This is a genomic window from Pseudomonas sp. Ps21-P2 (genome assembly GCF_039672565.1).
GTDB lineage: Bacteria > Pseudomonadota > Gammaproteobacteria > Pseudomonadales > Pseudomonadaceae > Aquipseudomonas.
This window is the reverse complement of the sequence record NZ_JBDFPL010000001.1, coordinates 402,088-631,601: the sequence shown is the minus strand read 5'-3', so window position 1 is coordinate 631,601 and position 229,514 is coordinate 402,088. Positions and strand designations below refer to the sequence as shown.

Annotated in this window: 195 protein-coding genes, 2 tRNA genes and 2 pseudogenes (2 of these 199 only partly in view); 99 read left to right on the top strand and 100 right to left on the bottom strand. The window is 61.7% G+C overall.

From position 1 onward, the window contains the following. The 3 genes from ABEH28_RS02725 to ABEH28_RS02715 form a co-directional block, all read left to right on the top strand. Positions 1-5,315, top strand: the 3' portion of a protein-coding gene (locus ABEH28_RS02725) for a glucoamylase family protein (protein WP_346629017.1). It extends 3,331 nt beyond the left edge of the window; only the last 5,315 of its 8,646 coding nucleotides appear in the window; its start codon lies beyond the left edge, outside the window; it ends in the stop codon at positions 5,313-5,315. A 64-nt stretch (positions 5,316-5,379) separates the two neighbouring features. Further along, the gene (locus ABEH28_RS02720) at positions 5,380-6,099 is read left to right on the top strand and encodes a Crp/Fnr family transcriptional regulator (RefSeq protein ID WP_346629016.1); all 720 of its coding nucleotides are present in this window, start codon (positions 5,380-5,382) and stop codon (positions 6,097-6,099) included. Between the two features lie 99 nt (positions 6,100-6,198). Next, entirely contained in the window at positions 6,199-6,960 is a 762-nt protein-coding gene (locus tag ABEH28_RS02715) for a YoaK family protein (protein ID WP_346629015.1), read from the top strand. A gap of 127 nt (positions 6,961-7,087) precedes the next feature. Here the strand turns inward: ABEH28_RS02715 and ABEH28_RS02710 are convergent, their stop codons facing one another. From ABEH28_RS02710 to ABEH28_RS02700, 3 genes are read right to left on the bottom strand one after another with little or no spacing between them, the layout of a single operon-like run. After that, positions 7,088-8,125, bottom strand: coding sequence for a hypothetical protein (locus tag ABEH28_RS02710; protein WP_346629014.1), 1,038 nt, complete (start codon positions 8,123-8,125; stop codon positions 7,088-7,090). Further along, entirely contained in the window at positions 8,122-10,035 is a 1,914-nt protein-coding gene (locus tag ABEH28_RS02705; protein WP_346629013.1) for a hypothetical protein, read from the bottom strand. The genes ABEH28_RS02710 and ABEH28_RS02705 overlap by 4 nt, the downstream gene beginning before the upstream one ends. Next, positions 10,035-10,928: an SH3 domain-containing protein gene (locus tag ABEH28_RS02700; RefSeq protein ID WP_346629012.1), complete on the bottom strand. Its 894-nt coding sequence runs from the start codon at positions 10,926-10,928 to the stop codon at positions 10,035-10,037. Before ABEH28_RS02700 ends, ABEH28_RS02705 begins: the two co-directional genes overlap by 1 nt. 287 nt (positions 10,929-11,215) lie before the next feature. On the opposite strand from ABEH28_RS02700, the gene ABEH28_RS02695 reads away from it, so the two are divergent. From ABEH28_RS02695 to ABEH28_RS02655, 9 genes are all read left to right on the top strand, one after another. Beyond that, complete coding sequence (locus ABEH28_RS02695) at positions 11,216-11,491, top strand: metal/formaldehyde-sensitive transcriptional repressor (RefSeq protein WP_192172569.1); 276 nt, start codon at positions 11,216-11,218, stop codon at positions 11,489-11,491. 20 nt (positions 11,492-11,511) lie between these two features. Next, positions 11,512-12,444 carry a CDF family Co(II)/Ni(II) efflux transporter DmeF gene (dmeF, locus tag ABEH28_RS02690; protein ID WP_346629011.1) on the top strand — a complete coding sequence of 311 codons (933 nt, stop codon included), beginning with the start codon at positions 11,512-11,514 and terminating at the stop codon, positions 12,442-12,444. A 36-nt stretch (positions 12,445-12,480) separates the two neighbouring features. Beyond that, positions 12,481-12,837: a hypothetical protein gene (locus tag ABEH28_RS02685; protein WP_346629192.1), complete on the top strand. Its 357-nt coding sequence runs from the start codon at positions 12,481-12,483 to the stop codon at positions 12,835-12,837. Positions 12,838-12,839: 2 nt separating this feature from the next. After that, positions 12,840-13,016: a DUF1289 domain-containing protein gene (locus ABEH28_RS02680; protein WP_346629010.1), complete on the top strand. Its 177-nt coding sequence runs from the start codon at positions 12,840-12,842 to the stop codon at positions 13,014-13,016. Positions 13,017-13,199: 183 nt separating this feature from the next. Beyond that, positions 13,200-13,898: a bacteriorhodopsin gene (locus tag ABEH28_RS02675; RefSeq protein WP_346629009.1), complete on the top strand. Its 699-nt coding sequence runs from the start codon at positions 13,200-13,202 to the stop codon at positions 13,896-13,898. Continuing rightward, complete coding sequence (locus ABEH28_RS02670) at positions 13,895-14,740, top strand: Brp/Blh family beta-carotene 15,15'-dioxygenase (RefSeq protein WP_346629008.1); 846 nt, start codon at positions 13,895-13,897, stop codon at positions 14,738-14,740. Before ABEH28_RS02675 ends, ABEH28_RS02670 begins: the two co-directional genes overlap by 4 nt. A 345-nt stretch (positions 14,741-15,085) precedes the next feature. Further along, on the top strand, positions 15,086-15,937 hold the full coding sequence (locus tag ABEH28_RS02665) for a phosphate/phosphite/phosphonate ABC transporter substrate-binding protein (protein WP_282368484.1): 852 nt from the start codon (positions 15,086-15,088) through the stop codon (positions 15,935-15,937). 31 nt (positions 15,938-15,968) lie between these two features. Next, complete coding sequence (locus tag ABEH28_RS02660; protein WP_346629007.1) at positions 15,969-18,887, top strand: EAL domain-containing protein; 2,919 nt, start codon at positions 15,969-15,971, stop codon at positions 18,885-18,887. Positions 18,888-19,088: 201 nt separating this feature from the next. Further along, positions 19,089-19,328, top strand: coding sequence for a hypothetical protein (locus tag ABEH28_RS02655; protein ID WP_346625741.1), 240 nt, complete (start codon positions 19,089-19,091; stop codon positions 19,326-19,328). 21 nt (positions 19,329-19,349) lie between these two features. Here the strand turns inward: ABEH28_RS02655 and ABEH28_RS02650 are convergent, their stop codons facing one another. From ABEH28_RS02650 to ABEH28_RS02615, 8 genes are all read right to left on the bottom strand, one after another. Beyond that, complete coding sequence (locus ABEH28_RS02650) at positions 19,350-20,504, bottom strand: ATP-binding protein (protein WP_346629006.1); 1,155 nt, start codon at positions 20,502-20,504, stop codon at positions 19,350-19,352. A 224-nt stretch (positions 20,505-20,728) separates the two neighbouring features. Further along, positions 20,729-21,562, bottom strand: coding sequence for a phosphodiesterase (locus ABEH28_RS02645; RefSeq protein WP_346629005.1), 834 nt, complete (start codon positions 21,560-21,562; stop codon positions 20,729-20,731). Positions 21,563-21,584: 22 nt separating this feature from the next. After that, positions 21,585-22,616, bottom strand: coding sequence for an ABC transporter ATP-binding protein (locus ABEH28_RS02640; protein WP_192172549.1), 1,032 nt, complete (start codon positions 22,614-22,616; stop codon positions 21,585-21,587). After that, positions 22,613-23,407, bottom strand: a complete 795-nt coding sequence (locus tag ABEH28_RS02635; RefSeq protein WP_192172548.1) for an ABC transporter permease subunit — start codon at positions 23,405-23,407, stop codon at positions 22,613-22,615. Before ABEH28_RS02635 ends, ABEH28_RS02640 begins: the two co-directional genes overlap by 4 nt. Next, positions 23,404-24,225, bottom strand: coding sequence for an ABC transporter permease (locus ABEH28_RS02630; protein WP_346629191.1), 822 nt, complete (start codon positions 24,223-24,225; stop codon positions 23,404-23,406). The genes ABEH28_RS02635 and ABEH28_RS02630 overlap by 4 nt, the downstream gene beginning before the upstream one ends. Positions 24,226-24,273: 48 nt before the next feature. Next, positions 24,274-25,278 (bottom strand): ABC transporter substrate-binding protein, encoded by a 1,005-nt coding sequence (locus ABEH28_RS02625; RefSeq protein WP_346629004.1) that lies wholly within the window; start codon positions 25,276-25,278, stop codon positions 24,274-24,276. Beyond that, complete coding sequence (locus tag ABEH28_RS02620; RefSeq protein WP_346629003.1) at positions 25,262-26,281, bottom strand: substrate-binding domain-containing protein; 1,020 nt, start codon at positions 26,279-26,281, stop codon at positions 25,262-25,264. Before ABEH28_RS02620 ends, ABEH28_RS02625 begins: the two co-directional genes overlap by 17 nt. Positions 26,282-26,545: 264 nt before the next feature. Then, positions 26,546-29,128 (bottom strand): glycosyl hydrolase family 28-related protein, encoded by a 2,583-nt coding sequence (locus tag ABEH28_RS02615; RefSeq protein WP_346629002.1) that lies wholly within the window; start codon positions 29,126-29,128, stop codon positions 26,546-26,548. A gap of 242 nt (positions 29,129-29,370) precedes the next feature. Here ABEH28_RS02615 and ABEH28_RS02610 point away from each other — a divergent pair, with 242 nt between their 5' ends. Further along, on the top strand, positions 29,371-29,886 hold the full coding sequence (locus ABEH28_RS02610) for a DinB family protein (protein ID WP_346629001.1): 516 nt from the start codon (positions 29,371-29,373) through the stop codon (positions 29,884-29,886). A 139-nt stretch (positions 29,887-30,025) separates the two neighbouring features. Here the strand turns inward: ABEH28_RS02610 and ABEH28_RS02605 are convergent, their stop codons facing one another. Beyond that, positions 30,026-30,340 (bottom strand): RcnB family protein, encoded by a 315-nt coding sequence (locus tag ABEH28_RS02605; RefSeq protein ID WP_346629000.1) that lies wholly within the window; start codon positions 30,338-30,340, stop codon positions 30,026-30,028. Positions 30,341-30,607: 267 nt separating this feature from the next. On the opposite strand from ABEH28_RS02605, the gene ABEH28_RS02600 reads away from it, so the two are divergent. Together ABEH28_RS02600 and ABEH28_RS02595 are read left to right on the top strand one after the other, a co-directional pair. Then, entirely contained in the window at positions 30,608-31,165 is a 558-nt protein-coding gene (locus ABEH28_RS02600) for a GNAT family N-acetyltransferase (protein ID WP_346628999.1), read from the top strand. A gap of 102 nt (positions 31,166-31,267) precedes the next feature. Then, the gene (locus ABEH28_RS02595; RefSeq protein ID WP_346628998.1) at positions 31,268-32,446 is read left to right on the top strand and encodes an MFS transporter; all 1,179 of its coding nucleotides are present in this window, start codon (positions 31,268-31,270) and stop codon (positions 32,444-32,446) included. 59 nt (positions 32,447-32,505) lie between these two features. On the opposite strand, the gene ABEH28_RS02590 is transcribed toward ABEH28_RS02595, so the two are convergent. Further along, on the bottom strand, positions 32,506-33,360 hold the full coding sequence (locus tag ABEH28_RS02590) for a LysR family transcriptional regulator (RefSeq protein ID WP_346628997.1): 855 nt from the start codon (positions 33,358-33,360) through the stop codon (positions 32,506-32,508). A 150-nt stretch (positions 33,361-33,510) separates the two neighbouring features. Here ABEH28_RS02590 and ABEH28_RS02585 point away from each other — a divergent pair, with 150 nt between their 5' ends. Both ABEH28_RS02585 and ABEH28_RS02580 read left to right on the top strand, forming a co-directional pair. Then, entirely contained in the window at positions 33,511-33,984 is a 474-nt protein-coding gene (locus ABEH28_RS02585; RefSeq protein ID WP_282373278.1) for a nuclear transport factor 2 family protein, read from the top strand. A gap of 112 nt (positions 33,985-34,096) precedes the next feature. Further along, positions 34,097-35,554 carry an MFS transporter gene (locus ABEH28_RS02580; protein WP_346628996.1) on the top strand — a complete coding sequence of 486 codons (1,458 nt, stop codon included), beginning with the start codon at positions 34,097-34,099 and terminating at the stop codon, positions 35,552-35,554. Here the strand turns inward: ABEH28_RS02580 and ABEH28_RS02575 are convergent. After that, a pseudogene (locus ABEH28_RS02575) lies at positions 35,551-35,960 on the bottom strand (hypothetical protein); the annotation flags it as partial. The gene ABEH28_RS02580 and the pseudogene ABEH28_RS02575 sit on opposite strands and share 4 nt — an antisense overlap. A 124-nt stretch (positions 35,961-36,084) precedes the next feature. Continuing rightward, positions 36,085-36,972: a LysR family transcriptional regulator gene (locus ABEH28_RS02570; RefSeq protein ID WP_346628995.1), complete on the bottom strand. Its 888-nt coding sequence runs from the start codon at positions 36,970-36,972 to the stop codon at positions 36,085-36,087. A gap of 103 nt (positions 36,973-37,075) precedes the next feature. On the opposite strand from ABEH28_RS02570, the gene ABEH28_RS02565 reads away from it, so the two are divergent. From ABEH28_RS02565 to ABEH28_RS02555, 3 genes are all read left to right on the top strand, one after another. Further along, positions 37,076-37,738, top strand: coding sequence for an NAD(P)-binding domain-containing protein (locus ABEH28_RS02565; protein WP_346628994.1), 663 nt, complete (start codon positions 37,076-37,078; stop codon positions 37,736-37,738). 95 nt (positions 37,739-37,833) lie between these two features. Next, positions 37,834-38,463, top strand: coding sequence for a LysE family translocator (locus ABEH28_RS02560; protein ID WP_346629190.1), 630 nt, complete (start codon positions 37,834-37,836; stop codon positions 38,461-38,463). A 60-nt stretch (positions 38,464-38,523) separates the two neighbouring features. Beyond that, positions 38,524-38,958 (top strand): GNAT family acetyltransferase, encoded by a 435-nt coding sequence (locus ABEH28_RS02555; RefSeq protein ID WP_346628993.1) that lies wholly within the window; start codon positions 38,524-38,526, stop codon positions 38,956-38,958. 75 nt (positions 38,959-39,033) lie between these two features. On the opposite strand, the gene ABEH28_RS02550 is transcribed toward ABEH28_RS02555, so the two are convergent. Then, positions 39,034-39,375, bottom strand: coding sequence for a DUF305 domain-containing protein (locus ABEH28_RS02550; protein WP_346625727.1), 342 nt, complete (start codon positions 39,373-39,375; stop codon positions 39,034-39,036). A gap of 379 nt (positions 39,376-39,754) precedes the next feature. Here ABEH28_RS02550 and cynS point away from each other — a divergent pair, with 379 nt between their 5' ends. The 6 genes from cynS (at position 39,755) to ABEH28_RS02520 (ending at position 47,526) form a co-directional block, all read left to right on the top strand. Continuing rightward, complete coding sequence (gene cynS, locus ABEH28_RS02545) at positions 39,755-40,222, top strand: cyanase (protein ID WP_346628992.1); 468 nt, start codon at positions 39,755-39,757, stop codon at positions 40,220-40,222. A 120-nt stretch (positions 40,223-40,342) separates the two neighbouring features. Then, the gene (locus tag ABEH28_RS02540; protein WP_346628991.1) at positions 40,343-41,005 is read left to right on the top strand and encodes a carbonic anhydrase; all 663 of its coding nucleotides are present in this window, start codon (positions 40,343-40,345) and stop codon (positions 41,003-41,005) included. A 55-nt stretch (positions 41,006-41,060) separates the two neighbouring features. Further along, positions 41,061-41,942 carry a transcriptional regulator CynR gene (cynR, locus tag ABEH28_RS02535; protein ID WP_346628990.1) on the top strand — a complete coding sequence of 294 codons (882 nt, stop codon included), beginning with the start codon at positions 41,061-41,063 and terminating at the stop codon, positions 41,940-41,942. Between the two features lie 476 nt (positions 41,943-42,418). After that, the gene (locus ABEH28_RS02530) at positions 42,419-43,153 is read left to right on the top strand and encodes an alpha/beta fold hydrolase (RefSeq protein ID WP_346628989.1); all 735 of its coding nucleotides are present in this window, start codon (positions 42,419-42,421) and stop codon (positions 43,151-43,153) included. A 145-nt stretch (positions 43,154-43,298) separates the two neighbouring features. Beyond that, positions 43,299-45,863, top strand: a complete 2,565-nt coding sequence (locus ABEH28_RS02525) for a PAS domain-containing protein (protein ID WP_346629189.1) — start codon at positions 43,299-43,301, stop codon at positions 45,861-45,863. A 247-nt stretch (positions 45,864-46,110) separates the two neighbouring features. Next, on the top strand, positions 46,111-47,526 hold the full coding sequence (locus tag ABEH28_RS02520) for an MFS transporter (RefSeq protein ID WP_282371678.1): 1,416 nt from the start codon (positions 46,111-46,113) through the stop codon (positions 47,524-47,526). Positions 47,527-47,785: 259 nt separating this feature from the next. Here ABEH28_RS02520 and ABEH28_RS02515 read toward each other — a convergent pair whose 3' ends face one another. The 9 genes from ABEH28_RS02515 to ABEH28_RS02475 form a co-directional block, all read right to left on the bottom strand. Next, on the bottom strand, positions 47,786-53,059 hold the full coding sequence (locus ABEH28_RS02515; RefSeq protein WP_346628988.1) for a DUF4011 domain-containing protein: 5,274 nt from the start codon (positions 53,057-53,059) through the stop codon (positions 47,786-47,788). 179 nt (positions 53,060-53,238) lie between these two features. After that, a complete protein-coding gene (locus ABEH28_RS02510) occupies positions 53,239-54,432 on the bottom strand; it encodes an extracellular solute-binding protein (RefSeq protein WP_346628987.1) in 1,194 nt (397 codons plus the stop codon). Beyond that, positions 54,429-55,433: a GTP-binding protein gene (locus tag ABEH28_RS02505; protein ID WP_346628986.1), complete on the bottom strand. Its 1,005-nt coding sequence runs from the start codon at positions 55,431-55,433 to the stop codon at positions 54,429-54,431. The genes ABEH28_RS02510 and ABEH28_RS02505 overlap by 4 nt, the downstream gene beginning before the upstream one ends. Further along, positions 55,430-55,729, bottom strand: a complete 300-nt coding sequence (locus ABEH28_RS02500; protein ID WP_065989066.1) for a hypothetical protein — start codon at positions 55,727-55,729, stop codon at positions 55,430-55,432. The genes ABEH28_RS02505 and ABEH28_RS02500 overlap by 4 nt, the downstream gene beginning before the upstream one ends. 49 nt (positions 55,730-55,778) lie before the next feature. Beyond that, on the bottom strand, positions 55,779-56,525 hold the full coding sequence (locus ABEH28_RS02495; RefSeq protein WP_346628985.1) for an SDR family NAD(P)-dependent oxidoreductase: 747 nt from the start codon (positions 56,523-56,525) through the stop codon (positions 55,779-55,781). A 60-nt stretch (positions 56,526-56,585) separates the two neighbouring features. Next, positions 56,586-57,347 (bottom strand): SDR family oxidoreductase, encoded by a 762-nt coding sequence (locus tag ABEH28_RS02490; RefSeq protein ID WP_346628984.1) that lies wholly within the window; start codon positions 57,345-57,347, stop codon positions 56,586-56,588. A gap of 38 nt (positions 57,348-57,385) precedes the next feature. Continuing rightward, positions 57,386-58,726, bottom strand: a complete 1,341-nt coding sequence (locus ABEH28_RS02485; RefSeq protein WP_282371672.1) for an MFS transporter — start codon at positions 58,724-58,726, stop codon at positions 57,386-57,388. A 27-nt stretch (positions 58,727-58,753) separates the two neighbouring features. Further along, the gene (locus tag ABEH28_RS02480) at positions 58,754-59,635 is read right to left on the bottom strand and encodes a polysaccharide deacetylase (protein WP_346628983.1); all 882 of its coding nucleotides are present in this window, start codon (positions 59,633-59,635) and stop codon (positions 58,754-58,756) included. A 26-nt stretch (positions 59,636-59,661) separates the two neighbouring features. Continuing rightward, complete coding sequence (locus tag ABEH28_RS02475) at positions 59,662-61,047, bottom strand: amidase (protein WP_346628982.1); 1,386 nt, start codon at positions 61,045-61,047, stop codon at positions 59,662-59,664. A gap of 332 nt (positions 61,048-61,379) precedes the next feature. Here ABEH28_RS02475 and ABEH28_RS02470 point away from each other — a divergent pair, with 332 nt between their 5' ends. Beyond that, positions 61,380-62,381 carry a GntR family transcriptional regulator gene (locus ABEH28_RS02470; RefSeq protein WP_346628981.1) on the top strand — a complete coding sequence of 334 codons (1,002 nt, stop codon included), beginning with the start codon at positions 61,380-61,382 and terminating at the stop codon, positions 62,379-62,381. A 157-nt stretch (positions 62,382-62,538) separates the two neighbouring features. Here the strand turns inward: ABEH28_RS02470 and ABEH28_RS02465 are convergent, their stop codons facing one another. From ABEH28_RS02465 to ABEH28_RS02445, 5 genes are all read right to left on the bottom strand, one after another. Then, positions 62,539-63,957, bottom strand: coding sequence for an efflux transporter outer membrane subunit (locus ABEH28_RS02465; protein ID WP_346628980.1), 1,419 nt, complete (start codon positions 63,955-63,957; stop codon positions 62,539-62,541). 17 nt (positions 63,958-63,974) lie between these two features. After that, a complete protein-coding gene (locus ABEH28_RS02460) occupies positions 63,975-67,082 on the bottom strand; it encodes an efflux RND transporter permease subunit (RefSeq protein WP_346628979.1) in 3,108 nt (1,035 codons plus the stop codon). Continuing rightward, a complete protein-coding gene (locus ABEH28_RS02455; RefSeq protein ID WP_346628978.1) occupies positions 67,079-70,309 on the bottom strand; it encodes an efflux RND transporter permease subunit in 3,231 nt (1,076 codons plus the stop codon). Before ABEH28_RS02455 ends, ABEH28_RS02460 begins: the two co-directional genes overlap by 4 nt. Beyond that, positions 70,306-71,580 carry an efflux RND transporter periplasmic adaptor subunit gene (locus ABEH28_RS02450; RefSeq protein ID WP_346628977.1) on the bottom strand — a complete coding sequence of 425 codons (1,275 nt, stop codon included), beginning with the start codon at positions 71,578-71,580 and terminating at the stop codon, positions 70,306-70,308. Before ABEH28_RS02450 ends, ABEH28_RS02455 begins: the two co-directional genes overlap by 4 nt. A 291-nt stretch (positions 71,581-71,871) precedes the next feature. Then, the gene (locus ABEH28_RS02445) at positions 71,872-72,921 is read right to left on the bottom strand and encodes a GGDEF domain-containing protein (RefSeq protein ID WP_346628976.1); all 1,050 of its coding nucleotides are present in this window, start codon (positions 72,919-72,921) and stop codon (positions 71,872-71,874) included. Positions 72,922-73,184: 263 nt separating this feature from the next. Between ABEH28_RS02445 and ABEH28_RS02440 the strand changes: the two genes are divergently transcribed. Then, complete coding sequence (locus ABEH28_RS02440) at positions 73,185-74,210, top strand: YrzE family protein (protein ID WP_192172516.1); 1,026 nt, start codon at positions 73,185-73,187, stop codon at positions 74,208-74,210. 113 nt (positions 74,211-74,323) lie between these two features. On the opposite strand, the gene ABEH28_RS02435 is transcribed toward ABEH28_RS02440, so the two are convergent. Beyond that, positions 74,324-74,623, bottom strand: coding sequence for a helix-turn-helix domain-containing protein (locus ABEH28_RS02435; protein ID WP_346626131.1), 300 nt, complete (start codon positions 74,621-74,623; stop codon positions 74,324-74,326). A gap of 84 nt (positions 74,624-74,707) precedes the next feature. Here ABEH28_RS02435 and ABEH28_RS02430 point away from each other — a divergent pair, with 84 nt between their 5' ends. After that, positions 74,708-75,799: an NADH:flavin oxidoreductase/NADH oxidase gene (locus ABEH28_RS02430; RefSeq protein ID WP_346628975.1), complete on the top strand. Its 1,092-nt coding sequence runs from the start codon at positions 74,708-74,710 to the stop codon at positions 75,797-75,799. Between the two features lie 127 nt (positions 75,800-75,926). Continuing rightward, positions 75,927-76,802 (top strand): LysR family transcriptional regulator, encoded by an 876-nt coding sequence (locus tag ABEH28_RS02425; RefSeq protein WP_192172514.1) that lies wholly within the window; start codon positions 75,927-75,929, stop codon positions 76,800-76,802. Positions 76,803-76,836: 34 nt separating this feature from the next. Here the strand turns inward: ABEH28_RS02425 and ABEH28_RS02420 are convergent, their stop codons facing one another. Further along, complete coding sequence (locus ABEH28_RS02420) at positions 76,837-78,753, bottom strand: methyl-accepting chemotaxis protein (RefSeq protein ID WP_346628974.1); 1,917 nt, start codon at positions 78,751-78,753, stop codon at positions 76,837-76,839. A 137-nt stretch (positions 78,754-78,890) separates the two neighbouring features. Continuing rightward, on the bottom strand, positions 78,891-79,316 hold the full coding sequence (locus ABEH28_RS02415) for a VOC family protein (RefSeq protein WP_074883781.1): 426 nt from the start codon (positions 79,314-79,316) through the stop codon (positions 78,891-78,893). Between the two features lie 253 nt (positions 79,317-79,569). On the opposite strand from ABEH28_RS02415, the gene ABEH28_RS02410 reads away from it, so the two are divergent. From ABEH28_RS02410 to ABEH28_RS02390, 5 genes and pseudogenes are all read left to right on the top strand, one after another. Next, entirely contained in the window at positions 79,570-80,082 is a 513-nt protein-coding gene (locus ABEH28_RS02410; protein WP_282371647.1) for an acyloxyacyl hydrolase, read from the top strand. 332 nt (positions 80,083-80,414) lie between these two features. Beyond that, entirely contained in the window at positions 80,415-82,301 is a 1,887-nt protein-coding gene (locus tag ABEH28_RS02405) for a methyl-accepting chemotaxis protein (RefSeq protein ID WP_346628973.1), read from the top strand. A gap of 137 nt (positions 82,302-82,438) precedes the next feature. Beyond that, positions 82,439-83,650 carry a GGDEF domain-containing protein gene (locus ABEH28_RS02400; RefSeq protein ID WP_282371643.1) on the top strand — a complete coding sequence of 404 codons (1,212 nt, stop codon included), beginning with the start codon at positions 82,439-82,441 and terminating at the stop codon, positions 83,648-83,650. Positions 83,651-84,020: 370 nt separating this feature from the next. Beyond that, positions 84,021-85,076, top strand: a pseudogene (locus ABEH28_RS02395) (glycosyl hydrolase family 28-related protein); the annotation flags it as partial. A gap of 198 nt (positions 85,077-85,274) precedes the next feature. Next, complete coding sequence (locus tag ABEH28_RS02390) at positions 85,275-89,636, top strand: putative Ig domain-containing protein (protein ID WP_346629188.1); 4,362 nt, start codon at positions 85,275-85,277, stop codon at positions 89,634-89,636. Between the two features lie 508 nt (positions 89,637-90,144). Here ABEH28_RS02390 and ABEH28_RS02385 read toward each other — a convergent pair. The 9 genes from ABEH28_RS02385 to ABEH28_RS02345 form a co-directional block, all read right to left on the bottom strand. Then, positions 90,145-90,738 carry a peroxidase-related enzyme gene (locus ABEH28_RS02385; protein ID WP_346628972.1) on the bottom strand — a complete coding sequence of 198 codons (594 nt, stop codon included), beginning with the start codon at positions 90,736-90,738 and terminating at the stop codon, positions 90,145-90,147. Then, complete coding sequence (locus ABEH28_RS02380) at positions 90,738-91,283, bottom strand: CMD domain protein (RefSeq protein ID WP_346628971.1); 546 nt, start codon at positions 91,281-91,283, stop codon at positions 90,738-90,740. The genes ABEH28_RS02385 and ABEH28_RS02380 overlap by 1 nt, the downstream gene beginning before the upstream one ends. A 69-nt stretch (positions 91,284-91,352) precedes the next feature. Beyond that, a complete protein-coding gene (locus ABEH28_RS02375; RefSeq protein ID WP_346628970.1) occupies positions 91,353-92,918 on the bottom strand; it encodes an ABC transporter substrate-binding protein in 1,566 nt (521 codons plus the stop codon). A 56-nt stretch (positions 92,919-92,974) separates the two neighbouring features. Further along, positions 92,975-93,985: an ABC transporter ATP-binding protein gene (locus tag ABEH28_RS02370; protein WP_346628969.1), complete on the bottom strand. Its 1,011-nt coding sequence runs from the start codon at positions 93,983-93,985 to the stop codon at positions 92,975-92,977. Next, on the bottom strand, positions 93,975-94,988 hold the full coding sequence (locus ABEH28_RS02365) for an ABC transporter ATP-binding protein (RefSeq protein ID WP_346628968.1): 1,014 nt from the start codon (positions 94,986-94,988) through the stop codon (positions 93,975-93,977). The genes ABEH28_RS02370 and ABEH28_RS02365 overlap by 11 nt, the downstream gene beginning before the upstream one ends. After that, positions 94,985-95,905, bottom strand: coding sequence for an ABC transporter permease (locus tag ABEH28_RS02360; RefSeq protein ID WP_346628967.1), 921 nt, complete (start codon positions 95,903-95,905; stop codon positions 94,985-94,987). The genes ABEH28_RS02365 and ABEH28_RS02360 overlap by 4 nt, the downstream gene beginning before the upstream one ends. After that, the gene (locus ABEH28_RS02355; protein ID WP_192172502.1) at positions 95,902-96,876 is read right to left on the bottom strand and encodes an ABC transporter permease; all 975 of its coding nucleotides are present in this window, start codon (positions 96,874-96,876) and stop codon (positions 95,902-95,904) included. Before ABEH28_RS02355 ends, ABEH28_RS02360 begins: the two co-directional genes overlap by 4 nt. Next, positions 96,873-98,333: an NAD(P)/FAD-dependent oxidoreductase gene (locus tag ABEH28_RS02350; RefSeq protein WP_346629187.1), complete on the bottom strand. Its 1,461-nt coding sequence runs from the start codon at positions 98,331-98,333 to the stop codon at positions 96,873-96,875. The genes ABEH28_RS02355 and ABEH28_RS02350 overlap by 4 nt, the downstream gene beginning before the upstream one ends. A gap of 672 nt (positions 98,334-99,005) precedes the next feature. Beyond that, positions 99,006-99,956 (bottom strand): LysR family transcriptional regulator, encoded by a 951-nt coding sequence (locus ABEH28_RS02345; RefSeq protein WP_346628966.1) that lies wholly within the window; start codon positions 99,954-99,956, stop codon positions 99,006-99,008. A 294-nt stretch (positions 99,957-100,250) separates the two neighbouring features. Between ABEH28_RS02345 and ABEH28_RS02340 the strand changes: the two genes are divergently transcribed. The 11 genes from ABEH28_RS02340 (at position 100,251) to ABEH28_RS02290 (ending at position 111,072) form a co-directional block, all read left to right on the top strand. Continuing rightward, complete coding sequence (locus tag ABEH28_RS02340; protein ID WP_346628965.1) at positions 100,251-101,606, top strand: iron-containing redox enzyme family protein; 1,356 nt, start codon at positions 100,251-100,253, stop codon at positions 101,604-101,606. 41 nt (positions 101,607-101,647) lie between these two features. Further along, a complete protein-coding gene (locus tag ABEH28_RS02335) occupies positions 101,648-102,589 on the top strand; it encodes a class I SAM-dependent methyltransferase (protein WP_346629186.1) in 942 nt (313 codons plus the stop codon). Continuing rightward, complete coding sequence (locus ABEH28_RS02330; RefSeq protein ID WP_346629185.1) at positions 102,589-102,903, top strand: hypothetical protein; 315 nt, start codon at positions 102,589-102,591, stop codon at positions 102,901-102,903. Before ABEH28_RS02335 ends, ABEH28_RS02330 begins: the two co-directional genes overlap by 1 nt. 138 nt (positions 102,904-103,041) lie before the next feature. Further along, a complete protein-coding gene (locus ABEH28_RS02325; protein WP_192172499.1) occupies positions 103,042-103,557 on the top strand; it encodes a DUF4142 domain-containing protein in 516 nt (171 codons plus the stop codon). A 134-nt stretch (positions 103,558-103,691) separates the two neighbouring features. Beyond that, the gene (locus ABEH28_RS02320) at positions 103,692-103,934 is read left to right on the top strand and encodes a hypothetical protein (RefSeq protein WP_346628964.1); all 243 of its coding nucleotides are present in this window, start codon (positions 103,692-103,694) and stop codon (positions 103,932-103,934) included. A gap of 230 nt (positions 103,935-104,164) precedes the next feature. Continuing rightward, the gene (gene ligD, locus ABEH28_RS02315) at positions 104,165-106,846 is read left to right on the top strand and encodes a DNA ligase D (protein WP_346628963.1); all 2,682 of its coding nucleotides are present in this window, start codon (positions 104,165-104,167) and stop codon (positions 106,844-106,846) included. Between the two features lie 416 nt (positions 106,847-107,262). Continuing rightward, positions 107,263-108,504, top strand: coding sequence for a zinc-dependent alcohol dehydrogenase (locus ABEH28_RS02310; RefSeq protein WP_192172496.1), 1,242 nt, complete (start codon positions 107,263-107,265; stop codon positions 108,502-108,504). A gap of 25 nt (positions 108,505-108,529) precedes the next feature. Then, positions 108,530-108,748, top strand: a complete 219-nt coding sequence (locus ABEH28_RS02305; RefSeq protein WP_282371371.1) for a PLD nuclease N-terminal domain-containing protein — start codon at positions 108,530-108,532, stop codon at positions 108,746-108,748. Between the two features lie 292 nt (positions 108,749-109,040). Then, a complete protein-coding gene (locus ABEH28_RS02300) occupies positions 109,041-109,805 on the top strand; it encodes a hypothetical protein (protein ID WP_346628962.1) in 765 nt (254 codons plus the stop codon). Beyond that, positions 109,805-110,236 (top strand): phage holin family protein, encoded by a 432-nt coding sequence (locus tag ABEH28_RS02295; protein WP_192172493.1) that lies wholly within the window; start codon positions 109,805-109,807, stop codon positions 110,234-110,236. The genes ABEH28_RS02300 and ABEH28_RS02295 overlap by 1 nt, the downstream gene beginning before the upstream one ends. Further along, positions 110,233-111,072 carry a DUF3618 domain-containing protein gene (locus ABEH28_RS02290; RefSeq protein WP_346628961.1) on the top strand — a complete coding sequence of 280 codons (840 nt, stop codon included), beginning with the start codon at positions 110,233-110,235 and terminating at the stop codon, positions 111,070-111,072. The genes ABEH28_RS02295 and ABEH28_RS02290 overlap by 4 nt, the downstream gene beginning before the upstream one ends. 96 nt (positions 111,073-111,168) lie before the next feature. Here the strand turns inward: ABEH28_RS02290 and ABEH28_RS02285 are convergent, their stop codons facing one another. Beyond that, complete coding sequence (locus ABEH28_RS02285) at positions 111,169-112,026, bottom strand: SDR family oxidoreductase (protein ID WP_346628960.1); 858 nt, start codon at positions 112,024-112,026, stop codon at positions 111,169-111,171. A gap of 443 nt (positions 112,027-112,469) precedes the next feature. On the opposite strand from ABEH28_RS02285, the gene ABEH28_RS02280 reads away from it, so the two are divergent. Together ABEH28_RS02280 and ABEH28_RS02275 are read left to right on the top strand one after the other, a co-directional pair. Next, the gene (locus tag ABEH28_RS02280) at positions 112,470-112,850 is read left to right on the top strand and encodes a RidA family protein (RefSeq protein WP_346625690.1); all 381 of its coding nucleotides are present in this window, start codon (positions 112,470-112,472) and stop codon (positions 112,848-112,850) included. A gap of 122 nt (positions 112,851-112,972) precedes the next feature. After that, entirely contained in the window at positions 112,973-114,967 is a 1,995-nt protein-coding gene (locus ABEH28_RS02275; RefSeq protein ID WP_346628959.1) for a U32 family peptidase, read from the top strand. A 67-nt stretch (positions 114,968-115,034) separates the two neighbouring features. On the opposite strand, the gene ABEH28_RS02270 is transcribed toward ABEH28_RS02275, so the two are convergent. Then, entirely contained in the window at positions 115,035-115,364 is a 330-nt protein-coding gene (locus tag ABEH28_RS02270; protein ID WP_192172488.1) for a hypothetical protein, read from the bottom strand. Positions 115,365-115,651: 287 nt separating this feature from the next. On the opposite strand from ABEH28_RS02270, the gene pcsA reads away from it, so the two are divergent. Next, entirely contained in the window at positions 115,652-116,371 is a 720-nt protein-coding gene (pcsA, locus tag ABEH28_RS02265; protein ID WP_192172487.1) for a phosphatidylcholine synthase, read from the top strand. 97 nt (positions 116,372-116,468) lie between these two features. Here the strand turns inward: pcsA and ABEH28_RS02260 are convergent, their stop codons facing one another. Then, positions 116,469-116,930 carry an Lrp/AsnC family transcriptional regulator gene (locus ABEH28_RS02260; RefSeq protein ID WP_346628958.1) on the bottom strand — a complete coding sequence of 154 codons (462 nt, stop codon included), beginning with the start codon at positions 116,928-116,930 and terminating at the stop codon, positions 116,469-116,471. 207 nt (positions 116,931-117,137) lie between these two features. On the opposite strand from ABEH28_RS02260, the gene ABEH28_RS02255 reads away from it, so the two are divergent. After that, on the top strand, positions 117,138-118,298 hold the full coding sequence (locus ABEH28_RS02255) for an aminotransferase class V-fold PLP-dependent enzyme (protein WP_346628957.1): 1,161 nt from the start codon (positions 117,138-117,140) through the stop codon (positions 118,296-118,298). 238 nt (positions 118,299-118,536) lie between these two features. On the opposite strand, the gene ABEH28_RS02250 is transcribed toward ABEH28_RS02255, so the two are convergent. Genes ABEH28_RS02250 through ABEH28_RS02240 form a run of 3 tightly spaced genes read right to left on the bottom strand, consistent with a single transcriptional unit; the run spans position 118,537 to position 124,073 of the window. Then, a complete protein-coding gene (locus ABEH28_RS02250) occupies positions 118,537-118,962 on the bottom strand; it encodes a hypothetical protein (protein WP_346628956.1) in 426 nt (141 codons plus the stop codon). A gap of 6 nt (positions 118,963-118,968) precedes the next feature. After that, positions 118,969-119,376, bottom strand: a complete 408-nt coding sequence (locus ABEH28_RS02245) for a hypothetical protein (protein WP_244655917.1) — start codon at positions 119,374-119,376, stop codon at positions 118,969-118,971. Continuing rightward, on the bottom strand, positions 119,373-124,073 hold the full coding sequence (locus ABEH28_RS02240) for an RHS repeat-associated core domain-containing protein (protein WP_346628955.1): 4,701 nt from the start codon (positions 124,071-124,073) through the stop codon (positions 119,373-119,375). The genes ABEH28_RS02245 and ABEH28_RS02240 overlap by 4 nt, the downstream gene beginning before the upstream one ends. A 442-nt stretch (positions 124,074-124,515) precedes the next feature. On the opposite strand from ABEH28_RS02240, the gene ABEH28_RS02235 reads away from it, so the two are divergent. Both ABEH28_RS02235 and dacB read left to right on the top strand, forming a co-directional pair. After that, positions 124,516-124,860 (top strand): YggL family protein, encoded by a 345-nt coding sequence (locus tag ABEH28_RS02235; RefSeq protein ID WP_065988787.1) that lies wholly within the window; start codon positions 124,516-124,518, stop codon positions 124,858-124,860. 387 nt (positions 124,861-125,247) lie between these two features. Beyond that, positions 125,248-126,714, top strand: a complete 1,467-nt coding sequence (dacB, locus tag ABEH28_RS02230; RefSeq protein ID WP_346628954.1) for a D-alanyl-D-alanine carboxypeptidase/D-alanyl-D-alanine-endopeptidase — start codon at positions 125,248-125,250, stop codon at positions 126,712-126,714. 78 nt (positions 126,715-126,792) lie between these two features. Here dacB and ABEH28_RS02225 read toward each other — a convergent pair whose 3' ends face one another. From ABEH28_RS02225 to ABEH28_RS02215, 3 genes are read right to left on the bottom strand one after another with little or no spacing between them, the layout of a single operon-like run. After that, on the bottom strand, positions 126,793-127,587 hold the full coding sequence (locus ABEH28_RS02225; protein ID WP_346628953.1) for an ABC transporter ATP-binding protein: 795 nt from the start codon (positions 127,585-127,587) through the stop codon (positions 126,793-126,795). Then, entirely contained in the window at positions 127,581-128,579 is a 999-nt protein-coding gene (locus tag ABEH28_RS02220) for an ABC transporter permease subunit (RefSeq protein WP_346628952.1), read from the bottom strand. The genes ABEH28_RS02225 and ABEH28_RS02220 overlap by 7 nt, the downstream gene beginning before the upstream one ends. Continuing rightward, positions 128,566-129,657 carry an ABC transporter substrate-binding protein gene (locus ABEH28_RS02215; RefSeq protein ID WP_346628951.1) on the bottom strand — a complete coding sequence of 364 codons (1,092 nt, stop codon included), beginning with the start codon at positions 129,655-129,657 and terminating at the stop codon, positions 128,566-128,568. The genes ABEH28_RS02220 and ABEH28_RS02215 overlap by 14 nt, the downstream gene beginning before the upstream one ends. Before the next feature lie 280 nt (positions 129,658-129,937). Between ABEH28_RS02215 and ABEH28_RS02210 the strand changes: the two genes are divergently transcribed. Continuing rightward, positions 129,938-130,570, top strand: a complete 633-nt coding sequence (locus tag ABEH28_RS02210) for a DUF5666 domain-containing protein (RefSeq protein WP_346628950.1) — start codon at positions 129,938-129,940, stop codon at positions 130,568-130,570. A 99-nt stretch (positions 130,571-130,669) separates the two neighbouring features. Here the strand turns inward: ABEH28_RS02210 and ABEH28_RS02205 are convergent, their stop codons facing one another. The 3 genes from ABEH28_RS02205 to ABEH28_RS02195 form a co-directional block, all read right to left on the bottom strand. Beyond that, positions 130,670-131,014, bottom strand: a complete 345-nt coding sequence (locus ABEH28_RS02205; protein WP_346628949.1) for a 2-oxoacid ferredoxin oxidoreductase — start codon at positions 131,012-131,014, stop codon at positions 130,670-130,672. A gap of 93 nt (positions 131,015-131,107) precedes the next feature. Then, on the bottom strand, positions 131,108-131,665 hold the full coding sequence (locus ABEH28_RS02200; protein ID WP_192172478.1) for a DUF4174 domain-containing protein: 558 nt from the start codon (positions 131,663-131,665) through the stop codon (positions 131,108-131,110). A gap of 254 nt (positions 131,666-131,919) precedes the next feature. Next, positions 131,920-131,996: transfer RNA gene (locus ABEH28_RS02195), tRNA-Val, on the bottom strand. A gap of 309 nt (positions 131,997-132,305) precedes the next feature. On the opposite strand from ABEH28_RS02195, the gene ABEH28_RS02190 reads away from it, so the two are divergent. Continuing rightward, positions 132,306-132,629: a hypothetical protein gene (locus tag ABEH28_RS02190; protein WP_282371330.1), complete on the top strand. Its 324-nt coding sequence runs from the start codon at positions 132,306-132,308 to the stop codon at positions 132,627-132,629. Positions 132,630-132,799: 170 nt separating this feature from the next. Next, entirely contained in the window at positions 132,800-133,027 is a 228-nt protein-coding gene (locus tag ABEH28_RS02185; RefSeq protein ID WP_192172629.1) for a hypothetical protein, read from the top strand. Between the two features lie 111 nt (positions 133,028-133,138). On the opposite strand, the gene ABEH28_RS02180 is transcribed toward ABEH28_RS02185, so the two are convergent. Further along, a tRNA-Val gene (locus ABEH28_RS02180) sits at positions 133,139-133,215 on the bottom strand. Between the two features lie 248 nt (positions 133,216-133,463). Between ABEH28_RS02180 and ABEH28_RS02175 the strand changes: the two genes are divergently transcribed. Continuing rightward, positions 133,464-134,747 carry an FAD-binding oxidoreductase gene (locus ABEH28_RS02175; RefSeq protein ID WP_346628948.1) on the top strand — a complete coding sequence of 428 codons (1,284 nt, stop codon included), beginning with the start codon at positions 133,464-133,466 and terminating at the stop codon, positions 134,745-134,747. A gap of 25 nt (positions 134,748-134,772) precedes the next feature. On the opposite strand, the gene ABEH28_RS02170 is transcribed toward ABEH28_RS02175, so the two are convergent. Beyond that, positions 134,773-135,474 carry a peptidase C39 family protein gene (locus ABEH28_RS02170; protein ID WP_346628947.1) on the bottom strand — a complete coding sequence of 234 codons (702 nt, stop codon included), beginning with the start codon at positions 135,472-135,474 and terminating at the stop codon, positions 134,773-134,775. A 226-nt stretch (positions 135,475-135,700) separates the two neighbouring features. Between ABEH28_RS02170 and ABEH28_RS02165 the strand changes: the two genes are divergently transcribed. Further along, positions 135,701-135,877: a hypothetical protein gene (locus ABEH28_RS02165; protein ID WP_192172473.1), complete on the top strand. Its 177-nt coding sequence runs from the start codon at positions 135,701-135,703 to the stop codon at positions 135,875-135,877. A gap of 131 nt (positions 135,878-136,008) precedes the next feature. On the opposite strand, the gene ABEH28_RS02160 is transcribed toward ABEH28_RS02165, so the two are convergent. After that, on the bottom strand, positions 136,009-136,773 hold the full coding sequence (locus ABEH28_RS02160) for a TerC family protein (RefSeq protein WP_192172472.1): 765 nt from the start codon (positions 136,771-136,773) through the stop codon (positions 136,009-136,011). Between the two features lie 118 nt (positions 136,774-136,891). On the opposite strand from ABEH28_RS02160, the gene nhaR reads away from it, so the two are divergent. Then, positions 136,892-137,788, top strand: a complete 897-nt coding sequence (nhaR, locus tag ABEH28_RS02155) for a transcriptional activator NhaR (protein WP_346628946.1) — start codon at positions 136,892-136,894, stop codon at positions 137,786-137,788. Here nhaR and ABEH28_RS02150 read toward each other — a convergent pair. Together ABEH28_RS02150 and ABEH28_RS02145 are read right to left on the bottom strand one after the other, a co-directional pair. Next, the gene (locus ABEH28_RS02150; RefSeq protein ID WP_346628945.1) at positions 137,785-138,942 is read right to left on the bottom strand and encodes an MFS transporter; all 1,158 of its coding nucleotides are present in this window, start codon (positions 138,940-138,942) and stop codon (positions 137,785-137,787) included. The two genes, nhaR and ABEH28_RS02150, sit on opposite strands and share 4 nt — an antisense overlap. A 157-nt stretch (positions 138,943-139,099) precedes the next feature. Further along, positions 139,100-139,609 (bottom strand): DUF1993 domain-containing protein, encoded by a 510-nt coding sequence (locus ABEH28_RS02145; RefSeq protein ID WP_192172469.1) that lies wholly within the window; start codon positions 139,607-139,609, stop codon positions 139,100-139,102. 109 nt (positions 139,610-139,718) lie between these two features. On the opposite strand from ABEH28_RS02145, the gene ABEH28_RS02140 reads away from it, so the two are divergent. Continuing rightward, positions 139,719-140,408, top strand: coding sequence for a DUF480 domain-containing protein (locus tag ABEH28_RS02140; protein ID WP_346628944.1), 690 nt, complete (start codon positions 139,719-139,721; stop codon positions 140,406-140,408). Positions 140,409-140,615: 207 nt separating this feature from the next. Here the strand turns inward: ABEH28_RS02140 and ABEH28_RS02135 are convergent, their stop codons facing one another. Beyond that, positions 140,616-141,428, bottom strand: coding sequence for a shikimate 5-dehydrogenase (locus ABEH28_RS02135; RefSeq protein ID WP_346628943.1), 813 nt, complete (start codon positions 141,426-141,428; stop codon positions 140,616-140,618). Positions 141,429-141,655: 227 nt separating this feature from the next. Here ABEH28_RS02135 and ABEH28_RS02130 point away from each other — a divergent pair, with 227 nt between their 5' ends. The 3 genes from ABEH28_RS02130 (at position 141,656) to pbpG (ending at position 143,719) form a co-directional block, all read left to right on the top strand. Beyond that, a complete protein-coding gene (locus tag ABEH28_RS02130; RefSeq protein WP_192172466.1) occupies positions 141,656-142,003 on the top strand; it encodes a hypothetical protein in 348 nt (115 codons plus the stop codon). 242 nt (positions 142,004-142,245) lie between these two features. Beyond that, positions 142,246-142,428, top strand: coding sequence for a hypothetical protein (locus tag ABEH28_RS02125; RefSeq protein WP_282373350.1), 183 nt, complete (start codon positions 142,246-142,248; stop codon positions 142,426-142,428). Between the two features lie 340 nt (positions 142,429-142,768). Further along, a complete protein-coding gene (pbpG, locus tag ABEH28_RS02120) occupies positions 142,769-143,719 on the top strand; it encodes a D-alanyl-D-alanine endopeptidase (protein ID WP_346628942.1) in 951 nt (316 codons plus the stop codon). 44 nt (positions 143,720-143,763) lie between these two features. On the opposite strand, the gene ABEH28_RS02115 is transcribed toward pbpG, so the two are convergent. Next, positions 143,764-144,696, bottom strand: a complete 933-nt coding sequence (locus ABEH28_RS02115; RefSeq protein WP_346628941.1) for a magnesium transporter CorA family protein — start codon at positions 144,694-144,696, stop codon at positions 143,764-143,766. A 4-nt stretch (positions 144,697-144,700) separates the two neighbouring features. Then, positions 144,701-146,284 carry a RimK family protein gene (locus tag ABEH28_RS02110; protein ID WP_346628940.1) on the bottom strand — a complete coding sequence of 528 codons (1,584 nt, stop codon included), beginning with the start codon at positions 146,282-146,284 and terminating at the stop codon, positions 144,701-144,703. 89 nt (positions 146,285-146,373) lie between these two features. Between ABEH28_RS02110 and ABEH28_RS02105 the strand changes: the two genes are divergently transcribed. Continuing rightward, on the top strand, positions 146,374-147,492 hold the full coding sequence (locus ABEH28_RS02105; protein WP_346628939.1) for a GNAT family N-acetyltransferase/peptidase C39 family protein: 1,119 nt from the start codon (positions 146,374-146,376) through the stop codon (positions 147,490-147,492). A 353-nt stretch (positions 147,493-147,845) separates the two neighbouring features. Continuing rightward, positions 147,846-148,304 (top strand): DUF2214 family protein, encoded by a 459-nt coding sequence (locus ABEH28_RS02100; RefSeq protein ID WP_192172460.1) that lies wholly within the window; start codon positions 147,846-147,848, stop codon positions 148,302-148,304. Positions 148,305-148,334: 30 nt separating this feature from the next. Here ABEH28_RS02100 and ABEH28_RS02095 read toward each other — a convergent pair whose 3' ends face one another. Then, on the bottom strand, positions 148,335-149,654 hold the full coding sequence (locus ABEH28_RS02095; protein ID WP_192172459.1) for an Nramp family divalent metal transporter: 1,320 nt from the start codon (positions 149,652-149,654) through the stop codon (positions 148,335-148,337). Positions 149,655-149,768: 114 nt separating this feature from the next. On the opposite strand from ABEH28_RS02095, the gene ABEH28_RS02090 reads away from it, so the two are divergent. Then, entirely contained in the window at positions 149,769-151,205 is a 1,437-nt protein-coding gene (locus tag ABEH28_RS02090) for an MFS transporter (RefSeq protein ID WP_346628938.1), read from the top strand. An 873-nt stretch (positions 151,206-152,078) separates the two neighbouring features. Here ABEH28_RS02090 and norR read toward each other — a convergent pair. After that, on the bottom strand, positions 152,079-153,635 hold the full coding sequence (gene norR, locus ABEH28_RS02085) for a nitric oxide reductase transcriptional regulator NorR (RefSeq protein WP_346628937.1): 1,557 nt from the start codon (positions 153,633-153,635) through the stop codon (positions 152,079-152,081). A 377-nt stretch (positions 153,636-154,012) separates the two neighbouring features. Here norR and ABEH28_RS02080 point away from each other — a divergent pair, with 377 nt between their 5' ends. The 8 genes from ABEH28_RS02080 (at position 154,013) to ABEH28_RS02045 (ending at position 161,678) form a co-directional block, all read left to right on the top strand. After that, on the top strand, positions 154,013-155,464 hold the full coding sequence (locus ABEH28_RS02080; protein WP_346628936.1) for a UbiA family prenyltransferase: 1,452 nt from the start codon (positions 154,013-154,015) through the stop codon (positions 155,462-155,464). Further along, a complete protein-coding gene (locus tag ABEH28_RS02075) occupies positions 155,461-156,777 on the top strand; it encodes an FAD-binding oxidoreductase (protein ID WP_346628935.1) in 1,317 nt (438 codons plus the stop codon). The genes ABEH28_RS02080 and ABEH28_RS02075 overlap by 4 nt, the downstream gene beginning before the upstream one ends. An 8-nt stretch (positions 156,778-156,785) precedes the next feature. After that, positions 156,786-157,526, top strand: coding sequence for an SDR family oxidoreductase (locus ABEH28_RS02070; RefSeq protein ID WP_346629184.1), 741 nt, complete (start codon positions 156,786-156,788; stop codon positions 157,524-157,526). After that, a complete protein-coding gene (locus ABEH28_RS02065; RefSeq protein ID WP_346628934.1) occupies positions 157,523-158,509 on the top strand; it encodes a lysylphosphatidylglycerol synthase transmembrane domain-containing protein in 987 nt (328 codons plus the stop codon). The genes ABEH28_RS02070 and ABEH28_RS02065 overlap by 4 nt, the downstream gene beginning before the upstream one ends. A 37-nt stretch (positions 158,510-158,546) precedes the next feature. Continuing rightward, positions 158,547-159,977 (top strand): DUF2723 domain-containing protein, encoded by a 1,431-nt coding sequence (locus ABEH28_RS02060; RefSeq protein ID WP_346628933.1) that lies wholly within the window; start codon positions 158,547-158,549, stop codon positions 159,975-159,977. A gap of 102 nt (positions 159,978-160,079) precedes the next feature. Continuing rightward, positions 160,080-160,394 (top strand): hypothetical protein, encoded by a 315-nt coding sequence (locus ABEH28_RS02055; protein WP_192172452.1) that lies wholly within the window; start codon positions 160,080-160,082, stop codon positions 160,392-160,394. A gap of 204 nt (positions 160,395-160,598) precedes the next feature. Then, on the top strand, positions 160,599-161,021 hold the full coding sequence (locus ABEH28_RS02050; RefSeq protein WP_346628932.1) for a cupin domain-containing protein: 423 nt from the start codon (positions 160,599-160,601) through the stop codon (positions 161,019-161,021). 390 nt (positions 161,022-161,411) lie between these two features. Next, positions 161,412-161,678, top strand: a complete 267-nt coding sequence (locus ABEH28_RS02045) for a hypothetical protein (RefSeq protein ID WP_192172450.1) — start codon at positions 161,412-161,414, stop codon at positions 161,676-161,678. A 98-nt stretch (positions 161,679-161,776) separates the two neighbouring features. Here the strand turns inward: ABEH28_RS02045 and ABEH28_RS02040 are convergent, their stop codons facing one another. Beyond that, positions 161,777-163,249: an EAL domain-containing protein gene (locus ABEH28_RS02040; RefSeq protein WP_346628931.1), complete on the bottom strand. Its 1,473-nt coding sequence runs from the start codon at positions 163,247-163,249 to the stop codon at positions 161,777-161,779. 355 nt (positions 163,250-163,604) lie between these two features. On the opposite strand from ABEH28_RS02040, the gene ABEH28_RS02035 reads away from it, so the two are divergent. After that, positions 163,605-163,997, top strand: a complete 393-nt coding sequence (locus ABEH28_RS02035; RefSeq protein WP_192172448.1) for a RidA family protein — start codon at positions 163,605-163,607, stop codon at positions 163,995-163,997. 103 nt (positions 163,998-164,100) lie between these two features. On the opposite strand, the gene rlmKL is transcribed toward ABEH28_RS02035, so the two are convergent. Then, the gene (gene rlmKL / locus ABEH28_RS02030) at positions 164,101-166,371 is read right to left on the bottom strand and encodes a bifunctional 23S rRNA (guanine(2069)-N(7))-methyltransferase RlmK/23S rRNA (guanine(2445)-N(2))-methyltransferase RlmL (RefSeq protein WP_192172447.1); all 2,271 of its coding nucleotides are present in this window, start codon (positions 166,369-166,371) and stop codon (positions 164,101-164,103) included. Positions 166,372-166,942: 571 nt separating this feature from the next. Between rlmKL and ABEH28_RS02025 the strand changes: the two genes are divergently transcribed. After that, on the top strand, positions 166,943-167,158 hold the full coding sequence (locus tag ABEH28_RS02025; RefSeq protein WP_074887169.1) for a ribosome modulation factor: 216 nt from the start codon (positions 166,943-166,945) through the stop codon (positions 167,156-167,158). A gap of 147 nt (positions 167,159-167,305) precedes the next feature. Here the strand turns inward: ABEH28_RS02025 and ABEH28_RS02020 are convergent, their stop codons facing one another. Further along, complete coding sequence (locus ABEH28_RS02020; RefSeq protein WP_346628930.1) at positions 167,306-168,337, bottom strand: quinone-dependent dihydroorotate dehydrogenase; 1,032 nt, start codon at positions 168,335-168,337, stop codon at positions 167,306-167,308. A 273-nt stretch (positions 168,338-168,610) separates the two neighbouring features. Between ABEH28_RS02020 and ABEH28_RS02015 the strand changes: the two genes are divergently transcribed. From ABEH28_RS02015 to ABEH28_RS02000, 4 genes are all read left to right on the top strand, one after another. Next, positions 168,611-169,819: a CmpA/NrtA family ABC transporter substrate-binding protein gene (locus tag ABEH28_RS02015; protein WP_346628929.1), complete on the top strand. Its 1,209-nt coding sequence runs from the start codon at positions 168,611-168,613 to the stop codon at positions 169,817-169,819. Between the two features lie 12 nt (positions 169,820-169,831). Beyond that, on the top strand, positions 169,832-170,407 hold the full coding sequence (locus ABEH28_RS02010; protein ID WP_172612633.1) for an ANTAR domain-containing protein: 576 nt from the start codon (positions 169,832-169,834) through the stop codon (positions 170,405-170,407). Between the two features lie 323 nt (positions 170,408-170,730). Then, positions 170,731-171,942: a nitrate/nitrite transporter gene (locus tag ABEH28_RS02005; RefSeq protein WP_172612634.1), complete on the top strand. Its 1,212-nt coding sequence runs from the start codon at positions 170,731-170,733 to the stop codon at positions 171,940-171,942. 51 nt (positions 171,943-171,993) lie between these two features. After that, a complete protein-coding gene (locus ABEH28_RS02000) occupies positions 171,994-173,646 on the top strand; it encodes a bifunctional protein-serine/threonine kinase/phosphatase (protein ID WP_346629183.1) in 1,653 nt (550 codons plus the stop codon). Positions 173,647-173,808: 162 nt separating this feature from the next. Here ABEH28_RS02000 and ABEH28_RS01995 read toward each other — a convergent pair whose 3' ends face one another. From ABEH28_RS01995 to ppsA, 8 genes are all read right to left on the bottom strand, one after another. Then, complete coding sequence (locus ABEH28_RS01995) at positions 173,809-174,843, bottom strand: OmpA family protein (RefSeq protein WP_037011036.1); 1,035 nt, start codon at positions 174,841-174,843, stop codon at positions 173,809-173,811. Between the two features lie 107 nt (positions 174,844-174,950). Beyond that, positions 174,951-175,541: an RNA polymerase sigma factor SigX gene (gene sigX / locus ABEH28_RS01990; protein ID WP_065988497.1), complete on the bottom strand. Its 591-nt coding sequence runs from the start codon at positions 175,539-175,541 to the stop codon at positions 174,951-174,953. Between the two features lie 89 nt (positions 175,542-175,630). Continuing rightward, a complete protein-coding gene (locus tag ABEH28_RS01985; RefSeq protein WP_037011040.1) occupies positions 175,631-176,455 on the bottom strand; it encodes a mechanosensitive ion channel domain-containing protein in 825 nt (274 codons plus the stop codon). A gap of 2 nt (positions 176,456-176,457) precedes the next feature. Continuing rightward, positions 176,458-176,727: a CrfX protein gene (locus ABEH28_RS01980; RefSeq protein ID WP_192172442.1), complete on the bottom strand. Its 270-nt coding sequence runs from the start codon at positions 176,725-176,727 to the stop codon at positions 176,458-176,460. An 86-nt stretch (positions 176,728-176,813) separates the two neighbouring features. Next, positions 176,814-177,809, bottom strand: coding sequence for a zinc transporter ZntB (locus ABEH28_RS01975; RefSeq protein ID WP_346628928.1), 996 nt, complete (start codon positions 177,807-177,809; stop codon positions 176,814-176,816). A 51-nt stretch (positions 177,810-177,860) separates the two neighbouring features. Further along, positions 177,861-178,349 (bottom strand): ribonuclease E activity regulator RraA, encoded by a 489-nt coding sequence (gene rraA / locus ABEH28_RS01970; RefSeq protein WP_346627763.1) that lies wholly within the window; start codon positions 178,347-178,349, stop codon positions 177,861-177,863. A gap of 222 nt (positions 178,350-178,571) precedes the next feature. Next, positions 178,572-179,564, bottom strand: a complete 993-nt coding sequence (locus ABEH28_RS01965; protein WP_346628927.1) for an alpha/beta fold hydrolase — start codon at positions 179,562-179,564, stop codon at positions 178,572-178,574. Between the two features lie 170 nt (positions 179,565-179,734). Then, positions 179,735-182,110 (bottom strand): phosphoenolpyruvate synthase, encoded by a 2,376-nt coding sequence (gene ppsA / locus ABEH28_RS01960; protein WP_282371835.1) that lies wholly within the window; start codon positions 182,108-182,110, stop codon positions 179,735-179,737. Between the two features lie 149 nt (positions 182,111-182,259). On the opposite strand from ppsA, the gene ABEH28_RS01955 reads away from it, so the two are divergent. After that, positions 182,260-183,078: a pyruvate, water dikinase regulatory protein gene (locus ABEH28_RS01955; protein WP_074887131.1), complete on the top strand. Its 819-nt coding sequence runs from the start codon at positions 182,260-182,262 to the stop codon at positions 183,076-183,078. A 63-nt stretch (positions 183,079-183,141) separates the two neighbouring features. Here ABEH28_RS01955 and prpF read toward each other — a convergent pair whose 3' ends face one another. The 5 genes from prpF to ABEH28_RS01930 all read right to left on the bottom strand — a co-directional run bounded on the left by prpF (position 183,142) and on the right by ABEH28_RS01930 (position 189,884). Beyond that, positions 183,142-184,332, bottom strand: a complete 1,191-nt coding sequence (gene prpF / locus ABEH28_RS01950; protein ID WP_346628926.1) for a 2-methylaconitate cis-trans isomerase PrpF — start codon at positions 184,330-184,332, stop codon at positions 183,142-183,144. A gap of 69 nt (positions 184,333-184,401) precedes the next feature. Next, positions 184,402-186,996: a Fe/S-dependent 2-methylisocitrate dehydratase AcnD gene (gene acnD / locus ABEH28_RS01945; RefSeq protein WP_346628925.1), complete on the bottom strand. Its 2,595-nt coding sequence runs from the start codon at positions 186,994-186,996 to the stop codon at positions 184,402-184,404. 111 nt (positions 186,997-187,107) lie between these two features. Next, the gene (gene prpC, locus ABEH28_RS01940) at positions 187,108-188,235 is read right to left on the bottom strand and encodes a 2-methylcitrate synthase (RefSeq protein WP_346628924.1); all 1,128 of its coding nucleotides are present in this window, start codon (positions 188,233-188,235) and stop codon (positions 187,108-187,110) included. Between the two features lie 54 nt (positions 188,236-188,289). After that, positions 188,290-189,180: a methylisocitrate lyase gene (gene prpB, locus ABEH28_RS01935; RefSeq protein ID WP_346628923.1), complete on the bottom strand. Its 891-nt coding sequence runs from the start codon at positions 189,178-189,180 to the stop codon at positions 188,290-188,292. Continuing rightward, positions 189,177-189,884 carry a GntR family transcriptional regulator gene (locus ABEH28_RS01930; RefSeq protein WP_282371830.1) on the bottom strand — a complete coding sequence of 236 codons (708 nt, stop codon included), beginning with the start codon at positions 189,882-189,884 and terminating at the stop codon, positions 189,177-189,179. The genes prpB and ABEH28_RS01930 overlap by 4 nt, the downstream gene beginning before the upstream one ends. Positions 189,885-190,180: 296 nt before the next feature. Here ABEH28_RS01930 and ABEH28_RS01925 point away from each other — a divergent pair, with 296 nt between their 5' ends. The 9 genes from ABEH28_RS01925 to ABEH28_RS01885 all read left to right on the top strand — a co-directional run bounded on the left by ABEH28_RS01925 (position 190,181) and on the right by ABEH28_RS01885 (position 201,479). After that, positions 190,181-190,741: an ATP-dependent zinc protease gene (locus tag ABEH28_RS01925; RefSeq protein ID WP_346628922.1), complete on the top strand. Its 561-nt coding sequence runs from the start codon at positions 190,181-190,183 to the stop codon at positions 190,739-190,741. A gap of 4 nt (positions 190,742-190,745) precedes the next feature. Beyond that, a complete protein-coding gene (locus ABEH28_RS01920; RefSeq protein WP_192172433.1) occupies positions 190,746-192,296 on the top strand; it encodes an inactive transglutaminase family protein in 1,551 nt (516 codons plus the stop codon). After that, a complete protein-coding gene (locus tag ABEH28_RS01915) occupies positions 192,296-193,264 on the top strand; it encodes an alpha-L-glutamate ligase-like protein (protein ID WP_192172625.1) in 969 nt (322 codons plus the stop codon). The genes ABEH28_RS01920 and ABEH28_RS01915 overlap by 1 nt, the downstream gene beginning before the upstream one ends. A 441-nt stretch (positions 193,265-193,705) precedes the next feature. After that, a complete protein-coding gene (locus ABEH28_RS01910; protein WP_192172432.1) occupies positions 193,706-194,725 on the top strand; it encodes an iron ABC transporter permease in 1,020 nt (339 codons plus the stop codon). Next, positions 194,722-195,486 (top strand): ABC transporter ATP-binding protein, encoded by a 765-nt coding sequence (locus ABEH28_RS01905; protein ID WP_244655914.1) that lies wholly within the window; start codon positions 194,722-194,724, stop codon positions 195,484-195,486. Before ABEH28_RS01910 ends, ABEH28_RS01905 begins: the two co-directional genes overlap by 4 nt. 8 nt (positions 195,487-195,494) lie before the next feature. Continuing rightward, positions 195,495-197,606, top strand: a complete 2,112-nt coding sequence (locus tag ABEH28_RS01900; RefSeq protein ID WP_244655913.1) for a TonB-dependent receptor — start codon at positions 195,495-195,497, stop codon at positions 197,604-197,606. After that, the gene (locus tag ABEH28_RS01895; protein ID WP_342345369.1) at positions 197,603-198,691 is read left to right on the top strand and encodes an ABC transporter substrate-binding protein; all 1,089 of its coding nucleotides are present in this window, start codon (positions 197,603-197,605) and stop codon (positions 198,689-198,691) included. The genes ABEH28_RS01900 and ABEH28_RS01895 overlap by 4 nt, the downstream gene beginning before the upstream one ends. A gap of 61 nt (positions 198,692-198,752) precedes the next feature. Then, positions 198,753-200,096: an aminodeoxychorismate synthase component I gene (gene pabB / locus ABEH28_RS01890; protein WP_192172430.1), complete on the top strand. Its 1,344-nt coding sequence runs from the start codon at positions 198,753-198,755 to the stop codon at positions 200,094-200,096. Between the two features lie 648 nt (positions 200,097-200,744). Further along, positions 200,745-201,479, top strand: coding sequence for a phosphoadenylyl-sulfate reductase (locus tag ABEH28_RS01885; RefSeq protein WP_346628921.1), 735 nt, complete (start codon positions 200,745-200,747; stop codon positions 201,477-201,479). Between the two features lie 139 nt (positions 201,480-201,618). Here ABEH28_RS01885 and cysB read toward each other — a convergent pair whose 3' ends face one another. From cysB to ABEH28_RS01860, 5 genes are all read right to left on the bottom strand, one after another. After that, on the bottom strand, positions 201,619-202,593 hold the full coding sequence (gene cysB, locus ABEH28_RS01880) for an HTH-type transcriptional regulator CysB (protein ID WP_122534560.1): 975 nt from the start codon (positions 202,591-202,593) through the stop codon (positions 201,619-201,621). Positions 202,594-202,744: 151 nt separating this feature from the next. After that, entirely contained in the window at positions 202,745-203,239 is a 495-nt protein-coding gene (locus ABEH28_RS01875) for a universal stress protein (RefSeq protein ID WP_192172428.1), read from the bottom strand. A 93-nt stretch (positions 203,240-203,332) separates the two neighbouring features. After that, positions 203,333-204,253 (bottom strand): 5'-nucleotidase, encoded by a 921-nt coding sequence (locus ABEH28_RS01870; protein WP_192172427.1) that lies wholly within the window; start codon positions 204,251-204,253, stop codon positions 203,333-203,335. 46 nt (positions 204,254-204,299) lie between these two features. Then, positions 204,300-205,268, bottom strand: a complete 969-nt coding sequence (locus ABEH28_RS01865; protein WP_346628920.1) for a putative 2-dehydropantoate 2-reductase — start codon at positions 205,266-205,268, stop codon at positions 204,300-204,302. Positions 205,269-205,280: 12 nt separating this feature from the next. After that, positions 205,281-205,616: a thioredoxin family protein gene (locus ABEH28_RS01860; RefSeq protein ID WP_346628919.1), complete on the bottom strand. Its 336-nt coding sequence runs from the start codon at positions 205,614-205,616 to the stop codon at positions 205,281-205,283. A 212-nt stretch (positions 205,617-205,828) separates the two neighbouring features. On the opposite strand from ABEH28_RS01860, the gene ABEH28_RS01855 reads away from it, so the two are divergent. Next, positions 205,829-206,905: a 3-deoxy-7-phosphoheptulonate synthase gene (locus ABEH28_RS01855; RefSeq protein WP_192172424.1), complete on the top strand. Its 1,077-nt coding sequence runs from the start codon at positions 205,829-205,831 to the stop codon at positions 206,903-206,905. Between the two features lie 65 nt (positions 206,906-206,970). Here ABEH28_RS01855 and ABEH28_RS01850 read toward each other — a convergent pair whose 3' ends face one another. Then, positions 206,971-207,252: a GNAT family N-acetyltransferase gene (locus ABEH28_RS01850; protein ID WP_065988521.1), complete on the bottom strand. Its 282-nt coding sequence runs from the start codon at positions 207,250-207,252 to the stop codon at positions 206,971-206,973. A gap of 644 nt (positions 207,253-207,896) precedes the next feature. Here ABEH28_RS01850 and oprI point away from each other — a divergent pair. Continuing rightward, on the top strand, positions 207,897-208,148 hold the full coding sequence (gene oprI / locus ABEH28_RS01845; RefSeq protein ID WP_003199355.1) for an outer membrane lipoprotei OprI: 252 nt from the start codon (positions 207,897-207,899) through the stop codon (positions 208,146-208,148). 77 nt (positions 208,149-208,225) lie between these two features. On the opposite strand, the gene ABEH28_RS01840 is transcribed toward oprI, so the two are convergent. The 5 genes from ABEH28_RS01840 to ABEH28_RS01820 all read right to left on the bottom strand — a co-directional run bounded on the left by ABEH28_RS01840 (position 208,226) and on the right by ABEH28_RS01820 (position 212,395). Beyond that, a complete protein-coding gene (locus tag ABEH28_RS01840; protein WP_192172423.1) occupies positions 208,226-209,194 on the bottom strand; it encodes a L,D-transpeptidase family protein in 969 nt (322 codons plus the stop codon). A gap of 83 nt (positions 209,195-209,277) precedes the next feature. After that, positions 209,278-209,574 (bottom strand): hypothetical protein, encoded by a 297-nt coding sequence (locus ABEH28_RS01835; RefSeq protein WP_192172422.1) that lies wholly within the window; start codon positions 209,572-209,574, stop codon positions 209,278-209,280. Positions 209,575-209,645: 71 nt separating this feature from the next. Continuing rightward, positions 209,646-210,104, bottom strand: coding sequence for a DUF393 domain-containing protein (locus tag ABEH28_RS01830; protein ID WP_346628918.1), 459 nt, complete (start codon positions 210,102-210,104; stop codon positions 209,646-209,648). Positions 210,105-210,269: 165 nt separating this feature from the next. Beyond that, positions 210,270-211,580, bottom strand: a complete 1,311-nt coding sequence (locus ABEH28_RS01825) for a hypothetical protein (protein ID WP_346628917.1) — start codon at positions 211,578-211,580, stop codon at positions 210,270-210,272. Between the two features lie 209 nt (positions 211,581-211,789). Continuing rightward, a complete protein-coding gene (locus ABEH28_RS01820; protein WP_346628916.1) occupies positions 211,790-212,395 on the bottom strand; it encodes an arylesterase in 606 nt (201 codons plus the stop codon). Between the two features lie 10 nt (positions 212,396-212,405). Between ABEH28_RS01820 and ABEH28_RS01815 the strand changes: the two genes are divergently transcribed. Continuing rightward, the gene (locus ABEH28_RS01815) at positions 212,406-213,089 is read left to right on the top strand and encodes an ABC transporter ATP-binding protein (protein WP_192172418.1); all 684 of its coding nucleotides are present in this window, start codon (positions 212,406-212,408) and stop codon (positions 213,087-213,089) included. Beyond that, complete coding sequence (locus ABEH28_RS01810) at positions 213,089-215,602, top strand: ABC transporter permease (protein ID WP_346628915.1); 2,514 nt, start codon at positions 213,089-213,091, stop codon at positions 215,600-215,602. The genes ABEH28_RS01815 and ABEH28_RS01810 overlap by 1 nt, the downstream gene beginning before the upstream one ends. Before the next feature lie 62 nt (positions 215,603-215,664). Here the strand turns inward: ABEH28_RS01810 and greB are convergent, their stop codons facing one another. Both greB and ABEH28_RS01800 read right to left on the bottom strand, forming a co-directional pair. Continuing rightward, complete coding sequence (gene greB / locus ABEH28_RS01805; RefSeq protein ID WP_172613149.1) at positions 215,665-216,138, bottom strand: transcription elongation factor GreB; 474 nt, start codon at positions 216,136-216,138, stop codon at positions 215,665-215,667. 102 nt (positions 216,139-216,240) lie between these two features. Next, the gene (locus ABEH28_RS01800) at positions 216,241-217,224 is read right to left on the bottom strand and encodes a GlxA family transcriptional regulator (RefSeq protein ID WP_346629182.1); all 984 of its coding nucleotides are present in this window, start codon (positions 217,222-217,224) and stop codon (positions 216,241-216,243) included. A gap of 253 nt (positions 217,225-217,477) precedes the next feature. Here ABEH28_RS01800 and ABEH28_RS01795 point away from each other — a divergent pair, with 253 nt between their 5' ends. Both ABEH28_RS01795 and ABEH28_RS01790 read left to right on the top strand, forming a co-directional pair. After that, on the top strand, positions 217,478-218,656 hold the full coding sequence (locus ABEH28_RS01795) for a GGDEF domain-containing protein (RefSeq protein ID WP_346628914.1): 1,179 nt from the start codon (positions 217,478-217,480) through the stop codon (positions 218,654-218,656). Between the two features lie 24 nt (positions 218,657-218,680). Further along, complete coding sequence (locus ABEH28_RS01790; RefSeq protein ID WP_346628913.1) at positions 218,681-219,205, top strand: GNAT family N-acetyltransferase; 525 nt, start codon at positions 218,681-218,683, stop codon at positions 219,203-219,205. A gap of 366 nt (positions 219,206-219,571) precedes the next feature. Here ABEH28_RS01790 and ABEH28_RS01785 read toward each other — a convergent pair whose 3' ends face one another. After that, the gene (locus ABEH28_RS01785) at positions 219,572-220,711 is read right to left on the bottom strand and encodes a sensor histidine kinase (protein ID WP_346628912.1); all 1,140 of its coding nucleotides are present in this window, start codon (positions 220,709-220,711) and stop codon (positions 219,572-219,574) included. Positions 220,712-221,001: 290 nt separating this feature from the next. Between ABEH28_RS01785 and ABEH28_RS01780 the strand changes: the two genes are divergently transcribed. The 3 genes from ABEH28_RS01780 (at position 221,002) to ABEH28_RS01770 (ending at position 223,272) form a co-directional block, all read left to right on the top strand. Further along, positions 221,002-221,355 carry a hypothetical protein gene (locus ABEH28_RS01780; protein ID WP_346628911.1) on the top strand — a complete coding sequence of 118 codons (354 nt, stop codon included), beginning with the start codon at positions 221,002-221,004 and terminating at the stop codon, positions 221,353-221,355. Positions 221,356-221,591: 236 nt separating this feature from the next. After that, a complete protein-coding gene (locus ABEH28_RS01775) occupies positions 221,592-222,074 on the top strand; it encodes a DUF2938 family protein (RefSeq protein WP_346628910.1) in 483 nt (160 codons plus the stop codon). Positions 222,075-222,210: 136 nt separating this feature from the next. After that, complete coding sequence (locus ABEH28_RS01770; RefSeq protein ID WP_346628909.1) at positions 222,211-223,272, top strand: SDR family oxidoreductase; 1,062 nt, start codon at positions 222,211-222,213, stop codon at positions 223,270-223,272. Between the two features lie 91 nt (positions 223,273-223,363). On the opposite strand, the gene ABEH28_RS01765 is transcribed toward ABEH28_RS01770, so the two are convergent. Genes ABEH28_RS01765 through ABEH28_RS01755 form a run of 3 tightly spaced genes read right to left on the bottom strand, consistent with a single transcriptional unit; the run spans position 223,364 to position 226,242 of the window. Continuing rightward, on the bottom strand, positions 223,364-223,573 hold the full coding sequence (locus tag ABEH28_RS01765) for a DUF2945 domain-containing protein (RefSeq protein ID WP_172612667.1): 210 nt from the start codon (positions 223,571-223,573) through the stop codon (positions 223,364-223,366). 25 nt (positions 223,574-223,598) lie between these two features. Further along, positions 223,599-225,449: a glycoside hydrolase family 15 protein gene (locus ABEH28_RS01760; RefSeq protein ID WP_346628908.1), complete on the bottom strand. Its 1,851-nt coding sequence runs from the start codon at positions 225,447-225,449 to the stop codon at positions 223,599-223,601. Next, complete coding sequence (locus tag ABEH28_RS01755) at positions 225,442-226,242, bottom strand: glucose 1-dehydrogenase (protein ID WP_192172409.1); 801 nt, start codon at positions 226,240-226,242, stop codon at positions 225,442-225,444. Before ABEH28_RS01755 ends, ABEH28_RS01760 begins: the two co-directional genes overlap by 8 nt. Before the next feature lie 349 nt (positions 226,243-226,591). Between ABEH28_RS01755 and ABEH28_RS01750 the strand changes: the two genes are divergently transcribed. Beyond that, positions 226,592-227,515, top strand: a complete 924-nt coding sequence (locus ABEH28_RS01750; RefSeq protein WP_192172408.1) for a LysR family transcriptional regulator — start codon at positions 226,592-226,594, stop codon at positions 227,513-227,515. 145 nt (positions 227,516-227,660) lie between these two features. Here ABEH28_RS01750 and pstB read toward each other — a convergent pair whose 3' ends face one another. The 3 genes in view from pstB to pstC are tightly spaced (each overlapping or abutting the next) and all read right to left on the bottom strand, a layout consistent with a single transcriptional unit that may run on beyond the window. Further along, positions 227,661-228,440, bottom strand: a complete 780-nt coding sequence (pstB, locus tag ABEH28_RS01745) for a phosphate ABC transporter ATP-binding protein PstB (RefSeq protein ID WP_122623165.1) — start codon at positions 228,438-228,440, stop codon at positions 227,661-227,663. Beyond that, positions 228,440-229,318, bottom strand: coding sequence for a phosphate ABC transporter permease PstA (gene pstA / locus ABEH28_RS01740; protein ID WP_192172407.1), 879 nt, complete (start codon positions 229,316-229,318; stop codon positions 228,440-228,442). The genes pstB and pstA overlap by 1 nt, the downstream gene beginning before the upstream one ends. Then, on the bottom strand, positions 229,315-229,514 hold the end of the coding sequence (pstC, locus tag ABEH28_RS01735) for a phosphate ABC transporter permease subunit PstC (RefSeq protein WP_192172406.1). The gene runs 796 nt beyond the window's last position; only the last 200 of its 996 coding nucleotides appear in the window; the start codon falls outside the window, past its right edge; it ends in the stop codon at positions 229,315-229,317. Before pstC ends, pstA begins: the two co-directional genes overlap by 4 nt.

The window sequence follows — 229,514 nt, the reverse complement described above, 5'->3', positions numbered from 1 at the left end:
CGCAGACACTCAAGCCCCTGCGCCCTCAATACATCTCCACCGTTGACAGCGGCAACCTGGCCGGGCACCTACTGACCCTGCGTGCGGGTTTGATCCAGCTGCCCGACGCGGCGGTGTTCGATGCTGCCATGCTCAAGGGGCTGCGCATCACGCTGGACACGCTGCTTGAAACGACGGACACCGCCGGCACCTTGACCACGCTCTATTCCCTGCTCGAAGCGCCCGCCGGAAGCAATGAAACCGATAGGCTGTTGACGGCGTTACAGACCGTTCGTGCTCGGGTGGCGGCCATGCCGGCGGGCAGCACCGAAGACAGCGCATATTGGCAAACCGCATTGCTCGCCCAGTGTGATGACTGGATCGCGGCCCTCGAACGTTATCGACTGCCCGCGCCTTTGGCTGGCCGACAACCCCGTCGCCGCACGCTGCGGGAGCTGTCCACACTGGATGAAGCTGACTGGGCTGGGGAGGATCACCCGCGAATAGACGCGGTCCGCCAGGCCGCCCTCGCCGCTATCGCCCGGATCGATCGCCTGATCCTGCTGACGGGGGATCTCGCGCAGATGGACTTCTCCCTGCTTTATGACCACAAGCGCGACTTGTTCGTGATCGGCTACAACGCCGACGAGCGTCGCCTGGACACCGGCTATTACGACCTGCTGGCGTCGGAAGTACGCCTGACCAACTTCGTGGTCATCGCTCAGGGGCAGATTCCGCAGCGGGCATGGTTCACCCTCGGGCGACTGCTCGGTGACTGCGCCGGCGTACCGACCTTGATGTCCTGGTCCGGCTCGATGTTCGAATACCTGATGCCCATGCTGGTCATGCCCAATTACGACGGCAGTCTGCTTGACCAGACCTGCCGGGCGGCGGTGGCCGTGCAGATCGAACACGGGAAACGCCTGGGCATTCCGTGGGGGGTATCGGAATCGGGTTATTACACGCTGGATGCGCATTTCAATTATCAGTACCGGGCGTTCGGCGTGCAGGCCCTGGGCCTCAAGCGCGGGCTGGGCGACGACGTGGTTGTTGCGCCTTACGCCAGCGTGCTGGCCTTGATGGTGGACGCCGAGGCGGCCTGCAAAAACCTGCAGCGTCTTGCCCGCAAAGGCGCCTGCGGGCGCTACGGATTCTACGAAGCGATTGATTACACCGAAGCGCGTCTGCCCCGGGGCCAGCGTTACATCTGGGTGCAGTCCTTCATGGCCCACCATCAGGGGATGAGTCTGCTGGCCTTGGCCAGTGTGTTGCTCAATCAGCCCATGCAACGGCGGTTTGAATCCGACCCTGCCCTGCAGTCGGCCCTGCTGCTGTTGCAAGAGCGGGTGCCCAAAGTCGCAGCGCCTTACCTGCAAACCGCCCAGCAGCCGGCCGCAGGGGATACAGGCGCCGGCCAGGAGAATGACCTCAGGGTGTTCGCCAATCCGGGACTCAAGCGCCCGGCGGTGCAATTGCTGTCCAACGGCAAGTACCACGTCATGCTCAGCAGCGCAGGCGGGGGTTACAGCCGCCTGGAAAACATGGCCGCCACCCGCTGGCAGGAAGACACCACTCGCGATCACTGGGGCACGTTCTGCTACTTGAGGGACGTTGCCACCGGCGCCGTCTGGTCGACCGCCTTTCAGCCGACCTTGCACCGGGCCGAGAGCCACGAGGCTATTTTCAGCGATGCCCGTGCCGAGTTCCGCACCCGGGAACTGGGTTTCGACACCCATATGGAAATCGTCGTTTCCCCTGAAGACAACATCGAGCTGCGCCGCCTGCACGTGACCAACCGAGGGGAATCTGCGAGGACGCTGGAGATCACCACCTACGCAGAAGTGGTGCTGGCGTCACCGGAAACGGACGCCATGCACCCGGCGTTCAGCAAGTTGTTCGTGCAGACCGAGCTGCTGCTGCCGCTGCAAGCCATCGTTTGCAGTCGTCGGCCCCGCGCCAGCGATGAGCACACGCCGTGGATGTGCCACCTGCTCGCGGCTCACGGGGTGGATATTCAGGCCATTTCCTACGAGACCGACCGCGCGCGCTTCATCGGTCGCGGCCGCAGCACCCAGTCGCCGGCAGCGCTGGACCCGGACTGCGAGCAACTGTCGGGCAGCGCCGGCCCGGTCCTGGACCCGATTGTCGCCATACGCTGCCGGATCACTTTGCAGCCCGGGCAGCAAGGCACCATCGATCTAGTGACGGGCGTCGCGGACAGTCGCGACGACTGCCTCTCCCTGATCAACAAATACCGGGATCGGCACCTGGCGGATCGGGTTTTCGATCTGTCATGGACCCACAGTCAGGTGCTGCTGCGTCAGCTCAACGTTTCCCCCGCCGATGCCCGTTTGTTTGAGCAGATGGCCTCGTCACTGATTTACGCCAACGCAGGCCTGCGCGCCGACAGCACCGTGCTGGCGGCCAACCTGCGCAATCAGCAAGGCCTGTGGGGGCAGTCGATTTCAGGCGACCTTCCCATCGTGCTGTTGCAGGTCAGAAGCCTCGAGAATATCGAGCTGGTCCAGAAGATGATTCAGGCCCACGCCTACTGGCGCCAGAAAGGCCTGCTGACGGATCTGTTGATCTGCAACGAAGATCAGGTGGGTTATCGCCAGCAACTGCAGGACGCGATCATGGGACTGGTCACTTCCGGCAGCGAAGCCACGCTGGTGGACCGGCCGGGCGGCCTATTCGTGCGGATGGCGCAGCAGATGTCGAACGAGGACCGCACGCTGATCCTGTCGGCTGCGCGCCTGGTGTTTTCCGAAGGACTGGGGACGCTTGCCGAACAGGTTCAGCGCCGCCGCGTGGTCCGGGTGCACGCGCCGTTTGTAGCGACCCGCCTTTATATGCCAGTGCCATCGAAGGCCCTTGCCCCGTTGCCCATGTCGCTGCCATTGAGCAACGCCTACGGTGGATTCAGCCAGGATGGGCGTGAGTACATCATCAACGCACCGGCCTCCCATCCCACACCAGCGCCTTGGGCCAACGTGATTGCCAATGCCCAGATGGGCACAGTGGTCTCGGAGTCCGGCAGCGCCTACACCTGGGCCGAAAATGCCCACGAATACCGCCTGACGCCCTGGCACAACGACCCGGTGAGCGACCCCGTCGGCGAGGTCATTTACCTGCGGGATGAAGACACCGGGCATTTCTGGTCAGCCACCCCCCAACCTGCCTCGGGCACTGGCGCTTACCGAACGCGCCATGGCTTTGGTTACACCGTGTTCGAGCACGAGGAAGACGGCATTCAGAGCGAGCTCTGGGTTTACGTGGCGCTGGATGCGCCGATCAAGTTCTCCAGGCTGGTGCTGCGCAATGTGTCGGGGCGTGAGCGCAACCTGACGGTGACGGGCTATGTGGAGTGGGTCCTGGGCGATCTGCGCAGCAAATCAGCCATGCACGTGGTCACCCATTCGGACCCTGCCAGCGGCGCATTGTTTGCGCGCAACGCCTGGTCGGTGGAATTCAGCGAGCGTGTGGCGTTTTTCGATACCGACTCCGTCGATCACAGTGTCACGGCGGACCGTACCGAGTTCATCGGACGTTGCGGCAGTTTGCAGTCTCCCGCCGCGATGCGGCATAAGGGGCTGTCCGGAAAAACCGGTGGCGGTCTGGACCCGTGCGCCGCGATACAGGTGACGGTGGCGCTCGCACACGGCCAGGGCACGGAAGTGGTCTTGCGGCTGGGAGCGGAGAAAAATCCCCAGGCGGCCACCCAGTTGGTGCAACGCTACAAAGGCGTGCAGGTGGCGGCGGCGGAGTTGCAGAAAGTGAAGGATCACTGGCGCTCGGTGCTTTCCGTTGTTCAGGTGAAGACGCCCGTGCCGGCCCTGGACGTGATGCTCAACGGCTGGTTGATGTATCAAGTGATCGCCTGCCGGTTCCTTGCCCGCAGCGGCTATTACCAGTCGGGCGGCGCCATCGGCTTTCGCGATCAGCTGCAAGACAGCATGGCGATGATTCATGCCGACCCGGCGGCGGCGCGGGCGCATCTGTTGCTGTGCGCGAATCATCAATACGCCGAGGGCGACGTTCAACACTGGTGGCACCCGCCCCTCAATCGAGGCGTGCGCACGGCCTGCTCCGATGATTTCCTGTGGCTCGTGGCCGCCACCAGTCGCTACGTCGAGGTCACCGATGATCTGTCGGTGCTGGACGAACCCGCCGGCTACCTTGAAGGGCGCGCGCTGGGTCCGGGTGAGGAATCCTATTACGACTTGCCCGGAGTATCGCCGCTGCAGGAGCCGCTGTATCGGCACTGTGTCCGCGCCATCGAGCACAGCCTCAGCCGTGGCGAACACGGTCTGCCGCTGATGGGCAGTGGCGACTGGAACGACGGCATGAATCGTGTGGGCTATCTCGGCCGGGGTGAAAGCGTCTGGCTGGGCTTTTTCGGTTGTCAGGTGCTTGAACGCTTCGCACGGCTCGCCGAACGTCACGGCGACAGCGAATTCTCAGCACGCTGCGGCGAACAGGCGAAACAGCTGCGTGACAACCTGGAAGCCTCTGCCTGGGACGGCGCGTGGTATCGCCGCGGCTGGTTTGACGACGGGCAGCCGCTGGGCTCCTCCGTCAACGATGAGTGTCGGCTGGATTCCATCGCCCAGAGCTGGTCGGTGTTGTCCGGTGCCGGATCACCCGCCCGCCAGCATCAGGCGATGCAGGCGGTGGATCAGTACTTGGTCAAACCGGACATCCGCGCCGTCCTGCTGCTCGACCCTCCTTTCGACAAAGGCCTGCAAGACCCGGGCTACATCAAAGGCTATGTGCCGGGCGTGCGCGAGAACGGTGGGCAGTACACCCACGCGGCTGTCTGGGCGGCAATGGCCTTTGCGCAGCTGGGCGACACGACCAAAGCCTGGGAGCTGTTGCACATGATCAACCCGGCCGACCCTCTCAACAGCGCCAGGATCGACACCTATAAAGTCGAGCCCTACGTGATGGCGGCGGATGTCTACGGCATTGCGCCCCATGCAGGACGGGGCGGCTGGACGTGGTACACCGGCTCCGCAGGCTGGATGTACCGTTTGGGCGTCGAGTCGCTGCTGGGGCTTCAACGCACCGGCAATCTGCTGCAGCTAAACCCTCTGATGCCGGTGGACTGGCCCGGGTTTACCCTGAGCTACCGATTCGCAGAGACGCAGTATCACTTCGAGGTGGTCCGCGGCGATGCCCAGGGCAGCTCAATGACTCTGGATGGCGAGCCGGTCGAGGGTGACACGCTTACGCTGGTGAATGATGGCGTGGAACGCCGGGTGCGCATTGAGTGCGGCGGCTCGCGGCCCGCAGCGTCAGCGGCAGGGGAATACGCGAAGGCGGCCGATGATTGACCTCCAGTGCCGGCGCCGCGCTGGAGTACTCTCTGTTGGTCGTCCCCTCTTCCGGAGTTTCCGTATGTGCACCGCGCCGCAGCCGATCGACAATCACTTGCTGGCTGCGCTGGCCGATGAAGAACTCAGTCGGCTGGCGCCGCACATGGAATGGGTGGTTCTGGTATTGGGCGAGGTGCTGTATGAGCCCGGGGACACCTTGCGTCATGTGTACTTTCCCACCGACTCGATCGTGTCCCTGCTGCAGGTCACTGAAAGCGGCGCCTCGGCAGAGATCGCCGTGGTCGGCAACGAAGGGCTTGTCGGCATCGCGGTGTTCATGGGCGGCGAGAGCACGTCCAGCCGCGCCGTTGTTCAGAGCGCCGGGGGAGCGTTCCGGCTGGCCGGCCATAAACTCAAGGAAGAGTTCGATCGTCACGGCGACCTGTTGCTGCTCATGCTGCGCTACACCCAGGCCTTGATTGCGCAAATGTCACAGACCGGCTTGTGCAATCGGCACCATTCGATCGATCAGCAGTTGTGCCGCTGGTTGCTGTTGTCGCTGGATCGGCTGGCAGGCAATCAGCTGACCATGACCCAGGAACTCATGGCCAACATGCTGGGTGTTCGCAGAGAAGGCGTGACCGAGGCAGCGGGCAAACTGCAGCGCCAAGGCATCATCGAATACAGCCGGGGCCAGATCAAGGTCCTTGACCGCTCGCGACTGGAACAGTTGAGCTGCGAATGTTATTCAGTGGTGAAGGCCGAGTCCGACCGCTTGCTGAGCTACACCCGACAAACGTGAGTGATCGGGTCATCATTAGGGTCTTGAAGGCTCGATACGGTGATTGCACAGATCGGATAAAAACGGCCTCAGGAACTTCAGCATCCACGGGACCCTTTGATGGCGATCAGATACATCCGCAGCCTGACCGGCAGAAGACGCACCCCCGCCGCTAACCGGCACCTTGGCTTCGCCCTGGCTTTTGTGGCCGGGGCCATCAATGCCGGGGGCTTTCTGGCGGTTCAGCAGTACACCTCGCACATGACCGGCATCGTCTCGTCCATGGCCGACAACGCGGTGTTGGGTGCGTACGAACTGGTCGTGCGCGGCGGCAGCGCCTTGCTGTCCTTCATGGCAGGGGCGGCCTGTTCAGCCATCATGGTCAACTACTCCCGCCGCAGACGCCTGCACAGCGCGTTTGCGCTACCGCTGCTGTTAGAAGCTTTTTTGCTGATCTGCTTCGGCTTTCTGGGCGCCAGGCTGGCGGCGGTGGACGGCATGATCGTGTCGCTGACCGTGATGCTGCTGTGCTTCATCATGGGCCTGCAAAATGCCCTCATCACCAAGGTTTCCAAAGCCGAAATCAGGACGACGCACGTTACCGGCATCGTCACTGATATCGGCATTGAGCTGGGCAAACTCTTTTACTGCAATGGCGCCACCCCGCCCGGGCAGCCGCGAGTGCTCGCGAACCGTGCGCGCCTGAAAATATTGGCCGTACTGGCCTTGAGCTTTTTCGCCGGCGGGGTGGCGGGTGCGTACGGGTTTAAACACGTCGGGTACATCGCCACTGTGCCGCTCTCGCTGGTCCTCGGAGTACTGGCCGTTGTGCCTGCGCTGGACGATGTGCGGCGGTATGTCCGCCGTGCAGTGCGTGGGTGACCTGTCGGCAGACGTGCCCGTACAGGATCGACACGCCAAGCGAAGCAGCCGAACGGTTGCCAACCGCTTCTACAAGTGAGCACGCACGTCATCCTGATCACAGAAAGCAGTGTCAGTCCCGCTGAACCTACAGCGAGCTCACCTCCGGATTCAGCCGCTCCAGCACCTGCCTGCTATTGCCGCCGCCAAACAGACTCATCAGGTCCATGACCCGGACCGGGTCTTTGGGGTCGACGCTCAGCTGGATGCCGTCGTTTTTGCCTTTGAACAGTTTGACCATCAGTTCGCAGCCATCACTGAGCATCGGGGCTTTTTCCCGCATCCCGCTTTCACAACTTTTCTGCCAGTTATCGAGGCTTTTCTCGAACCAGGCCTGGCGCTGTTTGTCGGCACTGCCGGCAGTCGGGTCCAAGGGCGTGGCGTAGCGTTGTTCGAGCAATGCGCTGCGTTTGACCATGCCCTTGTCCTTGAAACTGACGTTCAATTCGCTTAATTCGGCTCGGGCGAATGCGGCCTGCACGCCTTGCGCTGCACCGCCGAGCAACCCGTAGACGGCCATCTCGCCGCCGCGCTGCAAGTCATTGATCGTACGGTGAAGGTCCTTGACGTTATCCATGCGGTAGCTGGCGCTAAAGGTGAACAGGTCTGGCATGTCCAACAAGGTCTCACCGGTGGCGCGGGTAGCGCCGTCATCCAGGTCCAGGAACAGCATGAGGTCGAACGGTTTGAGCTCGTTGCGGCCGCTGCTTAATAACGGGCCAAAATTATTCATGCCCCTTGAGCCACCGCCCATCCCCATCAGGCCGGCCATTCCGCCCAGGTCCTGCAGACTTTGCAGCGAGCTGCTGGAAGCCTGTATGCCGCTGGCTTCGATGCGCACACGACTGCGGCTGTCATTGTTGATCAGGTCGGTCACGATGACTTTATCGGCGCGCAGACCGCCTGCCTTGCCCTCACCAAACTCGACGCCCTTGATCACAACCTTGCCGCCAAAGGGCGAGGAGCTGACCGAGGCCCAACTGACAGTCCCATTGAGATGGTTGTCATACACAAAGTCATCGAGGCGCTTCTGGGCCTGTTTGCCTGCATAGGCACACAAGCCAAAGTAGCCCGCAGCGAGTATCGCCACAGCCGCAGCAGGGACAAGCAGTTTTTTCTGGATCATTGCACATCCCCCTGAATGTTCCGGTCAGGCCAGGCCTGTTTGAATACCTGGCGCGCCGCGTCGGGCGTCCAGCTGTCGTCGCCCAACTGCATGCGCATGATTTTCAGCGGATCACGTAAATCGGTGCAGCCGTCTTCGGCGCAGGCTTGCAGGTAAGTCACCGCTACCAGGGTCAGCGGCAGGTCTTCGCTGTCTCGCTTGACCGGGTCCAGAGTGACCTCGCCTTTGGCCAGGAACCAGCCCTTCTCAGGCTTAAGGTTGGGGCCGACCACATCCAGTTGCGACTCATAGGGGTAATCGGTTTCCCAGCGTCCATCCGTCTTGCCGACAATGTGCACGATCTGGCTATAAGCAGCTTTGCCCCCGGCCACCAGCCGCGCATAGCCGCCCCCGGAAGTGGGCGCATAGCTGACGTCGGTCAGCAGGCGAGACTGGATGTATTTAGCGTCGCTGCTTTCGGTTTTCAGCTGGGCAAACTGCTGGAGCTGGGTCTGGGCCTGGTAGCCGGCCTGCTCAAGTTTTCTCTGCTCTTCGTACTGGCGCTGACGGTCCGCAGCGCGTTGTTGCTCAGCGACCTGCGCTTCATGCATAAACAGGTAGTTGTTGGCGTTTTGCGGGTTGAACTGCCAGCTTTTGCTGCTCCAGTTCCGGTTGATATTGGATTCATACAGCCAGCTGTCGCGGTCATTCTTCACAAGCCCCTGCGGTACATCTCGAACGGCGATGAAGCTGACGTTCGGGGTTTTCGGCTGGACCTGGTCCAGAGCGCTCAGGGCGGTGAACACCGTGGTTTTAATGGTTTCAAGCTGGCGGAAAAGCTCCTGGTTTTCGGTCACGGCCACCAGCGCCGGACTGCGGGTATCCCAATAGCCACTCCAGCTGTAAGACGCTCGCAGCAAGTAATGGATGCCGCTGGCCGGGTCACTGGAGAGCAGCATCAGGGCGTTTTTCTGGTTATCAAAGCCTACGATAGGAAGCTGCGGCGCTTGTTTGTTGAACGGGATGCCTTGATGAAAACTGCCTTCATATTCCTTCAGCTTCACCCCGTCTGCCCGTAGCACCACCACTGCCCCCTCACCTGCAGCGTAGCCATCGGAACCGCAGGTGACACCGGTGGATTTTGCACTCACGAAGCGGGTGTCGCCGTCTGGCTTGTAGGTGGTACGAAACAGGCAACCGTTCTGGTCTTTGAGCTCCAGGAAAAAGGTGGCAGCCTTGATCGCGTCGGCCTCGGACGGCGGCGTCCAGCCGGATACCGCAAAAGCCGGCGTCACGGGAATGATGGCTTTGGGCGCAGGGGACGGCGGAACCGGCGCCGATTCAGACGGTTGTGGAGCTGCGGCGGCGGGCACAGGCGGTGGGACTGGATCTGCAGCCACAACGGGTGAAGGAGCCGGGGATGGAACTCGATCTTCCGTCAGAGCCGGTGCAGGAACTGGCGGCTGGACTGGGGCCACAGCAGCAACGGGTGCAGGAACGGGCGGCACCGGGGCCGGGTTTGGCTCGGAGACAGGCGCAGCGGCAACCTCGGCTGCTGGCACGGCCGGCATGTCAGCCACGACGACATGGCTGGACCATTCCTCCGCCTTGGCAGCCACCCCATTGGCAACGATCTGGCCTTGAGCGTTGTAGCTTTTCCAGTTCACCGTGGCAGCACTTGGGCACTGGCTGGCCAGCAGGCCGCCGAGTTTGGGCAGCAGGCGCGCGACGGCATCGTTGTCCGGCTTGCCGGCGAAGGCAAAACGCAGCGCCAGCGGGTTTGTGCACCACGGCTGATTGTCGGCATGGTCCACGAAGACTTCGACGTTCTCGCCTTTGGAAAAGGCCAGCCGGTAGGCAGCAGCATGGGCATTCGGGCACACGGCAAGCGCCAACAGGGTCAGTGGCAACAGTTTGCTTACGCTGCTCATCAAATCAGTTCCCAAGCGCCGTCACCCGCCTGGCAGGCCTTGACGGTTTGCTTCTCAGCCTGACTGTCCTTGGCTTTGACGTCGTAGGTAATCGTGCGGCACGTCGTCTGCGCGGTCAGTTTGTCTTCCACCGGTTTGGCGTCGATGGCGTCAAGGTCCACGCCCTGTTTCGCAGCGCTGGCAACGTCGAGGTTGTCCAGGTCAGTGGCGTTGTCGGCGGAGCCTTGTGTGGCAGCACTGCTGGCAACCGCCATGGGTTTGGGCGCAACGGCCTCCACCAGTGGGGCATACACATAGCCTACGGTGACGCCACGGCGACCTACCATGATCCAGTCATTGTGGGTGCGGCCCAAAGCGGTGAACGTCGAACTCGGGGGTAACCCACCCACTTTGTCGGCACTGCTGTCCGGCGCGCTGCGCAGGTTGGCCGACTTGATGGTGCGGTAAGGTTTATTGATGACGGTCATGTCGGTGACCGGCTGAATCTTCGGCAGGCGCTTTACCGCCACCTGCCGCGACTGCGTTTCGGTACTCACCGGGGTGATCTGCGCGCTGCTGCCGCTGTGATTGGACTGCCAGGTAGCGGCCTGGCCGTCCTGGTTTCTGTTGAGGACTTGCTGGGTTTGTGCAGCGAGGGCGAGACGGTCGGTTTCATCCATCTTCGCGCCGATGGTTTTGCCCAACAATGCGCCAGCCAGGCCGCCGATCAACATCGCTGCGGTTCGGCCGCCTCCGCCGCCGATGCGGCTGCCGATCAGCACACCAGCGGCGCCGCCGATTACGGTGCCAATGTTTTCCTTGTTAGCCCAGTCGGGACCCGACGTGGCGCAACCGGATGAAAAACCAATGCTCAACACGAGCAACGCAGCAGTGGCCTTTTTTGCCAAACCCATCGCACAGTCCTCTGAGGTGAAGGAGAGATATGCAGGGATGAGTTAGCACGGTGAAATCGTTGATTGGCCTTCATCCCTGAAGAAGTGCGCGGATTACACACAAATTCCAAAAGAGTCACAACCGTTTTTATGGCTGACAGGCGGTTCGGGGGAAGAACAGCGGGCTGCGACTGGAGCAACAGCCTTTACGACTGCATCAGCCAGCCAACGCTCCGCTTCCAAACGAGCCTTGCATAGGGATAGGGGGTACCCCTATGCTGCATTCCGTCTTGGCAGGGGTGAATCCGATGGGTCATATCGCAGCAAACAAAAACGATCTTCTCAAGCGTGTTAAGCGCATCGCCGGACAACTCCAGGCCGTCGAACGGGCATTGGAGTCGGATCTCGACTGCGCCAGGACACTGCACCTTGTCGCCGCCACTCGCGGGGCCATCAACGGCTTGATGGAGGAGATCATTGAAGACCACGCCCGCGCGCATATTGCGGATCCGGGTCTCAGCGAAGCCGAGCGCAGCAAAGGTGTCGAAGAGCTTCTTGAAGCCATTCGTCGTTATTCCAAGTGAACACATCCCGGCGGTCACTCATGAACAGCAGCATCAACTACGCACACGACCACGTGTTCCTCGGCTCAGCCCACGATGAGAATGCCAGGCGCACACTGTGGGTCGTGGCACTAACCGTTGTGATGATGGTGGGTGAAATCGCCGCCGGGTATGTCACGGGCTCGATGGCGTTGCTGGCCGATGGTTTTCACATGGCCACCCATGCCGGTGCATTGGGCATCGCCGCGGCCGCCTATGGGTATGCCAAGCGTAACGCGTCCAGCCAGCGTTACAGCTTCGGCACAGGAAAGGTTGGAGATCTGGGCGGGTTTGCGTCGGCGCTGATCCTCGGTATGGTTTCCCTGGGGATCGGCATCGAGTCCGTCATGCGCCTCTTGCAGCCAACGGACGTTCAGTTCGGCACCGCTACCCTCATCGCGATTGCCGGGTTGATGGTCAACATCGTCAGCGCCCTGTTGCTGGGCCACGGGCACAGTCACGGACACGATCATGACCATCATCATGATGATCACGGCCATAACCATGCCCATCATGGCAACGACAACAATCTGAAATCGGCCTATGTCCACGTCATCGCAGACGCGCTGACGTCGGTGCTGGCCATCGCTGCACTGCTCGCCGGTCGCTACCTGGGCTGGGTGTGGCTGGACCCGGCCATGGGCATCGTCGGCGCCATCGTTATCGCGCGGTGGGCATGGACCTTGATGAAAGTCACCGCAGGCGTATTGCTCGATCAGACTGACGCACACGTGGCCGAGGAGATCCGCCAGTTGGTTGAAGAACCGGGGGATGCCACGATCACCGACTTGCACGTCTGGCGGGTTGGACCCCAAGCCCATGCGGCCATCGTCAGCGTCCTTGGCGCGGCCACTGCGAACGCCGACACCATTCGTGAGCGTCTCCAGCCGGTCCATGAAGTCAGGCATCTGACGGTCGAATTTCGACCGGTCTGATTGATCACCTCTGCCCCTCATCAAAAGGAAATTGCGATGCCACCCGGCAAACGTGAACAGGCGCGAATCGAACGTCGGTTAATTGCGACGCTGACCGACGCGTGCGAAACCGCAAAAGGTGAAATCAAAGGCTTCACCTGGCTGACCCACCTTGCTGACCTGGAGGCGTTGGCTGAAACCCTGAACGTGATCTGGGTGTTCGAAACGCTCGCGGACAGGAAGCTCGCCCAGGTTGAAGCGAAGGCTCGCCTTTTTGAGCTGACGGCCATTGCGTTGAATGAAGCCGGCATTGCTCTGAAGCTGTCAGATCGCAATGTCCGCTTTGACTCTGAGGAAGAATGCCAGCGCAGTCACAGTGGCAACTGGCAGAAGCGACTGGCTAAGGATCACTGACGATGGCGAAGGAAATCGAAAATCCGTGCATCGCTGTGTGCCAGCTCAGGGGTGATCTGTGTGTGAGTTGTGGCCGGACCAAGGAAGACATCAGAAAGTGGAAACGCATGAAGCGCCCTGAAAAGATGGCGGCCGTGCTAAGGGCGAGCGCTCTTCTGAAGCAACTTGACAAAAAATAGCAAGAACAGCAGCGCGGTGAAGGTTGACGGGAGGCCCGACAGCCGCGTGTTTAAACGCCCACGAAACATCTTGAACCATTTTAGTTCGTGACTTCTCTATCTGATTGCGGCGCTCGTCTAATTCCACTCTGGATGGGAGAAGGCTTCGCCAAACCGATCTCATAGACTCTCTGGACACGCGCAATGACCCCAATACCTCTGCTCCTAGGCTTTGTCATCATGTCGCTTGCCTCTTTGGCCATCTATGCCAAAGGCGTTCACAGTGGCCCACTGCGCGGCCACACTCTGCTTCACTCAGCCGTACCTTTTATCGCTGCAACAGCCTACCTCTGCATGTACCTGGGCGTCGGTAATCTGATCAAACCGGATGACAGCGTCACGTATCTCGCTCGTTACGTCGACTGGGGCTTAACGACACCGTTGCTGCTGGCCGGGGTCGTGAGTTCCGCCTATCTGGGCACCCGTGAGCAGGAGGGGCAAGCCGGTTTTGTGGCGTCTATCGTGACCCTGGATGTGATCATGATAGTGGCGGGACTGATCGCCTCGCTGGCGCCTTACGGCACCCTGAAATGGGTCTTTTTTGCTTGGTCATGCGCGGCTTTTGTCGGTGTGCTTTATCTGTTGTGGAAGCCACTGGCTAGCCTCTCGGGGCAGCGTCCAGCTATCGGCGCGGCCTACCGCAAAAATATCGCTTTCCTCACTGTGCTGTGGCTGATCTACCCCGTTGTTTTCGCCATCGGGCCAGAAGGCATATGGATGGTCAGCGACGCGGCAACGATCTGGGTTTTTCTGGTCCTCGATGTCCTGGCCAAGGTCGTCTTTGCCTTCACCTCCGAGCGCAACTTGCGTGCCGCTCTACCGCAGTCAGGCGCGTCAGCGTGAACAGGATAGGCTGGCTGGCATTGCTGTTGACGGCCGTGATTGCCAGCCTGGCCGGAGCAGAGGCGCAACTGACGTTTGCGCTGGCGGTAGGGTTGGGTTTGGGGCTGTTGCACGGGGTAAGCGACATGCACCTCGTGACACCGGCACGACGCCCCGCCTTTCTGTGCTCCTATCTGGCTGCAGCCTTGGGTGGCCTAATCTGCTGGCAGATCGCAAGCGCTACCACGCTCGTGTTTTTCCTAGTGCTGTCGGCCTGGCATTTCTTCCATGAGGATGAACTGTTCCACGATCGGCTGACATCCTTGGCGTTGGGACTTTTCATTATCAGCGGTCCGGCAGTGGTGCACGAGGCGGAGGTCGCCCGGTTGCTTGGTTTAGCAATCGGCTCGGAAGAATCCCACGCCTGGGCGGAGCGGCTGACGTGGTTACTCGCCGCAGGTGGCATTGTCGCGCTACCGGTATTGCTGCTGGTCTCTTGTCGGCAACGCTGCCTGTGGTTAGCGACCACGCTGGTTGCCGTGGTGCTGTTACCGCCCCTCGCCGGCTTCGCTGTGGGCTTCTATGTACTGCACGCCGCGCCTCAAACCAGGATTCGCCAACGTTTGTTGCGCGCGGGTCACCTTGCCGCCTACCTGCGCCTCACCTGGCCAATTCTGGTGGGCGCAGCGCTCTTCACCTTGGTTGGAGGTTTTGTCTTCTTGCTGCAAGAGGGCACCGGAATCCGCGCATTGTTCGTTGTGTTAACCGCCTTCGCAGTACCGCATATGATCGTATTGCCCCGCTTTCGACCGGCGGGCTTGAGCAGTCAGCCAAGCTCGGCAACGCGACTGGTTGAGCGGTAACTATTCACACACCAAGGTTCAAAGAAGGCCGCCGTTTCCCCAAGGCTGGAACAGCGCGCCTCCTCAGGGCGCAGGCCGGAGAACCAGGAGCGTCCCCACAGCCACGCGCTTCTTGTCGGCCAAAGCCCCTTTCCGATCGCCGCCCCCAAGCAAGTGAGAATATGCGGCAAATCACAACTGAGTTCAGTGAAGACGGACCCCCTTGGATCCAATGGACTTAACTCAATATTTAACCGAACGGCGCTTAAGATCTCCCAGCAGCGGCCGATTGTATTGGATTGCTTAGTTTGAATTTAACGCTAAGCACCTTTGGGTCAAACGCTGGTGTCCACCTGGAGTTACAAAGTGACGTTACGCCTAACCTGCAAAGCTATTATTGTGGCGCTGTCTTGTACGCTGTCAAATGTGGCTGTCTCTGAAGATCTCAAGGTCTACAACTTTTCCCCTGTCAATCAATACAACCTTAATCTCTCAGCCACTTTCTGGAACCCGATCATACGGTACGTGTCCGAAAAAAGCGGCGTGAACCTCACGCTGAAATTAGGCCGCACCTCCTCTGACACGACCAGTTATGTGCTCGCACAAGAGGTTGATTTTGCATTTACCAATCATCTCTTCAGCCCTGAGCGCGACAAAATGGGCTGGAAGGTATTTGGCCGCCGTGACGCCCCTGCCCTCGAAGGACAAATCGTGGTCCCCGCCGATTCGCCCATCCATAGCCTTTCCGAACTGGAAGGCAAAGAGGTCGTGTACCCCGGCCCCGAAGCGTTTATTGCTTACAAAGTCACCAGCTCGGAACTGGTAAAAAAAGGGATACATACGTCTACGGTATTTGCAGGAAACATGGACGGCGCCTTCAGCCAGCTGCTCAGCGGCAAGGCTCAGGCGATGGGTGTCAATTCACAGCTTGTCAGCGGCTACACGGAGAGAGAAGGTCAATCGTTCCGCGTATTGTGGAGTTCGTCCTCGTTCAATGATTTAGCCCTCATGGCCTCCCCTCGTATTTCTCAGAAAGAACTTGATGCGGTAGCCAACGCATTTTTTAACATGCAGTACGATAAAGACGGCAGCAAGATTCTTCATGAGGCGACCGAGTTAGTTCATGCACCGGCACCGATTACTTTCATTCCTGCGACGGCAGCGGATTACGCTTCCTATCGTGATTTTTACAGCAGCTTGCCGGCAAACCTTAAGTAAATAATCTGACATTTAGCTGGAGAGGCTATTAATGACTTTCTTTAAAAGCCTGCTGCCAAAATCGCTGACGTCGCAAATATTGGGAATGTTGTCTATTCTGATAGTCGTATTCCTTACGGCCGGCCTGGGTCTGTTTTATAAAAATCAGCTTCTTCAACATATCGAGGAAATCCAAGACACCGCCAATATGCTGATCGAGGTTGCCGCGCAAGCCGTGGAGGAAAGCGTAGTCATCGGCGATTACGACACCATCAAAAGAACCCTCGAAAAGACCCTGGCTCGCTCGCCATTCCAATCCGCCATGTTTATTGACCTGTCGGGTGGCGTCATTCGCCTGCAGGCGCCCAGCGCGCCGGTTGGCAGAGCCCCCGCATGGATAGAGTCCGAGGTCGCTGCACGATTGTTCGATGTCAACCGTCCGATAACGATCGGTGGGAAAGATTATGGCGTGATGCGCCTGTCATTCAACGCCGAGAAAATAGCGACCGAACTTTGTAATCTGGTGGTGCAAGCTACGGTACTGGCAGTGCTTTTTTTGCTCACAAGTTTGTTATTGATGGGCTGGGTGATCAAGCGTTCGCTTGCCCAGCTGGACAAGCTTCACTCTTATGAAGCGGAAATCGCTTCCGGCGAAGTGGCAGCAGAGGCTATGTTGGTCGCAGATGCTCCCGTTGAAATACAGGAGGCAATCAAAGCGGTAAACCGTACTGCGGCGAACATGCGTAATCACTTTGGTCAGCGCATCGAATCGTTGATGAACACCCTGGTGCAGCATAAAAACGCCCTGGATGAGGTTTCAATCGTTTGCGAATGTTCGCCGTCCGGTCGCATCACCTATGTCAACGAACGATTCGTCACAAGCTCACAGCGTTCCCGGGCCGAGCTTTTAGAGTTGACGATCGATCAAGTCTGGAACGGCATGTCTTCAACCACTCAGCCGTGGCAGTGGGCACCTGAACGCGGAGTGTGGAACGGTGAGGTCAGGCTTACCGGTCTTGCCGGTAAGGAGAAATGGCATCAACGCACCATCATCCCTATTCTCGATGACAGGGGCGGCGTTGAAAAATATATCTGCATCGACATCGATATTACGGATCGAAAAGAGTTTGAGGATGCGATTCTCGATAACGCCAGAAGGCAAAACCTGATCGCCCTGTTTGGCCAGCAGGCACTGACAGAGGAAAACGTCAGCGCCCTGGGTGAACTGGCCGCACTGACGGCCGCGCAAGGGTTGAGCATGAGTAAGGCCGCTTTGTTAGTCGTTGATCGAGTGAGTCACGGAGTCATCCTCAACGCCAGGACCGGCTTTACCAGCGTTGATGCCCGGAATGGCTACACGAATGAATTCTTGAGCGGTATGGGTTCTTCTGGCGGGCTTGAGATTATTTCCGATACGCCTGATGCAACGTACAAGTTGCTGTCGATTGACACCGTGGAAGCTGAGCGCATTGGAAGCCGTATAGAGGTCGATATACCGTGCGGGAATGCCTTTAAGGGTGTGCTCGGAGTCTATGCCCCCACGGGGCAGCCCTTTACCCGTGAAGATCATAGCTACCTCCAAACGTTAGCAAACCTGTTGGCCGCCGCGCTTGAACGGGATGACGCGAAGAAAAGGCTCACCTATCTGGCCGAAAATGATTCGCTTACACATCTGCCTAATCGCTGGTTCCTGAATAATTACCTGCACGCTGCCATCAGCCGCACTGCATCAGCGCCCTCTGCAATAAGCGTCATGTTCATCGATCTGGACAGATTCAAAACCGTGAACGACACCATGGGGCATTCCGTAGGGGATGAATTGCTCATCCAGGCAAGTCGGCGCCTGGAAGAATATATCGATGACGACAGTCTGGTTGCGCGGCTGGGGGGCGATGAATTTTCGATTATTGTCACACAGGCCGCTTATTCGGAGAGCTCCATAAAATCGCTGGCGGCCCGTATTGTCGACGCTTTGGCGAAACCATTTAATCTTCGCGGCCAGGATATATTCGTTTCAGCGAGCGTTGGCATTGCTAATTATCCCTTTGACGGGGATGACGCTGGCGTCATCCTCAAGCATGCTGATACGGCCATGTACCATGCAAAAAAGAGCGGTCGTAATAATTTCAAGTTTTACACTGCCGAGATGAATGAAAGTGCCGTCAAGCGTTTGCAAACTGAAACGCTGTTGCGGGGCGCGCTCGATCGCGACGAGTTCATTCTGCATTTCCAGCCCAAGGTCAGCCTCGCAGACGGCAGCATCAGTGGTTTGGAGGCGTTACTGAGGTGGAATCATCCAGAGCTCGGCCTGGTTTCTCCCGCTGACTTTATCCCTATGCTTGAAGACACCGGCCTGATCATTCCTGTGGGCGAATGGGTCATCCGGAAGGTCTGTGAAACCCTAAAACGTTGGGAAGATAACAATCTCGGGGTGGTACCGATCGCCATCAACCTTTCAGCCAGGCAGCTTCAGGTAAAAGGGCTGGCTAAAATCGTCAGGCATATCCTGGAAGAATACGGTATCAACCCCGCTCTTTTAGAGTTCGAGCTCACTGAATCCGTTCTGATGATTGAACCCGAGTCGGCGGTTGAAATACTTCGAGAGATAAAGTCATACGGCATAGGGCTTTCGGTCGATGATTTCGGAACGGGTTATTCCAGCCTCGCCTACTTGAAGCGATTCCCTATCGACACTCTTAAAATCGATAGAATGTTCATAAAAGATATAACAAGCAATCATGAAGACGCGGCGATCACCCGCGCGGTCATCGTATTGGCGCACGAACTGGATCTAAACGTCATTGCGGAAGGCGTCGAAACATCTGACCAACTAGAGTTGCTTGTCAAACATGGCTGCGATCAAATTCAGGGCTATCTTTTCAGTAAACCCGTCACAAGTGATGAGTGTGCCGCCATGATTAAATCTTCACGCACGTTGGCTATACGATTTTCTGAACCTGATTTTGCCTGAATCAGTATCTGCAGCATTTGCACGACCCGCCAGGACGGGCAGCGGCGCTTGAACCCAGGGTGAATGTCTTCCCCGGGGCCTCCCCCTCAGACCCGTCGCAGCTCTGGCGAACACCATTGGGGTCGCGACGCAGCCCGGTTATGGGCACACTGTGCAGCATTCGCCTGAACACACAGCGCCTAACCTCTATCCGGACGTCACATGACACCCAACGCAGAACTCTATAACCCTTCTACCGACTACGCTGACAAGCTGATTTCGCGGATTGGCCAAACACCTTCGTGGATCGCCAAGCGCATCGGTGTCACCGACAAGCGCATCCGCTACATCCTGGACGGCGAAAGAACCGTCAAGGGCGAAACCACGCCCATTCAGATGACCTACACTGAGCAGTTCGCCCTTGAGTGCCTTGTCCAGGAGGCCATCGCGCTCAAGAGGTAAGCATCTTGGGCTGCCGCGAGGCTACAAACCTTTCAGCAGCCCGTCGGCGCGCAGCAGATCAACGATCACGTGCTCATCCACCGCATACACACCCCGCGAAGCCTTCCAGACCAGATTCTTTTCCTGCAACGCGATGAGCGCTTGTTGCACGCCCGGCACCTCAACCTTGATGTCGCTTTCCGGGATGCCCGCCTGCTTCATCGCTGTGGCGTACAACGCCATGGTGGGCGCCTCGAACGGGGCGAAGTTATCGCCCATGCTGCCCATGACGCGAATCACGGCCGACTGAATCGGGGTGAGGCTGTGGATCACCTTCTTGAGGTTCGCATTCAACTCATCAGCCTGTGCGCGAACAAGCTCGGCAAACCGCTCACGTACGTTTTCAGGGTCGATGAAAAAATCGAAGCGAATGGCATCAGCCGCTGCGCCGAGCAATTCGGGCCGATAGCCGCTTTCTTTGAACAGCTGGAACACTTCTGCCGGATCGAGCGGGGATGGCAGATCGATGTTGGCGCACAGCCAGTCGATGTAGTTCTGATCGAGCGTAGGGAACGGCACCATTGATGCCCCAAAGAACGCCTGGTCCTTGCTGTTGCGCAGCATGGCCAGCTTGTCCCGGTTCGAGCCGGTGCAAACGATGCGCAGGCCGTGGTGCCGGGAGCTGTTGAGTTCGTCCCTCGCCGCCTTGAGCGCGAACAGCGCCGCCACACCCGCCTCGGTGGTAATCGCGTGCTGCGCTTCATCGATCATCAGAACGATGAGCTTCTGCGATTCGTCGGAGAGCGCCACCAGCGCCGTGGTGAGGTCGATGTCCTTGCCGAGGCCGATTTTATCCAGACTGAAATTCAAGCCGCCTACAGCGACCTTGTCTATCCCGGAAGCCTTGGCCAGCCGTGTGATGAAGCCATCGTTTCGGCCAACCGCTTCGCGTATGGCTTCCACGATGACAAGGCCGGGGTCTTTGGTCAGGTCTTGCCAGAGGTCGGCATACAGCACAATCGCCCCCGCTTTCTCCAGCGCAGGACGCAGGTCTTCGCGGGCGAAGGTGGATTTGCCGGTGCGCCGTGGCGCTGCCAGGAAGACGCCTGAACTGGCCGAGCTGCCCACAGATACCTGAATGATCAGCTTCGAAAGCCGGGCGGCCAACTCGGGGCGGTGGTAGAAGATTTCGGGCATCTGTAGACCTCAAGCACAGCTCTATAGGCAATTATAGAGCGACTATAGACCAATTATAGAAAGGGTGAAACTTTACGTTTATAGCGGATTATAGAATCACTATAGAGCGACTATAGACTGATTATAGATGATGTCATTTTAGCGATGCAGCGGCACCCACAGGCCCGCAACCCTCCAGGCCTCGCCGGGCCAAGACGATAGGACAACCTCCGGGATGGTGCGAGCTAGTCGATCAGCCCCTGCGCGTCATAAAACGGATACGGCCCCGGGTAATCACCGAACATGCCGTTGTGGGTGACCAGGCCCTGTTCCGCATCCCAGCGATGCAGCAGGTAGCCTGCCGGTTCGAGGTTGAAATGCGCCGGGGCATCTTCGCGCAGGTCGAGCACGATCTGGTGCGAGGTGCCCGGGCAGGTGCAGCTGATGCTGCCGGCAAAGCGCCGCTGCATCGGCCTATGCAAATGCCCGCACAAAACACGTTCGACTTGCGGGTGACGGGCGATCACTTGCTCCAGCGCCGCGCCGTTGATGAACGCCTCGCGGTCCATGTGGCCGATCCCGGTGATAAACGGCGGATGGTGCATGATCAACAGGGTGGGCACCTCGGGACGTCGACCAAGCACTTCATCGAGCCAGGCCATCTGGCTGTCCAGCACCTGTCCGCCGTGGGCGCCGGGAATGGTCGAATCCAGTCCGATCAGGCGCACCGGGTGCTCTTCGACGACCCAATCCAGGGGTGACTTGGGACAAAGCGGCAGGTACACGTGATCGGCGAATTCAGCCAGCAGGTGCTCGCGAACGTCATGATTACCGGGCACCAGGTAGTACGGCATGACCAAGCGCGCCAGCTCGGGATGCAGGACGGCGTATTCATCCGGCCGACCGAAATCCACCAGATCGCCGCTGATCACCACGCTGTCCGGGCGCGGCGTGCTGGCGTTCAGATGGTCGACCGCGCGACGCAACGCGCCGAGGGTGTCGACCACGCCATAGGTCAGCTTGTTGCCGGCTTTGAGGTGCAGATCGCTGATCTGCGCGATGAGAAACGGGACGCTCACATTCAACTCACTTACACAATGATTACGGATGCAGGGCGAACAACGCCTGCGGCTCGACGGCCAAGGCGATCAGATCACCCGGGGCATGAATGACGTTGTCGGCGCTGTCGACCAGCAAGGGTTGCGCCGCGCCGACTTCAATCAGCAAACGGCTCTGGGCGCCTTGAAAGAACTGACCGAGCAAACGCCCGTGCAGGTGCCCTTCGCGCTTCACCACCCGCAGGTGCTCGGGCCGGCAATAGACGGTGGACGGCTCACCCGCCCCACTCCACGGCAGTTCGCCGCCGCTGACTTTCAGGCCGTTGACGGAGCGGCCTGCCACCGAGAAGGCGTTGAGATTGCCGACGAAACCGGCCACGAACGGGTTGGCCGGCTGCTGATAGATTTCACGCGGGGTGCCGAGCTGGGCGATGCGCCCTTGCTGCATGACCAGAATCCGGTCGCCCAGGGCCATGGCTTCGCCCTGATCGTGGGTGACGAACACCGAGGTGATGCCCAGTCCGCGCAACAGCTGATCGAGTTCGCTGCGCAGGCGTTCACGCAGTTGCGCGTCCAGTGCGGCAAGGGGTTCGTCGAGCAGCAGGACTTTCGGCCGTGGCGCCAGGGCGCGGGCCAGTGCCACCCGCTGCCGCTGCCCGCCCGACAACTCGTGAATACCGCGCTTTGCGTGTTCCTGCAGGCCAACGAGTTCCAGCAATTCGGCGCAGCGCTTGTTGCGCTCGGCGACGGCCATGCCGCGCACCTTCAGGCCATACACGATGTTGCCTTCCACCGAGAGGTTGGGGAACAGCGCGTAGTTCTGAAAAACCATGCCGACGTCGCGGCGCTCGATGGGCAGACGGGTGACGTCCTGATCGCCGAAAAATACCTGGCCGACGTCCGGCCGTTCCAGCCCGGCGATCATTCGCAGGGTGGTGGTTTTGCCGCAGCCGGACGGGCCGAGGATGGCCAGGGTCTCCCCCGCCTCGATGGTCAGGTTGAGGTCGTGAACGGCAACGGTGCCGTCGGCGAAAGCCTTGCGGCAGCCGATCAGCCGCAGCGTGGTTCCAGTCATCTTTGCTCTCCACGGGAAAGGCGCGCGCTGATGGCCTGCAACGCCACCAGCAGCGGCACGATCATCAACAGAAATATCAGGGTGTAGGCACTGGCGACTTCCAGCCGCGCCGAGGCGTAACTGTCCGCCAGACCCACCGGCAGGGTTTTGGTCATGGGCGTGTGCAGCATCCACGTCAGGTTGAATTCGCCCAGGGACAGCGTGACCACCATCAGCACGCCGGCGAGAATCCCCGCCCGGCAGTTGGGGACCACGACGCTGAAGAATCGTCGCAACGGACCGGCACCAAGACTGGCGGCCGCCTCCTCCAGCGTCGGCAGGTGTTGACGCTGCATCACTGCCATCACCGGCCGCACCAGAAACGGCAATGTGAACAGCACGTGGCCCACAAGGATGAACAGCCAACTGCTGCGAAAGCTGCCGAACTGGCCATAAGTCAGCAGCAGGGCCAGGGCGCTGGCGAGGCCGGGCATGGCCACGGGCAAGACCATTAATTCTTCGAAGGCGCGACTGAAGCGATTGTTCATCCGCACCAGCGCATACGCGGCCGGCACGCCAATCACGCAGACGCACACCGCGCAGGCCAAGGCCAGTTGCAGGGACAGCCAGACGGTCGGCGAATAGGCCTGCCAGACTTGAGCAATCCAGTCGAAGGTCAGTCCGCTGGACACGCCCTGAAAGTAATTGCGCGTCAGCCCGGCCAGCAGCGACATCAGCACCGGGACCAGCATGAAGGCGCAGACCAGGAGCGTGAACAGCAGTTGCGCGATGAACAGCGAAGAACGCTTCACAGCACGGTCCTCGATTGCTTGACCATGCGCCGCGCGAGCAGCAACGCCGCCCAGGTCAGTGCGCCGAGCACCACTGACAGCGCAGCGGCGACGGTGAAGTTGGCGTAATTGGTGAACACGTTGTAGATCGCCACGGGGGTGACATTCAGTTGAGTCCCCAAGGTGAAGGCTGTGCCGAACGCGCCCATGGACGTGGCAAAACAGATCGCACCGCAGGACACCAGCGCTGGCGCCAGCCCGGGAATGATCACGTCACACACCACCCGCCAGTGCCCGGCGCCGAGGGAATGGGCGGCTTCTTCCAGGCTGCGGTCGAGGCTTTCGCAGGCGGCCATGATCGTAAGAATCACCCGCGGAATCGAAAAATACAGATAGCCGAGGAACAGGCCCGCCAGGGAATAGGCGAACACCCAGCGCTCACCGGCCAGTTTCAGGCCGAGCATGGCAAACAGACCCTGCCGCCCTGCCAGCAAAATCACCAGAAAACCCACCACCACGCCAGGAAACGCCAAGGGAAAGGTCAGCAGCGCCACCAGAGTGGTGCGTCCGAAAAAGCGCTGACGGGCGAGGAACACGCCGGTGATGCCGCCGACCAGCAGCGCCGCCAGCGTCACCACGACGGCGAGCACACAGGTTTGCGCCAGGCTGCCCAGATACTGCGGGCTGCTGAGCACTTGCCAATATCCGCTGCCGGCGCCATCCCGCTGCTGTCCGCCGAGCACGATCAGGTGCGCCAATGGCAATAGCCAGAACGCCGCCAATACTGCCGCCGCGGGTGCCAGGGCCCACGCGGCTGTTGGGCGCAGACGCCATTTCAACAACCTACGCGCGGCCACGTTCTGCGCCTTCAACACCGTGCTGCTCACTTACTTGACCTCGCTCAGGTAACGCGCGGCGAAGGCTTCCTGCACGTCGGCCATGTGCTGGTAATCCACCACACCGGCGCGGGCGTAATCGCTGTCCGGCAAAAACTGCGCGGCGACGTCGGCCGGCATCTTCATCGTGCGAACCGGACGCAGATACGCCTTGGCCCACAGCGCCTGGCCCTGCTCGGAGAGCACGAAATCCAGCACCTTCTCGGCGTTGGCTTGATGGGGCGCGTTGGCGACCAGGCTCATCACGTAAGGGACGCTGATGCTGCCCTCCTTCGGGATGACGAAAGCGACGTTGGCCTTGTCCTTGTAGCGGGCGCGGTAGGCGTTGAAATCGTAGTCCACGAGGATCGGCAATTCGCCGGACAGCACCCGCGCATAGGCCGTCTGCTTGGGCACGATCGGCGCGTTCTTCGCCAGTTTCTGGAAGTAGTCGATGGCCGGCGCGAAGTTATCCAGGGTGCCGCCCATGGCCTGATTGATCGCCACGGCAGAGACGTAGCCGACGAACGCGCTGGACGGATCGAGGTAACCGACCATGCCTTTGTATTCCGGCTTGAGCAGATCAGCCCAGCTTTGCGGGACTGGCAAGCCACCCAGTGCATCGACGTTGACCATGATGCCGAGGGTGCCGGAGTGGATCGCGAACCAGTGGCCTTCCGGATCTTTCAATCCGGTGGGAATCTGTTCCCAGCCTTTGGGTTTGTAGGTGCCGACCACGCCAGCCTTCTGCGCCTGCAAGCCGAAGGTCACGCCGTAATACACCACGTCCGCCACCGGGGCGGCTTTTTCGGCCACCAGTTGCGCCAGGGACTGACCGGAGTTTTTGTTGTCCAGCGGCACTTGCACGCCGGTGCTGTCGGCGATGGCGTTGAGCTGAGTGCCCCAGTCCGCCCATTCCGGCGGGCAGTTGTAGCAAATCGCGGTTTCGGCGGCCTGGGTCAGGCTGGCCACGCCACACAGCAGCAGGGCCGCCAGGGTTTTACGGAAGCGGATCATGGAGCGTCTCCTCGTAGGGCTGAGTACTTTCGCCCGGCCGGATGTGGCACGGCAGGCAGTGGGAAGTCGGGGCGGCGCCGGCGATTTGCGCCAGCAATTGATCGATGACGGTGGTGGCCAGGGCGGCAATCGGCTGAACCACGCTGCAGAGGGTCGGGTGCATCTGGGTGCCGATGTCGATGCCGTCGAAGCCGATGATCGACAGCTGCTGGGGCACCGCCCAACCGTGGCGGCGCAGTTCGGCGATCAGGCTGATTGCCAGCAAATCGTTGGAGCAAACCAGCGCGGTGGGCGCGTGAGGGCCTCGTAGCAACGGCGCGAGCGCGGTGAAATCGGCCTGGGTGTGGCTGGGCATTTCGATGATGGGCATGGCGTTCAAGCGGTGTTCAGCCATTGCGTCGCAGTAGCCCGCATAACGCTGCCGCGCCCGGTCGGACTGCAGCGTCGGCCCCGCGACCATGCCGATGCGTCGATGACCGGCGTCCAGCAGATAGCGCGTGGCAAGGGCCATACCGGCGCGGTTGTCCACCGAGACCGCGCTGTATTCGGTGCTGCCGGGCTGGTGATAAGCGAGGACAAAGGGCGTGTCTTCGGTGCTGAGGCTTTGCAGCACGCGATTGCTGTGGGCATCGGTCACAGTGAGGACCAGACCGTCGACACGCTGACGCAGCAGCTCTTCAACCACCGCGCTTTCCCGTTCGGCGCTGTAATCGGTGGTCGCCAGCAACAGGTTGTAGCCCCGCAACCGCGCGGCGCGCTCCATGGCTTGAAACTGTTCGGCGAACACCGGGTTGAGCAGGCTCGGTACGACCACACCGATGAGCTGGGTGGTTTGCAGGCGCAACTGGCGGCCCAGCAGGTTGGGGCGAAACCCCAGTTCCCGCGCGGCGGCGAACACCTGGTCACGGGTCGTCGGACGCACCACTTCGGGAGAGGCGAAACAGCGGGCGGCGGTCGCTCTGGAAACCCCGGCCACCCGTGCGACTTCTTTCAGGTCACTCATGTTCACTCGCTTGAGATCGATCTCATTGGCGAGGACATTACGGCGTCAATGTGGCAATTCAGGGGCGAGGATGTGACAGATTGGAGTCAGTGGGTGCAGTGGCGTTGACTGCGCCCCGTTGCATGGGACTGGCTGCGGACGAGTTGTGGGACCGGCTTCAGCCGGGAAGGCGTCAGGTGTCACACCGCAAATCCACGGGTGTTTGGCCTGGCCTCTTCCCGGCTGAAGCCGGTCCCACCAATAGACAGCATGCATCCCGTGAAATCAGGCGTCGGACAGCACCACATGGTCCATCGGCGCCGCCACACCCACCACTTTGATCTCAGCCGCATTGGGTGCCGCACTGAACGCAAAGTCTTCGGCGTGCAGGCTGTGGCTGTAGTCCCCCGCCAGCGTCACCTGGAATTTCTGGCCAGCGCCATCCGCCTCGTTGCTGCGCACGTAGGTGCGGTCGCTGCTGGCGTTGTAGCTGACCTGCAAGGTGCCGTCGCGGCCGTCGCCCAATCCGGTGAAGCCCAGCGCTGAAACATCCAGCGTGTCGTGGCCAGTGGTGAAGTCGGTGATGAGATCCGCCGCGCCGACGTAGCTGTCGCTGATGTGATCAAAGCGAAAGGTGTCCTCGCCCGATCCGCCGGTGAGCCTATCGCTGCCAGCACCGCCAACCAGCAAATCATCGCCGACGCTGCCCGCCAGCACGTCGTTGCCCGCCAGGCCAAACAGGGTGTCATTACCCCAGTCGCCATACAGCGTGTCGGCGCCTGCCGTGCCGGTGGCGTTCACCGAGGTCAGTGGCTGGGAAGAATCGATGCGCGTGTCATCGGGGTTGGCGAACAGTACATTGCTCGCGGTCAGGTCATAGAGGTGGTTGCCGTTAAGCAGGATTTCGAAGCGGTTGCCGTCGGCGTCCGGCTCCAGCGACTTCAGCGCCGTCTGGTCGCCGGCCAGGTTCAACACGACTTTGAGCGTGCCGTCATAGCCATTGCCCAGGCCCTTGAAATTCAGGGCAGTAAGGTCGAAGCGATCATGGCCGTTGCTGTTGAAATCGGTGATCAGGTCGCGTTGCGCGTAGCTGCCGCTGGCGTCATTGCGCAGGCTGTCGCTGACGCTGGTGTACACGAAAGTGTCTGCACCAGCCCCACCCGTCAGGGTGTCGCCGCCGCTGCCGCCGACCAACCGATCTGCGCCGCCGTCGCCCGACAACGTGTCTCGCCCTGCGCCGCCGATCAGCACGTCATCGGCAGCGGTGCCAAACAGCTTGTCGTCACTGGCCGTGCCGGTAATCGACGAGAAGAAGTTCGTCGCGCTCAGCGTGCTCAGGTGGTTGCCGTCGAGTGCTAGCTGAAAGCGGTTGCCGGCGGCATCGGCGTCCAGGCTCGACAGGTAGGTAATGTCGGTGCCAGCGTTGTAGGACGCCTTCAACGTGCCGTTGTGGCCATTGCCCAGCCCGGACAGTCCCAGCAGGGTCAGGTCGAGACGGTCGCTGCTGTCGTTGAAATCGGTAATGCGATCGGTGAAGGACGTGGTGGCCGTGCGATAGCTGTCGCTGACCGAGGTGAAACGAAACACGTCGCTGCCGGTGCCACCGCTGAGGCGGTCCGCCCCTGCACCGCCATGGATGACGTCGTCACCGGCGCCGCCGTCGATGCGATCGCGCCCTGCTCCGCCACTGATGAATTCGTCCGAACGGCTGCCGATCAACGTGTCGGCGCCCGCACTGCCGCGCACGATCAGCACATCGCTGTTGTTGTAGACCTGGGTGTTGTTGCCCGCCGCGCTGATGTCGCCCGAATGAGTGCCGTTGATGACGTTGCCGAAGATCACGCTGCCTTCGACGCTCGCCACGTCCGACGGCACCTCGGCCACGCCCCAGGTCGATCCGGCGCTGCCGGTGATCAGGTTGTCGTAGACGAAATTCTGCGTGCCGTTCTCGCTGCCCAGGTTGCGGATCGCCACTTCCGGCACGTCGTTGCTCTGCGCGTTGGCGTGGATGACGTTGTCGGACACTTCGATGTGGGTCGTGCCTTGCAGATTGACGCCCGACCCGCCGTTGTCATGGATGTCGAGGCGATACACGCCGCCGTATTCGATGCCGCGCATGTGCACGCCGTCGCCGCCGTTCCCATAGACGTCGCCGCCGATGACGCTAAAAAAGCCGGTGTCGACGCCGCTTTCTTCATGGACGTGAATGCCGTCGCCAGCATTGCCGGAAGCCTGGTTGTCGGTGAGCGACATCGCCACGCTGCCAAGCCCGACATTGATGCCATTGCCGCCGTTGTCCAGCGCGCGGTTGTCCTGGAAGGTCAGCGCCGGCAGCGACCCGCCCAGCACGAAACCGTCAGAGGCATTGTCTGTGGCCGTGCTGTTGCGCACCGTCAAATGCACCGACGCGCCGGTCAGGTCAAAACCGCTGCCGCTGAAGTGTGTGGCGGTGACGCCGTCGATCAACAGATTAGTACTGCTCGCCCCCGACTGAGACCAGCCACTGACCTGCCCGCCTCCGTTGACCTGATTGCCATCCAGCGAGAGATTGCTGACGGTCGCGTCTCGCACGCTGCTGCCTGCTACCACGCCCAACAGAGCGGTGGTATTCGATCCGGCGCCCTCGGCCAGCTTGAGCACGCTGTCACCTGCGCCCTCCCCGGTGAGGGTGACGTTGCTTTTCACCGCCAAGGCGTTGCCCGAACCGTCGCTGTCCGACACAAGCCAGGTGCCGCCAGGAATGTAAACCTTGCCCCCACCCGCAGCGCTTGCGGCATCAATTGCCTTCTGGATGGCGACGGTATCGTCAGTGACGGAGTCGCCCTTGGCGCCGTAATTGCGGATATCGAAAGTGGGGGTGATGCTCATGCGCTGCTCCTGCCTGGAATACTGACGACCTGTGAACCGGTTGTTGCAACCGGCTCGGGGAACAGGTTGGACCGGCAGAGTTCCGGATTGTTAGTGCCGGTTCGAAGGCTTTCGTCGGATGGGCTGTATGGGTTTGCGTGGCACTTTTCGGTGCGCCATCCAGTCGCGGGAGTGAAACGCCGGGTGACGGGACATCCCTGAATTCATTACATTCATTCCAGCTATCCACCCAAGGCCTACCGATGAACAGCTATCTGGCGCAGGCACACAATAATCGATGGTCGAACCGGCGCCTGCTCTCGGCATGCCTGGGGTTGAGCAATGAAGAATACCTGGCGCCGCGAACAGGTTTTTTTCCCTCAATTGAGCTGACGCTGCGGCACATTCTGGATGTCGATCAGTTCTACCTGGCCGCGCTGACGTTTGATCTCGAAGGTCAACGAAAGGAGCTGCCCGAGCATCTGTCGCTGCAGGAAATCGTCCGGTGCCAAACCGAGGCAGACGGCCGACTTGTTACCTATTGCGAAGGTCTGAATGAGCACGCGCTTGGTCGACGAGCGGGTGTAGTGCGGGCGGCGGGCATTATTCCGGAACGAGTGGATTGCCTGTTGCTACATCTGTTCCAGCACCAGATTCACCACCGTGGACAGGTTCACGCCATGCTGTCCGGTACCCGCATACCACCGCCTCAACTGGATGAATTTTATCTTGATGGAGATTTACCATTGAGGGCATCGGATGAGCTTCTTCCCGGCTAAAGCCGGTCCCACTAAAAAGCACCGCGTGCATCCAGTGGGATTGGCTACGTACCCGAATGTAGGACCGGCTTTAGTCGGGAAGGCGTCAGACGTCACGCTACCATTCGTAGGCTGGGGAATGGGGTCTCGGCCAATGGCGTTATTTATGCGCCTTGCCCTTGGGCACCATCTGTTTGATCGTGCCCGTCGGAATATCAACCAGCAGGTACTGGCCCTTGATCTCCACCCACTGTTGATTTTCGTCCGGCGCGCTCAGGTGGCGTGCTTTCCAGTCTTTAAGCGCCAGGCTGGGACGTTGGTATTGATCAGGGACGTTGTCGCCCTCCTTCATTTCCTTAACCCCTGCGCCCGGGCGATCCATCGTCACGCTTGGCTGTTCGGCAGCGTAGGAAAAGCTGCTGACTGCGCATACTGCGGTGAACAGCAGATGAGGGAGGAATTTCTTTCCGAGCATGATCAGATCCTTTGGCAAACGAGTGCCGCTGATTGAATAAGGGGTGACGGTGCATCCGTCATGCTCTGACCGGGGCTGCTTCCCAGGAGTTCGATCTGATCGCGTGCCATACGCTCGCATCGACTTTCGCAGTGGTTGCCAGTGGGGCAACAGCAGATACCAGAAGCCGAAGATCAACAAAGTCCGAGAGCCAGTCTCGAGACACTTGTTCTCTGTCCACTGTATATGGCATCAATGTCGCTGCACTGCTTGCATGGAAAAAACCGCATGGAAAGCCCCACGCTCCAGACTCCCCGGCTGACACTCGCCCCGCTGCGGCTAACCGACGCGCCCGTGATTCAACAACTGTTTCCCCAGTGGGACGTGGTCCGGTATTTGGACAGCCATGTGCCATGGCCCTATCCCGACGACGGCGCGCTGACCTACCTCCGCGATGTCGCGCTTCCTGCCGTGGCAGAGGGGCGCGAATGGCACTGGACCCTGCGCCTGACTTCAAAACCCGAGCGCGTAATCGGCTGCGTCAGCCTGCACGATCAGCCCGAGAACCACCGGGGTTTCTGGCTGGCGCCGCAATGGCGAGGTCAGGGGTATATGCGGGAGGCGTGCGAAGTGATCAACGCCTTCTGGTTCGAAACCCTGCAGCGCCCGGTGATGCAGGTGCCCAAAGCGGCGGGCAACGAGGCATCGAGGAAGATCTCCGAACGCGAGGGCATGCGCATGATCCAGCGCCGGGACGGCCACTTTGTCTCCGGCCCAATGGTTCAGGAGCTTTGGGAGTTGACGCGCAATGAATGGTTGGCCAGGCAGCCGCAGACCTCGGGATGATGCAGCAGGCACTGGTTTCCCGGGGCAGTTAGCTGATTGCCTGTTGACCTGCCCCGCCTCAATCCCTAGGGTAGCCGGCCTTCTTTACCCCTCAGGAACCCCATGTCCAGCCGCAGCAAACTCCCGTCCACCGTCTACCTTCTGGGCCTGACGATCTTCTCGCTGGTGACGGCCGAATTCATGGTCGCCGGCATGATGCCCGCGCTGGCCGACGCGTTCTCGGTCAGCCTCGCCCAAGTCGGCAACCTGATCGCCTTTTACGCTTTAGGCATGGCCATCGGCGGCCCCCTTGTGACCGTGTTGCTGCTGTCCAAAGGCGTCAGCAACAAACGCTCTTTGATCGCGCTGCTCGTCTGCTATGTGGTCGCCGGCGCAGTCGCAGCGGCCGCGCAAAGTTATCTGGTGCTCGCCGCTGCACGCGTGGTCATGGGCATTTCCAGTGCCGTCTGCATCGGTTTATGCATGACGGTGTGCGCAGGCCTCGTCACCCCGGAACGACGCGGTCGAGCGGTTTCGGTGGTCCTCGCCGGGCTGATGCTGTCCCCTGTCGTCGGCGTGCCGCTGACCACGTGGGTCGAGCAACACTTCGGCTGGCGTGCGAGCGCCTGGCTGGTGGTGGTGCTGGCGATGCTCTGCACGGTGCTGGCGAGCAAACGCCTGCCGGCAGGCGCCAATGGCAGCGAACCGCCGCTGCGCCAACAAGTCGCGGACATGAAGAATCCGCCTCTTTGGGCGGCGTACCTCACCAGCGGCTTGATCATCGGCGCCACCTTTGCCGCGTTCAGCTACTGCACGCCCATCCTGATTCAGGAAGTCGGGGTCGCGCCGAAATTCGTCGCACCGCTGCTGGCGCTGTATGGCGTCGCCAACGTGCTGGGCAACTGGGTGGTGGGCCGACTGGCGGATCGCTACATGATGGCGATCGTCGGCTGGGGTCTGGCGATCATGGTGCTGGCATTGTCGGGCTTCGCCCTGGCCGGGGATCATCTGTGGCTGAACCTGATGTGCTTCCTCGCCCTCGGGCTGACCGGCGTGGCGCTGAACCCCGCGATGGTCGCGCGCGTCATGAAAGCGGCCGAGCCCGGCGCGCTGGTGAACATCATGCACACCTCGGTCATCACCGCCGGGCTGGCATTCGGCAGTTGGGCGGGCGGCGTGACGATCGATGCAGGCCTGGGTCTGCGTTCGCCGCTTTGGGTCGGCGCGGCCATGGCCCTGGCAGGATTGCTGAGCCTGGTGCGGCCGATTGCGATGCGTCGCAGCCAGGCGTTGTGCGACTGATGGCGTCGTAACTGACGTCCGGGTATTGCCCGGAGACTGATGCCTGAGACCGCCCAGGGTCAGTCTTCACCAATCATCTGCCCGGCAAGGTCCGCGAATGCGCGAAGCCGGTCCATTTGCCGCATGTCGTGGTGATAGCCCATCCAGATATCCCGCCCGGGCGGGGCCTGGCCGGCGTCCAGCAGCCTGAGCCCGGCGGCCTGATCTCCAAGGACGCGGGGCAATACGCAGACGCCAAGCCCGAGGGCGCACATGCGCGCCTGCACCGTGCGGCTGCTGCTAGTGAAGACGACCCGGGCTTGCGGGTACAGCGCTCGCAGCCAGATGACGTCCGGGTAATGGGATTGCGCGGTGTCCATGGTGATTAACCGGACGTCTTCACCGTCAGCATTCGGAGAGAATGGCTGCTGTGCGCCCACGTACAGACCGTAGTTCAGGGTGGTCAAGCGACGCTGGACGATGTCCGGCTCGGTGAAAGGGACGATCCGAAACGCAATGTCGGCCTCTCTGCGGGTCAGGTCGGACAGCCGTTGTCCGGCGATCAGTTCGGGCGCGATCAGGGGATGGCGCCGGAGCAGTTCGGCCAGCACAGGCCCGAGCACATAGCCGGCAAACCAGTCCGCCGACGAGATGCGCAGCAGGCCTTCGAATTGCTCGCTTTCGCCGGCGATGCGCCGCTCGATCGTCAGCGCGCTGCGCTCCATCTCCTGCGCCAGCTCGAAGATGCGCTCACCGCTGTCGGTCAATACCAGGCCGGTCGCCGTGCGGCGAAAGAACACTTCACCACTGCTCTGCTCCAGCACATGCAGGCGCCGCCCCACGGTGGGATGGCTTACGCCCAACAGCTTTGCGGCGGCCCCCAGTGAACCGCTGCGGACGACGGCGAGAAAGACGCGCAGGTCATTCCAGTCCATGGCGTACCTCGTACAAAAGTGAACGCCGAAGATGCAGCAATGGCAGTCCCCAAGCAACTGCACGGCTCGCACAATGGCGCTTCTCAGCAAAACACTCAGGGCACGTCCACAGCGTGGAGGCCCAACCCACGCGCTACCGAGAGGAACATCATGAACATTGAAATGCTCACTGCACGGCTTGAAGCCCTGGAAAGCCGCGCGGCGATCGAATCGCTCATTTCCGGCTACGCCAACGCCTTTGACCTGATGGACATCGACTTGCTGCGCAGCCTCTGGCACCCCGACGCCACGCTGGATCTGCCGGATTTTGGCGCTGGGCGAAGCCTTGAAGAGATCGTCGCCATGGCTCACACCAGCTGGATCAAGTTGCCGCACATGCATCACTGGATGTCCAACCCCATGATTCAAATCCAGGGGGCAATGGCCTCGGCAACCGTCGCGGCGGACTGCCTGTTTCATGATCGGGAAAAAGGCCCGGTCCAGGTCAGCGGCCTTTACCACGACCGCTTCGAGCGTCGCGATGGACAGTGGCGATTCACGTCTCGCCGCTTCGAGTTGCACTTCCTGACCCCGCTGCTCAACTGGACGCCGATTGCAGGTTCCGAAGCCTTCGAGCGCGTCTGAGACCTCTTCGCCTCAACAGCGCATCGCAAGCTTGCCAAGGCGATGCGCTCGTCTATTGATTGCCCCTTTTTCATCCGATCGCAACGCCAAGGTTGCGTAGGGAGGTCCACCCATGTCTGTAAAAAATACGTTGCCACATGATCCGCGCCGCTGGGCGATGTTCGTGATCCTGCTGGTCGGCGCGTTTCTGCCACCGCTGGATTTTTTTATCGTCAACGTGGCATTGCCATCGATCAAGCAGGATTTAAACGCCAGCGTCTCCGCTGAGCAACTGGTCATTTCCGCCTACGCCGGGCTGTACGCCGTGACACTGATTACCGGTGGGCGGCTCGGCGACCTCTATGGCCGCGGCCGTGTGTTTTTCATCGGCCTGACCGGGTTCGCGGGGGCGTCATTGCTGTGCGGGTTTGCCTGGTCGCCATGGTCGCTGGTCGGCGGACGCGCATTGCAGGGCATAACCGCCGCAGTGATGGCACCGCAGGCACTGGCATCGGTGCAGGCCATCTTCCCGGATTCGGAAAAGCCCCTCGCGCTCAGTCTGTACGGTGCTGTGTTCGGGCTGGCGTCGGTCATCGGGCAGGCATTGGGCGGGATTCTGATTTCGCTGAATCTGTTCGGACTGGGCTGGCGGGTCATTTTCCTCGTTAACCTGCCGGTTGCAGGGCTGATTTTGCTGTTCGGCCTACCTGTGCTGAAGGAAATCCGTGCGCGAAATCCGAACACACTCGATCTGGGGGGCGTGGCCCTTTCGATCCTGACCCTGGCCGCGCTGATCATGCCGCTGATCAAGGGGCGAGAAGCAGGATGGCCGCTGTGGGCCTGGTGTTCACTGACGGCAGTGCCGTTGCTGGCGTGGTTGTTCTGGCGCTATGAAGCGCGGCTGAGTGCTGCCGGCGGCTCGCCACTGCTGGATCCCCAAGCGCTGAACGTCCCGGGGCTGGGTCGCGCGCTGGTCATTGCCTTGCTGTTTTACACGATCGCGCCGTTTTTCCTGTTGTTCTCGATCTATCTGCAAGGGGCACTGGAGACCTCTGCGCTGAGCGCGGGGCTGGTGTTTCTGCCCTTCGGCGCCGGATTTCTGCTCGGGCCGCTCATGGCGCCCCTCTGCAAACGGTCGGTCGGTGTGTACGTCAATGCGACGGGCATGGGCCTGGAGTCGGCCGGCTTTATCGGCATGGTCTGGCTGCTCAGTGCGACGCCGGCCGGCGTGTACCCGGCGCCGGCACTGCTTGCCGCCCTGCTCTTCATGATCGGTTTCGGGCAGGGGCTCGGGCTTCCCACCCTCATGCGCATGGTGACGGGCCGCGTGGCGCCTGTGTATTCGGGCATGATCGCCGGCGTCGCCAGCTCAACGCTGCAAATCAGCACAGCGCTGAGCGTTGCAGTGATTGGCGGGGTGTTCTACACCCTCCTCGATGGACGCACTGACCCGCCAGCCATCACTCACGCCTTCATCATCGCGCTATCGTGCATCGCGCTCTGCCTGGGCGCGGGGACGCTGCTGAGTATCACGCTGGTGCGCGAGCCGGCGTTGCCCGATGGAAAAGCCGCCACCCGGTCAGCGGGTTAAGCGGCGTGCACCTGATGAGCCGCAACCATCTGCCCGCCAACCCTTCCACCCTGCACAAACCCATGGGCCCGCGCACGGAACGCAATCACCATGCTGATCAGCAGCACCAGCAACATCACCCACGCAAAGGCGCCCGCCCCCCCCCCCAGTGATCGAGCAGCACACCGCCCAGAAGCCCTCCGACCCAGATGCCGACCAGCGCGGCAATGCCGAACACCAGCAGCACCAGATCGACATGGCGACCCAGCCCGGCGGGGGAAACGAAGGGCGCGACGTAGGTGTAGAGAATGTTGTGGGCGAGCATCCAGGTCAGCACCACGACAAGGACCGGACGCACGCCCGGCGTGAACAAAACCTGACGGAGCGGCATGCGCCGGGAAGATGACTGACCCGGGTAGTCCGGCACTCACGCCGCAATTACTCATGTGATGGGCGTATGGGACGGGCTGCGCATCGACATGCCGACGGAAGCGGGTGACCCGCCTGGAGCCTGACCGCGGGCTACCCTCGGGAGTCCTCGCCGCTGCGGCTTAACCAAAACGCTCAAGCGCCGCATCAATGAATCGGCGCAGCTTGGCCGTTCGCTGTCGGCTGCCGGTGTAGAGCATATGCATGGCCCGGCTCGGCGCCTCATAGTCGGGCAACACTCGCACCAGCGCGCCGCTGCGTACCGCGGACTCGAGGAAATCCCAAGGGCCGAGCACAATGCCGAAACCGTCCAGCGCCGCAGAGAGCAGCGCCCGGACCTCATTGACCCTCAATCGACTGGCCACCTGAACCCGTTCCACCGTTGACCCTTTGCAGAAAACCCATTCGCGGTCAGTCGGCCGCGACCACCAGGCATACCCAAGGCACTCATGCTGGCTCAGGTCCTGCGGACGTTGCGGCACGCCGCGTTCGGCCAGATAACCAGGCGCGGCGCAAGCGACCAGTTGATAAGGCGCCAGCGGCCGGGCGGTCAGGCTGGATACGTCCAGCGGGCCGATCCTGAACGCGATATCGACCCCCTCCTCCATCAGATCAACCAAGCGATCAGTCAATTGCAGATCGATTTCAATCTCGGGATGCTGCCGGAGAAAATCCGTCACGAAGGGCATGAGGCGAGAGGAGCCGAAGGTAGTGGGAGCGCTGATTTTCAGCTTGCCGCGCGGGGTATCGTTCATCATCTCCCCAAGGGAATCCGCCGCCTTCGCTTCACTCAGGATGTGTTTGCAGCGTTCCAGATACGCCTGGCCCAGATCGGTCAGGCTCTGGCGCCGCGTGGTGCGGTTCAGCAGTCGTGCCCCGAGTCGATGCTCGATCGCAGCGACATGCTTGGCGACCATTTGCGGCGACAACCCCAGGCGCTCGGCCGCTTTGGCGTAGGAGCCGCATTCCGCCGCCATGACGAAGGCTTCCATGCTGCTGAGACGGTCCATGATTCAACACTCCGGGTGGGGAGACTAAGTGCCTGATGATCATTTATCTGCAGCTGGTTCGCAATCATCATGGCGGCTCTTGCAAACCATCGGGAGCAGTCACATGCGCATAGGCATCATCGGGGCAGGCTTTATCGGCCAGGCAGTGGCGCAACGGGTCATCGCCGCAGGTCATGAAGTCATGCTCAGCAACTCACGTGGCCCACAGACCCTGAACGGCCTGCTCGTCCAGATACCCGGCGTCCGGATCGGCACGATTGAGGACGCTGCTGCCTTTGGCGATGTGGTCCTGGTCGCCATTCCCTTCAAGCACTACCCCACCCTTTCAGCTAAATGGCTTGCCGGTAAAACGGTGCTGGATGCCAATAACTACTACCCCGAACGGGACGGCTCTTTCCCGGCGCTCGACAGGTGTGAGACCACCACCAGCAGGCTGCTCGCCGAGCATTTGCCTGGCGCCAGCGTGGTCAAGGTGTTCAATGCGATCCTGGCGGATGACCTCATCCGGGATGCTCGGCCAGGTACGGCGCACGACCGACGCGCACTGCCGGTGGCCGCCGATGACCCTGCAGCGAAAGCGCTGGCCATACAGCTGCTGGACGAGGTGGGATTCGACGCGGTCGACGCGGGTAACCTCGACGAAAGCTGGCGATTCGAACGGGCCAAACCCGCCTACTGCGTTCCATTAAACCGGGAGGCGCTGAAAGTTGCGCTGGCCGGGGCTGAAAGGCACGTGGAGCTGCCCCATGGCTCGTGGCGCCACTGAATGGCGTCATCCCGAAAAGGACCTTCAGCCAGCGCCACCTTCCGGTAACATGCGTGCCTGCACATGCCGTTCGTATTGCCTCGGGAAGGAACTTGATGATCGATCTTTCAGTATTGCTGCTTTTCGCTGGCGCCTGCCTGGCGCTTACGCTGACACCGGGGCCGGACATGCTGTTGATTGCATCGCGAAGCATGAGTCAGGGCAGAGCATCCGGTTTCGTTTCGCTGGCGGGCATTCAGGTGGGCACCTATTGTCACGCGCTGGCTGCCGCGCTCGGATTGTCGCAATTGTTGATCAATGTCCCCGCTGCCTACGACGCGGTGCGGTTCGCGGGGGCTGCCTATCTGGTTTTTCTCGCCTGGAAAGCGTTCAGCGCCCCATCGCCGCTGCGTGCAGATACGGACCTCGCAGCCACGCCCCTTCTGAGTATCTTTCGGCAGGGAGTCGTGACCAATCTGCTCAACCCAAAAATGGCACTGTTCGTGTTGGCGTTGTTCCCGCAGTTCGTTGATCCGGCGAAAGCTTCGCTGGTCGCGCAGATGCTGATATTCGCCACGGTTTTGAACGTCATCGGATTGCTGGTGAACGGCGCAGTGATACTCCTCGCCAGTAAAATCGGGCACACGCTGGCGACCAATGCCCGCATTGCCAAGCGCCTTAATCAAGTACTGGGTGCGGTCTTTCTGGGATTGGCCTGTCGGCTGGCACTGGTTTCGGGAAGATAAGGTGGCGGTTGCCAGCGTAGAAAGTCTCACCTCCCAGTCCGCTGAATAAGGAGCCTCACCATGGCTGCCATCACTGACTATTCGGACACGCTTCATCGCCAGGCCGTGATCGAACTCTGGGACACCGTGTTCGGCTACGAAACCGCCCATAACACGCCCGGCCTCGCCATCGACAAAAAGCTGGCTGTATCGGACGGCCTCTTTTTTGTTGCCCTGACGAACACCGAGGTGGTGGGGACCGTCCTGGCCGGGTACGACGGTCATCGTGGATGGCTGTATGCGGTGGCGGTGCACCCGTCTCATCGCAGAAATGGCGTAGGCATGCAGCTGGTTCGTCATGCAGAGCACGCCCTGACAGTGCGGGGGTGCATGAAAATCAACCTGCAGATCGTCAGCACCAATGCAAGCGTCCAGGCGTTCTATGAGTCTATGGGGTACTCAACCGAACCGCGCATCAGCATGGGCAAGAAAATCGAATCGAACATCACCCATTGATGCGTTCGACGCAGCGACCTCCTTGCCCTGCCCCGTTGTCTGCGCGCCTGGTCGGGGGCGCAGAACTTAGCGACCTTACTGAGCCGGATGCGCCTTCAGCCAATTCTTCATCTGCGTGATTTCCGCTGCCTGCGCCGCCACAATCTTGCGCGCCAGCTCCAGCATCTCCGGATCCTTGCCGTATTTCAGCTCGATCTTGGCCATCTCCACCGCGCCTTCGTGGTGCGGCAGCATGCCGGCCGCAAACGCCACATCGGGGTCGTCACTCATCATGCCGTGGTGCATGTCGTCTTTCATGGCGCCCATCGATTGCTGGTAGGCCTCATGCATCTGTTTGACGTCCTCCGTCTGGTCGGCCCTGACGGCGGTTACGGAAAGCAGAGCAATGACGCTGACAACGGCGGCAATCTTTTTCATGACGAAGCATCCTGGATGAGGGTAGAAACGAAGCCGTCACGCTAGACCTTTCCATTGCGGCAAGGTCAAGCGCATTCTCGATTGCCGTTTAAAACACATCGTTCAATGCCCGAATGCATCCTTGAGCCGAAAACCCGGGTGTTCGTGGATTTTTTCTGGTCGAGCACTTTCGCATCACGATCGGCAACCGATTTCGAGGGGACTGAGCCAGAGCCTGAAAGCCGTGGCCACGCTGGCGCGGATCCATAGGCAGCGGTTATGCGAAGGATTGTTTATCGGTCTTGGACGCTATCGGCGGATGGGAAGATGATTGCTCCACGCCTCACCACCCACATCAGCATCATCAACCGGCAAGTCCAACCATCGCCAGGAGAAAACCATGACGCAGTCCCACGCCTACAACGACACCAGCCTCGCACTCACCGCCGAAATCCTCGAGGCCAAACAGCGCAAGAACCTGTCCTTCCAGGACCTGACCGACGGCACCGGCCTGGGCCTGGCCTATGTCACCGCCGCGCTATTGGGCCAGCACCCGCTGCCGGCCGATGCGGCGAAAGTGATTGGCGAGAAGCTTGAGCTGAACGACGACGCCGTTGCCCGCCTGCAGATCATCCCGTTGCGGGGCAGCCTTGGCGGCGTGCCTACCGACCCGACCATCTACCGCTTTTACGAGATGATCCAGATCTATGGCACCACCCTCAAAGCGCTGGTCCACGAACAATTCGGCGACGGCATCATCAGCGCGATCAACTTCAAACTGGACATGAAGAAAGTTGAAGACCCTGAAGGCGGCCATCGTGCAGTGATTACCCTGGACGGCAAGTTCCTCCCACTGCGTCCGTTCTAAGTTGCACCCGCGCAGAGACGTGGGCCCGCCGCAACGGCGGGCCCGCTTCAAACTACTCAAGGGCAGCGTTTGAACTCACTGATCACAACTTACGTGGAATGAGGGAGAGAGGAATACATCATGAAGGCACTCATCGACGGTCTTTTAAAGTTTCAGAAAGAAGTGTTTCCACAACGCACCGATCTGTTCAAGCACCTGGCGACGACCCAGCATCCCGGCACGCTGTTCATCACCTGTTCGGACAGCCGCGTGGTGCCGGAGCTGCTGACCCAGCAGGAACCCGGCGAGCTGTTCGTGATCCGCAACGCCGGCAACATCGTGCCGTCTTACAGCCCGCACCCGGGCGGCGTGTCGGCCACCGTTGAATACGCCGTCGCCGTGTTGGGCGTGACCGACATCGTGATTTGCGGCCATTCCGATTGCGGTGCGATGACGGCGGTCGCCAAGTGCACTTGCATGAATCACCTGCCCGCAGTGGCCGGCTGGCTGGAGCATGCGGCCTCGGCGAAGGTCATCAACGAGTCGCGGGTTCACATCAGCGAAGCGGCAAAGGTGGGTTCGATGGTGCGCGAAAACGTCATCGCGCAACTGGCCAATCTGCAAACCCACCCCAGCGTGCGCCTGGCCCAGGACAAAAATCTGTTGAATCTGCACGGCTGGGTCTACGACATCGAGACTGGCTCGATCGACGCCCTGGACGCCGATAACCGCAGCTTCAAGTCGTTGCTGGATCACCCTTCGACCTGCGCCGTGCACGCTCGCCAGGCAAATGCCGCCGCATGAGGCGAGGCGGGACGTACACTCACCCGGTCTGTCCTTGCCCCTGGTAATCAATCCCATGCTGTTACGACACCTGCGTTACCTGTTGGCGGTCGCCGACCACGGAGGTTTCACCCGTGCAGCGGACGTGCTGCATGTCTCGCAGCCGACGCTGTCGCAGCAGATCCGCCAGCTCGAAGAGAGCCTCGGGGTGAGCCTCTTCGACCGCACCTCTCGCACGGTCAAACCCACCGACGCAGGCCTGGCGTATATCGAATGCGCGCGGCGGGTGCTGGTGGAACTGGCGGCGGGCAAGCGCGCGTTGCACGACGTCAAGGATCTGTCCCGGGGCAGACTGCGCCTGGCCATGACCCCGACGTTCATGGCGTATCTGGTCGGCCCGCTGGTGCGTGACTACGCCGCGCGGTTCCCGAACATCCATCTGGACATTTGCGAGCTGTCCATGGGCGACATCGAGAGGGGGCTGGCCGATGATTCGCTGGACATCGCCATCGCGTTCGATCAGGTGCGCAACCCCGACATCGAGTGCATCCCGGCATTTGTCGAAACCCTGGGGTTGATGGTGGGCCGGGATCACCCCTTGTACCACTCACCGAGCCCGCTGACCGCCGCTCAGGTGGCGGACCTGGATTTCGCGCTGCTGACAGCGGACTTCGCAACCCGGACCTGCATCGACGGCTATTTCGCCCGCGCGGGCATCACGCCCAGGGTGGTGATCGAAGTCAACTCGGTAGCCACCCTGCTTGAGGTGATCCGCCACACGCCGGTGGCGACCCTTCTCCCCGAGCCGATTGCCACGCGAGACCGCGGACTGCACACCCTCCCACTGACCGACACGGCGCCCCAACGCGGCGCATCGCTCCTGCGCCGCAAGAACAACTACCACAGCGCAGCGTCGGTGGCGTTCATGGCGCTGGTGCTGGGGCGGATGGCTGATTAGCGCCAGACGCCCCTTGCCGGCCAAAGCCGGTCCTGGCGGCTATACGCGGTGCTTTTCGTAGGACCGGTTTTAGCCGGGAAGAGACCAGTGTGCATGTCATCCGTCTGTAGCGTAACGCCCAACGCGTTCCCGGCTAAAGCCAGTCCTACGAGGGTACGCGGGGCCGTAGCGCGGCAGTTGAAATCCCCAGAAAACCCTATTGCCAGGAGGCCATCGAAGCGCGCAGGGGCAGGCAGGAGCAATGGATGGAGAAGGAAATTCGCGGAGGCCACTGCTCCCGCGACGCCCGTGAAAGCTGTGTCCGAAAAGGTGGGATCAATGACATTGTGACCATCATCCAAGAGCCGCATCCTGTCTCACATCGGCACCGGCCAACCCCGGGGTGCCCCACCCGTAGTCGCTGCGTTGATCGATGAACGCGGGCCTCGACAGGCCCCGGCCATGCTCGGCTGCACCTTTAACCGTGAGGATTTCTGATGAGCATTTCTGACAAGCCCCTGGCCACGCCCTACACCGAACACTGGATTGCCCGCGAGGACGGTCGGCTGTATGCGCGGCACTACCCAGGCACCGGGCCGGCTTTTGTGTTGATGCACGGCTTTCCCGACAACCTGCACATCTACGACGGTCTGGTGCCTCACCTGACCCTCGCTGGCCGTAGCGTGGTGACCTTTGATTTTCTGGGCTTTGGTGCTTCGGACAAACACGACGGCGCGGTTTACAGCTTCAGGCAGCAATTGGGCGATTTGCAGGCGGTGGTCGAGGGCCTGCAGCTGGGCAAAATCGTCCCGGTTGCCCACGATGCCGCAGGCCCTGCCGCGATCAATTTCGCGTTGGAGCATCCCGAGAACGTTCATGGCTTGTGCCTGCTGAACACGCTGTACGGCGCCACCCCCGCCGCGCGCCTGCCGGAACTGATCGAGCTGTTTGCCCAAACCACCCGCTGCCTCCCGGGGCGAACTGCTGAGGGCCCGCGATCAAATGGCCCAGCTCAACGCCAACGACGCCCGCGCTGCCGTCGCGACCTTCCGGGCGCTGGGCGGCGGGTGGGACGCAGGCGATGCGCAGCTGTCAGCAAACTAAAAGCTCAGCCCCGAACTGAACAAATACCCCATACCGGCCTGGCGAATCATTCCCGGCGCCGGAACCTTTGTCTTGCCGCCCGAGTCTTTTCTGGAAGCCAAATTGCATTCTGCCAGCATGCAGCGTAAAACGCTGGCCGCCGATACGTGCTGGATCAGCCGGCTGGCGCAGTCCCGGAGGGAGCATGGCGCACCTCCGACCTCAGGTCATAACGTTACGTTTGCAGGTGGAAACTTGAAGCATTTGACCCGGGAAGCCCTCGAGGCTGAAGTCATGCAGTTGCGGTCGGCGTTGAAGAAAAGTGAAGCCATGAGGCTGGACAGCCTGTGCACCGGCACACGACCGAACGATGTCGCCGGCTCGCTCGACCACACGGCCGAGCGCGCCGCCGAAGAGGTTGCCGAGCAAGCGATCGAAGACGCTCAGGTCCGCTACCGCCTCGCGGTAAAAGCCACCAACGATGCGATCTGGGACTGGGACCTCAAGGAAAACCATGTCCTGTGGAACGACGCCCTGGAACGGGTCTACGGGCATCCGCTCGCCACGGTCGAAATGACCGGCGACTGGTGGATTGCGCAGATTCACCCCGATGACAGGCAGCGCATCGTCGCCTCGATCCATGATGTGATCGACGGCAGGCAGACCGGCTGGAGTGAGGAGTATCGGTTTCGCCGGGTGGACGGCACCTACGCTCAGGTCCTCGACCGTGGGCACGTCATCCGCGATATTCAAGGCAACGCGGTGCGCATGATCGGCGCGATGCTCGACCTCACGCCGATTCGTGACACCGAGGCTGCACTGCGGCAGAGCGAGGAGCGTTTCAGGACGATTCTGGAAACGGTCGAAGCCGCCTTTGCCATCGTTCAGGTCAAGTTCGATGCCAATGACTACCCGATCGACTATTGCTTCCTCGAAGCCAACCCGGCCTTCGAACGTGAGGCCGGGGTCAACCTGCGCGGTAAATGGGTCAGGGAGTTTGCCCCGGACCTGGAACAATTCTGGTTCGATACCTATGGACGGGTTGCCAAAACCCGCGTGCCGGCGACCTTCGAAAGCTACGCCAAAGCCTTTCAGCGCTGGTTTGACGTGCGCGCCGTCCCCGTTGGCGATCCCGCCGAATGTCAGATTGCGATCATCTTCAACGACGTGACGGGGCGGCGTGATGCCGAGGAGCGTCTGCGCCAGAGCGAAGCCATCGCCCGCGCGAACGTCGAGCGGGTGCAGCTGGCTCTGGCCGCCGGGGCCATTTTCGGCACCTGGCACTGGGACTTGCCCAGCAACAGTTTCACCGTCGATGAAGCGTTCGCCCGGGCCTTCGGCCTCGACCCGATGCTGGGTTACGAAGGCCTCAGCCTTGAACAAGTGGTGGCGACCGTGCATCCGGAAGACCGGGCGGGCCTGATGACGGCAATCGACGAGGCCATCCGTCGCGGCGGCGCCTACGCCCATCAATACCGGGTCCGTCGGGCGGACGGCAAATACTACTGGATCGAGGCAAACGGGCGCGTCAACTTCAGCGAGGACGGTGTTCCCCTCAGCTTTCCGGGCGTGCTGATCGACGTCGAGGAGCGGCGTTCGGTCGAAGCCCAGCGCGACCTGGCAACCGCGGCCCTGCGTACCCTTAATGAGACCCTGGAACAGCGTGTGGCGGAACGCACCGCCGCGCTGATGCAGACCGAGGAAAAGCTGCGCCAGTCACAGAAAATGGAAGCCGTTGGGCAACTCACGGGCGGGCTTGCCCATGACTTCAATAACTTGCTCGCGGGCATCTCGGGCTCGCTGGAGTTGTTGAGTGCGCGGTTTGCTCAAGGTCGTCTGACGGATGTCGAACGCTACCTGACGACGGCACAGGGCGCGACCAAACGGGCGGCTGCACTGACCCACCGATTACTGGCGTTCTCCCGCCAGCAAACCCTGGATCCCCGGCCCACCGAGATCAACAGCCTTGTCGAGGGCATGACCGAGCTGATCCAGCGCACCGTAGGCCCCAGCATCAGCGTGCAGACCGTTGGCTCGCCGGACAGCTGCGTGGCATTGGTTGACGCGAGCCAGCTGGAAAACGCGCTGTTGAATCTGTGCATCAACTCGCGGGACGCCATGCAGGACGGCGGCAGCATTACCATCGAAACCCGCTGTCAGTTCGTGGGAACAGCGGAAGCACCGCTGCTGGAGGTCCCCGAGGGCGAATACCTGACCCTCAGCGTGACCGACACCGGAACGGGCATGCCAGCCAACGTCGTGGCGAAGGCTTTCGACCCCTTCTTCACCACCAAACCCATCGGCCAGGGCACTGGCCTGGGCCTCTCGATGATTTATGGTTTCGCCAAGCAATCCGGGGGGCAGGTTCGTATCGCCTCGGTGGTCGGACAAGGGACCACGCTGTCCATCTACCTCCCCCGCTACCACGGAACGCCCAGCGTAAATGAGCTGTACGAACCAGATGCCGCGGCCTCGACAGCGGGCATCGGCGAAACAATTCTGGTCGTCGATGATGAACCCACGGTGCGCATGCTGGTGACCGAGGTCCTGGCTGAACTCGGCTACACCCTCTTGGAAGCGACGGACAGTGCCAGTGGCCTGAATCTGCTTCGCTCCGACATGCGCATCGACATGCTCGTCACCGATGTAGGCCTGCCCGGTGGCATGAACGGACGCCAGATGGCAGACGCTGCGCGCCTGGTGCGTCCGGGCCTGCGGACATTGTTCATCACCGGCTACGCGGAGGGGGCGGCGATCGGTGCCGGCCAGCTCGAGCCTGGCATGCATGTGCTCATCAAGCCTTTCGGCATCGAGACACTGGCCGCCCGCGTGCGTGAACTCATGAACACGCCGATCTGATAGGCCGATCTGATAGTCAGCCCGGCGGCATGACCCGATCAGGCTGACGCGGACCTTTGGGCCACACCTCACGGTTTTTCCGAAAAGCCAGCGCCTCCCCCGGGTGACATCTGAAGCCTGATGAGCATGGGGCGGCGATGTTTCGCGTGCAAACATTGACAGCCTGCTGAAACGCTCGCTATACCTACAGCGTTGTACGACGACAGACGATCACAATCGATAACCCCAATAATAAAAAAGTGATGCCATGATCCCGAACGAGTCTACCCACCCCCAAAGCATTACCCAGGCGGCCACCCGGTCCGTCGGCAAATACCGCTGGACGATCTGCGCGCTGCTGTTTTTCGCCACCACAGTCAACTACCTGGACCGTCAGGTGCTCAGCCTGCTGGCACCGGAGCTGTCCACGACGTTTGGCTGGAGCAACACCGACTATGCCAACATCGCGTCGGTGTTTCAGTTCGTCTATGCGATCTCGATGATTTTCGCCGGGCGTCTGGTCGACAGGATTGGCACCAAAACCGCTTTCGTGGTGGCCATCAGTGTCTGGTCCACCGGCGCGGTCATGCACGCGTTTGCAGTGCCGCTGGGACAAGGCATTGGCGCGATCACCACCGCCCTGGGATTCGCCGCCATTCCGGTGTCCATTGCCGGTTTCATGCTGTCACGGGCCGTGCTGGCGGTTGGCGAGGCCGGTAACTTTCCGATTGCGATCAAAGCGGTCGCCGAATACTTCCCGAAAAAAGAGCGCTCGTTCGCCACCGGCATCTTCAACTCCGGCGCCAACGTTGGCGCGATCACGGCGCCCATTTGCGTGCCACTGATCGCGGCATTCTGGGGCTGGGAATCGGCGTTCATCGTGGTCGGCCTGCTGGGTTTTGTCTGGCTGGGCGTGTGGATGGCGCTGTACGAAAAGCCGGATCAGCAAAAACGCCTGACGGCTGAAGAACTGGCCTATATCCGTAGTGACGAGGTTGAGCACGTCAAGGCGGCCCCGCTGCCGGGCGCGCCTGCGGTCAAGGTCTCCTGGTTCAAACTGCTCACCTATCGCCAGACGTGGGCGTTTGCCTTCGGCAAGTTCATGACCGACGGCGTGTGGTGGTTTTTCCTGTTCTGGCTGCCGACCTACCTGTCGGCGCAGTACGGGATGAAAGGCCAGGCCATCGTGCTGCCGCTGTTCGTGCTGTACAGCATGACCATGGTCGGCAGCATTGGCGGCGGCTGGTTCCCGAGCTACTTCATGGCTCGCGGTGACAAGCCTTATGACGGCCGCATGAAAGCCATGCTGGTAATCGCGCTGTTCCCGCTGGTGGTGCTGCTGGCGCAACCGTTCGGCTATATCAGCTTTTGGGTGCCCGTCCTTTTAATCGGCATCGGCGCATCCGCGCACCAGGCGTGGTCTTGCAACATCTTCACCACCGTCTCCGACATGTTTCCGCAGAAAACCGTGGCCTCTGTGGTCGGCATCGGTGGCATGGCGGGCGGCCTGGGCGGCGTGGTCATGACCAAGATCGGCGGCTGGGTGTTCGACTACTACAAGTCGATCAACGACATTCACACCGGCTACATGATCATGTTCGCGATCTGCGCCCTCGCCTACCTGGTGGCGTGGAGTGTGATGAAGACGCTGGTACCGCGCCACAAAGAGATCACTGACCTTTAACCAGTCGGACGAAGCCAGGCCCCCCATAAACCGGGGCTGAGGCAACAATGTGGGACCGGCTTTAGCCGGGAAAGCGTCAGGGGACACGCCGCAAAATTGCGGGCGCTTGCACTGGCCTCTTCCCGGCTGAAGCCGGTCCCACTGAAAGACCGCGTGCGGTCAGTGAGATGCTGACGATCAGCGCCTCTGTCACCTCGACTGGCCGCCAGCATTGAGCAAGTAAAACCAGAGTCTGCTAAGACGGGCCCCGGAGATCAATCTAACCAATCGGGGTTTCATTCACCTCGTCGTTAGCCTCAGGTTCCGGTAACGCTGTGAAGTCGACCAGGAGCGGCGCGGTGACGGCCTCATCGGCCCGTTCGGCAGCGCCGTCCCGTCGCGATTCAGCCAGCAGGTCGTTCAGCGCCACGTGCAGCTTCTGCAACGCCCCTTCTTTATCCACCCACCAGTCGGTGGACCACAGCCGCAGCAGGTTCCAGCCCAGGCCGGTGAGAATCGCCCCGCGCACTTTGTCCCGATCCCGCGCCGTGGCAGCGCTGTGATACGTGGCGCCGTCGCACTCAACCCCCGCCAGGTAATCGCCCGGGCGGTCCGGGTGAACGATGCCCAGATCGATGCGGAAACGTGACACGCCGATCTGCGGAACGACCTGCCAGCCCAAACGCCTCAGCCCTTGCGCGACGGCTTCTTCGAACGGCGAGTCGTAACCGCCCACCGAGCCCTGAACCGCCTCGGCCAGCGCTTTCGGGCCGCGCTGGGCGAACTCGATGAAGTGCTTCAGATCGCGTACAGCGCGGGCATTGGTGCGGTTGAGGTCGATCATCGACGGATCGAACGAGGTGAACACCAGCATCTCCCGGCGGGACCGGGTGATGGCGACGTTGAGCCGGCGCCATCCGCCGTCCTTGTTGAGCGGCCCGAAGTTCATCGACATCACCGGCGCACCCGCTTCGGTGGGGCCATAACCAATGCCGAGCATGATCAGGTCACGCTCGTCGCCCTGGACGGTTTCCAGGTTCTTGACCACCACCGGCTCGGTCTGGGTGTCCTGGAAGAACGGCTCGATCTGCGGGTATTGCTTGCGGGCCGCGTCCAGCAGGTCGTTGATCAGTTTCTGCTGGTCGGAGTTGAGGGTGATGATGCCGATGGAATACCCCGCCGCCACAAACGCAGGGTCGGTGAGACGCTTGACGGTTTCATCGACGATGGCCTGGGCTTCGGCCTGGTTGTAACGCCCCTTGCCCTTGGCGTACACGCCCTCGACCTTGCGCCACTCGACGGCGCTGGCGCGGGTTTCCGCGGCCGGGAAAGTGATCAGATTGCTGTCGTAGTAACGGTGATTGGAGAAGGCAATCAGGCTTTCATGGCGACTGCGGTAGTGCCAGCTCAGACTGTGACTCGGCACCCCTGCCCCCAGGCATTCGTCGAGGATGCTTTCCATGTCTTCGGCGGTGTCGTCGTCGCCGGCATTCGGGCCACGGTTGAAGAAGTTGGTCGGCGGCATCTGCCGAGGATCACCGGCGATGATCACCTGCTTGCCCCGGGCAATCGAACCGATGGCGTCCCACGGCGCGATTTGCGACGCCTCATCGAAGATCACCAGATCGAACGGCGGCTGGTCGGCGGGCAGGAACTGCGCAATCGACAAGGGGCTCATGAGCATGCAAGGGGCCAGGCGATTCAGCGCATCGCCCATCTCAATCGCCAGCTGCCGGACCGGTTTGTGCCGGCGCGACTTCTGCAATTCGTGCTTGAGGATGGCGAAGCCGCTGCTCTTGGGAATGTCATTCTTGGACGGAATCAAGCCGCAGAGCTTGGCACGTATATAGCGCACGGTCAGTTTCGCCAGCTCGTCGTCCAGACGCACGAAGGCGCCGATGTCGCTCATGTGCTCGGCCGCCACGAAATTGCGCAGCAAGGGTTCGCCGTCGATGCCCTGGGTCGCGAACCAGTGGGCATAAGCCGTGACGAAGGTGTCCTCTGCAGCGGACGGCAACAGGCTGCCGGTTTCCAGTGCCTGAGCCAGAGTGGCCAGGCCGGCCTCAGTTGCCTGTTGGCGCACCCGGCACCAGTCGCACCACGCCTTGAGCTGCTCTTCGTGCTGCTGGATGGCGAGTGACGTGGTCCGAAGAACGGCCACGCTCGGGTGAGTCTCGGTGGCCGTGCCGGCTAGGCCGGCGAACGACCGCGCCGCTTCCTCAAAGCGCGACAGCGCCTGCTGCAACGTCAAGCAGGCGGAAGCGATTTGGCCGCTCGGCGCCAACATGTCGTTCGCCTCGATCACCAGACGCGCCACGGCGCCGCGCAAGGCAACCAAGTGCTCGGGTGATTCCGCCAGCCCGATCAGCATGCCGCGCAGACGCTCGGCCAAGGTCACGGCCTGCAGCGTTCGCACCGGGTCGCTGGTCATGCCTTTCCAGCCGGGCATCGATTGCATGTCGCTGGCCAACCCGTCCAGCTCCAGTAGCTGAGCCTGCAGGCGTTCAAAAATGGCGAGGTCGCCCAAGGTGTCCGGCAGGCCCGCCGCGCCACCCAGAGAGGCCAGCTTCTTCGCCACCTTTTTCTCGGCAAACGTCGCCAGAAACCAGAACTTGCCCTCGGCTTCATGCCACTCGGTGCGCAGTTGCGTGACCGGCACACGACGGCACGCTTCATCGGCGTAATCCAGGGACAGGGTTTCTTCAAGCTCCCGATAGCTCTCGATCAATTGGCAACTGCGCCGGGCTGCTTCGATGCGCGCGGCAGCATCGGGTGCAAAGGCAAATGACAGGTTCAGCCCGTGGGATTCAAGAATCAGGGCAGCCAGGTCATGCAGCTGCTGGACCTGCGCCACTTCAGCAACCGGCAACGGCACGTGGGTCAGACCCAGAAGCCGCTCGCTGGCGGCATTCAACTGATCAAGGGCCTGAGGGATCTCGCGGGCAACGCTGGCGATCTGTGCCTGCCAGGCGTTCGACCATTGCGTCTGCGCCAGGGCGCCGAACTTGCCTGACAGGTCGCGGGCGGCGCTGCCGTTGAGCCCCAGGCGACGGGCGAGATCCAGCAACCCGGCGTACTCGGTTCCATCGTGTTGCGTGCCCGTTTCCCAGCCTAGCCTTGGCGTCTGAGGGCTGTGGTCGCGAACCACCCGGCCGATGGACTGATGAAGGGTCAGGCCGTTATCCCAGCGTCGGTGCAGCACATCGACCAACTGGTTGAGCCGTGAGCGCAGGGTCTGCAACCGGGCGGCTTCACGTTCCCATTCTTCGGCGCTCAGGGCCTCACTCACGTCCCAGGCGCGGTCCAGCTGCTTGAGCACTTCAACCTTGGACGCCTTGCTGGAATGCAGCTCCAGACAGAACTCGCCAAGGCCCTTTTCAGCCAAACGACGAAACACCACGTCAAGGGCGGCGCGTTTCTCTGCCACGAACAGCACACGCCGGCCGAGGGCCAGGTTGTGGGCGATCATGTTGGCGATGGTCTGGGATTTGCCGGTGCCGGGTGGCCCGTCCATGACGAAACTGTGGGTGTTGGCCGACGCCACCACCGCGGCCACTTGCGACGAGTCGGCCGGCAAGGGGGCGAACAGCTGCGCCGGCGTGACGGTCGCATCCAGACGCTCGGGGCGGGGAAATTCGGCCGAACCGGAAAAGCCTTCACCCGCTGCGTCGGGGTCCAGCAGATGCTTGACCAGAGGGCTTTGCAGCAGCTGCGCCGCGTTGGCGTTCAGGTCTTTCCACATCAGGTATTTGGCAAACGAGAAGGTGCCCAGCACCAGCTCGGTGCTGACCTCGAAGCCGGGTACATCGCGCACCGCCCGGCGCACACTGTTCCAGATCCCGGCCACATCAATGCCGCTGCCATCGCTGGGCAGCTCACCGTCCAGCCCGGGAATCACCAGCTCGAAGTCGTGGCGCAGCAGCTCAAGCAAGGTCAGGTTGAAACGCGGTTCTTCGTCAAGCAGGCTCAGGGTGACCCCGGACAAGGCGCTTTTACGTTCAAGCTTCACCGGCAACAGAATCAGCGGCGCGGAATAGGTTTTCGGGTCGTCAGCGCTTTTCTTCCACTTCAGGAAGCCGATGGCCAGGAACAGCGTGTTGGCACCGCCTTCCTCGATATCGCTGCGGGCCTTGCGGAACAGGTCGATCAGCGTGGCTTCCAGCTTGACCTTCTCCAGACTGGCCAGGACTTCGCCGCGCGCCAGCGCCTGACGGGCCACCTCGTCGACCAGGCTTTCGTTGTTCTGCTGTTCATACAGGGCCTCATCGCGGCCGCTGCTTTTCAAATCGGGGACGACCACCACGCGAATGCGCTGACCGCTGGAGAGCAGGTCTTCAAGGGCCGCCGGATCGGGGCACAGCAGTCGCACGCCCTTGGCGCTGTCCGGCAAATGCAGCAGACGATTCCGGGTGGTCAGATCGAGCAGTTTGCGTTGCCACAGGGTGAGTTTTCCGGCCGGGCCCGTGGCGTCTTCATTGATCTCGACATCGAAGCCCGGCAGCGACGGCGCTTCTTCCAGCCCTTCCGCCACGGCCGGTGCTTCCTCGGCGCCATCGACTGGAACAACCGCTGACACCAGCGCCATCGGACGAATCTTCTGCATCCGGGCGCGGTGCACGTCGATGGCCATGATGAATTGCTCATCGTCGAGCTCGCGTTCGGCGGCGGCCACCGCCCGGGAAAAACTTGGCGCGGGCGCCTGGGTCGCGAGGGTCGTCTCGAACACCAGCATTTCTTTCAGGTCGAGACGCTTGCGCACGGCCGATGCTTCATCGGTCAGCAACTGTGAAAATTCCTGAGGCTGCAACCAGACGCCGGCGAACGCATGGCCCTTGGTCATGACCAACAGAGCATTCAGGCCGGCCTGCTCCAGCGCGGCCGCAAACAGCAACGCGGTGTCGAGGCAGGTCGCGACGCCGTTTTCCAGCACCACGCTCGGTGGCCTGATCTTCTGGCCCTGCTGCTCGAAACTGGCGGGTGGCAACGCATAGCTCAGTTGAAAGCTGCACACCCCCGACCAGATGGCGGAAGCCAGTTCCCAGGTGCGCGTGCGGGATTTGCTTTCGTAGCCGTCGATGCCGTCTTTCTTGCCGGCACGGCGCAGGACTTGAGAGGCGGCTTTGAGCACCCGGTCCACTGCGGGGTCATTGGGCATGCAGAACGCGGCGAGCAGTTCCGGCATCGCGCTCAACCCGCCCCATTCGGTGCGGGCCAGCAGCTCGGTGGGGAAGCGCTGTTCGACAAGCACCGCCTCTCCCCGGGACACGCGCAACACCACGTCGGCGTTCAGGCTTTCGGTCAGACCGGACAGGTAACCGGCGTTCAGCTTGATGTCGCGATCAGGGATGCCGAGGCGATCGCCGGCGTGGATGCGGTCAATATTCCAGCTTCGGCTTTCAACGAACTCCGGGTCGGTGCTCAGGGTCAGCACCAGGTCTTCGAGGGTGGTTTCTTCCTGGTTCCAGAGGCTCAATTCACGCACGAGGGGAACGGCATTCTGGTGGGAGGCGAAGCCGATCTTGCGGGCGATCAGCGCGTCAATCTTGATGTTCATTCACAGGATCCTGAAGCTACGAGCGCTGGCCCCATGAGGGGCGCGCCAAATGGCGCCTATAGTCCATGAGTAATCGACGCTTGTGAATGTGTTTATCGGTCAATCAGCCCGCCGGGCATTTTGCAGGGACGCCGCCGCAGCGGTCCGCCACGCCCCGGCTTGCGGCTCGCGCGAGGGCTTCACTGCCTGCGCGAGCCCTTGCTGCCGGCCCGGGAGATGTCCCCCCAGCGGCGCACCAGGTAGTTGTGCTCATCCATGACCGCATTCCACACCGCGATGTGGCCCATGCGCTGCTCGTAGGAGCCGCCATCGCGCACTTCGCCGATGTCGATCAGCGGCAGGCCGTCGCTGCCCATGAGTTGTTCCCGGGCGGGCAGTCCGGCGTACCAGTAATCCCACTCGGCCGCGCTCAGGTGTTCGCGGCTGCGGGCCGGGTTGCCGATGTAATAACCCTGGCGGGCCATCACCGCTCCGGGCCAGCCGGACAGCCACCAGTTGAGGTAGGCGTAGGCCGCATCGAGTACCGGGCCCTTGGTATGGCGCGACAGGGACAACCCGCCGAACCAGCCGCGATAACCCTCGCGCGGGACGGCGACGCGGTATTTCACGCCGGCCCGATGCAAGCGCACCAGGGTCGGCGACCATAAGCTCTGGATGTCGATTGTCGGATGCAACATCAGCTCCGCCGCTTCTTCATCGTCTGACCAGAACGCGCCGAACATGCCCTGCCCCTGCTTGCGCACAAGGATGTCGGCGAGCACGTCGATCTCTTCGATGCTCAGGTTGCCGATGTCGCGGAACTGCGCCAGCCCTGCGCCTTGCACGGCGAGCGCGGCGTCGAGTGCGCCGATGGCCGCGTCACTTTGCAGGGCCACCCGCCCGCACCAGGCCGGATCGACCAGCCAGCCCCAGCTCTCGTCCGCCGAGCTGAAGCCGGCGGGAAGGCGCTCGGGACGATAGGCGAAACTGTCGGCGTTGTGGGTCAGTGGCAACATGCTGATGCGCTCACTCACCGCGCTGCCGAGGCTGCCGTCGTGCTGCACAAAAAGGCGCTCGCTGGGCACGCTGCCGCTGCCGAGGCGGTCACTGGCCGACAGCCTGCCGCGTTTGGGCAGGTCGTTGATTTCGTGCCACAGGGCAACACGGCGGGTGTCGATGGGCTGAATGGCGCGGGCGGGCCAGACGAAATCCACGTTGTGGAACCACTGGTCATAGAGGTCGTAACTGTCGGGCTGCATGACCGCGATGCGCTGGGCGGTCTGCACGTCATGCACCTGATAGACCAGCTTGATACCGAGGTCTGCTTCGGCGCGAACCCGCAGGGATTCAAGCAGCGTCACCGAAGTGCCCAGTACCCTCAGCGTCACGGTCATGCCAGCGCTTCCCGGGGCGCCGGCGCCAGGCGTTCACTGAACACCTCGAACGAGCGGCGCAGCAGCGCGGTGTCCAGCCCGCGCACGATGAATACCAGCCGCGAACGATGGTCGTCGCCGGGCCATGAAGGCAGGTGCACCGGCGCGTGCAGACAATGCTGCACGCCATGGATGACGACGGGGGCGTGGCTGTTGTTCACGTTGAGCAGTCCTTTGACGCGCAGGATTCGTTCGCCGTGGCATCTTAGCAGCATGGACAGCCAGACCCCGAAGGCGACCCAATCCAGCGGGCGTTCAAAGGTCAGGCAGCAGACCTGCGCCTCACCGTGGCGGGCGGCTGTCGAGCGCGTGCCCATCAGCTGCCAGCGCGCGACCTCCTGGGCGGGATCACTGCTGTGCAGCCCGTCACCGAGCAGCAGTTGATCGCCGCTCTGAATGGCATCCGTGGTCAGCACCGGTGCGGGATTGATCGACTGCAAACGCCGCTGCAACGCCTGCAGCGCGTCTTCGTCGGCGACGTCGGTCTTGCTTATCAGCAACCGGTCGGCGGCCCCGACCTGGGCCATCCATTCCGGGTGCAGGCGTTCCTGCAGCGCGGCATGGCTGGCGTCGACCACCGTCACCACCAATCCGATGTGAACACGGCCGCGCAGGTGCGGATCATTGTTGATCGTCGCCAGAATGGGCGCCGGATCGGCCAGCCCCGTGGTTTCCAGGAGGATGCGTCGAAACGCCGGCACTTCGCCCCGGGCGCGGCGCTGGAGCAAGTCGGTCAGCGCGTCGCGCAATTCGCCCCGAATCGAACAACAGACGCAGCCGCTGGGCAGCAGGACGGTGTCCGGCGCCACCTCTTCCACCAGCAGGTGATCAATGCCGACGTCGCCGAACTCATTGATCAGCAGCGCCGTGTCGCCGAGGGTTTCGCCCTGCAGCAGGCGCTTGAGCAAGGTGGTCTTGCCACTGCCGAGAAAACCGGTGATGACGTTCAGCGCGATGCTCATGGGTGCTGCTCCAGGTGGTCCAGCAGTCGTTCATCCAGCGGATCCAGCGGGCGTCCGATCAACTGCTCGGCCCGTTGCCACAATTGATCGAGGCCGCTCGCCAGTTCCTGCTTGCCGGTGGCGCCGAGCAGGAGGTAGGAGACGCCCTGAAAGTCCTCGACCTTCAGGCGGAACGGCGCGACCACCTTGTTGATCGCGGCAATCCGGCGCAGGCGTTCGCGGCGACGGGGCAGTTCGTCGCCCAGCGGGTCGCTCCAGTGCACGTCTTCGCCCAGCAGGCCGCAGAGTCCACACATGATTATTCGCTCCTGTTTTATTCGCGGCTCTGTTCTTTGTACTTGGGCATCACGGCATCACATCACCGGAATTCGGCCCCAGGGTCTGGCCGACGAACAGATTGCCGCCGGGCTCGCTGGCGAGCAGCACCGCGACGGGCGCAACTTCTTCCGCCAGACCAAAGCGCCCCAGGGGCAGCTCGGCCGCCTTGGCGGTTTTCCAGGCGCTGCTGATACCGGCCACCAGCGGTGTTTCGATCGGCCCGGGTGCGATGGCGTTGACCAGCACGTTGTCCTTGGCCACTTCCAGGGCAAGGGATTTGGTAAAGCCGATCACCCCGGCCTTGGCGGCGGCGTAATGGGTCAACTCGGCGCCGCCCTTGATGCCCAACTGTGACGCGACGTTGATGATGCGTCCCCAGCGCTGCGCCAGCATGTGCGGCAAGGCGCGCTGACTGGCGATGAACACGCTGGTCAGGTCCACGCGCAGCATGTCATTCCACATGTCCAGGGTCAGGTCGACACAGCGCGCCTGGGTCAGCATCCCGGCGTTGTTGACCAGAATATCGATGCCGCCAAAGTGCTCGACGCAGGCATCGACACCGGCCTGCGCGCCCTCGACGGTGCCGACATCGGCCACGCTTTCGACCACTTGGGCACCTAATGAGCGACAGGCCTGAGCGGTCGTCGCCAGGGTAACGGCGTCGCGGTCGGCCAAGACCAGCCGCGCGCCCTGCTCGGCGAACGCGCGGGCGATGGCAGCACCGATCCCGCTGCCGGCGCCCGTGATCACAGCGCGCTTGCTTTTCAGTTGCATGGTGTTTCCTCTTTCAGTCCAGCGCCTGTAGCGCGATCAACAGCGGATCAGCGCTGCGCCCTACTCCGGCCACCGCACGGTCAGGCCGCCATCGATGACGATGCTTTGCCCGGTGAGATAACTGGACTCCTCGCTGCACAGGAATCGCACCAGCGAAGCGACTTCATCGGCCCGGCCGACACGGCCCAGCGGGATGGCACGGGCCGCTTTGGCAAGGCCCTCCGGCCCCAGTGAATTTTTGCTGTCCAGCGATTGCGGCGTTTCGATCAAACCCGGAATCACCGCGTTGCAGCGAATCCCCCGGGGCGCCAGTTCCACCGCCAGCGAACGGCACAGCCCCGGCACCCCGGCTTTGGCCGCAGCGTAGTGGGCGTGGTCCTGCCAGCCATAGACGCCCCCGGCAATCGACGAAATCGCCACCATCGAGCCGCCCTCGCCCATGTGCCGAGCCGCTGCGCGAAAGGTGCGCATCACGCCGGTGAGATCGACATCGAGCATCTCGTTCCAGCGCGCGTCGGTCATCTCCAGCAACGGCGCGCGACGCAGCAGTCCGGCATTGGCGACGGCGTAATCGATGCGGCCGAAGCGGCTGATGGCCTGCTCGGCCAGGGCATCAACCGAGGCCGTTTGAGTGACGTCCAGCTCCGCCATCAGGCATTCGCCACCGACGTCGGCGACCATCTGCGCGGTGATCTCCGGGTCATGGGGGTCGGCCGGGTAATAGCCGCCCACCACCGCGACGCCCTTGTGCGCGAACGCCACCGCCAGGGCCTGGCCGATCCCGCTGGCGGCCCCGGTAATCAACGCTACTCTGCGAATCATGTTCAGTTCCTTATTGGACGGTTTCTATCGGACGGTTGCTATTGGACGGTTTCGGGGCGCACGTGGCGGGCGGCGAACATCAACACGCCGGACAGAAAGCACGGCACGGCACCGAAATACAGCGCCGAGGTCTGCCAGTCGCCGCCGGCACTCAGGACCGAGGTCGCGCCAAAACCGGCGACCACGGCGCCAATCGGGCCCATGGCGTGGATGATCGCGCCGCCGGTGGCGCGGATGCTGGTCGGGAAGCTTTCGCTGATGAAAAACAGGGCGGCGGAATACGGACCGATCAGGAAGAACAGCCCGAGGCTGTACAGACCGACCACCGTGGGCATGTTGCTGGGGCCGAAGAGCATGCCGGTGAACGACAGACCGCCGAGCATCCAGCCCAGGCCGATGACGTTGCGCCGGCCGATCTTGTCGCCCATCCAGCCGTGGCTGAGGTAGCCGCAGTAGCCCACCAGGTTGGACAGCACCAGGATGATCAGCGAATTCTCGAAGGAGATGTGGTGAACGCTGACGATGACCGAGGTGCCCAGCACGCTGAACACCTGAATCGCCGCCCAGTTGAGCAGGATCGCCGCGCCGATCACCAGGGTCGCCCGGCGCGAGGTGCCACGGAACGCTGCGCCGATGCCGGCGGTGCGATGCTCTTCGTAATCCACGCCGTAGGTCATTGCCACTTGTTTGGCCTGCTCGGCGTCGCCGGCCTTGCGCAGCTGGGTGATGCGCTGGTGAATCTGGAACTGCGGGCTTTCCTTGAGCTTGCGCGCCATGAACGCAATTACCAGCGCAGGGATGGCGGCGAAGACGAAGCAGCCCTGCCAGCCGATGATCGGCAGCAGCACAGCGGTCAAACCGGCGGCGATCAGCGCACCGACCGGCCAGCCGCCTTGCACCAGGCTGTAAATGAAGCCACGCCGCTTGGCCAGACGCGGGTCCTCGGAGGCCGCATAAATTTCGCTGAGGTATGTGGCGTTAACGGTTTCTTCGGCATAGCCCAGCCCGCTCAAAGAACGGATCAGGATCAACGGCGATTTGCCCCATGACCCGCCCAGCGCCGTCAGCGCCGAGCAGATCGCGGAACCGGTGACCGTGAAAATGATGCCCATGCGTCGGCCGAGGCGATCCACCAACGGACCGATGGCCAGCGCGATGACCGCCGTGCCGACCGCGGCCCAGGTGGCGATTTCCGCCTGCTCCGCTTCGCCCCACTGAAAGTGCCGGCCGATTTCCGGCAGCAAGGTGCCGAACAGGATGAAGTCGTACACCGCAAAGACCCACGCGAAGAACGCGATCCAGGTGGCGTAGCGGACTTCTTCGGAAGTCAGTTGCCGGGGTTTCCAGCCAGTCAGATCAAGCTTGTTGTAAATGGACATGGGTCACGCCTCGGAATGAAGGGGCTATCAGCTGTGGCGCGGATGACGGCGGACGAAGTCGTCGGCGATTTCGTCGAAGGTGACGAACTTGACGCCTGCGTGGCTCTGGATGTGCTCGATCAGACGCTCCAGCATCAGCAGCACTTGCGGGCGCCCGGAGACGTCCGGGTGAATGGTCATGGTGAACACGGCGTGTTCGTGCTCGCGGTAGACCCAGTCAAACTGATCGCGCCACATCTCTTCCAGATGGCGCGGGTTGACGAAACCGTGGCTGTTGGGCGCCTTTTTGATGAACATCATCGGCGGCAGGTCGTCGAGGTACCAGTTCGCCGGGATCTCCACCAGGTCGGTTTCCTCACCGCGCACCAGCGGTTTCATCCAGGTGTCGGGGTGCTGGGTGTAATCGATCTTGGTCCAGCTGTCGCCCACGCGCACGTAGTACGGATGGAAGTCGTTGTGCATCAGGCTGTGGTCGTACTTGATGCCTTTCTTGAGCAGCAACTCGTTGGTCACCTTGCTGAACTCCCACCACGGCGCGACGTAGCCGGTCGGGCGTTTGCCGGTCATCTGGGTGATCAGCTCGATGGATTTGTCGAGGACGATTTCTTCCTGCTCGGGCGTCATGGCGATCGGGTTTTCGTGGCTGTAGCCGTGGACCCCGATTTCGTGACCGGCGTCGAACACGGCCTTCATCTGCTCGGGAAAGGTCTCCATCGAGTGACCGGGCACGAACCAGGTGGTGCGCAGGCCGTAGCGCTCGAACAGCTTGAGCAGGCGCGGCGCACCAACCTCCCCCGCGAACAGGCCACGGGAAATGTCATCCGGCGAATCCTCGCCACCGTACGAACCCAACCAGCCTGCCACGGCGTCTACGTCGACACCGAAGGCGCACAGAATTTCTTTAGCCATCATCGTTCTCCAGCGGAGTTATCGGGTCATTGGTTTTGGAACATGCGCAACGCCGCTTCAACGGCCAGCGCTGCGCGCAATAAACGTGAGTCTTCGCCACTCGGCGCGCTGATCAACAGGCCGGTGGGCAGGCCAAGGGCGTCGCAGCCACTGGGCAGCGACACGCCCGGCATGTCCAGCAGACTGCCCGGCATGGTCAGGCGCAACGTGCCCAGGTTGGTGCGGGTAAACAGGTCGTCGTCGCTCAGCAACGGCGCAAGCGGCGGCGCCACATGGGCCACGCTCGGGGTGATCAGAAAGGCGCCATCGAGTTCGTCGCTCATCTGTTGTTGCAGCCGCTCGCGAGCGCTGTAGAGGTTGATCAAGTGGCTGGCCGGAAATGCCCGCGCCGCTTCAAGCCGGCGTCGTACGCGAGGGTCGAGTTGCGCGGCCGCCTCGCTGTCGAGCAAGGGCTGATGCAGGGCGAAGGCTTCTGCCGCGCCGAGCCAGCCTTGCTGCTGGATCAGATCAAGCGTGGCTTGAAACGCCGGCGAAGGACGCACCTCGATCAGCGCGCCCTGGGCCTGCATCGCGCTCACACAGCGCAACAGGTTGTCGCGCACAGATGGCTCGACGCGGTCGTCCTCAAGAACAGCCTGATCGACCCGGAACCGCTGGCCGGCCAACGGGCGCGGCAGCAAAGAGGTCGGTTTTGTGCGACCCCGCAGGATGTCGTCAATGGCGACCGCATCGCGCACGCTGCGGGTCAGCGGGCCGAGGCTGTCGAGGGTGTGCGCAAGGGGGAAGACCCCGTCGCGGCTGTAGCGGCGGCAACTGCTGCGAAAGCCCACCAGGCCGTTGAAGGCAGCCGGAATGCGGATCGAGCCGGCCGTGTCGGTGCCCATGGCGATGGGCACAATACCCGCTGCAACTGCCACCGCGGAGCCTGACGACGAACCGCCGGGAATGCGCGGCTGGTCATGCCCGAGGGGATTATGCGGCGTGCCGAAATGGGGGTTCAGGCCCAGACCCGAGTAGGCGAATTCACTGAGGTTGGTTTTGCCGACACTGACCATCCCGGCCCGTGACAGCAGGCCGACGCTCTGCGCATCCAGCAGCGCCGGCGCGTATTCACGGCGCAGCGCGGCGCCGGCGGTGGTCGGGCTGCCAGCGAGATCGAACAAGTCCTTCCAGGCGATGGGCACGCCGTCCAGAGCGCTCGCCGGTTGCCCGGCCTTCCAGCGTGCCGCCGAGGCTTCTGCTTCGCGGCGTGCCCGGGGGGTGGAGAAAGAGATGAACACGTCATCGACGGCGGCAGCCTTCGCCAGCGCTGCGTCCAGGGCCTGCACCGGGTCGTTCGTTCCGTTGGCGAACGCTTCGGCCATGGCCAGCGCATCGGCGAGTGTCGGATCCGGGAAGCGAGCGTCGGACATTTCATCTACCCTTTAATGTACATATTTGGAGAATGTACATTTCTTAAAGGCAGAAAGCGTGCCAGAGTCTGAGTACCTTGATTCGCGGAGCAATGATTGCGTGGGCATGCGGGCCAAGAGCCCCGGGCTAGATACCTCGTCCAATTTTAAAGCACGAGGTGGTGCGCAGGACTGTAAGCGTCATCACAGGTATGCCATCAAGGATGGATAGTTATGCAAAGGTACGTTTTAGTGCAGAAAAGTAACAACAGCTCCAATACCGTGCGCTCTGCCGTGGCCCTCATTGACGCGCTGTCTTGTGCGAGAATCCCCGCCCGCCTTCCGAGAAGTGTATGAAATCGATGTCCGCCGAGGATTCCCGCACTGCGTCCCGCTACGCCACGATCCGACAGGTCCTGCGCGATGCCATCGTCAACGGTGACGTGGTTGAAGGCCTGGTGCTGCTCGAAGCGCCGCTGGCAGAGCTGTTCGGCACCAGTCGGGTGCCGGTGCGTCGGGCGCTGGATATGCTCCATGGAGAAGGCCTGATCAGTCGGTTTGATGGGCGCGGTTATCTGGTCAATCCCAACGGCAACGACGTACAGCCAGTGCGCCTGGCCCTGACCCACCATCAATTGGGCCTCGATAGCAGTGAAGAGCTGGTGGACACGCGTCCCCTCGGCGAACGGATTTTCGAGGAAATCGGTGCGGCGTTATCGACCTGTATCGCGTTCGGTCATTACCGGCTCGATGAGCAAATTGCCGCCGAGCACTATGGCGTCAGCCGGGCCGTGGTGCGCGAGGCGCTGATGCGTTTGCGTGACCGGGGGCTGGTGGAGAAGGAGCCTTACTCCCAGTGGCTGGCCGGGCCGCTTACCGCTCGGGAAGTGACTGAGGATTACGAGCTGCGGGCCTGCCTGGAGCCCGAGGCGCTGCGTCAGACCGCGCCAAGCTTGAGTCGCGACGACCTGGCCGCCATGCTCGCGCGAGTTGAAGCCGCGCAGAACAATCCGCAGTGCAGCCTGGCAGACATCGAGCGACTGGAAGAAGACCTGCATCACCACTGCCTGGCGGGCATCAGCAACCGCAAGATTGCGACGCTGATCCGCCAGGGCCAGAGCCCGATGATCATCAGCCGGATTTTCTACAGTCAGTTGGGCATCGGCCCCGACGAAGCGATGCTCGCCGAGCATCGGTTGATCCTCGAATTACTGCTGCACGGCGCGTTTGATGCGGCCGCGCTGAACCTCAAGGAACACCTCAACCGTGCCCGTCAGCGGATGCTGCAGCGGCTGAAAGTCCTGTCGGTACTGCCTGAACAACCCGTCCCGGCGTATCTGACCCGACTCAGCTGAAGAAGCGGGAATGTGCAGAGTAGGACCGGCTTCAGCCGGGAAGGCGCCAGCGGCAACACCGCAGAATTGATGGCGCACACACCGGCCTCTTCCCGGCTGAAGCCGGTCCTACCAATCAAAAGCAGCCGACACCGAATCAGCAGCACCCGCCTGAAAATCACTCTGTCACCCACGAGCCACCCAGCGCTGCCTGCAGCTGAACACTGGTGATCAACTGCGTGGCCACCAGATTGAGCAGGGTCTGGCGTTCGTTCAGGCTGGTGGCCTGGGTGGTGGCGACGTCGAGGTAGTCGATGACGCCGGCTTCGTACTGGTCGCGACTCACCGCTGCGGAATCTTCCGCCGACTGCGCGGAATTGCGTCGGGCTTCCAGCTCCGGCTCCAGGGTGCGCAGTTCGACCAGGTAATCCTCGACTTCGCCCAGACCGGTCAACACGGTCTGGCGATAGGTCGCGACTGTGGCGTCGTAGGCATGACGGGCCTGTTCAACGCTGGCACGGGTGGCGCCAAAATCGAGAATCGTGCCGGTCAGGCTCGGGCCGATCGACCAGAAGCGGTTGGGCAGCGAGAACAGGTTGCTCAGGGTGGAACTCTGGTAGCCGCCACTGGCGCTCAGCGTCAGGTCCGGGTAATACGCCGCCGTTGCCACCCCGACCGCGGCATTGGCAGCGGCCATTTGCCGTTCGGCGGCGGCGATGTCCGGGCGACGTTCCAGCAAGCGACTGGGCACACCCAACGGCACGCCGGGCACGTGGTACTGCCAGGCCGGGTCTGCGGCGAGGGAGAAGTCCGCCGGCGGTTTGCCCATCAGCAACGCGATGGCGTGCTCGTACTGTGCGCGTTGCCACTGCAAGTCGAGCATCGAGGCCTGGGCGCTCTGCAATTGGGTTTTGCCCGTCGCCAGATCGGCCCGCGACGAGATCTGCTCGTCGTACTTGTTCTGGATGATTTGCAGGTAACGCTCGTAACCGGCAATGGTCTCGCGGTACAGCGCGATACGCCGGTCCAGCAGGCGCAGCTGGAAGTAATCCTGCGCCAGGGAAGATTGCGCGCTGAGAGTGGCGTTGGCCAGGTCGGCAGCGCTGGCCTGTGAGCTGGCGCGGTCCTGTTCGTTGGTGCGGCGCAGTCTGCCCCAGATGTCAGCCTCCCAACTCAGGTCCAGGGTGGCCGAATGCACCTTGCTCACACCCCCTGCCCCGCTGGACGACGAGCCGCTGGCGGACTCACTGCGGCTGCTCGCCCCGGTGCCGGTCAACGTCGGGAATTCTTCGGCGCGGGACTGACGCACCAGCGCCAGGGCCTGTTGGTATTGCGCGGCGTAGACCGCGACGTTCTGGTTATTGAGCTGCACCTGGGACACCAGCGCATCCAGTTGCGGGTCCTGATAAAGCGCCCACCACGGCCCCTTGGGCAACTCGTCCTGGGGGCTCGCCGCCTTCCAGCCCTGGGCTTCCTTGAAGGTGGCGGAGATCGGCGCACTGGGTTTCTGGTAGTCAGGGCCAACCATGCAGCCCGTCAACAGGGTGCCGGTCAGCAGCAGAGCGATGGACAGACGGGACGGCAGCGCAGCGTTCATTCATTCAACCTTGTCAGTCAGCCGGGCACGTGAGTGCGGCGGATACGCGTGTGCCAGAAACGCCGCGAAGAACGGCTCAGGCGATCGAGATAGAGGTACACCACCGGGGTGGTAAACAGGGTCAGCAACTGGCTCAGCACCAGGCCGCCAGCAATCGCCACGCCCAGCGGCTTGCGCAGGTCGGCATCGCCGCCGCTGCCGAGGGCCAGTGGCAAAGCGCCGAAAAAGGCGGCCAGCGTGGTCATCATGATGGGCCGGAAGCGCATGCGACAGGCTTCAATGATGGCTTGCTCAGGCGACATCTTGCGGTCGCGCTCGGCCATCAGGGCGAAGTCGATCATCATGATGGCGTTCTTTTTGACGATGCCGATCAGCAACAGAATGCCGATCAGGGCGATGACCGTCAGTTGCATGTTCACCGCCTTGAGCAGCAGCAACGCGCCGACCCCCGCCGACGGCAAGGTCGACAGAATCGTCAGCGGGTGGATGTAACTTTCGTACAAGACCCCCAACACGATGTACACCGCCAGCAACGCCGCGCCGATCAACCACGGCATGCTGGCCGCGAGCGCGGCGTAAGCCTGAGCTGTCCCGGCAAAACCGTACTGGATATCCCGGGGCAAGCCGACCTTGTCGACGGCCGCATTAATGGCCGCCGTGGCCTGCTCCAGAGAAACGCCGTCCTGCAGGTTGAAGGCGATGGTGCTGGTCGCCGATTGACCCTGATGCGCCACGGCCAGCGGCGCATTGTCCGGACTGAAGGTAGCAAACGCGGTCAGCGGCACTTGCTGGTTATCGGCGTTGATCACGTACATGCGGTCAAGCATCGTCGCGTCCTGGGTGTACACCGGGTCCAGGCCCATGATGACGTGGTACTGGTTCAACGTTTTGTACAAGGTCGCCACCTGCCGCTGGCTGTAGGCGTTGTTCAGCAGGTCGTCGATGTCGCTGACGCTCACTCCCAGCCGGCTCGCGGCGGCACGGTCGATGTGCAGTTTCATCTCCTGGCCGCCGGTCTGGGAGTCCGAGTCGATACCGGTCAGTTGCGGCAATGCCCGCAGCGCCGCCTCGACCTTCGGTTCCCACACCCGCAGCAGGTCCAGATCATCGGCCTGCAGGCTGAACTGGTAGGTGGCGTTGGCGCTGCGCCCGCCCACACGAATGTCCTCGGCGGGCATCAGAAACACCTGAATCCCCGCCACCTTGTTGTTCGCCCGGGTCAGCCGGTTCGCCACCGCTGCGGCGCTGCTGGTGCGCTGCTTGTAGTCCTTGAGCCGAATGAAGAAGTCGCCGGTGTTGCGCGACCCTGCCCGCCCGCTGCCGGTCGACGACATCACCGCCTCGACGTCGGGATCGGCCGCCAGGTCATGGGCGATCTGCAGCAAATGCGGCTTGAGGGCCTGAAAGGAAATGTTCTGGTCGGCCCGCACGGCGCCCATCAGAACACCCGTGTCCTGGGCCGGGAAAAACCCTTTTGGCACCGTGGCGTACAGGTACACGTTGAGCCCCACGGTCAGCAGCAGGCTGAACATGGTCAGCAGCCGATGGCGCATGACCCAGGCCAAGGCCGTGAGGTAGGCGCCCTGCATCCGCGCAATGCCGGCTTCAATCCAGCGATAAAGCCGCGGCTCGCGGGCGTCATGGGCGGGCTGGCGCAGCAGCAGGACGCAGAGCACCGGGGTCAGGCTCAGGGACACCAGCATCGACAAGCCCAGCGCAATGCTCAAGGTCACCGCGAACTCCCGGAACAGCCGCCCGACGATGCTGCCCATCAGTAGGATCGGAATGAACACCGCGATCAGCGACAGGGTCATGGACAGCACCGTGAAGCCGACTTCGCGGGTGCCCATCAGCGCCGCACGCAGCGGACGCATGCCTTGCTCCTGATAGCGGGCGATGTTTTCCAGCACCACGATTGCGTCGTCCACTACAAAACCGGTGCAAATGATCAGCGCCATCAGCGACAGGTTATCGAGGCTATAACCCAGCAGGTACATGATCGAGCAGGTGCCAATCAGCGACACCGGCAGCACCACCGCCGGAATCAGCGTCGCGCGCAGGTTGCGCAAAAACACGAAGACCACGGCGATCACCAGCAAGGTGGCGATCAGCAGGGTTTCTTCGGTGTCATGCAGGGACGAACGCACGGTCGGGCCACGGTCGATGACGCTGATCAGCTGCACGTCACCGGGAATTTCCCGCTGCAACTCGGGCATCAGCGCCTTGATGCTGTCGATGGTCTTGAGCATGTTGGCGCCGGCCTGGCGGGTCACCCCCAGGGTCACCGAGGGCTGGCCGTTGTAATAGCCGCCGACGAAGGTGTCTTCCACCGAATCGTAGACGTTGGCTACATCGCGCAGACGCACAGCGGCGCCGTTCTCGTAGGTGATGACCAGGTCCTGGTAATCGGCGGCCTTGTCGATCTGGTCATTGCCGTCGATGACCCAGCTCTGCCCTTCCCCTTGGAGAATGCCCTTTGGCTTGGCCTTGGTGGCGTCGTTGATCGTCTGCCGCACGGCCTCCAGGGAAATGCCGGCGTGGTTGAGCAGGTTGGGCTGAACGTCGATGCGCACGGCCGGCAAGGCGCCGCCCCGCACCGACACCTCGCCCACGCCGTTCACCTGGGCGATCTTCTGCTGCAACTTGCTGTAGGCCAGGTCGTAAAGCTCGCCGGGGCTGCGTGTCGAGGAGGTCAGCGCCAGCATCAATACCGGCGCCTCGGACGGATTGGCTTTGCGGTACGTGGGCAGCGACGGCATCGAACTGGGCAGCAGACTGCGCGCGGCGTTGATGCCGGCCTGCACATCCCGGGCGGCGCCATTGATGTCGCGATCCAGTTCGAACTGCAGAATCAACGTGGTCGATCCCTGGCTGCTGGTGGACGTCATCTCGGTGATGCCGGCGATCTGCCCGAGACTGCGCTCCAGCGGCGTGGCCACCGTGGCGGCCATGGTTTCCGGGCTGGCACCGGGCAGCGAGGCGCTGACCATGATCGTCGGGAAATCCACCTGGGGCAGCGGCGCCACCGGCAACAGCGTGTAACCGAGAATGCCGGCCAGGGTGATGCTCAGGCTCAGCAACAGCGTCGCCACCGGACGGCGGATAAACAGCCGAGACAGATTCATGGCCGCGTACTGCTCTGATCGCCATTCGGGGTGCTGCCCCGATTGCTGCCCCGCGTGAAGCGCGCCCTGGCCCGCTCGGACAGGCGATCAAACATCAGGTAGATCACCGGTGTGGTGAACAGCGTCAGCACCTGGCTGAGCAACAGCCCGCCGACGATCACCAGCCCCAGCGGTCGACGCAGTTCAGCTCCGGCCCCGGTGGCGAGCATCAGCGGCAACGCGCCGAACAGCGCCGCCAGCGTGGTCATCAGAATCGGCCGCAAGCGCAGCAGCGCGGCCCGGTGAATGGCGTCCCGGGCGTTGAGGCGCTGGTGCTGACGGCCCTCCAGGGCGAAGTCGATCATCATGATCGCGTTCTTCTTGACGATCCCGATCAACAGCACCACGCCGATCAGCGCGATCAGGCTGAATTCGGTGCCGGTCAGCAGCAACGCCAGCAAGGCGCCGATCGCCGCCGAGGGCAGCGTCGAGAGAATCGTCACCGGATGGATGAAGCTCTCGTACAGCATGCCCAGCACGATGTACATGGTGACCAGCGCCGCCAGGATCAGCCACAGCGTGTTGCCCGTGGCGGTCTGAAACGCTTCGGCCGCGCCCTGGTAACGCAGGGTAATGCTGGTCGGCGCATTCAGCTCGGTCATCACCTCGCTGATGGCCTGCTGCGCCTGCTCCAGGGAATAGCCGTCTGCCAGGTTGAACGACACCGTCACGGCCGGGAACTGGTCCAGGCGGCTGAGGGACAGCGAACCGGTGCGCTGGCCGACCTTGGCGATGTCCGTCAGGCGCACCATTTGCGCCGGGGTGCCGGTGGTGGTGGTCGAACTGGATGACGTGCTCTGGGTGGAGGTGCTCGAAGACGTGCCCGATGTCGTGCTGGCCGTCGTCGTGGCAGAACCGGTCGCCGCCGCCAGATAGATGTTGTCGAACGCCGCCAGGGATTGCTGGAACTGCCCCGGCACCTGCAACACCACGCGGTACTGGTTGGACTGGGTGAAAATGGTCGAAATAAGCCGCTGGCCGAAGGCGTTGTACAGCGCGGTATCGACGTCGGAGGCGCTGATGCCGTAGCGCATGGCGGCCGCCCGGTTCAGCTCGACGTACGCCACCAGGCCCTGGTCTTGCAGGTTGTCGACGACGTCGCGCATTTCCGGGCGGTGCTGCAATTTCTCGATCAGCCGGGGCGTCAGCGTCGACAGATTCGCGCTCTCCGAGTCGTCGAGGGTGAACTGGTACTGGCTCGGGGTCAGTTGGTCATCGACGGTCAGGTCCTGGGACGACACCAGATGCAACTGAATGCCGGACACGGCGCTGGCGGATTTCTCAAGCCGGGTGATGACTTGGGTCGCGGTGTCGTCGCGGTCGTCGAAGGGCTTGAGGCCGATCTGCAGGCGGCCGTTGTTCAGCGAATCATTGCTGCCGTCGACGCCGATGGTGGACGACACCGACTCCACGGCCGGGTCCTGACGCACCACTTCCACCAACGCCTGCTGACGACGGGCCATCTCGCTGAACGAAACGTCCTGGGAGGCACGGGTGAAGCCCTGAATCAGGCCGGTGTCCTGGGTCGGGAAGAACCCTTTCGGCACTATCAGATAGAGAAAGCCGGTGAGCGCCACGGTGCCGACGGCCACCAGCAGCGTGAGACGCTGGTGATTGAGCACCCACACCAGACCCCGGTCATAGCCGTTCAGCACCTTTTGGTACTGGCGATCGCCCCAGGCGGCGAAGCGGCCCTTTTCGGCCTCGGGCACATGCCGCAGCAAATGCGCGCAGAGCATCGGCGTAAGGGTCAGTGACACGACCATCGACACCAGAATCGCCACCGCCAGGGTGATGGCGAACTCGCGGAACAGCCGACCCACCACGTCGCCCATGAACAGCAGCGGGATCAGTACGGCAATCAGCGAGAAGGTCAGGGAAATGATGGTGAAGCCGATTTCCTGGGAGCCTTTCAGCGCGGCGGCCATGGGCTCTTCGCCCTCCTCCAGGTGCCGGGAAATGTTCTCCACCACCACAATCGCGTCGTCGATGACGAAACCGGTGGCGATGGTCAGCGCCATCAGCGTCAGGTTGTTCACGCTGAAGCCGGCCAGGTACATGATGCCTAAGGTGCCGATCAGCGACAGCGGCACCGCGAGGCTCGGGATCAGCGTGGCGGTGAAGTTGCCGAGGAACGCAAAGGTCACCAGCACCACCAGCCCGATGGACAGCAACAGCTCGATCTGCACGTCCTTGATCGAGGCGCGGATGGTCTGGGTGCGGTCGCTGATGACTGTCAGCTTTACCGAGTCGGGCAAGGCCGTTTGCAGGGTCGCCAGCTTCTGCTTGATGCTGTCGACCACGTCGATGACGTTGGCACCCGGCTGGCGCTGGACCGCGATGACAATCGCCGGTTGCCCGTTCGCCGTGGCCCCCAGGTACTGATCCTGCGGCGCTTCGGACGTGGTCGCGACATCCTTCAGACGCAGCGCCGCCCCGTTCTCGTAGGCCAGCACCAGCTCGCTGTACTCAACCGCATCGCGCAGCTGGTCGTTGGCGTCGATGGTGATGGAGTGGGACGGGCCATCGAAGCCACCCTTGGAGCCATTGACGTTAGCGGCGTTGACCTTGTCGTAGACATCTTCCAGGGTCAGGCCGTGGGCCGCCAGGCTGGTGGGGTTCACTTCGATCTTCACGGCGGGCTGCTGACCGCCGGCCAGGCTGACCATGCCGACACCGGAAATCTGCGAGAGCTTGAGCGCCACACGGGTGTTGACCAGATCCTGCACACGGGTCAGCGGCAGGCTGTCCGATGTCGCCGCAAGGGTGAGCACGGCGGTGTCGGCCGGGTTGACCTTCTTATAGGTCGGCGGATTCGGCAGGTCGGTGGGCAGCAGGCTGTCGGCGGCATTGATCGCCGCCTGCACTTCCTGCTCAGCGACATCCAACGATAAATCCAGGGAGAATTTCAGGGTAATCACCGACGCCCCGGCCGAACTGGTCGAGTACATTTGCGCCAGCCCCGACATTTGCCCCAACTGGCGCTCCAGCGGCGCAGTCACGGCCGAGGCCAGCACGCTGGAGCTGGCGCCGGGGTACAGCGTGGTGACCTGGATGGTCGGGTAGTCCACTTCCGGCAGCGCCGAGGTCGACAGCAGGCGATACGCGAAAATACCGGCCAGCATCACCGCGAGCATCAGCAGCACCGTTGCCACCGGGCGCTGGATAAACAGTCTTGAGGGATTCATGGGGCAGCGTTGCCGGCAGCCGGCTGCGTGGCGCCGGCAGGGGTTCTGGATGCGGCGACATCCGCGCCGGCCGGTTTGTCCGCCTCAATGGTCACCGTGCTGCCGTCACGCAAATGATCGATACCTCGGGTGACGACCTGATCGCCCTTGTCCACGCCCTGGCTGATCACTGTTTGCTCGCCGAAGACCGGGCCGACCTTGACGCTGCGGCGGGCGACCTTGCCGTCTTTCACTACATACAGAAACTCGCCGTCGCTGCTCAATTGCACGGCGGCCGACGGCACCACCACGGCGTTGTGCAGGGTGTCGGTGGTCAGCTTCACGTTGACGAACTGGTTGGGGTAGAGCTTCTCGGCGGGGTTATCGAACAGCGCCTTCAGTTTGATGCTGCCGGTGGTGGTGTCGATTTCGTTGCTGATGAATTTCAGCGCGCCGTTGGCCAGCGGCGTGTTGCCCAACTGATCGAGGGCCTGCACGCTCAGCGGCTCGCCCTTGCGGACCTTGGGCAGCAGGGTCGCCAATTGCGCCTGGGGCAGGCTGAAGGTCACGGCGATCGGGTTGGTCTGGGTCACGGTGACGATGCCGGTGGTGCTGCTGGACGACACGATGTTGCCCGGATCCACCAGCCGCAGGCCGACGTAGCCATCAATCGGCGAGACGATTTTCGCGTACAGCAGATTGAGTTTCGCCGCATCGATCTGGCCCTGATCGGCCTTCACGGCGCCGGCGTACTGGCCGACGGTGGCGATCTGCGTGTCCAGGTCCTGCTTGGCGAGGGAGTCCTTGGCGAACAGCCGCTTATAGCGTTCGGCGGTCAGTTGCGCGCTTTTCAGCAGCGCCTGATTCTGGGCCATGTCGCCCAGGTATTGGTCCAGAGTGGCCTGATAGGCACGGGGGTCGATCTGCGCCAGTAACTGGCCCTTCTTGACGTACTGGCCCTCGGTGAAATACACGGCCATCAGCTCACCGTCGACCCGACTGGTCACGGTGACCGAATAGTTGGGGACGACCGTGCCGAGCGCCTGCTGAATCACTGGAACATCCGCCGTACCGGCTGTGCCCACTGCGACGCTGACCGCTGCGTTGGGGTCCGCCATGCCCGGCCCACCGTGGCGACCACCGGGTCCGGCGGAAACAGTCGCGCCAGCATCGGTCGATGGCGTCGGGTTGGAGGCGTGCCGGTAGTAGACATAAACAGCCCCAACGGCTACGGCTATGAGGAGCGCAAGGACAAGGCGCTTTCGTGAGCGGGCTGCCGAAATCTGGGTCATGGTTTACTTCTTTGTGGCCAAGGGACAAAAGTGAAGCCGTCGGCCAGCGCGTTGCCGGGCGGATCGGTATGGCGTGCAAAACGCTGCGCCAGGCGACGTCGATGCGCGCGGCGCGCTGCAGTCGTGCAGCAGGCGCCGCCTGGCCGGCAGGCTGACGTTCGGATTGAGGTGTTTCGAATTGTTGCGACATTTAGCCCTGCGTGATCGGCAGGAACAAGCGACGAGCCCGACCTTTGCAGAGAATTTACATTCAGCGGGTGCATCGGGCGGGCTTCGCGAGGCCCGCCGCGCTCACTCCGCCAGCATGACCCGGTTGCGTCCCTCCTGCTTACCCTCGTACAAGCGCTGATCCGCCCGGTTCAGCGCATCCCGGAACGTCTCCCCGTTTTTCAGGATGGCCACCGCAAGGGTCGCCGTAAGGTTCAGGCTCTGCCTGATCTCCCCGCCCTGTTCGCGAATGTGCGTGAGTATCAGTTCGGCGATCAGCCGGGCGTCCTCGAAGCGGGTGTTGGGCATCAACACCAGAAACTCTTCGCCGCCCCAGCGCGCGGCGATGTCCGTGGTGCGTACACACTGGGCGATGACAGCGGCCACCTGCTGCAGCACCACATCGCCCATGTCATGACCGTGCTTGTCGTTGATCTGTTTGAAGTGATCAATGTCGATCAGCACCAGCGCCGTGGGGATCTCCCGCCGCCCCCCGCCTAGCTGACGCAGACGCTGCAGCACCCGCCGCCGGGTATAGAGATTGGTCAGGCTGTCGCGGTGGGCGGAGTGATAAAGGTTCATGTGCATCGACAGGTTGAAGCGCACCGACAACGCCGTGGCGTGCAGCAACAACGCCGTTGCGGTCAATGCGTTGGCTGCGCCAAACAGGTCCTGAACGTTTTCGCTGATGCTGAAGACCGGCACTTTGTTGCGCAGCAGGTACCCGCCCACGGTGACGATGAGCACGGCGGCGCTGAGGCAGCCTCTGCGCACCGGCGAGGAATGAAAGCCGAAAGCAATGATCGGCACAATGCAGAACACGTAGAGGTGGAAGTTGCTGTCCCAGCCGAGCACCCAGGTGGCGATGGCGGCGTGGGCGATGATTTCGATACAGATGAGCATGCCGGCGCAGCGATACAGCCGGCGTTTGATTGCCAGCAGACAGGCGATGTAAGCCGCGACGCTCGCCGCGTTGGTGACCCACATCACGGGCAGGTCCACGATCAGGAACAAACCCAGCAACAGCACGTGAATCGCGAACGCGATTTGCACGATCGGGATGATGTGTTTCCAGTATTCAACGGTGGCTTCCCGAGTGACCTGAGTGCGGTCATCGGCGGTGAGGGTATTCATCAGGCTGTCTCGGGAAAAATTATTACGGTGGTATAGAAGGTAGCCAAGGACAGCGTCCGGGGTGACGCCATATCGCGACTGGGAATAACACTGGTTCCAATTTAATCTGCTTGCAGACCTTTGAATTTTCGGCAATTTTGATGCTTAGGCATTTTGCCAGCATTTTATTTTCCGCCTGCATAAAACTAATCAAAAAGTGCGGAGGTCATTGAATTACGCGCAACACGTCTTGCGCTCTGCCAATGACCAAAGGAACTGCCACTATGATTCGCGATGACCGAGTTACACCTGCCGCCTACGACGATCCTGTCTACCGGGGGACTGCTGTTGCCCCCTTGCTCAAACGAATTTCCTGGGGCGCCATTCTGGCCGGTGTGGTACTCGCGCTGGTGGTCTCGCTGATGCTCAGCCTGCTGGGCACCGCCATCGGCAGCGCCAGCATCGATCCGCTGCAAGAAGCCGATCCGCTGGCGGGCATGGGCAAAGGCACCGGCATCTGGCTGGGTGTGAGTATGGTCATTTCCCTGTTCGTCGGGGGCTGGGCCGCCGGCCGGTTGGCCCATCGCGAGGGCGCCTTCCACGGCATTCTGGTCTGGGCCAGCGTTTCGCTGATCAGCGTTTACCTGGTGTCCAGCGCCGTGACCGGCGTCGTGCGTGGCGGTTTGAATCTGGCGGGCAGCGGCCTGTCGGCAGTGGGCAGCGGCATTGCGCAAGTGGCCCCGGCCGTTGGCGGCAAGATCCAGGAGCAGCTGCGCGCCCAAGGCATCGACTTCAATCTGGACGATATCCAGGGCGAAATCGAACAAGCCATGCGCCAGACCGGCAAGCCTGAGCTGGACCCGAACAAGGTCAAGCAAGACGTTGCTACCACCCAGGAAGACGCGAAAAACACCGCACAACGCAGCGCCGAAGCCCCACAACAGGCCGACGAGCAACTGAGCGGCCTGCTCGACCGTCTGAAAGCCAAGGGCGACCAGGCGTGGGACGCCGCTGACCGTCAGGCCTTCGTCAACCTGATCAAGGCCCGCGGCAACAAGACCGACGCCGAAGCCAACCAGATCGTCGATCAGGCCCAGGCCAGCTACCGCCAGGCGTACGCCAAGTACCAGGAGCTGAAAGCCCAGGCCGAGCAGAAAGCCCGTGAAGCGGCTGACGTTGCGGCGAAAAACATTTCCCGCGCCGCCTGGATCCTGCTGATCACCCTGGTGGTTTCTGCCCTCGTGGCAGCCGGTGCCGGTGCAATGGGTCGTCGTACCCAACCGGCTGCGAAGATCGTCGGCGCTGTCTAACTAAGCGTCAGGTCCTAGCCCAAAAATGAAATGGCCCGATCGCAAGATCGGGCCATTTTTGTTTGCGCTGAGTAGGGCTCTACAAACCGCACCGTACGTCTGAAAACGCCGGTTCACGCCTGAGCCAGAATGCACCCCAGCAACCCCGGAAAGCGAATATCCAGCTCCTCGGTGCGCAGCGAATTCATGTGCGTGGTGCCGATGTTGCGCGTATGCACCAGGCCTGCATCGCGCAGCACGCGGAAGTGGTGAGACATGCTGGACTTGGGCCGTCCGCCGTCGAGCTCGCCGCAGGTCGCCTCCTCTACCGTGGAAAGACAGCGAACGATTTCGAGGCGTACGGGGTCACTTAATGCGTAAAGCAAACGCTCAAGTGTGAGTTCGGTCGGTAACGGATGTTTGAAGGCGCGCATGCCGCGCATCATAGCGAGGGGTTTCATTCTTCGCCATATTTCGAATACTATCGAACAAGCGAATTCAATCATCAGGAGTATTTCATGTCTGCATTGTTCGAACCCTTCACGCTGAAGGACGTGACCCTGCGTAACCGCATTGCCATCCCTCCAATGTGCCAGTACACCGCAGACGACGGCGTCATCAACGAGTGGCACCACGTTCACCTCGCGAGCATGGCCCGCGGCGGTGCGGGCCTGGTGGTCGTCGAAGCCACTGCCGTCTCCCCTGAAGGCCGCATCACTCCGGGTTGCGCCGGCATCTGGAGCGACGAGCACGCCAAGGCGTTCATTCCTGCGGTGCAGGCAATCAAGGCAGCCGGCTCGGTCCCGGGCATCCAGATCGCCCACGCCGGTCGCAAGGCCAGCGCCAACCGTCCATGGGAAGGCGACGACCACATGGCCGCCGATGATGCCCGCGGCTGGCAGACCATCGCACCCTCGGCCATCGCCTTCGGCGCCAACCTGCCGAAAGTCCCCCAGGAAATGACCCTGGACGACATCGCCCGGGTCAAGCAGGACTTCGTCGACGCTGCACGCCGTGCCCGTGAAGTCGGCTTTGAGTGGATCGAGCTGCACTTCGCCCACGGTTACCTGGGCCAGAGCTTCTTCTCCGAACACTCCAACCAGCGCACCGATGCCTACGGTGGCAGCTTCGACAACCGCAGCCGCTTCCTGCTGGAAACCCTGGCCGCCGTGCGTGAAGTCTGGCCGGAAAACCTGCCCCTGACCGCGCGCTTCGGTGTGATCGAGTACGACGGCCGTGACGAGCAGACCCTCAGCGAATCCATCGAACTGGCGCACCGCTTCAAGGCCGGCGGTCTTGATCTGCTCAGCGTCAGCGTCGGTTTCACCATCCCGGAAACCAACATCCCGTGGGGCCCGGCCTTCATGGGCCCGATCGCCGAACGCGTACGCCGTGAAGCCGATATCCCGGTGACCTCGGCGTGGGGTTTTGGCGATCCGAAACTGGCTCAGGCCGCCGTGCAGAACGGTCAGCTGGACCTGGTGTCGATCGGCCGGGCGCACCTGGCGGATCCGCATTGGGCTTATTTCGCCGCCAAAGAACTGGGCGTCGACAAAGCCTCGTGGACCCTGCCTGCGCCCTACGCGCACTGGCTGGAACGCTATCGTTAAGCGTCCCGCGTAAAAAAATGCCGCCCTTGAGGCGGCATTTTTATTTGTCGACGGCACTGGTTACTATCCGCTGCCGGCCGCCTGTGAGTGCGCCCTGCCCGATTGAATTTCCTGCCAGGACCTGCCGATGATCAGAGAGTTGAAAACCTTCGTCTGCGTCGCGCGTCGAGGCACCTTTGCGGCGGCCGGGCGCGAGGTCGGGCTGACCCAATCGGCGGTGAGCGCGCAGATCAAGAACCTCGAAGACGCTCTGGGCGTCACCCTCTTTGATCGCACCGGCCGCGCCGCCACCCTCAACGCCGCCGGACAACGCGCCGTGGCACTGGCCGAAGAAATGCTGCAGCTGTTCGGGCGCATGGGCAGCCCCGACAGCGCCAATGACTTTCGCGGCGCGCTGCGCATCGGCGCCATCAGCACGGCGCAGACCGGCATCCTGCCGCAAGCCTTGGTGGCGCTGCGCAGCAAGGCGCCGTTCATCGAGGCCAGTCTGGTGCCTGGGGTTTCATTGAACCTGCTCAGTCAGGTGGACGCCGGCGAGCTCGATCTGGCGATCATGATCAAACCGCCGTTCGCCCTGCCCAAAGAGCTGCACGCCGAGGTCCTCGCCAGAGAACCGTTCGTGCTCATCACGCCATCCGGCATGCAGGGCGACGACCCTCGGCAGATCCTCAGCGACCACCCTTTCATTCGCTACGATCAGCGCTCGTTCGGCGGCCGCCGGGTCACGCAGTTCCTGCGCGAGCGCAAACTTGAGGTGCGGCAAACCCTGGAGCTCGATGAGCTGGACGCCATCGTCAAGATGGTCCGCGCCGGGTTGGGCGTGGCGCTGGTGCCCATGGCCGGGTTGTGGCTGGAGCATGCGGAGGACGTGCGGATCATCGACCTCGGTGAGCTGACCTTTTTCCGCGAGATCGTGCTGGTGAGCAAATACCTGCAGCGGCACACACCGCTGCTGGAATTGTTCAGAAGCTGCGTCGTGAACGCGCTCCCCCGCGCAGACTGACGCCATTGCCCGTCGTGCAAGTGCGCCTCGGCGGTCACACCTTGAATTTTCCGACCAGCGTCTGCAGGTGCACGCCCAACCGGGCGAGTTCAACACTGGACGCTGCGGTTTGTTCGCTGGCGGCCGATGTCTGCTCGGAGACTTCGCGAACGCTGATCACGCTGCGGTTTATCTCTTCCGCGACGGCGCTTTGCTCTTCAGCGGCAGCGGCAATCTGGTGGTTCATCGACTCGATGGACAGCACCGAGCGGGTGATGCCGCCCAGGGACACCCCGGCGCGCCGGCTCAGTTCGACACTGCTGTCAGTCAGCACGCGGCTGTTTTCAAGGATCCCCGCCACCTGCTGCGTGCCCCTCTGCAGACCGGTGATCAGTTGCTCGATTTCTTCAGTGGAAGACTGGGTACGCTGGGCCAGGCTGCGCACCTCGTCAGCGACCACCGCAAAGCCCCTTCCCGCCTCGCCCGCCCGCGCAGCCTCGATGGCGGCGTTCAACGCCAGCAAATTGGTCTGCTGAGCGACCGACTTGATGACATCGAGGACGCTGCCGATTTTGCCGCTTTCGGTTTTCAGGTCCGCCATTGCCACCGTCGAGTGGCCGACTTCGGCAGCCAGGCGCTCAATTTGATTGATGGCCTGACGCACCACCTCGTCACCGTCGCGGGCCTCACGGGTGGCGGTGGCCGCGGCCTCGGACGCGCTTTCCGCGTTGCGTGCAACTTCCTGCACCGTGGCCGCCATCTCGTTCATGGCCGTCGCCACCTGATCGGTCTCGATCTTCTGGCTGTTGACGCCCGCACTGGTTTGCTCGGTGATCGCTGACAATTCCTCGGCGGCACTGGCGATCTGCGTCACGCCATTGCGCAGCCCGGCAATCAGTTCGCGCAGGTTGACCGTCATCCGCGCCATGCTGCGTTGCAACATGCCCAGTTCGTCTTTGCGCGACACCACACGGGCATTTGTCAGGTCACCACCGGCCACCTGCTCGGCAGTGCGAAGCGCGTCCATCAAGGGCAGGACAATCAAGCGAGTGATCAGCCAGGCCGCAAGAATGCCGAGGATCAATGCGCCCAGTGTCGCGCCGCCCAACACGTTACGGGCGGCGTCCACATCTTCGCTGCGCAATACGGCCTGATTTTTTGCCAGTGCGTTACTGGCGGCAAACAGGCTGGCAATGTCTTCGTTCAACCCCAACTGAGCGTTGGCGGCTCCCGCTTGAGCCTCGCTGAACTGGCTGACCGTCAGCAAATAAGCGTCGAGAGCCGAGCCGAGGTGTTGCACGGCATCGTTTTGTGCCGCCGGCAGCGCCTGACCAAGGACCGTGGTGTAGGCGCGAGCGTCACTGATGGCTTTTTTGGCCGGTGCTTCAAGCTCGGGCTTGAGGCTGTAGGTGTAGCCGCGCAATTGGAAGCGCGCCTGCTCGACCAAGGCCTGCGCCTTCACCACCGCAGCGGTCTGCGCAGCGTCGCCGTTCGCGGAAATTGCGGCCTCAATCTTCTGCAATTGCTCCACCGCGGCGTCCGCATTGCTGCCGAAAATCCCACGAGAGGCCTCGCGATTCTGCACAGATTGAACGTAGTCGCTGAAGTGCGCGCGGTAGCGCTTGACCGCCTCCGTCGCCGACTGAATATGCGGGATATTCAACGCCGAATCGAAATTGGCGCGGCAGTACGCCAGGTGACTGTCGAGGTTGTCCAGCGCCTTGACCACCACAGCGGCGTGATCCGCATCGTAATTGAGCGTGTAGGACAAGCGCGCGATGCGCATGTCACGCGTCAGGTCATTGAGCTTTGAGATGTCGAGAATCCGGTCTCCCCTTTCACTCAGTCCGCCGATCCCGGACCACCCTGCCAACGCTATCAGTAGGGTCAACACCAGCACTGCGCCAAAGCCCAGAGACAGCTTGGATTTGACGCTGATGTTTTCCAGCATCCTGTTCATCGCAGTGAGCATAAGTTTTCCAGTCCGATCCGATCATTAAGAGATGCTGAATCGGTTTATCGGCCGCTGGACAGGTAAGTTGAAGTGGCTGCAGTGCGGCTGAAACGAAAACGGGCGCCTTTGACAAGCACCCGAGGGGCACGCCCGGATTATTTGGCGAACAACTGACTCATGTCCTTGAACGCCTTGAATTCCAGCGCGTTGCCGCACGGATCGAACAGGAACATGGTGGCCTGCTCGCCCACCTGGCCCTGGAAGCGGATGTAGGGTTCGATCACAAACTTCGTTTCCCGGGCGCGCAGACGCTCCGCCAGCGCCTCCCATTCTTCCCAGTGCAAGATGATGCCGAAGTGCGGGACCGGTACGTCGTGGCCATCCACCGCGTTGGAATGCACGGATTCCTGGGAAGTGGTCTTCGGGTGCTCATGGATGACCAGTTGATGACCGTAAAAATCGAAATCGACCCATTGCTCGCTGGAGCGGCCTTCGGAAAGACCAAATACGTCGCCGTAGAAGTGGCGCGCGGCGGCGAGATCGTAAACGGGAATGGCGAGATGGAAGGGCGAGAGGCTCATGGGCGATCCTTGGAGCGGGAATGACAGAGCGGATTGTTGACCCTAATCGCACGCCGTAAAAGCGAATTATCCTTCTGCCGAGCCTCAACAATTTTGATCAATCGGGCGCTTGATACCGCTTGAATCATTCCAAAAACGAAGTTCTGGGAAATTTCATACAGGGCCAATGGAACTTTCGTAGTGGCGTTCTGCCCTACATCCGTTCGGGTGATTACTCTCCCCGGTTTTATTGACCTTTCTGGCTATCTCCACCATGAAAAAGCTACTGCTCGCTGCCCTTTGCCTGTCTTCTTTCGCCATGACCGCCAACGCCACGCAGATCTCCGGTGCATTGGGTGCCACCAGCCAAGGTGGCGTCACCGGCCGCGTTGCCCTGGGTTTCGACTGGGACAAGTCCTGGCTGGAAAGCTCCACCGGCAAGCTGACCGGCTATTGGGACCTGGGCTACACCTACTGGGAAGCAGGCAAACAGGCAGGCGCTCGCCACTCGGCGTCCTTTGCCCCAGTGTTCGTTTATGAGTTCGGCAGCGGTCCGGTGAAGCCCTATATCGAAGCCGGTGTGGGCGTTTCGTTGTTTACCGGTTCATCTGCGGGTGACCAGAAGTTCGGTTCCGCTTTCAACTTCGAAGACCGTCTCGGTGCCGGCCTGAAATTCGGCGACACCCAGCGCGTCGGCCTGCGCGTTACCCACTATTCAAACGCAGGAATCAAGGAGCCTAACGACGGGATCGAATCCTATGCGCTGGTCTACAGTCATGCGCTCTAAGGGATGAGGACTTAGCTGCGAGCTCGAGGCTTCAAGCTTCAAGCGCTGTACTTCGTGCTTGGGCCGCATAAGTCGAATGCCAGAGGGCTGCTTTTTGCAGCCCTTTTTTTTGGCGTCTGCCCTGCTCCACTTCCTCACGTCCTCGCCCTCCGCCCTCCTCGCTTAGCACGGTTACATGACTTGCGGGCCGTACACCCAGGACCGATTGTCAGATTCCAGTCAAATAGAGGCCTGTTTTGCGCAGCAAGCCATTCATCTATCCCGCTGGCCGCCGATAGCCCGACTGACACACTGCAATCCTTTCCCTGCAATCGCTTGAAGGCCCTCAAGGCATGACCAAATCCCTGAAATTCAGCCATAAAATCCTGCTGGCGGCGTCGCTGGTGGTGATCGCCGCGTTTACCTTATTCACCCTCTACAACGATTATCTGCAACGCAACGCCATCCGGGATCAGTTAAGGGAAAGTCTGAACCAGATGGGCGAAAGTACGGCCGGCAATATCCAGAACTGGATGTCGGGACGCATCCTGCTGGTGGAAAACGTCGCCGAGGGCGCCGCCGTGTCGTCGCCCGAGGTGTTCAACGGGCTGCTCGGTCAGCCAACGCTGATCTCGACGTTCATGAGCATCTACCTGGGCAGAGCCGATGGTTCATTCGTAACGCAACCGCCTGATGACATGCCCGGCGATTACGACCCGCGCACCCGCCCGTGGTACACCGATGCACTGAAGGCCGGCAAGACGACCTTGACCGAGCCCTATCTGGACGCCGTGACCAAAGGCCTGATCGTGACCATCGCCACGCCGGTGAAAGGCCCCTCCGGCGTCGCCGGCGTTGCGGGCGGCGACCTGAGTCTGGAAGTGCTGGTGAAGATGATCAGTGCGCTGCGCCTGCAGAACGACGGCCATGCTTTCCTGGTCGACGCCAACGGCCGCATTCTCGTGCATCCGGACACCTCGCTGGTGATGAAAACCCTGGCCGAGGTCTACCCGAACGCTACGCCGCGCCTGTCCGAAGACGTCAGCGAAAGCGAGCACGCCGGCAAGACCGAAGTCGTCACCTTTGCTCACGTTGACGGTCTGCCGTCGGTCAACTGGTACGTCGGCATCGCGGTGGACAAGGCCCAGGCCTACGCCGCACTGGGCGATTTCCGTAACTCGGCGATCGTCGCCACGATCATCGCCGTGGTCCTGATCATTGCGCTGCTGGGCGTGTTGCTCAGCGTGCTGATGCGTCCGCTGAACACCATGGGCCGCGCCATGCACGACATCGCGGCAGGTGAAGGCGATCTCACCAAGCGCCTGGAGATCCTCAGCCAGGACGAATTCGGCTACCTGGGCAACGGCTTCAACCTGTTCGTGGAGCGGATCCATGACTCCATGCGCGAAGTGGCCTCCTCCACCGTGCAGCTCAACGAAGTCGCGCTGCGCGTGGTCAGCGCGTCGAACTCCTCGATGCTGAACTCCGATCAGCAGGCCAACCGCACCAGCAGTGTGGCGGCAGCCATCAACGAGCTGGGCGCTGCGGCGCAGGAGATCGCGCAGAACGCCGCCATGGCGTCCGGGCATTCCAGCGATGCGCGCAATATGGCGTCCAGTGGTCAGGCCGTGGTCGGTCAGAACATTCAGGCGATGAACCGTTTGTCGACACGCATCAGCGGCGCCAGCGAGCAGATCGAGCAGCTCAACACCAAGACCGCCAACATCGGGCAGATTCTGGAAGTCATCACCGGGATCTCCCAGCAGACCAACCTGCTGGCCCTCAACGCTGCCATCGAAGCAGCACGCGCCGGGGAAGCCGGGCGCGGGTTTGCCGTGGTCGCTGACGAGGTCCGCAGCCTGGCCCACCGCACTCAGGAATCGGCCAGCCAGGTGCAGAAAATGATCGAGGAGCTGCAGCACGGCGCCCGTGAAGCGGTGGCGATCATGAACGACAGCCAGCGCGAGAGCCATGAAAGCGTCAGCATCGCCAATCAGGCCGGCACCAGCCTGGAAAGCGTGACCGTGCGCATCGGCGAGATCGACGCGATGAACCAGTCGGTCGCCACCGCCACCGAGGAGCAGACTTCGGTGGTCGAAGCGATCAACGTCGACATCACCGAAATCAACACACTGAACCAGGAAGGCGTGGAAAACCTGCAGGCCACGTTGCGCGCCTGTTCCGACCTGGAACGTCAGTCGGTGCGTTTGACGCAGCTGGTGGGCAGTTTCCGTATCTGAGGCAAGACGGAGCGCTGTTCATCGCAAACCTGACGCTTGATCGGTCAGTCCTTGCGAAAACAGCGCTCCGACGAAATGATGGCACTAAGACATCACCGATGATGTCATAGTCCGGTAACCCATCTCTTTGGTGCAACATGCTTTCCTTTGTCCTCGATCGACCTGGCCCCCATGACGCGCAACTTCTCGCCGAGGTCGATCGCACCATCGCATCGCGTTTTCGCAGCCTGCGTTTCAGCACTGAGCTGGAACAGCGCTACGAGGCCGAAACGCTTGAGCAACGCCGCCAGTTTCTGTCCGCCGTGGGCATCGGCGGCATCCTCATCTACAACCTGTTCATGGTCAGCGACTGGCTCAGCCTGAACGACATGTTTACCTACGTGGCACTGGGCCGTGTCTGCCTGATGACGCCGATCTTTATGATTCTGCTGATCATCGCGCGGCGCGCCAGCACCCGACGCATTGTGGAAGCGACGGCAGCCATCGGCACCGTGACGTGTTCGGTGATGCCGCTGATAGCGATGATCTACAGCGAAAGTCCGTTCCGCTTGCACTATCAGCTGGGGATGCTGCTGATCATGGTGTATTGCACGGTGATCCAGCAGGTGCCGGTGCGCTGCGCGGCGGTGGCCATGGCCTGCATGCTGGTCATTCAGCTGGTGACCACTTACCTCGCTGAGTTCGCCGACTTTCAGATCTGGCAAGCCAATGCGCTGTTGTTCTTCTCCACCGCGGCGTTGCTGATGATGGCGTCGTGGTTTCTGGAACACGGAAGCCGCCTGAGTTATCTGTTTGCGTTGCGCGGGCAGTTGCTGCGAGCGCAACTGGTGGAACTGGCGCGCATCGATTCGCTGACGCAATTGTTCAACCGGCGTTTTCAGGGCGAGGTGCTGGCCTCCCTGTGGAGCCGCGCAACGCAGACCCCCACGAACGTCGCGGTCATCCTGCTGGACATCGATCACTTCAAATCCTACAACGACAACTACGGGCATCTGCAGGGCGACACCTGCCTGCGGTTGCTGAGTGGCGTGATCCAGCGCACGGCGCAGAAAGCCGACGCCCTGACCTTTCGCTTCGGCGGCGAGGAAATCATGGTGCTCATGACCCACGCCCACCCGGCTCAGGCCAGGGCCCTGGCAGAAAACCTGCGTGCTGCGGTCGCCGCGCTGAACGTGCCCCACCCGGTGCTGGGCGACGGCGCCAGGGTCACCATCAGCCTGGGCGTCGCCATCGCCAGCGCACCTCAGACCAGCGCCGAAGCGCTCATCGCCATGGCCGACAAGGCCCTCTATGCCGCCAAGGGCGAAGGCCGCGACTGCCTGCGCTGCGCCCCCGCTGAAGTGGCCTAGTAGGCCCGCTAACCCATAATAGGACCGGCTAACGCGAACTTTGCGGGACCGGCTTTAGCCGGGAAGGCGTTGGTCGTCACACTGCAGAATCGAGGGTGCCCACCCTAGCCTCTTCCCGGCTGAAGCCGGTCCTGCCAAGCGATCTTCATCGCTCGCAGACTCCTCATCTCTCCAACAGTGCCAGAAAAGCACATCCCTCCAAACGTCAATTACGTGACACCAACAACCACCAAAATGTGCCGATCGTCACAAAACGACGGTTTTCCGACATACGGCGACAACTTTTCCGTTCAGGTGGGTCATACCTGCTGCAGTGCCGATTGGAAATTGGCACGCAGCGTGACCTCAGCCTGTGACCGGAGATAAGTACATGATTTTTAACGTCCAAAATTTTGGCGCCAAGGGAGATGGCGTCTCTGACGACACCGCGGCCATCCAACAAGCGATTGATGCAGCTGCGGCGGCGGGTGGAGGACAAGTCTATGTACCCCCCGGGACCTACATCGTCTCAGGCGGCGAGGAACCGTCCGACGGCTGCCTCATGCTCAAGAGCAACGTCTACATGTACGGCGACGGCATGGGCGTCTCCAACATCAAGGTCGCGGACGGTTCGGACACGAAAATCACCGGCGTCATCCGCTCCGCCTACGGCGAAGAGACCCACGACTTCGGGCTGAGCAACCTGACCATCGACGGCAACCGGGACAACACCACCGGCAAGATCGACGGCTGGTTCAACGGCTACATCCCGGGCAAGGAAGGTTACGACTCCAACGTCACCCTCGATGGCGTGGAAATCAAGGACTGCTCCGGTTACGGCTTTGACCCCCACGAACAGACCGTGAACATGGTCATCAAGAACAGCGTGTCCCACGGCAACGGCCTGGACGGCTTTGTCGCTGACTTCCTCAGCGACAGCACCTTCGAAAACAACATCGCCTACGACAACGATCGCCACGGTTTCAACGTGGTCACCAGCAGCCACGATTTCACCCTCAGCAACAACGTCGCCTACGGCAACGGCGGTGGCGGCATCGTCGTGCAGCGCGGCAGCGAGAACATCCCTTCGCCGAACAACATCACCATCACCGGCGGTGAGGTCTATGGCAACGGCGCCGAAGGCGTGCTGATCAAGCTGTCCAGCGAGGTCACCATGACCGGCGTCGACATCCACGACAACGCCAGCGCCGGCGTTCGCATCTACGGCAGCAACAACGTCGACGTCATCAACAACACCCTGAGCAACAACTCACTGGGCGGCGGCGTACCGGAAATCATCATTCAGTCCTACGACGACACCAAGGGCGTTTCCGGCAAGTATTACAACGGCAGTGACAACACCGTTCAGGGCAACACCATCAACGGCAGCGCCCTGTCGACCTATGGCGTGGCCGAGCGCAACGAAGACGGCACCGACCGCAACGCCATCATCGGCAACACCATCACCCATACCACCAAGGGCGACACCCTGGTGTATGGCGATGGCAGCTACGTCAGCGCGACCGTGCCAGTGGTAGCGGTTCAGGGCACCGACGGCAACGACACCCTGCTGGGCAGCGACGCCAACGAGATCTTCTACGCCGGCGCGGGCAATGACACCGTCAACGGCGGTGGCGGCAGCGACATCCTCATCGGCGGCGCCGGGGTCGACAAGCTCACCGGCGGCGCGGGCGCGGACATCTTCCGCTTCACCAGCGAGTCCGACAGCTACCGCACCGCGACCACCAGCTTCGACGACACCATCACCGACTTCGACCCGACCCAGGACAAGATCGACCTCGCCGGCCTGGGCTTCACCGGGCTGGGCAACGGCCGTGGCGGCACCCTGCAGATCAGCTACAGCGCCAGCAACGACCGCACTTACATCAAGGATTACGATGCCGACACCAACGGCAATCGCTTCGAGCTGATCCTCGCCGGGAATCTGGTCAGCGCACTGACCGCCGACAACTTCATCTTCAACCGCACCCTCACCGGCACCACCGGCAACGACTCGCTGCAGGGCACTGACGGGGCAGACACCTTGCTGGGTCTGGCCGGCAACGACAGCCTGGCGGGCGGCGCCGGGGACGATCGTCTCGACGGCGGCGCGGGGCAGGACACCCTGAGTGGCGGCGCTGGCGCTGACACCTTCGTGTTTTCCAGCCGCACCGACAGCTACCGCAACTACAACGCCGGCGGCGCCAACCTGGGCGACGTGATCACCGATTTCGACGTCACCGCCGACAAGATCGACCTCTCCAAGCTGGGCTTCACGGGCCTTGCCGACGGCATGAACAACACCGTGTACGCGGTGCTCAACGACGCCGGCGACAAGACTTACATCAAATCGCTGACCGCCGATGCCGAGGGCAACCGCTTTGAAGTGGCGCTCGTGGGCAACTACCTCGACAAACTGACCAGCGCCAACTTCGTGTTCGCCACCGCCCCGACGGTCAATCAGGCGCCCGTCGTCGCCAACCCGCTGCTGGATCAGAACGCCACCGAAAACACGCCGTTCAGCTACGTCGTGCCCGGCACCAGCTTCACCGATCCGGACAACGACACCCTCAGCTACAGCGCCACCCTGGCCGATGGCACGGCGCTGCCGACCTGGCTGATTTTCGATGCCGCGACCCGCACCTTCAGTGGCACCCCAGGCAACACGGCGTCGGGCACCTACGCAATCAAGATCACCGCGAGCGACGCCACCAACGCCACCGTCAGCGACAGCTTCACCCTTGCCGTGCAGGACGTGCCGGTAACGCCGGGCGTGATCAACGGCACGCCGGGCAACGACACGCTGACCGGCACCACCGGCAACGACCAGATCTTCGGCGGCGCGGGCAATGACACCCTGAACGGCGGCGACGGCAACGACGTCCTCATCGGTGGCGCCGGTGCCGACAAACTCACCGGCGGTGCGGGGGCGGACGTGTTCCGCTTCACCTCCACCCAGGACAGCTACCGCACGGCGACCACCAGCGCCAGTGACCAGATCCTTGATTTCGATGTCACCGCCGACAAAATCGACGTCTCGGGCCTGGGCTACGGCGGCCTGGGCAACGGCCTCAACGGCACGCTGCAGGTGACCTACAACGCCAGCACCAACCGCACCTACGTCAAGGACAACGTCGCGGACGCCAACGGCAACCGTTTCGAACTGTCCCTGGCGGGTAATCTGGCCGGCAGCCTCAACGCCAGCCACTTCGTCTTCGCCAGCCAGAATGCGCCCGTCAACGTGGCGCCGGTGGTGGTGATTCCGCTGCTGGACCAGAACGCGACGGAAAACTCGCCGTTCACCTACGCGGTCACCAGCAACAGCTTCTCCGACGCCAACAACGACGCGCTGACCTACACCGCGACCCTGGCCGATGGCAGTGCCCTGCCCGACTGGCTCACATTTGACAGCGCCCGCCTGACCTTCAGCGGCACGCCGACCAGCACCGCCTCCGGCAACTACACGCTGCTGATCAAGGCCACCGACCCGTCGGGGGCGTCGGTCAGTGACAGCTTCGCCCTGGCCGTGGCCGATGCGCCGGCCAGCACCATCACCGGCACCGACAACGGCGAAGCGATCGCCGGCACTGCCGGCGCCGACCTGATCCTCGGCCTGGGCGGCAACGACACCATTCGCGCCGGCGCAGGGCCGGACATCATCGACGGCGGCGCGGGTCGCGACTCGCTGTACGGTGGCGACGGCGCGGATACCTTCCGCTACACCAGCGTCCAGGACAGCTACCGCGACTACAACACCGGCGGTGTCACCGCGACTGACACGATCTACGATTTCACCCACGGCGTGGACAAGATCGACGTCTCCGCCCTGGGCTTCCTCGGCCTGGGCGATGGCAGCAACGGCACGCTGTACCTGAGCCTCAACGCCGCTGGCGACAAAACCTACATCAAATCCAGCGTCCCCGACGCTGACGGTCACCGCTTCGAGATCGCCTTGAGCGGCAACTACATGAACACCCTCACCGCCGACGACTTCGTGTTCGGCTCCCGGGCCGACCAGGACATTCTGTTCCTGCCGACCCTCGGCCAGTCCAACGCACGTCTGCTGCGCATGACCGAAGACGACAGCCAGTCCGGCACCACCATGCTGGTGGACGGTTTGAGCAAATACACCACCTACGACGTGCGCAGCCAGTTCAACGACGCTGACGGCAATGGCATCGACATCGCGGTGGGCGGCAGCACGGTCAACGGCCTGTCGACCCTCGGCCCTGAAGAGCTGAAGCTGTGCTGGTGGCTGACCGACACCGACCAACCGGGCCCGGCCCTGTTGCGCGCCGTGGCCTTGCTGAACGACCAGCTCACCGAGCTGAAGTCGATCGACAACGTGACCATGGGCATCATCTGGGGCCAGGGCGAAGAAGCGGCGCAGGAAATCGCCCGCGCTTCGGACAAGGATGCTGCGGCGGCGGCGTACAAGGCGGCGACCTTGTCGGTGTTCGATTACCTGCACGCGCAGTTCGGCAACTTCAACGTGTACATGATGGAAACCGGTCACTACGACCAGGACGCGGCCCGCGCCCGCGGCTTCTCGGAAGAGAAGATCGCCGGCATCGTCGAAGGTGTCGGCTACGTCCGCGCCACCCAGGAAGCGATCGCCGCCCAGCGTGACGACGTGAAGATTGCGGTGGATTACACCGACCTGCCCCTGCGCCACGAAGTCGACCCGCTGGTCTACCCCGACGACGTCTGGCACTTGCATGAAGAGTCCGCCGAGATCGTCGGTCAGCGTCTGGCCGACTACATCGCCGACGACCTGGGCTTCCACGGTGACCCGAGCGACAACAACAGCGTACAGGCCATCTTCGACGGTGCGCAGAACGAAGGCGGCATGATCTTCGGCACCGACCAGGACGACACCCTGGTGGGTTCGTCCGGCAACGATACGCTGGACGGCGACCTCGGCGCCGACAGCATGACGGGCGGCGACGGCAATGACATTTACATCGTCGACAACGCCTTCGACAGCGTCACCGAAAGCAGCGACTCGCCGTCGCAGATCGACACCGTGCAGGCGTCGGTCAGCTGGACCCTCGGCGCGAACCTGGAAAACCTGGTGCTCACCGGTGTTTCAGCCATCGACGGCAACGGCAACGAGCTGCGCAACTTCATCACCGGCAACGCGGCCGCCAACGTGATTGATGGCGCCGGCGGTGCCGACAGCATGAGCGGCGGCAATGGCAACGACACGTACTACGTCGACAACAGCGGCGACAGCGTGATCGAAACCAACGCCGATCGCGTCTCCGGCGGCATCGACAGCGTGCACAGCACCCTGGCAACGTTCACCCTCGGCGCCAACGTGGAAAACCTGTACATCGACAGCCTCGATGCGGCGAACGGCATCGGTAACGCGCTGGACAACGTGCTGTTCGCCGGCATCGGCAACAACGTGCTGGACGGGCGGGACGGTAACGACACCGTGTCTTACGTTGGCGCGCAGGCAGGCATCACCGCCACGCTGTCGACCTCGGCCCAGCAGAACACTGGCGGCTCGGGCCTGGACACGCTGAAGAGCGTCGAGAACCTGATCGGCAGCGCCTTCGCCGACAGCCTGACCGGCAACAGCGGCGCCAACGTGCTCAACGGCGGCGCCGGCAATGACACGCTGATCGGCGGCTCGGGCAACGATCGTTTGATCGGCGGCGCGGGTACCGATTCGCTCACCGGCGGCACCGGGGCCGACACTTACGTGTTCGACTCTGTCGCCGACATGGGTGTCGGTGCGCTGCGCGACGTGATCAACGGCTTCAAGAGCGCCGAAGGCGACTTGCTCGACTTCAGTGCCCTGGACGCCAATCCACAGACGCCGGGCATCGACGCGTTTACCTTCATTGGCAGCAACGCCTTTGACAGCAACGACGCCACCGGGCAGATACGTTTTGCCGACGGGATCCTCTACGGCAGCATCAACGCCGACGCCACCCCGGACTTCGAAATCCAGCTGGTCGGCGTCAAGGAGCTGCACGTCACTGACCTCGTTGCCTGATTGATCGCGTAAACACAAAAACGGCCTCCGCAATGGAGGCCGTTTTTTTTGCGTGATCAGTACGACCAAACCCTCTGATACACCGCATATCCCCTGTAGGACCGGCTTCAGCCGGGAAGGCGTCAGATGCCACACCCAAAATCCGCTGCGTACTCAATGGCCCCTTCCCGGCTAAAGCCAGTCCCACTAAAAGCATCCCGTGCATCCAATGTGACTGACTGAAACCCGAACGATGGGATTGCATATCCCCTGTGGGACCGGCTTCAGCCGGGAAGGCGTCGGATGCCACACCCAAAATCCGCTGCGTACTCAATAACCCCTTCCCGGCTAAAGCCGGTCCCACTAAAAGCAGGAGTGAGCTTGCTCACGAAGAGGCCGGGACATTCAGTGAATTTTCAGCGGTTGGAACGGCGCCTTCGTGAGCAAGCTCACTCCCACAGGTGCTGTGTTTGCTGCAAGAAAGCGTCGGGGCAGCACTACATCTCACGCTAAACGTTATATGAATCCATCAGGCCTGAGCGCTTGGAAACACTGGCTCCCCCAGATTCAGCATCAGGCGGTTGGCCCAGGCGAAAATCGAGATCGCGTGGATCAAATCCAGCACCTGCCCATCGTCCAGGCCCTGTTCGCGCAACGCCTTGATGTGGGTGGCATCGATCGAGGCCGGGGCCAGTGTCAGGTCTATCGCAAAGCGCACGATGGCTTTTTCCCGGGCGTTGGTGCCCGCCGTGGCAGGGTCGGCGAAGACCTCGCGGATCACGTCGTTGCGCTTGGCCAACTGCTCAAACCGCTGGGCATGCACCGAGGCGCAGTACACGCAGCGGTTGACGCACGAAACCACGGTGCTCGCCAGTTCACGTTCGGCTCGGGACAGCCCGCCCGGGGCGTACATGATGGCGTTGAAGGCCTGGGAACGCTGGCGAAGAATGTCCGGGTGATGGGCCAGGGTCAGGTAATAGTCCGAGGTCTTCGCCTGGGGATGGCTCTCTTCGAGCACCGCGATCTGCTCGGGGGTGGCGCTGTTCAGATCAACCGTCGGCAGCCAGGCCTTCCAGCCCAGTACCTCGTTGGTGAATCCATTGTCGCGAATCGGCTCACTCATCACGCTTCTCCAGCAGAAAGCAGTGCACCCAGCCCTGCGGCCAGACGCACCTGATAGGACATGAACGCAACCAGCTGCGCCAGCACAACGATTTCCTCAGTGCTCAGCCCGACATTGTGCAGCGCCTGCAACGCCGCCTGGTCGCCATGCACTGGCGACTCGATCAATGTCCGGGTGAATTCCAGAATGCCGCGCAATCGAGGGTCGCTCAGCTCATCCAGCGAACCGGAATCAACACTGGCCACGCTCAACGCGTCCACACGCTGGGCGTGCAACTGCGCCAGATAGTGCGCGGCCAGCGTTGGGTGCGGGGTCAGATGGGCGGCGTAATAGGCCACCCACAGGCGTTCGGTCAGCGACAGATTGCCCGGCAGTTCAGGGGCAAAAAACAAATCCTGACTGCCCTGGGTGGCCGAGGCGACCTTGTCGCGGGCATGGCGAACGGTGTGAAGCGTCGAGCCCGGCTGAATACCGAGCAGACCATCAAGCACATCGGGCTCAGTGCCCGGCACAGTGTCCAGCGGGTGAGAGGCGTTCAATGACATGACGTTTCCTGACAGTAAGTGGGACGTCGTCCCCGCCGCGCACCTGCGTCGCCGCGGGGACATGCAGAATCAAGGTTGCTCGGTGACCATGGTCGCGGCGGTGCGGTCGCTCACCAGCGGCTCGACTTTCAGGCCCTTTCGCGCCGCCCAGATGTTCTGGTAATGAAACAGCGGGATGATGCCGACGTCGTCGCTGACCACCTTCACTGAGTCCTCCAGAATCTGCCGACGCTTGGCTTCGTCGAATTCGGCGGTTGAATCGACCAGGGCCTTGTCCACCAGCGGGTTGCTGTAATGACCCCAGTTCGAGGCGCCCTGCCCCTTGCTGCTGTCGACGGTGGTGAGAATGTTGGTCAGCGCGTAGGCCGCCTCGCCGGTGCCGTTGCCCCAGGCGATGACGCTGACCGCCAGTTCATTCTTGTTGGCCTTGCCGGCATACACCGCCCACGGCAGCACTTCGAGCTGCACCTTGACGCCGATCCGCGACCAGAACTGCGCCACCGCCTGCATCGCTTCCGGCGCCTGCGGATAACGGTCGCCCGGCACGTGCACGGTCAGCTGAAAGCCTTCGGGAAAGCCGGCCTGGGCCAGCAGCTCTTTGGCCTGCTTGACGTCGTAGGGGATGTTTTTCACCTGCGGGTTGTAGCCGAAGGTGTTGGCCGGCATCCACTGATTGGCCTCGGTCACGGTGCCTTGCATGATGCGTTCGTCGATGGCCTGGCGGTTGATCGCCAGGGACAGCGCCTTGCGCACGCGTACGTCACGCAGCGGGTTCTCCGCCAGCGGCTTGCCCGCGTTGTCGCGGATGAACTCGTTGGGCCCTTCGCGGAAACTCGGCTGAATGATCAGCGCACGCAGGCCCTGATAAGCAAACACGTTGACGCTCGGGGTCTTGCGCAACCGCTCCACGTCCGTCGGCGAAACCTTGTCGATCACGTCGACATCGCCCGCCAGCAATGCAGCAGTGCGGTTGGCGGCATTGGCGATGAAACGAAAATCGACCTTGTCCCAAGTCGGCTTGCCGCCCCAGTAACTGTCGTTGCGCGCGAAGATCGTCCGGTCACCCGGCACGTAGGAGACGAAGCGATACGGCCCGGTGCCGATCATCGCCTTGCCGGCGTTGTAATCGGCACTGCTGGCGTTCGCCCCGGCGTGGCGGCTGACGATGTAGATCGAGTCGACGTCAGGCAGCAGATTGGCGTTCGGCGTGCGGGTTTTGATGATCAGCGTGTGGGCGTCCTTCGCGCTGACCGACTCGACCGTGCGCATGGCGCCGGCGTACGAGGCGACGCTGCCGGGCACGCTGCGCGCGCGCTCGAAGGAGAACACGAAATCATCGGCGGTCAGCGGCGTGCCGTCCTGCCATTTGACGTCATCGCGCAGGTCGAACTGCCAGGTGGTCGGGTCCACGACTTTCCAGCTTTTGGCCAGGCCCGGCAGGGTCTTGTCATCGTGGCGGTTGACCAGGGATTCGAAGGCGTGCAGCGCCACCGAGCGGTCGCCGGCGTAGTTGTTCAGTTGCGGGTCGAGGGACGAGACCGGGTCGGCGTAACCGATCCGCAGATCCTGGGCCGAGACACCCCCGGCGGCCAGCAGCAGAGCCGTGGCGATCAATGAGCGAACACGTGGTTGCATGGGAGATTCCTTGTACGCAATGGCTGGGGGTTCAGGACGCGCTTCGAGGGGCGCGCTCATGACAGATCGTTGAGGTGACACGCACTCAGGTGGTTCGGCGAAACCTCCCTCAGGGCCGGAACTTCCTCGCGGCAGCGCGCCGTGGCATGCGGGCAGCGAGGGTGGAAATGACACCCGGCGGGCGGGTTCAGCGGGCTGGGGATTTCCCCTTTGATCGCGTCATAACGGGTACTGCGGACATCGAAACGCGGGATCTGCGCCAACAGCGCCTGGGTGTAGGGGTGATTGGCGCGGGCGAACAGGTTATCGACCGAGGCGCTTTCCACCACCCGGCCGAGGTACATGACCACCACGCGATCGCACAGGTGCTCGACCACGCCCAGGTCATGGCTGATGAACAGATAGGTCAGCCCCAGTTCGTCGCGCAGGTCCATGAACAGATTGAGGATCTGCGCCTGAATCGACACGTCCAGCGCGGCCACTGACTCGTCGCACACCAGCAACTCAGGCTGCACCGCCAGCGCCCGGGCGATGCCGATGCGCTGGCGCTGGCCGCCGCTGAACTGGTGCGGATAACGCTGGCGCAGTTGCGGGCTGAGCCCGGCGCGCTGCAGTTGCGCGCTGACGTAATCGTCGAAACCGGCCTTATCAGTCAGACCGTGCAACAGCGCGCCCTCGCCGACAATGCGGTCCACCCGCAGGCGCGGGTTCAGGCTCGACGACGGGTCCTGGAAAATCATCTGCACTTTCAAACGTACGGCGTGGCGCTCTTGCGGGGTCAGGCTGTCCCGCGCCTGACCGTCCACCAGCGCGGTGCCCGACGACACCGGCAACAGCCCCGCGACCATGCGCCCGAGAGTGGACTTGCCGCAGCCGGACTCGCCGACCAGCCCCACCACTTCGCCGCGCTGAATGCGCAGATCCACCCTATCAACGGCGTGGGTGACCGGCCGTGGACGGGTGACGTGCAGGCGTTGCAGCAGACGCTGAACGGAGCTGTCCGCCGCTGTGCCGAAGGTTTTACTGACCTGGCGCAGCTCGATGAGCGGGTTGGATTCACTGCGCATCGGCGGCTCCGGGATGAAAACAACGGACGGTCTGGCCGGGCGCAATCTCACGCTCGGTCGGTTCTTGAGCACAGACCGACGAGGCGCGAGAGCAGCGCGCGGCAAAGGCGCAACCGGTCGGCATCGACAACAGGTCCGGGGCCATGCCGGGGATCTGCCGCAGGCGCTGGCCGCGCTTGTTGCGGCTCGGCAGGCTGTCGATCAGGCCCTGGGTGTAAGGGTGTTGCGGACGGTCGAGCACATCGGCCACCGAACCCTGCTCGACGATGCGCCCGGCGTACATCACCGCCACGTCATCGGCCAGCCCGGCGACCACCGACAGGTCATGGGTGATCCAGATCAGCGAGGTGCCCTGCTCGCGCACCAGCTTCTGCACCTCGCTGAGGATCTGCGCCTGAATGGTCACGTCCAGCGCCGTGGTCGGCTCGTCGGCGATGATCAGATCCGGGGCATGCAGCAGGGCAATGGCAATCGCCACCCGCTGACGCATGCCGCCGGACAGTTGGTGCGGGTAGGCACGCAGGCGCTCTTCCGGGCTGGGAATGCCCATCAGCGTCAGAGTACGACCGGCATGGGCGCGGGCTTCGCGTTTACTGACGGTACGATGGGCACGCACGGCCTCGATCATTTGCGTGTCGACCCGCAGCACCGGGTTCAGGGTCATCATCGGGTCCTGAAAGATCATCGCGATGCGGTTGCCCTGCAGTTCCCGCAAGTCCGCCGCGCTGAGCTGGGTCAGGTCGCGGCCTTTAAAGAGCACCTGCCCGCCGCTGATCCGGCCGGGCGCATCGACCAGGCCGAGGATGGAAAAACCGGTGACCGACTTGCCCGAACCGGACTCCCCCACCAGACCAAGAATCCGGCCGGGCGCGACCCGCAAGGACACGTCGCGCACTGCCGGCAACACGCCCGCGCGGGTGTAGAAAGAGGTGCATAGATTGCGCACCTCCAGCGTTGGCGTTTGCGTGGGGATCAACGCGGCACTGACTTCAGGCAGGCTCATCGCAGCAACCTCGGGTTGAGGACGTCACGCAGACGATCGCCCACCAGATTGATCGCGACGATGGTGATCAACAGCGCCAGGCCGGGAAACAGGCTGATCCAGTACTCGTTGCTGAGCATGTATTGAAAGCCGTTGGCGATCAGCAACCCCAGTGAAGGCTCGGTGACCGGCACGCCCAGACCGAGGAACGACAGGGTCGCTTCCAGCGTGATGGCCCGGGCAATCTGCAGCGCGCCGATGACGATCAGCGGCGGCAGGCAGTTGGGCAGAATGTGGCCCACGACAATGCGCCACGGTCCGATGCCCTGGCCGCGGGCGGCATCCACGTATTCGCGGCGGCTTTCGGTCAGGGCCTGACCCCGCGCCGTGCGGGCGTAGTACGCCCATTCCAGCAGGATCAGAGTAAGCATGACGTTGCCGACGCCCTTGCCCAGCCACGCTAGAATCATCAGCGCCATGAGAATCACCGGAAACGACAGCAGCAGGTCGACCAGCCGCATCAGCAACGCGTCGAGCCAGCCGCCGACGTAAGCCGAGACCAGCCCGACCAGGGTGCCGATGACCGCCGCGATCAGCGCCGAACCGATGCCGACCCACAGGCTGATGCGCAGCCCGTAGAGGATCGCCGACACCAGATCGCGGCCCTGTCCGTCGGTGCCCAGCCAATAGGTGTAACCGCTGTCCATATTGGCGCTGCCGGGTGCGAGCCGCGCATCCAGCACGTTCAGTTGCATGAGGTCGTAGGGGTTTTGCACCACGATCCACGGCGCCAGCACCGCCACCAGCACGATCAGCACAAGCACCAGCAAGCCGATGACAGCGGTGGGCGAGCTGATGAATTCGACGGCGACCCGGCGCCAGGGTGATTGCGCCTGCAGGCCAACGTGGGACGGGACCGGTTTGGAAGCGGCGTTCATCGCGAGCCCTCCACGCGCACCCGGGGATCGAGCAGGTAATACAGGCCATCGACGATCAGGTTAAGCACCACGAATATCACCACCACGACCATCAGATAAGCCACCACCACCGGGCGATCCAGCATGTTGATGCTGTCCAGAATCAGCTTGCCGGCACCGGGCCAGGAGAAAATGCTTTCGGTGACCACGGCGTAGGCGATGGTCGAGCCCAGTTCCATCGCCAGCACCGTCACCACCGGGATCATGGTGTTGCGCATGACGTGCATGCACATCACCCGCATCGGCGAGAGGCCTTTGGCCCGGGCGAATTTGACGAACTCCTGGGGCAGCACTTCGCGCACACCGGCGCGGGTCAGACGCAGCACCAGCGAGATTTTGAACAGCGCCAGATTCAACGCCGGCAGCAGCAGGTGCTGCAGGCCGTCGAGGGTCAACCACGACCACTGCACGCCAAACAGCTCGCGGGTTTCGCCGCGACCACTGGCCGGCAGCCAGCCGAGCTTGATCGAGAACAGCATGATCATCATGAGCGCCACCCAGAACGCCGGCAGCGAGAAGCCGACGATGCTGGCGGCCATCATCATTCGCGACAGCGGGTGATCCGGGTAGGTGCCGGCAAACATACCCAAGGGCACGCCGATTACCACGGCGAGAAACAACGCGCAGAACGCCAGTTCGAAGGTCGCCGGCAAGCGCTGCAGAATCAGGCGCATGGCGTCCTCGTGGTAGACGAAGCTCTGGCCGAGATTGCCGTGCACCGCGCCCTTGATAAAAATCAGGTACTGCTCCCACAGCGGCTTGTCGAGACCGAGGTGGGCGATGGCTTGCAAGCGCTCGGCCTGATTGAGGTCTTCGCCCACCAGAATGTCCATCGGGTTGCCGATGGCGTTGAGGCCGACGAACACCACCAGCGTCATCAGCAACACGACCAGAAAGGACTGAGTCAGTCGCCGCAGCGTCCAGCCGATCATCGAAGCAACTCGTCGGCGGTCGGTTGTCCGGCCACCCATTCGTCACCGAACAGCTCGGGTTCGGCGTAGTTGCGCATGGCGTCGAAGTGCAGCTCGACGTCCTCGACGAACAGCTGACCGATCAGCGCCTGGGCGAGCCGCTTGGCGCCTTCGCTGATGGCCGGGATGTCGCCGGACACCGCGCCGAAGCTCAACGCTGCCGGGTAACTGAAGCAGTGAATATGGTCTAGGCCGGGGCAGGCGCCGGGGGTCTTTTCCTGAAACTCGAAGCACGTGCCCAGATCGGGCAGCTCCGCCAGCTCGGCGTCGCTCTCCCCTGCGGGCGGCTGAAAGCGGTCGCGCCAGACACGGACGTGGGAGGCAAAGGGTGCGAATTCCGGGCGCTGCTGGAAGTGCGTGCGGAAACCGGTGGCGAACACCACAAAGTCGGCCTCGATGCGTGCGGTCGGGGTGTTCAGCCACACGCCGCCGGCCGGGTTCTGCGCGACGGAGGTGACTGGACTGTTGAGCAGAAACCGCGCGCGGCCCGAGCCGGAGACGCGCAAAGTGCTCCCGCGCGGCGGCGGCACCTGCTGGGTGTTGAGGTAATTGCGGATGCGCCACTTCCAGGCATCCGGCAGACGCCAGTAGCCGTGGGTCATACCCGGGTTGCCAGCGCCTTTGCCCTTGTTGATGCGCGGCAATTCGGCACGGCGGATCAGCAGGTCCACTTTGCTCGCCCCTGATTCCAGTGCGGTGGCGGCACTGTCCATGGCCGATGCACCGCCGCCGATCACGGCCACGCGCTTGCCCTCGAACCACTCGGGTTGCAGGCCATCAGCCGAATGGGCCCAGAGATGGCGCGCCAGGGTGTGGGCGAAATCGGGGACCCACGGCCCGCCAAGGCCGTCCCGTCCGGTGGCCAGAACCACGTGACGGGCCCGCAGATGGAGGGTGTGACCGGCGGTTTCGACGTCCAGCTCGACCAGCCCGTCGGCACGGGGCGCCACATGGCTGACCCGGTGCTCATTGCGCACGTCCAGCGTCAGGACCTTGCGGTACCAGCGCAGGTATTCAGCCCATTGCAGGCGCGGAATCTTGTCCAGCGCCGCCCAGCCTTCGCTGCCGAACTGCGCCTCGTACCACGCGCGGAACGTCAACGCCGGCAGGCCCAGGGCCGGGCCGGTGAGTTGTTTGGGCGAGCGCAGGGTTTCCATGCGCGCGGTGGTCGCCCACGGACCTTCGAAACCGGCTGGCGCCTGATCGAACACCACTGCCGCCACGCCTGCATGCTTGAGCTCCGCCGCCAGTGCCAGGCCGGCCATGCCGCCGCCGATGATCGCCACGTCCAGCACCGGCGCGCCTTCACTGCAAACGGGTTTGACCCATGGGCTGGCCGGCAGATCGAGCCAGGTCAGGTCCTGTCGCAGACGGCTTTCCAGTGCGGCAAGACCTGAGGGAATCAGCGTGTCGGACATCGGGAGTACTCGGGAGTCGATCGGGTGATGCTTGATGTTGAATTCAAGAAACGTTCCAAAACCGTCAAATAATGAATTCATGGATACTATGAATGCTTAATCCGAATACTAAAAGCCGGTCCTTATTCTCGCAACGCGCAAAAAAGCATATCGATATAGCTAAACGTAGGATGAGTGTCAGCTATGCACCCTTCCCGGCTAAAGCCGGTCCCACTAGGGTTTTGTGTCGCTGCGGATTGATGCGCCGAGCGCGGAATTGTGGGACCGGCTTCAGCCGGGAAGAGGCCAATACATCCGCCGCATCTGTAGCGCCAATGACGCACCCTTCCCGGCTGAAGCCGGTCCCACTAGGGTTTTGCATCGCTGCAGATTGATGCGCCCAGCGCAGAGTTGTAGGACCGGCTTCAGCCGGGAAGAGGCCAGTACATCCGCCACACCTGTAGCGCAAATGACGCCCCCTTCCCGGCTGAAGCCGGTCCTACAGGGATATGGGTCATTGCGAAATCGCTGCGGCGTACGCGGAATTGTAGGACCGGCTTCAGCCGGGAAGAGGCGAGTGAATCCGATACATCTATAGCGCCAATGACGGCCCCCTCCCGGCTAAAGTCGGTCCCACAAGAAGTGTTCCAACCGCCGCACCTCGGGCGCGGCCGAGATTTCCCTGTGGCTCATCTATTCCGCATAAATGCTCTGCAGCAGCGCATCGTGTGCACTGGCCTCGTGCATGAGCATGTCGGGCAGCAGTTGTCGGGCCGAGCGGGCGATTTCCTCAATCAGTGCCTGGGCAACATCCGACAGCGGGTGGGCGAACGCGGAGATCAGGCCGAAGAAGAAGGGAATGTTGCAAGCGATGGGCCGCACCACCACACCTTCCACCGGAACACCCATCGCGGTGAACGGGTCCACCAGCGCGATGCCCAGCCCGGCCCGGGCCATCTGCATGGCGATCAGCGAGGTATTGGTGTCGAGCATGCGCGGCGTTCCACCTCCTGCATCGGCAAAGGCCTTGTCGATGCGTCGGCGAAAGCGGTAGGGGTTGGCCATAGTCACCAGCGTTTGCTGAGACAGCAGCTCCATCGACAACACGTCATGACGCGCCAGTTCGGAATCCGCTCGAAGCACTGCCACACAGGGCGCTTCGCCGATCCAGTGGATGTCCAGGCCGCGATGCTCCAGCGGCAGGCTGACCGCGCCCAGGTCCATGGTCTTGGATAACACCGCCTGAACCACGTTCTCCGGCGACATGCTTTGCAGTTGCACCTGCTGCGGCCGCAGATGCTCGGGCAAACGCGCCAGCGCAGCGGGCAGCAGCCCCGCCGCCAGCGCTGAAATCGCCACCAGTTTGATCTGATGGTTTTCCTCCTGGGCGATATGCGCCGCGCGCTGGCGAATGTTGCGGATGCCCAGCAGCGCGCTCTCCACCTCGCCGTACATCATGAACGCCTTGTGGGTCGGCGTGACTTTCGGGCCGCTGCGCTCGAACAACGCGAACCCCAGTTCCTGCTCCAGCTCCTGAATGACCCGCGTGACCGAAGGCTGCGAGCGGCCCAGCATCTTGCCAGCGGCGGTGACACTCCCTGCGGACATCACCGCCGCAAATGCTTCCAGTTGACGCAGATCCATAAACAGAGCCTTACCACGGGGTTAATGAAGACAGCGCGCAACCAGCGAGGCAGCGGGTTCGCGAGTGGCCGAAGTCTACACGGTGAGGCGAAAACGGCGCGAGGTCGTCTACCCGACCCTCGGCGCCGGTGCCCGTCCTTGTACGATCCTGACTTCAGTGATCGTCATTTGAGTACAGATCCCGGCCATTCATCCGCCACGGGTGTCGATCATCGACTGCCCTGCAACTCGATGGAATTTTCGCGAACCGCCTCCCTCTGAACCTACATATCAAGAAAAGTCAGCAGGCTACCCATGACCTCTTTACAGCTTCTTTCCGAGCGTTCTGCCACGGCGCACTTATCCAACGGCGCCCACCACTCGCTTTACTCCTGTCTGCTGCGCGGACAGGTGGAAGCCGAGCGGGACAACGCCCGTGATTTTCTTCAGGAGCAGCTGGAAATCGCGAAGACGCTGCCATCCAACCTGCCTACTGACCTGAATGATCTGTCGGCATGGGTGGCCAATAACAGTCATTCAGTGGCCGAGCAATATCGCGTCTATCTGGAGGAACGCCGTGCCGGCGGGCCCCGCAAGTTCTTCACCAACAAAGCTCACGCCCTGTTCTTCCTGCAAAGCGTTGCACCGAGCAAGCTGGTGGACGGCGCCTGGCTGTACGGCACGGTGAAGCATGCCAATGACTGGCGCTATCACGGCCTGATCCGCACCTACCTCGAAGAGCTGGGCGACGGTGAGCCAGCACTCAACCACGTGGTGCTGTACCGCAACCTGCTCACCGAACACGATTGCGCGCCGATCGCGCAGCTGGACGACTCGTTGTATTTGCAGGGCGCCATTCAACTGGGTCTCGGCCACTTAAGCGACGAGTTCCTGCCAGAAGTGCTGGGCTACAACCTCGGCTACGAACAACTGCCGCTGCACCTGCTGATCACCGCCTTCGAACTGAGTGAGCTGGGCATCGACCCGTATTACTTCACCCTGCACGTGACCATCGACAACGCCAGCTCGGGCCACGCCCACAAGGCGGTACAGGCCGTACTGGATCTGTTGCCGAACGACGAGAGCAAGGGTGAATTTCTTCAACGTCTGCGCGCAGGCTACCTGCTCAACGATCTGGGCATTGGTTCGACCGACATCGTCCGCGCCTTCGATCTGGAAGAAGAAGTGGTCTCGATGCTGGAGACCAAAAGCACTTTCGGCCAGCACATGCATTCGGATTATTGCCGCCTCGAAGGGCGCACGATCAATGACTGGCTCGCCACCCCCGGCCAGAGCCGTCAGCTGCTGAGTGCGCTGGAAGATCGCGGCTGGATCAAGCGCAATCAAGACCCGCAGGACAGCCGTTTCTGGCAACTGATCGACGGCCCCGGCGCGGTGATGTTCGGTGTGTTCAGCGGTTATGAAATGCAGCTGTTGAAAGACTGGATCGCCGGTGACTGGCAGGCCGCCGAGCAGAGCAACCCGTTCCGCACCCGCTTTCGTCGCCGCCACGTGGCCGCAAACGACGTCGCGCAGCCGCGCAACGCCCCTTCCCTGCCCCTGGAAAAACTGGTTGAGCTGATCGCTCCCGATTCCCATCCAACGCCGGAAGGTCTGGCGGCCACCCGAATCTATGCCCGCCAGTTGGCGCAAGGAAGCCTGACACGATGAACCAGCAGACATTGCTCGAGCCGACATTCGATACCCCGGAAATGACCGACGAAAGCCACGACCTCGCGCTGCTGCAGTTGGGCCAACGCCTGCAGGCTGATCACTATCGTTTCATGACGGTCACACCCCTGACCCATCAGCGCGTCAACGGACGTGAGCAGAACCGTAAAGCCCGCAGCCTGCGCGACGTTTTCGGCTGGAGCCGCCCTTTCGAAAGCGGCCTGCTGGACGAAGCCGAGCTCGAAACCTTGCTCGCCGCCGGTGTACTGCGTGCCCATGCCGGCCTGTGGGTCAGCGACGTGCGTTGGTCGAGCCTCGACGATTTGCTGTTCGTCCACTCCGCCTTCCCCACCGTGGCCCACGATTCGGTGTTCTTCGGACCCGACACCTATCGCTTCGCCCAGGCCATCGAGGAGCATTTGCGCACCTCGACGCACCCGATCCGCACCGCCGTCGACATCGGTTGCGGCAGTGGCGTCGGCGCGATTTTGATCGGCCGTGCCCGTCGGGATGCCAGCGTGCTGGCCGTGGACATCAACCCCACTGCGTTGCGCTTTACCGCCGTCAACGCGTCATTGGCCAAGGCCGATAACGTGGTCGCCTACCACAGCGACATTCTGGCGGGCACCACGGGCGAGTTTGACTTGATCGTCGCCAACCCGCCTTACATGAAAGACAGTCAGGAACGCGCCTACCGCCATGGTGGCGATCAGCTCGGTTCGGAGCTTTCGGTGCGCATTCTGGCCCAAGCCATCGAGCGACTGGCCCCGGGCGGCAGCGTCTTGCTGTACACGGGCGCTCCCTCGGTGGACGGCGTTGACCTCTTCCTTGAGCAGGCGCGCAAGCTTGTCGACCGTCCTGACCTCGCCTGGTCCTATCGCGAGATGGACCCTGACGTGTTCGGTGAAGAGCTGGAAACCGAGACCTATCAGGAAGCTGACCGCATTGCCGCCGTGGTGCTGACGGTGACGCGGATCCAGTGATCTATCCGACCACGCCGGATGGCCGCTATTTCGTGGTCAAGGGCCAACTGTGGCGCTGCAGCAACCCCGCCCTTGGCGAAGAAGAGCGGCAGCAGTGGGTGAACGCGCTGATGAAGGCCCGTCAAGCGGTCAAAGCCGCCAAACGCGCCGACGATGCAGACGCGCTCAAGGCGGCCCGTGCTTCGGTCAACGCGGCGAAGATTGCACTGGGTGAGCGCGGTCCGGTGTGGTGGTCGGACGGTGCAGCAGATTTCAATCGCTACAAGGCGATGAATACGCCCTATCGGAACTGGTTCGAGTCACTGCAACAGTGAGCTGCGGCTGACGCCAGACTTGCAACACTTGACCTGACAGCGGCGCGTTATCAAATTCTCTGAACGATTAACGCGTTCATTGCGTCGGAATAAGTACGGGCACTCAAGCCACGTCAAGGACAGAAGAGGAACTTCACTATGGCAAATCTTATTCAGACTTCCGCACTCGCATTGTTGATGGCCATCGGTAGCCAAGGCGCTTTCGCTGCCCAGGACAATGACGACTTCGTTGAAGATGCATCCGCCAAAGGTGTGGCTGAAGTCGAAGCTGGCAAACTCGCGCTGGAAAAAGGCAGTTCTGCGGATGTAAAAGCGTTCGCGGAAATGATGGTGAAAGACCACACCGCCGCCAACACCAAACTCAAAGGTATCGCTGACACCAAAAAGCTGGAAGTCTCTGACAACGCCATGCTGATGGACAAAGCGAAAGCGATGATCCTGGAATTGCGCAGCTCGAAGTCGTTCGATCAGGCGTATGCGAACAACCAGGTTGTCGCCCACGAACAAACCATTGAGCTGTTCAAGAAAGAAGCCGCTGAAGGTAAGGACGCTGATCTGAAAGCGTTCGCGACGGCGACTCTGCCTAAGCTGGAAGAGCACCTGACCCACGCCAAGGCCCTGGCCAAAGCACATGGCGGTGACGCTGCCAAATAATTCGGACGGTGCCTGTTAAAGGCTAATTCGAACATTTAGTTGAGAGAGGCAGGGTTTAGAGACCCTGCCTTTTTCATATCTGTCAGAGTGTCTTCATGGGACATACGCCCGCCCCTTAGTACGTGAGGCCCGACATGAGCAATGCAACCCGCAATCAAATGGCTGTTGTCCTCAACCAACTCAACGAACTTCGCGGCAGCGTGAACGAACTGTTCCGCCTTGAGCTGTCCGAGGTCACCGAGCTGACCGGGCACCAGACGGTGGACGACAAGCAGAGCATCGCCCAGTGCTTCACCACGCTGGAAGCCTCCATCGTCGACATGGAGCAGACCCTGTCGATGCTGGCGGAAGCGACCGAGCAGCGTGGGGCTGTTTGACCTGCTCCGCTATCGTGATCTTGCAGTGTCTGGGCCGACGCCTTCCCGGCTAAAGCCGGTCCTACTATGGAACCGCGATCCTTTAGTGGGACCGGCTTTAGCCGGGAAGAGGCCCGTCCAGGCGCCATCATGTTTGCGGGTGTAGGGAGACGATCGCTCCCACTCTGGAACTCCGCCCTCGCCGCGAACTCTGCGTTTAACAGACACATGCCGCAGGGTGAGGGATTTCCATGAGCGCCGGACTGGACGAATACAACCGCAAGCGAGATTTCGACGCCACGCCGGAGCCCTCAGGCAGCACGAAGAAGAAACGCACTTCGAGCGGAAAGGCAGCCCATGCCCTTCAGTTCTGCATCCAGAAGCATGACGCCTCCCGCCTGCATTACGACTTCCGCCTCGAAATCGATGGAACCCTGAAAAGCTGGGCCGTGCCCAAGGGCCCTTCGCTGGACCCCAAAGCCAAGCGCCTGGCGGTCCATGTGGAAGACCACCCCGTCGAATACGCCACCTTCGAGGGCAGCATTCCCGAAGGGCATTACGGTGCAGGCGACGTCATCGTCTGGGACCGCGGCGTGTGGACGCCCCTCTCCGACCCCGCCGACGCCTACGCCAAGGGCAAACTCAAATTTGAATTGCAGGGCGAGAAGCTCGGCGGCGTGTGGAACCTGGTCAAGACGCACATTCCCGGCAAGCAGGAACAGTGGTTTCTGATCAAGCATCAGGACGAGTTCGCCCGGCCGGAAACCGACTACGACGTGGTCAAGTCGCTGCCCGACAGCGTGCTCAGCGAGCGCACCCTGATCCCGAAAAAACGTGGCGGCAAGTCGACCGCGTCCAGGTTGGCAAAGCCCCGGCCTGAACAGCCGAAGCCCGTAGAGAAGGTCCCTGCCCCGCGCAAGAAATCCGCCAAGGCGCAGCTGGTGGGCGCTGAACCTGCAGAACTCCCGGACCTCATCAAGCCGGAACTGGCCACGCTGGTGGAGTCCGCCCCCGAAGGCGACTGGCGCTACGAGATCAAATTCGATGGCTACCGGGTCATGGCGCGGGTCGCCGACGGCAAGGTGCAGCTGTTCACCCGCAACGGCCATGACTGGACCCATAAACTGCCGCGCCAGGCCGAAGCCATCGCCGGGCTGGGCCTTGAGTCGGCCTGGCTCGACGGCGAGATGGTCGTCGCCAACGACGACGGCGTGCCTGACTTCCAGGCCCTGCAGAACGCCTTCGAGGCCGGCCGCAGCGGCAACATCATTTATTACCTGTTCGACATGCCTTTCCTGAACGGCATGGACCTGCGGGAAGTGCCGGTGGAGCAGCGACGCACCGCGCTGTCCAAGGTGCTCGAACGCACCGACGACGAGGTGCTCAGGTACTCCGAAGACTTCGCCGAAGTGCCGGAAGTCCTGCTTAACAGCGCCTGCCAGATGAAGATGGAAGGCCTGATCGGCAAGCGCGCCGGCAGCCCCTACGTGTCACGCCGCAGCGGCGACTGGATCAAGCTCAAGTGCAAACGCCGCCAGGAATTCGTCGTCGTGGGCTACACCGATCCGAAAGGCGCGCGCAGCAAATTCGGCGCGTTATTGCTAGGTTTGCACGATGCCGACAGCGGTGAATTGAGGTACGCCGGCAAGGTGGGCACCGGTTTCAACGAAGCGACATTGGGCACGATCTACGACCAGTTGACCCCGCTCCACGGGAAGAAGGCTGCGGTGGTCAATCCGCCCACCGGCTTTGAAGCCAAAGGCGTGCACTGGCTGAAACCGGTGCTGCTGGCTGAAGTGGCCTTCGCCGAGATCACCAAAGAGGGATCGGTGCGGCACGCAGTGTTCCATGGCCTGCGCACCGACAAGCCTGCCGAATCGATCACCGAAGAGCTTCCGGCTCCGGCAGTTTCTGCTGAGCAAACCTCCGAGCCAGAGTCCGAGCCAGAAGAGTCAGAGGAGAAACCAAAGCCCGCGCGCAAACGCGCAACAGCATCCAGGTCGGCCAAGTCCGAAGAAAGCCGGCCTGGATCAGCAGCCCCAACCGACGCCACAACGGGCAAGATCCGCCTGACCCACCCCGAGCGGGTGATCGACCCTACCAGCGGCGCGACCAAGCGTGACCTCGCCGATTACTACATCCGTATTTCCGAGTGGCTCCTGCCGCAGCTGGCCCAACGCCCCGTGGCGCTGGTGCGTGCGCCCGAGGGCATCGGCGGCGAGCTGTTCTTCCAGAAAAACGCCGACCGCCTGGCCATCCCCGGCATCGAGACCATGGGCAAGGAATACACCGGCCACCCCGTGATGCTGATCAACAACATCGAGGCGCTGATCGGTGCGGTGCAGATGAGCGCCATGGAGCTGCACACCTGGAACGCCGTTGCCAAGAATCTGGAGCGGCCGGACCGTTTTATTCTCGACCTCGACCCTGACCCGGCGCTGCCCTGGAAAACCATGGTCGAAGCCACGCAGCTGACCCTCGCCGTGGTGGATGAACTGGGGCTCAAATCGTTTCTGAAAACCAGCGGCGGCAAGGGCATTCATGTGGTCGTGCCGTTGACGCCGAAAGCCGACTGGGACGCCGTGAAGGAGTTCAGCCACGCCATCGTCAAGCACATCGCCAGGCTGCTGCCGGAGCGGTTTTCGGCGGTGTCGGGGCCGAAGAACCGGATTGGCAAGATCTTCATCGATTACCTGCGCAACGGCCTCGGCGCCACCACCATTTGCGCCTACTCGGTGCGCACCCGGGAAGGCCTGCCGGTGTCGGTGCCGATCCATCGCGAAGAGCTGCTGGAGATCAAAGGCGCCAACGCCTGGGACATCAACACCGTCCACGAACGCCTTGCCGAACTCGACAGCGACCCATGGGCGGACCTGAGTAAAACCAAGCAGACCATCACGGCGCAGATGCGCAAGCGGGTTGGCCTCAAATAGCCCCGCCGCGCGCACTCCGTTATGAGGCCGCGATCCCATAGTGGGACCGCGTGCTCATTGCAGGACTGGCTTTAGCCGGGAAGGCGTCGGTAGTCACACTGCAGAACTGATGGCGCTCACACCGGCCTCTTCCCGGCTAAAGCCGGTCCTACTAATCGACCGCGTGCTCATGGTAGGACCGGCTTTAGCCGGGAAGGCGTCGGTTGTCACACCGCAGAATTGAGGGTGCACCCACTGGCCTCTTCCCGGCTGAAGCCGATCCCACCAAAGCAACGCGTTTTACCAGCGGGACCGTGATCACATAGTGGCCCAGCACGCACCGCTAATCCCCCCGACACTGCAAAGTCCTGAACTAAACCCCTCGCCGCCTGCTCCGCTACTTAGTTGCCCCTAATTAATCGCGGAGAAAAATCACAATGAGAGCACTTACCTACCACGGCGCCCATGACGTCAAAGTCGACACCGTTGCCGATCCGGTCCTCGAACAAGCTGACGACATCATCCTGCGCGTGACCGCCACGGCCATCTGCGGCTCCGATTTGCACCTGTATCGCGGCAAAATTCCCACCGTTGAACACGGCGATATCTTCGGCCATGAATTCATGGGCATCGTTGAAGACACCGGCTCAGCCGTGACCGCCGTGCAGCGCGGCGACCGGGTCGTGATCCCCTTCGTCATTGCCTGCGGCGAATGCTTCTTCTGCAACCTGGACCTGTACGCCGCCTGTGAAACCACCAACACCGGTCGCGGCGCAATCATGAACAAGAAGGCCATTCCACCGGGGGCGGCGCTGTTTGGCTTCAGCCACTTGTACGGCGGCATCCCCGGCGGCCAGGCTGAATACGTGCGCGTGCCCAAAGCCAACACCGGCCCGTTCAAGGTCCCCGGCACGCTGTCGGACGAGAAGGTGCTGTTCCTCTCCGACATCCTGCCCACCGGCTATCAGGCGGTCCTGAACACCGGCATCGGCCAGGGTTCGAGCATCGCCATCTACGGCGCAGGACCCGTAGGGCTGATGGCGGCGGCCGTGGCCCGGATGCTCGGTGCCGATCAGATTTTCATGGTCGACCACCACGCTTACCGGCTGGCATACGCCCAGGCGACCTACGGCGTGATCCCGATCAACTTCGATGAAGACGACGATCCGGCCGACACCATCATTCGTCAGACCAAGGGCATGCGCGGCGTTGACGGCGTGGTCGATGCGGTGGGTTTCGAAGCCAAGGGCAGCACCACCGAAACCATTCTGACCAACCTGAAAATGGAAGGCAGCAGCGGCAAGGCCTTGCGCCAGTGCATCGCGGCAGTACGCCGTGGCGGCGTGGTCAGCGTGCCGGGTGTGTACGCCGGCTTCATCCACGGTTTCCTGTTCGGCGATGCGTTCGACAAGGGCCTGACCTTCAAAATGGGCCAGACCCACGTGCAGCGCTACCTGCCGGAACTGCTCGAGCACATTGAGGCCGGCCGCCTTGCCCCCGAGGCAATCATCAGCCACCGAATGTCGCTGGAGCAGGCCGCCGAGGGCTACAAGATTTTCGACAAGAAACAGGAAGACTGCCGCAAGGTCATCCTGACACCGGGCAGCCCTGAAATCCCTCTGACCGAAACCGAAACCGTGACCCAAACCGGAACCGTCACCGGCATCCCCGCCATGTGATGGCACGCGCACCGAGGACAATGATATGGAAACGCTCTTCTCGATCGCCCTGGCGGTGATCATCCTTCTGGTCGACGTGTGGGCCATCGCCAGTGTCTGGCGCAGCACCAAGTCGTCCGGTACCAAGATCGGTTGGGCGGTGCTGATCTTCATCTTCCCTGTCATCGGTGTCGCCATCTGGGGCATCGCCGGCCCGCGAGGTATCGTCGAAGCACCCACGTCCAAGGCGCACAGCAAGGGCTGAGACACGCCCGTTTTACGGCGCGCGGTCGCAATGACCTCGCGCCGATGCTGCCCTCACCTTCCCCTCGTTTGAATCAATTCACGCCCGAACAGATCGATCATGGCCCCGCCTTTCCAGCGTTCGGATCAACTGCTCGACCGTCCGTCTTCGACCCCGAACTCCCGCTTCCCTAGGCCCCTCCACCCTTACACAGCGTGCAGATTCGCTGCCGCGTGAGATGGCCAGGTGCGCCCGTCCCTGAGTGTGCCTTTGCCCCGAATGATGTCCCGATTGATTTGAGGATGATGATCAAATGCCTACATTCAGCGAAGACACCGCAGGCGCCCAAGCGCGCCCCGCGTCTCCCGGCGAGGCGCTGCACACTCTGCAAGATAATGCGAAAGACCTGCTCGGCACGGCCCGCGAGCACGGCACCGAGCAGTTCGGCAGTTACCGCGACAGCGCCGCCGAGCAAATCGAAAACCTGGCCAAAACAGCGGGCGCTGCGGCTGAAGAGCTACAGGACAAGGACACCCTGGGCATCTCCCACTACATCAGCGACATCGCCGAGAGCCTGAGCGCGTTTGCGACCAGCATGCGCGGCAAAAGCGCCGAGGAGATGCTGCAGCAGGCCGGCCGTCTGGCGCGGGAAAACCCTGCGCTGTTCGTGACGGGCAGTGTCGCGGTGGGCTTCGGGCTGTCGCGGTTCCTGCGCGCCAGCAGTCCGGACCTGAACGCCTCAACCTCGTCCCCATCGTCATCTGCCCCTGACTCGCCGCAGTACCCCTCGGGCGACAGCGAGAGCGGCTTCAAGGCAGGCCAGAACGAAGGCCTGAGCGCTCGTCACCCGTACGAAGCGGATACCTCTCGAGGAGTGCCGATCCAGACGCCGGACCCACTGGCCCCGCGCAACCCCACCGCCCAGGGCGCAGCCACCACGGATCTCGACGACGGTGGCGGCATACAGCAATCGGGCGCCGAACTGGGCAGCTTCAACGCAGACCCCGGCACCGCGTCGAGCCCTGCGCACACGTCAACGCCCGCGCCTGACAAGCCTGCGTCCCGGGGAGAATTCTGATGTCGATCAATTCTGAACTTCCCCCACGCAGCACCGGCATCCACAACGGCGACACCGACACATCGGCGCTCGGCATTATCCGCCAGTTGGCCCACGAAGTCCCTGCGCTGATCAGCGAAGAACTCGCGCTGGCCAAGGCCGAAATCCGCACCTCGGTCGCCACGGCCAAAGCAGCGTCCGCCGCCCTCGCCGGCGGCATGGTCATCATGCTGGCGGGGTTGGTGATCCTCCTGCTGGCCGCCGTCTATGGGCTGGCGATGGTCCTCGTGCCCTGGCTGGCCGCGCTGATCGTGGGCGTGGTGGCAATGATCGTCGGCTTCCTGATGGTGCAATCCGGCAAGAAACACCTTGAGGCCACCCAACTGGCCCCTGAGCGCACGATGAACTCGCTCAGCAAGGACAAAGAAGCCATTCAGAGGAAAGTCTCATGAGCGTCGACAGCAGCTTTGCCACCGAAGATGAACTGAACCGCGACATCCCCGATCCGCTGCTGGCGAAAAGTCCGGACGCGATCGAGCGCAACATCGATGCGCGCAGGGCCAACATCGAAAACCTGGTCGACGCCCTGGAAAGCAAACTGTCGCCCGGGCAACTGATCGACCAGGCACTGACGTTCACCAAGGAAAACGGCGGCGAGTTTTTCGGCAACCTCGGCACCTCGATCAGGAACAACCCGATGCCGATGCTGCTCACCACCGTGGGCATTTCCTGGTTGATGCTTGGGCAGAATCAAAAGCCCGGCGCTGCGTCCGGCGGCAGCGGCGCTTCGATGTTCGGCCAGTGGGGCGAGAAGCTCAGCGGTGCAGCCCACGGCGTGAGCGAATCATTCAGCGGCGCGACGGATCACGCACGGGAGTCGGCGCATCAGGCCAGCGACAAGGTCGGGCAGTTCGGGGAATCCGCCAGTCACACGCTGGACGATCTGAAGCAGCAGGCCAGCGAAAAGACGGCAGCGATGAAAGACACCCTGTCGTCCACCGCGAGCAATGCCCAGGAAGCGGTTCTGCGTCAGAGCCGAAATGTACAGGGCACCTTCCACTACCTGCTGCGCGAACAGCCGTTGGCGCTTGCCGCCATGGGCATCGCGCTGGGGGCGGCCCTGGGTGCTGCGCTGCCAAGCACCGAGAAAGAAAACAAGGCGTTCGGCAAGGCCAGCGACAACCTCACCCAGAAAGCCAGGGCGACGGTGAGCGAGACATGGGAAACAGTGTCCGACGCGGGCAAGAACATGGCCGATGAGCTGAAGAGCACCGCCAAGGGGGTCTGACAACGCAGGGTACGCAGGACGAAAAAAGGGGCTGCGTTGGCAGCCCCTTTTCATGCGCACTACCCGCCGTGCGCGTATGCCCAGCGTTTGCAATCCTTACAGGATCGGCTTGCCGCCGGTCACGCCATAACGTGTCCCCGAGATGTAACTGCCTTCGTCGGAGCCCAGCAGCACATAGATCGGCGAGACTTCAACCGGCTGACCCGGCCGCCCAAGTGGGGTTTCTTCGCCGAAGCTTTTCACGTCTTCGTCAGTCATGGTCGACACGATCAACGGCGTCCAGATCGGGCCGGGCGCGACGCTGTTCACGCGAATGCCGCGTTCACCCAACAACTGCGCCAGGCCGGCGGTGAAGTTGGCGATGGCGCCTTTGGTGGCGGCATAGGGCAGCAGCGTCGGCTTCGGCGAATCCGAATTGACCGAGCTGGTGTTGATGATCGAACTGCCCGCGGCCATGTGGGGCACTGCGGCCTTGCAGATGCGAAACATCGCGGTGATGTTGATATCAAAGGTCTTCACCCACTCCTCGTCGGGGATTTCTTCGAGGGTTTTGTGGGACATCTGAAAGGCAGCGTTATTGACCAGCACGTCGATTCGGCCGAATTTCTTCACCGTCTCGTCTACAATCGCCAGGCACTGGGCCTTCTCGGCCAGATCGCCCGGCAGCAGCAGGCACTGACGGCCCGCCTCCTCCACCCAGCGTGCGGTTTCCTTAGCGTCTTCGTGCTCGTCGAGGTAGGAAATCGCCACGTCGGCGCCTTCGCGAGCGTAGGCAATTGCCACTGCGCGACCGATGCCGCTGTCACCGCCGGTGATCAGCGCAATTTTGTTGCTCATGCGGCCCGAGCCTTTGTAGCTGGTCTCACCGCAATCCGGGTATGGCTCCATTCGGCTCTGATCGCCAGGCACTGTTTGCTGCTGAGGCTTGAACGGCGGTTTCGGGTAATCAGTCATGGGGCTCTCCTTGAAATAGTCCAACGCAAACGGTCAGCGTCAAAAGTGGACTGAAGGCGCGAGGGATGAGTTCGGAGTTTTTTAAAACGGCCTTGCCAGGCGGTTTCATCGAGTACCGATGCGATGTCGATTCTTTCCACATCCGCAACACTGAATTGCTAAATGTTAGCTAGCTAACGGAATCGACCGCTGCTACTTTCAATCACGTTGAATCCGCCGATTTGACAACCCCCCCGGAGCCGCCTTCGCGTCAGAGATAACGTGAGGGCGGCTCGCTTTTTTGTGCCGGCCCCTGGCACATCGGTATCAGGAATTGATCGCAAGCCAGGCCCACATGGCCCGCCGAAACACCGTCAGGCCTCCCCTTTCCCTTCCGAGTCGGACATCATGAGCGTCGGCCGTTTCCTGGCCCGTCATCCACACACTCGTAGAAGAGAGCTCCCATGGCAAACCACGACATCACCTTCACGCCGGATCCCGACGCCGATTCCATCTCCTCGGACGTCGCCGGCTTTGGCGGTCTGCTGGTGTCCACGCAGATCCCCACGCGCGCCGACGGCACTCTGGAACTGGGCGGTATCGTCGAGCAGAGCGAATGCACGCTGCAGGCGCTGAAAGTGGCGCTGGAGCGGGCCGGCAGTTCCATGGACCGCGTGTTGCACCTGACCATCTACCTCACCGACATGGCCGATCGCGCCGCTTTCAACGACGTCTATAAGCGCTTTTTCGCCAAACCCTGGCCGGTGCGCGCGGCGGTTGGCGTCGCTGCCCTGGCCGTCGAAGGCATGCGCGTGGAAGTCACGGCGATGGCCGCCAAGGCCTGATCCCGCGGGTTTTCCGGCGCCCCGCTCAACAGGCAGGCGCCACCGGGCAGCAGACGGGTGCCGGTCAAGCGTTTCGCCGCTACAATGCGCGCCTTGACCGTGACCGTGCCGACTAAAAAAATATGTCTCTGCCCAAACATCACCTGGAATTGCTCAGCCCCGCCCGCGACGTGGCCATTGCCCGCGAGGCCATTCTGCATGGCGCTGACGCGATCTACATTGGCGGCCCCAGCTTCGGCGCGCGCCACAACGCGGCCAACGACGTCAGCGAAATCGCCCAACTGGTCGAGTTCGCCCGCCGTTACCACGCCCGCGTCTTCACCACCATCAACACCATTCTTCACGACAACGAGCTGGAGCCGGCGCGCAAGCTGATCCATCAGCTCTACGACGCAGGCGTCGACGCGCTGATCGTGCAGGACCTCGGCGTGATGGAGCTGGACATTCCGCCCATCGAGCTGCACGCCAGCACCCAGACCGACATCCGCACGCTGGAACGCGCCCGCTTCCTCGATCAGGCCGGCTTCTCGCAGCTGGTACTGGCCCGTGAGCTGAACCTGCAAGAGATCCGCGCCATCGCCGACGAAACCGATGCCGCCATCGAATTCTTCATCCACGGCGCGTTGTGTGTGGCCTTCTCCGGTCAGTGCAACATCTCCCACGCGCAGACCGGCCGCAGTGCCAACCGGGGTGACTGCTCCCAGGCCTGCCGCCTGCCCTACACGTTGAAAGACGATCAGGGTCGCGTCGTCGCCTACGAAAAACACCTGCTGTCGATGAAAGACAACAACCAGAGCGCCAACCTGCGCGCACTGGTGGATGCGGGCGTGCGTTCATTCAAGATCGAAGGCCGCTACAAGGACATGGGCTACGTGAAGAACATCACGGCCTACTACCGCCAGCGTCTGGACGAGATTCTGGAAGACCGCCCGGACCTGGCCCGCGCCTCCAGCGGCCGCACCGCGCACTTCTTCCTGCCGGACCCGGACAAGACCTTCCACCGGGGCAGCACTGACTACTTCGTCACCGACCGCAAGATCGACATCGGCGCGTTCGACTCTCCGACCTTCACCGGCCTGCTGGTCGGCGTGGTCGAGAAAGTCGGCAAGCGTGATTTGCAGGTGGTCACCCATGAGCCGCTGTCCAACGGTGACGGCCTCAACGTGCTGGTCAAGCGCGAAGTGGTGGGTTTCCGCGCCAACATCGCCGAGCCCAAAGGCGAGTTCGAAGAAGACGGCAAGAAGCGCTACCGCTACCGCGTCGAGCCGAACGAGATGCCGAAGGGCCTGCAACTGCGGCCGAACCATCCCCTCAGCCGCAACCTCGATCACAACTGGCAGCAAGCGCTGCAAAAGACCTCGGCCGAGCGCCGCATTGGTTTGTCATGGGTCGCGCGTCTGCGTGAAGAACGTCTGGAACTGGTCGCCACCAGCGAAGAAGGCATCAGCGCCCGCGTCGAGCTGAACGGCCCGTTTGGCGTTGCCAACAAACCGGAGCAGGCACTGGAACAGCTGCACGATCTCCTAGGCCAGCTCGGCACAACCGAATACCACGCGACGGCCATCGAGCTGGACGCGCCCCAGGCGTTCTTCATTCCGAACTCGCAACTCAAGGCCTTGCGCCGTGAGGTCATCGAGAGCTTGACCAACGCCCGCATCAAGGCGCACCCGCGCGGTGTCCGCAAGCCGGAAACCTCGCCGCCGCCGGTTTACCCTGAGGCGCACCTGTCGTTTCTGGCCAACGTCTACAACGAAAAGGCGCGGCACTTCTATCACCGTCACGGCGTGCAGTTGATCGACGCCGCGTACGAGGCCCACGAAGAGAAAGGCGAAGTGCCGGTGATGATCACCAAACACTGCCTGCGCTTCTCCTTCAACCTGTGTCCGAAGCAGGCCAAGGGCGTGACTGGCGTGCGAACCAAGGTGGCGCCGATGCAGCTGGTGCATGGCGATGAAGTGCTGACGTTGAAGTTCGACTGCAAGCCGTGCGAGATGCACGTGATCGGCAAGATCAAGGGCCACATTCTGGGTCTGCCGCATCCGGGCAGCGGCGTGCAGGTGGTGGGACATATCAGCCCCGCTGATCTGCTGAAGACCATCCCGCGCGCCCCCCACTGATCCGGGCCTGTTGCGCTAACCGCGCTGCACCTTTCGGAATGGAGCTTCCGTGATGCAGCGCGGTGAGTCAGCGGCGTGCGACTTCGTGCTTGATGCATCCTTCGTAATACACCTGTTTGACGCTTTCCGGCCGCAGCCTTGAAGGACTGTCGTAGGTCTGTTCGGTGATGCCCAGTGCGCTCATGCGCATCCACTGCTGGGCGAAGTGCTGGGCCTGCATCTTCTTGCGTGCGCCGTACAGCGTCAGGCCAGAGAGTTTGTATTGCTGAGCGGTGCCCGCCATCCCGGCGCCCCAGGTGCAGAGGTCGCGTTCGTTCTTGCTCGGAGGGCGTGCAAAGGCCTGGGAAGTCACCGTTGCGAGAACGCAGAAGGTCAGTAGAGCCCTGAGAAATGACATGCGATTCCTTGCCTAAGTGACTGATCAGGCGTGGATTCTGACGACAGCGCCCCTGCACGGGGGCCAGCATATTGCCTTCTTTCTCGGCCAGCCGACCAATGACACCCGCGCCGCCACGTCTCAGGGGCTTCGCGTCACATTTGAGTAACGAAAGCCTGCGCCGCCTGCTACCGTGTAGGGGTTACGTATGAACCTTATCGGCCGATCCCCGGTCGATAGATGCACCTCTGGTTCCGTCGACCGCTGCTGTACCCGACCGAACCCGCTTATTTCCAGAAGGACCGTCCATGATTCCAATTCAACGCATCGCCTGGCTCAAGGCCTGGGGCGCCCATGGTTTTACCGCCACGGGCGTGGTGCTCGCCTTTCTCGCGACCATTGCTCTGTTCGACAATCAACCCAAGGCGTGCCTGCTCTGGCTGGGCTTTGCCCTGATTGTCGATGGCGTGGACGGCTCCCTGGCGCGCAAGCTCAACGTGCAGTCGGTCCTGCCGCACTTCGACGGCTCCGTGCTGGACCTGGTGATCGATTACCTGACCTACGTATTCATCCCCGCCCTGTTCATCTACCGCTACATCCCGCTGCCGGAATACACCCTGCTGCTGACCACCTCGATCATTCTGGTGTCGTCGCTGTTCTGTTTCTGCAACGTCGAGATGAAGAGCAAGGACAACTACTTTCAGGGCTTCCCCGCCGCCTGGAACGTCGTCGCCCTGTGCGTGTACATCCTTTCCCCTGCGCCGTGGCTGACTTTCATCACGGTGATCTGCCTGGCGCTGCTGACCGTGACTCGCATGAAGTTCCTGCACCCGTTCCGCGTTCGCCGCTTTATGCCGCTCAACATCGCGGTCACGGCCGTGTGGTTCTTATGCAGCTTCCTGCTGGTGATGAACCACCCCTACAACGGGTCGGTGACGCTGTTCGTGTGGCTGGCGATGTCAGCGTACTTCCTGGGGATCTGCATCTGGCGCACCTCCATGGAATGGATCGACAAAGCCCGCGTCTGATTCTTCCGACGGCTTTATTCGACGCACAAAAAAGCAGCCCTCTTCGGATGGCTGCTTTTTTTTGCGCGGGGTTTAACCAGGCGTTTTTGACGCGGGCTTAGAGGGTGTAACTCAACGGCAGCTGGGTCGTTGACTTGATCTGCTCCATGGCAAAGCTGGAACTCATGTCGGTGATCCCGGACAGCTGGATCAGCTTCTTGTAGACGGCGTCATATCCGGCGATGTCCGGCACCACGATTCGCAGCATGTAGTCGGTGTCGCCGGCCATGCGGTAGCACTCCACCACTTCGGGCAATGTGGCAATCAGGTCGTGAAAACGACCCAGCCACGGGGCATTGTGCTGGTTGGTGCGAATGGCGGCGAACACCGTCACGGCGACGTTCAATTGCCCAGGATCAAGCAACGCCACCCGCCCGCGAATCATGCCCTGCTCTTCAAGCTTCTGTACCCGACGCCAGCATGCGGTGCTGCCAAGGCCGACGCTGTCAGCGATTTCCGCGATCGGACGGGTGCAGTCGTTTTGCAGAATGCTCAGGATGGCCTGGTCGAATTTGTCCATGGGATGCGCGGTGGCCTCAGGTGAAGTCATATGCCGGGAAGCGATAAAGATAGGCCAAAAAGAGCGAAGCTGAAAATTATATTCCGCTAATTGTGGTTTTACCGGAAATATATTCTAAGCCGAGTCTAAATCTCCGTTGAGGAATCAATTTTTTTTCAGCCTGACGCTAGTAGTATTTTCTGCACGACGGACAGCGCAGAAATCCCCATGAAAACACTCCCTTGTTATTTCGATTACGCCGCCACCACACCGGTTGATGACCGCGTCATCCAGGCCATGGTCACCTGCCTGGGCCGCGAAGGCACCTTTGGCAACCCGGCTTCCACCTCCCACGCCTACGGCAATCAAGCCCGCCAGGCCGTTGAATTGGCGCGCCGTCAGGTAGCAGAACTGGTGGGCTGCAGTGCCGATGGTGTGGTCTGGACCTCAGGCGCGACCGAATCCAACAACCTGGCGATCAAGGGCATCGCGCTCAACCCCAACAACGGCGCCCGCCGCCACCTCATCACCAGCACCATCGAACACAAAGCCGTCATCGACACCGTCCGCCAGCTTGAGCAGGCCGGGTGCCCGGTGACCTGGCTCGAACCCGACAACCGGGGCCTGATTCACCCCGACGCCGTGCGCCAGGCACTGCGCGACGACACCCTGCTGGTGTCGCTGATGCTGGTCAACAACGAGCTGGGCACCGTCACTGACATTGCCGCCATCGGCCAAATCGTCCGTGAACACGGCGCCTTGTTCCACGTCGACGCCGCTCAAGGCGCTGGCAAACTGGCAATCGACTTGAGCGCGTTGCCGGTGGACCTGATGTCCTTCTCCGCACACAAAACCTATGGCCCGAAAGGTATCGGTGCCTTGTACATCGGCGAACGCGCACGGCCGCTGCTCGAAGCACAGATGCACGGCGGCGGCCACGAACAGGGTTACCGCTCCGGCACCCTCGCCACCCACCAGATCGTCGGCATGGGCGCGGCTTACGCACTGGCCAGCGCGGAAATGGACGAGGAAGTCGCGCGCATCAGTGCCCTTTCGGCGCAACTGCGTGAAGGCCTGCTCAGCCTGAAGGGCGTGAGCCTTAATGGCGATCCGCAACAGCGTGTCCCCCACACGCTCAACGTTTGCATCGACAGCCCGGGGTTTAACGTCGCCAGCCTTGCCAGTGAATTGGCGGTTTCTTCGACCTCGGCGTGTAACTCTGCAAGCAGCAGCGTTTCCCACGTGTTGCTGGCGCTGGGGTTGAGTCAGGGTCAGGCGGGCAGCAGCTTGAGGCTGAGTTTGGGGCGGTATACCGAGGTGGGTGATGTGGAGAAGGCGATTGCGGTGATTGCTGGTAAGGTGAATGCGCCGGCTACGACGTTTTGGTGAGGGATTGAAGTCAGAAAGGGGACTGATTTATTTACAACGCTTAGGATTGTAAGGGGACAGGTTTATTTACAGCGCTTCACCGTAAATAAACCTGTCCCCTCTGACTGCTTGGAACTTCGAAAGTTAAGGGGAGCTGTATTTATACAGCACTTTAATTTCGTTAGTTTTCTACAAAGACTGTAAGACGCTGTACACTCTTTACTACGTAGGCGCCCCATCAAAGCAAAACTTAGAGACCTCAACTCCCCTTTTTCTTGTTCTGTTTACTCTTAACATCTTCAAGGTTGTAGCCTGCGGCGCGTGCCACATGCTTGTTTTTATCACCATATAATCTTTCCAATATCTCAATTGGTGTTTTTTTGTTGGCGGCTATAGCTATTCTTACAACATGGCTTTCATCCTGAGCAAGAGCCTCAAACATCGCTGGTGATAGCTTTCTCTTGGCTGCCACGAACTGCCTGATAGTACTATCAAACTGGCACAGCTCCTCTAAAATCTCCAATGGCACACTTTTATTGTGCGCCACCCATCGCCTGTAATCCGGATAATTTTTGATCACCTCGCGCCACACCGAAATGGGTGCTTCTTCAGTTGCCGCTCTGTCGTACTCACTTTTAATGGAGCTACTCCTTAGCGCAACAAATTCCTCAGCAGATGTGATCATTTTTCATCACTGGCTAGTTTTTCGATCATCAAGGTTGAGTCTAGCTACGTTCGCGACATCTTCGTCCTGATCTGTCAGCAATCTCTCTAAAATCGCGATTGGTGTTTTTCTATTTGCGGCTATCGCCACCCTTACAACATCACTAACGTCTCTGGAGAGTGTTTCAAACAGCGCCGGCGATAATTTCCGTTTTCTTGCGACGGCCTGCCTGATCGTACTGTCAAAAATACACAGATCTTCAAGGATCTCCAGCGGCACGGTTTTGTTATGCGCAACCCATCGCCTATAGTTGGGGTACTTGATGATGATCTCGCGCCAGACAGATGCCGGAGCTTCTTCCATCGCAGCTCTGTCATACTCACTTTTTAAGTCACTACTTCGTAGCGCGACAAATTCTTCAGCAGACTTTATCATTTATTGTCCTTGCATTTTAAAGACCTGAAATCAATGTTCTTTCCGATTCCGCTCTTGTGCTTGCTCATGTGATCACCATAGACGTCCGCGTCAGCGACCCACGTACCAGTTTTATCGTAAACTTTCCACGCGCTTTCTCCATGACCCGTTTTATCAATCGACCACCATTGGCTCCATTTCGGTTCATAAAAGTATTTTGCATAACCCACGCCGGCGACATTACCCTCACAAACGCGGTCGTAGCGATTGACCTCCCATTTTTTTCTGCATGCGCGTTTGCAGTTCTGATTAGGCTTATCTGACTTAGGCTTACGCCCTGGTCCGACGGGCGAACTTGCCAGCCCTAACGGGTCGACCCAACTGATTGAGTTTGGCCCATATTGGTAGATGTTCAATCCACCTAAATAGCCAATCGGATCCTTGCTGATGAACCGCCCGACCTTTGGATCATAGTACCGATGCCGGTTGTAGTGCAGGCCGGTTTCGTGGTCGTGGTATTGGCCTTGGAAACGGATGGGGTTGGTCAGGCCGACTTGCTGGGCGAACTCTGAGCGCTGTTCTTGCGCCTCGCCCCACGCTTTGTACTGAGCGCTCCACGCGGTGTTGCCGTTCTGGTCAGTCATTTCCTGGGGCGTGCCGAGGTGGTCGCATTGGTACCAGGCGAGTGCGTCAATCGGCAGCGCGACTGGCTTGTAGTTCCAGAGCGGGTCTTCTCTGAAGTTGTAGCGGCCTTCGTAGGTCGGTTGGCTTACGAGGCGGATGGTTTCGTGGCGGATGGCTTGGGCCACCGGCACGAATGTGCGGGGCTCGTGGATGTAGTGGACGGTTCGGCCTAACCCGCCAGCGCAGGGTGGAGGGCTGCTTTCCCAGGCGAGGTTGTCGCCATCCCAGCCGTATAAGGTGAAGCCGCAGCCGAGCTCGCGCTCTTTGCGGGCGTGTTCGTTTTCATTCCAGCCGGTGCCGGCTTCTGGGCGCGGTCGGTAATGGGCTTTTGAGAGTTTGTAGAGGCGACGTCCGAGTGGGTCGTAGCCGAAGTCGACAGTGAGGCGCGGATCGCGGAAGTGCACCAGACGATCGAATAGGTCCCAGTGCAGTTCGCTGCGCAGGCCGTTGGTCCAGCGCTCGGTCTGGTTGCCGCGTTCGTCGTATTCGTAGTGGTTGCCGGCGTAGTCGCGCAGCAGGTTGTCGATCAGTTTGTGGCGGACCGGTTCGGGGTCTAGTGGACGGCGGACGGGTGCGGCGCTGTCATCGAGCAGGTTGCTGGCCGGGTCGAAGGCGAAGGTTTCGGTGCCGAGGCGGCTCATGGCGCTGAGCAGGCGACTGACCGGGTCGTAGCGGTAACTTAATGGGCCGCGACGGCTGTCGTTAATGTCGGTGAGTTGGCCGGCGGCGTCGTAGGTGTAGGCGCGTTTTATGAGCGTGGTTTTGTCGTCTGCTCGTCCTAGCAGTTGCTCTTGCAGGCGTCCCGCCGGGTCCCAGCTTTGGGTTTGCAGCAGTTGGTTGCCCTGATGGCGGGCGACTTCGCGGTGCAGATCATCGCGCTCGTAACTGAGCAGTTCGTGCTCGTCGAGCTTCAAGCAGAGCAGATGGCCGCTGCCGTAGGTCAGCCAGCTGACGCGATGGCCGTCCGGGCGAATGGTCGCGAAGCGGTTATTGAGCGCGTCGTACTCATGCTGCCAGACGGCAACCAGTGGTTTATCCAGGTTCGAGTAATGCTGGTGCTCGCGCAGTAAATTGCCAGCTGGGTCGTGAAACCATTGCAGGCGACTGGCGGCGTTGGTCGCCATGACCAGATGGCCGTTGCCGTCGTAGGCGAAGGTTTCGCTTTGGGCTTGTTCGCCGAGGGTGGCGCGGCGTTCGGTGAGACGGCCCATGGGGTCGAAGGTCAGCGCAATGGTGCGCTGGCCGTTGATGGTCTCGGCAAGGCGCCCGGTTTCCGGGTCGTACTGATAGCGGGTCGAGCGCCCGTCGAAACCGCGCTCTTCCAGCAGCCTGCCCACAGGATCGTAGTGAAAATGCGCACGGCGCTCGTTTTCGTTTTCCAGCGCTACGAGGCGGCCCAGTTTGTCCCAGCGGTAACGCAAGGTTTGCTCGGCAGCGTCGACGCGTTCGGCGATAAATCCCGCAGCGGTATAGCGCCATGTGGTGCAGAGTTCCAGGCCATCGGAGTGGGCGAGCAGCCTGCCTTCGGCGTCGCGACTAAAACGTTCTTCGGTTTTGTCCGGATGCTTGATCAGGACCAACTGACCTGATTTGTATTCATACGTGGTGCCGTGGCCAGCGGGATCGGTGAAGCGAACCATCTGACCGCGTTCGTCGTATTCCCAGCTACTCACCTTGCCCGAGCAGTCGGTGTACTTAACGAGTTGTCCGGCATCGTTGTAGGCCAACGCCTTCTTGTTGCCATTGGCATCCCTGATCGCAGTAGGAAGACCAAACGAGTTGTAGGCGTACTCAGTGACGTTCTCTAGCGGATCAATCGCCTCAACGAGATTGCCGCGAAGGTCATAGTCCCGTTTCCACAGCCCACCCTCGCCATCGCTGATTTTGATCAGATGGCTTTTTTCGTCGTAGGCGTAATTCATCACGCTGTGATCAGCGCGGGTGTGTTCCGTCAGATTGCTGAGCTTGTCGTAGCGATACCGATCCGTGCTGCCGTCGGTATGAACGTGGCGGATGATGTTCTTCGCGGCGTCACGGAAGAACCATTCCGAACGCCCATCGGCATGGCAGATGCGGTACGTGTAACCGAGGCTGTCGTAGTAGTGCCGGGTTTCGTGACCGAGGGCATCAGTGACGTAGGTCAGGCGGATGTTTTCATCCCACGCCAATCGCGTGTCAAAACTGCCGTCGTCCGCCCATTCGCGGATGGCTTTCGCGTCGGGGCCCATGCCTTGCCACTGCAAATTCAAACCACGACTGGTACGGTCGGTGTAACGAGTAATCAGGTGGTCCTGATACTGATAACGCCAGGCAGCGCCGTTCTCGTCCTGAGCCAGAACAAGGTCACCAAAATCATCGTATCGATACGCGCACAGTTGGCGTTTGACGTCGCCATCACGCACTTCCCAAAGGCCCGTCAGACGCCCTTGATCATCAATCAACGTGCCCAGGCGAAGATGGACTTTACGGGCGTCCTTCTCCCGATAGGTGACCAGCTCGGAGAGCACCAACCCCCCACCGTGCCGATGCTCGTAATGCAGCATCACCCCGGCGCCATTCGGCAAAACCTTGTTGATCAGAACAAAACGGCCACCCCGGCGGACATAGGTTTCCCTATGCTCAAGACCCCGCATCAGTAACAGCCGATCCTTGCTGAGGCGAACGACGGTCAGATTTTCGATGGCGTTGAAGTGGAACAGTTTGACCTTGGGAAGAGGAAATTCATGGCTGCGACCATCAGCGTCGTGGAAGACCAAACCGTCGCCGACGAGATCAAAACGTGTAGTAAACGCCGTAATCCACCGCGCACCGATAACATCATCATCAAACGCATCCAGACTCGAGCAGTAAGTCCGCGTCCACTCAATCGGAAACGGCCCCGGCAGGCTGAAATCGGTGTGACTAACCGACTCCGAGCCCATCGCAAAGCTGATGCTCCTCGCCGTCGACCCACAGGCACATTCACAAGGGCACGGACACGTACAGTTCTTCCGCTTGTTAGGCCGGGCCTTCGCAGGCTTCTCGAAACCAACCGCCTCCAGCTTCCCTTCGCCGCCCTGGCGCCTGGCCTGATTAACAACTCCCGGCCTGATGTTAAAGGCTTGCCCATGCCCGTTGCGCGACTGCCAGGTGACCACCGCATCACCCAGCGTGAGCAGGAGCGAACCAATGGAATTCTGAACCCCAGGATCCGCCAGACGATTGATCTGATCCCGAAGCTCCGGGCCCAGTGATCGCAACGAAGCCGCATGTCTGAGCACCTGCGCCTTCAGCGCTTCAGGCACGAAATATTCGGCAGCACCGTTAACAGCGCCTTTACCCGCAGCAATGCAAACATCCGCAGCGGCCGCAAAAATGTTGCCAATCGCGGCTTTGGGGTCATACGCCCACTGATCCCCAGCGACCTGAACCCGCTGTTCGGCCTCAAGCAAATCAGCGCTGGCGTTCAGCTCAGGGTTAACCAGCTTTTCAAGACCGGCAGCGATCTCAAGAAGCACACCTTCCCCAAGTTCCCCGGCATCCTCAAGAATGCCGGGGAGCTTGGCCTGCGCCTGTGGCACAAAGTCATCAAGCGTCCCGACGATGTCCGCGTTGAGGTGCCCGATCAGAATCTCGATCAGCACGTCACCCAACACCAATTTCCCGCTCCGACGCATCTCCTGGCGCACCAGAAACAGCATTGGCCGCAGGCTCATCCGTGCCGCCGCCATGCGAGGCGGGCGTGGCATCACTCCGATCAGATTGATGCCCAGACTCACCCAATCCAGCGGATCGCGCTTCTCGCTGTTCCACAACCTGGCGATGTCATTCAGGGCATCGACCAGCGCCATGATGTTGCCTACCACCGGCAGTCCGCCTGCTTGGGCCTTGATTCGATCAAGCGAAACAACCCCGCCGCTGATCTCCTGTAACCAGGCATCGACGTTTGCAGCACCGACGCCAACGTCCTCAAGCTGAATCAGATCAAGCGGAACGATCGCCACTTGAGGCTCGCGTTTCTGGTCGCTGCCGGGCGTAACTACGGGGTTTGCCAAAGATGCTCTCCGTGCTCAAAAACCATCCGGCAGGCGTGTTTGCCGAACCGGGGGCGACGGAGATATCAAGGGTTGTGCCAGCTGTGAATTAGCCGATATAAATCAATTGCTTGCGAGGAAAAACGGCAGGTTTAAGCGAATGCTAAACCCGAAAACAAAGAAGAAGTGCGCAAGAAGTTGCGCACCCCTGTGCAACTTCTTGCGCACTCGTCTGCACACCGCGAACGACGTGGCCTCCAACCCATCAACCACCCCATTCTTACGAAACGAGTGCGCAGCTTTTTGCGCACCATGGCTATGAGTCATCCGAAGGCTCTCTGCGCCAGCCCCTCCCCAACCCCGACCACAGTGAGAAATGCGACAACCCTGATCAGCATCAAGCAGGCGCCATCAGGACGAAGCTGATAGACTGCGCCCCGAAATTACTCAAGAGGAACGCTTCATGGCCACTAACCGCTCCCGTCGTCTGCGCAAAAAACTCTGTGTCGACGAGTTCCAGGAATTGGGCTTCGAACTGAAGCTGGGCTTCAAAGAGGACCTGGATGACGAGGCCATCGATGCTTTCCTCGACGCTTTCCTGACAGAGGCCATGGACGCTAACGGTCTGGACTACGTCGGCGGCGACGACTTCGGTCTGGTTTGCCTGGCGAACCGTGGTTCGGTCAGCGAAGAACAGCGCGCTGCTGTCGAAGCATGGCTAAAAGGCCGCAGCGAGCTGACTGAAGTTGAAGTCAGCCCCCTGCAGGACGCCTGGTACCCGGAAAAGCCGATCAACGCGGCTGTCTGATGAGCTGGCGGGCCTTCCCGCCGAGCTGATACCTAAAAAGCCATCCTTCGGGATGGCTTTTTTGTGTCCGGGATTCGAGGTTTTGGTGTGTTACCGGACAAAAGACCGCAGCCGGACGTCACGAATGCTGCTGGGAAATGGCGGCCTGCAGCCGGCGTTACGGGAAAAAACCACGGTTTAACGTGACTTTGAATGGGCAAGCGCAAAAAATAGCGCCGTTTGACGGCAGTACCCCGGCGCAAGTCACGAAAGCTTGGGGCATAATGCCGCTTTACCGAAACGCCAGTGTCACGCCCTGCCATCGGGCATTTTCTGGTGGATCGTTCACAATGCGAGGGAATTCACCCCCTCTTCATCTTCGTTGTTCGCTGCAGTAGGGTTTATTGAATGATCAAGTCTTTGCGTCCGCTGTTTATCGCCACCCTGCTTTTGCCCCTCTCGTTCTCCATCGCCGCCGCCCCTATCAATACAGCCCTGCCCCCCAAGGTTCAGGAAGCACTCAAAGCCAGCAAGCTGCAGAACGATGCGCTTTCGCTGGTGATGCTGCCGGTCAGCGGCCCCGGCACCCCGACTGTTTTCAACGCCGACGTGTCGGTCAACCCGGCTTCGACCATGAAGCTGGTGACCACCTACGCCGCACTGGAAATGCTCGGCCCGACCCATCAGTGGAAAACCGAGTTCTACACCGACGGCACCCTCAGCAATGGCGTTCTGCGTGGCAACCTGTACCTCAAGGGCGGCGGCGATCCCAAGCTGAACATGGAACGCTTGTGGCTGCTGATGCGCGACCTGCGTGCCAACGGCGTGCAGCAGGTGACCGGCGATCTGGTGCTCGACCGCAGCCATTTCGTACAACCGCAACTGCCGGTGTTCGATGACGATGGCAACGATAAGAACAAGCCATTCCTGGTGCGCCCCGACTCCTTGATGGTCAACCTCAAGGCCCTGCGTTTCGTCACCCGCAACGACGGCGGCAGGATTCTGGTTTCGGTAGAGCCGCCCATCGCCGCGATCCACATCAATAACCAGGTCAAGGCGCTGTCATCCAGCAAGTGCACCGGCGACGTGCTGTACAACCCGGTGCCGGAAGCCGATGGCGGCATCACCGTGACGGTGTCCGGCCAGTTGGGTGACGGCTGCAACTCCCAGACCTATCTGTCGCTGCTCGATCACCCGACCTACACCGCCGGTGCCGTGCGCGCCATATGGCAGGAACTGGGCGGGACCATTCTCGGCAAGGACCGTCTGGACGTGACACCGGGCAGCGCCAAGTTGCTGGCCAGGGCCTTTTCGCCGGATCTGGCGGAGATCATTCGGGACATCAACAAATTCAGTAACAACACCATGGCCCAGCAGCTGTTCCTGAGCCTGGGCGCCGAGTTCCGTAACGAAGCCGACGGTGACGACGCCAAAGCCGCACAGCGTGTAGTGCGCCAATGGCTGGCGAAGAAAGGCATCATCGCGACGCATCTGGTGATGGAAAACGGTTCAGGCCTGTCCCGCGCCGAACGGGTCAGCGCACGGGAAATGGCGCAGATGCTCCAGGCCGCGTGGAACAGCCCGTTTCAAGCCGAATTCATGAGTTCGCTGCCGCTGGCAGGCATGGACGGCACCATGCGCAAACGCCTGAAACGTACCGCCCTGCGCGGTGAAGCCCACATCAAGACCGGCACATTGAACACCGTCCGGGCGATCTCCGGATTCAGTCGCGACAGCAATGGCAACACCTGGGTAGTGGTCGCGATTCTCAACGACCCGCGTCCATGGGGTGCGTCTTCGGTGCTGGATGAAGTACTAGTCAGCCTGTACAACCAGCCGAAACTGGCGAGCACGCCGATTTCGCTTCAGCAATAACGTCACGCGCCGGGCTGTGCGAAGTCGCTCGACGACATGCGCACAGCCCGGCGGCCAGTCTTTACGTACCTGCTCTGCCTACCAGCTCTGCCCCAACCCCAGCAATCCGAGAATCTGTTTGCGTAGGTCAACCAGATACGGGTCATCACGGTGCCGTGGATAGGCACGGTCGATGATCAGCTCGGCCTTGATCTGCGCGGGCCGGTCGCTGAAGACAATGACGCGATTGGCGAGCAGCAGCGCCTCCTCGACATCGTGGGTGACCAACAGCGCCGTGTAACCCTGGCGTTGCCACAGATCGATCAACTCCTGCTGCATGGCAATCCGGGTCAGCGAGTCGAGCTTGCCCAGCGGCTCATCGAGAATCAGCAGTCTTGGCTCGTTGACCAACGCCCGCGCCAGCGCCACCCGCTGGGCCATGCCGCCCGACAGCTGTCGCGGATAGGCGCGTGCGAATTGACTCAAACCGACCTTCGCCAAGGCCTCATCAACCTTGCCCTTGGTGGTTTTGAGCAGACCCTGAGCTTCCAGGCCGAGGGCGACGTTGTCCCAGACCCGACGCCACGGGTACAGGGTCGGGTCCTGAAACACCACCACCCGCGTCGGATCCGGCCCGGTGATCGCCACACCGTCCGCCGTAATGCTCCCGCTGTCCGCACCTTCCAGCCCCGCGACCAGCCGCAGCAGGGTGGACTTTCCACAACCCGACGGTCCTAACAGGGCGACGAATTCCCCCGGTTCAACCTCCAGCGACACCCGCTGCAGCACCGGCAGCTTGTGCCCTTCGAGGGAGAAACCGTGGCTCAGGTTATCGATGCTTAGCGCCAGACCACGACTGTGTTCGGCGCTTGCCGCTCTGGCTGCATTTACCATTTCATTGCTCCTTGCTGCCACGCCAGCAGACGGTCACGAATCAGAAACAGCCCCGAGATCAGCCCCGAACAGGCCAGCGCCATGATCAACAATGCTGCGTACATGTTGGCGTACGCCGCCCACCCCTGGGCCCATTGCAGGTACCAGCCGATGCCGGATTTCACGCCCATCATCTCGGCGACAACCAGGGTGGAAAACGATGCGCCGAGGCCCATGAACAAGCCGACGAAAACGTGAGGCAGCGCTGCGGGAATCGCCACTTTGAAAATGAGAAAACCCTGTCTTGCGCCTAAGGTACGGGCCACGTCGTAGTAGGCCTTGTCGACGCTCGACACCCCTGACCACGTCAGCACCGTCACCGGAAACCAGGTCGCCAGCGCAATGAGAAACACGCTGGCACTCCAACTGCTGGGGAACAGAAAGAAGCACAGCGGCAGCAAGGCGGTGGACGGCACCGGGCCGAGGATCCTCAACACCGGGTGCAGCCAGTAGCCGATGCTCCGCGACCAGCCGATGGCGACGCCGGCGATGAACCCTGTCAGTGCGCCAAGGGCGACACCGCTGCCCAGGAGAATTGCCGAATGAAACAGGCTGTCGGCGAGGCGCGGCCAGTCCTCGACACAGACGTCCAGCAGCGCTTGGGGTGGCGCGAAGAACGGCACCGGCAATACGCCGAATTTGGCGGTGAGCAGCTCCCAGATCGTGAGCAGAATCGGCAGCGCGATCAGCCAGGGGCCGAGCGTTTGCGTACGCGTGGCGATGCGCGGAGACCAACGCCCCGCAACCACCGCCAGCAGGATCAGCCCGGCCATGATCAGGCACAGATTCGCCAGACCCTGGGTCATCGGCCAGAGACGGGTGGCGTTGGGCAGATACACGATCAATAGCGCCGCCGCGAGCCAGACCGCCGCCGCCACTACGCCGTGCAGCCAGAAGCGCCCCGCCGGGTGTTTCAGCCGTTCGACGCCGGCCGCCAGCTCAACTGAAGACATCGGCAGTGATCTCCGCAGCAAAGGCGTTGGCATCAGTGCTTTGACGGATGACCTCGACGGTTTTCAGGTCGCGAACGTAGGTGGCGATCTCGGCGGTCAGTACCGCGCCGACGGCGTGATGTCCATGGGTGTGATCGTGGAGGATGGCGACGACTTCCTCGGTGGTGGTGTTCAGCGCGTAAGCCTGGAACCCTTTGGCCACCTCCTCCGGATGCTTGACCGAGTAATCGTGGGCTTCAAGAATCGCCTGAGTCAGGGCCGCCACGGCGCGTCTGTCGTCCCGCGCCAGTTTGCCGGTCACGCCCACCACGCAGCAGCTGAGGCTGGCGTAGTCCTCCACCAGATTCGACGACAGTTCGCGAGCCTTGCCGGCGTTGATCAGTCGGTACATGAACGGGTCGCTGCCGCTCACCGCCTGCACTTCGCCGCGCTCCAGCGCGGTACCCAGCAAGTCGGCCGGATACAGGCGCCACTCGACGTCGCGCACTGGGTCGACGCCATGTTTCTTCAGGAGGATGGAAAAGAAGTTACGGTCGGGACTGGCCATGTCGGTCACGCCGATGGCCTTGCCTTTGAGGTCTTCGAGTGTCTTCACGTTGCCACTCGCCGCCGTCAGCAACCGCAAGCAGCCGCCGTGTGTTCCGGCAGTCAGCTTGACGTCGAAGCCCTGCTCCAGCGCTTTCAGCCACCGCAACGCCATGCCGATGCCGGCGTCCGCTTTGCCCGTCGCAATGGCTTCCAGCAACACTTCGGTCGAGTTGCCGAAATTGACCAGCTCGACGTCCAGATTGTGCTTCTTGAAAAAGCCCTGCCCGTGGGCGATGACCACGGGGGCCAGGCACACGGCGTTCAAGTTGATCGCAAGCTTCAGCGCCCTCGGCTGATCGAGCCTGATGAATTCGCCCGTGCCCGCCGGCTCGCTCGCCCCGCCACTGACGTCGGCGCCGTGCCCGGCATGCTCCGCATGTTCGTCCGCAGCCCAGACGCCGCGCGGCAATGACAGCAGAAGTGGCGATGCCAGCGCAGCGCCGGCGAGGCTCAGCACCCGCCGACGGCTCAATTGATCGAAAACGGCCATGGTGTTCCCTTACCCGGTGAGTGAGATGGTCGTCGCCGAACGAGAATTTTTAATAACCAAATCCTGGGGTTTCGCCGACTGCTTAAAACATTAGCACCGGCCATTTAATTAATTAAATTCATTTTTGTTCTATATGACTATGCAAATAGTCTATCTGAATGACTTCGCATCCTGCATGCCAGGCGGCATCGAAGCGTACTGGCTGACGGCAATGTCATGCACCACCTCGTGCACTACCGCTATGCTGCGTGCTCGACCCATCACCGGATTCGCGCCGCCAATGAAGACCTCCAAGACCCAGACCCTCCGCCACTCTCTTCTCATCTCGGGATTGCTCAGCGCGCTGCTATCGGCAGCGCTGCCAGCCCACGCCGAAGACAGCAAACCCACCCGCGTGCGCGGCGCCATCACAGCGATCGAAGGCGATGCGCTGAAAATTCACAGCAATCGCGGAGAAGACCTGCAGGTTGCGCTGACGCCTGACACGCAGATTCGCGGCGTCACGTTGGCGCAGGTGTCGGAAATCAAACCGGGCAGCTACATAGGCTCCGCCGCGGTGCCGCTGCCGGACGGTTCGTTGAAGGCGCTCGAGGTGCATGTGTTCCCGCCGGAAATGGCGGGCACGGGGGATGGCCATCGGGCCTTTGACCTGACGCCGGACAGCACGATGACCAACGGATCGGTCGGCGATCTGGTCGCCAGTAATGGCCGCACCATCACGGTGAATTACAAAGGCGGGCAGAAGAAGATCGTCATCCCTGATGACGTGCCGATCGTCAACCTGGTGCCAGGCGATCGCAGCTTGCTCAAGCCCGGTGTGAAGGTGGTGCTGCAGGCGCAGAAAGGTTCGGACAACTCGCTGACGGCGCTGTCGATTTCTGCAGGGGAAAATGGCGTGACGCCGCCAATGTGAAGCGGCCAATGTGCAGGGCTTGTAGCGTTAAAAACCTGCGTGGCGCCGGTAGATGAAACAGCACCGGTCAGCATGCGCAGGTCAATTATCAGGTCTGACTCAAAGACAGGTCGCGAGCACCGCGCCACGTTGCTCGATCACCTTGGCGCCGGGCTTGGCGTAGAAATTGACCTTGGTCATGCCCGCCTTGCCCGCCACGTCAGCGAAATATTCGCCCTCGGTGGTGTAGACCGTGAAAGCGCCCGGCCCGCCCTTAGCCATGAACACGTCAGCCACATCACCGAACAGCTGAACGTTGGCCCAGGTGACCTTGATGCATTCGGCGACGGCGACCGCAGGCTTCTGACTGGTGTAAACCTGCGCCGGCCCTGCCGAACGTGTCTGATTCAAGCTCATGCAACCCGACAACAGGATCAGTGCCACAGCGCCCACCCAATGTTTCATGCCAGTCCCGTTCATCAAACGTCCTTTTCGTTAAAAAAGGAACGATGTTACCAGCAACCTCAAGCGAGCCCCATGGGTAAGCCGTCCGAGCGCTTAATCATCCAGCCCGGCGGGCGGAGCAGCAGGCGCGGCCTTGCCGGGCTTGGCCGATTTGCCTGACGGCGTTGCGGTCTTCGGCTCGGCGACGGGCGCAGGTGGAGCAGCGGCGGCTGCTTCCTTCTCGGCCATCGGCATCTGGTCGATGGTGCTGAAAATCTCCTTCGGATCGATGGGGCCGTTGTGAGTCATTTTCTTCTCGCCGTCCTTGCCCACCAGAATCACCTGCGCCTGTTTTTCTGTCTGTGCGCCAAGCTTGAGTTCGCGGATCAGGGCCATGGTGGTCTGGGCGTCGAGGTCTTTACCGTTACGCTGCCCCACGGTATTGATGATGGTGTAAAGGACCATGTCACGTTTGGCGAAACCATCCTTGTTGGCGGGTTCGTCCAGACTTTTCTTAAGAGCCCCCAGCGTCGGGTCTGCCGAACTCGACGCGATAACGATCAGTGGACGGGCCTTGCCGCGCTCCTGGGAAAGTGGGCCATCACCGTCGGCAGCCAGCAAGGGGCTCGACACGGCGAACAAAACGGCAAGGGTCAACGACCGGCTAAACATACACACCTCCTCTGGTTTTCCATGCACTGATGATCGCGCATCATGGGAAAAGGTCCAGACGGTAGCGGGAAAAAAACCGGATTTATTTCGCGGCGCGCAGAGGCTCGCGGGTATCGAATAGGGGCAAAACGTCCGGCCATAGGGGCTATGTCTGACGTGAGCACCGCTGACCTGACGGGAAAATTTCGGGCAAAAAAAAGGGCGAATCTTTCGATTCGCCCTTTTTTGTCACCGCCCAGCAGAGCGGATTTGTTTGGTAGGCGCGATTGGACTCGAACCAACGACCCCCACCATGTCAAGGTGGTGCTCTAACCAACTGAGCTACGTGCCTGCTGTGGGTCGGCATTCTACGGATATTCAAATGACTGTCAACGTCTTTTTCGCCCACTAAGCCTATGAATATGCAAATTATTTCCCCGTAGCATCGACAAGGGCGGATCAACCTACTGAGTCGCCGTCGATCAGCGAGATTCGGGCGGTGAACGCCATGACCGGCCTCCCGATCGCCAGCGGATACTTGGGTGAATCAACGGGGACCCTCGACTTGCGCACCGAACATGCCGCCTGTCGCCATCATGGCACTTCGGACGAACTTCAGATGCCCAATGATGACAAGGAACCACGACACGGAGATCACCTGATGAACAGATTATTGACTGCCTTTACCCTCGGTTGCGCGCTGACCTGCACTTCCCTCACAGCGCTGGCTGGCGCCACATCGCCAGATATGGGTCCGCCACCTTCCCAAACCGGCATCGACCCGCGCGTACAGGGCAGCGACCCGGCTCGCCAGGGCTCTGATGTGGACACGCAAACCAAGAAAGGCATCAGCATTGGCGGCGGCACGTCGATGAGCAATGGCACCGGCAATAACAACGATGCCGATTTGCCCGGTGGCGATACCACCAATGGCGGCGGCAGCAAGGGCTCGGGTTCGTCGAGCGCGGGCGGCGCTGGCGGTTGAAGCACTACTTAGGCGCGGGCCATTACAGACGAATCATTAAGGGCGCTTGAACAGCGCCCTTTTCGTGCCCGGTTGTCGTGGCTTGCCGTCGTGCTTTGATATAGTGCGTCGCCGCCGCGCCCGAACCAGGGTCGCGGACCCGGGCGTCATCAACAGTGGAGAGCGGCACCGTGGGCATGAAGAAATCAGCGCTGGAACTCAAGCGTGACCTGAGCACCATCGCGGCCAATCTGGAAAGCACTGCAGGCGAAATCAGCCGACTGGCCGAACGGGTCAACGATGTGGACGTGGTCGCGGTGCTGCACTTGATGAACCAGCAGTACAAGGACGCTGACCGCCTGCGCGCCTATGTGGACGAGATCAGGGCGGGCCGCATTACCCGCGCCAAGGCCGACTGATCGGCCGGCGCAATGGCCGCTCGCCCGGGGTGATTCAGGTTCAAGCAAGCAAAAAAGGGTGACCCTCTCGGGCCACCCTTTTTTGTTACCGCCCAGCAGAGCGGATTTGTTTGGTAGGCGCGATTGGACTCGAACCAACGACCCCCACCATGTCAAGGTGGTGCTCTAACCAACTGAGCTACGTGCCTGCTGTGGGGCGGCATTCTACCGGGATCCGGAACGCTGTCAACTTTGATTCATCCCTAAGCCTATGAATGTCCGAGCTATTTGTCCCTGCACTGGCGAATCATGCTAAATGAGTGCGCCCGTGCCTCGGTGGCCGATGCCTTGCCAGCATCGCGTCAAGGCCCGCAAACCTCCAGTGTCGGCTGGCCGCAAAATTTCATCTCAGGTAGGATCCGCCCACTCGTAAAAAATATAAAACAGGGGTTACAGGATGACGAACACGCCATACCCACATTCCTATTACGCCGCTTCCGCCAATCCGGTTCCGGTTCGGCCTCGGCTGCAGGGGGACGTCGAGACCGACGTGGTCATCATCGGCGCCGGCTACACCGGGCTCTCCAGCGCGCTGTTTCTCCTGGAACACGGCTTCAAGGTTACCGTGCTGGAAGCGGCGAAAGTCGGTTTCGGCGCCTCGGGACGTAACGGCGGACAGATCGTCAACAGCTACAGCCGCGACATCGACACCATCGAAAAGAGCGTCGGGCCCAAGGAAGCACAATTGCTCGGGCACATGGCCTTCGAGGGCGCGCAGATCATCCGGGACCGCGTCGCCAAATACCAGATCCAGTGCGACCTGAAAGACGGCGGGGTTTTCGCCGCGATCACGCCCAAGCAGATGGGCCATCTGGAGTCGCAGAAACGTCTCTGGGAACGCTACGGCCACACGCAGCTGGAGCTGATGGACCAGCGCCGCATCCGTGAAGTGGTGGCGTGCGACCAATACATCGGCGGCATGCTCGACATGAGCGGCGGTCACATCCACCCGCTGAACCTGGCGCTGGGCGAGGCGGCGGCGGTCGAGTCCCTGGGCGGGGTCATTTACGAACAGTCTGCGGCTACCCGCATTGATCGCGGCGCCAGCCCGGTCGTGCACACCGCCGAGGGCAAGGTTCGGGCGAAGTTCGTGATCGTGGCAGGCAACGCCTATCTGGGCAATCTGGTCCCGGAACTGGCGGCCAAATCGATGCCCTGCGGCACACAGGTCATCACCACCGAGCCGCTGAGTGAGGAACTGGCGAGCACGTTGCTGCCCCAGGATTACTGCGTCGAGGACTGCAACTACCTGCTGGATTATTACCGGCTCTCCGGCGACAAACGTCTGATCTTCGGCGGCGGCGTGGTCTACGGCGCCCGCGATCCGGCGAACATCGAAGCGATCATCCGGCCGAAGATGCTCAAGGCGTTTCCGCAACTGAAGGACGTGAAGATCGATTACGCATGGACCGGCAACTTCCTGCTGACCTTGTCGCGGTTGCCCCAGGTCGGCCGGCTGGGCGACAACATCTATTACTCGCAGGGATGCAGCGGCCACGGCGTGACTTACACCCATCTGGCCGGCAAAGTGTTGGCCGAAGCCTTGCGCGGACAGGCAGAGCGATTCGATGCCTTCGCCGGCCTGCCGCACTACCCGTTCCCCGGCGGGCAATTGTTGCGCACGCCGCTGACGGCATTGGGTGCCTGGTATTACAGCCTGCGGGACAAGCTGGGGTTTTGAATCAGAGGCGATGAACGGCCAACCGTTAACGGGCAGCTGGATTGTTCAGCGCCTTCACCGCCTCGCCCGCCGCCTGTTCCTGACCGGCCTGGGCCAGATCATTGGCGGCTTTGAGCCAGCGCTCGCGGTCTACCGGCACCGGCACCTGGCGTGGGCTCTGGATCAGCACGGCCCAGTTGCCGGCGTCGTTCCAGTCCGAGGTGAACGAATCGAAGCTCGCTGTCACTCGCCCAGGCCCGGTATAGATCAGCACCGTGCGCTTGTTCTGATCGAACCCGACCAGCACGCCGTAGCGCTGTTCTTTCCAGAACATCGAGCCGTCCGAGAACCGCACCATGACCGGATACCCCGCCGAGACCTGGGCCAGCAGGTCCGGGAAACCGTGGTCGACGGGGTACACCACAAACCCGTATTCGCGGGCCAGGTCCGACATGCTGCGGTCGAGCTTGTCTTCGGCGCCCGGCAGTTTCAGCGGTTTTTCCAGCAGCCCCGGCGTGGTCTGTACCCCATGGACGGTCAGCATGCTGGCCAGTGCGAACGGCGCGCTTTGATAATCCTTGCCCCGGAACGACGGCACCGCGTTGATTTCAACCCGGTCGGGCAGTGTCTTGTACATCGGCGGATAGCCGGGTTTCCAGTTGTGGGCATTCGAGCAGCCTGCCAAGACCAGCACGGCGGCCAGCGCCAGCCATTTGCGTCGACCTGCAACGCTATCCAATCGCGTCAATGCCCGCACGTTCTTCACTCACTTGACTGATGGCGAGGGATCCCTGGATCCGGCCGGAACGCGGATGATAGAGCCGCCACCGGTTGCGGTATAGCCCGAAACGCTGTCAACGCGAGTGGATAGAACAAATCGGTCATGCAATTCCTACCACCGGTCAATTTTTGGCAACAACAGGGAGACTAGACTGTCGGTTACTAAGAGACGAAGAGAAGAGCCGGAGGAAGCCATGAGCCTCGGAATGACCATTGTGATGTTGATCGCTGCCTGGCTGGCCGTTGCGGCCGCCATGTTGTGGGGGGTGATGCGTATCTCGCGTCGCCATCATCCGCATTATCGGGAAACCGAAGCCGCGAAATCCGTAGAACGCGCACAACGCAAAATCCGTCATGTCACGGCCCATTGATACTGCCGTGTAACGACTGATCACCGTACAAATGAAAACGGTCGGTAATGGCATCCCATTCCCGACCGTTTTTTATTGCCCTGCTTTTGTGCTGCTTCGCTCTTTATCGGCGGGCGAAGCTTATCCAGGCGTCAGACCTTCTGGCCCTGCGCTTCGGCGTCCAGGCGGCGCTGGCGGGACCGACGAACCAGCATGTTCAGCACTTCAATCAGCGCCGAGAACGCCATCGCGGTGTACACGTAGCCTTTCGGAACGTGGGCGCCGAAGCCTTCGGCGATCAGCGTCATGCCGATCATGATCAGGAAGCCCAGCGCCAGCATGACCACGGTCGGGTTATCGTTGATGAACTTGGCCAGGGGCTCCGACGCCACCAGCATCACGACCACGGCAGCCACCACGGCGATGACCATGATCGGCAAGTGCTCGGTCATGCCAACGGCGGTGACGATACTGTCGATGGAGAACACCAGGTCGAGCATCAGGATCTGACCGATCGCAGCGGCCATGCCCAGGGTGACTGTGCTGGACGCGGCTTTCTCGGCTTCGCTTTTGACGTCGACGCTGTGGTGAATCTCGGTGGTTGCCTTCCAGACCAGGAACAGGCCACCCGCGATCAGGATCATGTCCTTCCAGGAGAAGGCCTGGCCGAACACTTCGATCACCGGCGCGGTCAGCTGGACAATCCACGCCACGGTGGTCAGCAGGCCCAGACGCAGGATCAACGCCATGCTGATACCGATCCGGCGCGCCTTGGTGCGCTGGTGAACCGGCAGCTTGTTGGTGAGAATCGAGATGAAAATGAGGTTGTCGATACCGAGCACGATTTCCATGACGACCAGTGTCGCCAGAGCGATCCACGCCGTTGGGCTTGCAGCCAGTTCCAGAAGGTATTCCATATAAGCGAGTGTCCAGAATCAGTTCAGGGGATAGGGCGGCATTCTAGGGACGGAAACACTTCAGTAAAATTCGTATTTTTCAGGCGTATACTTCGGTTTTCCCGAAGTGATGACCCCCATGCTCAATTACCGACAGCTGCATTATTTCTGGGTCGTGGCCAAAACCGGCAGTATTGTCCGCGCCTGCGAGCAATTGAACCTCACGCCACAGACCATCAGCGGGCAAATCAGCCTGCTGGAGCAGACCTACGGTGTCGAATTGTTCAAGCGCGTTGGCCGCCAGTTGGAGCTGACCGAAACAGGCCGCGTCGCCCTGCCCTACGCCGAGCAGATGTTCCAGCTCGGTGGCGAGCTCGAAGCGGTGTTGCGCGCACAGCCCGACGAGCAGCAAATCCTCTTCCGCGTCGGCGTCGCCGATGTCGTGCCCAAATCCATTGTTTATCGGCTTATCGCGCCGAGCATGGCGCTCAATGAGCTGGTGCGCATCAGTTGCCGGGAAGACCAGCTCGAACGCTTGCTGGCGGACCTCGCGATTCAGCGCCTGGACCTGGTGATTTCCGACAGCCCGATGCCCTCTCATCTGGACATTAAAGGCTACAGCCAGAAGCTGGGCGAATGCGGCGTGAGTTTTTTCGCCACCCGCGCCCTCGCCACCCTGTACGGCGAGAACTTCCCCCACGGCATGCAAGGCGCGCCGCTGCTGGTCCCAGGACAGCAAACGGTGGTGCGCAGTCGCCTGATGCGCTGGTTCGCCGAGCAGAATATCCAGCCGAAAATCGTCGGGGAGTTCGACGACAGCGCCCTGATGAAGGCCTTTGGCAAATCCGGCAGCGGGATTTTCATTGCGCCAAGCGTGATCGCCGATGAAGTGATCGAGCAATACGACGTCGAATTGATCGGCCATACCGATGCCGTGACCGAGTCGTTCTACGCGATTTCGGTCGAGCGCAAGGTCAAGCACCCCGGCATCGTCGCGATTACCGAAGGCGCACGGCGGCAGCTGTTCCCGGACTAGGCGTCGCAGGCTGCGGGGTTTGGGCGGACGGTCATCAGCAGCAGGGCCAGCACGATGGACAGCAGAATAATGCCAGCCGCCGCGAAGCCCAGACTGCCAAGGCCCAGATGATCGATCACCCGCCCGCCAATGATCGCGCCAATGCCGATGCCCAGATTGGCCCCGGCGATGTTGAGCGATGCGGCGAAGGCCGGGGCCTGTGGCGCCGCTTTCATCAGCCGGACGTGGCTGACCAGAAACAGCGCCGCCTGGGTTGCGCCCCACACGGCCAACGCCAGGGCCAGCGCAGGCAGGGAATGCATGCTCGGCACCACCATGACCATGCCGCCGATCATGAAGGTACAGAAGGTCAGGCTGGCGATCAGTGGGTGGCGATCCACCAGCCGCCCGCCCAGTGAATTGCCCAGCAAGCCCACCGCGCCGAAGCCCATCAGGCACCAGCCGACCACCGTGCCGTTGAACCCCGCGAGGCGCTCGAGCATGTCCGCCAGATAGGTGTAGGCGGTGAACATACCGCTGAAGACCAGCACCGACAGCAGCACGTGGCCCTGCATCAACGGGCTGCGCAGAATGCGGAACTGGCTGCGGAACGAGGCCTGATCCTTGTGCACGCTGCTGGGCAGGTAAATGAACAGCAGCAGCGCCTTGGCGAACGCCATCACCGCGAGGACGGCGAAGGCGCTGCGCCAGCCGATGGCGTCCGAGATCAAGGTGCCAACGGGGATACCGAACACCGTGGCGCAGACGATACCGAAACCGATCTTGGCAATCGCGCGGCCGGCGTGGTCAGGGCCAACGATGTCTACGGCGGTTTCGCTGGCCAGGGCCCAGAACACCGGCAGCCCGAGGGCCGGGATCAGCCGCGCCGCGGCCATCAACCAAATGTTGGGCGCCAGCGCGGCAACGGCGTTGGAGACGCCAAACATGATCAGCACCGAAATGAACAGGCGCTTGCGCTCGAAGCGCGAGAAGTACGCGGTCAGGAACGGCCCGAAGCAGGCCACCGTGAAGGCGAACAGCGTGACCAGCAAGCCGGCCTGGGGGATGGTGACGGCCAGGTCGCGGGCGATGGCGGGCAGCAGACCGACGATAACGAACTCTGTGGTCAGCACGGTAAAGCCCGCAGCTGACAGCAGATAGATGGGGAAAAACATGAAATCTCCAGAACGACGAAACGACCGGTCCTCGCGGAGCGGTCGATCGGATGTGGCGTAAATCAGGACGCGGAGGTTATCAGAGCCGGGCGCTTGGGAGCCAGGCGCCGGACGAGCCACGTGTCGCTGCCCGAGCAGAGCCGGGCAGCAAGGCCTGTCAGTAAGCGCCCATGTAGTCGCGCTTGCCGACTTCCACGCCGTTGTGGCGCAGCAGGTCATAGGTGGTGGTGACGTGGAAGAAGAACTGCGGCAGCGAGTAATGCAGCAGGTAGGTCTGGGTGCTCAGACGCTTTTCTTTATCGGTGCCAGGGCGCAGGACGATTTCCCGCGCTTCGTTGCCATCGACCTGTTCGGCCTTGATGGTGTCGAGGAACGCCAGCACTTTGGTCAGCAGCGCTTGCAGATCGGCAAAGGTGGTTTCGGTGTCTTCGTACTTCGGCGGCTCAAGACCTGCCAGTCGTGCGCCGGCGCCTTTGGCGAAATCAACGGCGATCTGCACCTGACGCACCAGCGGGAACATGTCAGGGAACAGACGCGCCTGCAGCAGGGCATCCGGCTGAATGTTCTTGGCGGTGGCGTGGGCTTCGCCTTTGGCCAGGACGGCGCTGAGGGCGGTGAGCATTTGCTTGAAGACAGGGATCGAAGCGGCGTAGAGAGAAAGGGTCATGGCAGTTCCTCGGGAAATGAGTCGCACGGAGGCGGACGCGAACGCGGCTTGTCTTTTACCTCATCCAGCCCCTACCCTCATAGCCTTTTCAACGCCTGGGGAATGGGTCATGTCCGAAGAGCTGGATTCCGAAAACACCGTTGAAGCCTCGGATGCGCTGCAGCTGAGCAGCACCGAAGTGCGCATTCTGGGCTGCCTGATCGAGAAGCAGGCGACCCATCCCGAGACCTACCCCCTGACCCTCAACGCACTGGTGCTGGCCTGTAACCAGAAGACCAGTCGCGAGCCGGTGATGAACCTCACGCCCGGCCAGGTTGGCCAGAGCCTGCGCGCATTGGAAAGCCTGCAACTGACGCGTCTTGTCATGGGCAGCCGGGCGGACCGCTGGGAACACCGCGTCGACAAAACCCTGGAGCTGGTGCCGGCGCAACTCATCCTCACCGGCCTGCTGTTGCTGCGCGGCCCGCAAACCGTCAACGAGCTGTTGACCCGCAGCAACCGCCTGCACGATTTCGAAGACACCGACGCCGTGCTGCATCAGCTTGACCGGCTCATTGGCCGAGGGCTGGCGGTGTTGATCCCGAAACAGGCAGGCCAGCGCGAAGACCGCTATATGCATGCGCTGGGTGATCCGGCTGACAGGGAGACAATGCTTGCCGCCCGCGCGCATCCGGCAGAGCGCAATAGCGGCGGCAGCCATTCAGGCAGCGCGGGCAGCTCGGCGATGGCGGAGAGAATCGAAGCCCTCGAAGCCCGCATCGCCGCCCTGGAAGAGCGGCTGGCATTGCTGGAAGGTTGAGAGCGGCTCCGAGGAATCCTAAGCCTGGTGCAAAACCTGTGGAAGCGAGCTTGCTCGCGAGGGCGGGTACATCCACTGCATGTGCAGCGGCGGATATACCGTCTTCGTGAGCAAGCTCACTCCCACATGTCCCCTGTCTGCCGCGCGACAGCGTGCTGCCTGAAGATCGGTAGTCAAGCACACCCTGACGTTACCCAAGCGCAAGCATCAACCCCGCGCGAACGCCGCCGCTGCCTGATACTGCTCCTCGGTGGGCGTCACGCCGGTGTAAAGAATGAACTGCTCCAGCGCCTGTATCGCCGCGACCTGGTCACCGGTGATCAGGCGTTTGCCGAGGCGCTCGGCCTCAACGATGAACGGCGTTCGCGCGGGCGTAGCGACCACATCAAAGGCCGTGTCGGCCTGTTCGATGGCGGACACGTCGAAGGCCAGCGCATCGGCCTGATCGCCAGCCATGCCCAACGGGGTGACGTTGACCAGCAGCGGTGGGCGCTCGCTGCCCAGTTCGGCTTGCCACGCGAAGCCGCAGGTTTGTGCAAGCGCCCTGCCCGCCTGCTCGTTGCGCGCCACGATCAGCCCGTCAGTAAAGCCGGCGTCACGCAGGGCACAGGCGACGGCCTTAGCCATGCCACCACTGCCGCGCAAGGCAAAGCGGGTGCGCGGCACTTCATGGGTATCGACCAGTTGGGCGATGGCGATGTAATCGGTGTTGTAGGCTTTCAAGTGGCCATCGGTATTGACGATGGTGTTGATGGATTGAATGGCGTCGGCGGACGCGTCCAGTTCATCGACCAGTGCAATAGAGGCTTCTTTAAACGGCATCGACACGCCGCACCCGCGAATGCCCAATGAACGCATACCGGCAATGGCTGCAGGCAGGTCGTTTGGCGAAAAGGCCTTGTAATAGAAGTTCAAGCCCAACTGTTGATACAGGTGGTTGTGGAAGCGCACGCCGAAGTTGCCCGGGCGTCCGGCCAGCGACATGCACAACAGCGTTTCCTTACTGGCAGTGACCAACATGAAATCTCCCGAGTGGTATTAGAAGACGCCTGGGGAAAGGCGTAGAATCGCGACGCTCCGCCGAAAGCGGCAAAGCCATTGTCATTAAAAGTGTCGAATACCTTACACAAAATTTACGCAACGGCCTCGCAGATATTTCCGAAACCGTTGTCTGAGAAGTTATCCCGTGGCAGTGCCTGAGCGTAACGCAGGCTCGCGACAACGGGACTGAACACCGAGGAACAGTCATGATTCGTCAGATCCCCAAAGTTGCCTTGTTGTTAGGCGCCCTCGCCCTCGCAGGCCAGGCTGAAGCCCATGGCGGCGGCCCGGGCTGGGGTGGAGCCGCCGTAATCGGTGCGGTCGTCGGCGGTGTTGTCGGCGCGGCAGTGGCGTCCGGGCCGGTTTACGCAGCACCCGCTCCCGTGTACGCGGCCCCGGCGCCGGTTTATTACGCGCCACCGCCTCCACCGCCGGTTTACTACCAGCCGGCTTATGTCGTTGAGCGCCCGGTCGTCTACGCACCGCGTTACTACGGCCCGCCACGTTATTACGGTCCACCACCGGGCTATTACCACGGTGGCGGTCGCTGGTAACAGCGGTTTGCTCCTGAGCACAGGGCTGTCGATTCATGGTCGCCAGCCCTCACCCAACACAGACCCCGCCTCCCCGGCGGGGTTTTTGTTTCAGGGGTATTGATGCCGGACCGCAGCACCGCTTTGCGCACGTGTCCCCAGCACTGTCCCTACCCGCTCATCAATGACGACTATCGAGAGCGGTGATTTCTGCATCAACCGGTCGGGCCTTAAAGTAGCGCCATAGATTGTTGGAGGCACTTATGACCAAGGTTCAAATCATGTCGGTTGTCGGCAGCGCAGTTCCCCCTCAGCTTCGTGAGCGCGGTCTGTTGGCGTGCTGGTACCTGATGCACAACGGCGAACCCGTCAGTGGTCCTTTGCCTTCACTGCCAGCGGCGCAGGCCCTGTCGCAGCAACTTGAATGCCGCTCACTCAACAGCTAACCCCTTATTCGCTCTTCCCCGTGAATCGTGCGTTGCTCCGCACACCCCTTTAGCCCGCCTCTTTAATGACGCGGGCGTTTTTTTTTTGCGTGACGATCCGATGTTGAGGCGCAGCGCTGTTTATCAGCCAGGCCATAATCGGCAATTCGACCCGTTTAAATACAGGCTTTTTGGATCCGCCACCTGAACCTGACCTATACAACAGCGCTTTATTAGCGAAACCCCGCACCGCCCCATCGACAACTTCAGAAACTTGCTCCTAAAATGCGCCGAACTTGTTGTCGTGCTTGAAGAAAGTCCGACGTTCCACGCTATTTCCATCCTTTAGTGAGCTTTGCTCTTGAAAATTCGCCCAACCGTCATCGGCCTATTATTTGCACTTACAGGCTGCGCACTTTCCACTGCCGCATTTTCCACCACCGCACTGGCGAAAGAGCCGGCGGCGTTCAATCGCGACCCGGCCAATCTTCATCTGGCCTCCGGCAGCGCCATGATCACCGATCTGCAAACGGGTCAGGTGTTGTATGCGAGTAACCCCGACATTGTCGTGCCGATCGCCTCGGTGACCAAGCTGATGACCGCGATGGTCACCCTCGACGCCAAGCTGCCCATGGACGAGATGGTCAAGGTCGACATCTCCCAGACCGCGGAAATGAAAGGCGTGTTCTCCCGGGTCAAGCTCGGCAGTGAGCTGAACCGCCACGACATGATGCTGATCACCCTGATGTCGTCGGAAAACCGCGCAGCGGCGAGTCTGGCTCACAGCTATCCGGGCGGCTATCCGGCGTTTATCCGGGCGATGAACGCCAAGGCCAAGTCACTGGGCATGAACCACACCGTGTACATGGAGCCCACCGGCCTGTCGGTGTACAACGTTTCCACCGCGCGGGACCTGACCAAGCTGGCCCTGGCCGCACGCAACTACCCGATGCTGCGCGAGCTGAGCACCACGCCGGAGAAAACCGTGACCTTCCGCAAGCCGAATTACATCCTCGGCTTCAGCAACACCGACCATCTGGTGCGTAAATCCAACTGGGACATCAAGCTGACCAAGACCGGCTTCACCAACCAGGCGGGTCACTGTCTGGTGCTGTTGACCAGCATGGCCAATCGTCCGGTGTCCGTGGTCATTCTCGACGCCTTCGGCAAATACACCCACTTCGCCGATGCCAGCCGCATGCGCTTGTGGATGGAAACCGGCAAGAGCGGCCCGGCGCCGGAAGTCGCGCTGCAGTACAAGAAAGAAAAGAATCAGGTGATGAGGCAGAAGGGTTTGCAGGCGTCGGAATAAGACGTCGCGCAACGTTCAGTGGGAACCCGCCGGGTTCCCGCTGATCACTGACTCGCCCGCGCCATGCGCTTGAGTATCACCACCATCCCCACGCCCAGCCCGGCCATGCCGGCCAGCAACGCCGGGTAGCTGATCCACCACGCAATAGGCGTGGTCATCATGCTGTATTCCGACATCCCGCCAATCCCCGCCACCAGATTCAATGGCAAGAACACCACGTTGATCAACGTCAGCTTGCGCAGCAGGTTATTGGTGTTGTTATTGACCAGATTGCCCCGCGCATCCATCAAACTGGCGAACACCGTGGAGTAGATGTTCGCCTGTTTATGGCACTGTTCGTTCTCGATGATCATGTCTTCGATCAGTGCCAGGCTGTCGCCGGAAAACTGATGCTTGTGGGCGTGATTGCGCAGGCGCGTCAGCACCGAGCCGTTGCTGTCGATGGCGTTGATGTAATAGACCAGGCTTTCGCTGAGGTTGAACATCTGCACCAGATGGCGGCTGTCCATCGACGCATTGAACTGCTGCTGCAATTCCCGGGCGATCATCTTGATCACCTTGAGGTGACCCAGATAATGATGGATGTTATGGAACAGCACCTCCAGCAACACGTCCAGCAGCGTGTGCATCGGCCGGTGCTGTCCGAGGTCGCTGATCTGCTTGCTGTCGGCACAGATCAGCACCATGTGATGGGGGCTGAGCAGCACCCCGAACGACGACACGTCGAAGGAAAACGTGTCCTTGCCCGAGTAGTTTTCCGGCCGCTTCCAGATCATGAACAGCGCGTCTGGATGAAACTCGATGCGCGACACCTCGTCGGGGTCGAGCGCCGAGGCCAGAGCGTGGTCGTCGAGGTTGAAGCGCTCCAGCAGCAGCGTCTTTTCGGCGGCGTCCGGGTCGCTGAACCAGAGCACGCTGGCATCCGCTTCGGCGCATTCCCTTAACCTGCCCGCTTCCAGGCGGTGGCCCTTGATCACCGGCCTAACCCGCCAGACCGCGACGTTTGATGTCGAGGCGGCGAATGAACTCTTCCAGCACCAGCGCGTACAGATCGTCCTGCAGCCAGGCGTCTTCGATGCCGGCGTCGAGGTTGGGGTTGTCGTTGACTTCGATGACCACGACGCGATCGCCGGACTGCTTCAAGTCGACGCCATACAGCCCGTCGCCGATCAGGTTGGCAGTCTTCACCGCCAGATCCACCACGGCCTTTGGCGCGTCGTGAACCGCGAGCGTGCGGCACTCGCCGTTGATTTCCGCGTCGATGGCCTTGTGGTTGTAAATCTGCCAATGCCCCTTGGACATGAAGTACTGGCAGGCGAACACCGGTTTGCGATTGAGCACGCCGATGCGCCAGTCGTATTCGGTGTAGAGGTATTCCTGGGCCAGCAACAGCACCGAATGCTCAAACAGTTCCCGCGCCGCTTCCTGCAATTGCTGCGCGTCCTGGACTTTGATCACGCCCTTGGAAAAACAGCCGTCGGGGATTTTCAGCACCAGCGGAAAGCCGAGCCGTGCCGCCACGTACTCCAAATCATCCGGTCGCTCCTTGTAGAGGATTTCCGTGGCCGGCATGCCCAGCTTGTGGCTTTTGAGCAGGTCGGTCAGGTAGACCTTGTTGGTGCAGCGCAGGATCGACGCCGGGTCATCCATCACCACCAGCCCTTCGCTCTCGGCCTTCTTGGCGAAGCGGTAGGTGTGATTGTCGACGCTGGTGGTCTCGCGGATCAGCAGCGCGTCGTATTCGGCCAGCCGCGAGTAATCCTTCTTCTCGATCAGCTCGACGTCCACGCCCAGTTGCTGACCGACGCGGATGAAATTATCCAGCGCCTTGGGGTTGGACGGCGGCAACGCCTCCTGCGGGTCATGCAGGATCGCCAGGTCGTAGCGATAGGTGCGGGGGGAACGGGGCTGGCGCCAGATCTTGCGGCTGAAACTGTCGAGAGACTGGGCGAACTGGTCCTGCTGGTGATCACGCAGGCGGGTCAAGGCGCCGGTTTTGATGCCGACGATGTGCCAGTTGTCGCGCTTGCGAAACTCCACCAGCAGGATCGGCGCCGGAAACGCCTCGAACAGTTGACGGGCAAGGTCCTGCAACGGAGCGAGATCGGTCTGACCGAAATACAGGCTCAGGGTGAAGCCTTCGGTTTCGTCATACGGATGGTCACGCAGTGCGTGTTCGAGGCGCTTGTCGAGGTCATCCAGGGCCAGGCCGTAAAGGGATTTCCGGGTCAGTTCGCTGATGGTTTTGACCGACGGAATCACGTGGTGACCCCGGGCTTCGGCCAGCAGCGAGCAGTAATAACCATGGCCCAGATAGCGGTAACTGCGGCACAGGTTGATCACTTGCACCCGCTGACCGGCAGTGTTCTGGGGCGGATTTTCCAGGTAGTCCTGGGCGCTGATCAAGTGTTCGCTGGGCAAGTAAGACGACCAGTCTTCGAGCCGCTCCACGACAATCAACAGTTGGCTTCGGGTTGAAACAGGTCTCAGCGGATTGACATTTAAAGTTGCCGAACGCTGAGGTTGTGCTGATACTTCGTCGGTCTTCACCGGCACCGCATTCATGAGTTGATCCTTCGGGAAACAGTCCTTTCTATAAAACATGGCTTTGTAGAAATGTCCCGTTTCGTTACTCACTCTTTACGGTGTCGGACATGAACTTTATATATCGCCTCGCCCAGCCTGCCGATGTGGATGAACTGTTGGTGCTGGAAAACCAGTGCTTCGAATCCGATCGCCTGAATGCGCGCAGCTTTCACTGGATGGTCACGCGGGCCAATGCGCGATTGATCGTCGCGCTGCGCGATCAGGCCGATCAACGCCTGGCCGGTTACGCGCTGGTGCTGTTCCATCGCGGCACGTCCCTGGGCCGGCTTTACTCCCTGGCGATCAGCGACGATGCCCGGGGCCAGGGCCTCGGGCAGCAACTGCTGGCCCAGGCCGAACAGCATGCCCTTGAGCGTGAGTGTGCCTATCTGCGGCTCGAAGTCCGCCCGGACAACGCTCCGGCGATTCGCTTGTACGAGCGCAACGGCTATCGCCTGTTCGACCGCATTGATGACTACTACGAGGACCACGCCCCGGCGCTGCGCTACGAAAAACGCATCCGCGAACACGCCACCGGCGTTGCCCGTCACGTGCCCTACTACCCGCAAACCCTGGACTTCAGCTGCGGCCCGGCGTGCCTGCTGATGGCGATGAAAGCCCTGCAACCGCCACGCGCCATGCAACGTCACGAGGAGCTGCAGATCTGGCGCGAAGCGACCACGGTGTTCATGACTTCAGGCCACGGCGGTTGCAGCCCGCAAGGTTTGGCGCTTGCCGCGCTGCGCCGGGGGTTCGAGGTCGGCCTGCAGGTGTCGGTGCGCGGGCCTTTGTTTCTGGCTGGAGTGCGCAGCGAAGAAAAGCGAGAAGTCATGCGCCTGGTGCATGAGGAATTCAGCCGCGAGCTGGCTGAAAGCACGGTCCGTCAACTGGGCAGTGCGCCGCTCAATCTCTGGCAGCTGCAAAAGGACAACGGCCTGGCGCTGGTGCTGATCAGCAGCTATCGGTTGACCCGTTCCAAGGCACCCCACTGGGTGCTGGTCACCGGTTGCGATGATGACTTCGTGTATTTGCACGACCCCGATATCGATCACAGCCAACAGCGTCAGGCCATGGACTGCCAATACATGCCGGTCAGCCACAAAGAGTTCGCCGGCATGAGTTGCTTTGGCGCCGACAAACTTCGCGCGGCGGTGGTTCTTTATCCCCAGGGGCAGGCGCCTATATAAACGGCGTCAGGCAAGGCGCCGTTTGCGTAAAGATCCCGTCGTATTGATTGCAGTTGCACCGGCAAAAGGAATGAATAGTCGCTCGGCCTTTGGGCGACTTACTGGATGAGCGTGATGGATAACTCGGTAATCGGTTTGATAATTCTTTCGGTGATTGCGCTGTTTGGCGTGTCGGCGTTCTACTTTGATTTTGTTCATCCGCACCGCGAGGGCAAGCACCCGCAGAAATGATGAGCGACGCCCCGACGGATTATTTTTCTTTTCCCACTTGATCGATCAGGGCGTAACGCCAACGACCCGCTAAGCTTGAACCGTTGACGCTTGCTTTGCACATCGCTCGGGGGAGTTGAAACATGCTCATCAAATGGGTACTGGCTGCGTTGCACCTGCTGGCGTTCGGTTTTGCCATAGCGGCGGTGCTGGCGAGGGGACGGGCGTTGCGGCGGTTGCGCACGGATGATCCGCGATCGTTCAGGGATGTCTTCGTGGTCGACAATATCTGGGGCGTCTCAGCAGGGGTTCTGCTGATCACCGGGGCGTTTCGGGCGTTCGGCGGGCTGGAAAAAGGCTCGTACTACTACCTGCATCAGCCACTGTTTCACCTGAAAATGGCGGCGTTCGTGGCCATGCTGGCGCTGGAAGTGGTGCCGATGTTCGCGCTGATCAAATGGCGCATCGCGTTCAAGAAGAACCAGACGATTGATACGTCCCTGTCCCGGCGGTTCGCGCGAATCAGCCATATGGAGGCGCTGCTGATGGTCATCATCGTCATCGCCGCCACGGGTATGGCGCGGGGAATCTTGTTGAGCTGAGGCCTGAGCCGATGCCCAGACCTCCAGCGGTCAGGTCACCCAGAAAAACATCAGGGTCAGGTTCGCGCCCGAGATCAGTCCGAACAGTCCCCAGGCCAGGGTTTTGGTCAGGCGGCTGTTGGCGAACGGGCCCATCAATTGCGGGTCGCTGGTGAAGCGGATCAGCGGCCACAGTGCGAACGGTAACTGCAGGCTGAGGACGACCTGGCTCAGCACCAGCATCTTGCCCACCGCACCATCGCCAAACCAGATCACCCCGACGAACGCCGGAATCAGCGCCAGCCCGCGCGTCGCCAGGCGGCGTTGCCAGCACGGGATCTTGGCTTTCAGAAACCCCTCCAGCACCACTTGGCCGGCGATGGTCCCGGTGAACGTCGAGCTCTGCCCCGCCGCCAGCAGCGCGACACCGAATAACACGCTGGCCACGGCGCCGCCCACCAGCGGATCGAGCAGGTGGTAGGCGTCCTGAATTTCCACGATATCGGTGTGGCCAGTCCCGTGGAACGCGGCAGCCGCCAGGATGAGGATGGCCGCATTGATTATCAGCGCCAGGCTCAAGGAGGCAATGGTGTCGACCCGGGCGTAACGAATGGCGCTGGCCTTACTTTCGGTCGAGGTGCCATTGACCCGGGTCTGCACCACCGATGAATGCAGGTACAGGTTATGGGGCATCACCGTCGCACCGAGAATCCCGATGGCGATGTACAGCGGCTCTTGATTGCTCAGCATCTCCCACGACGGCTTGAGCCCCGCCACGACGTCCGGCCAGAACGGTTTGATCAGCACCAGCTCGATGAAAAAGCACGTCGCGATGGTCGCGATCAGCCCCAGCACAATGGCTTCCAGACGGCGGAAATTGGCGCCCTGCAAAGCCAGCACGATGACCGTGTCGAATGCCGTCAGCGCCACCCCCGTGGTAATCGACACCCCCAGCAGCAAGTGAAACGCCAGCGCGGCACCCAGCACTTCCGCCAGATCGGTCGCCAGGATCGACAGTTCGGCGAGAATCCACTGGCCCATGCCGACCCGGCGGCTGTAGTGCTCGGAGGACAGCTGCGCCAGATCGCGGCCGGTGGCGATGCCCAGGCGTGAACACAGATTTTGCAGCACCATGCCCGACAGACTTGCCAGCACCACCACAAACAGCAGCGAATAACCGAAGCGCGAGCCGGCTTCGATGGCGGTGGCCCAGTTGCCGGGGTCCATGTAGCCGATGGAGATCAACAGGCCGGGGCCGACGAACAGCATCAGCTTGCGCAGGAAAGACGCATTGGCGGGAATGGCGACGCTGTCGGTGGTTGCCGACGGGCAAAATGGCGCGGTGGCAGTAGTCGGGAGTTTGTACTTCACGGGAATCCGAAACGTGGTGGCGGTCAGCCCCGGAGCTTAAACGCGCAGAAATGTTTTGTCTTGAATCTCTGGGGCACTAACATGCTGCGTCTCACCGATCCGGAAAAAACAATAATGCATGCCGCTTCTGACAGCCCCGATAACGCCCGCCCGACCCAGGACGGACTCGACCCGATACGCGCGGCGCGGATTTCCGCCCGCCTCGACCGCCTGCCCGCCGTCGCCACGATCTGGAAACTGGTGGCGCTGCTGTCCATTGGCGGCTTCTTCGAACTTTACGATCTGTTCCAGACCGCCTACATCAGCCCCGGCCTGATCCGCGACGGACTGTTCGCCACCGGGGCGCAGGGCGTGTTCGGCTTTTCCGATCAAGCGGCGTTCGCGTCGGCGACCTTTCTGGGGCTGTTCCTCGGTGCCAGCCTGCTGAGCCCGATCGCCGACCGCTACGGCCGCCGCGCGATCTTCACCTTCGCGTTGATCTGGTACACCGTCGCCACGGTGCTGATGGGCATACAGACCTCCGCACTGGGCATCATCTGCATGCGCTTTCTGGTGGGCATCGGCCTGGGCATCGAGCTGGTGACCATCGACGCGTACCTCTCGGAACTGGTGCCCAAGCGGATGCGCAGCGCGGCGTTCGCCTTCGCGTTTTTCGTGCAGTTCCTGTCGGTGCCTTCAGTGGCATTGATGTCCTGGTGGCTGGTGCCGCAGGACCCGTTCGGCGTCGCCGGCTGGCGCTGGGTGGTGTTGGCCAGCGCGGTGTTCGCGCTGTTCATCTGGTGGCTGCGCTCGCGCCTGCCGGAATCACCGCGCTGGCTGGCGCAACACGGCCGCTTCAGCGAGGCCGAAAAGATCATGGACGACCTCGAAGCCCGCTGCATCAAGGACCACGGTCAGGCCCTGGACGAACCGGAAACCCACAACGTGGCCGTCGAAGGCAAAGGCCGCTTCGCCGACATCTGGCAACCGCCGTATCGCCGTCGCGCGCTGATGTTGATTGTGTTTCATGTGTTTCAGGCGATCGGCTTTTTCGGTTTCGGCAACTGGCTGCCTGCATTGCTGTCGGGTCAGGGCGTGAGCGTGACCCACAGTCTGGCGTATGCCTTCGTGATCACCCTCGCCTATCCGCTCGGGCCACTGTTGTTCGTGAAATTCGCCAACCGGTTCGAGAATAAGTGGCAGATTGTCGGCTCGGCGTTGGGCTCGATGATCTTCGGCACGCTGTTCGCGCAGCAGACGACGGCGGCGGGGCTGATTTTTTGCGGGGTGATGATCACGTTCTGCAATGCGTGGCTGAGTTTCAGTTATCACTCGTACCAGAGCGAGTTGTTCCCGACCAATATTCGCGCCCGGGCGGTGGGGTTCTGTTATTCGTTCAGTCGTCTGTCGACGGTGTTCAGCAGTTTGTTGATCGGGTTGTTTCTGGATCACTTTGGTACGCCAGGGGTGTTGACGTTCATTGTGATGAGTATGTTGATTGTGATCATCACGATTGGCGGGTTTGGGCCGAAGACGCGGAATCTGGCGCTCGAAGATATTGCTCATCGATAGGGTTCGCGGTGCGGCTTAGGGAAGATCAAGATCAAGAGCGTCTGCCTAACGGCAGACATTTCGCCTTCGGCGAGTTACTTGGAAAAGCACCCCAAGTAACCAAGGGTGCTTGCTCTCGGTTGGGCCCGACTCCGTCGGGTTCCCTCACTCCGACGACGCTCCGTGTGCCCGCGCCGAACGGACATCCATGTCCTGGCGGCGCTCTCGCGGCATCCATGCCGCTCGGCCCACTCCGCGTCGTCTACGTTCGGCCTGCACCAAAGTCGCGTTCTGCGGTGGCTGGAATTTCTGTGTCTGAAGATCAAAAGCAGATCAAGGGCAGATCAAACGCTAAGAACTTGCAGGAGTGAGCTTGCTCACGAAGGGGTCGGTACATCCGCCGGATTTGTGGTGATTGAAATACAACATTCGCGAGCAAGCTCGCTCCCACAGGTAGGCGGTGCAGTCAGCAAGATTGTTGGCGGCTGGGCTGGCCTCTTCCCGGCTAAAGCCGGTCCCACTGAATGCACGCGGTTTCCTGTAGGACTGGCTTTAGCCGGGAAGCCTTTGATCTGCTTTTGATCTTGATCTTCATACGCAAAAGGCTCAAACGACACAAAACGCGACTTGGGTGCAGGCTGAACGCAGGTTTCGCGCAGTGGGCCGAGCGGCATGGATGCGGCGAGAGCGCCGTCAGGGCATGGATGCCCGTTCGGCGCGGGCCCACGGAGCGAGACCGGAGTGAAGGAACCCTGACGAAGGAAGGGCCAAACCAGGAGCAAGCACCCTTGGTTACTTGGGGTGCTTTTCCAAGTAACTCGCCGAAGGCGAAACAGTCTGCCCCCAGGCAGACGCTCTTGATCCTAAAGATCTTGATCTTGACCTAAAAAAAACCTACCGAATCCCCAGTCGCCGGGCCAGGCGACTGAGGTTAGCCCGATCAACACCCAGCTCCCGCGCCACGTCCGCCCATTTCCCCTGATGCCGCTCCAGCGCCTCGCTGATCAACCGCTTCTGAAACCCGTCCACCGCCTCCTTCAACCCCTCCCCCGGCTGAATCACCGGCATGGCGCCGTGCACCTGCGCCAAAGCAGGTGCCGCCACCCGCAACTCATCAAGCCCCAACACCTCCGCCTCGATCGTCAGAATCCGCGGTCGCTCGCCGTGCACCGACAGCGCCTTGAGCACCGCGCGGCTGATCAGATGCTCCAGCTCCCGCACGTTCCCCGGCCATGGGTACGCCAACAGCACCGCTTGCGCCGCCGGGCTCATGCGCAAACTGCGCAGCCCCATCCGCGCCCGGTTCTCCTCCAGAAAATACCCCGCCAGCAGCAACACATCGCGACCCCGTTCGCGCAACGGCGGCACCACCAACGGGTAAACGCTCAGGCGGTGATAGAGATCCGCGCGGAAGCGACCGGCGCGCACTTCTTCTGCCAGATCACGGTTGGTCGCGGCGATGATGCGCACGTCCACGCGATGTTCCTGATCGGAGCCGACCCGCTGCAACTGACCGCTCTGCAACACCCGCAGCAACTTCGACTGCACCGGCAGCGGCAGCTCGCCCACCTCATCGAGGAACAACGAACCGCCGTGGGCCAGCTCGAATTTGCCGCTGCGCCCACTGACCGCGCCGGAAAACGCACCTTTGACGTGACCGAACAACTCGCTTTCCACCAACAGCTCCGGCAGCGCGGCGCAGTTGAGGCTGATCAGCGGCTTTCGTGCCCGGGGTGACTGCAGGTGGATGGCCTCGGCGACCAGCTCTTTGCCCACACCGGTTTCGCCGGTAATCAAGACCGTCAGCGGGCTGTTGCCCACCAGCTGGATTTCCTGCTGCAAACGTTTGTGCACAGGGCTTTGCCCGATCAGCTCCCGGGGCCCGCGTCCGCCTGCGGCACGTTTGTACACCTCGACCAAGTGGCGTTGATCCTCAAACCCGCGCGCCAGTTGGCTGATCCGCTCGCTGGCCATCACGGTGGCCGCCGCCAGGCTGGCGAACGCCTGGAGATCGTCCAGATCAACCCGGCCAAAGCGCGCCGGATCAACAGAATCCAGCGTGATCACCCCCCACAGCGTGTTCTGCACGTAGAGCGGGCAGCCGAGGCAATCGTGCACCTCCAGATCGCCATGCACGCCTTCGACCAGTCCGTCGTAAGGGTCCGGCAGGTCGCAGTCGGTGGAGAAGCGGGTCGGTTCGCGGTTTTGCAGAATGATGTCCAGCCGCGGGTGCTCCCCCAGCCGAAATCGTCGTCCCAGTGTGTCCGGGCTCAAGCCCTCGACGGACAAGGGCACCAGCACCTCATCCTCCCGCTTGAGCAACGCCACGGCGTCACACGGAAAAAGCTGGCGCAGCGACCGCAGCAACCGGCGGTAGCGCTCATCGTCCGGCAGGTCCCGGGACAGGTCGGCAACCAGCGGAATCAGCGCCAGCAGCAAAGGATGGGTCATGGAAGCTCCCGGTCATGGCATGGGAAAGGGGTGCAAGGGCCGAGTCATTATGACTGCGATGTGAGTCGAAACGACAGCGCCATCCCGAGATCAGCCTCTGGCGCTGCCCCTGGGAGCACGCTGAACCCAGACAGACGTGAATCGACGAATGGAATACGGCACTAAACCGTCACTCTCGAGAAGTCATTAGTTAGTCGCCAATTCCCCGGCAGCGCTCGGCTTATTAATGAGAAACAATCCCGCAGACTTTCCTCAAAAACACGCCATTTTATTCTGACGCCACTTCGCCGACGTGCCGGGCGAGCCCCTTTAATTTAAATGAAGTTGTGAAAATCCTATTTTGTTTATAGTCCTGTGACCCTACAGGAGCACTCACTATGGCCAGAATTCAGGGACGAGTTCTCGAAACTTCCCCACCGTTGGTAGTTGATCTCGACGGCACGTTATTGCGCTCGGATCTGCTCATGGAAACGGCCATGGCGTTTGTTCGAGGCCAGCCGCTGAAAGCCCTGAAAATGCTGGGATGGCTGTTCAAAGGCAAGGCCGCCCTCAAGGAAGGCCTGGCCCTCAACTCCGAAATAGACGTATCAGTGCTCCCGTACGATCCGCAGATCCTCGAGATGATCCAGCGCGAACGCGACACCGGCCGGATGGTGGTACTGGCGACGGCGAGTCATGTAAGCCTGGCCGAGCGCATCGCCGAACATCTGCAGCTATTTGATCTGGTGCTGGCCTCCAACAGCAACCGCAACTTGTCCGGCAACAACAAGCGCGACCTGTTAGTTGCGCACTTCGGCGAGGGTGGATTCGATTACGTCGGCAACTCGAAAGATGATTTGCCCATATGGGATGTGTCCCGCCACGCCTATGTGGTCAACCCCGATCGCGGTGTGGAAGCAAAAGTAAACGCGCAAGTCCGCGTCGAGCCGACCATTCATAGCAACACGCCAAGCCTGCGCGACTGGCGCAGGGCCCTGCGCCTTCACCAGTGGCTGAAGAACGCGCTGATCTTCGTGCCGCTGCTGGCGTCCCATCGCCTGGCGCAGTTCGAGCTGATGCGCGACGGGGTCATCGCCTTCCTCTGCTTCGGCCTATGCGCCTCCAGCGTCTACATCCTCAACGACCTGCTGGACCTGTGCGACGACCGCCACCACAAGAGCAAATGCAAACGGCCGTTCGCCAGTGGGCGTCTGTCGATCAAGACCGGACTGGTGATGGTGCCGACGCTGCTGGCGATGGCCTTTGGCGCCGCGCTGTTGCTCCTGCCGTGGCAGTTTTCGGCGGTGATGGCGGCCTACTACGGCCTGACGCTGACCTATTCGCTGAGACTCAAACGCTTGATGGCGTGGGACGTGATTGCCCTGGCGATGCTCTACACCGCGCGGATCATTGCCGGCGTCGCGGCGTTCAGCCTGACCCTGACGTTCTGGATCCTCGCGTTTTCGATGTTCATCTTCCTCAGCCTGGCGATGGTCAAGCGCTACGCCGAGCTGCGCGATGCCCGCGCCCGGGAGGTGAACACCCTGGCCCGCGGCCGCGGTTACCACCCCGGCGACCTGGACATGATCGCCTCCCTGGGGGCATCGTCGGGTTACCTCGCGGTGATGGTGCTGGCGCTGTACATCCAGGACGCGAAAACCACCGAGCTGTACGTCACGCCCCACATCATCTGGCTGGCCTGCCCGCTGTTGCTGTTTTGGGTGACGCGGGTGTGGATGCTGACCCATCGCGGGCAGATGAACGAAGACCCGGTGGTGTTCGCCATCCGTGACCGCACCAGCCAACTGATCGGCGCCGCATTTCTGATGATGTTCTGGATCGCCGCATGAGCGCACCGTTGTATTCCTGGGGACGTTTCCCCCGTCGACCGCAACGCGGTCACGGCTGCGTGTGGCTGGACGAACTGCCGGCGCAGATGGACCGCGTGATCGGCGCCCACCGCAGCAGCCTGCCCTACGGCAACGGCCGCAGCTACGGCGACAGTTGCCTGGCCGCCAGCGACGAAGTGCTGCACATGCGCTCGCTGGACCGGCTGATCGAGGCCGACTGGACCACCGGCGTGATCAAGGCCGAAGCCGGCATCACCCTGGCGGAAGTGCTGGCCGTGGCCATCCCCCAAGGCTGGTTTTTGCCGGTGACGCCCGGGACTCAGTTCGCGACCCTGGGCGGCGCCATCGCCAACGACGTCCACGGCAAAAACCACCACGTGCGCGGCACCTTCGGCCGTCATGTGCTGGGCTTCGGCCTGTTGCGTCACGGCGAGCCGGAAGTGACCTGCTCGCCTGATGCCCACCCCGACCTGTTCGCCGCGAGCATCGGTGGCCTCGGCCTGACCGGGGTCATTCACTGGGCGCAGATTCAGCTGATGCCGATCCGCGCCAGCCAGATCGACACCACCACCGTGCGCTTCGCCAATCTGGCCGAGTTTTTTGCGCTGTCGACCGAGCTCGACGCGCGTCATGAGTACAGCGTTGCCTGGGTGGACTGCCTGGCCAAGGGCGCCGAGACCGGACGCGGGGTGTTCATCGTTGGTGATCACGCGCAGTACGGCTCCCTCGACGTCGGTCAGCGCAAGAAGCTCAGCGTGCCGCTGACGCCGCCGGTGTCGCTGATCAACAAAGTCTCCCTCAGCGCTTTCAACAGCCTGTACTGGCGCCTGCACCCCAGCCAGCGCAAGCAGGGCCGCAGCGCTTACGAACCCTTCTTCTACCCCCTCGACCGGATCCTGCACTGGAACCGTATTTATGGCCGCCGGGGTTTTCAGCAATACCAGTGCGTCGTGCCTGCGGCGAACGCCGAAGCGGCCATGGGCGAACTGCTGCGCGCCATCGCCGACGCCGGCCAGGGTTCGTTCCTCGCCGTGCTCAAGCGCTGTGGCGACATTACTTCGCCGGGTCTGCTGTCGTTCCCGCTGGGGGGCACTTCGCTGGCGCTGGATTTTGCCCAGAGCGAGGCGCTGGAAAACGTTCTTTTCCCACGTCTGGACGACATTGTTCGCGCTGCCGGCGGGCGGTTGTACCCCGCCAAGGACGCCCACATGAGCGGCGCCGATTTCCGTCGTGCCTACCCCGCCTGGGAGCAACTGGAAGCGCTGCGCGATCCCTCTTTGATGTCCCGTTTCTGGAGCCGTGTGATCCTATGAAAACTGCCGTGAAGAAAGTCCTGATCATCGGCGCCACCTCCGCCATCGCCGGTGCCTGCGCGCGGTTGTGGGCAACAGAGGGCAGCGATTTTTTCCTCGTGGCGCGCAACGTCGAGAAGCTGCAGCAGACCGCCGCTGACCTCAAGGCGCGCGGGGCGAGCAACGTCACGCTGCACGAGATGGACGCCAACGACATCGAGGCGCACCCGCTGATGATGGGGCGCTGCCTGACCGCCCTGGGTCAGATCGACATCGCCCTGATCGCCCACGGCACGCTGCCGGACCAGAAGGCCTGCGAGCGCGACGTGCACATGGCCCTGAAGGAATTTGCCAATAACTGCACCTCGGTGATCGCCCTGCTCACCGTGCTGGCGATGCAGTTCGAGACCCAGCGCTGCGGCAGCCTGGCGATCATTTCTTCGGTGGCGGCTGACCGAGGCCGCCCTTCCAATTACCTCTACGGCAGCGCCAAGGCGGCGGTGTCGACCTACTGCGAAGGCTTGCAGGCGCGGCTGTTCAAGGTCGGCGTGCACGTCACCACCATCAAGCCGGGATTTGTCGACACGCCGATGACCCAGGGCCTGTCGTTGCCGGCAGCCTTGCTGGCGCAACCGGCGCAGGTCGCCCAGCGCATCGTCAAGGGCATCGCCAACAAGGTGCCGACGCTCTACGCACCGGGTTTCTGGGCGCTGATCATGCTGGTCATTCGTTCGATTCCGCAGCCGGTGTTCAAGAGGCTGAATCTATGAGCGAAGCCGTGACAGAGCCTTCGCACCTGTCTGGCTGGCGCTACCGCGCGGTGGTGCTGTCGGTGGTCGGTTCGGCGCTGGGGTATCTGGGCTTTTCGCTGTGGGGCGGCTGGCAGGCGGTGGGCGCCGCGGTGAGTGAGGTCGGATTGGTCGGCATCGGCATCGCGCTGCTCATGTCGTCTGTGAATTACGGGCTGCGCTTTGTCCGCTGGCAGACCTACCTGAAGGTGCTCGGCCATCCGATGCCGTGGCGGCCGAGCCTGAACATTTATCTGGCCGGCTTTGCCCTGACCACCACGCCGGGTAAGGCCGGTGAAGCCTTGCGCGGCGTGCTGCTGAAACGCTGGGGCGTGCCCTACCCGCAGAGCTTCGCGGCGTTTTTCAGCGAACGGCTTTCGGACCTGTTTGCGGTGGTGTTGCTGACCCTGTTCGGCCTGTCGCTGTATCCCCAGGCGTGGCCGATGATCGTGGTCGGCGTGGCGCTGGTAGCGGTCGGGCTGGTGGTGCTGTCGCAACGTCGCCTGCTTGAGCGGATCACCGGAACAATGCCGGCCGGTGGCGGCAAGGTATTCGGGCTGCTGCGCCATCTGCTGCAGGTGCTGGTGCATGCGCAGCAATGCCATGGCCTGCGCCTGATGCTCGGCCTGACCGCCCTCAGCGTCGTCGCCTGGAGCGCCGAGGCGCTGGCGTTCGACTGGATTCTGAAATGGATGGGCACCGACATCCCGCTGACCTTCGCGGTGTTCGTCTACGCCCTGGCAATGCTGGCCGGCGCAGTGAGCTTCATGCCCGGCGGCCTCGGCGGCGCGGAGGCGGTAATGGTCGGGCTGCTGGTCTGGAAAGGCATGAACAGCGCCGACGCCGTGGCCGCCACCGTGCTGATTCGGCTGGCGACGCTGTGGTTCGCCGTGGCCATCGGCGCGGTGATGCTGGTCAGGCTCAAAGGCGAGGCATCGGCGCCTCGGGTTCAACCGATTCAATAACGCTTTTCGACGGGATTAAGGGACAGGAGTGCAAGTCATGGTGGCAGCAGTACGTTATCGAGCGTTGTTTGGCATTCCCCTGTTGCTGGCGGTGGCCGCCGTCCTCTGGAGTTTTCTGGCCTCCAGCGGACCGATTCAGTGGATGGACAACGGCATCTTCATCGCCGACGCCTCGCAGGGCCGCTACTTCAGCGAAACCCTCGGGCCGCTGGATCACCCGCTGTACCTGTTCGTCACCACGGCGCTGTTCGCGAATTTCGGCCCGTTGGTGCTGAGTTTCATGAACTCGATGCTGCTGATCCCGCTGGGCTGGGCGATCTTCCGTCTGGCCAAGGGCGTCGGCGCCACGTCGCAGCAGGCCTTGCTGGCGATTGCCGCTGCGGTGTTGTGCCATTGCGTGTTCTGGGTCTCGACCAAGGCCGAGGTTTACCTGCTGCACACGCTGCTGGTGACCCTGGCGTACATGGTGCATTTTCGCGATAAATCGCGTCTGGGCCTGCTCACCGCGTTGTTCGTCATCGGCATCCTCACCGGGCTGGCTGCGGCCATTCATCAACTGACGTTCATCGTGTTATTCCCGCTGTATGTGCAACTGGTGTGGCAGCACAGGGCGCGGGTTTTGCTGACGATTCCGGGGTTTGTGCTGGGCTTTGCGGTGGCGATTCCCGGTGTTCTGCAGGAGATGCAGAACGGCCTGAGCCTGATCGATATCGGCCATCGTTACCTGATCGGCATCCCCGACAACCCCACCGAGCAAAGCTGGCAGGGCTCGCTGTTTCGCTTCGACGACATGTGGCACGAAAAGAACTCGGTGGCGCTGCTGATGCTGTCGTTGCTTGGCCCGCAACTGGTGGCGCTGGTGCTGTTCCCCAGAAGCCGGCGCCTGCGACTGTTGTGGTGCGCGGCGGTGCTGAACTTCATCTTTGCGGTGTCGTACAACGTCACCGATCGTTTCACGTTTTTCCTGCCGGGTGCGGTGCTGTTGAGCATCATCGGCGTGATCCATGTGCAGGCATGGCTGGCGCGCCGCAAGGCCGCCGTGGTCGCTTACGCCCTGCCCTTCAGCGGCCCGGTGACCATTCTCGCGGTGTACGCGATTTACGCCAGCGGCGCCGTTGCGCTGCCGACCCACAAGGAAGCGCTGCCGTTCCGTGACGATATCCATTACTTCATGGCGCCGTACCTGCGGGATCGCTCGGCGGAAACCTTCGTGCACAGTTACGAACAATCGGCTCCGGAAGGCGCGCTGATCGTCGCCGACTGGACGCCCAACGGTGCGCTGCGCTCGGCGCAGGCCAGCGGGTTGCTCAAGGGTCGAACGATAGCGCTGTGTGAAGGCGCGCAGGACATCGAGTCGTATCTGAACGGCCCCGGGGCCTTCCTGGCGAGGACCAGCTACTGCTCGAGCATTTCCGATCGTTTTGATCTGCAGACGTTGGCGGTGGGATACGAGCTGCGCGCGAAATAGCCAAACCTGAGTGATCGTGGATGACCGTTCGTCGGGACGAATGCACCTCTTGCATTGCCCGACTGACCAATAGGTATCCATGACAACAAAGGGATTCACATCATGATCAAGACAAAATTGACTGCCCTGACACTCGCTGGCCTGATGGCTGTTGCTACTGGCTCCGCATTTGCAGGCTCCACAGGCCCAACCGATCCGATCGACAAGAACGGTCCTAAGCCAAGCACCTCCACCAGCGGTCAGAGCAGCGACGGCAGCTCGCCAGGCACGTCGACCCCAGGCACCAAAGGCATGGGCAGCACCAACGGCACCAACCGCACCGACGCTGATGGCGGCGGCATGACCAATGGCAACGGCATGGGCGGCAGCGGCGGCGGTACTGGCGGTGGCGCAAGCGGGTCCAGCGGCAGCAAGTAATCGCTGTTGTGATGACCGTATGCCCTTGAGTGCGATTGCGCCGGGGCGACGCTGAATACGATGAAGGGCCGAATGTGATTCGGCCCTTTTTTCGTTTCTGGGGATCAGCCATTGGTCCCGTGATCTTCTGGGCAATTGGACGTAGCCGCGTTGCATCGGCGGGCTTAGCGTAGTGGTCATCAATTGCTGCCAGATGATCCGCTCATGAAACCCCTCAATTTCCTCACCGCCCCGCTCTGCTGGCTGGCCTTCGCCGGCTTGCTGTCCGTGGGAAGCGTCCAGGCCCACGATGCCGAGCAGGAAAAGGTCACCGTGCTGGAAGAGCACCCGATGCTCAATGCACCGGGCAAAAAAGCTATGGTCCTGACCGTCGATTACACGCCGGGCCAGGCCTCCATCGCCCACAGCCACAGCGGCAGCGCGATCGCTTACGTGCTGGAAGGCGAAGTGATCTCGAGAGTCAACGACGGCAAGGCGATCACCTATAAGGCGGGCCAGACGTGGTACGAGCCGGCTGGCTCCAAGCACTACGAATCGCGAAACGCCAGCGCCACCCAGCCTGCGAAGTTGCTGGTGTTCATTCTGCTGGACGACAAGGCCGACATCCTCACACCGCTGCCGAAGTGATGCCGCTGTCCCGTGGGACCGGCTTTAGCCGGGAAGGCGCCGGCCGTCACACCGCTGGATTTGATGGCGTTCAAACCGGCCTCTTCCCGGCTGAAGCCGGTCCTACGATGAGATCGCACGCGATCAGTGGGACCGGCTTTAGCCGGGAAAGCACCGGGCGTCACACCGCTGGATTTGATGGCGTTCAAACCGGCCTCTTCCCGGCTGAAGCCGGTCCTACGATGAGATCGCACGCAATCAGTGGGACCGGCTTTAGCCGGGAAAGCGCCGGGCGTCACACCGCAAAAGCGGGCAGAGAAACCCGGGGCTAAATTTTCCGCCGCCGCTGTCGATACGCTATTCGTAGAGCCCGAAATGTCGGGTCGGACCGGATCAGTGAAAGGCACAGGTATGTACACAAACATTTTTCTGCTGGTAGAGCATGGCCGCGATCAAGGTGAAGTTTCTGTTTTGGGCTGGTTCGATGACGAACGCGCCGCGCAGGACACCGCCGAGGCCATGGAGTGGAAAGCGTATCGCGATGAAGCCAAGCGTCATCACCAGTGGTCGAGCCAGCCGTTGCTGCCGCCGGACCAGAATCCTCATCGACGATTCTGGGTCAAAGGCATTTCCAAATTCAGCCACACTCCGGCACCCCGTTCGTGGGCGGTGCATTGATCCCTGTTGAGCAGAAACTCAGCGCAGCGGGCACCGCCAAGGTGCCCCGCTTCTCGCAATGTCCAGCTCCTCGACCTGTGTGACATCGCGGGGATTGCCTAGCGGTTTTTTTGGGTATTGATGAAGTTCAGAAAATCTTGGGAGGGCAATGCTTTCGAGTACAGCCAACCTTGAGCGTAGTCCACCTTATGCGTTCGCAGGTAATCTGCTTGATGGGGGCTCTCGACCCCCTCGGCAACAATGTCCAGACCCAGTGTTTTAGCCATTGCAATAATATGCGTCACCACCGAGCTGGACGCTGAAGACTTATCGATGGCGTCCACGAAAGATTTATCTATCTTGAGCACATTGACAGGAAGGCGCTCCAGATATTGCAAACTGGAGTATCCCGTACCAAAGTCATCGATGGCAATCTTGAACCCCAGCGCCCGAGCTCTTTTAAGTGTCGTAACGGCCGATTCGACATCAATGAAGCCTCGCTCAGTTGCCTCTATCCATATTTGATTGTTGTCAATCATGGAGCCTTTCAATGCATGATCAAGCGTGTCAAGAAAACGCCCGGATTTCAGATCATCTGCACATATGTTGATGGCGACATGAAGATGACGGTTATCTCGCAGAAGTTGCGCCATGTCTCTGACGACGCCCTGGATGACTTGGTCAGTGATGGGCAAAATCAGCCCTGTTTCTTCAGCCAGCGGAATGAACTGATCAGGGGCCACAACCGTTCCGTCCGGCCTTAGCCATCGGACCAATGCCTCGGCCCCTGTACATTGTTCTGTTTCAAGATCAATGATCGGTTGATAGTGAACAGTGAACTCCCGCTGGGCGATAGCGATCTGCATCTCCGCCATCGGCGAGAGTCTGATGCGCATGATTCGGATGACGGATAGCACGACGACGAAACCGATACCTATGCCAATCGGCAGCATCCAGGCCAGCTCGCTGTAAAAGCTTGTGTCGACGCTGGTAATGGGCTCCATCACAAGCGCGGACCAGTCGTCCTGAGTGGAAGCCGCATGGAGATAGTCTTTATTATTTCGATCTTGACTTGATGCAAGTCGGGAAATCGTCTTTTCATCCGCGCCCCGAGAGATATTCACTAACTGACCTTGGTAAAAAACCCCGAGCTGCATTCGATCATCCAGAATGATGTCGCTCAGCCTTTCTGCATTTATAAGTACGTTGTAGGCACCACGATGGATGATCGTAATCGGCTGGATCCCGTGGTCACGCGGGATGAGGCGAACATTGATTTTATAGCCTCCCGCATCGGTATAGGTCGACGTCGTCGATCCAGACAGTATCGAAGTGACTCCCCATGAGGTACAAGCAAGCGACCCTTGCTCAAGATAATCAATTTCTTCCACCGCACGGGTGTTCACGGTCGCTTTTCGCATCAACGAAATATGCTCGGGAGAGCACGGAGTTCCGGACCAGTTCTCCATGTCCGATATAACGTTGAGTCCTTGCTGCAATGACAAACTAATATTTTTGAGAGCCCGCTCGGAGTAGGTCTCCAAATGCGTTCGTTCTTTGGCCAGGGCCCTTTCCCAGGAAATGTAAGCCATCGTTATCATGGGCAAAACAGCCCCTATCAGCCCTGACAGAGTGGCTATTATGATGACTCTTGATTTACGCATTCCCTTGCCTCAAAAAATGGACTCATCCTTTCCCGATGATCATGACCTGGCGTTCGGAGTGTGATTTATCCTGGACTACCGGGCAAGGAGGCGCGGAAGGTTTTGCCACCCGAACACTTCGCGCCGACGTTCTTGCTGCGCTCTCAACGCAAAACGGAAAAACGCTGACGTTCGGGCCAGCCACACATCACCTCTCGAAAACCGAGAGGCCACCCACGCTCTGGACGGACATCAACCACCTGGGATAGCGTGCGCCTCCAACGAAACTCAAAGTGCCCACCCCATGACCGACCGTCAACTCATCGTCCCGGACGAAATGCGTCTACTCGCCGAGCGCGCGGGCTATGCCCCTGCCGTCAAGGTCGGCAAAACGCTTTACTGCGCCGGTCAGGTCGGTCGCACCCCTGAGCTGACAGTCATCGAAGACCCGGAGCAGCAATTCCTGGCCGCGTGGGAAAACCTGCGGCTCGTGCTGGCCGCTGGAGGATGCACCTTCGAAGACGTCGTCGACCTGACGACCTACCACGTCGATCTGCACCGTCACATGCCCGTGTTCAGGGAGGTGAAGGACAAGGTCTTCCCCCGTGGCACCTGCGCGTGGACCTGCCTCGGCGTCAGCGAACTGGCCAGGCCGGGACTGCTGGTGGAAATCAAGTGCGTGGCGGTGCAGCGCTGATCATGAGAGGCGTGGCCAGTGTGAGCGACGCGCAGGCGCATCGGCTTCGGGAAACCCAGGCTGATGCGTCAGTTATCCCGACGCTTCAGCCTGCCATTCACCCTCAGCGCGCGGTGATCTTCCACGCGCGGTGGATTTTGCCGTTGCGTGCAAAGTCCGGGTCGACGGTGTGCTGGGTGATCTCCTCCACCGCATAACGCTCCACCAGCGTCTCTTCGAGCTGGAATTTGCGGAAGTTATTGGAGAAATACAGCACGCCGCCCGGCGCCAGACGTGCCATGGCCAGGTCGATCAGTTGAACCTGATCGCGCTGCACGTCGAACACGCCTTCCATACGCTTGGAGTTGGAGAAGGTCGGCGGGTCGATGAAAATCAGGTCGTACTCTTCGCGACTGGCCTCCAGCCACACCATCACGTCGCCCTGCTCCAGACGATTCTTGTCCGAGAAGCCGTTCAGCGACAGGTTGCGACGCGCCCAGTCCAGGTAGGTTTTCGACAGATCGACACTGGTGGTGCTGCGCGCGCCGCCCTTGGCTGCGTGCACGCTGGCGGTCGCGGTGTAGCAGTAGAGGTTGAGGAACCGCTTGCCGGCCGCTTCGCGCTGGATCCGCATGCGCATCGGCCGGTGATCGAGGAACAGACCGGTGTCCAGGTAATCCGTGAGGTTGACCAGCAGCTTCACGCCGCCTTCGTTGACTTCGTTGAATTTACCTTGGGCGCTCTGACGCTCGTACTGCTTGGTGCCGCTCTGGCGTTCGCGACGTTTGACCACCACACGGCTCTTGTCGATGCCCAGTGCCTGAGGAATGGCCGCCAGCGCATCGAACATACGGATCGAAGCCTTTTCCGGATCAATGGACTTCGGCGCCACATACTCCTGAACATGGACCCAGTCGTGGTACAGGTCGATGGCCATGGCGTACTCGGGCATGTCCGCATCGTAGACGCGGTAGCAATCGATGCCTTCGCGCTTGACCCACTTGCTCAGCGCCTTGACGTTCTTCTGCAGGCGATTGGCGAACATCTGCCCGCCTTCGCTCAGGCGCGGTTGCTCTATGACCGGCGCGGGGGCCGGCGTCGGCTTGATCGGGTTGCCATTCTTGTTGTACTGGCGCTCCTGCGGCTCGTCCGGCGCCTGATCGTAGGCGGCTTGCTCACGCTCGGCCTGACGTTGCTCCGGGGTGCGACGCTCGCCGGTGACGAACTGATCCGGCAGCACTTTGATCAACAACAGCTTGCACGGCAGTGCGCCGTTCCAGAACGCGTACTGCTTGTGGCTGCGAATGCCCATGCGCTTGCCCAGGTCAGGCGCACCGGTGAACACCGCCGCTTCCCAGTTCAGGCAGGCCTGACGCAGGCGCTCGCCGAGGTTCTGGTAGAGATACAACAGGCTGGCTTCGTCACCGAGACGCTCGCCGTACGGCGGGTTGCAGATGACCAGACCGGTCTGGTTCTGATCGGGACGCGGCTCGAAGGTTGCCACTTCGCCCTGGTAGATCTTGATCCACTCGCTCAGGCCGGCGCGCTCGACGTTGTTGCGGCCCGGCTGGATCAGACGCGGATCGGCTTCGTAACCACGAATCCACAGCGGCGGCTTGGCCAGACCCGCTTGCGCACGCTCCAGCGCTTCGTCATGCAGCTTGCGCCAGATCGCCGGCACGTGGCCCAGCCAGGCGGAGAAACCCCAGCGCTCGCGCTTGAGGTTGGGCGCGATGTCGGCGGCAATCATCGCCGCTTCGACCAGGAAGGTCCCCACGCCGCACATCGGGTCAGCCAGCGCGCCGCCTTCAGCGGCAATGCGCGGCCAGCCGGAACGGATCAGGATCGCGGCGGCCAGGTTTTCCTTGAGCGGCGCGGCGCCTTGCTGCAGACGGTAGCCGCGCTGGTGCAGGCTGTGGCCGGAGAGGTCCAGGGACAGAATCGCTTCGCCGCGGTCCAGACGCAGGTGCACGCGCAGATCCGGGTTGAGCTTGTCCACCGACGGGCGTACGCCGTCTGCCGTGCGCAGGCGGTCAACGATGCCGTCCTTGACCTTCAATGCGCCGAAATGGGTGTTGTCGATGCCCGAACCGTGACCGCTGAACTCAACGGCCAGCGTACCTTCCGCCTCGAGGTGATCAGCCCACTCGATGTCATGCACGCCGTGGTAGAGGTCCTCGGCGTCTTTCATCGGGAAACGCTTGAGCACCAGCAGCACCCGGTTGGCCAGACGCGACCACAGACACAGCCGGTAGGCGGTTTCCATGTCGGCGGTGCCGCGGATGGCGGAAGTGTGTTCGCGGGTTTCCTCGAGACCGAGGGCGGTGGCTTCCTCCGCCAGCAAGCCTTCGAGGCCTTTTGGGCAGGTGAGGAAAAGTTCGTAACGGTCCGACATGAGTATTCCAGAGCCTAAGGCCATAGCGGCCGGACAACGCATTGTCCGACCCGATTCCAACAGACGCCTTTCAAGGAGGACGCCTGCGCGGCACACAGTTTGTGCCTGTCCCTCGCACCGATACATTTCGAGTGCGACGGTCCGCCAACGCATCAACGCCGACGTTTTGATGTTAAAAAACCACTATTCAGCACGACGGTGGCTGCAATAAAAAGTCACATCGCCGACCCTTCGTCGTTTTTCCACTGACCGCAAACGGCCAGCACTCTCAATTGCGAAACACTTGCACTGCCACGTGAAAGCCCCGGTTCAAGGGGGCCCTCTGACAAAACTGCGCTGAAACGCGTCAGCGCTTATGGTCGTAATGCCTGAATGGTTACGTTCTTATGACAAAACGATCATTCACAGCGTATCCCTCATTGGTTAGAAATCACCCAAGGTCATCGCCGCAACGGCGGTGGCCGCAAGCCCGCGACGCCGGCAGCGGGCTGTTAACGGCAGAGGATTTTCTGCCGGACCTCAACCTGAGGTCTCCAGGGACATTACAGTCAACAAACGAGGGCAACACCCTATGAGAAGACTTAAGCGTGATCCGATGGAAAGAGCATTTTCGCGCGGATACCAGTACGGCGTATCCGGTAAATCCCGTGAGCTTTGCCCATTTACTCTACCGTCAGTGCGTCAAGCCTGGATCAATGGCTGGCGAGAAGGACGCGGCGACAACTGGGACGGTATGACCGGCACTGCGGGCATTCACAGACTCAACGAACTTCACGCGGTCGGCTGACGCCACCCTCACGTTACAGCCTGACCTAAAGCTTCTTCGACATTCCTGATCGCTTCATCATGACCACGCACGCCCCACCCGGGCGGCGGGCTAAAGCCCAAGAGGGGTTCCAGTCGGAACCCCTCTTTTCGTTCACGCCGTTAGCGATCAAACCGCTTGGCGAGTCATCGCTGCAATCGCGTCCACCGACTCGCGAATCAGCGCCGGCCCTTTATAGATAAAGCCCGAATAAATCTGCACCAGACTCGCCCCCGCCGCGATCTTCTCGGCTGCGTGCCTGCCTTCGGTGATGCCGCCAGCGGCAATGATCGGCAAGCGCCCACCCAACTCACCCGCCAGCACCTTGACGATGTGCGTGCTGTGCTCGCGCACCGGCGCGCCCGAAAGCCCGCCCGCTTCGTCACCGTGGGGCAAGCCCTCGACGCCCTTGCGGCTGAGGGTGGTATTGGTCGCGATCACCGCGTCCATCCCCGATTCCAGTAACGCGCTGGCCACCAGCACGGTCTCTTCGTCGCTCATGTCCGGGGCAATCTTGATCGCCAGCGGCACGCGCTTGCCGTGGATCAGCGTCAGCCCTTCCTGACGCACCCGCAGGGCTTCGAGCAGTTGCTTGAGCGAATCGCCGAATTGCAGGCTGCGCAATCCCGGCGTGTTGGGCGAGCTGACGTTGACGGTGATGTAACTGGCGTGGGCGTACACCTTGTCCAGGCAAATGAGGTAGTCGTCCACTGCACGCTCGACCGGCGTGTCGACGTTCTTGCCGATGTTGATGCCCAGCACGCCGTTGTACTGCGCGGCCTGCACCCGGCTCACCAAATGGTCGACGCCCAGGTTGTTGAAGCCCATGCGGTTGATGATCGCCTGGGCGTGGGGCAGACGGAATACGCGCGGTTTTGGATTGCCCGGCTGCGGGCGCGGCGTGACGGTGCCGATCTCGACGAAACCGAAGCCCAGTTGGGCGAAGCCGTCGATGGCCGCGCCGTTCTTGTCCAGCCCTGCCGCCAGCCCGACCGGGTTGGGGAAGCGCAGGCCCATGACGGTCACGGGAAGCTGCATCGGCGCCTTGTTGAACAGGCCGTTGAGCCCCATACGACCGCCCGCTCCGATCAGGTCAATGGACAGATCGTGGGAGGTTTCCGGGGAGAGTTTGAACAGTAACTGGCGGGCCAGGTTATACATGGGCGGGGGCGGCTCGATTGCGGCTGGGATCAGCGGCGGATTATAAACGCCGGTGCGGGCGAAGCGCGAGGCATGTCGAGAACTTTGCTTACAACCTCGGCTCCCGCTGGCATATGGCTTGCTTGGCTTCCTGTATCGACTCGATCCAATGGCGGAGCGAGACACAGGACAATGACGTCGCTGGCGCCCCGGTTCAATCGGGGCGTGGCGGCGTTTTTTTTGGACGATCGGCAGCGCTGACCAGCGCGTCGGCCTCCGCGCGGAATGGCACTCATGAATGACACGCTTACCCCCTCGCTGGCCTGGGTCAACGGCAGCGATGCACCGGAACTGACCAGCGTCGACCTCGGCTTCATGGCGCTGACCGACAGCGCCTCGCTGATCGTCGCCGCGACCCAGGGCTTCGCTCAGCCCTATGGCCTGCACATCAACCTGCACCAGCAGACATCGTGGGCCAACCTGCGCGACAAACTGGTCAGCGGCGAACTTCACGCCGCCCACAGCCTTTACGGTCTGGTCTATGCCGTGCAACTGGGGCTGGCCGGGCCGGCAAAAAACATGGCCGTGCTGATGGGGCTGAACCAGAACGGCCAGAGCATCAACCTGTCGAGGGCGCTGCAGGATGCCGGCGTGACCACTCCTGAGGCACTCGATCGGCGCACGCACCAAAGCGACTCAAAACTGACCTTCGCCCAGACCTTTCCCACCGGCAATCATGCGTTGTGGCTTTATTACTGGCTCGCGAGCCAGGGCATTCATCCGCTGCGCGACGTCGACAGCGTGGTGGTGCCACCGCCGCAGATGGTCGAGCACTTGCAGGCCGGGCGCATCGACGGTTTTTGCGTCGGTGAGCCGTGGGGTGCCAGCGCCGTTCAGCAGAACCTGGGCTTCACCCTGGCGACCTCCCAGGCCATCTGGCCGGATCACCCGGAAAAGGTGTTGGGGTGCAGCCTGGAATTCGCCGAGCAGTACCCGAACACGGCGCGGGCGCTGGTGATGGCGGTGCTTGAAGCCAGCCGTTTCATCGAAGAGAGCACCGACAACCGGCGCAGCACCGCGCAGCTGCTCAGCGCCGCCGAGTACGTGAATGCACCGGTCGGCGCCATCGTATCCCGGCTGCTGGGCGAGTACGACGACGGGCTCGGCAACCGATGGCACGACCATCACGCGATCCGCTTCCATGGCGACGGTCAGGTGAACATGCCCTGGCTGTCCGACGGCATGTGGTTCATGACCCAGTTCCGCCGCTGGGGATTGCTGCGCGAAGACCCGGATTATCTCGACGTTGCCCGCAGCGTCCAGCAGCTCGACCTGTACCGCGAGGCCGCCGACGCACTGGGCATCGCCGTCCCGCCGTCGCCGATGCGCAGCAGCCAGTTGATCGACGGCAAAATCTGGGACGGCAGCGACCCGGCGCGTTACGCCCGCAGCTTCAAGCTGCACGCGCTGGCCGATGCCGCCCTCGTTCATGCTGATCGCTGAGGAGACGCCAAGATGCTGCGAATCCTGTTGATCAACGACACCCCCAAAAAGGTCGGGCGCCTGAAAGCGGCGCTGACCGAGGCCGGCTTCGAGGTGATCGACGAATCCGGGCTGATCATCGACCTGCCGGCGCGGGTTCAGGCCGTGCGCCCGGACGTGATCCTCATCGACACCGAATCGCCGGGCCGTGATGTGCTGGAGCAAGTGGTGCTGGTGACCCGCGATCTGCCGCGCCCCATCGTGATGTTCACCGACGAGCACGACCCGGTCGTGATGCGTCAGGCGATCAAGTCCGGGGTCAGCGCCTACATCGTCGAAGGCATTCACGCGCAACGCCTGCAGCCGATTCTGGACGTGGCCATGGCCCGCTTCGAAAGCGATCAGGACCTGCGCGCGCAACTGCATGCCCGCGACCAGCAACTGGCCGAACGCAAGCGCATCGAAACGGCCAAGGGGTTGTTGATGAAGATGAAACAGTGCAACGAAGAAGAGGCCTACACCCTGATGCGGCGCCAGGCCATGAGCCGGCAGCAGAAACTGATTCAGGTGGCGGAACAAATCATTGCCATGAGTGAATTGCTGGGCTGAGCCTTTCCTTTTCCGAGCCGCGCGTGCTTGTTCGATCCAGACGGTTTCATCCAGCCCGTCTCTCCAGCCCGCAGCTCGCGGCGCACATTTGGCCCATGTATTGCTAGCTACACATCACAGGTAGCCAACGGCGGTTGCCCACTCACGACAAAGACGTCGCACCCCTTCGCGAAAGCGCACAGGGCTGCGGCGTTTTTTCGTTTTTGCCCTGAACACATCGGGGCGGGTGGAGTGCCGGTCTGGTGCTTCGCCTGCATGACCTGACCCGTAGCGGTGCGAGCGACATCTCCACCGGACACGAATCCCTGCAGATGAGGTGGTAGATGAACACGAGTTTCTGGAAAGCCGGCCATAAACCGACACTGTTCGCAGCGTTCCTGTATTTCGACCTGAGCTTCATGGTCTGGTACCTGCTCGGCCCGATGGCTGTACAGATTGCCGCCGACCTGCATCTGACCACCCAGCAGCGGGGCCTGATGGTCGCCACGCCGATTCTCGCGGGTGCGGTGCTGCGCTTCATCATGGGCATGCTCGCCGACCAACTGTCGCCCAAGACCGCCGGGATCATCGGCCAGGTCATCGTCATCACCGCGCTGCTGGGCGCCTGGCAACTGGGCATTCACAGCTATGAACAGGCGCTGCTGCTCGGCGTATTCCTTGGCATGGCCGGCGCGTCCTTTGCCGTGGCCCTGCCGCTGGCCTCCCAGTGGTACCCGCCGCAGCACCAGGGCAAAGCCATGGGCATCGCCGGCGCCGGCAACTCCGGCACTGTGTTCGCCGCACTGATCGCGCCCGTCCTCGCCGCCAGCTTTGGCTGGAACAACGTGTTCGGCTTTGCCGTCGCGCCATTGCTGCTGACCCTCATCGCGTTCTCGCTCATGGCGAAAAACGCCCCGGAACGCCCCAAAGCCAAATCCATGGCTGACTATTTCAAAGCCCTGGGCGACCGCGACAGCTGGTGGTTCATGTTCTTTTACAGCGTGACCTTCGGCGGCTTCATCGGCCTGGCCAGCGCCCTGCCCGGCTACTTCAACGATCAATACGGCTTGAGTCCGGTGACGGCGGGTTACTACACCGCCGCCTGCGTCTTCGGCGGCAGCATGATGCGGCCACTGGGCGGCGCCCTCGCCGATCGCTTCGGCGGGATTCGTACGCTGTCGGGCATGTACGCCGTCGCCGCCATCTGCATCGCCGCCGTCGGGTTTAACCTGCCCAGCTCATGGGCCGCACTGGCGCTGTTCGTCGCGGCCATGCTCGGCCTCGGTGCCGGTAACGGCGCGGTGTTCCAGCTGGTGCCGCAACGCTTTCGCAAGGAGATCGGCGTGATGACCGGCCTGATCGGCATGGCCGGCGGCATCGGTGGCTTCCTGCTCGCCGCCGGGCTTGGCGCGATCAAGCAGAACACTGGCGAGTACCAACTGGGCCTGTGGCTGTTCGCATTCCTTGGCGTGCTGGCCTGGTTCGGCCTGATGAACGTCAAGCGTCGCTGGAGAACCACTTGGGGCTCGGCCGCGGTCACCGCCGCCCGTGTCTAGGCCGTGAGCGTCAATCCGCCGCTGACGCCGGTCGCGCTCACTGCGACCGGTTTGCAACTGCGCGTCGCCGAATTCAGCGCCACCGGGCCGCGGGCGGAGAATCAGGACGCCCTTCGCGTGGTCACTCCCGCTCCAGCGCTCGCGGCCAGCAAGGGCTATCTGTTCGCCCTTGCCGACGGCGTCAGCCAATGCGCCGATGGCGGTCTGGCGTCCCGGGCCACGCTGCAAGCGCTGGCGATGGACTACTACGCGACGCCGGAAACCTGGAGCGTCGCCCAGGCCCTTGACCGCCTGCTGCTGGCACAGAACCGCTGGCTGCTGGCCAACGGCTTGTTGACCACCCTCAGTGCGCTGGTCCTGCGTGGGCGACGATTCACCCTCGCCCATGTCGGCGACTGTCGCGTGTATCGCTGGCACTCAAGGCTGCTGCAGCGAATCAGCCAGGACCACGTATGGGAACAGCCAGACATGCAGCACGTGCTGAAACGCGCGCTGGGCCTGGATCAATACGTGGTCATGGATTACCTGGACGGCGAACTGCGGCCCGGCGAGCGCTTGCTGCTGGTCAGCGACGGCGTGTGGGCAACGCTGGGCGATGACCGAATCGGCTCGATCCTCAACGAACAGGCAGATCTGGACACGGCTGTCCGAACGCTGATCAATGCCGCACATCTGTCCGGCAGCGCCGATAATGCCAGCGCCTTGCTGATCCAGGTGGATCAGTTGGGCTCGGACAGCCTGGGGGAAACGCTGCTGCAACTGCAGCAATGGCCTGCCCCACCCCTTCTCAAAGCAGACCAGACGTTTGAAGGCTGGCAGGTCGAAACGCGCTTGAGCGACTCGCGACAGTCCCTGCTCTACCGCGTACGCGACAGCCAACAGCAACCGTGGCTACTGAAGACGCTGCCGCCCTCACGGGTTAACGAGGCCGGCGCGGCAGAGGCCTTGTTGCTCGAAGAATGGTTCTTGCGTCGCGTTGCGGGTCGCTTCTTTCCCGAGCTGCACCCGCTCGGCCAGCGCCAGCATTTGTACTACGTCATGCGCGAGTACCCCGGACAGACCCTGGCTGAGATCTTTGAGCAGGAAGGGCCGATGGCGCTGTCGCCGTGGCTGGGTCTGGCCAGGGAGTTGATCGCTGCCGTTGGTCTGCTGCACCGGCGCAACATCATTCACCGCGACATCAAGCCGGAAAATCTGCTGCTCGAGCAGGCGGGAGGTTTGCGCGTCCTGGATTTCGGGCTCGCCTACAGCCCGGGTCTGTCAGTGGATCAAGGCGGCGACGTGCCCGGTACGCCCAGCTTTATGGCGCCTGAAATCTTCGAAGGCGCAGAACCCTGCCCAGGTTTCGACCTGTATGCCGCCAGCGTCACGCTGTATTTCCTGCTGACCGGTCATTACCCTTACGGCGAGATCGAGCCCTTCCAGCGCCGCCGCTTTGGCAAACCGCTGTCGGTCAGTCGTTACCGACCGGATGTCCCGGAGTGGCTAGAGCAGCATCTGCAACGCGCGCTGCTGGCTGATCCGCTGAAGCGTTTCGAGACTGCGGAGCACTGGCTCGTGCATTTTCAACAGGGCGAACTTTCGCCGCTGGATAAACGCACTGTCCCACTACTGGAGCGCGAGCCGCTCAAGGTGTGGCGCGCAATTGCGCTGATGTCGCTGCTGTTCAATCTGGTTTTGTGGGGTTTGCTGCTCAAACGCTAGTCTGGACTTAGTCGTTCAAGGGCATCTGCTTAGATGGATCCAGGTTCATCTCTGTCTATTCGCTTAGACGATCAGACCGGGAATGAATGGGGACGAGAGGAGGTTAAATCGCAGGCAAAGAAAAACCCGGCCGGAGCCGGGTTTTTCGTGAAGCGAGGCTAATTACTTAGCTTGGGCTTCTACTTGTGCTTCTACGCGACGGTTTACAGCGCGGCCAGCGTCAGTTGCGTTGTCAGCAACTGGGCGGGTTTCACCGTAGCCAACCGAGTTTACGCGGTTAGCGCCAACACCGTACTGGTTAACCAGAACTTGCTTAACGGCGTTTGCACGACGCTCGGACAGCTTCTGGTTGTAAGCGTCAGGACCGACGGAGTCAGTGTGACCTTCAACAGTGGTGGTGGTTTGTGGGTACTGCTTCATGAAGTCAGCCAGGTTCTTGATGTCGCCGTAGCTGTTTGGCTTCACAACCGACTTGTTGAAGTCGAATTTAACGTCCAGCTCAACGCGTACGACTTCAGCAACAGCTGGGCAGCCGTTAGCGTCAACAGTCACGTTTGCTGGGGTGTCAGGGCACTTGTCAACGTTGTCGCAAACGCCGTCGTTGTCGCTGTCGGAGCACACTTCAGCTACTGGAGCCGGTGCTGCTTCAACTTTCTTCGAACCGCCGCCGAAGTTCACACCGATACCGACGCTTGGCGCCCACTCGGTGTCGCCTTGGTCGATGTTGTACTGAGCTTCAACGCCAGCACGGGCATAGAAGTTGTCAGTGAAGTACAGCTTGGCACCGCCGCCGATGTTGGCGAAGGTGGAGCGGTTACGACCGTTGCTGCCGTTCTGATCGATGCTCTGATCGGAGAAACCAGCCGAAACGTATGGACGCAGCATGTCGCCCGGGTTGTTGAAGTGGTACAGAGCGTCCAGAGCGGTGTTCGCGCCCTTGATGTTCTGGCCATTGTCGCTACGGACGTTGTGCACTTCGTCATAGCCCAGACGCAATTCAACGTCGTCGGTCAGGAAGTAGCCAACAGAACCGCCGAACAGGTTGCCGTCGTTTTTGAAATTACGAGCGCTGTCGAACTGTTCTTTCTTGGCGAAGCCTTCGATTTCGACTGCGCCTTGGCCTTGAGCCAGAGCGCCGAACGAAGTTGCGGCAACAATAGTACCAATGGCCAAGCCCAAGGTGTTTTTCAGTTTCATCCGTTAAATCCCCATCTGGTGATTGTAAAGCAGTCCCCCTTAGCGAGAGACAACTCGTCGGCAAGTCTATCAGAACTTGCCTGCTCGTTAGAGATATTTGCACCGAGTTAAGTTTCGGTAACGCCTGCAAATTTCTCACGTAATTTATCAAGTGCCCGTTTGTAACGCATTTTCGTGGCACTCAGGCCCATGTGCATGATGTCAGCGATCTCCTGAAATTCCAGCTCTGCGACAAATCGTAGCACCAGAATTTCCCTGTCGATCGGATTCACATGCACAAGCCAACGATCAAGCCCGCCCTTTTCTTCTGGTTTCGGCGTCTTTTCTTCCGACGCTTCCTCGAGGGGGTCAAGACTCAAAGCGTCCAGCAACCGACGCTTTCGTCGCTCCTTCCTGTACTGCGTGATGCATTCGTTGTACGTGATGCTGTAGAGCCAGGTTTTGAACTTCGATTTACCCTCGAAGTTCTTCAAGCCATACAACACCTTAAGCATCACTTCCTGACAGACATCGTCAGCATCGCGATCGTTCCCCAGATACCGTGCGCAGACGTTAAAAAGTGTCCGCTGGTAACGACGCATCAGCTCTTCGTAGGCACGCGTCACATGAAACAGCTCGGCGTGCGAACGCGCAACCAGCTCCTCATCGGAGAGCTCGCGTGGGTCGTAGCGCAGAGAGGGCGTTTGAACGTTATTCAAAACAAGTCGTGCCGACAGTCGGGTAGATGTCCGCCGCGTCCGGGAATCGCCCGGGTTTTGCGGCGGCATACATTAGCAGATTCGCCGGCTCAACGGCTGCTCACTCGCTGCTCGAGGAGGATCCGGTTGGACAAAGACACCAACTCGCCTTCCTCGGTCAGCAGGGTGGTCTTCACCGTGCCAATTTCTTCAATCTGCCCTTCAACCTCACCCACACGCACTTGTTGCCCTACCTGATACAGCTCACGTACATAAATTCCTGCCAGGATCTGGCTCGCGATTTCGCGGCTTCCCAGGCCCATGGCCAGCGCAACGGCCAGACCAACGGTAATCAATCCGATAACAATAACGTGGTTCAGCAGGTCGGTCTTGACCTCCAGCTGACTGATCGCCACCGAAATACTGATGATGATCACCAACCACTGGGCGATTCGCCCCAGGCCGGCCGAGTAGTCCAGGCCCACCCCTTCGGCAGCGCCCCGCACAATACCGTTGACCAACTGCGCCAGCAAGACACCCACCAGCAACACCAGCGCGGCGCCGAACACCTTCGGCAGGTACAGCGCGAGCATGTCCAGTGTCGCCGAGACCCGCTCCAGCCCCAGCGATTCTGCCGCCGACACCAGAAAAATCAAGAGCACGAACCAATAAACGATCTTGCCGATCAGGGTCGAAATCGGGACCTGAATGCCCGCGCGGCTGATCAGCTTGGTCAAACCGGTGCCGCCCATCAGGCGATCCAGACCGAGTTTGGCCAACAACTTCGAAAGCAGGGTGTCGAGCAGCTTTGCCACCACGAAGCCCAAAAGCACTACGACCAGCGCGCCGAACAGATTCGGGATGAAATTCGCGACTTTGGTCCACAGCGCAGTCATTGCGGTAACCAGGCTCTGCGTCCAGAGATCCAATTCCATATTCAATCAGCCTTGTCTTGTGTACCGGCACCGGTAAACGTAGTACCGGCACGTGTCGCCTTGCGGCGGGAAACGGGTGAAACGTGAGCGGAGCCGTTATTGACGGCGATCATTAAAGCCTGCGTGCAACGACCCAGAAGGCTGAACAGATCACCGGCGCCCACCTGACGGTTGGCGGTCTTCAACACTCGGCCCAGAACGGCATCGTCGTCCCGGCTGCTGGACGACGAGTTGAGCATGTCTCGCAGTGATTCTTCAAACGGGTCGTGCATAGGCACCTCACGCAATGTCACTGAAAGACGCAGCCAATTCTGCCTGAGTCACACGACACACATGAACGCCTTCCGATTTTTCATCCTCACACCCAGCGCAAACGCTTGAACAGCCACATCTGGCCGACGGCCACAACGAGCATCAAGCCGCAAGCGTACACAAATCCGTAGGGATTTTCCGACCCCGGGATGCCCCCCACGTTGATCCCCAACAATCCTGTCAGGAAGCTCATCGGCAGGAAAATCCCAGTGATGATCCCAAACCGATACATGGTCCTGTTCATTCGCTCGTTGAGGCGCCTGTCTTCCGCCTCAAGCACCAGCCCCACGCGCTCTCGGGTCAATTCCAGCTCTTCGAGATAGCGCGTCAGGCTGTTATTCAATTCGTTCCAGTAGTCGGCATCGTCTTCCACGAACCACGGCATCTTGCTGCGCGTCAGCTGGGCGTAGATTTCGCGCTGCGGTGCAAGGAACCGACGCAGTCCCGCCGCTCGCCGGCGGATGTGCACCATGTTGCCGTGCTCGGGCAGATACCGCTCGTCGGCATCTATGCGTTCTTCCATGTCATCGACCAATTCGGTCAGCTCGCTGACCACTGCCTGAACCTTGTCGGTCAGAAACTGAGCCAGATACAGCAGCAATTCGGACGCGGTTTTCGGGCCCTTGCCCTCATTCAGTGAAGCGATCAGCTCATCGGTTGCCCTTAGCGAGCGCAATCGCAAAGAGATAACGCGCTGGGCGGCGGCAAAGATCCGTACCGAGACCATGTCTTCCGGTTCGGCGCCAGGGTTCAGGTTGATCCCGCGCAGGAACAGCAACAGCTCGTTGTCGGGCAAGGCCAGCAGCCGTGGCCGTGTGTTTTCTTCCAGCATCAGGTCACAAACGAACTCGCTGAGACCGCTGGTCTTGCGCAGCCAGGTCTGGGTCTGCGGATGGCTTCGGTCCCAGTGGAGCCACACACTTTCGTGGGGCTCCAGTTGAAGGCCATCCAGTGCAGTTCGGGGGATTGAACGCGCCCCGCCCTTCCCGTCCAACACAAGGGCATGAACCAGCCCCCACTGCGCGTTTGTTTCGTCGAACATTCGTGTCCTTGCTGAGTGAATGGCTACCAGGGTGAAGAGGGATAAAACCGATCAGTCCGGCATCTTCAGTGCACTGGGCGAGACGATGATTCCGTTGTTGTCGGCATAGATGAATTCGCCCGGCCTGAACGTCACACCGCCGAAGGTCACCACCTTGTTCAGGTCACCGAGGCCACGCTTTTCGGTCTTGAGCGGGTGACTGGCCAATGCCTGCACGCCGAGGTCGGTCTGTGCCAGCACATCGACGTCGCGGACGCAGCCGAAGATGACCATGCCCTCCCAACCGTTTTTCGCTGCTTTTTCGGCAATCATGTCGCCCAGCAATGCGCAACGCAGCGAGCCTCCGCCGTCCACGACCAATACTTTTCCGTGACCAGGCTGTTCGGCCTGCTCGCGCACCAGCGAATTGTCTTCGAAGCACTTGAGCGTGACGATCTCGCCGCCGAATGAATCACGGCCACCAAAGTTGCTGAACATCGGCTCCACCACCTGAACCCGCTCAGGGTAGGCGTCGCACAAGTCCGGGGTGATGTAATGCATGGGTAACTCCTGTCAGGAAAGCTCTGTGATGAGGGAAAACAACTACAAGGATAGACGGCCTGCGTCAACGGCCGACGCTTCAACGGGCTGCATCCTTATATAGCACCTCACACAGAACACACATCTGGCCAGCGATTCTCCTCCCGGCCATTCAGCCCCGGTGCTGAGTGAGTGCAGCTTATCGCCAAGTCGGCGCCCAAGGAATGGTTGCGCCCGTCACAATCACAGAGTTGCCATCATGTTCAGCTTTGATTCAGCCTTTACCACCGGAACATGGCGGTTCAGCCAGTCCGTCACACGCGGCCACACCTGAGTTTGCGCGGCTTTGCTGACCAGCATCGGCACGTGGCCGAAGTCTTCACTGAAACCCTGTTCGCGGCCAAGGACGAGAAACGTCTTGTCTTCGCTGCCGAACCGCTCGAAGAGCTCGCGGCACGCCCATTCCGGGTCCTGATGATCGCCAGCGCCAGCCACGCACAGCAGCGGGACCGTCACCTGTTGCAGCCCGGCCCACCAGTCCTCCTTCTTGTGCCCGAAGCCGCCGAACAGGCCATGCCAGCGCATGCTTTCCAGCAGGACGCCCATGGGCTCGTCTTCCGGGCCGCGCTTGAAACGCGGGCCTGCCACGTGCTCGAAGCGCTTGAGCAGCAGCCGTGCAGCCCATTGCAGTGGCGGTACTTTCAGCGGCCAGTGGCTTCGGGTGACCTGACTGCCGAACAGCGCCACCGAGGCCGCATCGTCCGCCGCCAGGTACTGCCCGCCGAATGCTGCGGCCAGGGTCGTGCCGCCCAGGGAGTGGCCGATCCAGTGGGGCGCCTCGCCGGTCTGCTCGCGCACGAACGCCGCGATGGCCGGCAGATCAAAGCGAGCGTAATCGGCCACGCAATTGGTTTTGTACGCACTGTTGCGCGCCGACAGGCCGTGACCGCGCATTTCCGGGATCCACACATCGAACCCGGCACGGGCCAGATACGCGCCCAGGCCGATGCCCTTGGGCGAGTACCAGAAGCGCCGATTGGAAAAGCTGCCGTGCAGCAGGACCACCGGCACGCCTCGGGCATCCGGTGCAGCCACAAGACCCAGCCGGGTGACGGCGATTTCGACAGTGAAATCCGGGCTGTTGCCGGGCTTCAAACGGTAGACGTCCTCGGTCAGGTCGCCACGACGCTCGGCACTGATCAAGGCCACGGGAAAGAGATGACTGCTGCTTTGCATGGTGCTTTTGCTGGACGCTCTTGGTGGATTAGGGCTGGCCGATGGCCGGGACAGCAGGTTGACGCTGCCAGCGCACTGAAAATCACCCACAAAAAAGGGCGGATTCGTTAAAAACCGCCCTCTCGGGAAACCGGCCCATGGAAACGGGCCGGCATCTTACTCGATCTGCATCAGGTTGGAGCGTCCTCTTCGGACAGGAAGAACCAGGTTTCCAGTACCGAATCGGGGTTCAGAGAAACGCTTTCGATGCCCTGTTCCATCAGCCAGCGCGCCAGATCCGGGTGATCGGACGGGCCTTGGCCGCAGATGCCGATGTATTTGCCGGCCTTGTTGCAGGCCTGAATGGCGTAGGACAGCAGCTTCTTGACCGCAGGATTACGCTCGTCAAACAAGTGGGCGATGATCCCGGAGTCACGGTCCAGGCCCAGGGTCAGCTGGGTCAGGTCGTTGGAACCGATGGAGAAGCCGTCGAAGAATTCGAGGAATTCATCGGCCATCAGGGCGTTGGACGGCAGTTCGCACATCATGATCACGCGCAGACCGTTCTCGCCACGGGCCAGACCGTTTTCGGCAAGCAGGTCGATGACCTGACTCGCTTCGCCCAAGGTGCGGACGAACGGCACCATGATTTCGACGTTAGTCAGGCCCATCTCGTTGCGTACGCGCTTGAGGGCACGGCATTCCAGCTCGAAGCAGTCGCGGAAGTTTTCGCTGATGTAACGCGACGCGCCACGGAAGCCCAGCATCGGGTTTTCTTCTTCCGGTTCGTAGAGCTTGCCGCCGATCAGGTTGGCGTATTCGTTGGACTTGAAGTCCGACAGGCGCACGATGACTTTCTTCGGCGAGAAGGCCGCTGCCAGGGTGCTGATGCCTTCCACCAGCTTCTCGACGTAGAAACCAACCGGATCGTCGTAACCGGCGATGCGCTTGTCGACGCTTTCCTTGATGTCCTGGGGCAGGTTGGCGTAGTTCAGCAGCGCCTTGGGGTGCACGCCGATCATGCGGTTGATGATGAATTCCAGACGCGCCAGGCCGATACCGGCGTTGGGCAGCTGGGCGAAATCAAACGCGCGATCGGGGTTGCCGACGTTCATCATGATCTTGAACGGCAGGTCAGGCATGGCGTCGACGGAGTTCTGCTTGATGTCGAAGCCCAGCTCGCCTTCGAAGATGTAACCGGTGTCGCCCTCGGCGCAGGACACGGTGACGCCCTGACCTTCCTGCAACAGCTCGGTGGCATTGCCGCAACCCACTACCGCCGGAATGCCCAGCTCGCGGGCAATGATCGCCGCGTGGCAGGTGCGCCCGCCGCGATTGGTGACGATGGCGCTGGCACGCTTCATGACCGGTTCCCAGTCCGGGTCGGTCATGTCGGAGACCAGCACGTCGCCGGGCTGGACTTTGTCCATCTCGGACACGTCCTTGATGATCCGCACCTTGCCGGCGCCGATGCGCTGGCCGATGGCGCGGCCTTCCACCAGAACGGTGCCCTTCTCTTTCAGCAGATAGCGTTCCATGACATTGGACGAACTGCGGCTTTTCACGGTCTCGGGACGCGCCTGCACGATGTACAGCTGGCCGTCGTCGCCGTCTTTGGCCCACTCGATGTCCATCGGGCACTGGTAGTGCTTTTCGATGATCATGGCCTGGCGTGCCAGGTTGCTGACTTCCTCGTCGCTGAGGCAGAAACGCGCGCGGTCGGCCAGGTCGACGTCGATGGTCTTGACCGATTTGCCGGCCTTGGCTTCTTCGCCGTAGATCATCTTGATCGCCTTGCTGCCCAGGTTGCGGCGCAGGATCGCCGGGCGACCGGCTTCAAGGGTGTTTTTATGAACGTAGAATTCGTCCGGGTTGACCGCGCCCTGGACGACGGTTTCGCCCAGGCCGTAGGCACCGGTGATGAAGACCACGTCGCGGAAACCGGATTCGGTGTCCAGGGTGAACATGACGCCTGCGGTGCCGGTTTCAGAGCGCACCATTCGTTGCACGCCAGCGGACAGCGCCACCAGCTTGTGGTCGAAACCCTGATGCACACGGTAGGAAATGGCGCGGTCGTTGAACAGCGAAGCGAACACTTCTTTCGCCGCGCGGATCACGTTTTCGACGCCACGGATGTTCAGGAAGGTTTCCTGCTGACCGGCGAAGGAGGCGTCCGGCAAATCTTCAGCGGTAGCGGAAGAGCGCACGGCCACCGCGATGTCCGGGTTGCCCGCCGAGAGCTCGGCGAAGGCGGTGCGGATTTCGGCGTTGAGCTTCTCGGGGAATTCAGCCTCCATGATCCACTGACGGATCTTGGCGCCGGTTCTCGCCAGCTCGTTGACGTCGTCGACATCCAGCGCGTCGAGGGCCCGATGGATCTGATCGTTCAGGCCACTCTGCTCAAGGAAATCACGGTAGGCCTGGGCGGTAGTGGCAAAGCCACCGGGAACGGACACGCCTGCGCCCGCCAGGTTGCTGATCATCTCGCCGAGGGATGCGTTCTTGCCCCCCACGTGCTCAACATCATGTTTGCCGAGCTTATCGAGGGAAACTACGTACTCTACCAAGGTGATCTCTCCACTAACCGGTTATTGTTGGAAATGCTTTGGTGCGGGAATCGCGGCGATTGAAAACGGGTAGAATGCGGCCAGTCATGGCCCGCAAGCCGGCCTATCATATCCACAAATTGTCTTCAGCTTAAGGCCCCGGGGCGCAAATGAAACGATCCGCTTTTTTCATCTCCGATGGCACCGGCATCACCGCCGAAACCCTTGGCCAGAGCCTGCTAGCGCAATTTGAAAACATTACATTCAACAAGTTCACGCGCCCCTATATCGACAGCGTCGAGAAGGCGCGGGCCATGGTGCAGCAAATCAACAAGGCCGCCGAGAAGGACGAAGCCCGCCCGATCATCTTCGACACCATCGTGAACCAGGACATCCGCGAGATTCTCGCGACCTCCGACGGCTTCATGATCGACATCTTCTCGACCTTCCTCGCCCCGCTGGAGCTGGAGCTTAGTTCACACTCGTCGTACTCGGTGGGGAAATCCCACTCCATCGGGCACAACTCCAATTACATGGAGCGGATCGAGGCGGTGAATTTCGCGCTGGACAACGACGACGGCGCCAGAACCCATTATTACGATAAAGCCGACATCATTCTGGTGGGCGTCTCGCGCTGCGGCAAAACCCCGACCTGCCTGTACATGGCCATGCAATTCGGCATCCGTGCGGCCAATTACCCGCTCACCGAAGACGACATGGAGCGCCTGCAGCTGCCCGCTGCGCTGAAACTGCACCGGGACAAGCTGTTCGGCCTGACCATCGACCCCGACCGCCTCACCGCCATCCGCCACGAACGCAAACCCAACAGCCGCTACGCCAGCTACGCCCAGTGCGAGTTCGAGGTGCGCGAAGTCGAGGGCCTGTTCCGCCGCGAAAACATCCCGCACATCAACTCCACGCATTTTTCGGTCGAGGAAATCTCGGCGAAGGTGCTGGTGGAGAAAGGCGTCGAGCGGCGGTTTAAGTAGCTGAGCAGCTGCAAGTTTGAAGCTACAAGCTGCAAGTTGACGGAGTCAGGCCTTGCCGTTCGGTCAGAAGCTGTCACCCGGCACGCGCACCCAACCTTCCATCAATACCCGTGCGCTGCGGCTCATGATGGCTTTTTTGACTTGCCATTCGCCGTCGACCAGCACCGCTTCAGCGCCTACGCGCAGGGTTCCGGAGGGGTGGCCGAAGCGCACGGCGCTGCGTTCGCCGCCGCCCGCTGCCAGGTTGACCAACGTCCCCGGAATCGCTGCCGCCGTGCCAATGGCCACTGCCGCGGTGCCCATCATGGCGTGATGCAGCTTGCCCATGGACAAGGCGCGGACCAGCAGATCAGTATCTTCGGTTGTGACGCGCTTGCCGCTGGAAGACAGGTATTCAGCGGGCGCGGCCACGAACGCCACTTTGGGTGTGTGCTGACGCGTCGCTGCCTCCTCGACAGTGCCGATCAGCCCCATGCGCACGGCCCCATAGGCGCGGATCGTTTCGAACATGCTCAGGGCTTTCGGGTCGCTGTTGATCGCGTCCTGTAACTCGCTGCCCGTATAGCCGATGTCAGCGGCGTTGACGAAGATCGTCGGGATGCCGGCATTGATCATCGTCGCCTTGAACGTCCCGACGCCCGGCACTTCAAGCTCATCCACCAGATTGCCAGTGGGGAACATCGCCCCCCCTGCGCCCTCCTCGTCCGCCGCCGGGTCCATGAACTCCAGCTGCACTTCCGCCGCCGGGAAGGTCACGCCGTCGAGCTCGAAATCGCCGGTTTCCTGCACCGCGCCGTCGGTCATCGGCACGTGGGCGATGATGGTTTTGCCGATATTGGCCTGCCAGATGCGCACCACCGCCACGCCGTTGCGGGGGATGCGCGCCGGGTCAACCAGACCGTTGCTGATGGCGAACGGGCCGACCGCCGCCGACAGGTTGCCGCAATTGCCGCTCCAGTCGACGAAGGCCTTGTCGATGGCAACTTGGCCGAACAGGTAATCGACGTCGTGATCGGCTTTCTCGCTCTTCGACAGAATCACCGTTTTGCTGGTGCTCGACGTCGCGCCGCCCATGCCATCGATCTGCTTGGCGTAGGGGTCGGGGCTGCCGATCACCCGCAGTAACAAGGCGTCACGGCTCGCGCCGGGGGTTTGCGCGGCTTCGGGCAGATCGTCCCGGAGGAAAAACACGCCCTTGCTGGTGCCACCGCGCATGTAGGTCGCGGGAATCTTGGTCTGTGCTGTGGAAGCCATGAACTGTTCCTTCTTGTCCTTTCTTATATAGAGAGCAGAGCGCGCATAGAGAGCAGAGCGCGCGTCGGCTCAGGCGACGGCCGAGGATTCGAGGAAGTCCTGGGCGAAGCGTTGCAGCACGCCGCCGGCTTCGTAGATCAACACCTCTTCCCCCGTGTCGAGGCGGCAGGTCACCGGCACCTCAACGCGCTCGCCATTCTTGCGCTGGATGATCAGCGTCAGCGTGGCACCCGGCGTACGCGCGCCGATCACGTCGTAGGTTTCGCTGCCATCGATGCGCAGGGTCAGGCGATTGGTGCCTGACTTGAACTCCAGCGGCAGCACGCCCATGCCCACCAGATTGGTGCGGTGGATGCGCTCGAAGCCTTCGGCGACGATGACTTCGACGCCCGCCAGGCGCACGCCCTTGGCGGCCCAGTCCCGGGACGAACCCTGGCCGTAATCGGCGCCGGCGATGATGATCAGCGGCTGCTTGCGCGCCATATAGGTTTCGATGGCCTCCCACATCCGCGTGACCTGGCCTTCCGGCTCGATCCGCGCGTAGGAACCCTGCTTGACCTTCCCGTTCTCCAGCACCATTTCATTGAACAGCTTGGGGTTGGCGAAGGTGGCGCGCTGGGCCGTCAGGTGATCGCCGCGATGGGTGGCGTAGGAGTTGAAGTCCTCTTCCGGCAGGCCCATTTTATCCAGGTATTCGCCGGCCGCGCTGTCGAGCATGATTGCGTTGGACGGCGACAGGTGATCGGTGGTGATGTTGTCCGGCAACACCGCCAGCGGACGCATGCCCTTGAGGGTTCTCTCGCCGGCCAGGGCGCCTTCCCAGTACGGCGGTCGGCGAATGTAAGTGCTCATCGGGCGCCAGTCGTACAGCGGCGCGACTTTCGGGCCGGTGTCTTCGTGGATGGCGAACATCGGGATGTACACCTGACGGAACTGCTCCGGCTTGACCGAGGCCTTCACCACCTGATCGATCTCGGCGTCACTCGGCCAGAGGTCTTTCAGGCGGATTTCTTCGCCGTTCGGGCCAAGACCCAGCACATCTTTCTCGATATCGAAGCGGATCGTTCCGGCGATGGCGTAGGCCACCACCAGCGGCGGCGAGGCGAGAAAGGCCTGCTTGGCGTAAGGGTGAATGCGCCCGTCGAAGTTGCGGTTGCCCGAAAGCACTGCCGTGGCGTACAGGTCGCGGTCGATGATTTCCTGCTGGATCACGGGGTCCAGCGCGCCAGACATGCCGTTGCAGGTGGTGCAAGCGAACGCGACTATGCCGAAACCCAGTTGCTCCAGCTCGCCGGTCAGCCCCGCTTCGTCGAGGTACAGCGCGACGGTCTTCGAGCCCGGCGCCAGGGACGACTTGACCCAGGGTTTCCGTGTCAGTCCCAGGCGATTGGCGTTGCGCGCCAGCAAGCCTGCAGCGATGACGTTGCGCGGGTTACTGGTGTTGGTGCAACTGGTGATGGCGGCAATGATCACCGCGCCGTCCGGCATTTGGCCCGGAATTTCCTCCCACGCCGCCGCGATGCCTTTGGCGGCGAGATCAGAGGTGGCTACACGTGCGTGTGGGTTGGACGGCCCGGCCATGTTGCGCACGACGCTGGACAAGTCGAAACGCAGCACGCGCTCATATTCGGCCGTGACCAGACTGTCGGCCCACAACCCGGTATGACGGGCGAAGGCTTCGACCAGCTGCACTTGCGGGTCTTCGCGACCGGTCAGCCTGAGGTAGTCGATCGTCTGCTGATCGATGCTGAACATGGCGGCGGTCGCGCCGTATTCGGGGGCCATGTTCGAGATGGTCGCACGGTCGCCGAGGGTCAGCGCGCGGGCCCCTTCGCCGTAGAACTCAAGGTACGCGCCGACGACCTTTTGCTGACGCAGGTATTCGGTGAGCGCCAGCACCACGTCGGTGGCGGTAATGCCCGGCTGCGGACGGCCCGACAGTTCGACGCCGATGATGTCCGGCAGGCGCATCCACGAGGCGCGGCCGAGCATGACGTTCTCGGCTTCAAGGCCGCCGACACCAATGGCGACGACGCCCAGCGCATCCACGTGAGGCGTGTGGCTGTCGGTGCCGACCAGCGTATCCGGGAAGGCGACGCCATTCAGCGTCTGGATCACCGGCGACATCCGCTCCAGATTGATCTGATGCATGATGCCGTTGCCCGGCGGGATCACTTCGACGTTCTTGAACGCCTGCTTGGTCCAGTTGATGAAGTGGAAGCGGTCTTCGTTGCGACGGTCTTCAATCGCCCGGTTCTTGCTGAACGCGTCCGGGTCGTAGCCCCCGCATTCGACGGCCAGCGAGTGGTCGACGATCAACTGCACGGGCACCACGGGATTGACCTGCGCGGGGTCGCCGCCCATGTCGGCAATGGCATCGCGCAAGCCGGCGAGGTCCACCAGCGCGGTCTGACCGAGGATGTCGTGGCAGACCACGCGCGCCGGAAACCACGGAAAGTCGAGGTCGCGCTTGCGTTCGATCAGTTGCGTGAGCGAGGCCGTCAGCGTCGTCGGATGGCAACGGCGCACCAGGTTTTCCGCGAGCACGCGGGAGGTGTAAGGCAGCGTGGCGTAGGCGCCGGGCTTGATCGCATCGACCGCCGCGCGGGCGTCGAAGTAATCCAGCGCAGTGCCGGGCAAGGCTTTGCGGTATTCAGTGTTCATCGTCAGGACTCGATCACGGTAGTTTCAAAAGGCGGGGGATTGCACCGGCCTTGAACTGAGCACGCTCCCACAGGAATTAGTCTCAGTCTTCAGTCAGTGGCCCCCGCCCCATCAGCGCTGTTCGATGGGCACGAATTTGCGCTGTTCGACGCCGATGTATTCGGCGCTCGGTCGGATGATGCGGTTGTTGGCGCGCTGTTCGAACACGTGGGAGGCCCAGCCGGTCAGGCGCGAGCAGACGAAGATCGGGGTGAACAGCTTGGTCGGGATGCCCATGAAGTGGTACGCCGAGGCGTGATAGAAGTCGGCGTTGGGAAACAGCTTCTTTTGCTCCCACATGGTCTTGTCGATGGCTTCGGAGACCGGGAACAGCACCGTGTCACCCACCTCCTCCGCAAGCTTTTTCGACCAGCCCTTGATCACCTCGTTACGCGGGTCGTTGTCCTTATAGATCGCGTGACCGAAGCCCATGATCTTGTCCTTGCGTTCGAGCATCGCCAACGTGCCACGGGTCGCTTCTTCGGCCGACGAGAACGTCTGGATCATCTCCATCGCCGCTTCATTGGCGCCGCCGTGCAAAGCCCCGCGCAACGTGCCAATGGCTGCGGTGATGCAGGAAAACAGATCGGACAGGGTCGACGCGCAGACCCGGGCGGTGAAGGTCGAGGCGTTGAATTCGTGCTCGGCGTAGAGAATCAGCGACACGTCCATGACCTTGCGGTGCAATTCGCTCGGCGCCTTGTCCAGCAACAGCTTCAGGAAGTGCCCGGCGATGGACACCTCATCGGTAACGCAGTCGATGCGCTTGCCGTCATGACTGAAGCGGTACCAGTAGCACATGATCGCCGGGAACGCGGCCAGCAGACGGTCGGTGGAATCGAGCTGGTCGGCGAAGCTTGCTTCGGGCTCGAGGTTGCCGAGCATCGAGCAACCGGTGCGCATCACGTCCATGGGGTGGGTGTCGGCGGGGATGCGCTCGAGCACTTCTTTCAGCGCCTGGGGCAGGTCACGCAGGCCCTGGAGTTTCTTCAGGTAACCGTCGAGTTGCGGCTGGGTTGGCAGTTCGCCGTACAGCAGCAGGTACGCGACTTCTTCGAATCGGGCGTCGGCGGCGAGTTCACGCACGTCATAGCCGCGGTAGGTCAATCCGGCGCCGGCATGGCCGACGGTGGACAACGCGGTCTGACCGGCCACCTGGCCCCGCAGGCCTGCGCCGCTCAATACTTTTGCTTCAGCCATTGCTGTCTCCAGTCTTGTAGTTGTGTGGGAATCGGCAATTCATTTGCGGCTTTTCTACGATTTCTTCTGCGCAAACAGCGCATCGAGCTTCTGCTCGAACGCGTGATAGTCGATGCGCTCGTACAACTCCATGCGTGTCTGCATGGTGTCGACGACGTTCTGCTGGGTGCCGTCGCGACGAATCGCGGTGTAGACGTTTTCCGCCGCCTTGTTCATCGCCCGGAACGCCGACAGCGGGTACAGCACCAGCGCCACTTCGGCGGACTTCAGCTCGTCGGTGGTGAACAGCGGCGTCGAGCCGAATTCGGTGATGTTGGCGAGGATCGGCGCCTTCACCCGGGAGGCAAACAGCTTGTACATCTCAAGCTCGGTGATCGCTTCCGGGAAAACCATGTCCGCGCCCGCTTCGATGCACGCAGCGGCGCGGTCCAGAGCAGACTCCAGCCCTTCCACCGCCAGCGCATCGGTGCGCGCCATGATCACGAAACTGTCGTCGGTTCGCGCATCAACCGCCGCCTTGATGCGGTCGACCATCTCCTGCTGCGAGACGATTTCCTTGCCGGGCCGGTGACCGCAGCGCTTGGCGCCAACCTGGTCCTCGATGTGCATCGCCGCCGCGCCGAACTTGATCATCGACTTCACCGTGCGCGCCACGTTGAAAGCCGAGGCACCGAAGCCGGTGTCGACGTCCACCAACAGCGGCAGGTCGCAGACATCGGTGATGCGGCGCACGTCGGTGAGCACATCGTCCAGACCGGTAATGCCGAGGTCCGGCACGCCCAGCGAACCCGCCGCGACACCGCCTCCGGACAGGTAAATGGCCTTGAAGCCGGCCCGTTGCGCCAGCAGCGCGTGGTTGGCGTTGATCGTGCCGACCACTTGCAGCGGATGCTCGCTGGCAACGGCGTCACGGAAGCGTTGGCCGGGAGTGGTTCTTGTGGTCATTGTTCACCTCGGGCAGGGGCAGCGTGGAAGTGCTGCTCAATATTGCGTTTGGATGCGGCAATGTGGCGGCGCATCAACAGCTCGGCCAGCTCGCCGTCACGGTCGGCGATGGCGTCGAGAATACGGTGGTGCTCGGCGAACGCCTGGCGCGGGCGGTTGGGCGTTGTCGAGAACTGAATGCGGTACATGCGCACCAGTTGATAGAGGTCATCGCAGAGCATCTGGGTCAGCGTGCTGTTGCGCGCGCCCTGGATGATCCGGTAATGAAAGTCGAAATCGCCTTCCTGCTGGTAATAGCCGACGCCGGCCTGGAAGGCGCTGTCGCACTCGTGGGTTTCCAGCACGCGGCGCAGGTCGTCGACTTCTTCAACCGTCATGCGCTCGGCGGCGAGTCGACAGGCCATGCCTTCGAGGGATTCGCGGATTTCGTACAGCTCGACCAGTTCGGCATGGCTCAGCGAGACCACGCGAGCGCCGACGTGAGGCACGCGGACCAACAGGCGCTGGCCTTCGAGCCGGTGAATGGCCTCGCGCAACGGCCCTCGGCTGATGCCGTAAGTGCGCGCCAGTTCGGGCTCGGAAATCTTGCTGCCGGGGGCGATATCGCCCTTGACGATAGCCGCCTGAATGCGGCGGAACACGTTCTCGGACAGGGTCTCGGCATCCACCGGAGAGGCAGGCAGAATTTCTGCGGCATCCAACATTGTTGACACCTGCTGATTGAATGCCAGCAAATCTAGCGAAAGATGCAAGATCCGTCAAAGCAAAACGATAGATTGTCGACAATCATCTAACAGCGACACATTTTGACGAAAAGTCCGACAGCCCGTATCCGCGCCGCCCTTCGCTGGTGCCATAAAAGCTTCATGCTAGAATGCCGGCCGCCTCAAAACGCCCACGCGGGCAGCAGGCGGCTTTCGCAGGAGCGGCACCCTTGGTCAAACCAAAACCACTTTTCGACGTCAAAGCAGCTTCTTCACTTTTCATCGCGCCTGGACTTATGAGCCGCCACCCTCTTCTCTTCCTCTTATCGCTGTACCTGCCAGGCGTCTTTCTGCCCGGTTTTTTTCTCCCCGGCCTGGCCCTGGCCGCTGAAAAGACGGTGTATGGCCTGAACGAATATGCCGAGCTGGCCGACATCGACCTGCAGGTCGCGGCCAAACTGGACACCGGCGCCAAAACCGCCTCCCTGAGCGCCCGCGACATCAAGCGCTTCAAGCGCAATGGCGATTCCTGGGTGCGTTTTTACCTGGCCATCGACGACGCCCACGAACACCCCATCGAACGCCCCCTGGCCCGGGTCAGCAAAATCAAGCGCCGCGCAGGTGACATCGACGCTGATGACGACAAGAAATACACCGCACGCCCGGTCATCAGCCTGGATGTCTGCATGGGCGAGGCGCTGCGCACCATCGAAGTGAACTTGACCGACCGCAGCGCATTCCAATACCCGCTTTTGATTGGCTCCGAAGCCCTCAAGCACTTCGATGCGCTGGTCGATCCAAGCCTGAAATACGCAGCGGGCAAGCCTGCCTGCGTCAATGCTCCAACCGCAGAGTAACGACATGCGCTCTCTTACCCTCCATCTGAAGATCCTGATCGCGACCCTCGTCACGCTGGGCATCGCGATCACGGCTTATCAGATATTGGTACTCGGCATTCCGGTGACCGAAGATGAAACCGACGACTTGTGGAACATCGACGCCAAGGTCGAGTTCGTCGCCAACCCCAAGGACACGGTCAAGGTGCAGATGTACGTGCCGCCGCTGTCCCGCGATTACATCAGCCTCAATGAAAGCTTCATCTCCAACAACTATGGCGTGAACGTCAACCGCGCCGACGGCAACCGCAAGGTCACCTGGTCCGCGCGCCGGGCCACCGGCAATCAGACGCTGTACTACCGACTGGTATTGACCAAGCGCTACAGCGGCGAGAAAGCCAAGATCAAGGGGCCAATCTTCCGCGACAGCATCGTCGTCGAAGGGCCGGAAAAAATCGCTGCCGACGCCCTGCTTGCGCCGATCCGGCAGCATTCCGCCGACGTCGAAACCTTCGTCAGCGAAGCCATCAAGCGGGTCAACAATCTGAGCGACGACAACGTCAAGCTGCTGCTGGCCGGCGATACGTCGGTGGCGAACAAGGCGCGCATCACCGAAACCCTTTTGTCCATCGCCCACGTGCCGGTGGAGAAAGCCCACACCATCCGTTTGGTCGCCGATCAGCCGCAGTCGCCGGAACTGTGGCTTCGCAGCTTCAATGGCAAGGACTGGCTGTATTTCAATCCGGAAACCGGTGAAGCGGGCCTGCCCCAGGACCGTCTGCTGTGGTGGATCGGCAATGACAACCTGATCTCCGTCGAGGGTGGCAAGAAGGCCACGGTCAACTTCAGCCTGAACAACAGCGAGATGAACGCGATTCGTCTGGCCAAGCTGACCGACGAAAGCACCGACGCCGACTTCCTCGAGTACTCGCTCTACAGCTTGCCGCTGCAAACCCAGCAGACCTTCATGATCATGGTGATGATCCCGATCGGCGTGCTGGTGATCCTGATCCTGCGCAACCTCGTAGGCCTGCAAACCCTGGGCACCTTCACCCCGGTGCTGATCGCGCTGGCGTTCCGCGAGACCCAACTGGGCTTTGGCATCGTGTTATTCACCATCATCACGGCACTGGGCCTGTCCCTGCGCTCGTACCTGGAACACCTCAAGCTGCAAATGCTGCCGAGGCTGTCGGTGGTGCTGACCTTCGTGGTGGTGCTGATTGCCGCCATCAGCCTGTTTAGCCACAAACTGGGCCTTGAGCGCGGGCTGTCGGTGGCGCTGTTCCCGATGGTGATTCTGACCATGACCATCGAACGCCTGTCGATCACCTGGGAAGAGCGCGGCGGCGGGCACGCGATGAAAGTCGCCATCGGCACGCTGTTCGCGGCGTCTCTGGCGCACATCATCATGAGCATCCCGGAGTTCATCTACTTCGTGTTCACCTTCCCGGCGATCCTGCTGATCCTGGTGGGTTTCATGCTGGCGATGGGGCGTTATCGCGGTTATCGGCTGACCGAGCTGATTCGCTTCAAGGCCTTCCTCAAGGAAGATGCCGAGCGGGAACACCATCAATGATCGGCTGGTGGAAAACCTGGAAGGCACTGGAAGCCAAGGGGATCATGGGCATCAACCGGCGTAACGCCGACTACGTGCTCAAGTACAACAAGCGCAGCCTCTACCCGATCGTCGATGACAAGATCATCACCAAGGAGCGGGCCATCGCGGCGGGCATTCATGTGCCCGAGTTGTACGGGATCATTTCCACCGAAAAGGAAATCGACAAGCTTGACGGGATCATCGGCGGGCGCAGTGACTTTGTCATCAAGCCAGCCAAAGGCGCGGGTGGCGACGGCATTCTGGTCATCGCCGACCGTTTCGAGGAGCGCTTCCGCACGGTGTCCGGGCGCATCATCAGCCACGACGAAATCGAGCACCAGATTTCCAGCATCCTCACCGGGCTGTATTCCTTGGGCGGCCATCGCGACCGCGCGCTGATCGAATACCGGGTCACGCCCGATCAGATTTTCAAGAGCATCAGTTACGAAGGCGTTCCGGACATCCGCGTGATCGTTCTGATGGGCTATCCGGTGATGGCCATGCTGCGGCTGCCGACCCGACAGTCCGGCGGCAAGGCCAACCTGCACCAGGGCGCCATCGGTGTCGGCGTCGATCTGGCGACCGGCCTGACGCTGCGCGGCACCTGGCTGAACAACATCATCAGCAAGCACCCCGACACCACCAACGCGGTGGATGGCGTGCAACTGCCGAACTGGGACGGTTTCATGAAGCTCGCGGCCGAGTGCTACGAGCTGTGCGGGCTGGGTTATATCGGCGTCGACATGGTGCTGGACCAGGATCGCGGGCCGTTGATTCTGGAGTTGAATGCCCGGCCGGGGCTGAACATCCAGATCGCCAACGATTGCGGGCTGACTCACCGGACCGTGGCGGTGGAGAAACGGCTCGAGGAACTGGCGGCGGAAGGTGTTCAGGAGAGTCCGGAAGAGCGGGTCAAGTTTGCTCAGGGGTTGTTTGGGCACGTTTGAATTTTGTCGATAGATCGGGCTGATCGGTGTTCACCGATAAACTGATGGCGATCACACCGGCCTCTTCCCGGCTGAAGCCGGTCCCACTAAATACCGCGTGCCGTCAGTGGGACCGGCTGAAACTCGGACTGTGGGACCGGCTTTAGCCGGGAAGACGTCACGTGCCACGCCGCACATCTGATGGCGTTCACACCGGCCTCTTCCCGGCTGAAGCCGGTCCCACTAAATACCGTGTGCCGTCAATGTGACCGGCTGAAACTCGGACTGTGGGACCGGCTTTAGCCGGGAAGACGTCAGGCGTCACACCGCAAAACTCAAGCCGAAACTCGCCACCCATAAACCCCCTGCTAAATGAAGATTCACCCCATGCGGCATTGCGTCCCTAGAGAAGCCTTGCCTATCGCTGTATAGTTTTTTACATACCGAAACAATGAGTAACAGATGTCTCCTGCCAAGCTGTATTCCCCTCTGTTTCTCAGCCTGTTGGCGTTGATCGTGACAGCCGCCTGCGCGCTGTTATTGGGCCGCTATCAAATTTCAATCCACGATCTCTGCTCGTTCGTTGCGACGATGCTGGGCCTCAGCGACATGCCCACTCAGCGCTACGACCTGCTCCACACCTTGATCATCGAGGCGCGCCTGCCCCGGGTGATCGCGGCGATACTCGTGGGCGCCGGGCTATCGGTCTCAGGCGCGGCGTATCAGGGCGTGTTCCGCAATCCGCTGGTGTCGCCGGGCCTGCTGGGCGTGTTGAGCGGCTGTGCGTTCGGTGCTGCGCTGGGAATCATCTGGCACCTGCCGCCTCTGGCCATTGCGCTGGTGGCGTGCGTGACCGGGCTCATCGCCGTAGCGGTTGGTCTGGGCATCGCGCACATGTTTCAGACCCCCTCGATCCTGCTGTTGGTGCTCGGCGGCATTGTCGCGAACGCCCTCTTCACTTCCTTGCTGTCCATTGCTCAATACATGGCCGATCCGCTGGATCAGTTGCCGAGCATCGTCTATTGGCTGCTCGGCAGCCTCAGTGCCGTGGACGTGCAGGCGCTGTGGATCATCGGCCCGATTCTGGCCGTGGCCATCGTGATGCTGTGCCTGACCGGCCGCGCCATCGACGCGCTGTCACTGAGTGATGACGAAGCCCTGAGCCTGGGCGTGCCGGTCGAGCAGATTCGTGGCAGCCTGATTGTCCTCACCACGCTGATCTGCGCGCTCACGGTGAGTCTGGCCGGGATGGTCGGCTGGATCGGCCTGTTAATTCCGCACCTGGCGCGGTTGCTGGTCGGCCCCGGCAATACGCGCCTGCTCCCCCTCAGCGCCTGCCTGGGCGGGATCTTCCTGCTGGGGGCCGACGGCATCGCTCGCAGCGTGTCGGCGGGAGAAATCCCCCTCGGCATCATTACCGAGTTGTTCGGCGCGATCGCCTTTGTGCTGGTGCTGCATCGCGTGCGCAAGGGTTGGCTATGAAGCGCTTGCAGGCCCGCGGACTGACCTATCGGATCGGCGAGCGCTTGATCCTCGATAACGTCTCGATGGACATTGCCGCCGGCGACAACATTGCCCTGCTGGGGGCCAACGGTGCCGGAAAAAGCACGTTGATGAGGCTGCTGCTGGGGTTGCTGACGCCGCACTCCGGCGAGGTGCTGATCGACGGCCAACCGATGCGCTTAATGAAACGTCGCGCCGTGGCCCGGCAGATTGCCTACGTGCCGCAGAGCCACGTCCCGAGCTTTCCGTTCAGCGTCGCCCACATCGTCGGGCAGGGGCGATTGCCCACTGTGGGTCTGGGCCATGCGCCGAGCCGCGACGACAAGGCCTCTGTGCAGCAGGCCCTGAACGACCTGGGCATTCATCACCTGAGTGAACGGCCGTACACCGAACTGTCCGGTGGCGAGCGCCAGTTGGTGCTGATCGCCCGGGCCATGGTTCAGCGCGCCAATATCATCATTCTCGACGAGCCGGTCACCGGTCTCGATTACGGCCATCAGTTGCGCCTGCTGGCCTTGCTCAAGCGCCTTGCCGCTCAGGGCATCAGCATTCTCTCCAGCACCCATCGCCCTGAACATGCCCTTGCCTCGGCCAATCGCGTGCTGGTGCTGCACGACGGCCGACTCATCGCCGACGGATCCCCCCACGACGTCATCGACAGCGCCCTGATGGCGCGTCTTTACCAGATCGCCGTGGAGCAGATCGACACCAACGGCCACCGCTTTTTTATTCCTTCCTGAGTGTTTACATGACCCGATCCTTCTCATCGCGCCTGGCGTTCGCGCCGCTTTTGTTTGGCGGCTTCGCCCAGGTCAGTCTGGCGCAGGAAATGACCCTGGCACCGCTGGACATCAGCGCCGAACAGTCGATTGCCGATCAGGCGCGGGAGAAGTCGGCGACCCTCGGCCCCATGGGTGAGCGCAGGCTGCTGGACACGCCCTACTCCATCAGCGTGCTGTCCTCCGACCTGATCGACAGCCAGCAGCTGAAAAGCTTCAAGGACATCATTCGCTACATGCCCTCCGTGCAGGCCGACGGCGCCCGGCCGCAAACCCGGGGCCTGCAGGGCAGCGTGGTGCAGAACAGCCGGCTGGACGGCCTCAACGTGGTCTCGACCACCGATTACCCGGCCGAGCAACTGGGCGGCGTCGAGGTGCTGAGCGGGCTGTCGGGGTCGCTGTATGGCCCGGCGAATCCGGCCGGCACCTTCAACCTGCTGTCGAAACGCCCGACGGATTTCACCCGCAATCGGGTGACGGTCGGCGTGGGCACCGGTCTGACCTGGCTCAAGGCCGCCGACCTGAGCGGCCCGTTCGACCCGGACGGCAAGATCAAATACCGCCTGAACGTCGCCGACGAGCAAGGCCACAGTTATGCCCCGGGCAGCACGTTGCGCCGGCAGCTGGTCAGCCTCGCCACGGATTTTCAGATCAGTGACGACAGCGTCATCGAAACCAACTTCAGCCACTACAGCTATCTATCCAAGGGACTGCCCGGCAAGTTCGCCGTCGCCTCGGGCGTCACGCTGCCCCACGCGCCGGACCCGACCCGCAGCAACCTCGGGCAGCATTATTCCGGCGACAACAACACCACGGACACCGCCAGCGCGCATTTCAAGCACGACTTCGACGGCAACTGGAAACTCGACATTGGCGCACTGCGGCAGATCGCCGACCGCGAATCCACCGCGGTCACCAACACACTGATCAACAATGCCGGGACGTATCGCAGCTCGGTGACCAGCGCCACTGCAAGCCGCTTCACCATCAACAGCTATCTGGCCAACCTCAATGGCAGCGTCTACACCGGCGGCATTCGCCACGACCTGACCGTCGGCGTCACCGGTTTTGACTGGGACAACTACAACCCCGTGGCGGGCGGAACGACAATCTTGGGCAGCGCGTCATTGAGCAACCCGGTCGCCTTCGACGAGCCGGACTTCCCCGACTTCACAGACCGATACCACTCGGCCAACGCCCGCCAACGCTCGTTCGTGCTGGGCGACACCCTGACGTTCACACCGAAATGGAGCCTGATGCTCAGCGGCAGCCAGAGCCGCCTGACCGCCGACAATTATTCCCAGGCGGGTGTCCACGCCTCATCGCAGGATTCGGGGATCAGCACCGCAAGCAGCGTGATGTACAAACCGGTGGACGACCTGACGCTGTACCTGACCTACGCCGACAGCCTGCAGCAGGGCGACAGTGCGGCGGCCGGCAGCAACAACGCCGGGGCGATCCTCTCGCCGTATCGCAGCCGCATGTGGGAGCTGGGCGGCAAATGGGTCGCGCGCGGGGTCAACCTTTCGCTGGCGGCGTTTCAGATCAAACGTCCCTTTGCCTACACCCAGCCCGATAACGTCTATGCCGTGGCGGGTGATCAGCGCAATCGCGGGGTGGAATTCCTCGCCGACGGTGACCTGACTCAAAATCTCAAGATGTTCGGCGGCATCACCTGGCTGGACCCGAAGCTGCTGTCCACCGGCAACGACAGCACGGAAGACACCCGGATCGTTGGGCTATCACGGATGACCGCCAGTCTGCTGACCGAATACCGCATCGACCAGGTGCCGGGCCTCGCCGTCAACCTCAACGCCCGTTACGCCAGCGCTCGCCCCACCGACGACAGCAACGATCACTGGGTGGGCAGCTACACAACCTTCGACACCGGCGCCAGCTACAGCACCCGGTTGATGAAACGCGACACGGTCTACCGCCTCGAAGTCACCAACCTGGCCAACGAACGCTACTGGACCAACATCGTCCCCGGCGGGCTGAATGGCTACACCGGCGCCGGGCAAGCCAGCGCCACCCCGGCCGCGCCGCGCATGGTGCAGGCGTCGATTCAGGTGGACCTGTGAGCAAGGGGCGGGGCGGCGTGCGCGGTTTGTTGAGCGTCGTGATGCTCGTAAGTCTGAGTGTCAGCGCCTTCGCTGCCCCGAACGATGCCGGCCAGAACAGTCAGGCCAGCCCGCTAAAACCCGGACAGGTGCAGGACGATGGCGGCCAACGGGTCAGCATTCCCACCGAACCCGCGCGCATCGCTGACGCCTGGTATGCCCATCACGTGCTGCTGATGACGCTGGGCGCCGGTTCGCGCATTGTTGCAACGGTCAACCATCCCGCAAGCCAGCCGTGGATGTTCAAGGTCCTTCCGTCGCTCAACCAGGCCACGGCCATCCAAGGCACGGCGTTCAATGCCGAGACCTTGCTCGCCGGGCACGTCGATCTGGTGTTCACACACCTCGGTGATCGGCAGGCCATCGCCTACCGACAGCTCGGCCTGCCGGTCATGCAGATGGGCTACACCGACCTGGCCGGGCTGAAACGCTCGATGCTCAACACCGCCAAGGCCCTCGGCGGTGCGGAACCCACTGCGCGCGCCCTCGCCTACAACGGGTTTCTGGATCAGCAGCTGGCGGTAGTCAATCGCGTGCTGGCGGGTATCCCGACTGAGCAGCGGCCAAAAGTGCTGCACATCGCGTCGGTCAATCCGTTGAAGGTGGACGGCGCCGATACGCTGATCGACGACTGGATCGAGATCGCCGGAGGCCGCAATGCCGCGACGGGGCTCAAAGGCAATATGCAGATTGTCTCGGCTGAGCAGTTGCTGGCGTGGCAGCCGGATGTGCTGATCCTCGCGGCGGCCGCGGGTGATTTGAATCAGGCAGCGCAACCGCAGTTGCTGAACCAGCTTGATGCCGTGCGCAACGGGCGCGTCCTGCGCAACCCGGCCGGGGTGTTCCCGTGGGACCGTTACGGCACCGAAGTGGCGCTTCAGCTGGCGTGGGCGGCGCAGCAGTTGCATCCGGCGTTGTTTGCGGACGTGGACATGGCGGCGCAGACGATTGACTTCTACCGACGCTTTTTCGATTACGCACTGACGCCCGAGGATGCTCAGCGGATTTTGCACGGTGAGCCGCCGGCGACTGCGCCTTCCCCCTAGGACTCGACCCTGCGGAAGACTACAATCGCCGTCCTCGCGCACTGACTGATCCACGCCTCGCATGCCAACTTGCTCCCTACACCCGCTGCCCTATCACGCCGACCCCAGCGGCTACTTCGCCCGCGTGCGCCTTGCCCCGGGTGCCGTGCTGCTGGACAGCGGTCGCCCGACCGCGGACCGGGGCCGCTTCGATCTGCTCAGCGCCTGGCCGCTGGAAACCCCGCAGCCGGTGGCGGACGAATCCGGCCCGGCCTTTCTTCATCGCCTGCGTGAATCACTGGCCCGCCTCGGCGAAGCCGACCTGCCCGAACACTGCGCGCTGCCGTTCGCCGGTGGATTGATCGGCTATCTGGCGTATGACTTCGGCCGCCTGTTCGAACCGCTGCCCGATCAGGCCATTGACGACTTGCACCTGCCCTCCGCGCGGTTGGGTCTCTACCCCTGGGCGCTGGTCACCGATCACCACGAGCACACCAGCCAGTTGGTGTTTCATCCTGCCCTTGATCAGGCCGAACGCCAGCGCCTGATCGCGCTGTTCGAGCAACCGGTGGCGAAACGGGATGCATCATTTGAACTGACCGCGTCCTTCGCGCCGGACATCGATGCCGAGCAGTACCGACAGGCCATCGAGCGGATTCACGCCTACATCCAGGCCGGTGACTGCTATCAGGTCAACTTCGCCCAACGTTTTCGCGCGCAGTACCTCGGTGATCCATGGGCGGCGTATCAGGCGCTGCGGGTGGCCTGTCCCACGCCGTTCGCCGGGTATCTGGCCCTGCCGGAGGGCGATGCGGTGTTGAGCCTGTCGCCGGAGCGGTTCGTCAAAGTCAGTCAGCGTCAGGTCGAGACCCGGCCGATCAAAGGCACGCGGCCGCGCGGGCGGGATGCCGATGAGGACGTGGCGTTTGCTCAAGAGCTGCTAACGAGTGCGAAAGACCGCGCCGAGAACCTGATGATCGTCGACTTGCTGCGCAACGACTTGGGGCGGACCTGCCGCATCGGTTCGGTGAAAGTGCCGGAGCTGTTCAGCCTGGAGAGCTATCCCAACGTGCATCACCTGGTCAGCGCGGTGACGGGAGAATTGGCCGACGGCAAGGACGCGCTGGACCTGATTGGCGGCAGCTTTCCCGGCGGCTCGATCACGGGCGCGCCGAAGATCCGCGCGATGCAGATCATTGACGAACTGGAGCCGACTCGCCGGGCGTTGTATTGCGGCTCGTTGCTGTACCTGGACGTGCGCGGCGAGATGGACAGCTCCATCGCGATCCGTAGCCTGCTGGCGAAAGACGGCCAGATGGCGTGCTGGGGCGGCGGCGGGATCGTCGCTGATTCGCAGTGGGAGGCGGAATATCAGGAGACCTTCACCAAAGTGCGGGTGTTGATGGAGACGCTTGAGGGGTTGTGAGCGGGGCGGCGGGTGCGGATGGACCGACTCTCGATTGCGCAGATACCGCGCCGTTGGGCGGCGAACACGGTCCATGTGGGAGTGAGCTTGCTCACGAAGAAGTCGGTACATCCGCTAAATTTTTACCGGCAGGAATGTAGTCTTCGCGAGCAAGCTCGCTCCCACAGAATCGTGGGTCGCCTCAGGATTCCGGCCCGTTCGTGGGACTTGTGGGAGTGAGCTTGCTCACAAAGGCGCCAGGACAGCCAGCCACTTTCTCTGGGAAATGACAGTAAGCATTCGCGAGCAAGCTCGCTCCCACAGGATCGTGGGTCGCCTCAGGATTTCGGCCCGTTCGTGGGACTTGTGGGAGTGAGCTTGCTCACGAAGACGCCAGGACAGCCAGCCACTTTCTCCGGGAAATGACAGTAAGCATTCGCGAGCAAGCTCGCTCCCACAGGATCGTGGGTCGCCTCGGGATTCCGGCCGGTTCGTTGGACCTGTTGGAGTATCAGCTTTGGTCCCAACCCCACCCTCTGCACCCATTGCTCAGCACTCAGCTTCCACCCCAAAGCAATCCGGCGCTTTCAGCCAAAAGGCGCGATGTTTTGTTACCATCTGCGCCATTACGAGCGCCTAAGCGCCAGCCCTGATCAGGAAGCCGCCCAGATGAATCACCCTTTCGACGTCGACGACATCGCCGCCACCTTCGCCAACAAATCCCCGTCCGACATCCTCAAATTTGCTTTCCAGCACTTCGGCGACGACCTGTGGATTTCCTTCAGTGGCGCGGAGGACGTGGTGCTGGTGGACATGGCCTGGAAAATCAACAAGAACGTCAAGGTGTTCAGCCTGGACACCGGCCGCCTGCACCCGGAGACCTATCGATTCATCGATCAGGTCCGCGAGCAGTACAAAATTGACATCGACATCGTCAGCCCGGACCGCGAAAAGCTCGAGCCGATGGTCAAGGAAAAGGGCTTGTTCAGCTTCTACCGCGATGGCCATGGCGAGTGCTGCGGGATCCGCAAGATCGAGCCGTTGCGCCGCAAGCTGTCCGGCGTTACCTCCTGGGCCACCGGTCAGCGTCGCGACCAGAGCCCGAGCACGCGCAACAACGTGGCGGTGGTGGAAATCGACAGCGCGTTCTCGACCCCGGAGCGCACGCTGTACAAGTTCAACCCGCTGGCCCAGATGAGCAGCGCCGACGTGTGGAATTACATCCGCATGCTCGAACTGCCCTTCAACACCCTGCACGAGCGCGGCTTCATCAGCATCGGCTGCGAACCCTGCACGCGCCCTGTCCTGCCGAATCAGCATGAGCGCGAAGGCCGCTGGTGGTGGGAAGAAGCCACGCAGAAGGAATGCGGGCTGCATGCCGGGAATATGATCGCGAAGTCCTGAGAGCAGATCGCAATGTTGTAGGAGTGAGCTTGCTCGCGATGACGGTCTGGCAGACGCCGTTCAGCGCCTGAATTGACGCATCGCGAGCAAGCTCACTCCTACAGGTCAAGCGCAAGGCGTGACCCGCAGGTCGGGCCTGTTAATGCTCCGGCAGTTCAACCCCGGCAAACAGCTCTTCCAGTTCCTGCTTGTTGTGGCATTGAATGGCTTTGGCCATGACGTCGCGGGTCAGGTGCGGGGCGAATTTCTCGATGAAATCGCACATGAAACCGCGCAAGAAAGTGCCGCGGCGGAAGCCGATCTTGGTCACGCTGGCTTCGAACAGTTCGCTGGCGTCGAGCACCACCAGATCGCTGTCCAGCTTCGGGTCGACGGCCATTTTCGCGACGATGCCAACGCCCAGTCCCAATCTCACGTAGGTCTTGATGACATCAGCGTCGGCGGCGGTGAACACCACTTTCGGCGTCAGGCCACGGTGGCTGAATGCTTCGTCGAGTTTGGAACGGCCGGTGAAGCCGAACACGTAGGTCACGATGGGGTATTCGGCGAGAATTTCCAGGGTCAGCTTCGGCACCTTGGTCAGCGGATGGCCCTGAGGGACGACCACGCAGCGGTTCCAGGTGTAGCACGGCATCATCACCAGATCGCCGAACAGTTCCAGCGCTTCGGTGGCGATGGCGAAATCGACGGTGCCGTCGGCGGCCATTTCGGCGATCTGCATCGGTGAGCCCTGATGCATGTGCAGCGCGACGTCCGGGTACTGCTTGATGAAATTGCTGATCACCGGCGGCAACGCGTAACGGGCCTGGGTGTGGGTGGTGGCGATGGATAGCGTGCCCTTTTTCTCATTGGAGAATTCCTGGGCGATCTGCTTGATGCTCTCGACCTTGCGCAGGATCTCGCCGGCGGTGGTGATGATGCGCTCGCCTGCCGGGGTGACGCGGGTCAGGTGCTTGCCGCTGCGGGCGAAGACTTCGACGCCCAACTCGTCTTCCAGCAGGCGGATCTGCTTGCTGATGCCTGGCTGCGAGGTGTAGAGGCTTTGCGCGGTCGCTGAAACGTTGAGGTCGTGGTGCGCCACTTCCCAGATGTAGCGCAGTTGTTGAAGCTTCATATGTATCCCTCAAAGCCGGAAGACGCCACGGGCATCAGCGACGGTATATAACTGGATTATTGGTCAGGAAGGCAAAGCTAGAACTTTTTATCACTTTTATCCAGTAATGGCACGCAGCTTTTAACGCCCTTGGCACATTCCCGGAACGCGATCACGTTTGTGTACGACTTTGCAGCATCGGCACCATGTACACCGGCACGTCGGCCAGTTGCAGCACCCGCGCCGCCGTTCGGCCAATCGGCGTATCGCCCTCCCCACCGTGACTGCGACTGCCCACCACCAGCAGATCAATGCCGAGCAGGCGCGCCTGATCGAGTATCACATTGGATGGGTCGCCCTGGACCACACGAACGCTGCGAATCAGCGCCAGGTCCTCATGGCCCTCGCCCAGTTCCTCGCGAAAACTGGCCAGCACCCGCGCCTCAATGCCGTCGATGACCGTGTTGACGCCCTCGCTGTGCAGTTGTTTCAAGACGTCTGCCGCCAGATAGCTCTGCAGCACGGACTCGGCAAACACGCCCATCGGCTCCACCACATGCACAACGTGCAGCTCGGCGTCGAAGGTCCGCGCCAACACCAGCGCGTGCTGCAACACATACGGCGCATAAGCACCGAGGTCCGTGGCGTAGAGCATCGAACGGATCATGGGACCCCCGGCAGCCTGTGAAGTGAAGACTTCATCAGCGTAGCAGCGCGCTGCGCACTGCGACGGCCGACTGCTGCTTTTCGGTCTAACGCCTCAGGGTTTTAGCTCGTTGCTGATGCCGTGGGGCACGTGCCCGGTCGCGACCACCTCGCGGGCGCGCTCGCAGTGGCCCGGCTGATCGTCGAAGAACACGTCCGCGGCGAAGGCTTCGAGAAACGCCGATTTGTCCAGGCCGCCGAGAAACAGCGACTCATCCAGACGGATGTCCCACTCGCGCAGGGTACGAATCACCCGTTCATGAGCCGGAGCCGAGCGCGCGGTCACCAGCGCCGTGCGAATCGGACAGGACTCTTCGGGGAATTCACGCTGCAGGGCATTCAGTGCCGCGAGAAAGGGTTTGAATGGCCCGCCGGGCAATGGCCGTCGCGCCGCCTCGCGCTCGTTGGCCTGAAACGCCTCGAGCCCTCCGGACTGATACACGCGCTCGGACTCATCGGAGAACAGCACGGCGTCACCGTCGAAGGCGATGCGCAGTTCTGCACTGGCGGCACGACGTGCGCCACCGGAGAGGATGGTCGCCGCGGCGAACCCCGCGTCCAGCGCGCTGCGCACGTCATCGGCGTGGGTCGACAGGAACAGATGACTGCCGAAAGCGGCCAGATACGGAAACGGACTGCGGCCGCCGACGAACGCGGCGCGGGAAATATCGAGGCCGTAATGCTGAATCGAATTGAACACGCGCAAGCCGGTGTCGGCGCTGTTGCGCGAGACCAGCACCACTTCCACCCGGGACTGGTTCAAGCTGGCGTTCAGGCTGAGCAGTTTTTCCACCAGCCGGAACGCATCGCCGGGCTCGAGGATTTCGTCCTCGTGGTCGATCTGGTACTGACGGTAGGCAGCGACCCCATTGGCCATGTAAACGTCATGGCTTTCCCGCAGATCAAACAGCGCCCGCGAGGAAATCGCCAGCACCAGTTTGCTCCCCGGGGTTTTAATGTTCAGCTCAGTGCTCATCAGTCTTCCTTTAAGCAGCAGTTGGGCATGCGCACGGCCATGGCCGTCAACGATTGCCGCGATCAATGAACGCCAGCGCGTGATACAGGGCGCGCACCTTGGGCATGTCACAGCGAGCGGCAAGCGCAGCGGCGAGGGGCCGGGCATAGATGGCGTCGAGTTCCAGCGGGCGTTTTTCGGTGAAGTCGTGGTACATGCTCGGCCGGTAATCCGGCATATGGCCGGTGACCTTAAGCAATTGCTCGGCGTAACCCTGCGGCAGCACGTGGCCGCACGCTTCGGCGCCCTGCATCACTTCCGCCATAAGGCCTTGGATCAGCGCGCGACTGTCGGCATCGCCCATCAGCGGCGTGGTGCTGGCGTTGAGCAGCACGGAAAGCCCGTTGTAGGGCACGTTCCACACCAGTTTCTGCCAGCGCGCCTTGTCGAGATTGTCCATCGCCACAGAGTCGATGCCGGCCTGGTGAAACAGCGACGCCCCCTCCTCGACCCATTTCCCCCGTGCAGCCGTATCGGCCGGCCCGCTGTGATAGCCGATATTCACGGCGCCAAAGGCTTGGTGGGTGATCTGGCCCGGACCGGTGCGATGCACGCAGACAAAACACAAGCCGCCCAATAGATGAAGGGAATCCGGTAGCTCGGCGCGCAGCTCTTCCTCGACGCCCAACCCGTTTTGCAGCAGCAGAACTTTGGCGTCCGGCGCCGCGGCCTGAACGATGGCGGAGGCCACCCCGCCGTTGCCGGTGGTCTTCGCGCCGATCAGCAACCAGTCGCAGGGCGGCATGTCGGCGGCGGAGGCGTAGGCCTGGACATTTTCCAGCACTAACGGGCCATGCACATGGCTGTCTACCCGCAGGCCGTTGCGGGCGACGGCCTCGAATTCGCTGCGCAGCAGAAAGTGCACATCGAAGCCGGCCCGGGCCAGCATCGCGCCGTAGAAGCCGCCGATCGCGCCGGTGCCGATGATGCCGATCCGCGGTCTGGTTGAGCTTTCGCTCGCTGTGCTCTCGCTCATGGAAACTCCGCTTCAGGGTAATTCGTCTGGCGGCGTCGCCAGCGCGTGGGCCAGGCCCGGGACAATGGCCTCGGCGGACATCTGCGTGCCAAGGGGCCCGAAGAAGGCACCGTCGCGGATCACAAACATCGTCGGCAGATGAAACACGCCGTAGCGCTGCACCGCGCCGCCGTTTTCTTCGGCATCGATCCAGCACAGGCGGTCAACAGGCAGCGATTGCTCGGGTAAATGATGCCGGGCCCAGCGACAACTGGAGCAGCCCAGGCTGGTGAAAATCAGCAGTGAGACGCCGGGCAGGTTGAGAAGTTGCTGGTCGAGGTCGAAGTCCGTCAGTTGCAATTGATCCACGCGCTTCTCCTCTGAATGATGTTCGGGTGATGCCTGTCGCCACCCCAGACAGGTCAGACAATGCCGCAACCGTTGGACGAAAGCCACGTTTACCCATTGTCGAACCACCGGCTAACGCGCTAAGGTTCGGCTCCCCCGTTGCGTTCAATCATGCTCGGCTCCGCCGCACGGGGACGCTGGCGGCCAGCATCCGTGACCTGATGAGTAACACGATGGCTGATTTACCGATTGACGACCTCAACGTTGCCTCCAACGAGACACTGATCACCCCGGATCAGCTGAAACGCGAAATCCCGCTGACCGCCGCCGCCCAGGCCACTGTCAGCCAGGGCCGCGAAGTCATCCGCAACATCCTCGATGGCAAGGATCACCGCCTGTTCGTCGTGATCGGGCCCTGCTCGATCCACGACCTCAAGGCCGCCCACGAATACGCCGATCGCCTGAAAGCACTCGCCGCCGAGGTGTCCGATACGTTGTATCTGGTCATGCGCGTGTATTTCGAGAAGCCACGCACCACCGTCGGCTGGAAAGGCCTGATCAACGACCCGTACCTGGACGACTCTTTCAAGATTCAGGATGGTCTGCACATCGGCCGTCAATTGCTGCGCGACCTGGCCGAAAAAGGCCTGCCGACCGCGACCGAAGCCCTCGACCCGATTTCGCCTCAGTACCTGCAGGACCTGATCAGTTGGTCGGCCATCGGCGCGCGCACCACGGAATCCCAGACTCACCGGGAAATGGCCTCGGGCCTGTCCTCCGCAGTCGGCTTCAAGAACGGCACCGACGGTGGCCTGACCGTTGCGATCAACGCCCTGCAATCGGTGTCCAGCCCCCATCGCTTCCTGGGTATCAATCAGGAAGGCGGCGTGTCCATCGTCACCACAAAGGGCAATGCCTACGGCCACGTCGTGCTGCGCGGCGGCAACGGCAAGCCCAACTATGATTCGGTCAGCGTCGCGCTGTGTGAACAGGCGCTGAACAAGGCGAAGATCAAGCCGAACATCATGGTCGATTGCAGCCACGCCAACTCCAATAAGGACCCGGCACTGCAACCGCTGGTGATGGAGAACGTCGCCAACCAGATTCTCGAAGGCAACCAGTCAATCATCGGCCTGATGGTCGAGAGTCATCTGAACTGGGGCTGCCAGGCCATTCCCAAAGACCTCGCCGACCTGCAATACGGCGTGTCCATCACTGATGCATGCATCGATTGGGAAAGCACTGAAAAGACCCTGCGCAGCATGCACGCCAAGCTCAAAGACGTATTGCCCAAGCGCAAGCGCGACTGACCTGCCCGCAGAAACGACAACGCCGAGCACATGCTCGGCGTTTTACTGTGTGACGCGCGCCTGGGTCAGATCTTGGCAGCCTGGCGCTGGTTGCGCTCCATGTAGCGTTCCACGTAGGAGCACGAAGGAATCACGGTGTAGCCGATCCGGTCGGCGTAGTCGAGGGCCACCTTGGTCAAGGCTGCCGCTATCCCACGTCCGCGCAATTCGTTGGGAACGAACGTACGGTAGATATCCAGGGTCTCTTTACCCAGGTCCATGTAGGTCAGATAGGCACGGTAGCCGTCAATATTGACTTCGAACTGGTGACCGGTCTCGTCATGGTGGATGGACAACGCCTCGCTCATCACTACTCCTCGCGGGTCTTGGAATTGGACCCTTACCTTATCGACATTTTCCCGGCGAAGGAACCTCTACAGGCAGTATGAAACTATTGCCTTCTGCAATAGCGACTTCTGCAGTAGAGCTGACTGCGCCACCCTGTGCCGTTTGGACACCGCGAAGAGCGTCGCTGTTCTCAAACAATTTGAGCACAGGCAAATAGTAGGCGCCCTGAGCAAGTGCGCTCAAGTGAATCAACTGTTAATTGCGATGCCGCACATCTGAAGGCGTGCACCATGGAACCTGTTGTCGCCGGGCAATGTCCATTGAGACGCGACGCCCCCACTCAAGTCACTTGAAGGTCATTAAAACCGCCCTCAGGGATGCGCCTGTCACGATAATCGACTATACAAAAATGGTCGCCGGTCCGTCGCTGGTAGTGGGAAATCGCCCGGGCCGGAGTCACCTGACAGACATCACCGCCTGGGGCTCTCTGCGTGCGAAGAAAAAGCGTGAGGAGTTGCACGGAACACGTTCAAACCCAAGAATATTCTGCAGATCTTGCGCGCGGTCCGTTTACTTACTACAAACAATGAGTAAGATGTACGCCGGTCATTTTCTCACTCTCGAGAGATGACTAATTTGATAGAAGTCCTTTAAGGGGAACACGATGAACAACGTTCTGAAATTCTCTGCTCTGGCCCTGGCCGCAGTTCTGGCTACCGGTTGCAGCAGCGCATCCAAAGAAACCGAAGCTCGTCTGACTGCAACTGAAGACGCAGCCGCTCGTTCGCAAGCCCGTGCCGATGAAGCCTATCGCAAGGCTGATGAAGCTCTGGCTGCAGCTCAAAAAGCTCAGCAAACTGCTGACGAAGCCAACGAGCGCGCTCTGCGTATGTTGGACAAGGCTAGCCGTAAGTAATAATCCCCCGGGATTATTGATAAGCCGACCCGTTAACGGGTCGGCTTTTTTATTGCCCGGCGTTTGGCGTCGCAGCGTTACTGCAGCGTCATCGGCGCGCCGCCCACCACGGGCGCAGGCGTGGTCGGCACGGCAATTTCGACCGGCATGCCGTCTTCGGCAGCCACCACGTCCCGCACTTCGTCCCAATTGATGCGCAGGCTGTTGGCCAGGTCTTCACGCTTGAGCAGTGCGTTGATCACGGCGGTGTGCTTGTCGACTACCGACGGCTTGCCGCTTTCGTCCAGCGGCGTGTGCGCTTCGAGGTAGACCTTGCCGCCGCTGACGCCGAACTTATAGGGCTCGCTCATGATGCGCACAGTGGTGCCCACCGGGACCATGTCCGCCATTTCCAGCACGTTGTTGTTGTACATGCGGAAGCAGCCGTGACTGGTGCGCATGCCGATGCCGAACTTCTTGTTCGAGCCATGGATCAGGTAGCCCGGCAAGCCGAGGCCGAATTTGAAAGGGCCCAGCGGGTTGTCCGGCCCGGCCGGGACCACGTTGGGCAGGATGTCGCCGTCGGCGGCGTGCTCGGCCTTGACCGACGCGGGCGGCGTCCAGGTCGGGTTCGGCGTTTTGGCGGTGACCTTGGTGGTGGAAACCGGCGAACCCCAGCCCTCGCGACCGATACCCAGCGGGAAGGTGTAGACCACGTTCCGACCTTTCGGGTAGTAGTACAAACGGTACTCGGCCAGATTGATGACGATGCCTTCGCGCGGACCCGGCGGCAGGATGAAACGCGTCGGCAACACTATTTGAGTGCCTGCGCCCGGCAGCCAGGCATCGACGCCCGGATTGGCGGCAATCATTTCCAGATAGCCCAGGTCGTAGCGGGTGGCCAGATCGGCGAAGGTGTCTTCGTACTTGGCGGTGACGGTCTGCACCTGACCGATGATGTCCTCACCGGGCGGCGGCAACGGAAACTCCAGGGCGGAGACGGGGCCGGCCGCGCACAGCGCAGCGAGCGACAGACAGCGGGCGAAAGCTGGAATGCGCGACAACATCCGGAGAATCCTTGGTAAACGAAGGCTTGATTGTGCGCGATTGTACACGCACGCCTGCGCATTCGGGGAGTGCGCGCGAGCCCTTAGACGCCGGTTTCCAGTTCCGGCCAGATCGGGTGCCAGCCGCGCCGTTGCGCGTCTATGATCGCCCGGCACAGCGGGCACAGTCGCTCATCCTGATAAACCGTCTGCCGGACTTCCGACCAGCGCGGCTGGGCGGGCAGCAAGGTGCCGCACAAGGTGCGGTCGGCGGAGCCTGCCAGCTCGAGCTGGCGAGCGACCAGATGCACGAGGATTTCCTGGCACGCGAACAGGTCGAGCTGTTCGTCGGGCTCGATCAGTTGATAGGCATAAAGGGACCAGGAAGGACGGCGCGGCATTGGGGGCTCCAGAGCGGGGGCGCCACATTAGCCGAAAGCCCCCGTCCGGAAAAGGCCTGCAGGCCTTTAAATCAGCGGTTTTGGTCTGAGGGTCGGGAAACCGCGCAACGGTCGTCGCGGCATCGACGACTCCCGTCGGGATGAGGCAGCCACGCCAGGTGGGGACGCCAGCGGCAGAACAAGCGATAACCGACGTTCAGCAAGGGCCTCAGTGGCCGCCACGACAGCGGCGCAGCCCAGATGCCAAGACCGGCTGCGCGCCAGCTCCAGAGGGTGGCGTCCAGGCCCGTGACCCAGGTGCCGTCGTCGAATCGGGCGTGCAATACCGACTCCATCTGCTCACGGCTAAATCCGAGTGCACCGGCGTCAAAACCCTCTTGGCTGATGTCGACGAACAGCAATTGCGCGGCGGTTGCGGTGGCGTCGGCGTGCGCGGAAGCGTGAGAACGCAGGAGCTTGATCTCCCGCGCGCAAAGCGGGCAGTCACCGTCGAAGTACAGCGTGAGTGGCCACTGCTGTTTCTTGTACATCTTTGGGGTCCTGTACAGGTTTGCGCCACCATAGGCGCAAACGGGGCCGCTGACAATGGACGAGACGTCACCCTGAACACGGGCCACGCCACAAGACCATTGGAGGTCTCACGCCAGGCCGAGAAAGACGCCTATGGTCCATAGTCTGTCCCCAGACAGTCCCGTTTAATTTATTAAAATGTCCGACTCATCGACCGGTTTGTCGAAGAAGTGCCGTGGGACCATCACGGTAGGCCGGAACAATCCATTCATTACGCGATTAACAGATTCGCCTTCTAGCAGCTCGCGACTCATGTCGTCTGGCATGCTGTTTCTACAGGTTTGAATAATGGACAAGGCGAGCCCTATTTTCATATGCCGGCCATGAAATGTCGCTTCGCCAGGGGTGAACGCGCGCGATTCAAGTTTATCGATAGCGTCCGCGGCCTCTTCTTCGTCCATATGGTCTTCAATGGCGTCAAAGCGTGAGCCCACAGAGGGCGGTACGGCGGTCAATGGGTCGACAAGATGCAGAGTCGCATGGCTGAGGATCTTGGGCTGATCAAACTTGAATCTCATCAATTTGTCGCCAAACCGGCTGCTGTCTTTCTGAGGTTGATCACCCGCCTCAAGTGAAAAAAACACGTGATCATCGTTGGCAAGCATGGCGATATCGTGGTCCGTCGTGTTTTCAGTGTTGAATTCTATTTGTCTTTCCTCCAGCTTTCTTCTGGAAAATAACGAAACCGTACCGTCCGGACGTTTTATGTCGGCATCAGATGGCGCTGCGTGGGTGATGTAAAGCGGCTCATCAATCAGGCTTTTAATGAAGGCCTTTTCATAATCTTTAAGGCTTGCAGCGTTGACCTCGCTTCTCAGGGCATCGATGTTTTCAGCTGAAAGCTTCTTCAGCGTCAGGTCTTCCCCGGATTCCAGTTCCCAATACCATTTCGGACCGTTTTTCAGCATCGATGCCTGGACGTTATCCGCGGTTTTCGACCTCAATCCTGAGATTAGTTTTTCTGCAAAGTGGCCGAGCTTGCTATCAAACCGGAGATCCAGAACCGTTGCTCTATCGGAGACTCGGGCTGCCACGAGTGATTTAAGGTACTTATTTTGATCCACGTCAACGGACACGGCTAAAACATCTGGCCCGGGCGTCTGGTTTTCTTCGGTCTCGTGCTGCACCAAATAGGAAACGATTCCGTCCTGACGTTGCGTGGTAGGCGTGTTTTCGTCTGGATTCAGCGCCGTACGCAAATAGGCTCTTGACTGAGCATCAAGCCGGCTTCTGAGCGTTCCTATCAGAAAGGAATCTCCGCCTACTTTCACCTTTGAAGGCATCGCTACGGAACGGTTTCTGGAAGGCGCCAAGTCGGCTGGATAAGTGTGGTTCGACGAACGCGTTGAGGTTGGGGCATTGGAACCATGCGGCTGCGCGCTTTCAGGAATGTGGAAAGCAGGTTGCTGACCTTGATAGGGGCGAATGGGATTCATGTGGGCCTCCTGGTGCCTGGAAGCATATAGGTGGTCTAAGGCGGTCCCCCGGTTCCCAGCGTGATCATGACTGCTCATCACAATGGGCGTCACCGTCGCTGATGAGAGCATTGATTGTCACAACGGTGGGACAAAGCTGTAATAAACCGCATTACGAGCCGACTGATGCACCAGAAGGGAACTCCATCCTGAAGCCTCAGAGATTGCATTTAAAGAAGTGGCTTAAGCACCGGCCACACGTTATCCAGCAGGTAAGGCTGAGCCTGGACGTTAGGGTGAATGCCGTCTTGCTGGGTCATGTCAGGCCTGCCGCCCACGCCTTCCAGCATGAAGGGCACCAGCGCAGCGTCTGTGGCTTCGGCGACTTTCGGGTACACCGCCGCGAAGGCCGTGGTGTAGCGCTCACCGTAGTTGGGCGGGATTTTCATGCCCAACAAGAGCACCTTGGCCCCCGCCGCTTTGGACTGCTCAACCATGTCGGTAAGGTTTTGTTGCAATTGCGCCGGCGGCTGCCCGCGCAGGCCGTCATTACCGCCCAGTTCGAGGATCACCAGATCCGGTTTGTGCTCGGCAAGCAGCGAGGGCAGCCGCGCCTGGCCTCCTGCACTGGTGTCGCCGCTGACCGACGCATTGACCACTTTTTCCTTGAAGCCTTCCTTTGCCAGACGCTGTTCCAGCAGACTGACCCAACCCAACCGGGTATCCAGTCCGAAAGCCGCGCTGATACTATCGCCAACGATCAGCACCGTGCCTGCCATCGCGCCTTGTGATACCAGCAGCAAACCCAGGCCAGCACTTATAAACCACGCACGCATCGGATTCTCCATGAGCGAAAGTATTCTCAGTGCTCGGAACCTCAGCAAAGTGGTCCCAAGCACCGAAGGTGACTTGACCATCCTGCACGAACTCTCCCTGGAACTAAACAAGGGCGACACGCTGGCCATCGTCGGCGCGTCGGGCTCGGGCAAATCCACCCTCCTCGGTCTGCTGGCCGGCCTCGACCTGCCCAGCGCCGGTTCCGTCGTCCTGTCAGGGCGCAATCTCAGCGACCTGGACGAAGACCAGCGCGCTCGGGTTCGCGCCGAACACGTGGGCTTCGTGTTCCAGTCCTTCCAGTTGCTCGACAGCCTGAACGCGCTGGAAAACGTCATGCTGCCGATGGAGCTGGAAGGCCGCAAAGACGCCCGTGATCAGGCCCGCCATCTGCTGGAACGCGTCGGCCTGGGTCAGCGTTTGACCCACACGCCACGGCAACTGTCGGGCGGCGAGCAGCAACGTGTCGCCATCGCCCGTGCGTTTGCCGCCGACCCGGACGTGTTGTTCGCCGATGAGCCCACCGGCAACCTGGACAGCCACACCGGCGAGCGCATTAGCGATCTGCTGTTCGAGCTGAACCAGGAACGCAACACCACCCTGGTGCTGGTCACCCACGATGAGCGTCTGGCCCACCGTTGCCGGCGCCTGATCCGTCTCGAGGGTGGCCGACTGGTCGCCCCCATGGAGCCTTGATGGCACGCCTGCCTTTTTCCCGTCTGCTCAGCCTCGCGGCGCGCCAGCTCATGCGCGATGCCCGCGCCGGCGAGCTGCGCGTGCTGTTCTTCGCCCTGGTGGTGGCGGTTGCCGCCAGCACGGCCATCGGATATTTCGGCGCACGCCTCAACAGCGCCATGCTGCTGCGAGCGACGGAGTTTCTCGGTGCTGACCTCATTCTCGGCGGCTCCGCACCGGCGACGCCTGCACAGATCGACGCCGGCAAGGCGCTGAAGCTGGATCATTCGCAGATCGTGATTTTCTCCAGCGTGGTTGCCACCGATAACGGCATTCAGCTGGCGAGCGTCAAGGCCGTGGACGCGGCGTACCCGTTGCGCGGCGAGCTGAAAAGCGCCCCTGCCCCCTATGAAGCCGAAACCGTGGGCGGTGAGCCGCAACCCGGCGAAGCCTGGGCGGAAGCGCGGATTCTGGTGGCGCTGAACCTGAAGGTCGGCGACAGCATCGACGTCGGCTCCAAGACCTTGAAGCTGACCCGCGTGCTGACCTACGAACCCGACCGCGCCGGCAACTTCTACAGCCTGACGCCCCGGGTGATGATCAACATGGCCGACCTTGAAGCCACCAAGGTCGTGCAGCCCGGCAGCCGCGTCAGTTACCGGGAATTGTGGCGCGGCGCGCCCCAGGACCTCGCCGCGTACCGCAAAGCGATCGAACCCGGGCTGGCGCCGAATCAGAAGATCGACGACGCCCGCGATGGCAACCAGCAGATTGGCGGCGCACTGGGCAAGGCCGAGCGTTACCTGAACATGGCCAGTCTGGTCGCCGTGCTACTGGCCGGCGTGGCCGTGGCCTTGTCGGCGGCGCGTTTCGCGGTGCGCCGCTTTGACGCCAGTGCGTTGCTGCGTTGCCTGGGTCTGTCGCGCAATGAAGCGCTGGTGCTGTTTGGTTTGCAGCTGGCCATGCTCGGCGTCGTGGCCAGCGTGGCGGGCGCTTTGCTCGGCTGGTTCGCCCAACTCGGGCTGTTTCATTTGCTGGAAAACCTGCTGCCCGCTGCCGTCCCGCCCGGAGGCTGGCTGCCCGCAGTCGCCGGAATCGGCACCGGACTGGTCGCCCTCGCCGGCTTCGCACTGCCGCCCCTGGCGGCTTTGGGTCGCGTGCCACCGCTGCGGGTATTGCGTCGGGATATGCTGCCCATCCCGGCCAGCACCTGGCTGGTCTACGGCGCGGCATTGTTCGCACTGGGCCTGATCATGTGGCGCCTGAGTCTGGACCTGGTGCTGACCTTCGCCCTGCTCGGCGGCGGTCTGATCGCGGCGCTGATACTCGGCGGCGTGTTGCTGCTGGCCCTGAAAAGCCTGCGCCGTTTGCTCGCCGGGGCCTCGCTGCCGTGGCGTCTGGGCCTGGGTCAGCTGTTGCGCCACCCCATGGCCGCAGCCGGCCAGTCCCTGGCGTTCGGTCTGATTCTGCTGTCCATGGGGCTGATTGCGCTGCTGCGCGGCGAGCTGCTCGACACTTGGCAGAACCAGCTGCCCAAGGATGCGCCGAACTACTTCGCGCTGAACATCCTGCCCAACGACAAAGACAACTTCGCGGAACGCATGGGCCGCCTGTCGACCCACAGCGCGCCGCTGTACCCGATGATTCCGGGGCGTCTGATGACCATCAACGGCGAGCCGGTGAGCAAGTTCGTCACCAAGGACTCCCGAGGGGAGAATGCCACCCAGCGCGACCTCAACCTGACGTGGGCGGCGACGCTGCCGGAAGGCAACAGCATCACCGCGGGCCAGTGGTGGGCGAGCGATCAGCCGCCTGCCGACGGCGTGGTTCCCGGCGTGTCGGTGGAAACCAAACTGGCCAGCAGCCTGAACATGAAGCTGGGCGACACCCTCGGTTTCGTGATCGGCGGGCTGACCCGCGAGGTCAAAATCACCAGCCTGCGCGACATCAACTGGGACACCTTTCAGCCCAACTTCTTCATGATCTTCCAGCCCGGCACCCTCAAGGACGTGCCGGCCACGTACCTGACCAGTTTCTATCTGGCGCCCGGCAATGATCAGCAGATCGTCGAGCTGTCCCGGGCCTTCCCGGCGGTGACGATCCTGCAGGTGGAAGCGTTGCTGGAGCAGCTGCGCAGCATCCTTGATCAGGTGACGATGGCGGTGCAGTACGTGCTGCTGTTCGTGCTCGGGGCGGGGATGGCGGTGTTGTTCTCCGGCTTGCAGGCGACCCTGGATGAGCGGATTCGACAGGGGGCGCTGCTGCGGGCGTTGGGCGCCAATCGTGCGTTGCTGACCAAGGCCCGGCGAATCGAGTTCGGTCTGCTCGGCGCGGCGAGCGGTGTGCTGGCGGCAATTGGGTGCGAGCTGGTGAGCTTTGCGCTGTACCGCTACGCCTTCAACCTCCAGTGGCACCCCCACATCTGGCTGCTGGTGCTGCCGCTGATCGGCGCCTTGCTGGTGGGCGGCGCGGGCGTGTTCGGCACGCGGCGGGCGCTGAACGCCAGTCCCCTGCAAGTGCTGCGCGAGGGCTAAAGGTGGGGGCCTGACGGTGGGCGGCACTGCGCTGCCCACCGTCAACCCGCGCAAAGCCCCTGCTATTTCAGGTATTCGATCTTGGTGATCCACCATTGCTTGCTGCCGGACGGAACCGGCACCGAGACTTCGTCACCGACTTCTTTCTTCAGCAGGGCCCGGGCCATGGGCGAATCGATGGAGATGTAGTCCATGCGTCCGTAGATCTCGTCATAACCGACGACGCGGAAACGCTTGCTCTCACCCTCCTCGTCCTCGACTTCGACCCACGCGCCGAAGAACACCCGGCCTTCCTGCTCCGGCGAATAGGCGACCACGCGCATGTCTTCCAGACGCTTGCGCAGGTAGCGCACTCGCCGGTCGATCTCGCGCAGCAGCTTTTTGTTGTATTGATAGTCGGCGTTCTCGCTGCGATCCCCCAGGGAAGCGGCCCACGCCACTTTCTGCGTGATATCAGGCCGGTGCTCGCGCCAGAGGTAATCGAGCTCCTTCTTCAGGGCGGCATGGCCCTCGACGGTGATTATTTTGGTGCTGATCTCACTCATTCACGCTGTCTCTGCCCCGGGCTGGGTACGTTTGTTCTGTTGAGGACGAAGCCTACAGGGTTGGGCTGGCCGAGGGGCAAATCAAGGCAGCGCTCATTTGACCAGACGCTTTTCTTTGGAAGGCCGATAGCCGAAGTACGCGCTGTAGCATTTGCTGAAATGGCTCGGCGAGACGAACCCGCAGGCCACCAGCACTTCCACCTGGGTCAGCTCAGTGTGCTGCAGCAGGCGTCGGGCCTCGGTGATGCGCAGTTCCAGGTAGTAGCGCTGCGGGGTGGTGCCCAGTTGTTCCTGGAACAGCCGCTCGATCTGTCGCCGCGAACGTCCGGCGTACACCGCCAGTTGCTCCAGTTCCAGGGGTTCCTCAAGGTTGGCGTCCATCAGCTTGACTACTTCCTTGAGCGGCGCGCTGACCGTCATGTGCCGGCTCGGCTTGATCCGCCGATAGCGCGACTCCTCGAAGGACAGAATGTCCTCGATGCCTTCGATCAGCGCCTTGTCGTGCAGCGTCTTGATCCATTCCAGCGCCATGTGGAAGGCCCCGGCGGGACTTGCGGCAGTGAGACGATCGCGGTCGATGACAAAAGCTTCGCTGGTGACTTCGCTGACTTTGCAGATCTCCGCCAGGGCGGCGCGGTGCTCGGGATGAATGGCGCACCGGTAGCCGTCGAGCAAACCCGCTGCGCCGAGGAACCAGGCGCCATTCCACAGCCCCGCGAGGGTGATGCCCTGTTCGGCGGCGGTGGTCAGCAGGTGCACCAGCGGCTCGTCGGCCTTGAGCTCGGTGCGATAACCGCCACAGATCACCAGCAGGTCCAGCGCCTTAAGCGCCGACGCGTCGAACCGCGTGTCGGGCCGGATCACCAGCCCCAGATCACTGACCACTTCGCCCTCGTGCAAGCCAAATGTCCTCGACGTGAACAGATCGGGGCGCAGCAGGTTGGCGGTGACGAACGTGTCCAGGGCCTGGGTGAAAGCCGGCAACGAAAAGTGTTCGAGCAGCAGGAAGCCGGTTCGGGTCTGGGCCGAGGGGCTTCGCCTGTTTTCATCCACGTAGCGAAGGTTCTTGCCCTTCATGCCTCCGCTGAATTCTCGCCGCTCGATCACTGCCGCCTCGCTTGTGCGTCCTGCCTGGTACCGATGGTTGCAGCCGTTCGTAGCCAACAAAGACCTGGAATAACGGCGGCAGGACCGGGTCCGCGCCATTCTAGCGGAACGGCGCCGGCGTTAAAGTTTTGTCGGGGTGGCCGATACACAACAGCCAGCGAATGAAAGCCTCCCGGCGCTTCGACTCGCGACGACACCGCAACCCTTACCCATCAGGCTGCTTATGGCGCTCGACCCGATCACCCTGCTGACGATGACCATCGCCCTCGCTGCGGCCGCCGCGCTGTACCTGGCCGTGGAGTGGCGGACGGTGCGGGAGCCGTCGCTGCTGTTCTGGAGCGCGGGGTTTGCCGTTATTTCAGTGGGCTCGACCCTTGCATTACTGCGCAGCAGCGGCATTCTGTTGATTGGCATCTGGTTCGCCAACGGCTTGCTGGTCACCGCCCACTGGCTGTTCCTGCTGGGCGTTGCGCGGTTTACCGAGACCCGGGTGTCGCGGGCCTGGTACCTGATCTTCGTCCTGTGGATCGGGCTGTTGCTGCTGCCCGACCAGCCGTGGTGGTCGAAGGTGATGCTGGCAGCCAACTCGCTGTTGATCTCTCTGCTGATGGTCAAGGCCAGCGGGTTGCTGCGGCCTCACGGCAAGTCCCTGAGCGTCGGCGCGGTGCAGTTGCGCTATGTGCTGCTGGCCCACGGCGTGTTCTATTTTTCCAAGGCGGTCACGGCGGTGGTGCCTGGCACGCTGATCGATCTGGCCGCCTTTCGGGGCGAGATCATCCAGATTTCGCTGGTCGAAGGGACGATGGCGGTGATGCTGATCGCCCTGTCGATGACCGGCTCGGAGCGTCATCGCCGGGAAAAACGCATCGCCCGGCTGGCGGCGCGGGATCCGCTGACGGCCCTGTACAACCGCCGCGCGCTGGAAGTGCGCGGGCAGCGTCTGCTGGATAACGTTTCGCAGGCGCGGCCGGGGGCGCTGCTGCTGATGGACATCGACAATTTCAAACTGGTCAACGACCTTTATGGCCACAGCGCCGGCGACCGGCTGCTGGTCGCGCTCAGTGAAATTATCCGTGGGGCCTTGCCCACCGGTTCGCTCGCCGCGCGCCTGGGCGGTGATGAATTCGTGGTGTTGCTCAATGACACCTCCAGCGAGCATTTGCTGGCCGTGGGGAGCACGCTGCGCGAGGCCTTTCACGCGACCGCGTCGGCAACCTTTTCCACCCCCCAGCCCGTTACGTTGAGCATCGGTGCCAGCCTGTTCAGCCAACCGCCGTCCAGCCTGGCTGAATTGATCGAACGCAGCGATGCCGCCCTATATGAATCCAAACGCGGTGGACGCAACCGCATTCAACTGGTAGATCAGGACGTCAGCAGCAGCGATCCGCTGCAAATACTCTGAAGGCTAACCTGAGGATCACTTGCCATGGCCATGAGCAGCGCTCATCTGATCTACCGCGCCCCGGAACCTGATGATCTCGCCCGCCTGTTCGCCATCTACAGCGACCCGCAGACCCAGCTGTTCAACCCTTCCGGGCCGATGACCCACGAGGCCCAGGCAGCAGCCATGCTTCAGGGCTGGATCGAGCACTGGCAGACCCACGGTTTTGGCTGGTGGGCGATTGCGCACAAGGAGGCCCCCGAACACATCATCGGCTTCGGCGGCATCGGGTTTCATGATTTTTTGGGCGTGCAAAGGGTCAATCTGGGCTATCGGTTCGCCGTTGAGTCGTGGGGACAGGGGTTTGCCACGGAGATGGGCAGAGCGGCGCTGGACTTCGGGTTTTCAAGCTTGAAGCTGGAAGAGGTCTACGGTTACGTCCGGCCGACCCACGCGGCGTCGATTCGGGTGCTGGAGAAAATCGGCATGCACCGTTGCGGCGAGCTCGATGACGTACCCGGTCAGGCCCCGAGCCTGATGTTCAGCGCCGTGGCCGAGCCATCGCAGTAAGCGATCGGCGACAGGGTCCGATTCAATGGGAGGTCTGCAGCATTCCGCAGCTCGCGTCGAGCTCATCCCAGGGATGGGCGGCCTCTCGGGCATAGCCGCAGGTGGGCAGATGCACGAAGGTCGCTTCTCGTTCGGCTTCGCTTTGCCTGGCTTTGCAGGTCCTGCACAACACTGTGTGGTCGGTTAACCGCCAGTGGCTGTTCCACCGGACTAGATCGTCGGTCCCCATATACTTCCCCTAACCTCACCTACGTAACCAGTTGATTCAACTTGTTGCTCGAGGTTTCCCGAGCCTGACCGCCGGCTGATCGGCGGTCGTTGCCCTGTGTATCGATTGCAGCATTTGTGCCCCGAGATCTGCGCGTTTCAGTCGCCTGCGTCACCGATCAACGGCAAGGACACGGTGAAGGTGGTGCCGCGGTCGGCTGCGGAGTCGACCTTGATGCTGCCGTTATGGGCGTCGACGATCGCCGCTGCGATATACAGCCCCAAGTCAAGACCTGCGGCCGCGCCGTATTCCACTTTTCCGTCCTGAAAATTGCGCACCATCGGGTTGAAGAGTGTTGCTTTCACGCTGTCCTCGATGGGCGGGCCCTCGTTGTGCACCGAGAGGGACACCGTTTTGGCACCCGCCATCAGCGTGACGGTGACCGGAGTCAGGGGGTTGCCATGCTTGATCGCGTTGCCTATCAGGTTGGACATGACCTGTTCCATCCGTGACCGATCAAATTGCGCGACGACTCGGGTGTCGCCGCGCATGTCGATCTCACGATCCGGATGGTAGGCCCTGGCCTCTTCCACCATGGCTTCGCAGGCCTGGAAAAAATCATCCCGCGCCACTCGGACCGGAATTCCCGAGCCCAGTTGCGTCCGGGTAAAGTCCAGCAGATCACCGACGATCTTGGTCGAACGCTTGACACTGGTGTAGATGCGCGACACGTTTTTGGTTGCCTTGGGTGGCAGGTCGCCTGCACGCAGCAGCACTTCGGCGCTGAGGGAAATCGCCCCCAGCGGGCTGCGCAAATCGTGACCGAGGATGCCGAGGAAGACGTTGCGCGCAGCATCGACATTATCGGTGTAGGTCACGACGGACTCGGCCAGGGCCTGATCGATGGCTTCGTTGAAGCGCAGAATGTCGGCAATCTCGTCTGCCCGGTTCACTTCCTTGGGCGGCATCCACAGCATCAGCACACTGGTGCGCAAGGCCCGGTACTCGGCGATCATCTGACCGATGGTGAAGCCGGACGAATGACGGACTTCAGCATGGGTCTCGGCCGACGTGACGTTATCGGAATCGGGCGCTTCGCCTTTCGACTTGGATACCCGCGCCTCATCGGTCTGTGAGGTCTGGAGGTCAGCGGCGATCGTGCGGAGCATCTGTTCGGCGTGGTCGCGAAGTTCGGCGGAGTCCATGCCATTGGCGGCGGGCGTCATGGTCCTGGCGAAGGCTTCCCACTTTTGCAGGATGGGTTCGATGTTCTGCAGGATGAAGTCGGCCAGGCGCATGGGCTGTGTTCCAGTGGCAACGATGTCAAAAAGAGGTGCCTGAGGTGGCAGGGGAAAGCGTGACACGAGGAGGACAAGGCCGTCGCAATCCATTGGACTGCACAAGTGACCTCTCGGATGGCCGAACATTACATCGTCGCAGGCTGTTAACCGATCGCCGGTCGTGCACTGCTGCGCCGATTGAGCACATCCGGGTTTACCCAACCTTTACCGATCCTAGACGTGGGTTTACACGGATCCGGTGTTTCATACGTCCATGGCGAACCCACTCTTTCGCCAAAGGAGACACCATGATTTCCAAGATGACCCAAGCCCTGATCCTGTCCGGTCTGCTCGTTGGCGCCGGCACGGCGTCCGCCAGCGAACGCAACGTGATTGTGCCTGTCATCGCCGGAGCCGCCGTCGGTGCCGTACTGGCCGCGGTGATCAGTCAGTCGAACAACGACCGTCACGATCGCTATCAGGATTACCGCCCGGAACCACGCTACGCGCCGCGTTATCAGCCGCAGTACCAGCAGGTTGTCTATGTGCCGGTGCGTGAGCGGGTCGAATATCGCCGTTTCGCGCCACCACCGCCCCACGGTTACTACGACGGTGGCTACCGCCGGGGGTTTGACCACGGTCGTGGCAATGACCGCTGGTAAGTGCTCAAGCGGACGGTAATGTGGGACCGGCTTTAGCCGGGAAGGCGTCGGGTGTCACACCGCAAATCTCGCGGTGTTCATGCAGGCCTCTTCCCGGCTGAAGCCGGTCCTACAAGAAAGCGCCGCGTTCATTCAGTGGAACCTGCCTTGTCTGCACCGCCGCTTTTTGTGACAAAACTGCTAACGTGTCCGGCCATCACTCGCCCATCGATCACTGACAGCACGCAGGGACGGACATGTTCGAATTCATCTACCTGGCAATTCTCATCGGCATCGGCGGCACCGCGCTGCTGGATCTCTGGGCGCTGCTGCTCAAGGCGCTGCTGGGTTTGCCGACCCCGCCCTGGCACCTCGTCGGTCGCTGGTTCGCCGGGATGCCCAAGGGGCAGTTCGTGCACCGCAATGGCATTGGCAATTCCCCTCCCGTTCCGAACGAGCTGGCAATTGGCTGGTTCATGCATTACACCGTCGGCGTGCTGTTCGCTGCGGCGCTGCTGTTTATCTGGGGCGTGCAGTGGGCCCACGCGCCGACCTTTCTGCCAGCGTTGATCGTCGGGCTGGTCACCGTCGGCGCCGGCTGGTTCATCCTGCAGCCCGGCATGGGTGTCGGCGTGGCGTGCAACAAGGCGCCGAAGCCGAACGTAGCGCGGTTGCAGAATGTGGTCGGCCATGTGGTCTTCGCTATCGGCATGTATGGTGCGGCGCTGCTGGTCGGATGAGTTAACGGAGGGCGTCGGCGCGGTGTGTGGTCGCACCCGGCCAATCGAGCTGAACCTATGGGCAGCGATGCCGTTCTGAAACCTGAGAGCTGCATCGTTATGAAGCTCGTTCAACCCGATCAAACAGGAGATCCCCATGACCCAAACGGCCTTGGTCGTCGGCGCCAGCGGCATCGTCGGCAGCGCAACCACTCAACTGTTGCTCGATAACGGTTGGCAGGTGGCCGCCCTCTCCCGCCGTCCCTCCCAGACGCCTGGCGTGATCCCCGTCGCGGCAGACCTGCAAGACCCCGCATCGGTACAGCAGGCCCTCGCGGACCTCAAGCCGACCCACGTCTTCCTCACGACTTGGTCGCGTCAAGCCACGGAAGCTGAAAACATCCGCGTCAACGCCGCCATGGTGCGTAACGTGCTGGACGCGTTGAGCCCGGCGAAGAGCGTCAAGCACGTCGCGCTGGTCACCGGCCTGAAGCATTACCTCGGCCCGTTCGAAGCCTACGGCAAAGGCACCCTGCCGCAGACGCCGTTCCGTGAGTCCCAAGGGCGGCTGGACATCGAGAATTTCTATTACGCCCAGGAAGATGAAGTGTTTGCCGCCGCCGAACGCGACGGCTTCACCTGGAGCGTGCACCGTCCGCACACCGTTACCGGCGTCGCAGTGGGCAACGCGATGAACATGGCGACTACCCTCGCGGTGTACGCGTCGATCTGCAAAGCCACCGGCCGCCCGTTCGTGTTCCCCGGCTCCCGCGTGCAGTGGGACAGCCTCACCGACATGACCGACGCGCGGCAACTGGCCAAACAGCAGCTGTGGGCAGCGACGACCCCTGCGGCGGCGGATCAGGCGTTCAACATCACCAACGGCGACGTGTTCCGCTGGAAGTGGATGTGGGGCCAGATCGCCGAGTACTTCGGTGTGCACCCTGCTGCATTCCCGGAGAAGGTGTCCCCGCTGGAAGAGCAGATGGCCAACGATCAAGGGGCGTGGGACGAGCTCGTGCGCGCCCACGGTTTGAAAGAAGCCGACATCAGTCGCCTGATCTCGCCGTGGCACACAGATGCTGATCTCGGTCGTCCCATCGAAGTGGTGACCGACATGTCGAAAAGCCGGGCCTTGGGCTTCAAGGAATTTCAGGCCAGCGACCAGGCCTTTTTCGACGTGTTCGACACGTTGCGGGCCCAGCGCCTGATTCCTTGATCTGCTGAACCGGCCACAAAAAAACGCAGCGATGATTTCGGTCATCGCTGCGTTGTTGTATCCGGGCCATCTGTTATCGAAGACGCGGGACTCAAGCCTTTTCCAGCGCGTCCTCTTTGTGCATCGCCAGGTGACCGGTCTTGTCGCTCTTGACCTCGTACTGCGGCGCGTCGGGCGAGGCATGGCGATGGCGGCCCATGAACTCGACCTCCTTGGTGTGCACCTTCGTCACTTTGCCGACGATGTGCCCGGCTTCGGAATTCCAGCGCACGTGATCACCGACCTTGAATGCATGAGCCATCGATTTTCTCCTTTGATCCTGGAAGTCAGGGCTGCCAGAGGGTCTGGCTGCCTTCGAGTTTGCGATCCAGAAAACTCGCCGCACTGATCAGCGCCAGATGGCTGAGGGCTTGCGGCGTGTTGCCCAGGTGGTGGCCGTGGGCGTCGAACTCCTCGGCGTACAGCCCCAGCGGGTTGGCATAGCGCAGCAATTGCTCGAACTCCAGATGCGCCTGCTCCACACGCCCGGCGCGGGCCAGGCACTCGACGTACCAGAACGAACAGGCCACGAACGCGCCTTCCTCACCTTCAAGGCCGTCCTGATGGTCATCGTCGTTGCGATAGCGGAAGACCATGCCGTCGCGCACCAGGGTGCGTTCGATGGCGTCCAGGGTCTTTAGCCACTTCGGATCACTGGCGCCGACGAAACGCACCAGTGGCATCAGCAACATCGACGCATCGAGGTTCTTGCTGCCCTTGTGCTGGACGAAATGACCCAGATCGGCGTCCCAGAAATTTTCCCAGATGTCGTCATGAATGGCCTGACGCTCCCTGTCCCAGCGCTCGAACGGCGCCGGCAGCGAACGTTTCAGCGACAGCCGCAGCGCCCGGTCCAGCGCGACCCAGCACATCAGCCGCGAATGCAGGAAATGCTGATCGTCGCCGCGCATTTCCCAGATCCCGACGTCCTTGCTGTTCCACGTTTCGCACAGCTCATTGACCAGCCGCGTGACGTGCTTCCAGCCTTCGTGGGAAATGGCCTCGCCGTATTTGTTGGCCAGGTACACCGCGTCGAGCAGCTCGCCGTAGATGTCCAGCTGCGTCTGCTTGTAGGCCTCGTTACCGATGCGGACCGGAGACGCGCCGCCGTAGCCGCTGAGGTGATCCAGTTCTTCTTCGGGCAATTCTTCGCGACCGTCCAGCGCATAGAGAATGCCGAGCTTGTTGGCGTCTTCGCAGCAGTCGCCCATGCGCTCACGGACCCAGTGCATGAAGGCATTGGCTTCTTCGGTGTAACCCAGGCGCATGAAGGCGTAGACGGTGAAGGAGGCATCGCGGATCCACGTGTAGCGGTAGTCCCAATTGCGCTCGCCGCCCTCTTCTTCCGGCAGGCCGAAGGTCGCCGCAGCGACAATGCCGCCGTGCTTGCGCGAGGTGAGCAGCTTGAGTGCCAGGGCCGAGCGATTGACCACTTCACGCCAGCGGCCGCGGTAATTGGAATGCCGGCTCCAGTGCTGCCAGTAATTGACGGTGTTTTTCAAATCGCAGTCGCAGTTGGTGGCCTTGACCAGCGGATCATCGACGCCGCCGAGCATGAACTCGACCACATCTCCCTGCTTCATCTCGAACTCGGCCACCGCGGCCTGGCCTTCAAGCGTTAATGCGGTGGTCGCCGCCAAACGCATGGCCGGCTGACCCTCAGCCTCGAAACGGATGTCGTCGCCGTCCATCTGCGCGGTGGTGTCAGCGCGGCTGTAATCGTGGCGCACCCGGCAGAGCATGCGCACCGCCGTTTGGCCGTGACGGACATGGATGCGGCGGATAAGGCGCGGTAGGTTGTCGACTTCCGATGCGATGGGCATCAGATCTGTGACTTCGACGACGGCGTCCTGGCCGATCCAGCGCGTCATCAGCACGTTGGTTTCGGGCAGGTACAGCTGCTGGCGACGGGCGTCCGGCAGGATCGGCGCCAACTGGAAAATCCCAGCGTCAGGGGTGTCCAGCAGCGCGGTGAAGATGCTCGGGCTGTCGAAGTCGGGCCAGCAGCAGAAGTCGATGCTGCCGGTGTCGGCGACCAGCGCCGCACTGCGCATGTCGCCAATGATTCCGTGGTTTTCGATAGCGTTCTGCGGTTCTTGCTGGGTCTGCTCATCGGGGTTCGGGGTGTGTTCAGCCATTGTTGCGGAACTCCGGGTAGAGGCTCATGCCGCCGTCGATGAATAGCGTCGTGCCATGCACATAGTCGGACGCATCCGAGGCCAGCCAGACGATGGCGTTCGCCACATCATCGGCCTCGCCCACCCGACCGTAGGGGATCAGCTCCAGGAGTTTCTTCTCGGCGTCGCCGCTGGTGGCCTTGGTGTTGATGGCGGTGCGAATCGCCCCCGGCGCGATGCTGTTGACGCGGATGCGCTGCTCGCCGACCTCTTGGGCAATGCTGCGCATCAACAGATCGACGCCGCCTTTCGACGCGGCGTAGTTGACGTGGCCGGCCCAGGGTATGACCTGATGCACCGAGCTCATGTGGATGATCTTGCCCAGGGCGCGAGACACCTCTGGGCGGATGTCCTGTTTGGCGAACTGCCGCACTGCAGCGCGCGCGCAGAGAAACTGACCCGTCAGGTTGACGTTGATGACGGTGTTCCAGTCCTCGAGGGTGATGTCGGCGAAGGCCGCATCCTTCTGCAGCCCGGAATTGGCGACGAGGATGTCCAGACGGCCGAACGCCTTCAGGGTCTCGGCGAACAGCCTTTCCACGTCCTGCTCGTTGGAGACGTCGGCGCCAATGGCGATGGCCTGGCCGCCGGCGTCGATGATTTCTTGCGCGAGCTTCTGCGCAGGTTCGGGCTGCGAATGGTAGTTGACGACCACTGCCGCGCCGGACGCCGCCAGCCCTTTCGCCGCGCCGGCACCCAGTCCGGAACTGGCGCCGGTGACGAGGGCGACCTGGCCTTTCAAGGAAATCTGCATGGAATGTAGAGCCTCATGGTGAGCGTTTTAATGCTGACTCATGGGGTTCTGCTGAAGTTCATCGGGAAAGGTTCGCCCCAATGGCAAAAACGCTGCGTGCGGTGGCGTTGGCAGGCAAGGTTTGAGTGGTCACACCGCAAAATCGAGGGCGCCCGAACTGGCCTCTTCCCGGCTGAAGCCGGTCCTACAATTCGCGGTCCAGTCGGTCCCACCAAAAGCATGCGTATATCCAACAGGACTGGCTTCAGCCAAGAAGGCTGGACGGCGAACGACCGCGCTCCATAAACTGCGTCCATCTGTCGCAGACCTCTACAGAAGGGTGACGAATGTCGGGTAACGGGGACGATGTATGAATCGCAATGAGCTGCGCAAGGCCGACATCAACCTGATGGTGGTGTTCGAGACCTTGATGCAAGAGCGTAACGTGACCCGCGCCGCCGAGAAGCTGTTCCTCGGCCAACCCACCATCAGTGCCGCCCTCAACCGCCTGCGTGCGCTGTTCAACGATCCGCTGTTCATTCGCGTCGGTCACCGCATGGAACCCACCGCGCGGGCCAACGAGATCATCAGTCACCTGTCGCCGGCGCTGGACGCCATGTCCGTCGCCCTGAGCCTCACGCGGGAATTCGACCCCGCCAGCAGTGACATGACCTTCCGCATCGGGCTGTCCGATGACGTCGAATACAGCCTGCTACCGCCGATGCTGCGCGCGATTCGCGAGGAAGCGCCGGGCATCGTGCTGGTGATCAAGCAGGTCAATTTCTGGAATGTCTCGGAGCTGCTCATGTCCGGCGACATCACCGTCGGCGTCTGCCTGACCCGTGAACTGCCGGCCAATGCCAAGCGGAAACTGCTGCGCAGCGTGCAGCCGATGGTGGTGCGGGCCGATTCGTCGCCTGAGCCGATCACCCTGGATGAATACTGCACCCGGCCCCACGTCGTGGTTTCCCACGTGGCGAACATTTCGAGCTTTGCGGATGAGTGGCTCGCCGCGATCGGGCGCAAGCGCACCGCCGTGCTGTCGGTGCCGCAATACAGCACGTTGCCGGCGTTGATGGAGGGGACGGATCTGCTGTGCAATTTGCCGGATCACCTGACCCGGGCCATGGCCCGAACCGGTCTGCGCGGCGAACCGCTGCCGTTCGTGACGCCGAATCTGGAGCTGTCGATGGTCTGGCTCAGCGTCATGGACACCGACCCCGCCGAACGCTGGCTGCGCAAGCGGCTTGAGGCGTTCATGGGGGATGCCGGCGCTTCGAGCGCCGCGCCGTAATGCTCGACGCTTTCCCATAGTAGGACCGGCTTCAGCCGGGAAGAGGCCGGTTTGGACGCCATCAAATTTGCGGTGTAGCCCCTGATGCGTTCCCGGCTAAAGCCAGTCCTACTAAGACCTCCTGCAGCGCCAGCGATATTTCCACTCAGCCAAAACGACCGGTGATGTAATCCTCGGTCTGGGTCTTGGACGGCTTGGTGAAGATGGTGTCGGTGTCGCCGTGTTCGATCAGTTCGCCCATGAACATGAACGCGGTGTAGTCCGAGCAGCGCGCGGCCTGTTGCATGTTGTGGGTGACGATGATCACGGTGAACTGCTCTTTGAGCTCTGTGATCAGTTGCTCGATGCGACCGGTGGAGATCGGGTCGAGGGCTGAAGTCGGCTCATCCAGCAGCAGCACTTGCGGACGCAGCGCGATGGTGCGGGCGATGCACAGACGCTGTTGCTGACCACCGGACAGGCTCTGGGCGCTCTGCTTGAGCTTGTCTTTGACTTCATCCCACAACGCCGCGCCGCGCAGGGCCTGCTCGACGCGCTCTTCCATCTCGCGACGGGAGAGTTTTTCATGGTGACGCACCGCGTAGGCGATGTTGTCGTAGATCGACATCGGGAACGGCACCGGCTTCTGGAACACCATGCCGACGTTGCTGCGCAGGCGGTTCATCGAGTAACCCGGGGCGAGTATATTCTCCCCGTTGAGCATCACTTCGCCTTTGGCTTCCTGTTTCGGGTACATCGAGTAAATGCGGTTGAACACGCGCAGCAGCGTGGACTTGCCGCAGCCAGACGGGCCGATGATCGCGGTGATGCGCTTCTCGGGGATGATCATGTCGACCGACTTCAGCGAACGCTGAGCGCCGTAGTAGAAATCGAGACCGCGTACCTGGATTTTGGTTTTTTCGTCGGCGAGGGAAAGGTTGTTCATCAGGACGCCCTATTGCGCAAAAGGAGAAGACGGGAACTGAGGCTCAGTACCAGTACAAACATGGTCATAATCAAAGCGCCGGCCCAGGCCAGGGAATGCCAGTCATCGAACGGACTCATCGCGTACTGGAAAATCACCACAGGCACGCTTGCGATCGGTTTGAGCAGGTCACTGCTCCAGAACTGGTTACCAAAGGCGGTGAACAGCAGCGGCGCGGTTTCGCCGGTGATGCGCGCCAGCGCCAGCAGGATGCCGGTCACGACGCCGGCCTTGGCCGCACGCAGGACAATCTGCAGCGTCAGCTTCCATTGCGGCACCCCCAGCGCCAGCGCGGCTTCGCGCATGGTCGAGGGTTGCAGCTGGAGCATTTCGTCGGTAGTCCGCACCACCACCGGGATCACCAGCAGTGCCAAGGCCAGAGCGCCGGCGATGGCCGAGAAACCGACCTGATGGTTGGTCACGGCGCTGAGGGGCAGGATCACCGCGGTGTACACGAACAGACCGAGCACGATCGACGGCGCCGACAGCAGAATGTCGTTGATGAAGCGCACCGCATTGCCCAGCTTGGTGTTGCGTGCAAATTCTGCCAGCCAGATACCGGCCATCAAACCAATCGGCGTGCCGATCAGCAGACCGATCCCTGACATCAGGATGCTGCCGTAAAAGGCGTTGGCCAGACCGCCCGATGAGCCCGGTGGCGGGGTCATCTCGGTGAACAGCCGCAGGTTCAGCGCTTCGAACCCGTTGACGATCGTGGTCAGCAGAATCCACACCAGCCACAACAGGCCGAAGGCCGTCGCGGCGCAGCTCAGGACCATCGCGATCCTGTTCTTGATCGCGCGGGCGCGGTACAGGTTTTCGTTATCGGCCTTACTCATAGACCCTCCTTGCGCGACAGACGAGAGAGCATCAGACGGGCGATCGCCAGCACGATGAAGGTAACGACGAACAGCAGGAAGCCCAGGGCGATCAGCGCAGAACGGTGCAGGTCGGTGTAGGCCTCGCTGAATTCGTTGGCAATCACCGAAGCAATCGAGCTGCTCGGCATCATCAGCGACGCGGAAAACTGGTGGG

What these genes read in the sequence shown, in the direction of transcription:
- ABEH28_RS02720 (WP_346629016.1), top strand. Translation starts at nt 5,380, where the DNA reads ATGTGCACCGCGCCGCAGCCGATCGACAATCACTTGCTGGCTGCGCTG.
- ABEH28_RS02715 (WP_346629015.1), top strand. Translation starts at nt 6,199, where the DNA reads ATGGCGATCAGATACATCCGCAGCCTGACCGGCAGAAGACGCACCCCC.
- ABEH28_RS02710 (WP_346629014.1), bottom strand. Translation starts at nt 8,125, where the DNA reads ATGATCCAGAAAAAACTGCTTGTCCCTGCTGCGGCTGTGGCGATACTC.
- ABEH28_RS02705 (WP_346629013.1), bottom strand. Translation starts at nt 10,035, where the DNA reads ATGAGCAGCGTAAGCAAACTGTTGCCACTGACCCTGTTGGCGCTTGCC.
- ABEH28_RS02700 (WP_346629012.1), bottom strand. Translation starts at nt 10,928, where the DNA reads ATGGGTTTGGCAAAAAAGGCCACTGCTGCGTTGCTCGTGTTGAGCATT.
- ABEH28_RS02695 (WP_192172569.1), top strand. Translation starts at nt 11,216, where the DNA reads ATGGGTCATATCGCAGCAAACAAAAACGATCTTCTCAAGCGTGTTAAG.
- dmeF (WP_346629011.1), top strand. Translation starts at nt 11,512, where the DNA reads ATGAACAGCAGCATCAACTACGCACACGACCACGTGTTCCTCGGCTCA.
- ABEH28_RS02685 (WP_346629192.1), top strand. Translation starts at nt 12,481, where the DNA reads ATGCCACCCGGCAAACGTGAACAGGCGCGAATCGAACGTCGGTTAATT.
- ABEH28_RS02680 (WP_346629010.1), top strand. Translation starts at nt 12,840, where the DNA reads ATGGCGAAGGAAATCGAAAATCCGTGCATCGCTGTGTGCCAGCTCAGG.
- ABEH28_RS02675 (WP_346629009.1), top strand. Translation starts at nt 13,200, where the DNA reads ATGACCCCAATACCTCTGCTCCTAGGCTTTGTCATCATGTCGCTTGCC.
- ABEH28_RS02660 (WP_346629007.1), top strand. Translation starts at nt 15,969, where the DNA reads ATGACTTTCTTTAAAAGCCTGCTGCCAAAATCGCTGACGTCGCAAATA.
- ABEH28_RS02655 (WP_346625741.1), top strand. Translation starts at nt 19,089, where the DNA reads ATGACACCCAACGCAGAACTCTATAACCCTTCTACCGACTACGCTGAC.
- ABEH28_RS02650 (WP_346629006.1), bottom strand. Translation starts at nt 20,504, where the DNA reads ATGCCCGAAATCTTCTACCACCGCCCCGAGTTGGCCGCCCGGCTTTCG.
- ABEH28_RS02640 (WP_192172549.1), bottom strand. Translation starts at nt 22,616, where the DNA reads ATGACTGGAACCACGCTGCGGCTGATCGGCTGCCGCAAGGCTTTCGCC.
- ABEH28_RS02625 (WP_346629004.1), bottom strand. Translation starts at nt 25,278, where the DNA reads ATGATCCGCTTCCGTAAAACCCTGGCGGCCCTGCTGCTGTGTGGCGTG.
- ABEH28_RS02620 (WP_346629003.1), bottom strand. Translation starts at nt 26,281, where the DNA reads ATGAGTGACCTGAAAGAAGTCGCACGGGTGGCCGGGGTTTCCAGAGCG.
- ABEH28_RS02615 (WP_346629002.1), bottom strand. Translation starts at nt 29,128, where the DNA reads ATGAGCATCACCCCCACTTTCGATATCCGCAATTACGGCGCCAAGGGC.
- ABEH28_RS02610 (WP_346629001.1), top strand. Translation starts at nt 29,371, where the DNA reads ATGAACAGCTATCTGGCGCAGGCACACAATAATCGATGGTCGAACCGG.
- ABEH28_RS02605 (WP_346629000.1), bottom strand. Translation starts at nt 30,340, where the DNA reads ATGCTCGGAAAGAAATTCCTCCCTCATCTGCTGTTCACCGCAGTATGC.
- ABEH28_RS02600 (WP_346628999.1), top strand. Translation starts at nt 30,608, where the DNA reads ATGGAAAGCCCCACGCTCCAGACTCCCCGGCTGACACTCGCCCCGCTG.
- ABEH28_RS02595 (WP_346628998.1), top strand. Translation starts at nt 31,268, where the DNA reads ATGTCCAGCCGCAGCAAACTCCCGTCCACCGTCTACCTTCTGGGCCTG.
- ABEH28_RS02590 (WP_346628997.1), bottom strand. Translation starts at nt 33,360, where the DNA reads ATGGACTGGAATGACCTGCGCGTCTTTCTCGCCGTCGTCCGCAGCGGT.
- ABEH28_RS02585 (WP_282373278.1), top strand. Translation starts at nt 33,511, where the DNA reads ATGAACATTGAAATGCTCACTGCACGGCTTGAAGCCCTGGAAAGCCGC.
- ABEH28_RS02580 (WP_346628996.1), top strand. Translation starts at nt 34,097, where the DNA reads ATGTCTGTAAAAAATACGTTGCCACATGATCCGCGCCGCTGGGCGATG.
- ABEH28_RS02570 (WP_346628995.1), bottom strand. Translation starts at nt 36,972, where the DNA reads ATGGACCGTCTCAGCAGCATGGAAGCCTTCGTCATGGCGGCGGAATGC.
- ABEH28_RS02565 (WP_346628994.1), top strand. Translation starts at nt 37,076, where the DNA reads ATGCGCATAGGCATCATCGGGGCAGGCTTTATCGGCCAGGCAGTGGCG.
- ABEH28_RS02560 (WP_346629190.1), top strand. Translation starts at nt 37,834, where the DNA reads ATGATCGATCTTTCAGTATTGCTGCTTTTCGCTGGCGCCTGCCTGGCG.
- ABEH28_RS02555 (WP_346628993.1), top strand. Translation starts at nt 38,524, where the DNA reads ATGGCTGCCATCACTGACTATTCGGACACGCTTCATCGCCAGGCCGTG.
- ABEH28_RS02550 (WP_346625727.1), bottom strand. Translation starts at nt 39,375, where the DNA reads ATGAAAAAGATTGCCGCCGTTGTCAGCGTCATTGCTCTGCTTTCCGTA.
- cynS (WP_346628992.1), top strand. Translation starts at nt 39,755, where the DNA reads ATGACGCAGTCCCACGCCTACAACGACACCAGCCTCGCACTCACCGCC.
- ABEH28_RS02540 (WP_346628991.1), top strand. Translation starts at nt 40,343, where the DNA reads ATGAAGGCACTCATCGACGGTCTTTTAAAGTTTCAGAAAGAAGTGTTT.
- cynR (WP_346628990.1), top strand. Translation starts at nt 41,061, where the DNA reads ATGCTGTTACGACACCTGCGTTACCTGTTGGCGGTCGCCGACCACGGA.
- ABEH28_RS02530 (WP_346628989.1), top strand. Translation starts at nt 42,419, where the DNA reads ATGAGCATTTCTGACAAGCCCCTGGCCACGCCCTACACCGAACACTGG.
- ABEH28_RS02525 (WP_346629189.1), top strand. Translation starts at nt 43,299, where the DNA reads ATGCAGTTGCGGTCGGCGTTGAAGAAAAGTGAAGCCATGAGGCTGGAC.
- ABEH28_RS02520 (WP_282371678.1), top strand. Translation starts at nt 46,111, where the DNA reads ATGATCCCGAACGAGTCTACCCACCCCCAAAGCATTACCCAGGCGGCC.
- ABEH28_RS02515 (WP_346628988.1), bottom strand. Translation starts at nt 53,059, where the DNA reads ATGAACATCAAGATTGACGCGCTGATCGCCCGCAAGATCGGCTTCGCC.
- ABEH28_RS02510 (WP_346628987.1), bottom strand. Translation starts at nt 54,432, where the DNA reads ATGACCGTGACGCTGAGGGTACTGGGCACTTCGGTGACGCTGCTTGAA.
- ABEH28_RS02505 (WP_346628986.1), bottom strand. Translation starts at nt 55,433, where the DNA reads ATGAGCATCGCGCTGAACGTCATCACCGGTTTTCTCGGCAGTGGCAAG.
- ABEH28_RS02500 (WP_065989066.1), bottom strand. Translation starts at nt 55,729, where the DNA reads ATGTGTGGACTCTGCGGCCTGCTGGGCGAAGACGTGCACTGGAGCGAC.
- ABEH28_RS02495 (WP_346628985.1), bottom strand. Translation starts at nt 56,525, where the DNA reads ATGCAACTGAAAAGCAAGCGCGCTGTGATCACGGGCGCCGGCAGCGGG.
- ABEH28_RS02490 (WP_346628984.1), bottom strand. Translation starts at nt 57,347, where the DNA reads ATGATTCGCAGAGTAGCGTTGATTACCGGGGCCGCCAGCGGGATCGGC.
- ABEH28_RS02485 (WP_282371672.1), bottom strand. Translation starts at nt 58,726, where the DNA reads ATGTCCATTTACAACAAGCTTGATCTGACTGGCTGGAAACCCCGGCAA.
- ABEH28_RS02480 (WP_346628983.1), bottom strand. Translation starts at nt 59,635, where the DNA reads ATGGCTAAAGAAATTCTGTGCGCCTTCGGTGTCGACGTAGACGCCGTG.
- ABEH28_RS02475 (WP_346628982.1), bottom strand. Translation starts at nt 61,047, where the DNA reads ATGTCCGACGCTCGCTTCCCGGATCCGACACTCGCCGATGCGCTGGCC.
- ABEH28_RS02470 (WP_346628981.1), top strand. Translation starts at nt 61,380, where the DNA reads ATGAAATCGATGTCCGCCGAGGATTCCCGCACTGCGTCCCGCTACGCC.
- ABEH28_RS02465 (WP_346628980.1), bottom strand. Translation starts at nt 63,957, where the DNA reads ATGAACGCTGCGCTGCCGTCCCGTCTGTCCATCGCTCTGCTGCTGACC.
- ABEH28_RS02460 (WP_346628979.1), bottom strand. Translation starts at nt 67,082, where the DNA reads ATGAATCTGTCTCGGCTGTTTATCCGCCGTCCGGTGGCGACGCTGTTG.
- ABEH28_RS02455 (WP_346628978.1), bottom strand. Translation starts at nt 70,309, where the DNA reads ATGAATCCCTCAAGACTGTTTATCCAGCGCCCGGTGGCAACGGTGCTG.
- ABEH28_RS02450 (WP_346628977.1), bottom strand. Translation starts at nt 71,580, where the DNA reads ATGACCCAGATTTCGGCAGCCCGCTCACGAAAGCGCCTTGTCCTTGCG.
- ABEH28_RS02445 (WP_346628976.1), bottom strand. Translation starts at nt 72,921, where the DNA reads ATGAATACCCTCACCGCCGATGACCGCACTCAGGTCACTCGGGAAGCC.
- ABEH28_RS02440 (WP_192172516.1), top strand. Translation starts at nt 73,185, where the DNA reads ATGATTCGCGATGACCGAGTTACACCTGCCGCCTACGACGATCCTGTC.
- ABEH28_RS02435 (WP_346626131.1), bottom strand. Translation starts at nt 74,623, where the DNA reads ATGCGCGCCTTCAAACATCCGTTACCGACCGAACTCACACTTGAGCGT.
- ABEH28_RS02430 (WP_346628975.1), top strand. Translation starts at nt 74,708, where the DNA reads ATGTCTGCATTGTTCGAACCCTTCACGCTGAAGGACGTGACCCTGCGT.
- ABEH28_RS02425 (WP_192172514.1), top strand. Translation starts at nt 75,927, where the DNA reads ATGATCAGAGAGTTGAAAACCTTCGTCTGCGTCGCGCGTCGAGGCACC.
- ABEH28_RS02420 (WP_346628974.1), bottom strand. Translation starts at nt 78,753, where the DNA reads ATGCTCACTGCGATGAACAGGATGCTGGAAAACATCAGCGTCAAATCC.
- ABEH28_RS02415 (WP_074883781.1), bottom strand. Translation starts at nt 79,316, where the DNA reads ATGAGCCTCTCGCCCTTCCATCTCGCCATTCCCGTTTACGATCTCGCC.
- ABEH28_RS02410 (WP_282371647.1), top strand. Translation starts at nt 79,570, where the DNA reads ATGAAAAAGCTACTGCTCGCTGCCCTTTGCCTGTCTTCTTTCGCCATG.
- ABEH28_RS02405 (WP_346628973.1), top strand. Translation starts at nt 80,415, where the DNA reads ATGACCAAATCCCTGAAATTCAGCCATAAAATCCTGCTGGCGGCGTCG.
- ABEH28_RS02400 (WP_282371643.1), top strand. Translation starts at nt 82,439, where the DNA reads ATGCTTTCCTTTGTCCTCGATCGACCTGGCCCCCATGACGCGCAACTT.
- ABEH28_RS02385 (WP_346628972.1), bottom strand. Translation starts at nt 90,738, where the DNA reads ATGAGTGAGCCGATTCGCGACAATGGATTCACCAACGAGGTACTGGGC.
- ABEH28_RS02380 (WP_346628971.1), bottom strand. Translation starts at nt 91,283, where the DNA reads ATGTCATTGAACGCCTCTCACCCGCTGGACACTGTGCCGGGCACTGAG.
- ABEH28_RS02375 (WP_346628970.1), bottom strand. Translation starts at nt 92,918, where the DNA reads ATGCAACCACGTGTTCGCTCATTGATCGCCACGGCTCTGCTGCTGGCC.
- ABEH28_RS02370 (WP_346628969.1), bottom strand. Translation starts at nt 93,985, where the DNA reads ATGCGCAGTGAATCCAACCCGCTCATCGAGCTGCGCCAGGTCAGTAAA.
- ABEH28_RS02365 (WP_346628968.1), bottom strand. Translation starts at nt 94,988, where the DNA reads ATGAGCCTGCCTGAAGTCAGTGCCGCGTTGATCCCCACGCAAACGCCA.
- ABEH28_RS02360 (WP_346628967.1), bottom strand. Translation starts at nt 95,905, where the DNA reads ATGAACGCCGCTTCCAAACCGGTCCCGTCCCACGTTGGCCTGCAGGCG.
- ABEH28_RS02355 (WP_192172502.1), bottom strand. Translation starts at nt 96,876, where the DNA reads ATGATCGGCTGGACGCTGCGGCGACTGACTCAGTCCTTTCTGGTCGTG.
- ABEH28_RS02350 (WP_346629187.1), bottom strand. Translation starts at nt 98,333, where the DNA reads ATGTCCGACACGCTGATTCCCTCAGGTCTTGCCGCACTGGAAAGCCGT.
- ABEH28_RS02345 (WP_346628966.1), bottom strand. Translation starts at nt 99,956, where the DNA reads ATGGATCTGCGTCAACTGGAAGCATTTGCGGCGGTGATGTCCGCAGGG.
- ABEH28_RS02340 (WP_346628965.1), top strand. Translation starts at nt 100,251, where the DNA reads ATGACCTCTTTACAGCTTCTTTCCGAGCGTTCTGCCACGGCGCACTTA.
- ABEH28_RS02335 (WP_346629186.1), top strand. Translation starts at nt 101,648, where the DNA reads ATGACCGACGAAAGCCACGACCTCGCGCTGCTGCAGTTGGGCCAACGC.
- ABEH28_RS02325 (WP_192172499.1), top strand. Translation starts at nt 103,042, where the DNA reads ATGGCAAATCTTATTCAGACTTCCGCACTCGCATTGTTGATGGCCATC.
- ABEH28_RS02320 (WP_346628964.1), top strand. Translation starts at nt 103,692, where the DNA reads ATGAGCAATGCAACCCGCAATCAAATGGCTGTTGTCCTCAACCAACTC.
- ligD (WP_346628963.1), top strand. Translation starts at nt 104,165, where the DNA reads ATGAGCGCCGGACTGGACGAATACAACCGCAAGCGAGATTTCGACGCC.
- ABEH28_RS02310 (WP_192172496.1), top strand. Translation starts at nt 107,263, where the DNA reads ATGAGAGCACTTACCTACCACGGCGCCCATGACGTCAAAGTCGACACC.
- ABEH28_RS02305 (WP_282371371.1), top strand. Translation starts at nt 108,530, where the DNA reads ATGGAAACGCTCTTCTCGATCGCCCTGGCGGTGATCATCCTTCTGGTC.
- ABEH28_RS02300 (WP_346628962.1), top strand. Translation starts at nt 109,041, where the DNA reads ATGCCTACATTCAGCGAAGACACCGCAGGCGCCCAAGCGCGCCCCGCG.
- ABEH28_RS02295 (WP_192172493.1), top strand. Translation starts at nt 109,805, where the DNA reads ATGTCGATCAATTCTGAACTTCCCCCACGCAGCACCGGCATCCACAAC.
- ABEH28_RS02290 (WP_346628961.1), top strand. Translation starts at nt 110,233, where the DNA reads ATGAGCGTCGACAGCAGCTTTGCCACCGAAGATGAACTGAACCGCGAC.
- ABEH28_RS02285 (WP_346628960.1), bottom strand. Translation starts at nt 112,026, where the DNA reads ATGACTGATTACCCGAAACCGCCGTTCAAGCCTCAGCAGCAAACAGTG.
- ABEH28_RS02280 (WP_346625690.1), top strand. Translation starts at nt 112,470, where the DNA reads ATGGCAAACCACGACATCACCTTCACGCCGGATCCCGACGCCGATTCC.
- ABEH28_RS02275 (WP_346628959.1), top strand. Translation starts at nt 112,973, where the DNA reads ATGTCTCTGCCCAAACATCACCTGGAATTGCTCAGCCCCGCCCGCGAC.
- ABEH28_RS02270 (WP_192172488.1), bottom strand. Translation starts at nt 115,364, where the DNA reads ATGTCATTTCTCAGGGCTCTACTGACCTTCTGCGTTCTCGCAACGGTG.
- pcsA (WP_192172487.1), top strand. Translation starts at nt 115,652, where the DNA reads ATGATTCCAATTCAACGCATCGCCTGGCTCAAGGCCTGGGGCGCCCAT.
- ABEH28_RS02260 (WP_346628958.1), bottom strand. Translation starts at nt 116,930, where the DNA reads ATGGACAAATTCGACCAGGCCATCCTGAGCATTCTGCAAAACGACTGC.
- ABEH28_RS02255 (WP_346628957.1), top strand. Translation starts at nt 117,138, where the DNA reads ATGAAAACACTCCCTTGTTATTTCGATTACGCCGCCACCACACCGGTT.
- ABEH28_RS02250 (WP_346628956.1), bottom strand. Translation starts at nt 118,962, where the DNA reads ATGATCACATCTGCTGAGGAATTTGTTGCGCTAAGGAGTAGCTCCATT.
- ABEH28_RS02245 (WP_244655917.1), bottom strand. Translation starts at nt 119,376, where the DNA reads ATGATAAAGTCTGCTGAAGAATTTGTCGCGCTACGAAGTAGTGACTTA.
- ABEH28_RS02235 (WP_065988787.1), top strand. Translation starts at nt 124,516, where the DNA reads ATGGCCACTAACCGCTCCCGTCGTCTGCGCAAAAAACTCTGTGTCGAC.
- dacB (WP_346628954.1), top strand. Translation starts at nt 125,248, where the DNA reads ATGATCAAGTCTTTGCGTCCGCTGTTTATCGCCACCCTGCTTTTGCCC.
- ABEH28_RS02225 (WP_346628953.1), bottom strand. Translation starts at nt 127,587, where the DNA reads ATGGTAAATGCAGCCAGAGCGGCAAGCGCCGAACACAGTCGTGGTCTG.
- ABEH28_RS02220 (WP_346628952.1), bottom strand. Translation starts at nt 128,579, where the DNA reads ATGTCTTCAGTTGAGCTGGCGGCCGGCGTCGAACGGCTGAAACACCCG.
- ABEH28_RS02215 (WP_346628951.1), bottom strand. Translation starts at nt 129,657, where the DNA reads ATGGCCGTTTTCGATCAATTGAGCCGTCGGCGGGTGCTGAGCCTCGCC.
- ABEH28_RS02210 (WP_346628950.1), top strand. Translation starts at nt 129,938, where the DNA reads ATGAAGACCTCCAAGACCCAGACCCTCCGCCACTCTCTTCTCATCTCG.
- ABEH28_RS02205 (WP_346628949.1), bottom strand. Translation starts at nt 131,014, where the DNA reads ATGAAACATTGGGTGGGCGCTGTGGCACTGATCCTGTTGTCGGGTTGC.
- ABEH28_RS02200 (WP_192172478.1), bottom strand. Translation starts at nt 131,665, where the DNA reads ATGTTTAGCCGGTCGTTGACCCTTGCCGTTTTGTTCGCCGTGTCGAGC.
- ABEH28_RS02190 (WP_282371330.1), top strand. Translation starts at nt 132,306, where the DNA reads ATGAACAGATTATTGACTGCCTTTACCCTCGGTTGCGCGCTGACCTGC.
- ABEH28_RS02175 (WP_346628948.1), top strand. Translation starts at nt 133,464, where the DNA reads ATGACGAACACGCCATACCCACATTCCTATTACGCCGCTTCCGCCAAT.
- ABEH28_RS02165 (WP_192172473.1), top strand. Translation starts at nt 135,701, where the DNA reads ATGAGCCTCGGAATGACCATTGTGATGTTGATCGCTGCCTGGCTGGCC.
- ABEH28_RS02160 (WP_192172472.1), bottom strand. Translation starts at nt 136,773, where the DNA reads ATGGAATACCTTCTGGAACTGGCTGCAAGCCCAACGGCGTGGATCGCT.
- nhaR (WP_346628946.1), top strand. Translation starts at nt 136,892, where the DNA reads ATGCTCAATTACCGACAGCTGCATTATTTCTGGGTCGTGGCCAAAACC.
- ABEH28_RS02150 (WP_346628945.1), bottom strand. Translation starts at nt 138,942, where the DNA reads ATGTTTTTCCCCATCTATCTGCTGTCAGCTGCGGGCTTTACCGTGCTG.
- ABEH28_RS02145 (WP_192172469.1), bottom strand. Translation starts at nt 139,609, where the DNA reads ATGACCCTTTCTCTCTACGCCGCTTCGATCCCTGTCTTCAAGCAAATG.
- ABEH28_RS02140 (WP_346628944.1), top strand. Translation starts at nt 139,719, where the DNA reads ATGTCCGAAGAGCTGGATTCCGAAAACACCGTTGAAGCCTCGGATGCG.
- ABEH28_RS02135 (WP_346628943.1), bottom strand. Translation starts at nt 141,428, where the DNA reads ATGTTGGTCACTGCCAGTAAGGAAACGCTGTTGTGCATGTCGCTGGCC.
- ABEH28_RS02130 (WP_192172466.1), top strand. Translation starts at nt 141,656, where the DNA reads ATGATTCGTCAGATCCCCAAAGTTGCCTTGTTGTTAGGCGCCCTCGCC.
- ABEH28_RS02125 (WP_282373350.1), top strand. Translation starts at nt 142,246, where the DNA reads ATGACCAAGGTTCAAATCATGTCGGTTGTCGGCAGCGCAGTTCCCCCT.
- ABEH28_RS02110 (WP_346628940.1), bottom strand. Translation starts at nt 146,284, where the DNA reads ATGAATGCGGTGCCGGTGAAGACCGACGAAGTATCAGCACAACCTCAG.
- ABEH28_RS02105 (WP_346628939.1), top strand. Translation starts at nt 146,374, where the DNA reads ATGAACTTTATATATCGCCTCGCCCAGCCTGCCGATGTGGATGAACTG.
- ABEH28_RS02100 (WP_192172460.1), top strand. Translation starts at nt 147,846, where the DNA reads ATGCTCATCAAATGGGTACTGGCTGCGTTGCACCTGCTGGCGTTCGGT.
- ABEH28_RS02090 (WP_346628938.1), top strand. Translation starts at nt 149,769, where the DNA reads ATGCATGCCGCTTCTGACAGCCCCGATAACGCCCGCCCGACCCAGGAC.
- norR (WP_346628937.1), bottom strand. Translation starts at nt 153,635, where the DNA reads ATGACCCATCCTTTGCTGCTGGCGCTGATTCCGCTGGTTGCCGACCTG.
- ABEH28_RS02080 (WP_346628936.1), top strand. Translation starts at nt 154,013, where the DNA reads ATGGCCAGAATTCAGGGACGAGTTCTCGAAACTTCCCCACCGTTGGTA.
- ABEH28_RS02075 (WP_346628935.1), top strand. Translation starts at nt 155,461, where the DNA reads ATGAGCGCACCGTTGTATTCCTGGGGACGTTTCCCCCGTCGACCGCAA.
- ABEH28_RS02065 (WP_346628934.1), top strand. Translation starts at nt 157,523, where the DNA reads ATGAGCGAAGCCGTGACAGAGCCTTCGCACCTGTCTGGCTGGCGCTAC.
- ABEH28_RS02060 (WP_346628933.1), top strand. Translation starts at nt 158,547, where the DNA reads ATGGTGGCAGCAGTACGTTATCGAGCGTTGTTTGGCATTCCCCTGTTG.
- ABEH28_RS02055 (WP_192172452.1), top strand. Translation starts at nt 160,080, where the DNA reads ATGATCAAGACAAAATTGACTGCCCTGACACTCGCTGGCCTGATGGCT.
- ABEH28_RS02050 (WP_346628932.1), top strand. Translation starts at nt 160,599, where the DNA reads ATGAAACCCCTCAATTTCCTCACCGCCCCGCTCTGCTGGCTGGCCTTC.
- ABEH28_RS02045 (WP_192172450.1), top strand. Translation starts at nt 161,412, where the DNA reads ATGTACACAAACATTTTTCTGCTGGTAGAGCATGGCCGCGATCAAGGT.
- ABEH28_RS02040 (WP_346628931.1), bottom strand. Translation starts at nt 163,249, where the DNA reads ATGGCTTACATTTCCTGGGAAAGGGCCCTGGCCAAAGAACGAACGCAT.
- ABEH28_RS02035 (WP_192172448.1), top strand. Translation starts at nt 163,605, where the DNA reads ATGACCGACCGTCAACTCATCGTCCCGGACGAAATGCGTCTACTCGCC.
- rlmKL (WP_192172447.1), bottom strand. Translation starts at nt 166,371, where the DNA reads ATGTCGGACCGTTACGAACTTTTCCTCACCTGCCCAAAAGGCCTCGAA.
- ABEH28_RS02025 (WP_074887169.1), top strand. Translation starts at nt 166,943, where the DNA reads ATGAGAAGACTTAAGCGTGATCCGATGGAAAGAGCATTTTCGCGCGGA.
- ABEH28_RS02020 (WP_346628930.1), bottom strand. Translation starts at nt 168,337, where the DNA reads ATGTATAACCTGGCCCGCCAGTTACTGTTCAAACTCTCCCCGGAAACC.
- ABEH28_RS02015 (WP_346628929.1), top strand. Translation starts at nt 168,611, where the DNA reads ATGAATGACACGCTTACCCCCTCGCTGGCCTGGGTCAACGGCAGCGAT.
- ABEH28_RS02010 (WP_172612633.1), top strand. Translation starts at nt 169,832, where the DNA reads ATGCTGCGAATCCTGTTGATCAACGACACCCCCAAAAAGGTCGGGCGC.
- ABEH28_RS02005 (WP_172612634.1), top strand. Translation starts at nt 170,731, where the DNA reads ATGAACACGAGTTTCTGGAAAGCCGGCCATAAACCGACACTGTTCGCA.
- ABEH28_RS01995 (WP_037011036.1), bottom strand. Translation starts at nt 174,843, where the DNA reads ATGAAACTGAAAAACACCTTGGGCTTGGCCATTGGTACTATTGTTGCC.
- ABEH28_RS01985 (WP_037011040.1), bottom strand. Translation starts at nt 176,455, where the DNA reads ATGGAATTGGATCTCTGGACGCAGAGCCTGGTTACCGCAATGACTGCG.
- ABEH28_RS01980 (WP_192172442.1), bottom strand. Translation starts at nt 176,727, where the DNA reads ATGCACGACCCGTTTGAAGAATCACTGCGAGACATGCTCAACTCGTCG.
- ABEH28_RS01975 (WP_346628928.1), bottom strand. Translation starts at nt 177,809, where the DNA reads ATGTTCGACGAAACAAACGCGCAGTGGGGGCTGGTTCATGCCCTTGTG.
- rraA (WP_346627763.1), bottom strand. Translation starts at nt 178,349, where the DNA reads ATGCATTACATCACCCCGGACTTGTGCGACGCCTACCCTGAGCGGGTT.
- ABEH28_RS01965 (WP_346628927.1), bottom strand. Translation starts at nt 179,564, where the DNA reads ATGCAAAGCAGCAGTCATCTCTTTCCCGTGGCCTTGATCAGTGCCGAG.
- ABEH28_RS01955 (WP_074887131.1), top strand. Translation starts at nt 182,260, where the DNA reads ATGAAACGATCCGCTTTTTTCATCTCCGATGGCACCGGCATCACCGCC.
- prpF (WP_346628926.1), bottom strand. Translation starts at nt 184,332, where the DNA reads ATGGCTTCCACAGCACAGACCAAGATTCCCGCGACCTACATGCGCGGT.
- acnD (WP_346628925.1), bottom strand. Translation starts at nt 186,996, where the DNA reads ATGAACACTGAATACCGCAAAGCCTTGCCCGGCACTGCGCTGGATTAC.
- prpC (WP_346628924.1), bottom strand. Translation starts at nt 188,235, where the DNA reads ATGGCTGAAGCAAAAGTATTGAGCGGCGCAGGCCTGCGGGGCCAGGTG.
- prpB (WP_346628923.1), bottom strand. Translation starts at nt 189,180, where the DNA reads ATGACCACAAGAACCACTCCCGGCCAACGCTTCCGTGACGCCGTTGCC.
- ABEH28_RS01930 (WP_282371830.1), bottom strand. Translation starts at nt 189,884, where the DNA reads ATGTTGGATGCCGCAGAAATTCTGCCTGCCTCTCCGGTGGATGCCGAG.
- ABEH28_RS01925 (WP_346628922.1), top strand. Translation starts at nt 190,181, where the DNA reads ATGAGCCGCCACCCTCTTCTCTTCCTCTTATCGCTGTACCTGCCAGGC.
- ABEH28_RS01920 (WP_192172433.1), top strand. Translation starts at nt 190,746, where the DNA reads ATGCGCTCTCTTACCCTCCATCTGAAGATCCTGATCGCGACCCTCGTC.
- ABEH28_RS01910 (WP_192172432.1), top strand. Translation starts at nt 193,706, where the DNA reads ATGTCTCCTGCCAAGCTGTATTCCCCTCTGTTTCTCAGCCTGTTGGCG.
- ABEH28_RS01905 (WP_244655914.1), top strand. Translation starts at nt 194,722, where the DNA reads ATGAAGCGCTTGCAGGCCCGCGGACTGACCTATCGGATCGGCGAGCGC.
- ABEH28_RS01900 (WP_244655913.1), top strand. Translation starts at nt 195,495, where the DNA reads ATGACCCGATCCTTCTCATCGCGCCTGGCGTTCGCGCCGCTTTTGTTT.
- pabB (WP_192172430.1), top strand. Translation starts at nt 198,753, where the DNA reads ATGCCAACTTGCTCCCTACACCCGCTGCCCTATCACGCCGACCCCAGC.
- ABEH28_RS01885 (WP_346628921.1), top strand. Translation starts at nt 200,745, where the DNA reads ATGAATCACCCTTTCGACGTCGACGACATCGCCGCCACCTTCGCCAAC.
- cysB (WP_122534560.1), bottom strand. Translation starts at nt 202,593, where the DNA reads ATGAAGCTTCAACAACTGCGCTACATCTGGGAAGTGGCGCACCACGAC.
- ABEH28_RS01875 (WP_192172428.1), bottom strand. Translation starts at nt 203,239, where the DNA reads ATGATCCGTTCGATGCTCTACGCCACGGACCTCGGTGCTTATGCGCCG.
- ABEH28_RS01870 (WP_192172427.1), bottom strand. Translation starts at nt 204,253, where the DNA reads ATGAGCACTGAGCTGAACATTAAAACCCCGGGGAGCAAACTGGTGCTG.
- ABEH28_RS01865 (WP_346628920.1), bottom strand. Translation starts at nt 205,268, where the DNA reads ATGAGCGAGAGCACAGCGAGCGAAAGCTCAACCAGACCGCGGATCGGC.
- ABEH28_RS01855 (WP_192172424.1), top strand. Translation starts at nt 205,829, where the DNA reads ATGGCTGATTTACCGATTGACGACCTCAACGTTGCCTCCAACGAGACA.
- ABEH28_RS01850 (WP_065988521.1), bottom strand. Translation starts at nt 207,252, where the DNA reads ATGAGCGAGGCGTTGTCCATCCACCATGACGAGACCGGTCACCAGTTC.
- oprI (WP_003199355.1), top strand. Translation starts at nt 207,897, where the DNA reads ATGAACAACGTTCTGAAATTCTCTGCTCTGGCCCTGGCCGCAGTTCTG.
- ABEH28_RS01840 (WP_192172423.1), bottom strand. Translation starts at nt 209,194, where the DNA reads ATGTTGTCGCGCATTCCAGCTTTCGCCCGCTGTCTGTCGCTCGCTGCG.
- ABEH28_RS01835 (WP_192172422.1), bottom strand. Translation starts at nt 209,574, where the DNA reads ATGCCGCGCCGTCCTTCCTGGTCCCTTTATGCCTATCAACTGATCGAG.
- ABEH28_RS01830 (WP_346628918.1), bottom strand. Translation starts at nt 210,104, where the DNA reads ATGTACAAGAAACAGCAGTGGCCACTCACGCTGTACTTCGACGGTGAC.
- ABEH28_RS01825 (WP_346628917.1), bottom strand. Translation starts at nt 211,580, where the DNA reads ATGAATCCCATTCGCCCCTATCAAGGTCAGCAACCTGCTTTCCACATT.
- ABEH28_RS01820 (WP_346628916.1), bottom strand. Translation starts at nt 212,395, where the DNA reads ATGCGTGCGTGGTTTATAAGTGCTGGCCTGGGTTTGCTGCTGGTATCA.
- ABEH28_RS01815 (WP_192172418.1), top strand. Translation starts at nt 212,406, where the DNA reads ATGAGCGAAAGTATTCTCAGTGCTCGGAACCTCAGCAAAGTGGTCCCA.
- ABEH28_RS01810 (WP_346628915.1), top strand. Translation starts at nt 213,089, where the DNA reads ATGGCACGCCTGCCTTTTTCCCGTCTGCTCAGCCTCGCGGCGCGCCAG.
- ABEH28_RS01800 (WP_346629182.1), bottom strand. Translation starts at nt 217,224, where the DNA reads ATGAAGGGCAAGAACCTTCGCTACGTGGATGAAAACAGGCGAAGCCCC.
- ABEH28_RS01795 (WP_346628914.1), top strand. Translation starts at nt 217,478, where the DNA reads ATGGCGCTCGACCCGATCACCCTGCTGACGATGACCATCGCCCTCGCT.
- ABEH28_RS01790 (WP_346628913.1), top strand. Translation starts at nt 218,681, where the DNA reads ATGGCCATGAGCAGCGCTCATCTGATCTACCGCGCCCCGGAACCTGAT.
- ABEH28_RS01785 (WP_346628912.1), bottom strand. Translation starts at nt 220,711, where the DNA reads ATGCGCCTGGCCGACTTCATCCTGCAGAACATCGAACCCATCCTGCAA.
- ABEH28_RS01780 (WP_346628911.1), top strand. Translation starts at nt 221,002, where the DNA reads ATGATTTCCAAGATGACCCAAGCCCTGATCCTGTCCGGTCTGCTCGTT.
- ABEH28_RS01775 (WP_346628910.1), top strand. Translation starts at nt 221,592, where the DNA reads ATGTTCGAATTCATCTACCTGGCAATTCTCATCGGCATCGGCGGCACC.
- ABEH28_RS01770 (WP_346628909.1), top strand. Translation starts at nt 222,211, where the DNA reads ATGACCCAAACGGCCTTGGTCGTCGGCGCCAGCGGCATCGTCGGCAGC.
- ABEH28_RS01765 (WP_172612667.1), bottom strand. Translation starts at nt 223,573, where the DNA reads ATGGCTCATGCATTCAAGGTCGGTGATCACGTGCGCTGGAATTCCGAA.
- ABEH28_RS01760 (WP_346628908.1), bottom strand. Translation starts at nt 225,449, where the DNA reads ATGGCTGAACACACCCCGAACCCCGATGAGCAGACCCAGCAAGAACCG.
- ABEH28_RS01755 (WP_192172409.1), bottom strand. Translation starts at nt 226,242, where the DNA reads ATGCAGATTTCCTTGAAAGGCCAGGTCGCCCTCGTCACCGGCGCCAGT.
- ABEH28_RS01750 (WP_192172408.1), top strand. Translation starts at nt 226,592, where the DNA reads ATGAATCGCAATGAGCTGCGCAAGGCCGACATCAACCTGATGGTGGTG.
- pstB (WP_122623165.1), bottom strand. Translation starts at nt 228,440, where the DNA reads ATGAACAACCTTTCCCTCGCCGACGAAAAAACCAAAATCCAGGTACGC.
- pstA (WP_192172407.1), bottom strand. Translation starts at nt 229,318, where the DNA reads ATGAGTAAGGCCGATAACGAAAACCTGTACCGCGCCCGCGCGATCAAG.